This window comes from Agromyces sp. C10 (assembly GCF_023217995.1).
GTDB lineage: Bacteria > Actinomycetota > Actinomycetes > Actinomycetales > Microbacteriaceae > Agromyces > Agromyces indicus.
The window spans coordinates 1-196,144 of the sequence record NZ_JALPSX010000009.1; the positions used below are offsets into that span (position 1 = coordinate 1).

At 70.6% G+C, this 196,144-nt stretch carries 182 protein-coding genes, 1 tRNA gene, 5 pseudogenes, 1 riboswitch and 1 other annotated feature; of the genes and pseudogenes, 122 read left to right on the forward strand and 66 right to left on the reverse strand.

Annotated features, from left to right (window positions below; genetic code table 11):
* Positions 1-261: 261 nt before the first annotated feature.
* From rpsF to M1L56_RS11165, 9 genes are all read left to right on the forward strand, one after another.
* Entirely contained in the window at positions 262-645 is a 384-nt protein-coding gene (rpsF, locus tag M1L56_RS11125) for a 30S ribosomal protein S6 (RefSeq protein ID WP_067947518.1), read from the forward strand.
* A 5-nt stretch (positions 646-650) separates the two neighbouring features.
* Positions 651-1,172, forward strand: a complete 522-nt coding sequence (locus M1L56_RS11130) for a single-stranded DNA-binding protein (protein WP_067947516.1) — start codon at positions 651-653, stop codon at positions 1,170-1,172.
* Between the two features lie 73 nt (positions 1,173-1,245).
* Positions 1,246-1,506, forward strand: a complete 261-nt coding sequence (gene rpsR, locus M1L56_RS11135) for a 30S ribosomal protein S18 (RefSeq protein WP_067947514.1) — start codon at positions 1,246-1,248, stop codon at positions 1,504-1,506.
* 11 nt (positions 1,507-1,517) lie between these two features.
* Positions 1,518-1,970, forward strand: a complete 453-nt coding sequence (rplI, locus tag M1L56_RS11140; protein WP_067947512.1) for a 50S ribosomal protein L9 — start codon at positions 1,518-1,520, stop codon at positions 1,968-1,970.
* A 519-nt stretch (positions 1,971-2,489) separates the two neighbouring features.
* Positions 2,490-3,863: a replicative DNA helicase gene (gene dnaB / locus M1L56_RS11145; RefSeq protein WP_067947502.1), complete on the forward strand. Its 1,374-nt coding sequence runs from the start codon at positions 2,490-2,492 to the stop codon at positions 3,861-3,863.
* Positions 3,864-4,033: 170 nt separating this feature from the next.
* On the forward strand, positions 4,034-5,599 hold the full coding sequence (locus M1L56_RS11150) for a Re/Si-specific NAD(P)(+) transhydrogenase subunit alpha (protein WP_248599277.1): 1,566 nt from the start codon (positions 4,034-4,036) through the stop codon (positions 5,597-5,599).
* 36 nt (positions 5,600-5,635) lie between these two features.
* Positions 5,636-7,048 (forward strand): Re/Si-specific NAD(P)(+) transhydrogenase subunit beta, encoded by a 1,413-nt coding sequence (gene pntB, locus M1L56_RS11155; RefSeq protein ID WP_231878566.1) that lies wholly within the window; start codon positions 5,636-5,638, stop codon positions 7,046-7,048.
* An 86-nt stretch (positions 7,049-7,134) separates the two neighbouring features.
* On the forward strand, positions 7,135-7,740 hold the full coding sequence (locus tag M1L56_RS11160; protein ID WP_248599278.1) for a DUF308 domain-containing protein: 606 nt from the start codon (positions 7,135-7,137) through the stop codon (positions 7,738-7,740).
* Positions 7,737-8,024: an ABC transporter ATP-binding protein gene (locus M1L56_RS11165; RefSeq protein WP_197466978.1), complete on the forward strand. Its 288-nt coding sequence runs from the start codon at positions 7,737-7,739 to the stop codon at positions 8,022-8,024. The genes M1L56_RS11160 and M1L56_RS11165 overlap by 4 nt, the downstream gene beginning before the upstream one ends.
* Positions 8,025-8,049: 25 nt before the next feature.
* Here the strand turns inward: M1L56_RS11165 and purB are convergent, their stop codons facing one another.
* Both purB and M1L56_RS11175 read right to left on the reverse strand, forming a co-directional pair.
* Positions 8,050-9,447 (reverse strand): adenylosuccinate lyase, encoded by a 1,398-nt coding sequence (gene purB, locus M1L56_RS11170; RefSeq protein WP_248599279.1) that lies wholly within the window; start codon positions 9,445-9,447, stop codon positions 8,050-8,052.
* Positions 9,444-9,971 (reverse strand): low molecular weight protein-tyrosine-phosphatase, encoded by a 528-nt coding sequence (locus tag M1L56_RS11175; protein ID WP_248599280.1) that lies wholly within the window; start codon positions 9,969-9,971, stop codon positions 9,444-9,446. Before M1L56_RS11175 ends, purB begins: the two co-directional genes overlap by 4 nt.
* Before the next feature lie 176 nt (positions 9,972-10,147).
* On the opposite strand from M1L56_RS11175, the gene M1L56_RS11180 reads away from it, so the two are divergent.
* Both M1L56_RS11180 and M1L56_RS11185 read left to right on the forward strand, forming a co-directional pair.
* Positions 10,148-10,450, forward strand: a complete 303-nt coding sequence (locus M1L56_RS11180; RefSeq protein ID WP_248599281.1) for a hypothetical protein — start codon at positions 10,148-10,150, stop codon at positions 10,448-10,450.
* On the forward strand, positions 10,447-11,952 hold the full coding sequence (locus M1L56_RS11185; RefSeq protein WP_248599282.1) for a hypothetical protein: 1,506 nt from the start codon (positions 10,447-10,449) through the stop codon (positions 11,950-11,952). The genes M1L56_RS11180 and M1L56_RS11185 overlap by 4 nt, the downstream gene beginning before the upstream one ends.
* A gap of 43 nt (positions 11,953-11,995) precedes the next feature.
* Here the strand turns inward: M1L56_RS11185 and M1L56_RS11190 are convergent, their stop codons facing one another.
* Positions 11,996-12,376, reverse strand: coding sequence for a phage holin family protein (locus M1L56_RS11190; protein WP_067947486.1), 381 nt, complete (start codon positions 12,374-12,376; stop codon positions 11,996-11,998).
* 52 nt (positions 12,377-12,428) lie between these two features.
* Here M1L56_RS11190 and M1L56_RS11195 point away from each other — a divergent pair, with 52 nt between their 5' ends.
* From M1L56_RS11195 to M1L56_RS11210, 4 genes are all read left to right on the forward strand, one after another.
* On the forward strand, positions 12,429-13,538 hold the full coding sequence (locus M1L56_RS11195) for a histidinol-phosphate transaminase (RefSeq protein WP_248599283.1): 1,110 nt from the start codon (positions 12,429-12,431) through the stop codon (positions 13,536-13,538).
* Between the two features lie 16 nt (positions 13,539-13,554).
* Positions 13,555-14,688 (forward strand): thiamine pyrophosphate-dependent dehydrogenase E1 component subunit alpha, encoded by a 1,134-nt coding sequence (locus tag M1L56_RS11200; RefSeq protein WP_248599284.1) that lies wholly within the window; start codon positions 13,555-13,557, stop codon positions 14,686-14,688.
* Between the two features lie 92 nt (positions 14,689-14,780).
* Positions 14,781-15,740, forward strand: a complete 960-nt coding sequence (locus M1L56_RS11205) for an alpha-ketoacid dehydrogenase subunit beta (RefSeq protein ID WP_248599429.1) — start codon at positions 14,781-14,783, stop codon at positions 15,738-15,740.
* A 31-nt stretch (positions 15,741-15,771) separates the two neighbouring features.
* Positions 15,772-17,202 (forward strand): dihydrolipoamide acetyltransferase family protein, encoded by a 1,431-nt coding sequence (locus M1L56_RS11210; RefSeq protein WP_248599285.1) that lies wholly within the window; start codon positions 15,772-15,774, stop codon positions 17,200-17,202.
* Between the two features lie 7 nt (positions 17,203-17,209).
* Here the strand turns inward: M1L56_RS11210 and M1L56_RS11215 are convergent, their stop codons facing one another.
* Entirely contained in the window at positions 17,210-17,707 is a 498-nt protein-coding gene (locus M1L56_RS11215; RefSeq protein WP_248599286.1) for a GNAT family N-acetyltransferase, read from the reverse strand.
* Between the two features lie 127 nt (positions 17,708-17,834).
* Between M1L56_RS11215 and M1L56_RS11220 the strand changes: the two genes are divergently transcribed.
* The 14 genes from M1L56_RS11220 to M1L56_RS11285 all read left to right on the forward strand — a co-directional run bounded on the left by M1L56_RS11220 (position 17,835) and on the right by M1L56_RS11285 (position 29,946).
* Positions 17,835-18,935: a metal ABC transporter substrate-binding protein gene (locus M1L56_RS11220; RefSeq protein ID WP_248599287.1), complete on the forward strand. Its 1,101-nt coding sequence runs from the start codon at positions 17,835-17,837 to the stop codon at positions 18,933-18,935.
* 4 nt (positions 18,936-18,939) lie between these two features.
* Entirely contained in the window at positions 18,940-19,713 is a 774-nt protein-coding gene (locus M1L56_RS11225) for a metal ABC transporter ATP-binding protein (RefSeq protein ID WP_067945707.1), read from the forward strand.
* 37 nt (positions 19,714-19,750) lie between these two features.
* Positions 19,751-20,650, forward strand: coding sequence for a metal ABC transporter permease (locus M1L56_RS11230; protein WP_248599288.1), 900 nt, complete (start codon positions 19,751-19,753; stop codon positions 20,648-20,650).
* Positions 20,650-21,492 (forward strand): metal ABC transporter permease, encoded by an 843-nt coding sequence (locus tag M1L56_RS11235; RefSeq protein ID WP_248599289.1) that lies wholly within the window; start codon positions 20,650-20,652, stop codon positions 21,490-21,492. Before M1L56_RS11230 ends, M1L56_RS11235 begins: the two co-directional genes overlap by 1 nt.
* On the forward strand, positions 21,489-21,887 hold the full coding sequence (locus tag M1L56_RS11240; RefSeq protein ID WP_067945714.1) for a Fur family transcriptional regulator: 399 nt from the start codon (positions 21,489-21,491) through the stop codon (positions 21,885-21,887). The genes M1L56_RS11235 and M1L56_RS11240 overlap by 4 nt, the downstream gene beginning before the upstream one ends.
* 362 nt (positions 21,888-22,249) lie before the next feature.
* Entirely contained in the window at positions 22,250-23,704 is a 1,455-nt protein-coding gene (locus M1L56_RS11245; protein ID WP_248599290.1) for a glycine betaine/L-proline ABC transporter ATP-binding protein, read from the forward strand.
* Positions 23,701-24,690 carry a proline/glycine betaine ABC transporter permease gene (locus M1L56_RS11250; RefSeq protein ID WP_248599291.1) on the forward strand — a complete coding sequence of 330 codons (990 nt, stop codon included), beginning with the start codon at positions 23,701-23,703 and terminating at the stop codon, positions 24,688-24,690. Before M1L56_RS11245 ends, M1L56_RS11250 begins: the two co-directional genes overlap by 4 nt.
* Positions 24,691-24,730: 40 nt before the next feature.
* Positions 24,731-25,624 (forward strand): glycine betaine ABC transporter substrate-binding protein, encoded by an 894-nt coding sequence (locus M1L56_RS11255; protein ID WP_248599292.1) that lies wholly within the window; start codon positions 24,731-24,733, stop codon positions 25,622-25,624.
* Between the two features lie 176 nt (positions 25,625-25,800).
* Complete coding sequence (rpmB, locus tag M1L56_RS11260) at positions 25,801-26,037, forward strand: 50S ribosomal protein L28 (protein ID WP_067945718.1); 237 nt, start codon at positions 25,801-25,803, stop codon at positions 26,035-26,037.
* Complete coding sequence (rpmG, locus tag M1L56_RS11265; protein WP_021760158.1) at positions 26,037-26,204, forward strand: 50S ribosomal protein L33; 168 nt, start codon at positions 26,037-26,039, stop codon at positions 26,202-26,204. Before rpmB ends, rpmG begins: the two co-directional genes overlap by 1 nt.
* 3 nt (positions 26,205-26,207) lie before the next feature.
* Positions 26,208-26,513 carry a 30S ribosomal protein S14 gene (gene rpsN / locus M1L56_RS11270; protein WP_067945720.1) on the forward strand — a complete coding sequence of 102 codons (306 nt, stop codon included), beginning with the start codon at positions 26,208-26,210 and terminating at the stop codon, positions 26,511-26,513.
* Between the two features lie 294 nt (positions 26,514-26,807).
* Positions 26,808-27,095 carry an HU family DNA-binding protein gene (locus M1L56_RS11275; protein WP_067945722.1) on the forward strand — a complete coding sequence of 96 codons (288 nt, stop codon included), beginning with the start codon at positions 26,808-26,810 and terminating at the stop codon, positions 27,093-27,095.
* 361 nt (positions 27,096-27,456) lie between these two features.
* Positions 27,457-29,397, forward strand: a complete 1,941-nt coding sequence (locus M1L56_RS11280; RefSeq protein WP_282573519.1) for a cytochrome c oxidase assembly protein — start codon at positions 27,457-27,459, stop codon at positions 29,395-29,397.
* 3 nt (positions 29,398-29,400) lie between these two features.
* Positions 29,401-29,946 (forward strand): gluconokinase, encoded by a 546-nt coding sequence (locus M1L56_RS11285; protein ID WP_248599294.1) that lies wholly within the window; start codon positions 29,401-29,403, stop codon positions 29,944-29,946.
* On the opposite strand, the gene M1L56_RS11290 is transcribed toward M1L56_RS11285, so the two are convergent.
* Positions 29,939-30,991, reverse strand: coding sequence for a hypothetical protein (locus M1L56_RS11290; RefSeq protein WP_248599295.1), 1,053 nt, complete (start codon positions 30,989-30,991; stop codon positions 29,939-29,941). The genes M1L56_RS11285 and M1L56_RS11290 overlap by 8 nt on opposite strands.
* Positions 30,992-31,173: 182 nt before the next feature.
* On the opposite strand from M1L56_RS11290, the gene M1L56_RS11295 reads away from it, so the two are divergent.
* Entirely contained in the window at positions 31,174-32,490 is a 1,317-nt protein-coding gene (locus tag M1L56_RS11295; RefSeq protein ID WP_067945727.1) for an ATP-dependent RecD-like DNA helicase, read from the forward strand.
* An 84-nt stretch (positions 32,491-32,574) separates the two neighbouring features.
* Here the strand turns inward: M1L56_RS11295 and M1L56_RS11300 are convergent, their stop codons facing one another.
* Positions 32,575-33,108, reverse strand: a complete 534-nt coding sequence (locus M1L56_RS11300) for a hypothetical protein (protein WP_248599296.1) — start codon at positions 33,106-33,108, stop codon at positions 32,575-32,577.
* Between the two features lie 10 nt (positions 33,109-33,118).
* The gene (locus tag M1L56_RS11305; RefSeq protein ID WP_248599297.1) at positions 33,119-33,526 is read right to left on the reverse strand and encodes a DUF4383 domain-containing protein; all 408 of its coding nucleotides are present in this window, start codon (positions 33,524-33,526) and stop codon (positions 33,119-33,121) included.
* A 199-nt stretch (positions 33,527-33,725) separates the two neighbouring features.
* Between M1L56_RS11305 and M1L56_RS11310 the strand changes: the two genes are divergently transcribed.
* The 9 genes from M1L56_RS11310 to M1L56_RS11350 all read left to right on the forward strand — a co-directional run bounded on the left by M1L56_RS11310 (position 33,726) and on the right by M1L56_RS11350 (position 44,366).
* A complete protein-coding gene (locus M1L56_RS11310) occupies positions 33,726-35,057 on the forward strand; it encodes a serine hydrolase domain-containing protein (protein WP_248599298.1) in 1,332 nt (443 codons plus the stop codon).
* 122 nt (positions 35,058-35,179) lie between these two features.
* The gene (locus M1L56_RS11315) at positions 35,180-36,019 is read left to right on the forward strand and encodes a class II glutamine amidotransferase (protein ID WP_248599299.1); all 840 of its coding nucleotides are present in this window, start codon (positions 35,180-35,182) and stop codon (positions 36,017-36,019) included.
* Entirely contained in the window at positions 35,994-37,706 is a 1,713-nt protein-coding gene (locus M1L56_RS11320) for an MFS transporter (RefSeq protein ID WP_248599300.1), read from the forward strand. Before M1L56_RS11315 ends, M1L56_RS11320 begins: the two co-directional genes overlap by 26 nt.
* Complete coding sequence (locus M1L56_RS11325; protein WP_248599301.1) at positions 37,703-39,139, forward strand: DUF2252 domain-containing protein; 1,437 nt, start codon at positions 37,703-37,705, stop codon at positions 39,137-39,139. Before M1L56_RS11320 ends, M1L56_RS11325 begins: the two co-directional genes overlap by 4 nt.
* A 90-nt stretch (positions 39,140-39,229) precedes the next feature.
* Positions 39,230-40,837: a sodium-dependent transporter gene (locus M1L56_RS11330; RefSeq protein ID WP_248599302.1), complete on the forward strand. Its 1,608-nt coding sequence runs from the start codon at positions 39,230-39,232 to the stop codon at positions 40,835-40,837.
* Entirely contained in the window at positions 40,834-41,001 is a 168-nt protein-coding gene (locus M1L56_RS11335; RefSeq protein WP_248599303.1) for a methionine/alanine import family NSS transporter small subunit, read from the forward strand. Before M1L56_RS11330 ends, M1L56_RS11335 begins: the two co-directional genes overlap by 4 nt.
* Before the next feature lie 9 nt (positions 41,002-41,010).
* The gene (locus M1L56_RS11340; protein ID WP_248599304.1) at positions 41,011-41,850 is read left to right on the forward strand and encodes a phosphatase PAP2 family protein; all 840 of its coding nucleotides are present in this window, start codon (positions 41,011-41,013) and stop codon (positions 41,848-41,850) included.
* Entirely contained in the window at positions 41,840-42,610 is a 771-nt protein-coding gene (locus M1L56_RS11345; RefSeq protein WP_248599305.1) for a phosphatase PAP2 family protein, read from the forward strand. Before M1L56_RS11340 ends, M1L56_RS11345 begins: the two co-directional genes overlap by 11 nt.
* On the forward strand, positions 42,603-44,366 hold the full coding sequence (locus M1L56_RS11350; protein WP_308198857.1) for a SulP family inorganic anion transporter: 1,764 nt from the start codon (positions 42,603-42,605) through the stop codon (positions 44,364-44,366). The genes M1L56_RS11345 and M1L56_RS11350 overlap by 8 nt, the downstream gene beginning before the upstream one ends.
* On the opposite strand, the gene M1L56_RS11355 is transcribed toward M1L56_RS11350, so the two are convergent.
* Positions 44,367-45,149 carry an SDR family oxidoreductase gene (locus M1L56_RS11355; protein WP_067949774.1) on the reverse strand — a complete coding sequence of 261 codons (783 nt, stop codon included), beginning with the start codon at positions 45,147-45,149 and terminating at the stop codon, positions 44,367-44,369.
* A gap of 135 nt (positions 45,150-45,284) precedes the next feature.
* Between M1L56_RS11355 and M1L56_RS11360 the strand changes: the two genes are divergently transcribed.
* The 7 genes from M1L56_RS11360 (at position 45,285) to M1L56_RS11390 (ending at position 51,115) form a co-directional block, all read left to right on the forward strand.
* Positions 45,285-45,668 (forward strand): SHOCT domain-containing protein, encoded by a 384-nt coding sequence (locus M1L56_RS11360; RefSeq protein ID WP_248599306.1) that lies wholly within the window; start codon positions 45,285-45,287, stop codon positions 45,666-45,668.
* Positions 45,668-47,344, forward strand: a complete 1,677-nt coding sequence (locus M1L56_RS11365) for an AarF/ABC1/UbiB kinase family protein (protein ID WP_248599307.1) — start codon at positions 45,668-45,670, stop codon at positions 47,342-47,344. The genes M1L56_RS11360 and M1L56_RS11365 overlap by 1 nt, the downstream gene beginning before the upstream one ends.
* A gap of 81 nt (positions 47,345-47,425) precedes the next feature.
* Entirely contained in the window at positions 47,426-47,614 is a 189-nt protein-coding gene (locus M1L56_RS11370) for a hypothetical protein (RefSeq protein WP_248599308.1), read from the forward strand.
* Between the two features lie 55 nt (positions 47,615-47,669).
* Positions 47,670-49,337 carry an FAD-dependent oxidoreductase gene (locus M1L56_RS11375; RefSeq protein WP_248599309.1) on the forward strand — a complete coding sequence of 556 codons (1,668 nt, stop codon included), beginning with the start codon at positions 47,670-47,672 and terminating at the stop codon, positions 49,335-49,337.
* 70 nt (positions 49,338-49,407) lie between these two features.
* Positions 49,408-49,569, forward strand: coding sequence for a hypothetical protein (locus M1L56_RS11380; RefSeq protein WP_248599310.1), 162 nt, complete (start codon positions 49,408-49,410; stop codon positions 49,567-49,569).
* Between the two features lie 141 nt (positions 49,570-49,710).
* A complete protein-coding gene (locus M1L56_RS11385; protein WP_248599311.1) occupies positions 49,711-50,361 on the forward strand; it encodes an RNA polymerase sigma factor in 651 nt (216 codons plus the stop codon).
* A 1-nt stretch (position 50,362) separates the two neighbouring features.
* Complete coding sequence (locus M1L56_RS11390; RefSeq protein ID WP_248599312.1) at positions 50,363-51,115, forward strand: hypothetical protein; 753 nt, start codon at positions 50,363-50,365, stop codon at positions 51,113-51,115.
* Positions 51,116-51,177: 62 nt separating this feature from the next.
* On the opposite strand, the gene M1L56_RS11395 is transcribed toward M1L56_RS11390, so the two are convergent.
* From M1L56_RS11395 to M1L56_RS11410, 4 genes are all read right to left on the reverse strand, one after another.
* Positions 51,178-52,782 carry a PxKF domain-containing protein gene (locus M1L56_RS11395; protein WP_248599313.1) on the reverse strand — a complete coding sequence of 535 codons (1,605 nt, stop codon included), beginning with the start codon at positions 52,780-52,782 and terminating at the stop codon, positions 51,178-51,180.
* A 129-nt stretch (positions 52,783-52,911) separates the two neighbouring features.
* On the reverse strand, positions 52,912-53,682 hold the full coding sequence (locus M1L56_RS11400) for a hypothetical protein (RefSeq protein ID WP_067949757.1): 771 nt from the start codon (positions 53,680-53,682) through the stop codon (positions 52,912-52,914).
* 135 nt (positions 53,683-53,817) lie between these two features.
* Positions 53,818-54,060 (reverse strand): hypothetical protein, encoded by a 243-nt coding sequence (locus M1L56_RS11405; RefSeq protein WP_067949752.1) that lies wholly within the window; start codon positions 54,058-54,060, stop codon positions 53,818-53,820.
* Between the two features lie 91 nt (positions 54,061-54,151).
* Entirely contained in the window at positions 54,152-54,532 is a 381-nt protein-coding gene (locus tag M1L56_RS11410) for a TIGR03618 family F420-dependent PPOX class oxidoreductase (protein ID WP_082847264.1), read from the reverse strand.
* Between the two features lie 164 nt (positions 54,533-54,696).
* Here M1L56_RS11410 and M1L56_RS11415 point away from each other — a divergent pair, with 164 nt between their 5' ends.
* The gene (locus tag M1L56_RS11415; RefSeq protein ID WP_248599314.1) at positions 54,697-55,557 is read left to right on the forward strand and encodes a universal stress protein; all 861 of its coding nucleotides are present in this window, start codon (positions 54,697-54,699) and stop codon (positions 55,555-55,557) included.
* Positions 55,558-55,575: 18 nt separating this feature from the next.
* Here M1L56_RS11415 and M1L56_RS11420 read toward each other — a convergent pair whose 3' ends face one another.
* Complete coding sequence (locus M1L56_RS11420) at positions 55,576-55,722, reverse strand: hypothetical protein (protein ID WP_248599315.1); 147 nt, start codon at positions 55,720-55,722, stop codon at positions 55,576-55,578.
* Between the two features lie 38 nt (positions 55,723-55,760).
* Here M1L56_RS11420 and M1L56_RS16220 point away from each other — a divergent pair.
* Together M1L56_RS16220 and M1L56_RS11430 are read left to right on the forward strand one after the other, a co-directional pair.
* Positions 55,761-56,459: pseudogene (locus M1L56_RS16220) on the forward strand (alkyl sulfatase dimerization domain-containing protein); the annotation flags it as partial.
* The gene (locus M1L56_RS11430; RefSeq protein ID WP_248599431.1) at positions 56,407-56,964 is read left to right on the forward strand and encodes a GAP family protein; all 558 of its coding nucleotides are present in this window, start codon (positions 56,407-56,409) and stop codon (positions 56,962-56,964) included. The pseudogene M1L56_RS16220 and the gene M1L56_RS11430, both read left to right, overlap by 53 nt.
* A gap of 20 nt (positions 56,965-56,984) precedes the next feature.
* Here M1L56_RS11430 and M1L56_RS11435 read toward each other — a convergent pair whose 3' ends face one another.
* Positions 56,985-57,320 carry a hypothetical protein gene (locus M1L56_RS11435; protein WP_067949732.1) on the reverse strand — a complete coding sequence of 112 codons (336 nt, stop codon included), beginning with the start codon at positions 57,318-57,320 and terminating at the stop codon, positions 56,985-56,987.
* A gap of 141 nt (positions 57,321-57,461) precedes the next feature.
* Positions 57,462-58,169: an L-ribulose-5-phosphate 4-epimerase gene (locus tag M1L56_RS11440; protein ID WP_248599316.1), complete on the reverse strand. Its 708-nt coding sequence runs from the start codon at positions 58,167-58,169 to the stop codon at positions 57,462-57,464.
* A gap of 287 nt (positions 58,170-58,456) precedes the next feature.
* Here M1L56_RS11440 and M1L56_RS11445 point away from each other — a divergent pair, with 287 nt between their 5' ends.
* The 10 genes from M1L56_RS11445 to M1L56_RS11490 all read left to right on the forward strand — a co-directional run bounded on the left by M1L56_RS11445 (position 58,457) and on the right by M1L56_RS11490 (position 70,419).
* Positions 58,457-59,539, forward strand: coding sequence for a sugar ABC transporter substrate-binding protein (locus M1L56_RS11445; RefSeq protein ID WP_248599317.1), 1,083 nt, complete (start codon positions 58,457-58,459; stop codon positions 59,537-59,539).
* A 62-nt stretch (positions 59,540-59,601) separates the two neighbouring features.
* Positions 59,602-61,176, forward strand: coding sequence for a sugar ABC transporter ATP-binding protein (locus M1L56_RS11450; protein ID WP_248599318.1), 1,575 nt, complete (start codon positions 59,602-59,604; stop codon positions 61,174-61,176).
* A gap of 45 nt (positions 61,177-61,221) precedes the next feature.
* On the forward strand, positions 61,222-62,295 hold the full coding sequence (locus M1L56_RS11455; RefSeq protein WP_248599319.1) for an ABC transporter permease: 1,074 nt from the start codon (positions 61,222-61,224) through the stop codon (positions 62,293-62,295).
* 105 nt (positions 62,296-62,400) lie between these two features.
* The gene (locus tag M1L56_RS11460) at positions 62,401-63,378 is read left to right on the forward strand and encodes a LacI family DNA-binding transcriptional regulator (protein ID WP_248599320.1); all 978 of its coding nucleotides are present in this window, start codon (positions 62,401-62,403) and stop codon (positions 63,376-63,378) included.
* Between the two features lie 41 nt (positions 63,379-63,419).
* Entirely contained in the window at positions 63,420-64,370 is a 951-nt protein-coding gene (locus tag M1L56_RS11465) for an aldo/keto reductase (protein WP_248599321.1), read from the forward strand.
* Between the two features lie 37 nt (positions 64,371-64,407).
* Positions 64,408-66,060, forward strand: coding sequence for a GMC family oxidoreductase (locus M1L56_RS11470; RefSeq protein ID WP_248599322.1), 1,653 nt, complete (start codon positions 64,408-64,410; stop codon positions 66,058-66,060).
* Between the two features lie 41 nt (positions 66,061-66,101).
* Positions 66,102-66,815, forward strand: coding sequence for a gluconate 2-dehydrogenase subunit 3 family protein (locus M1L56_RS11475; RefSeq protein WP_248599323.1), 714 nt, complete (start codon positions 66,102-66,104; stop codon positions 66,813-66,815).
* A 146-nt stretch (positions 66,816-66,961) separates the two neighbouring features.
* Complete coding sequence (locus M1L56_RS11480; protein ID WP_248599324.1) at positions 66,962-67,948, forward strand: LacI family DNA-binding transcriptional regulator; 987 nt, start codon at positions 66,962-66,964, stop codon at positions 67,946-67,948.
* A gap of 308 nt (positions 67,949-68,256) precedes the next feature.
* A complete protein-coding gene (locus tag M1L56_RS11485; RefSeq protein WP_248599325.1) occupies positions 68,257-69,348 on the forward strand; it encodes a nitrilase-related carbon-nitrogen hydrolase in 1,092 nt (363 codons plus the stop codon).
* A 96-nt stretch (positions 69,349-69,444) separates the two neighbouring features.
* Positions 69,445-70,419, forward strand: a complete 975-nt coding sequence (locus M1L56_RS11490) for a Gfo/Idh/MocA family protein (protein ID WP_248599326.1) — start codon at positions 69,445-69,447, stop codon at positions 70,417-70,419.
* 313 nt (positions 70,420-70,732) lie between these two features.
* On the opposite strand, the gene M1L56_RS11495 is transcribed toward M1L56_RS11490, so the two are convergent.
* Entirely contained in the window at positions 70,733-72,364 is a 1,632-nt protein-coding gene (locus tag M1L56_RS11495) for a CdaR family transcriptional regulator (RefSeq protein ID WP_248599327.1), read from the reverse strand.
* Positions 72,365-72,645: 281 nt separating this feature from the next.
* Here M1L56_RS11495 and dnaK point away from each other — a divergent pair, with 281 nt between their 5' ends.
* The 8 genes from dnaK (at position 72,646) to M1L56_RS11535 (ending at position 81,419) form a co-directional block, all read left to right on the forward strand.
* Positions 72,646-74,520 carry a molecular chaperone DnaK gene (gene dnaK, locus M1L56_RS11500; protein ID WP_248599328.1) on the forward strand — a complete coding sequence of 625 codons (1,875 nt, stop codon included), beginning with the start codon at positions 72,646-72,648 and terminating at the stop codon, positions 74,518-74,520.
* 115 nt (positions 74,521-74,635) lie between these two features.
* Positions 74,636-75,070 (forward strand): nucleotide exchange factor GrpE, encoded by a 435-nt coding sequence (locus tag M1L56_RS11505; protein WP_248599329.1) that lies wholly within the window; start codon positions 74,636-74,638, stop codon positions 75,068-75,070.
* Positions 75,071-75,074: 4 nt separating this feature from the next.
* Positions 75,075-76,010: a DnaJ C-terminal domain-containing protein gene (locus M1L56_RS11510; RefSeq protein ID WP_248599330.1), complete on the forward strand. Its 936-nt coding sequence runs from the start codon at positions 75,075-75,077 to the stop codon at positions 76,008-76,010.
* Complete coding sequence (locus M1L56_RS11515; protein WP_248599331.1) at positions 76,007-76,324, forward strand: chaperone modulator CbpM; 318 nt, start codon at positions 76,007-76,009, stop codon at positions 76,322-76,324. Before M1L56_RS11510 ends, M1L56_RS11515 begins: the two co-directional genes overlap by 4 nt.
* Positions 76,315-78,966, forward strand: coding sequence for an ATP-dependent chaperone ClpB (gene clpB / locus M1L56_RS11520; RefSeq protein WP_248599332.1), 2,652 nt, complete (start codon positions 76,315-76,317; stop codon positions 78,964-78,966). The genes M1L56_RS11515 and clpB overlap by 10 nt, the downstream gene beginning before the upstream one ends.
* Complete coding sequence (gene trxA / locus M1L56_RS11525; protein WP_248599333.1) at positions 78,963-79,457, forward strand: thioredoxin; 495 nt, start codon at positions 78,963-78,965, stop codon at positions 79,455-79,457. The genes clpB and trxA overlap by 4 nt, the downstream gene beginning before the upstream one ends.
* Before the next feature lie 73 nt (positions 79,458-79,530).
* Entirely contained in the window at positions 79,531-79,716 is a 186-nt protein-coding gene (locus M1L56_RS11530) for a UBP-type zinc finger domain-containing protein (RefSeq protein WP_248599334.1), read from the forward strand.
* On the forward strand, positions 79,713-81,419 hold the full coding sequence (locus M1L56_RS11535; RefSeq protein WP_248599335.1) for an FAD-dependent oxidoreductase: 1,707 nt from the start codon (positions 79,713-79,715) through the stop codon (positions 81,417-81,419). Before M1L56_RS11530 ends, M1L56_RS11535 begins: the two co-directional genes overlap by 4 nt.
* A gap of 21 nt (positions 81,420-81,440) precedes the next feature.
* On the opposite strand, the gene M1L56_RS11540 is transcribed toward M1L56_RS11535, so the two are convergent.
* The 4 genes from M1L56_RS11540 to M1L56_RS11555 all read right to left on the reverse strand — a co-directional run bounded on the left by M1L56_RS11540 (position 81,441) and on the right by M1L56_RS11555 (position 85,916).
* Positions 81,441-82,757: a DUF2252 domain-containing protein gene (locus M1L56_RS11540; RefSeq protein WP_248599336.1), complete on the reverse strand. Its 1,317-nt coding sequence runs from the start codon at positions 82,755-82,757 to the stop codon at positions 81,441-81,443.
* Positions 82,758-82,901: 144 nt separating this feature from the next.
* Positions 82,902-83,840 carry a class A beta-lactamase gene (gene bla / locus M1L56_RS11545; protein ID WP_248599337.1) on the reverse strand — a complete coding sequence of 313 codons (939 nt, stop codon included), beginning with the start codon at positions 83,838-83,840 and terminating at the stop codon, positions 82,902-82,904.
* Positions 83,841-83,921: 81 nt separating this feature from the next.
* Positions 83,922-84,959, reverse strand: coding sequence for a TerC family protein (locus M1L56_RS11550; RefSeq protein WP_248599338.1), 1,038 nt, complete (start codon positions 84,957-84,959; stop codon positions 83,922-83,924).
* Between the two features lie 198 nt (positions 84,960-85,157).
* The gene (locus M1L56_RS11555; RefSeq protein ID WP_308198859.1) at positions 85,158-85,916 is read right to left on the reverse strand and encodes a TetR/AcrR family transcriptional regulator; all 759 of its coding nucleotides are present in this window, start codon (positions 85,914-85,916) and stop codon (positions 85,158-85,160) included.
* Here M1L56_RS11555 and M1L56_RS11560 point away from each other — a divergent pair.
* The 6 genes from M1L56_RS11560 to M1L56_RS11585 all read left to right on the forward strand — a co-directional run bounded on the left by M1L56_RS11560 (position 85,890) and on the right by M1L56_RS11585 (position 91,740).
* The gene (locus tag M1L56_RS11560) at positions 85,890-87,338 is read left to right on the forward strand and encodes a cytosine permease (protein WP_248599339.1); all 1,449 of its coding nucleotides are present in this window, start codon (positions 85,890-85,892) and stop codon (positions 87,336-87,338) included. The genes M1L56_RS11555 and M1L56_RS11560 overlap by 27 nt on opposite strands.
* Entirely contained in the window at positions 87,335-88,945 is a 1,611-nt protein-coding gene (locus M1L56_RS11565) for an amidohydrolase (RefSeq protein ID WP_248599340.1), read from the forward strand. Before M1L56_RS11560 ends, M1L56_RS11565 begins: the two co-directional genes overlap by 4 nt.
* A 63-nt stretch (positions 88,946-89,008) precedes the next feature.
* Complete coding sequence (locus tag M1L56_RS11570) at positions 89,009-89,452, forward strand: VOC family protein (RefSeq protein ID WP_248599341.1); 444 nt, start codon at positions 89,009-89,011, stop codon at positions 89,450-89,452.
* A 120-nt stretch (positions 89,453-89,572) separates the two neighbouring features.
* Entirely contained in the window at positions 89,573-89,929 is a 357-nt protein-coding gene (locus M1L56_RS11575; protein ID WP_248599342.1) for a YciI family protein, read from the forward strand.
* Between the two features lie 198 nt (positions 89,930-90,127).
* On the forward strand, positions 90,128-90,478 hold the full coding sequence (locus M1L56_RS11580; RefSeq protein WP_248599343.1) for a YciI family protein: 351 nt from the start codon (positions 90,128-90,130) through the stop codon (positions 90,476-90,478).
* 14 nt (positions 90,479-90,492) lie between these two features.
* A complete protein-coding gene (locus tag M1L56_RS11585) occupies positions 90,493-91,740 on the forward strand; it encodes an RNA polymerase sigma factor (protein ID WP_248599344.1) in 1,248 nt (415 codons plus the stop codon).
* A 455-nt stretch (positions 91,741-92,195) separates the two neighbouring features.
* On the opposite strand, the gene M1L56_RS11590 is transcribed toward M1L56_RS11585, so the two are convergent.
* The 4 genes from M1L56_RS11590 to M1L56_RS11605 are packed head-to-tail and all read right to left on the reverse strand — an operon-like array spanning position 92,196 to position 95,661.
* Positions 92,196-92,918, reverse strand: a complete 723-nt coding sequence (locus tag M1L56_RS11590) for an SDR family oxidoreductase (RefSeq protein WP_248599345.1) — start codon at positions 92,916-92,918, stop codon at positions 92,196-92,198.
* Complete coding sequence (locus M1L56_RS11595) at positions 92,915-94,054, reverse strand: C45 family peptidase (RefSeq protein WP_248599346.1); 1,140 nt, start codon at positions 94,052-94,054, stop codon at positions 92,915-92,917. Before M1L56_RS11595 ends, M1L56_RS11590 begins: the two co-directional genes overlap by 4 nt.
* A gap of 48 nt (positions 94,055-94,102) precedes the next feature.
* Complete coding sequence (locus tag M1L56_RS11600) at positions 94,103-94,870, reverse strand: SDR family NAD(P)-dependent oxidoreductase (protein WP_248599347.1); 768 nt, start codon at positions 94,868-94,870, stop codon at positions 94,103-94,105.
* Positions 94,867-95,661, reverse strand: coding sequence for a polysaccharide deacetylase (locus tag M1L56_RS11605; protein ID WP_248599348.1), 795 nt, complete (start codon positions 95,659-95,661; stop codon positions 94,867-94,869). Before M1L56_RS11605 ends, M1L56_RS11600 begins: the two co-directional genes overlap by 4 nt.
* A 249-nt stretch (positions 95,662-95,910) precedes the next feature.
* Here M1L56_RS11605 and M1L56_RS11610 point away from each other — a divergent pair, with 249 nt between their 5' ends.
* The 5 genes from M1L56_RS11610 (at position 95,911) to M1L56_RS11630 (ending at position 102,489) form a co-directional block, all read left to right on the forward strand.
* Positions 95,911-96,879, forward strand: coding sequence for a sugar ABC transporter substrate-binding protein (locus tag M1L56_RS11610; RefSeq protein WP_248599349.1), 969 nt, complete (start codon positions 95,911-95,913; stop codon positions 96,877-96,879).
* Positions 96,880-96,970: 91 nt separating this feature from the next.
* The gene (locus M1L56_RS11615) at positions 96,971-98,395 is read left to right on the forward strand and encodes an ATP-binding cassette domain-containing protein (protein ID WP_248599350.1); all 1,425 of its coding nucleotides are present in this window, start codon (positions 96,971-96,973) and stop codon (positions 98,393-98,395) included.
* On the forward strand, positions 98,392-99,450 hold the full coding sequence (locus M1L56_RS11620) for an ABC transporter permease (RefSeq protein WP_248599351.1): 1,059 nt from the start codon (positions 98,392-98,394) through the stop codon (positions 99,448-99,450). Before M1L56_RS11615 ends, M1L56_RS11620 begins: the two co-directional genes overlap by 4 nt.
* 28 nt (positions 99,451-99,478) lie before the next feature.
* A complete protein-coding gene (locus tag M1L56_RS11625) occupies positions 99,479-100,609 on the forward strand; it encodes a class II histone deacetylase (RefSeq protein ID WP_248599352.1) in 1,131 nt (376 codons plus the stop codon).
* A 95-nt stretch (positions 100,610-100,704) separates the two neighbouring features.
* The gene (locus M1L56_RS11630) at positions 100,705-102,489 is read left to right on the forward strand and encodes an ABC transporter substrate-binding protein (protein WP_248599353.1); all 1,785 of its coding nucleotides are present in this window, start codon (positions 100,705-100,707) and stop codon (positions 102,487-102,489) included.
* 92 nt (positions 102,490-102,581) lie between these two features.
* Here M1L56_RS11630 and M1L56_RS11635 read toward each other — a convergent pair whose 3' ends face one another.
* Both M1L56_RS11635 and M1L56_RS11640 read right to left on the reverse strand, forming a co-directional pair.
* On the reverse strand, positions 102,582-103,970 hold the full coding sequence (locus tag M1L56_RS11635) for an APC family permease (protein ID WP_248599354.1): 1,389 nt from the start codon (positions 103,968-103,970) through the stop codon (positions 102,582-102,584).
* Between the two features lie 117 nt (positions 103,971-104,087).
* Positions 104,088-105,755 carry an ABC transporter substrate-binding protein gene (locus tag M1L56_RS11640; protein ID WP_248599355.1) on the reverse strand — a complete coding sequence of 556 codons (1,668 nt, stop codon included), beginning with the start codon at positions 105,753-105,755 and terminating at the stop codon, positions 104,088-104,090.
* A gap of 211 nt (positions 105,756-105,966) precedes the next feature.
* Here M1L56_RS11640 and M1L56_RS11645 point away from each other — a divergent pair, with 211 nt between their 5' ends.
* Genes M1L56_RS11645 through M1L56_RS11655 form a run of 3 tightly spaced genes read left to right on the forward strand, consistent with a single transcriptional unit; the run spans position 105,967 to position 111,142 of the window.
* The gene (locus tag M1L56_RS11645; protein WP_248599356.1) at positions 105,967-108,018 is read left to right on the forward strand and encodes a hydantoinase/oxoprolinase family protein; all 2,052 of its coding nucleotides are present in this window, start codon (positions 105,967-105,969) and stop codon (positions 108,016-108,018) included.
* 33 nt (positions 108,019-108,051) lie between these two features.
* Positions 108,052-109,686 carry a hydantoinase B/oxoprolinase family protein gene (locus tag M1L56_RS11650; RefSeq protein ID WP_248599357.1) on the forward strand — a complete coding sequence of 545 codons (1,635 nt, stop codon included), beginning with the start codon at positions 108,052-108,054 and terminating at the stop codon, positions 109,684-109,686.
* Positions 109,586-111,142 (forward strand): FAD-binding oxidoreductase, encoded by a 1,557-nt coding sequence (locus tag M1L56_RS11655; protein WP_248599358.1) that lies wholly within the window; start codon positions 109,586-109,588, stop codon positions 111,140-111,142. The genes M1L56_RS11650 and M1L56_RS11655 overlap by 101 nt, the downstream gene beginning before the upstream one ends.
* 120 nt (positions 111,143-111,262) lie before the next feature.
* Here the strand turns inward: M1L56_RS11655 and M1L56_RS11660 are convergent.
* The 8 genes and pseudogenes from M1L56_RS11660 to thiO all read right to left on the reverse strand — a co-directional run.
* Positions 111,263-111,649, reverse strand: a pseudogene (locus M1L56_RS11660) (formylglycine-generating enzyme family protein); the annotation flags it as partial.
* Between the two features lie 552 nt (positions 111,650-112,201).
* Positions 112,202-112,609: an IS3 family transposase gene (locus M1L56_RS11665; RefSeq protein ID WP_248599359.1), complete on the reverse strand. Its 408-nt coding sequence runs from the start codon at positions 112,607-112,609 to the stop codon at positions 112,202-112,204.
* Positions 112,535-112,648 (reverse strand) — a sequence feature (AL1L pseudoknot). Its footprint overlaps the gene before it by 75 nt.
* A complete protein-coding gene (locus tag M1L56_RS11670; protein WP_248599360.1) occupies positions 112,609-112,926 on the reverse strand; it encodes a transposase in 318 nt (105 codons plus the stop codon). (Overlaps the previous feature by 40 nt.) The genes M1L56_RS11665 and M1L56_RS11670 overlap by 1 nt, the downstream gene beginning before the upstream one ends.
* Before the next feature lie 266 nt (positions 112,927-113,192).
* Positions 113,193-113,351: a transposase gene (locus M1L56_RS11675; protein WP_248599361.1), complete on the reverse strand. Its 159-nt coding sequence runs from the start codon at positions 113,349-113,351 to the stop codon at positions 113,193-113,195.
* A 24-nt stretch (positions 113,352-113,375) separates the two neighbouring features.
* Positions 113,376-114,461 carry a ThiF family adenylyltransferase gene (locus tag M1L56_RS11680; RefSeq protein ID WP_248599362.1) on the reverse strand — a complete coding sequence of 362 codons (1,086 nt, stop codon included), beginning with the start codon at positions 114,459-114,461 and terminating at the stop codon, positions 113,376-113,378.
* 5 nt (positions 114,462-114,466) lie between these two features.
* The gene (locus tag M1L56_RS11685; RefSeq protein WP_248599363.1) at positions 114,467-115,240 is read right to left on the reverse strand and encodes a thiazole synthase; all 774 of its coding nucleotides are present in this window, start codon (positions 115,238-115,240) and stop codon (positions 114,467-114,469) included.
* Between the two features lies 1 nt (position 115,241).
* Positions 115,242-115,481 carry a sulfur carrier protein ThiS gene (gene thiS / locus M1L56_RS11690; protein WP_282573508.1) on the reverse strand — a complete coding sequence of 80 codons (240 nt, stop codon included), beginning with the start codon at positions 115,479-115,481 and terminating at the stop codon, positions 115,242-115,244.
* Positions 115,478-116,773, reverse strand: a complete 1,296-nt coding sequence (gene thiO, locus M1L56_RS11695; protein WP_248599364.1) for a glycine oxidase ThiO — start codon at positions 116,771-116,773, stop codon at positions 115,478-115,480. The genes thiS and thiO overlap by 4 nt, the downstream gene beginning before the upstream one ends.
* 12 nt (positions 116,774-116,785) lie before the next feature.
* Here thiO and thiE point away from each other — a divergent pair, with 12 nt between their 5' ends.
* Positions 116,786-117,418, forward strand: a complete 633-nt coding sequence (gene thiE / locus M1L56_RS11700) for a thiamine phosphate synthase (RefSeq protein ID WP_248599365.1) — start codon at positions 116,786-116,788, stop codon at positions 117,416-117,418.
* A 10-nt stretch (positions 117,419-117,428) separates the two neighbouring features.
* Here the strand turns inward: thiE and thiC are convergent, their stop codons facing one another.
* The 5 genes and pseudogenes from thiC to M1L56_RS16225 form a co-directional block, all read right to left on the reverse strand.
* Positions 117,429-119,159 (reverse strand): phosphomethylpyrimidine synthase ThiC, encoded by a 1,731-nt coding sequence (thiC, locus tag M1L56_RS11705; RefSeq protein ID WP_248599366.1) that lies wholly within the window; start codon positions 119,157-119,159, stop codon positions 117,429-117,431.
* Positions 119,154-119,261: riboswitch (TPP riboswitch) on the reverse strand. Its footprint overlaps the gene before it by 6 nt.
* 211 nt (positions 119,262-119,472) lie before the next feature.
* Positions 119,473-119,766, reverse strand: a pseudogene (locus tag M1L56_RS11710) (integrase core domain-containing protein); the annotation flags it as partial.
* A gap of 79 nt (positions 119,767-119,845) precedes the next feature.
* A pseudogene (locus tag M1L56_RS11715) lies at positions 119,846-120,142 on the reverse strand (integrase core domain-containing protein); the annotation flags it as partial.
* Between the two features lie 10 nt (positions 120,143-120,152).
* Positions 120,153-121,352 (reverse strand): IS30 family transposase, encoded by a 1,200-nt coding sequence (locus tag M1L56_RS11720; RefSeq protein WP_248599367.1) that lies wholly within the window; start codon positions 121,350-121,352, stop codon positions 120,153-120,155.
* 293 nt (positions 121,353-121,645) lie between these two features.
* Positions 121,646-122,598, reverse strand: a pseudogene (locus tag M1L56_RS16225) (IS3 family transposase); the annotation flags it as partial.
* A gap of 510 nt (positions 122,599-123,108) precedes the next feature.
* Between M1L56_RS16225 and M1L56_RS11735 the strand changes: the two are divergent.
* The 10 genes from M1L56_RS11735 (at position 123,109) to M1L56_RS11780 (ending at position 133,057) form a co-directional block, all read left to right on the forward strand.
* Positions 123,109-124,563, forward strand: coding sequence for an iron-containing alcohol dehydrogenase (locus tag M1L56_RS11735; protein ID WP_248599369.1), 1,455 nt, complete (start codon positions 123,109-123,111; stop codon positions 124,561-124,563).
* Entirely contained in the window at positions 124,560-126,071 is a 1,512-nt protein-coding gene (locus M1L56_RS11740) for an FGGY-family carbohydrate kinase (RefSeq protein ID WP_248599370.1), read from the forward strand. The genes M1L56_RS11735 and M1L56_RS11740 overlap by 4 nt, the downstream gene beginning before the upstream one ends.
* Entirely contained in the window at positions 126,068-126,937 is an 870-nt protein-coding gene (locus M1L56_RS11745; RefSeq protein ID WP_248599371.1) for an HAD-IIA family hydrolase, read from the forward strand. Before M1L56_RS11740 ends, M1L56_RS11745 begins: the two co-directional genes overlap by 4 nt.
* A gap of 32 nt (positions 126,938-126,969) precedes the next feature.
* Positions 126,970-127,953 carry a thiamine pyrophosphate-dependent dehydrogenase E1 component subunit alpha gene (locus M1L56_RS11750; RefSeq protein WP_248599372.1) on the forward strand — a complete coding sequence of 328 codons (984 nt, stop codon included), beginning with the start codon at positions 126,970-126,972 and terminating at the stop codon, positions 127,951-127,953.
* Positions 127,950-128,990 carry an alpha-ketoacid dehydrogenase subunit beta gene (locus M1L56_RS11755; protein WP_248599373.1) on the forward strand — a complete coding sequence of 347 codons (1,041 nt, stop codon included), beginning with the start codon at positions 127,950-127,952 and terminating at the stop codon, positions 128,988-128,990. The genes M1L56_RS11750 and M1L56_RS11755 overlap by 4 nt, the downstream gene beginning before the upstream one ends.
* A gap of 32 nt (positions 128,991-129,022) precedes the next feature.
* Positions 129,023-129,265, forward strand: a complete 243-nt coding sequence (locus tag M1L56_RS11760; RefSeq protein ID WP_248599374.1) for a biotin/lipoyl-containing protein — start codon at positions 129,023-129,025, stop codon at positions 129,263-129,265.
* Between the two features lie 81 nt (positions 129,266-129,346).
* On the forward strand, positions 129,347-130,222 hold the full coding sequence (locus M1L56_RS11765; RefSeq protein ID WP_248599375.1) for a class II fructose-bisphosphate aldolase: 876 nt from the start codon (positions 129,347-129,349) through the stop codon (positions 130,220-130,222).
* A complete protein-coding gene (locus tag M1L56_RS11770) occupies positions 130,219-130,899 on the forward strand; it encodes a 2-oxo acid dehydrogenase subunit E2 (RefSeq protein WP_248599376.1) in 681 nt (226 codons plus the stop codon). Before M1L56_RS11765 ends, M1L56_RS11770 begins: the two co-directional genes overlap by 4 nt.
* Complete coding sequence (gene lpdA, locus M1L56_RS11775; protein ID WP_248599377.1) at positions 130,896-132,320, forward strand: dihydrolipoyl dehydrogenase; 1,425 nt, start codon at positions 130,896-130,898, stop codon at positions 132,318-132,320. Before M1L56_RS11770 ends, lpdA begins: the two co-directional genes overlap by 4 nt.
* Entirely contained in the window at positions 132,317-133,057 is a 741-nt protein-coding gene (locus M1L56_RS11780; protein ID WP_248599378.1) for a lipoate--protein ligase family protein, read from the forward strand. The genes lpdA and M1L56_RS11780 overlap by 4 nt, the downstream gene beginning before the upstream one ends.
* A gap of 62 nt (positions 133,058-133,119) precedes the next feature.
* On the opposite strand, the gene M1L56_RS11785 is transcribed toward M1L56_RS11780, so the two are convergent.
* A complete protein-coding gene (locus tag M1L56_RS11785; protein WP_248599379.1) occupies positions 133,120-134,649 on the reverse strand; it encodes a glycerol kinase GlpK in 1,530 nt (509 codons plus the stop codon).
* A gap of 28 nt (positions 134,650-134,677) precedes the next feature.
* Positions 134,678-136,330, reverse strand: a complete 1,653-nt coding sequence (glpD, locus tag M1L56_RS11790) for a glycerol-3-phosphate dehydrogenase (RefSeq protein ID WP_248599380.1) — start codon at positions 136,328-136,330, stop codon at positions 134,678-134,680.
* A 227-nt stretch (positions 136,331-136,557) separates the two neighbouring features.
* On the opposite strand from glpD, the gene M1L56_RS11795 reads away from it, so the two are divergent.
* From M1L56_RS11795 to M1L56_RS11830, 8 genes are all read left to right on the forward strand, one after another.
* Entirely contained in the window at positions 136,558-137,547 is a 990-nt protein-coding gene (locus tag M1L56_RS11795) for a sugar-binding transcriptional regulator (RefSeq protein ID WP_248599381.1), read from the forward strand.
* Between the two features lie 414 nt (positions 137,548-137,961).
* Positions 137,962-139,200 (forward strand): epoxide hydrolase family protein, encoded by a 1,239-nt coding sequence (locus M1L56_RS11800; protein WP_248599382.1) that lies wholly within the window; start codon positions 137,962-137,964, stop codon positions 139,198-139,200.
* 170 nt (positions 139,201-139,370) lie between these two features.
* On the forward strand, positions 139,371-140,480 hold the full coding sequence (locus tag M1L56_RS11805) for a sugar ABC transporter substrate-binding protein (protein ID WP_248599383.1): 1,110 nt from the start codon (positions 139,371-139,373) through the stop codon (positions 140,478-140,480).
* Between the two features lie 114 nt (positions 140,481-140,594).
* A complete protein-coding gene (locus tag M1L56_RS11810) occupies positions 140,595-141,605 on the forward strand; it encodes an ABC transporter permease (RefSeq protein WP_248599384.1) in 1,011 nt (336 codons plus the stop codon).
* Positions 141,602-143,131 carry a sugar ABC transporter ATP-binding protein gene (locus M1L56_RS11815; RefSeq protein WP_248599385.1) on the forward strand — a complete coding sequence of 510 codons (1,530 nt, stop codon included), beginning with the start codon at positions 141,602-141,604 and terminating at the stop codon, positions 143,129-143,131. Before M1L56_RS11810 ends, M1L56_RS11815 begins: the two co-directional genes overlap by 4 nt.
* 4 nt (positions 143,132-143,135) lie before the next feature.
* Positions 143,136-144,155, forward strand: a complete 1,020-nt coding sequence (locus M1L56_RS11820; RefSeq protein WP_248599386.1) for an ABC transporter permease — start codon at positions 143,136-143,138, stop codon at positions 144,153-144,155.
* Positions 144,156-144,169: 14 nt separating this feature from the next.
* On the forward strand, positions 144,170-145,666 hold the full coding sequence (pepD, locus tag M1L56_RS11825; RefSeq protein WP_248599387.1) for a beta-Ala-His dipeptidase: 1,497 nt from the start codon (positions 144,170-144,172) through the stop codon (positions 145,664-145,666).
* Positions 145,667-145,974: 308 nt separating this feature from the next.
* Positions 145,975-146,361: a hypothetical protein gene (locus M1L56_RS11830; RefSeq protein WP_248599388.1), complete on the forward strand. Its 387-nt coding sequence runs from the start codon at positions 145,975-145,977 to the stop codon at positions 146,359-146,361.
* A 246-nt stretch (positions 146,362-146,607) separates the two neighbouring features.
* On the opposite strand, the gene M1L56_RS11835 is transcribed toward M1L56_RS11830, so the two are convergent.
* A tRNA-Gly gene (locus tag M1L56_RS11835) sits at positions 146,608-146,678 on the reverse strand.
* Between the two features lie 102 nt (positions 146,679-146,780).
* Here M1L56_RS11835 and dcd point away from each other — a divergent pair.
* The 5 genes from dcd (at position 146,781) to M1L56_RS11860 (ending at position 151,332) form a co-directional block, all read left to right on the forward strand.
* Complete coding sequence (gene dcd, locus M1L56_RS11840) at positions 146,781-147,386, forward strand: dCTP deaminase (protein ID WP_248599389.1); 606 nt, start codon at positions 146,781-146,783, stop codon at positions 147,384-147,386.
* 251 nt (positions 147,387-147,637) lie between these two features.
* Entirely contained in the window at positions 147,638-148,705 is a 1,068-nt protein-coding gene (locus M1L56_RS11845) for a glycosyltransferase (RefSeq protein ID WP_248599390.1), read from the forward strand.
* On the forward strand, positions 148,702-149,571 hold the full coding sequence (locus M1L56_RS11850; RefSeq protein WP_248599391.1) for a nucleotidyltransferase family protein: 870 nt from the start codon (positions 148,702-148,704) through the stop codon (positions 149,569-149,571). Before M1L56_RS11845 ends, M1L56_RS11850 begins: the two co-directional genes overlap by 4 nt.
* Positions 149,568-149,849 carry a PqqD family protein gene (locus M1L56_RS11855; protein ID WP_248599392.1) on the forward strand — a complete coding sequence of 94 codons (282 nt, stop codon included), beginning with the start codon at positions 149,568-149,570 and terminating at the stop codon, positions 149,847-149,849. The genes M1L56_RS11850 and M1L56_RS11855 overlap by 4 nt, the downstream gene beginning before the upstream one ends.
* Before the next feature lie 103 nt (positions 149,850-149,952).
* Complete coding sequence (locus tag M1L56_RS11860) at positions 149,953-151,332, forward strand: O-antigen ligase (RefSeq protein WP_248599393.1); 1,380 nt, start codon at positions 149,953-149,955, stop codon at positions 151,330-151,332.
* On the opposite strand, the gene M1L56_RS11865 is transcribed toward M1L56_RS11860, so the two are convergent.
* Positions 151,329-152,483, reverse strand: coding sequence for a hypothetical protein (locus M1L56_RS11865; RefSeq protein ID WP_248599394.1), 1,155 nt, complete (start codon positions 152,481-152,483; stop codon positions 151,329-151,331). The genes M1L56_RS11860 and M1L56_RS11865 overlap by 4 nt on opposite strands.
* Positions 152,484-152,549: 66 nt before the next feature.
* Between M1L56_RS11865 and M1L56_RS11870 the strand changes: the two genes are divergently transcribed.
* On the forward strand, positions 152,550-154,064 hold the full coding sequence (locus M1L56_RS11870; RefSeq protein ID WP_248599395.1) for a polysaccharide biosynthesis tyrosine autokinase: 1,515 nt from the start codon (positions 152,550-152,552) through the stop codon (positions 154,062-154,064).
* Positions 154,065-154,089: 25 nt separating this feature from the next.
* Here the strand turns inward: M1L56_RS11870 and M1L56_RS11875 are convergent, their stop codons facing one another.
* Positions 154,090-155,100 carry a hypothetical protein gene (locus tag M1L56_RS11875; protein WP_248599396.1) on the reverse strand — a complete coding sequence of 337 codons (1,011 nt, stop codon included), beginning with the start codon at positions 155,098-155,100 and terminating at the stop codon, positions 154,090-154,092.
* A gap of 55 nt (positions 155,101-155,155) precedes the next feature.
* Between M1L56_RS11875 and M1L56_RS11880 the strand changes: the two genes are divergently transcribed.
* Positions 155,156-156,055 (forward strand): hypothetical protein, encoded by a 900-nt coding sequence (locus M1L56_RS11880; protein ID WP_248599397.1) that lies wholly within the window; start codon positions 155,156-155,158, stop codon positions 156,053-156,055.
* Here the strand turns inward: M1L56_RS11880 and M1L56_RS11885 are convergent.
* Positions 156,048-157,058, reverse strand: a complete 1,011-nt coding sequence (locus tag M1L56_RS11885; RefSeq protein ID WP_248599398.1) for a glycosyltransferase family 2 protein — start codon at positions 157,056-157,058, stop codon at positions 156,048-156,050. The genes M1L56_RS11880 and M1L56_RS11885 overlap by 8 nt on opposite strands.
* Before the next feature lie 120 nt (positions 157,059-157,178).
* Between M1L56_RS11885 and M1L56_RS11890 the strand changes: the two genes are divergently transcribed.
* On the forward strand, positions 157,179-158,141 hold the full coding sequence (locus tag M1L56_RS11890) for a glycosyltransferase family 2 protein (RefSeq protein WP_248599399.1): 963 nt from the start codon (positions 157,179-157,181) through the stop codon (positions 158,139-158,141).
* Here the strand turns inward: M1L56_RS11890 and M1L56_RS11895 are convergent.
* Positions 158,138-159,187, reverse strand: a complete 1,050-nt coding sequence (locus M1L56_RS11895) for a glycosyltransferase family 1 protein (protein WP_248599400.1) — start codon at positions 159,185-159,187, stop codon at positions 158,138-158,140. The two genes, M1L56_RS11890 and M1L56_RS11895, sit on opposite strands and share 4 nt — an antisense overlap.
* 62 nt (positions 159,188-159,249) lie before the next feature.
* Here M1L56_RS11895 and M1L56_RS11900 point away from each other — a divergent pair, with 62 nt between their 5' ends.
* The gene (locus M1L56_RS11900) at positions 159,250-160,401 is read left to right on the forward strand and encodes a glycosyltransferase family 4 protein (RefSeq protein ID WP_248599401.1); all 1,152 of its coding nucleotides are present in this window, start codon (positions 159,250-159,252) and stop codon (positions 160,399-160,401) included.
* On the opposite strand, the gene M1L56_RS11905 is transcribed toward M1L56_RS11900, so the two are convergent.
* Positions 160,382-161,590 carry an ABC transporter ATP-binding protein gene (locus M1L56_RS11905; RefSeq protein ID WP_248599402.1) on the reverse strand — a complete coding sequence of 403 codons (1,209 nt, stop codon included), beginning with the start codon at positions 161,588-161,590 and terminating at the stop codon, positions 160,382-160,384. The genes M1L56_RS11900 and M1L56_RS11905 overlap by 20 nt on opposite strands.
* A gap of 253 nt (positions 161,591-161,843) precedes the next feature.
* On the opposite strand from M1L56_RS11905, the gene M1L56_RS11910 reads away from it, so the two are divergent.
* Positions 161,844-162,353 (forward strand): hypothetical protein, encoded by a 510-nt coding sequence (locus M1L56_RS11910; protein ID WP_248599403.1) that lies wholly within the window; start codon positions 161,844-161,846, stop codon positions 162,351-162,353.
* 80 nt (positions 162,354-162,433) lie between these two features.
* Here M1L56_RS11910 and M1L56_RS11915 read toward each other — a convergent pair whose 3' ends face one another.
* The 5 genes from M1L56_RS11915 to M1L56_RS11935 form a co-directional block, all read right to left on the reverse strand.
* Positions 162,434-163,252 carry an ABC transporter permease gene (locus M1L56_RS11915; RefSeq protein ID WP_248599404.1) on the reverse strand — a complete coding sequence of 273 codons (819 nt, stop codon included), beginning with the start codon at positions 163,250-163,252 and terminating at the stop codon, positions 162,434-162,436.
* Positions 163,253-163,362: 110 nt separating this feature from the next.
* Positions 163,363-164,502, reverse strand: a complete 1,140-nt coding sequence (locus M1L56_RS11920) for a glycosyltransferase (RefSeq protein ID WP_248599405.1) — start codon at positions 164,500-164,502, stop codon at positions 163,363-163,365.
* Complete coding sequence (locus M1L56_RS11925; protein WP_248599406.1) at positions 164,499-165,521, reverse strand: glycosyltransferase; 1,023 nt, start codon at positions 165,519-165,521, stop codon at positions 164,499-164,501. Before M1L56_RS11925 ends, M1L56_RS11920 begins: the two co-directional genes overlap by 4 nt.
* Positions 165,518-166,723 (reverse strand): glycosyltransferase family 4 protein, encoded by a 1,206-nt coding sequence (locus tag M1L56_RS11930; protein WP_248599407.1) that lies wholly within the window; start codon positions 166,721-166,723, stop codon positions 165,518-165,520. The genes M1L56_RS11925 and M1L56_RS11930 overlap by 4 nt, the downstream gene beginning before the upstream one ends.
* The gene (locus M1L56_RS11935; protein WP_248599408.1) at positions 166,720-168,723 is read right to left on the reverse strand and encodes a glycosyltransferase; all 2,004 of its coding nucleotides are present in this window, start codon (positions 168,721-168,723) and stop codon (positions 166,720-166,722) included. Before M1L56_RS11935 ends, M1L56_RS11930 begins: the two co-directional genes overlap by 4 nt.
* 175 nt (positions 168,724-168,898) lie before the next feature.
* Between M1L56_RS11935 and M1L56_RS11940 the strand changes: the two genes are divergently transcribed.
* The 3 genes from M1L56_RS11940 to M1L56_RS11950 are packed head-to-tail and all read left to right on the forward strand — an operon-like array spanning position 168,899 to position 171,710.
* Entirely contained in the window at positions 168,899-170,134 is a 1,236-nt protein-coding gene (locus M1L56_RS11940) for a glycosyltransferase (RefSeq protein WP_248599409.1), read from the forward strand.
* The gene (locus M1L56_RS11945; protein ID WP_248599410.1) at positions 170,131-170,826 is read left to right on the forward strand and encodes a hypothetical protein; all 696 of its coding nucleotides are present in this window, start codon (positions 170,131-170,133) and stop codon (positions 170,824-170,826) included. Before M1L56_RS11940 ends, M1L56_RS11945 begins: the two co-directional genes overlap by 4 nt.
* Positions 170,823-171,710: a hypothetical protein gene (locus M1L56_RS11950; RefSeq protein WP_248599411.1), complete on the forward strand. Its 888-nt coding sequence runs from the start codon at positions 170,823-170,825 to the stop codon at positions 171,708-171,710. Before M1L56_RS11945 ends, M1L56_RS11950 begins: the two co-directional genes overlap by 4 nt.
* On the opposite strand, the gene M1L56_RS11955 is transcribed toward M1L56_RS11950, so the two are convergent.
* Positions 171,676-172,596, reverse strand: coding sequence for an alpha/beta hydrolase (locus M1L56_RS11955; RefSeq protein ID WP_248599412.1), 921 nt, complete (start codon positions 172,594-172,596; stop codon positions 171,676-171,678). The genes M1L56_RS11950 and M1L56_RS11955 overlap by 35 nt on opposite strands.
* 99 nt (positions 172,597-172,695) lie before the next feature.
* On the opposite strand from M1L56_RS11955, the gene M1L56_RS11960 reads away from it, so the two are divergent.
* Entirely contained in the window at positions 172,696-173,397 is a 702-nt protein-coding gene (locus M1L56_RS11960) for a TetR/AcrR family transcriptional regulator (RefSeq protein ID WP_248599413.1), read from the forward strand.
* A gap of 124 nt (positions 173,398-173,521) precedes the next feature.
* Here M1L56_RS11960 and M1L56_RS11965 read toward each other — a convergent pair whose 3' ends face one another.
* The 9 genes from M1L56_RS11965 to M1L56_RS12005 form a co-directional block, all read right to left on the reverse strand.
* The gene (locus M1L56_RS11965) at positions 173,522-174,934 is read right to left on the reverse strand and encodes an FAD-dependent oxidoreductase (RefSeq protein ID WP_248599414.1); all 1,413 of its coding nucleotides are present in this window, start codon (positions 174,932-174,934) and stop codon (positions 173,522-173,524) included.
* A 34-nt stretch (positions 174,935-174,968) separates the two neighbouring features.
* Entirely contained in the window at positions 174,969-175,739 is a 771-nt protein-coding gene (cobA, locus tag M1L56_RS11970; RefSeq protein ID WP_248599415.1) for a uroporphyrinogen-III C-methyltransferase, read from the reverse strand.
* Positions 175,736-176,731, reverse strand: a complete 996-nt coding sequence (locus M1L56_RS11975) for an ABC transporter permease (RefSeq protein WP_248599416.1) — start codon at positions 176,729-176,731, stop codon at positions 175,736-175,738. Before M1L56_RS11975 ends, cobA begins: the two co-directional genes overlap by 4 nt.
* A complete protein-coding gene (locus tag M1L56_RS11980; protein ID WP_248599435.1) occupies positions 176,724-177,455 on the reverse strand; it encodes an ABC transporter ATP-binding protein in 732 nt (243 codons plus the stop codon). Before M1L56_RS11980 ends, M1L56_RS11975 begins: the two co-directional genes overlap by 8 nt.
* Positions 177,456-177,535: 80 nt before the next feature.
* On the reverse strand, positions 177,536-178,660 hold the full coding sequence (locus tag M1L56_RS11985) for an ABC transporter substrate-binding protein (protein WP_248599417.1): 1,125 nt from the start codon (positions 178,658-178,660) through the stop codon (positions 177,536-177,538).
* Positions 178,657-180,156: a sulfate adenylyltransferase subunit 1 gene (locus M1L56_RS11990; protein WP_248599418.1), complete on the reverse strand. Its 1,500-nt coding sequence runs from the start codon at positions 180,154-180,156 to the stop codon at positions 178,657-178,659. The genes M1L56_RS11985 and M1L56_RS11990 overlap by 4 nt, the downstream gene beginning before the upstream one ends.
* Positions 180,156-181,199, reverse strand: coding sequence for a sulfate adenylyltransferase subunit CysD (cysD, locus tag M1L56_RS11995; RefSeq protein WP_248599419.1), 1,044 nt, complete (start codon positions 181,197-181,199; stop codon positions 180,156-180,158). Before cysD ends, M1L56_RS11990 begins: the two co-directional genes overlap by 1 nt.
* Entirely contained in the window at positions 181,196-182,047 is an 852-nt protein-coding gene (locus tag M1L56_RS12000) for a phosphoadenylyl-sulfate reductase (protein WP_374256660.1), read from the reverse strand. The genes cysD and M1L56_RS12000 overlap by 4 nt, the downstream gene beginning before the upstream one ends.
* Entirely contained in the window at positions 182,044-183,786 is a 1,743-nt protein-coding gene (locus M1L56_RS12005) for a nitrite/sulfite reductase (protein ID WP_308198865.1), read from the reverse strand. Before M1L56_RS12005 ends, M1L56_RS12000 begins: the two co-directional genes overlap by 4 nt.
* Before the next feature lie 198 nt (positions 183,787-183,984).
* Between M1L56_RS12005 and M1L56_RS12010 the strand changes: the two genes are divergently transcribed.
* On the forward strand, positions 183,985-184,326 hold the full coding sequence (locus M1L56_RS12010) for a hypothetical protein (protein ID WP_248599421.1): 342 nt from the start codon (positions 183,985-183,987) through the stop codon (positions 184,324-184,326).
* Between the two features lie 15 nt (positions 184,327-184,341).
* Here M1L56_RS12010 and M1L56_RS12015 read toward each other — a convergent pair whose 3' ends face one another.
* From M1L56_RS12015 to M1L56_RS12025, 3 genes are all read right to left on the reverse strand, one after another.
* On the reverse strand, positions 184,342-185,100 hold the full coding sequence (locus tag M1L56_RS12015; RefSeq protein ID WP_248599422.1) for a sirohydrochlorin chelatase: 759 nt from the start codon (positions 185,098-185,100) through the stop codon (positions 184,342-184,344).
* A gap of 64 nt (positions 185,101-185,164) precedes the next feature.
* Entirely contained in the window at positions 185,165-185,956 is a 792-nt protein-coding gene (locus M1L56_RS12020) for a cache domain-containing protein (protein WP_248599423.1), read from the reverse strand.
* Positions 185,953-186,717 (reverse strand): FadR/GntR family transcriptional regulator, encoded by a 765-nt coding sequence (locus M1L56_RS12025; RefSeq protein WP_067949549.1) that lies wholly within the window; start codon positions 186,715-186,717, stop codon positions 185,953-185,955. Before M1L56_RS12025 ends, M1L56_RS12020 begins: the two co-directional genes overlap by 4 nt.
* Positions 186,718-186,863: 146 nt before the next feature.
* On the opposite strand from M1L56_RS12025, the gene M1L56_RS12030 reads away from it, so the two are divergent.
* The 6 genes from M1L56_RS12030 to M1L56_RS12055 all read left to right on the forward strand — a co-directional run bounded on the left by M1L56_RS12030 (position 186,864) and on the right by M1L56_RS12055 (position 194,601).
* Positions 186,864-187,916, forward strand: coding sequence for an ABC transporter ATP-binding protein (locus M1L56_RS12030; protein WP_067949548.1), 1,053 nt, complete (start codon positions 186,864-186,866; stop codon positions 187,914-187,916).
* A gap of 61 nt (positions 187,917-187,977) precedes the next feature.
* Positions 187,978-189,171 (forward strand): ABC transporter substrate-binding protein, encoded by a 1,194-nt coding sequence (locus M1L56_RS12035; protein WP_248599424.1) that lies wholly within the window; start codon positions 187,978-187,980, stop codon positions 189,169-189,171.
* Positions 189,172-189,313: 142 nt separating this feature from the next.
* Positions 189,314-190,267 (forward strand): ABC transporter permease, encoded by a 954-nt coding sequence (locus M1L56_RS12040; protein ID WP_082847236.1) that lies wholly within the window; start codon positions 189,314-189,316, stop codon positions 190,265-190,267.
* A gap of 10 nt (positions 190,268-190,277) precedes the next feature.
* A complete protein-coding gene (locus tag M1L56_RS12045; RefSeq protein WP_067949547.1) occupies positions 190,278-191,078 on the forward strand; it encodes an ABC transporter permease in 801 nt (266 codons plus the stop codon).
* A gap of 24 nt (positions 191,079-191,102) precedes the next feature.
* Positions 191,103-191,705: a nucleoside deaminase gene (locus tag M1L56_RS12050; protein ID WP_248599425.1), complete on the forward strand. Its 603-nt coding sequence runs from the start codon at positions 191,103-191,105 to the stop codon at positions 191,703-191,705.
* A gap of 241 nt (positions 191,706-191,946) precedes the next feature.
* Positions 191,947-194,601: an ExeM/NucH family extracellular endonuclease gene (locus M1L56_RS12055; protein ID WP_248599426.1), complete on the forward strand. Its 2,655-nt coding sequence runs from the start codon at positions 191,947-191,949 to the stop codon at positions 194,599-194,601.
* Between the two features lie 77 nt (positions 194,602-194,678).
* On the opposite strand, the gene M1L56_RS12060 is transcribed toward M1L56_RS12055, so the two are convergent.
* Positions 194,679-195,320: a MarR family winged helix-turn-helix transcriptional regulator gene (locus tag M1L56_RS12060; RefSeq protein WP_248599427.1), complete on the reverse strand. Its 642-nt coding sequence runs from the start codon at positions 195,318-195,320 to the stop codon at positions 194,679-194,681.
* Positions 195,321-195,503: 183 nt separating this feature from the next.
* Here M1L56_RS12060 and M1L56_RS12065 point away from each other — a divergent pair, with 183 nt between their 5' ends.
* Positions 195,504-196,124, forward strand: a complete 621-nt coding sequence (locus M1L56_RS12065; RefSeq protein ID WP_248599428.1) for a MarR family transcriptional regulator — start codon at positions 195,504-195,506, stop codon at positions 196,122-196,124.
* The last annotated feature ends 20 nt before the right edge of the window (positions 196,125-196,144 follow it).

Here is a 196,144-nt window from a genome sequence, read left to right on the forward strand (position 1 = left end):
CCCGGGGGGGCCCGGCCCCCCCCCCCGCCACCGCGCGCTCGCGGGACGGGGCGAGCGGGCGAGCGGGGGCGCGGCCGGGGGCGCGGGCGGGGGCGCGGGTGGGCGCGGCGGCGCCGGGGCGGATGTGCGCCGGGAGGCGGCATCCGTTACGATGTGAAGGTTGCCCGTGCGCCGAAGTCTTGGCCTCCGCGGAGCGACGCATGTACACCCTCCTGTCACAGACCGTCTGTGACCGCTGAGTCCGAAGGAGGTGGGTCTGTCATGCACCAGTACGAGCTGATGGTCATCCTCGATCCGTCGATCGACGAGCGCACCGTTGCTCCGAGCCTCGACAAGTTCCTCAACGTCATCCGCAACGACGGTGGCACCGTCGACAAGGTCGACATCTGGGGCAAGCGTCGTCTGGCCTACGAGATCGACAAGAAGTCCGAGGGCATCTACGCCGTCGTCGACTTCACCGCCGAGTCGAAGACCACCAACGAGCTCGACCGCCAGCTGAACCTCAGCGAGGCCGTCATGCGCACCAAGGTCCTCCGTGCGGAAGAGGCGATCGCCCAGGTCGCCGCCGTGAAGAAGGCGGAAGAGGCGAAGGCCGCGAAGAAGGCCGCCGCCGCCGCGAAGGCCCCCGCCAAGAAGGACGCCTAGTCCCCATGGCCGGCGAGACCATCATTACCGTAGTGGGCAACCTCACCGCCGACCCCGAGCTGCGCTACACGCAGTCCGGGCTCGCGGTCGCGAACTTCACGATCGCGTCGACCCCCCGCACGTTCGACCGCCAGGCGAACGAGTGGAAGGACGGCGAGGCCCTCTTCCTGCGCGCGAGCTGCTGGCGCGAGTTCGCCGAGCACGTCGCGGGATCGCTCACCAAGGGAACCCGGGTCATCGCTTCCGGGCGTCTCAAGCAGCGCTCCTACGAGACGAAGGAAGGCGAGAAGCGCACCAGCATCGAGCTCGAGATCGACGAGATCGGCCCGAGCCTGCGCTACGCCACCGCGTCCGTGACGCGCGCCCAGTCCAACCGCGGCGTCGGCGGCGGCGGCTCCTTCGGGGGCGGCGGCGCTAGCAGCCAGTCGGATGACGCGTGGGCGCCCAGCGCTCCCGCGCAGTCCTCGGGCGGCGGCGACGTCTGGAACACCCCGGGCACCAACTACGGCGACGAGACGCCCTTCTAAGGCCTGACGGCCGGCGACGGATGCCACGCGGCATCCGCTCGCACCCAGAATTCACACACGACAGGAAAGTTCAATGGCTGGAAAGAGCAGCGGCGACCGCCGCAAGCCTCGCGGCGGCAAGGGCGCGAAGAACGCCGCCCCCGCGAAGTCCGTCAAGGTCGGCGTCATCGACTACAAGGATGTCGCGACCCTTCGGAAGTTCATCTCGGAGCGCGGCAAGATCCGCGCCCGTCGCATCACCGGTGTCTCCGTGCAGGAGCAGCGCCTCATCGCCCGCGCCGTGAAGAACGCGCGCGAGATGGCGCTCCTGCCCTACTCGGGCTCCGGCCGCTAAGGAGCACGACAATGGCAAAGATCATCCTCACGCACGAGGTGTCGGGTCTCGGCACCGCCGGTGACGTGGTCGAGGTCAAGAACGGGTACGCCCGCAACTACCTCGTCCCCCAGGGTCTCGCGACGCCGTGGACCCGTGGCGGCCAGAAGCAGGTCGACCAGATCAAGGCCGCTCGCGCCGCGCGCGAGCTGCACTCCCTCGAGGACGCGCAGGCGCTCAAGGCCAAGCTCGAGGAGGGCAAGGTCAAGCTGACCGTCAAGGCCGGCCTCGGCGGCCGCCTGTTCGGTTCGGTCAAGACGGCGGATGTCGCGGCTGCGGTCGCCGACGCCGGCCTGGGCCAGATCGACAAGCGCAAGATCGAGATCCCCACGCCGATCAAGTCGGTCGGGGACCACGAGGCGACGGTGAAGCTGCGCGACGACGTGTCCGCGACGATCACCCTCCAGGTGGTCGCGGCCAAGTAGTCGCGAACTCTCACGCACGACGCGGCGGTGGGCGGAATGCCCCCGCCGCGTCGTCGTGCCGGGGGAAGGTCGGCCGCATTCGCCCCGACCGATGAGGCCGCGCGCTGGGCGATTCCTACACCCGCCGAGAACATGAGCGCAAGTCCGCATTTCGGGGACTATCCCCATCGTTGTGCACAGGTGCAACGCCCGCGTCGGTGAGTTCTGAAGAAACTTTTCCCCCACAGGTGTGGATTCCGGGAATCCCTGATCAGCTCAGAATTCAACCGGTGTCATTCACATGATTTCCACAGTTCTCCACAGGCTGATTGCACATGTTGGGCGGCGTTTCGCCCAGTCTCTCCACAAAGTTATCCACAGGCCGTGTTGTGCCCCCCGACCCCCTTGCCTAGGGTGAGTCAGCGTCAGCCGCCGAACCCCCGAGTCGACTTCCGGCCGGGTGTGTGGGCGGGTCCTGATAGTCCTTGGATGAGGGCGACGAGCGGGCGCCCGCATGAGCGAGCGAATCGGAGGAAGCAGTTGTCGATCGCGCATCTCGGGCTCGCCGAACCCCTCGACGACCCCGACGCCCGCCGGGGTGAGCGCACGCCCCCGCACGACCTGCTGGCCGAGCAGAGCACGCTCGGCGGCATGATGCTCTCGAAGGACGCGGTCGCCGACGTCATCGAGACGCTGCGGGGCATCGACTTCTACGTGCCGAAGCACGAGGTCGTCTTCAACGCCATCCTCTCGCTGTACTCGCACGGCGAGCCGACCGACGTCATCGCGGTCACCGACGAGCTCACCAAGACCGGTGAGCTGCATCGCGCCGGCGGCGTCGAGTACCTCCACACCCTCACGAGCCTCGTGCCGACGGCGGCCAATGCGGGGTACTACGCCGAGATCGTCGCCGAGCGCGCGCTGCTGCGCCGCCTGGTCGAAGCGGGCACTCGCATCGTGCAGATGGGCTACGCGGGCGAGGGCGAGGTGGTCGAGCTCGTCAACAACGCGCAGGCCGAGATCTACTCCGTCACCGGCTCGGTCGAGAGCGAAGACTACGTCCCCCTCACCGACGCGATCGGCACGGCGATCGACGAGATCGAGGCGGCCAAGCACACCGACGGCAAGATGACCGGCGTGCCGACCGGATTCGCCGACCTCGACGACCTCACGAACGGCTTCCACCCCGGCCAGATGATCATCGTCGCGGCGCGACCCGCCATGGGTAAGTCCACGCTCGCGCTCGACTTCGCGCGGTCCGCCGCCATTACGCACGACCTCCCGACGATCTTCTTCTCGCTCGAGATGGGCCGCAGCGAGATCGCGATGCGCCTGCTCTCGGCCGAGGCATCCGTGCCGCTGCAGAACATGCGCAAGGGCACCGTCGACACCCGCGACTGGACCACGATCGCGTCGACCCGCGGCCGCATCAACGACGCGCCGCTCTACATCGACGACTCCCCCAACATGACGCTCGTCGAGATCCGTGCGAAGTGCCGCCGGCTGAAGCAGCGCGTGGGCCTGAAGATGGTCGTCATCGACTACCTGCAGCTCATGACGAGCGGCAAGCGCGTCGAGAGCCGACAGCAGGAGGTGTCCGAGTTCTCGCGTGCGCTGAAGCTCCTCGCGAAGGAGCTCCAGGTGCCGGTGCTCGCGCTGTCGCAGCTGAACCGTGGTCCCGAGCAGCGCGCCGACAAGATGCCCGCGCTCTCCGACCTCCGCGAGTCGGGCTCGATCGAGCAGGATGCCGACATGGTGATCCTGCTGCACCGCGAGTCGGCCTACGAGCGCGACAGCCCGCGCGCCGGCGAGGCCGACCTGATCGTGGCGAAGCACCGCAACGGCCCGACCCGCACGGTCACGGTCGCCTTCCACGGGCACTTCTCGCGCTTCGCCGACATGGTGCAGGTCTAGCCCGCCGCCGGCGGCTCTTTCGCTGCGCGAAAGAACGGCCGGAGTTTCGCCGTCATCCCGCCGGAATCATGGAGTCGCGGCCATGCGGGGACATATGGTGATCCCTGCAGCAGTGCCGCCGTCCCCGTCGCCTCGACGCGAGCGGCCCGCCGCGACGAGGAGGAGAGCGAATGACGCGCATCGGCGTCGTCACCGAGCAGGGCTCGGAGACCAGGGTCGCCGCCACGCCGGCGACGGTGAAGCAGTTGATCGGGCTCGGTTACGAGGTGGCGGTCGAGGCTGGCGCGGGCGAGCGTTCCTCGTTCCCGGATGACGCGTACGTCGCCGCCGGCGCGTCGATCGTGCCGACTGCCGAGGCGATCACGAGCGACATCGTGCTCAAGGTCAACGCCCCGACGGACGACGAGATCGCGCAGCTCCGCCCCGGCACCACGCTGGTCAGCCTGCTCAGTCCGGCCCTGCGGCCCGACCTGCTCGAGGCGCTCTCGGCCCGCGGGGTCACCGCGATCGCGCTCGACGCGGTGCCGCGCATCTCGCGCGCGCAGTCGATGGACGTGCTGAGCTCGATGGCCAACATCGCCGGGTACCGGGCGGTCGTCGAGGCCGCGCACGAGTTCGGGCGCTTCTTCACGGGGCAGGTGACGGCCGCCGGCAAGGTGCCGCCGGCGAAGGTCCTCGTGGCCGGCGCCGGAGTCGCGGGCCTCGCGGCCATCGGCGCGGCCTCCAGCCTCGGCGCGATCGTGCGGGCGACCGACCCGCGCCCGGAGGTCGCCGACCAGGTGAAGTCGATCGGCGGCGAGTACCTGAAGGTCGAGGTCGACGAGGTCATGCAGTCGACCGACGGCTACGCGAAGGCGACGAGCGAGGCGTACGACCGGCGCGCGGCCGAGATCTACTCCGAGCAGGCCGCCGACGTCGACATCATCATCACGACGGCGCTGATCCCGGGCCGACCTGCTCCCAGGCTGATCACGGCGGCGGATGTCGCGAGCATGAAGCCCGGCAGCGTCATCGTCGACATGGCAGCCGGCATGGGCGGCAACGTCGAGGGCTCCGTCGCCGGTGAGCGGGTGGTGACCCCGAACGGCGTGGTGATCCTCGGCTACACCGACCTCGCGTCGCGCCTGCCCACGCAGGCGTCGCAGCTGTACGCGACGAACCTCGTGAACCTCGTGAAGCTGCTGACGCCGGGCAAGGACGGGCAGCTCGTGATCGACTTCGACGACATCGTCCAGCGCTCGGTGACGGTCGTGCGCGACGGTGAGACGACGTGGCCGCCCCCGCCCGTGCAGGTGTCGGCGGCTCCGGCGGCGGGGTCGGCGACGAAGGCGGATGCCGCGGCATCCGCTGCCGAACCGAAGCCCAAGCGGCAGCTCACCCCCGCGGGCCGGGCGGGGCTGATCGCCCTCGGCATCGCCGGGCTCTTCCTGCTCAACGCGTTCGCGCCGCAGCCGCTGCCGCAGCACATCACGGTGTTCGTGCTGGCGGTCGTCGCGGGCTTCTACGTGATCAGCAAGGTCGCGCACGCGCTGCACACCCCGCTCATGAGCGTGACCAACGCGATCTCGGGCATCATCATCGTCGGCGCCATCGTGCAGGTCACGAGCGAGGTCCCGGCGGTGCAGGTGCTCGCGTCGATCGCGATCCTCATCGCCAGCATCAACGTCTTCGGCGGGTTCGCGGTGACCCGGCGAATGCTCTCCATGTTCGCCAAGGGCGACCGGGTGAGCAGCTGACCGCGGACCGACGACGACGTCATCGAGGAGCCCCCTGTGCCTGAGACCCTGACCCCCGAATCCATCGCCGGTGCCGCGTACATCGTCGCGGCGCTGCTGTTCATCCTGAGCCTCGCCGGCCTGAGCCGGCATGAGACCGCCCGAGCCGGTGTCGGCTACGGCATCGCCGGCATGGCCATCGCGCTGACCGCGACCATCTGGGTGACCGTGCAGGACGCCTGGGGCGAACCCGGCAGCCTGCTCGGCCTCGTCCTGCTCGTCGTCACCGTGCTGATCGGCGGATCGATCGGCCTCTGGCGAGCCCGCATCGTCGAGATGACGGGCATGCCCGAGCTGATCGCGCTGCTGCACAGCTTCGTCGGCCTCGCGGCCGTGATCGTCGGCTGGAACGGGCACCTCGACCCGCCCGCGCTCGAGGGGGCGCTCGCCGACATCCATCACGCCGAGGTGTTCATCGGCATCTTCATCGGCGGCGTGACCTTCACCGGCTCGATCGTGGCGTTCCTGAAGCTCTCCGCGCGCATGAAGTCGGCGCCGCTCGTGCTGCCGGGCAAGAACGTGATGAACCTCGGCGCGCTCGTCGTGTTCGTCGCGCTCACCGTCTGGTACGTCATGGACTCGCAGCTGTGGCTGCTCGTCGTGGTGACGGCGCTCGCGTTCGCGCTCGGCTGGCACCTCGTCGCCTCGATCGGCGGCGGCGACATGCCGGTGGTCATCTCGATGCTGAACAGCTACTCGGGCTGGGCGGCGGCCGCGGCGGGCTTCCTCCTCAACAACGACCTGCTCATCGTGACCGGCGCCCTCGTGGGCTCGTCGGGTGCCTACCTGTCGTACATCATGTGCAAGGCCATGAACCGGTCGTTCATCTCGGTGATCGCGGGCGGGTTCGGCATCGAGGCGCCCGCCAAGGGCGACACCGACCTCGGCGAGTACCGAGAGATCCAGGCGACGGATGCCGCAGAGCTGCTGAAGTCGGCCGAACGGGTCGTCATCACGCCGGGCTACGGGATGGCCGTGGCGCAGGCCCAGTACCCGGTCGCCGACCTCACCCACAAGCTGCGCGAGCGCGGCGTCGACGTGCGGTTCGGCATCCATCCGGTCGCCGGTCGCCTGCCCGGCCACATGAACGTGCTGCTCGCGGAGGCGAAGGTGCCGTACGACATCGTGGAGGAGATGGACGAGATCAACGACGACCTCGCCACGACGTCCGTCGTGCTCGTCATCGGCGCGAACGACACCGTGAACCCCGCCGCGGCGGAGGACCCGGGAAGCCCCATCGCGGGGATGCCCGTACTGCGGGTCTGGGAGGCGGAGAACGTCATCGTGTTCAAGCGGTCGATGGCATCGGGCTACGCCGGCGTGCCGAACCCGCTGTTCTACCGCGAGAACGCGCAGATGCTCTTCGGCGATGCGAAGGACCGCGTGGAGGACATCCTCAAGGCGCTCTGAGCCGCGCGTGCCCGCGCCGGACGTGAAGTCGGCGCCCAGAGAACGCGGCATAGGATTGTACGGTTCCCCAGTCGAAAGAGGTGGCCGTGGCCGTTGCCCGCGAAACCGCACCGGAACGCGCCGCCGCCTGGCTCGTGCCGGTCGTGCGCGGTGCGCTCGCACTGGTGCCCGCCGCGGTGATCACGTTCTCCCAGGACCACTCCCCCGCCCTCGGGCTCACGGTGTTCGGCGCCTGGGCCGTCGTCGCGGGCGTCGTCGCCGGAGCGCTCGCCGCCCGACTCGTGGCCAACCGCACCGCGCGGTGGGCGGCGGTCGGGAACGGCATCATCACGGCCGCCGCCGGGCTCATCGCCCTCGCGCTGCGCGACACCGCATCGAACGGTGTCGGCGCGTTCACCTTCACCGTGGCGGTGTGGGCGGCGCTGACCGGCATCATCGAGCTCCTCGCCGGACTCCGCCTGCGCGGCCGGTCGACGTCGGCGCGCGACTGGATCGCCGCGGGAGCGCTGACCGCGCTGCTCGCCCTCGTGTTCGTCCTCCTCCCGCTCGATCCCGTCACGGCGGTGGGCCTCCTCGGGGCCTACCTCGTCGTGCTCGGCGTGCTGCTGCTGATCGGCGGGTTCTCGATGAAGTGGGCCGCTGCCGAGCCGGTCGAGGCCGGCGGCGCGGCATCCGGAACGGAGCCCTCGTGACCAACCGCCCAGGCGACGAGCACCGGCCCAGCCGGCGCGACGTGCTGCGCCCCGCCGAGTACGTCGGCGGCGCGGCGATCGCGGCCGTCTTCACGGCCGTCATCGTGTTCTTCGGCACGCGCGACTGGAACCTGACGCTCATCACCGCGGGCGGCGTCTTCATCATCGTGCTGATGGCGCTCGCCCTGCTCTCGATGGCGGTCAAGCCCAACCCGGGCGACCACGGCGACGGCACGGGCGGCGACCCGGCGCGCCGCGACCCGTCGGACGAGCCGCGGCACTGAGGGTTCTCGGTCCGCTCCTTCGGCGCTACTCCGCCGCCGCTGCGCCGAGGCGGTCCACGAGCTCGTCGGCGAGACCCACGTAGGTCGCGGGGGTCAGCGCGAGGAGGCGCTGCTTCGCGGCATCCGTGATCTCGAGGCCCTGCACGAACTCGGCCAGCTCGGCCGCTCCGATGCGCTTGCCGCGGGTCAGTTCCTTCAGCAGCGCGTACGGGTCGGCGATCGTCGAGTCGCCGGCGGCGACCTCGGCACGGATGACGGTCTGGATCGCCTCGCCGAGCACCTCCCAGTTGGCGTCGAGATCGGCGAGGAGCAGGTCGCGATCGAGGTCGATCTCGCCGAGGCCGCGCAGGATGTTGTCGAGCGCGAGCACCGAGTGACCGAAGCCGACCCCGATGTTGCGCTGCGAGCTCGAGTCGGTGAGGTCGCGCTGCAGCCGGCTCGTGACGAGCGTCGCCGCGAGGGAGTCGAGGACCGCGGACGAGAGCTCGAGGTTCGCCTCGGCGTTCTCGAAGCGGATCGGGTTGACCTTGTGGGGCATGGTCGACGATCCGGTCGCGCCCGCGGCCGGGATCTGCCGGAAGTAGCCGAGCGAGATGTAGGTCCAGATGTCGGTCGCGAGGTTGTGCAGCACCCGGTTCGCGTGTGCGATGCGACCGTAGAGCTCGGCCTGCCAGTCGTGCGACTCGATCTGGGTGGTCAGCGGGTTCCAGGTGAGGCCGAGCGCCTCGACGAACTCGCGCGACACGGTCGGCCAGTCGACGTCGGGCGCCGCGACGACGTGGGCGGAGAAGGTGCCGGTCGCGCCGGAGAACTTGCCCAGGTACTCGGTCGCCTCGATCTGGCGGAGGATGCGCTCGAGGCGGTGCGCGAAGACCGCGAGCTCCTTGCCCATGGTCGTCGGCGTCGCCGGCTGCCCGTGCGTGCGCGACAGCATCGCTGCGTCGCGGTGCTCGTGGGCGAGCCCGATGAGCTTGGCGATGACGGCCCGGTACTTCGGCAGCCACACCTGGGCCACCGCATCGCGAACCGTGAGCGCGTAGGACAGGTTGTTGATGTCCTCGCTCGTGCACGCGAAGTGGGTCAGCTCGGCGAGGTGCGACAGGCCGAGCTCCTCGAGCCGGCCCCGCACGTAGTACTCGACGGCCTTCACGTCGTGGCGGGTGGTCGCCTCGAACCGCGCCAGCTCGTCGATGTCGGCCTGCGCGAAGTCGGTCACGATCGCGCGGAGGGCCTGCTTCTCGGCATCCGTCAACGGCGACGTACCGAAGAACCCGCGGTCGGTCTGCGCGATCAGCCACTCGACCTCGACGTGCACGCGTGCGCGATTGAGTCCCGCCTCGGAGAGGTGCTCCCCGAGGTCGCCGACCGCGGCACGGTACCGGCCGTCGAGGGGGCTGAGCGGCTGAGGAGGCAGCGAGGTCATCGGTTTCCTTGTCTGAGTGCGGGGGCGAGTTGCCGGAACAGCGCCGACGTCGACCGCTCTATCATCCCAAGAACCCGATCGAAGGTCGCATCGTCGCTGTAGTACGGGTCCGGGACGTCCTGGAGCGGCGACAGCTCCGGATCGAACTCGAGCAGCAGCCGCACCTTGTGCTCGTCGGGCAGGTTGCGGGCCCAGTTCCGCAGCACCCGCGACTGCCCGCGGTCGAAGGCGACGACGAGATCGAGCCGTGCGAAGTCGGCGGGATCGAACTGCCTCGCGCGGTGGCGGCTCGCGTCGTACCCGGCGCGTTCGAGTGCCGCGAGCGTGCGGTGGTCGGCGCGTTCGCCGACGTGCCAGTCCCCGGTCGCGGCCGACTCGATGGCGATCCGCTCACCGAGGCCCGCGCGGTCGGCGAGGGAGCGCAGCACCACCTCGGCCATCGGCGACCGGCAGATGTTGCCGGTGCACACGAACGAGACGCGGAAGCGCTGCGCGGAGTCCGCGACGGGATCCGCTGGCGTCATGCCCCTATTGTGGACGAGCTCGCGCGGTTCGCACAGGGCCGGAAGGCTCGCTCGCCCGCGGTGCCGTGGGGGCGCGCGGGCGCGACCCGTCCTCCACACGCGGCGCTGCGGACCGGCCCGCGCACCGACGCGGCCGATCTCGCCCCGGAGGCGGCCGCCGAACCGAGACTCGACGGGTGACCGCACTCATCGACGCCACGGCGGCAGCGCACGCCGCCGCCCTCACGACGCGCAGAGCCGAGGCGCTCGAGCGCGAGCTGTACGCGCTGCGGGTCCTCCGCGCCGAGATCCAGCAGCTCCGACCCGGGCTGCTGCTCGATCGACTCGACGGATGGCACGCCGGCGCAGCCGATCACTACGCCGAGCGCGTGCGCGACATCCGCCTCGCCCTCGCGGGTGCCGAGCACGTGATGCACGATGCCGAGCACGCCCTCGCCGCCGGCGTCGATGCGCTGCGCCGGAGGGGCGCCGCGTCGTGAGCGACCTCACCATCCGCGGCGGAGGTGCGGTGTCGGTCGAGACGGAGGCGCTGACGGCCGAGGCGGTCCGCCTGGGTGTGGTGGGTCGCATCCTCGAGGGGTGGGCGTCCAGGGCCGGCGGGATCCAGGACCGCCTGGCGGAGATCGCCTGGGGCGACGCCGACCCGGGTCCGCAGATCGCCGTCCGCGAGCTCGACACCGCACTGGCCGGTTTCCGCACGGCGGCCGCCGACACCGCATCGTTGTCCTCCTCGCTCCACTGGAGCGCGGCGGGCTACGGCGCCGCGGAGTGGCTGGCCACGTTCGGGGGCGACCTCGGGGCGCGCATCACGTCGGGGATGCTCGGCATGGCCGCGCCGGGACTGCTCCTGAGCGGGGCCTCGGCTGCGGTGCTCCTCGCTCCGGGCTTCGCGTTCGGCGCCGTCATCGCAGGGCCCGAGGGCGTCGCGGCAGTGAGCGCGCTCGTCGAGCAGCGGGGGCTCCCGGTCCTCTCCGATCCCGCGTTCGTGTCGATCGTGCGCGCCGCCGGCGGCACGCTCGACGAGTTCATCGCCGGCCTGTTCCGGTCGGGTGGGCTGTTCGGCGTCGGAGCGGCGCTCGGCGCCCCGGAGAACGCGGCGTTGCTGCTGGCGGCGGCATCGGCGGTCGGGCTCGTCACCGGGGCTCGGGCACTGCGGGAGACGGAGGTCCGGATCGACCGATGGTCCGCGACACCGGCTTCGACGGTGTCGCCGCTCGGCCCGTCGCGTTCCGGCCCGCCCGTCGGCTTCGCCGACCTGGCCGAGCGCGTCCCCTCAGGACCGCCCGGCGCTCCCCAGATCCGCATCGAACGGTACGAGGCGGCGGACGGACCCCGGTGGATCGTGTACTCGAGCGGGACCGTCGACTTCGGCGCGGTCCCGCAGCACGAGCCCTACGACGCGACCTCGAACCTCCACATGGTGGCGGATGCCTCGGCGCCCGCCGGCGCCGTCGGGCTGCCCGCGCAGTCGGCGGCCGGCGAACGCGCAGTGCGTGCGGCGATGGAGGCGGCCGGGGTGGCGCCCGGTGATCCGGTGCTGCTCGCCGGCCACTCCGCCGGCGGCACCATCGCGGCCAACCTCGCGGCGGATCCAGAGCTGAACGTGGTGGGCGCCGTGAGCCTCGGCGGACCGGTGGCACAGGTGGCGAGCGGGTCGACGCCCCTGGTGTCGGTCGAGCACGCGGAGGACCTCGTCCCGGCGACGGCGGGGCACGGCGTCACGGCCGACGGTCGGCTGGCGGTCGAGCGCAGCCTCGGGCGGCTCGAGCCGACCCTCGCCCATCCCCTCCCGGCGCACAGCCTGACGGCCTACCGCGAGACGGCGGGGTTGCTCGACGACTCCGACGACGCGCGGCTGGCCGAGTTCCGAAGGCTCCTCGAGGCGCACACGGGTGGCGCGTCCGCCGTGACGACCGAGTGGCACGCCGAACGCGTGAGCCCACCGGGGCCCGAACCGGGATCGGGGTCGGGGTGCCGGTAGCGCCCCGGGGAGCCTCGCCGGGACGTGGTCGGTCGCGCGGCCGTCAGTCGCGCGGACGCACGACCAGCCCGATGAGCCAGCTGATGAGTCCGAGCACGAGGGCACCGAGCACGCCCCACCAGAACCCGTCGACCTCGAGGCCGAAGCCCATGAGGTCGCTAAGCCAGTTCACGATCAGCAGCAGCAGCCCGTTGACGATGAACGAGATCAGGCCGAGCGTGAGCACGTACAGCGGGAAGGCGACGATGCGGATCAGAGTGCCGATCGTGGCGTTGACGATGCCGAAGATCAGCGCGACGAGCAGGTACGTGACCACGGTCGCGATGTCGGTGTCCTCGTATGGAACGACGCGCACGCCCGAGACGATGAGCGTCGTGAGCCACAGGGCGAACGCCGAAACGATGACCTTCACGAAGAAGCGCATGCCTCCACTATGTCAGCGGACGCCGCGCGACCGAAGAGGTACGGTGGAATCCGTGACCGCACCGGAGCCCACGACCACGCACGTGCGCCTGCGACCCGAGATCGCCGCGCTTCCGCCGTACCGACAGGGCCGACCGGCGCCCGAGAACGGCTTCAAGCTCTCGAGCAACGAGAACCCGTGGGGCCCGGTGCCCGAGGTCGAGCGGGCCATCGCGGCCGCCGCGGCCGAGGTCAACCGGTACCCGGATGCCACGGCGCTGAGCCTCCGCGAGCGCCTCGCCGAGCGCTGGGCGGTCTCCCCCGACGAGGTCCTGGTCGGCGCGGGCTCCGTGTCGCTACTCGCCCAGTTCGTGCTGGCCGCGGCGCAGCCCGGCGACGAGGTCATCTACTCGTGGCGCTCGTTCGAGGCGTACCCCGGGCTCGTCACGGTCGCCGGTGCCACGAGCGTGCAGGTGCCCAACCGCCCCGACCACGGACACGACCTCGACGCGATGGCCGATGCCGTCACCGAGCGCACGCGGGTGGTCATCGTCTGCTCCCCCAACAACCCGACCGGCGTCGCCGTCACGCGCGAGGAGTTCGCGCGGTTCATGGAGCGCGTGCCCGCCGACCGCCTCGTCATCCTCGACGAGGCGTATGCCGAGTTCGTGCGCGACGACGCGGCGGTCGACGGCAGCGAGCTCACGGGGCGCCACCCCAACCTCGTGGTGCTCCGGACCTTCTCGAAGGCCTACGGCCTGGCCGGGGTCCGCGTCGGCTACGCGATCGGACCGGTGCCCATCCTCGACGCGGCACGCGCGACGGCCATCCCGCTCGGCGTCACGGCGGTCGCCACGGCCGGCGCGATCGCCGCCATCCAGCCCGAGGCCGAGGCCGAACTGCTGCGCCGCGTCGACGTCCTGGCGCGCCGTCGCGATGCGCTCCGCGCCGACCTGATCGCGCAGGGGTGGCCGATCCCGGAGGCGCAGGGCAACTTCGTCTGGCTGCCGACGGGCGACCGGACGGCCGAGGTCGCCGAGCGCCTCTTCGAGTCGGGAATCGTGGCGCGGGCCTTCCCGGGCGACGGCATCCGCGTTTCCGTCGGCGAGGAGGAGTCTGTGGACCTGCTCCTAAGGGTTCTCGGGGAGCTTGTCGGTCCTTCACAAGAAGGGCCCTCCACCTAGCGGGTACCGTGGAACGGTGGCAGCCCCCTCACGCGAGTTCACCGCCCCGACCCTCCAGCTCCTCACGCACGAGGGCGAGCTGCGGCCGTCGGCCGAGGCCGAGCCGTACCTCCCCATCATCGAGGCGCTGCCGGATGCCGCGCTCGAGCAGTTCTACCGCGACATGGCGATCTCCCGGCGCATCGACGTCATGGGCGCCAACCTCCAGCGGCAGGGCCAGCTCGCCCTGTGGGTCCCGAGCCACGGCCAGGAGGCCGCCCAGGTCGGGTCCGCCCGTGCCGCCCGGCCGCAGGACCACATTTTCCCGTCGTACCGCGAGCACGTCGTCGGCATGATCCGCGGCCTCGACCCGGTCGACATCGTCAAGCTGCTGCGCGGCGTGACCCTCGGCGGGTGGAACCCCGCCGAGAACGGCAACTTCCACCTGTACACGCTCGTGCTCGCGTCGCAGACGCTGCACGCGACCGGCTACGCGATGGGCCTGCAGTTCGATCGCGCGACCGCCACCGGCGATCCCGAGACGGATGCCGCGGTGCTCGTGTACTACGGCGACGGCTCCACCTCGCAGGGTGACGCCAGCGAGGCCCTCGTCTTCGCGAGCAGCTACCAGACGCCGCAGGTGTTCTTCGTGCAGAACAACCAGTGGGCGATCTCGGTCCCGGTGTCGCGCCAGTCGCGCAGCCCGCTGTCGCTCCGCGGCGGCGGCTTCGGCATGCCCGGCATCCGCATCGACGGCAACGACGTGCTCGCGAGCTACGCGGTGACCCGGCAGGCGCTCGAGGAGGCGCGCTCGGGCGTCGGTCCGAGCCTCATCGAGGCCGTGACCTACCGCATGGGCGCGCACACCACCGCCGACGACCCGACGAAGTACCGCACCGACGACGAGGTCGAGTACTGGACGGAGCGCGACCCCATCACGCGGTACCGCACATGGCTCGAGGCCCGCGGTGCGTCATCCGCCTTCTTCGACGAGGTCGACGCCGAGGCGGCGGACGTCGCGGGCGACCTGCGTCGCCGCGCGCTCGACGCCACCGCTCCCCCGCGGTCGGCGATCTTCGAGCACGTGTACAGCGACCCGCACCCCGTGGTCGAGGCCCAGGCCGCGTGGCTCGAGGCGTACGAGAACTCGTTCGAGGGAGAAGGCCAGTGAGCGTCGAGACCGTGTCCACGTCGGCCGAGACCGAGACCACGGGCGCAGCGGATGCCGCGGCGCCGGCGCTGCGCGGCGTCCACACGCTGTCGATGGCGAAGGCCATCACCGCGGGGCTGCGCGAGGCCATGCGCAACGACCCGAAGGTCCTCCTCATGGGCGAGGACATCGGCCGCCTGGGCGGCGTCTTCCGCGTGACCGAGGGCCTGCTCGACGAGTTCGGCGACCAGCGCGTGCTCGACACCCCGCTCGCGGAGTCCGGCATCGTGGGCTCCGCGATCGGGCTCGCGATGCGCGGATACCGGCCCGTGGTCGAGATCCAGTTCGACGGCTTCATCTTCCCGGCGTTCGACCAGATCACCTCGCAGCTCAGCCGGCTGACCCTGCGTCACGACGGCACGCTGTCGATGCCCGTGGTCATCCGGGTGCCCTACGGCGGCCACATCGGCTCGATCGAGCACCACCAGGAGAGCCCCGAGGCGTATTTCGCCCACACGCCGGGCCTCCGCGTCGTCGCGCCCTCCTCGCCGCACGACGCCTACTGGATGATCCAGGAGGCGATCGCGTCGAACGACCCGGTGCTGTTCTTCGAGCCGAAGAGCCGCTACTGGGGCAAGGGCCCGGTCGACCACGACCACTCCGGCCTCCCGCTGCACTCGAGCCGCGTCATCCGCAAGGGCGACGACGTCACGGTGGTGGGCCACGGCGCGATGGTCGCGACGCTCCTGCAGGCCGCCGACATCGCCGCCGAGGAGGGCCGCAGCCTCGAGGTCGTCGACCTCCGCTCCCTCTCCCCCATCGACTACGGGCCCATCCTCGATTCCGTGCAGCGCACGGGCCGACTCGTGGTCGCGCAGGAGGCGTACGGGTTCGTGAGCGTCGGATCCGAGATCGCCGCGACCGTCGCCGAGCGCGCCTTCTACTCGCTGGAGGCGCCGGTGCTGCGCGTGTCGAGCTTCGACACGCCATTCCCGCCCGCCGCGCTCGAGACCGAGTACCTCCCGAGCGCCGACCGCGTGCTCGAGGCCGTCGACCGCTCGATGGCGTACTGACCGCACCCGACGCATCACCCCGAGGAGCACCATGAGTGAGATCCGGTTCCCGCTTCCCGACGTGGGCGAGGGCCTCACCGAGGCCGAGATCGTCCAGTGGCGCGTCGCGCCCGGGGACCGCATCGCCCTCGACCAGGTCTTCGTCGAGATCGAGACCGCGAAGTCGCTCGTCGAGCTGCCCAGCGCCTACGAGGGCACCGTGGCGGAGCTGCTGGTCGAGGAGGGCCGCACCGTCGACGTGGGCACGCCGATCCTGGTCATCCGAACGGATGCCGCCAACGGCATGTCTTCTGCTCCGGCCGCTCCCGCCTCATCGGGGACGGCGGCTGCGGCTCCGTCCGAGGCGGCCGCGCCGCCTGCCCCGCCCGCGGCAGCGGCCGAGGAGGCCGGCGGGGCGGTCCTCGTCGGCCACGGCAGCACCGGTCCGACGAACAGCCGGCGGCGGCGGCATCCGTCACCCGGCGGGGCGCACGAGCACCTCGCACCGCCCGCGCCGGCACCGGCCGAGCCGGCGCCCGCGCGGCTGCCGGCCTCGGCGATCGCCGCCGAACCGCCCGTCGCGACGGCGCCGTCGCGCCCGGCGGAGCGTTACGACGCGGGCGTCCCCGTCATCGCGAAGCCGCCGATCCGCAAGCTCGCGAAGGATCTCGGCGTCGACCTGTCGCGCGTCACGCCGACGGGACCGATCGGCGACATCACCCGCGACGACGTGATCCGCGACGCGCAGCAGGCGAGCGTGTTCCGCAACATCCAGACGCCCGAGGCGCCGACCGATCGCGAGACCCGCATTCCCGTGAAGGGCGTGCGCAAGGCGATCGCGCAGACGATGGTCCAGAGTGCATACTCCGCGCCGCATGTGTCGGTGTTCGTCGACGTGGACGCCACGCGCACCATGGAGTTCGTCAAGCGACTGAAGGCGTCGCCGGACTTCGCCGGCGTCAAGGTCTCGCCGCTGCTGATCATGGCGAAGGCGATGATCTGGGCCGCTCGCCGGAACCCCACCGTGAACGCGCAGTGGACGGACGACGAGATCATCGTCAAGCACTACGTGAACCTCGGCGTGGCCGCGGCGACCCCCCGGGGGCTCATCGTGCCGAACGTCAAGGAGGCGCAGGCCATGTCGATGGTCGAGCTCGCGGCAGCGCTCGAGCAGTTGACGCTCACGGCGCGCGAGGGCAAGACGCAGCCCGCCGAGATGCAGGGCGGCACGATCACCATCACGAACATCGGCGTCTTCGGCATGGACACCGGTACGCCGATCCTCAACACGGGCGAGGTGGCGATCGTCGCCCTCGGGACGATCAAGCAGAAGCCGTGGGTCGTGGACGGCGAGGTGCGGCCGCGCTACGTGACGACGATCGGGGGGTCGTTCGACCACCGCGTGGTCGACGGGGACGTGGCGAGCCGGTTCCTGGCGGACGTGGCGTCGATCATCGAGGAGCCGGCGCTCCTGCTCGAGTGAGCCCGGGCTAGAGCCGCAGCTCGTACACCACCGAGTCGTCGCTGCGGGCGACCTCGGCGAGGCCGGCGTGCTCGAGCACCCGGCGGGCGGGCAGGTTGGCGATCTCGCACTCGGCGCGGACGATCGCCGCGCCGGTCGAACGGATGAGGGCGACCGCCTCGGCGACGACGTCGCGGGAGAGTCCCTCGCCGCGCACGGCAGGCACCAGGCCGAAGCCGAACTCGACCGCACCGCGGTCGTCCGGCGGCCCGAACAGGTTGACCCCGCCGATCGCGGCACCGTCCTCCGCTCCCCCGTCGGCGCGCCGCACGAGGTAGGGGCCGAACGGCGCGGGGTCGCCGTTGCGCTGCACGGCGCGCACGTACTCGGCGAGCAGCTCGGGCTCGTCGGTGAACGAGTAGCCGCCCTCCCAGCCGTCGAGCGGGTCGACATCGCCGGCGAGGAGGCGCTCGGCATCGGAGACGGTGAACGGGTGCAGGGTGATTCGGGCCGTGGCGATTTCCACGGCTGACACTCTGGCATGCACCGACGACCTTCGGGTAGGCCGTCCACAACCCGGCGTCATGATCGCGCATCCGGTCTCGGTGGCCTCTTGGTTGTGACAATCATTATCAATAAGCTATCCTCGAGGCATGCCCACCGCACCGAATCGTCGTGTCCGCCTGCTCGCGCCCGCCCTCGCCGCGGCATCCGTGACGCTGCTGGCCGGATGCGCCACCGGCGCCGGCGCGTCGAGCGACGGCACGCCGACCGTCGTCGCGACGACCACCCAGGTGGCCGACTTCGCGCGCGAGGTCGGGGGAGGGGCCGTCGAGGTCACGCCGCTGCTCGGTGCGGGCCAGAGCGCGCACTCCTTCGACCCGTCGGCCGCGCAGCTGCTCGCACTCGGCGAGGCGGACGCCCTCGTGGTCAACGGCGCCGGGCTCGAGAGCTGGCTCGATGACGCGATCGCGGCGTCGGGCTTCGACGGCACCCTGATCGACGCGAGCACCGGCATCGAGCTGGCCGCGACCGACGAGCACGCCGAGGACGACCACGCCGACGACGCCCATGCCGACGACGAGCACGCCGATGAGGCCCATGCCGAGGACGAGCACGCCGACGAGGCCCACGCCGACGACGAACACGCCGAGGACGACCACGGCCACGACCATGGCGAGGGCAACCCGCACATCTGGACCGACCCCGAGCTCGCCGCGACGATGGTCGAGAACATCGCCGATGGCCTCGCCGAGCTCGACGGCGTCGACGCCGACGTGGTGCGCGATGGCGAGGCGGAGTACCTCGACCGGCTCGAGGCGCTCGACGCCTGGATCGAGGAGAACGTCGAGCAGGTGCCCGTCGAGCAGCGGCTGCTCGTGACGAACCACGACGCCTTCACCTACTTCCTCGACGCGTACGACGTGACGTTCGTGGGCAGCGTCATCCCGAGCTTCGATGACAACGCCGAGCCGAGCGCGGCCGAGATCGACGCCCTCGTCGAGCGCATCCGCGAGACCGGAGTCCAGGCCGTGTTCTCCGAGGCGTCCATCTCGCCGAAGGCGGCGGAGACGATCGCGTCCGAGGCGGGAGTGACGGTCTACTCCGGCGACGACGCGCTCTACGGCGATTCGCTCGGCCAGCCGGGCAGCGAGGGCGAGACCTACCTGGGCAGCCAGATCCACAACGCGCGGCTGATCCTCGAGTCGTGGGGCGTCGAGCCTTCCGCGCTGCCCGACGTCCTGCGAGGATGACCGCATGAGCGAACCCGGTCCACCACCCGTGCTCTCCCTGACGGGCGCCGCCTTCCGGTACCCGGGAGGCGCCGGGGTGGCCGGTCTGCGGTTCAGCGTGCGGCCGGGCGAGGCCGTCGCCGTGATCGGCCCGAACGGGGCCGGCAAGTCCACGCTGCTGCGCGGCATCCTCGGTCTCGTGCCCCTCGTCGAGGGCGAGCTGCGCTTCGGCGACCGAACGGATGCCGCTGACGGCATGATCGGCTTCCTTCCCCAGTCCGCCGAGGTCGATCCCGACTTCCCGATCAGCCTCGCGCAGGTGGTCATGCAGGGCCGGTACCGGCGCCTCGGACTGCTGCGCTGGCCCGGACGACACGACCGGGAGGTCGTCCGAAGCGTGCTCGAGACGGTCGGCCTCGCCGAGCTGGCGAACCGCCGGTTCGGCGAGCTGTCGGGCGGTCAGCGGCAGCGCGGCCTGCTCGCCCGGGCGCTCGCCTCCGAGCCGCGACTGCTCCTGCTCGACGAACCGTTCAACGGGCTCGACCAGCCCAACCGCGAGGCGCTCATCGACACGCTCACGACGCTCAAGGCCGGGGGAGTGGCCGTGATCGTCTCGACGCACGACCTCGAACTGGCGCGCACCGTCTGCGACACCGCGCTCCTCGTCAACGGCGAGCAGGTGGGCTGCGGACGGGTCGACGAGGTGCTCACCCTCGAGAACGTGCAGCAGTGCTTCGACGGCGTGGAGGTCGAGATCGACGAGCACACGCTCGTCGTCCCCGGGCACGAGGGGCATTGATGCCGGTTCGGGAATGCACGCGGGGGAGTGGTCCGCGGTGACCGTCGGCGATGCGCTCTTCGGGGCCTTCGCGCTGCCTTTCATGGGGCGGGCGCTCCTCGTGCTGCTCGTGCTCGCGGTCGTGGCGGGCGTGGTCGGCGTGCTCGTCAACCTGCGCGGCCTCGAGTTCGTCAGCGACGGGCTCACGCACGCGGTCTTCCCCGGCCTCGCGATCGGTCTCGCCGTCGCCGGAACGGCCGGCCTGGTCCCGGGCGCGGCGATCGCCGCACTGGCCGGCGCGATCGCCCTCACGATGCTCATGCGGGCCGGCATCGCCTCGGATGCCGCGGTCGCCGTGGTCCTCACGGCGACCTTCAGCGTCGGCGTCATCGTGGTGTCGCGCGGCAGCGACTACGCCTCGGCGCTCGAGGAGCTGCTCTTCGGCCGGGTGCTGACGATCGCGCCCGCCGACGTGCTCCCGCTCATCGTGGTGTCGCTCACCGCCGCGGCGATGGTCGGCGTGACGCTCAAGCAGCAGCTGTTCCGCGCGTTCGACCCGGCGGCGAGCCGCGCGGCCGGCGACCGCGGCCTGGCGCTCGACCTCGTCCTGAACGCCGCGATCGCGCTGGTCGTCGTCGCGGGCGCGAGCACCGTCGGCGCCCTGCTCGTGCTCGCCCTGCTCATCGTGCCGGGCGCGGCGGCCCGGCTCGTCACGCGCCGGCTGTGGTGGCTGTTCCCGGCCGCCGCGGCCGTCGGTGCGGTGAGCGCCTGGCTCGGCCTGGCGGCCGGTTTCGCCATCTCGGTCGGCGCGGGCGTCGACCTCCCCGCGGGGAGCACCGTGGTCGCCGTCTTCGTCGCGGTGTACGCCGTCGTCCTCGCGCTGCGCCTGCTGGCCGATCGGGCGTCGCGGCCGAGGGCCGCCCGCAACCGGGTGGCGTGGGCCGCGGGGGAGCGGTGATGGGGTACTTCGAACGCGCCATGCTCGCCGCCGTCGTCATCGGCGCCGGCGCCGGATTCGTCGGCGCCCTGGTGGTGCTGCGCCGTCGCACGTTCTTCGCCCAGGCGCTCACCCACGCGACCTACCCGGGTGCGGTGCTCGCCGCCGCGCTCGGCGTGAGCGTCCCGTTGGGTGCGGCCGTGGCATCCGTCGCCATCGTCGGGGTCATGACCGCGATCGCGCGCGTGCGGCACCAGGGCGCACAGGTCGCCGCGGGCATCGTGCTCACCGGCGGGTTCGCGCTCGGCGCCCTGCTGCAGTCGATCATCCCGGGGCTGCCGGTGCAGCCCGAGTCGCTGCTCGTCGGGTCGATCCTCACGGTGAGCGACGCCGACATCGTCCTGGCGACGGTCGTGCTCGTGGCATCCGTCGCGGTCGTCGCCGCCTTCGGGACACGGATCGTGTTCTCGACCTTCGACCCGGCCGGATACCGGGCCGCGGGCTTTCGCGAGTGGCCCGTCGAGCTGCTCGTGCTCGGGCTCACCGCGGCATCCGTGGTCAGTTCGCTGCCCGCCGTCGGCGCCATCCTCGCCATCGCGCTGCTCGCCGCGCCCGCCGCGGCCGCGCGGCTCGTCATGCCCACCTTCCGGGGCGTGCTCGTCGTCGCCCCGGTGATCGGCGCCGCGTCGGGCGTGATCGGCGTGCTGGTCTCGCGCTACGCCGCGGTCGCCGCCGGACCGTCGATCGTGCTCGCCGCCACCGCGTTCCTGCTCATCGCGTTGGGCGGCTCCAAGCTTCGGCGACTACCCTCGAGGCGGGCTCCCATCCCCGTGGAGACCGCGGAGGACGCACGGATCGCATGAAACGCAACACCTGGCAGCGCGAAGCGGTGCGCGAGGCACTCGACGCCACCGACGGGTTCATCAGCGCGCAGTCGCTGCACTCGGCCCTGCACGCGAGCGGATCGCCCATCGGCCTCGCGACCGTGTACCGCGCGCTCGGCGACCTCACCGCCAGCGGCGACGCCGACTGCCTGCAGTCGCCCGAGGGCGAAGCGATCTACCGCGCCTGCAGCACGGGCCACCACCATCACCTGATCTGCCGCAACTGCGGGCTCACCGTCGAGATCGCCGCCGACGAGGTCGAGGCCTGGGCCCACCGCGTCGCCGGCGAGCACGGGTTCACACGGGCCGCGCACGTCGTCGACGTGTTCGGGCTCTGCGCGGAGTGCTCGCGCGCGCTCGACGCCGACCGCTGACGCCGCCGCGACCACGAAATCCCTGATCAGAGCCCCAGCGCGCCCGCTCGGTTTGGGGTGCGGGTCGAAACGTGGATACGGTTGACGACGGTCCAGGACGGACCATGACGCCCAGTCCGCGCCCCTGATCCACCGGCTCACGCCGACGGGATCGGGGTCGTACGGTTCCGCGTGTGGCATCCGATCCCGATGACCGGATGCGCTGGATCGCGGCGCTCGCCCCGGCACCCTGCACCCCCTCGCCGGAGCTCGAAGCCCGCCTCCCGGATCGCACGGAACCCGGCCGTGACCATGAGCACGCTCCTGCGCCGGCCTCGCATCCGGTCGCCTCGGCGTGAGCGTGCAACGGAGTGCCTGCCCCCATGCTCGAACCCCGCACCGTCGAACACCCCGCCGCCCCCGCGGCATCCGTCGCCCCAGCGGCGACCGCCCCCTCGGCGACCGCCGACCCGGCGCCCACCCCTGCGCCGCAGTCCCACCTCGCGCCCGCCCTCGAGGTGCGCGGCCTCACGCGCTTATTCGGCCGCCGGCCCGCCGAGGCCCTCACCCGCCTGCGGGCCGGCGCGACGCGAGCCGAGCTCGCCGACCTCGGCACGGCCGCGGTCGTCGACGCCGACTTCGACGTGCGGCGCGGCGAGATCTTCGTCGTCATGGGCCTGTCGGGCTCCGGCAAGTCCACCCTCATCCGCATGCTCAACGGCCTGCTCGAGCCGACCGCCGGCTCGGTCACGGTCATGGGGGAGCCGATCACCGGCGTCGCCCCCAAGAAGCTGCGGGCCGTGCGGCGCGACCACGTGTCGATGGTGTTCCAGCACTTCGCGCTGCTCCCGCACCGGACCGTGCTCGACAACGCCGCCTACGGCCTCGAGATCCAGGGCGTGGATGCCGCGGAGCGCCGTGAGCGCGCCGAGCGCGTGCTCGAGCGCGTCGGCCTCGCCGGCTGGGGCGACAAGCTCCCCTCCGAGCTCTCCGGCGGGATGCAGCAGCGCGTCGGCCTGGCACGGGCGCTCGCGGCCGACACCGACATCCTGCTCATGGACGAGGCGTTCTCGGCGCTCGACCCGCTCATCCGCCGCGAGATGCAGGAGCAGCTCGTCGAGCTGCAGCAGGAGCTCGGCAAGACGATCGTCTTCATCACCCACGACCTCAACGAGGCCATGTTCCTCGGCGACCGGATCGCGGTCATGCGCGACGGCCGCATCGTGCAGCTCGGCACGGCCGAGGAGATCCTCACCGACCCCGCCGACGACTACGTCGCGCAGTTCGTGCAGGACGTCGACCGGGCGCGCGTACTCACCGCGGGCAGCGTCATGGAGGCGCCCCGCGCCGTCGTCTCGTCCACCGCCGGTCCTCGCGCCGCGCTCCGCGTCATGCGCGACCTGCAGACCTCGACGGTCTTCGTGGTGGCCCCGGGCCGCCGGCTGCTCGGCATCGCCCAGGACCGCGACGTGCTCCGGCTCGTGCAGCGCGGCGAGAAGCGGCTCGACGAGGCGGTGCGCGACCTCGCGACCGTCGGCGTCGACGAGCAGCTCGCCGACCTGCTCGGCAGCTCGGTCGAGCAGGAGATCCCGCTCGCCGTCGTCGACGACCGGGGGCGCCTCGTCGGCGTCGTGCCGCGCGTGACGCTGCTCGCCGCGCTCGGCAACGTGCCGTCGACGACCGACGAGCTCGCCGCGGTGCCGCCCGCGACGGTGCCGATCGCGGTCATCACCGCGACGCTGCAGCGTACGGAGCCCGTCGAGCCCGATCCCGCACCCGGCCTGGAGGCCGCGATCGCCGCCCCGGATGCCACCGCGATGGAGGGGAGCCGCGCATGAACGAGTTCCGCCTGCCCCTGGGCGACGGCGCCGAGGCCGTCATCGACGTCCTGACCGACGCCCTCGCCGGCTTCTTCGCGGTCGTCCGCGCCGTGTTCGCCGGGTTCTACGACCTGGTCGACCTCGTGCTGTCCACGCCGCCGTTCTGGGCGGTGATCATCGCCGTGGCGGCGCTCGCCTGGTTCGCCAAGGGCTGGAAGCTCGCGGTCGGCACGGTGCTCGGCTTCCTCGTGATCGTCGGCGTCGACCAGTGGGACAACGCCATGGACACGCTCGCGCTGGTGCTCGTCTCGAGCGCGATCGCCGTGGCGATCTCGATCCCGCTCGGCGTGCTCGCCGCACGCAACGACGTCGCCTCGCGCGTCATCCGACCCGTGCTCGACTTCATGCAGACGATGCCGGCGTTCGTGTACCTCATCCCGGCGCTGATCCTGTTCCGGGTCGGCGTCGTGCCCGGCATCGTCGCGACGATCGTGTTCGCGATGGCGCCCGGCGTGCGCCTCACCGAGCTCGGCATCCGCGGCGTCGACCGCGAGGTCGTCGAGGCGGGCCACGCGTTCGGCTCGTCGCCGTGGCGCATCCTCCGCCAGATCCAGCTCCCGCTCGCGATGCCGTCGATCATGGCCGGCATCAACCAGGTCATCATGCTCTCGCTCTCGATGGTCGTCATCGCGGGCATGGTCGGTGCGGGCGGCCTCGGCGGCGACGTCGTGCAGTCGCTCACGCGCATCGACGTTGGCCTCGGCTTCGAGGCGGGCCTGTCGGTCGTGATCCTCGCGATCGTGCTCGACCGCATCACGGGCGGCCTCGGCGGGCGGGCTCGTCCCCGCACCGGTTCGCGAGCCCGGCGTTCGAAGCCCGCGACCACGGATGCCGCGTCCGAGCCCGCCGCGGCTGCGCCCGCCCCGTCCGAGCCGGCGACGACGGATGCCGCGTCCGAGCCCGCGACGGCTGCGCCCGAGCCCGCCGCGCCCGCCCGCGCCTGACCCCGAGACCCCGAAAGCCCGACGAAAGGAACCCCCACCCATGCCGCAGCGCCTCACGCGCACCATGCTCGCCCTCGGCGCCACCGCCGCCCTCACCCTGACCGGCTGCTCGGCCGCCAGCCCGGCCGAGACGCTCGAGAACGGCGACGAGAAGGACGTCACGATCGCCGTGTTCAACGGCTGGGACGAGGGCATCGCCGCGAGCGAGCTCTGGAAGGCCGTGCTCGAGGAGCAGGGCTACGACGTCGAGCTCGAGTACGCCGACCCCGCCCCCGTCTACCAGGGCCTCAGCGACGACGACTACGACGTCACGCTCGACACCTGGCTGCCCATCACCCACGCCGACTACATCGAGCAGTACGGCGACGACCTCGTCGACCTGGGGGCCTGGAACGAGGACGCGAAGCTCACGATCGCGGTCAACGAGGACGCCCCCGTCGACACGCTCGAGGAGCTCGCCGCGAACGCCGACGCGTTCGACAACCGCCTCGTGGGGATCGAGCCCGGCTCCGGCCTGAACCGCGTCACCTCCGACGAGGTCATCCCGACGTACGGCCTCGACGACATGGACTACCTCACCTCGTCGACCCCCGCGATGCTCGCCGAGCTCACGGCGGCCACCGGCGCGGGCGAGAACATCGCCGTGACCCTCTGGCGCCCGCACTGGGCCTACGACGCGTTCCCGCTGAAGGACCTCGAGGACCCGCAGGGCGCGCTCGGCGACGCCGAGGGCATCCACTCGTTCGGCGGCAAGAGCTTCGAGGAGACCCACCCGACGCTCGCCGGGTGGCTGAAGGACTTCCAGATGGACAGCGACCTGCTCTACTCGCTCGAGAACGCCATGTTCAACGAGAACGACTCCGACGACTACGGCCCCGTCGTCGACCAGTGGATCGACGAGAACCGGGAATGGGTCGACTCGCTGACCTCCTGAGCCCCCGTTTCGGCCGGTCAGGGCCGATCTGGTAAGCTCGACGTTTGGCTGGGCGCTTCCACCGCCCAGACCGTGGATGAATCCCCCTGTATCTACCGCGCGAGCGGAGGGGCTCGTCTGCAGACAAGTGACCTTGGGAGGGGCCGTCCGGCCCCTCGGTATTGGAGGAAAGACCAATGGCAGCAGTGTGCCAGGTGACCGGAGCCGTCCCCGGCTTCGGACACAACATCTCGCACTCGCACCGCCGGACGAAGCGCCGCTTCGACCCGAACGTGCAGAAGAAGACGTACTACGTGCCCTCGCTTCGTCGCAACGTCACCCTGAACGTGTCCGCCAAGGGCATCAAGGTGATCGACGCCCGTGGCATCGAGGCGGTCGTCCGTGACATCCAGGCTCGTGGGGTGAAGCTCTAATGGCGAAGCAGCAGGACATCCGTCCGATCATCAAGCTCCGTTCGACGGCCGGCACCGGGTACACGTACGTGACCCGCAAGAACCGTCGCAACAACCCCGACCGCCTCGTGCTCAAGAAGTACGACCCCGTGGTGCGCAAGCACGTCGACTTCCGAGAGGAGCGCTAGGACATGGCCAAGAAGAGCAAGATCGCGCGCAACGAGCAGCGCAAGGCGGTCGTCGACCGCTACGCGGCGAAGCGCGCCGAGCTGAAGAAGACGCTCGTCGACCCGAACGCCACCGAGGAGGCCCGCGAGGCCGCCCGCATCGGCCTGCAGAAGCTGCCCCGCAACGCTTCGCCGGTCCGTGTGCGCTCGCGTGACGCCATCGACGGTCGCCCCCGCGGCAACCTCTCGAAGTTCGGCATCTCGCGCGTCCGCTTCCGCGACATGGCGCACCGCGGCGAGCTGCCCGGCATCACCAAGTCGAGCTGGTAAGCCCGAGCGGCATCCGCTTCCGAGAGGGGCGTCCCGGATCATCCGGGGCGCCCCTCTCGTCGTCTGCGCTCGCCCGCCGACGGGTCGCCGTGCCCCTCGTCGAGTACGCACCGCTTCGGCGACATCCGTCAACCCCCGCCCGAACCACCCGCGAAACCCCGGAAATCCGCGTGTTTCCGCGGGACTCTGCTACATTCGAGGCGGCCTGAACGGCCACGGGGGCGATCGAAGGTCGACTCCGCGTATCCACACGACAGCTGTAGACACACAGCGAAGGTCCGAGGAGGACATTCAATGGCTGACAAGTCGCTCAACAAGTCCGAGCTCGTTGCCAAGATCGCTGCGGCGACGAACCAGAGCCAGAGCACCGTCGACTCCGTGCTGAACGGGTTCTTCGACGCGCTGGCCGACTCGGTCGGCTCGGGCACCAAGGTCTCCATCCCGGGCTGGCTCGCCGTCGAGCGCACCCACCGTGCCGCGCGCACCGGCCGCAACCCGCAGACCGGCGAGACCATCCAGATCGCCGCCGGCAACTCGGTCAAGGTCACCGCGGGCTCGAAGCTCAAGGCCGCCGCGAAGTAACTCGCGCGCGTCCGACGACGCACTCCGAGACTCCCGAAGGGGCGCCCGGTTCCATCCGGTGCGCCCCTTCGGCGTACCCGCGGCGGCGGCGTCGCGCCGCACCGCCGCCGTCGCCGCCGAGTGCGCGGAACCGCGACGAGCGCGCGCTGCAGGCGCCGCGCACTCGTCGCGCATCCGCGCACTCGGCGCCCTCGCGCGTCCGGCGCCGCCGAGGCGGCGGCACCGGGTGCGAGCGGATGCCGCGGCGCGGGCGGAGCGCCCGGCGAGGCGCTTCCCAGCCCGCGAGACGTAGGCTCGTACGGTGACCCGTTCCGTCCGCGTGCTCGGCCCCGCCGCCCTCGTCGCCGTCGCGCTCGCCGCGATGATCGCCGGGCTGGCGTTCGGCGGGGGAGCGGACCCGTACCCGATCCAGGACCCCGGCCCGGTGGCGCGCTGGGGCGTCCCCACGGCGAAGCTGTTCGTGAACCTCGGCGCCGCCGGCATGATCGGCGCGCTGGTCCTCGCGGTGTGGGCGCTGAGCCCGAAGCAGCGCGAGTTCGACCTCGCGCTCGACGTGGCCGCGGCATCCGCTGCCGTGCTCACCGTCGCGAGCGCCGCGACCGGCGTGCTCACCTTCCTGCTCGTGACCGGCGCGCCGTTCGAGCTGAGCGACCGGTTCGGCGCGCAGCTCGGCCAGTTCGCCACCTCGATCGAGCTGGGGCGGGCGTGGCTCACGACGACCCTCGTCGCGGCGGCCGTCACGGTGCTCTGCTTCGCCGTGCGCAACCACACGGCGCTGGTGTTCGTGACCGCGCTCGCGGTGGTGGCGCTCGTGCCGATGGCCCAGCAGGGACACGCGGCGGGCACCGCGGGCCACTCCGAGGCGGTCACCGCGCTCGGCCTGCACCTCGTGTTCGTCGCCGCCTGGCTCGGCGGGCTGCTCACGCTCGTGGTGCTGAAGTCGCGGCTCACGGGCGACCGCCTGCCGATCGTGCTCGCCCGGTACTCGACCGTCGCGCTGGTCTGCTTCATCGTCGTCGCGGTCTCCGGGTATGCGAGCGCCGCGCTGCGCATCGGCACGTGGGACCAGCTGATGAGCGACTACGGCCTCCTCGTCATCGGCAAGGTCGCGGCACTCGTCGCCCTGGGCCTCTTCGGCGCGGCGCAGCGGCGCGTGATGATCGGGCGGATGCTGCGACCGGGCTCGGCGCAGGTGGCCCGCCCCGAGGCATCCGTCAACCGCACCTTCTGGCTGCTCGTCGTCGTCGAGCTCGCGTTCATGGGCGTCGCGTCGGGCGTCGCGGCCGCGCTCGCGCGCACCGCCACCCCGGTCGCCGAGGAGACGTCGGGCGGCCTCGCGCGGACGCCCGCCGAGCTGCTGACCGGCGAGCCCCTGCCGCCGCCGCCGGACGCCATCCGCTACCTCACCGAGTGGAGCCCCGACCTGCTCTGGCTGCTCGCGTGCGGCTTCGGCATCTTCTTCTACGTCGCCGGCGTGCTCCGCCTGCGCCGCCGCGGCGACGCCTGGCCCGTGTACCGCACGGTGCTGTGGGTCGCGGGCATGCTGCTGCTGGCCTGGGTGACGAGCGGCGGCGTGAGCGCGTACGAGGAGTACCTGTTCTCGGCGCACATGCTCGCGCACATGATCCTCACCATGGCGGTGCCCGTGCTGCTCGTCCCGGGCGCGCCCGTGACGCTCGCGGCCCGCGCCATCCGGCCGCGCAAGGACGGCAGCCGCGGCGGTCGCGAGTGGATCCTGCTCGCGGTGCACTCGAAGTTCGCGGGCATCATCGCCAACCCGATCGTCGCGGCCGTGCTCTTCGCGGGGTCGCTGTGGGTGTTCTACTACTCGCCGCTGTTCCGGTGGACCATGGAGGACCACATCGGCCACACCTGGATGGTGGCGCACTTCCTCATCACCGGCTACCTCTTCGTGCAGTCGCTCATCGGCATCGATCCGGTGCCGTACCGCCTGCCGTACCCGTTCCGGCTCGTGCTGCTGCTCGGCACGATGGCGTTCCACGCGTTCTTCGGCCTGTCGATCATGATGAGCTCGGGCCTGCTGCTCGCCGACTGGTACGGCGCGATGGGCTGGGGCACCGACGCGCTCGCCGACCAGCAGCTCGGCGGCGGCATCGCCTGGTCGATCGGCGAGATCCCCACCGTGGCGCTCGCGATCACGGTCGCCATCCAGTGGGCGCGCAGCGACGCCAAGGAGACCAGGCGCCGCGACCGCCACGCCGAACGCACCAACGAGGCCGAGCTCGAGTCGTACAACGCGCAGCTGGCCGCGCTCGCCGTACGCGACGGCAAGGGCGAGTGACGGATGCCGCCGGCTGAGGGTCCCGCGACCGAGCCGGTCCGCCGCATCGTCGTCATGGGCGTCGCGGGCGCGGGCAAGACGAGCGTGGGCGTCGCGCTCGCCGATCGGCTGGGACTCGACTTCGTCGACGCCGACCACCTGCACCCGCCGGCGAACGTCGAGCGGATGCGCGCGGGCCGGGCCCTGACCGATGCGGAGCGGATGCCGTGGCTCGACCTCGTCGGTGCCGCGCTCGCCGATGCGCGCGCGCCGGGCATCGTGGTCGCGTGCTCGTCGTTGCGCCGCGCCCATCGCGATCGGTTGCGGGCCGCGGCGCCCGACACGGCGTTCGTCGCGCTCGAGGGAGACGAGGCGCTGCTCCGCGAGCGCATCGGCGGGCGGGTCGGGCACTTCATGCCCGCGACCCTGCTCGCGTCGCAACTCGACGCGTACGAGGCGCCGGATGCCGACGAGCGGGCGGTGCGCGTGGGCGTGACCGGCGGGGTGGACGAGATCGCCGCGACCGCGGCATCCGCCCTCGAGCGACTGGCCGGCCCCGGCGCTACTTGAGCTGGATCGCGATGGAGCCGTCGGAGCGGACGCGGGCCTCGAGCGCGAGCATGAAGCCCTCGTCCTGCTCGAAGTTGTAGAAGGTGCCGTCGAACAGCGACTGCGCCTCGAACGCGACCCGGGCGACGCCGGGCGTGGGCGGCATCTCGAACGCGGCCTCGCCGGGCACGAGCGTCACCGCGGGCGATTCGACGATGGTCCAGACCGGTTCGGTCACCACGCGGTCGTCGACGTCGACGCCGAACGGGCAGCCGGCCGGCTTGAGCACGGGCTGGGTCGCGCACTGGTCGATCAGGTACTCGTCGACCTTCGCCTGCACGCGCTCGACGAACTCGTCGGTGGGGAGCGCGTCGACCCGCACCTCGGCGGGCGTGCCGGGCGTGGTGGCGAGCGGGGTCGGGACGGCCTCGAGCAGCGTCGACTCGTACCCGAACTCGTAGACGGCGGGCGCGACGGCGAGGTACGGCGCCTGGTGCGTGAACGCCAGCAGCTCGTCGCCGGTCTTGTTGGCGCGCGTGTCGAGCGTGAGCGAGCCCACGGTGAACATGGGGCTGTGCGCCGCCGTGACCTGCACGACGGTGAGCGGGCTCGTGGCGAACTCCCACCGGTTGAGCACGCCGTAGAGCGGTTCGATCGGCTTCACCTCGAACGTCGTCTCGACGATCGACGACTCGAGCCGGTAGCTCACGGTGACCGTGCGCGCGCCCTGGTCGCCGGAGGGCTCGTCGCCGAGCACCCGCACGTCCTCCGGACCGGACCGCAGCACGCCCGAGCGCAGCATGGCCGTCGACACGTCCTCCGGCAGGCCGGCGCCCGCGAGGTCGGCGGGATCGAGCCGGACGCCGGGGGTGGCGGCGGCGCTCACGATGTCGTCGCGCGCGATCGCGTCGAGGTAGCGCTGCACGAACGCCGACGCGCCGTAGAGGCTCTGGTTGAGGCCGCCGAGGGCGGCGAGCATGGCGCCGCCGAGCAGCACCGCGAGGCCCGCCCACCCGGCGATCGCCGCCGGTGACAGGCGCCCACCGCGTCTGCCCGAGCTCCCCACCCGGCAAGTCTAAACAGGGTCGGCCGGGCGCCCGGGTTGTCCACAGCGCAACGCGCCCGTGAACGGATGCCGCGGCGGCGGGCGCCGCGCCCGATGCGCCGGTCTACAGTGAAGACGCCGACCCGCCGCGGTGGCGCCCGCGGCGCGGCATCCGTCACCCCACCCGCCCCGGAGGACCACCCGTGCAGCCTGTGACCCTGACCGCCGAGCAGCAGGCGGTGTTCCGGGCGATCGAGCACACGCGCGAGCACGTGTTCGTCACCGGTCGCGCGGGCACGGGCAAGTCGACGCTGCTGAACCACCTGAACTGGAACACGTCGAAGCAGATCGTGATCTGCGCGCCGACGGGGGTCGCGGCGCTGAACGTCGGCGGCCAGACGATCCACTCGCTGTTCCGGCTGCCGATCGGCGTCGTCGCCGACACCGAGATCGACCAGAACGACACGGTCCGCAAGATCCTGAACGCGATGGACACGCTCGTGATCGACGAGGTGTCGATGGTGAACGCCGACCTCATGGACGCGATGGACCGCTCGCTGCGCCAGGCCCGGCAGCGGCCGCACGAGCCGTTCGGCGGCGTGCAGGTCGTGCTGTTCGGCGACCCGTACCAGCTCGCGCCCGTGCCCGGCTCGGGCGACGAGCGGCGCTACTTCGCCGACACGTACCGCTCGATGTGGTTCTTCGACGCGAAGGTGTGGCAGGAGGCCGACCTGCGCATCTTCGAGCTGGGCGAGATCCACCGGCAGCACGACGACGCCTTCAAGCACATGCTCAACGCGGTGCGGCACGGCATGGTGACGGCCGAGATCGCCGGCGTGCTGAACGACACGGGCGCGCGGCGTCCGCTGCCCGAGCAGGGCGCCATCACGCTCGCGACCACGAACGAGACGGTGAACCGCATCAACCGCACGGCGCTGCACCGGCTGCCCGGGCACTCCCTCGCCAACGAGGCCGACGTGAACGGGGAGTTCGGCGGCCGCGGCTACCCGGCCGACGAGAAGCTCGAGCTGAAGGTGGGCGCGCAGGTGATGTTCCTGCGCAACGACACCGGCGGCTGGGGCGAGGCGCCGCGGTGGGTGAACGGCACCATCGGCACGGTCACGTCGCTCGACCGCGAGGTGCGCGTCGAGGTCGACGGCGAGGAGCACGAGGTCGAGCCGGCGACCTGGGAGAAGTACCGCTACACGTGGGATCCGGTGGCGAAGAAGCTCGAGCGCGAGATCGTCGCCGAGTTCACGCAGTTCCCGCTGCGGCTCGCCTGGGCGGTGACGATCCACAAGTCGCAGGGCGCGAGCTACGACACCGCCATCGTCGACCTGGGGTCGCGCGTCTTCAGCCCGGGGCAGACGTATGTGGCGCTGTCGCGGCTGACCTCGCTCGAGGGGCTGTACCTGGCCCGCCCGCTCGTGCCGCGCGACATCATCGTCGACCGCGACGTGGAGCGCTTCATGTCGGGCGCGGCGCGCGACCTGGGCACGGCCGACGAGCTGCCCGCCTGAGCCGCGGCTCGACGCGGGCGGGCTGACACGAAGGAGCGGCCGGGGGCGTCATCGCCACGCACCCCCGGCCGCCGTCGGAGCGGGTCAGTGTCGGTGACCCGGGTCGTGGGCGCCGTGCTCTCCGTGGGGCACGGCGAGTTCGCCGGCTTCGGTGGCCGCGAGCGCGGGCGTGGCGAGGGCTGACACGAGCGCGGCGCCGACCGCGAGCCCGATGAGCCCGAGCCGGGGGTGCGCCTCGGCCGAGGCCCGGGCGTCCGCGGCGGCCGTCCGCCGGTCGCGGCGGCGTCGCAGGTCGAGTGCGACCGAGAGCGCGACGGTGGCGATGAAGACGGATGCCGCGGCGAGCGGCCCGCCGGGGATGCCGGTCGTCGCGCCCGCGGCGACCGCGCCGCCGGCGGCGAGCAGCGCGCCGACGCACGCGCCGAGCACGGACTGCGGGGCCAGGGCGCGCCCGGCGCGCAGCGACAGGACGCCCCAGCCGAGCGCGGCGATGCCGAGTCCGGCCAGGGCGACCTGCGTCGCACCCCCGGCACCGGCCGCCAGCGCCGCGAGCACGAGGCCCGCGCCGAGGGCGCCGAGCATCGGCCAGCTGCGCGTGATCACGGCCAGTGCGGTCATGGCGGGCTCCCTAGGCCGTCGCCACGCGTGCGGAGCGGTCGGCTCCGAGACCGACGCCGAGCAGCACGATCGCGCTGGCGAGGTGGAGGAAGTGGTCGGCGGTGTTGAGGGCGAGGATGTTGGCCGCCGTGCCGGCGATGAAGAAGCCGACGATGCCGAGCAGCAGGTACGCGGCGCCGACCGTGGTGTTCGTCGCCTTCGCGGCGGCGACGTTGGAGAGCCCCGCGATGAGCAGCGCGGCGCCGATGGCGAGGTGCGCGATGTTGTGGAGCGGGTTCACCGCGAAGATGCCGAGCAGCAGGCCGCCCTCGGTCGCGATGAAGTCGACGCCGCCCGTGACGCTGAAGCCGAGCAGTCCGACGAGGACGTAGACCGCACCGAACACGGTCGCGGCGATGCGGTTGGGTGAGTTCTTCATGGCGATGCCTCCTTGTCGTCGCGCGGCGTTCGCCGTGCTGGTCGTGGTTCGGCGTGCCCGCGCAGACGGATTGGCGGCCGGTTCGGGGGACACCGTGCGGCGGCCGGGCGCCCCCGGCGTGGCCGAACCGTGACGTGCCGATCAGGGCGACGCCGGTCGAGCGGGTTACAATCGCTGCGGACACACGGCGGGGGGCTCGGTGGCTTCAGGAGCAGGTCGCGTTCGGCGGAGGATCGCCGCAGCGGTCGCGTCCGCCTGCGCCGTCCTCCTGCTCGCGGGCTGCACGACGCCCTCGCAGGCCATCACCGAGTACGACCAGGTCGATGCGGAATTCGCTCCCGAGGTCGTCGAGCGCCTCGATGCCACCCTCGAGGAGGCCGTGCGCCTGAGCGGGTCGAGCGGCGCGGTCGCGGGCGTGTGGGCTCCCTGGGCCGGCGCGTGGACCACCGGGGTCGGCACGGTCGACTTCGGCGAGGGCGCACCCGAGGTCACGCCCGACACCCGGTTCCAGCTCGCCACCGCGACCGGGGCGATCACGTGCGCGCTCATGCTCCGCCTCGTCGACGCCGGCGTCGTCGCGCTCGACGACCAGGTCGGCACGATGGTGCGCGGCGTGCCCGGTCTCGGGGGGATCACGCTCGAGCACCTGTGCCGCCACCAGTCGGGCATCGCCGACTACTATCCCTCGCTCAGCCGGTTCTTCGTCGGCAACCCGCAGCGCGTGTGGCCGGCGACCGAGCTCGTCGCGAGCGGCATGGCCGCGAGTCGCCGGTTCGACCCGGGCACCGGGTGGGCCGAGTCGCGGACGGGCGTCATGCTGCTGGCCACCGCGCTCGAGCAGCACACCGGCCGCACCTGGGCAGATCTCGTCGACCAGTACGTCTTCGAGCCGCTGGACCTCGACGAGACGAGCATCCCGCCGGCTCAGGCCACCGACCACACCGGGGCGCTGGGCGGCTACGCCGCGGGCGTGCTGCCCGACGGCAACCGGGACTGCGAGGTCGTGATGGACGTCTCGGACCGCTCGAGCTCGATCGGCGGCACGGCGGCCGGCGCCTACTCGACGCTCGACGAGGCGAAGCGGTTCAGCGAGGCGTTCGCGAACGGCACCCTCTTCAGCGAGAACACGGCGCGCAAGGTCTGGACGACGACGCCCTTCGGCGGTGACGCGCCGGCGTGGCAGTCCCAGGGCATCGGCGCCCAGCAGTACGGCCCGATGCGCGGCCTCGCGGGCGTCACCACGGGCGCCCTGACGGCCGTCTTCACGGAACCCGAGACGGGTCTCACGGTCGTGGTCGCCCTGAACAACTCCTCGTCGGGCGGCACGCTCGCGCGCGAGGCCGCGTTCGCGCTGGCATCCATCGCCTCGAAGGCGACGGCGTCGGGCGAGGAGACCCCGCCGCTCATCGAGCTCCCGTGGTCGTACGAGCAGGCGGTCGAGCGGATGACGGCGGCCGCCGTGTGCCCGCTGCCGGCCGAGGTCGAGGCGACCGAGGAGACCCCGGCCGAGGAGCCCGCCACCGACGGGTGACCCGTCCGGCCTCCCGCTCGCCTCGTGGAGGTGGGGACTTTCGGCCCGTCCGAGCGCCCGGCCACGCACGAGACTGACCGGCAGCGACGCCCGTGCGGAGGTCGCGGTCAGGAGGGACGCCCATGTGCCGGTGGCTGGCCTACTCGGGGGAGCCGCTCCGGACGTCCGCGGTGCTCCTCGACGCGACCCATTCCCTCGTGGCCCAGTCGTTGGACTCCCCGCTCGGCGCCGAGACCGTGAACGGCGATGGCTTCGGGATCGGCTGGTATCCGCCCGGTGCGGTCGCCGGCAGCATCCCCGCGGTGTTCCACAGCACGGAGCCCGCGTGGAACGACGAGAACGTGCGCGAGCTCGCGCGCGCGATCGAGAGCCCGCTGTTCTTCAGCCACGTGCGCGCCGCCGCGGGTCCGCCCATCCAGCGCACGAACTGCCATCCGTTCCGCTGGGAGAACTGGCTGTTCATGCACAATGGGTTCCTCGGCGAGTTCGCGAAGGTCAAGCGGGACCTGACGTTCGCGATCGACCCGTCGCTGTACCCCCACGTCGCGGGCACCACCGACTCGGAGGTCCTCTTCCACCTGGCGCTGACGTTCGGCCTCGCCGACGACCCGGTGAAGGGGCTCACCGCAGCGGTCGACCACGTCGAGCGCGTGGGGCGCGAGCACGGCATCCTCTTCCCCATGCAGGGCACCGTGGCGGTGTCGGACGGCGCCACCATCTGGGCGCTCCGCTACTCGTCGCAGGGCCGGTCGCGGTCCCTGTTCCACTCGGCCGACATCCCGACGATCCGTGAGATGTACCCGGACGCGGAGCGGCTCTCGCAGTTCGGCGATCACGCGCACGTCGTCGTGTCGGAACCGCTGAACGACCTCCCGGGAGTATTCCTCGAGGTACCCGAGTCGACCATCGCCGTCCTCGACCGAGAGGGATACCACCATGAGCCCTTCCGATCCGCCGCCTGACGCGGCATCCGCCCCACGGGCACCGGCACCCGACACGACGACGGATGCCGCGAAGACCTCGTGGACGGTCGTCATCGCCCTCTCGGCGGCGCAGTTCGTCATGGTGCTCGACAGCACGGTCATGAACGTGTCGATCTCGCAGGTGGTGAGCGACCTCGACACGACGGTCTCGGCGATGCAGGCCGCGATCACCTTCTACACGCTCACCATGGCGGCGCTCATGCTCGTCGGCGCGAAGCTCGGCGACGTCTGGGGTCGGCTGCGCGCGTTCGTGATCGGCTCGATCGTCTACGCGCTCGGCTCGCTCACGACGGCCCTCAGCCCGAACATCGTGGTGCTGTTCCTCGGCTGGTCGGTGGTCGAGGGGATGGGCGCGGTGCTCGTCATCCCCGCCATCGCGGCGCTCATCGCCGACAACTACTCCGGTCGCGCCCGGGTCACGGCGTACGCCATGATCGGGGCGGCATCCGGTGCCGCGGTCGCCGCGGGCCCGCTCATCGGCGGGTACCTGACGACATACGCGTCGTGGCGGTACGTCTTCATCGGCGAGGTGGTCGTCATGGCGGTCGTCGTGCTCTTCGCCCGGCGCATCATCGATCGGCACGAGCCCGTTCGCATGCGGATCGACCTGATGAGCATCGTGCTGTCGTCGGCGGGGCTCGTGCTCATCGTGCTCGGCCTCCTGCAGAGCAAGACCTGGGGCTGGATCCTGCCGCTCGACTCGCCCGAGATCAACGGCTTCCCGATCGCCCCGTTCGGCATCTCCCTGACGACGTGGTTCGTGCTCGCCGGCGGCGTGCTCATCGCGTGGTTCTTCCGGCGCCAGCGCCGGCTCGTCGAGGCGGGCCGTCCGCCGCTGCTCGACGTGACCCTGCTGTCGATCCCGCGGCTTCGGAGCGGGCTCGGTGCGCTCGGCGCCCAGTACGCCGTCACCGCGGGCCTGTTCTTCATGATCCCCGTGTACCTGCAGATGACGCTCGGACTCGACGCGCTCGAGACGGGCCTGCGGATCTTCCCGCTGTCGATCTCGCTGATCCTGTTCTCGTTCGCCGGCACGCGGCTCTCGAACGTGTGGTCGCCGCGCACCATCGTCCGGATCGGGCAGCTCGTGCTCGCGGCATCCGCCGTGGTGCTGCTCGCCTCGGTCGACGTCGAGCTCAAGGTGCCCGCGTTCGGGATCGGCATGTTCACGGCGGGTGCGGCCCTCGGGCTGCTCGCCTCCCAGCTCGGCAACGTCAACATGTCGAGCGTCGGCGTCGAGAAGTCGAGCGAGGTGGGCGGCATGCAGGGCGTCTTCCAGAACCTCGGCTCCTCGCTCGGCACCGCGCTCATCGGCTCCATCCTGATCGGCGCGCTGGCGACCGCGTTCGCCGGGGGCGTCGCCTCGAGCGCGCTTCCCGACGACGTCAAGCAGGAGGTCGCGACGGCCACCGCGGGCGGTGTCGAGCTCGTGCCGGCGTCGTCGGTGCAGCAGATCGCCGAGGACGCGGGGCTCTCGGAGGACGACGCGGAGGCGCTGACCCAGACGTACGGCGAGTCGCAGGTGCAGGCGCTCCGCGTCGCGTTCGTGGGACTGATCGCGATCGCGCTCGCCGCGCTGCTGTTCTCGAGGAACATCCCGAGCGAACGACCCGTACGACCGTCGTCGCGGGCGCGCGCGACCGAGGTGACGGAGGAATCACGATGACCGAGGCGGATGTCGCATTCGATCCGGCACCCCGCGACGACTTCGCCGCGCGCGCCGAGGCGGGACGGTCGGCGCGGCGACGCGCGCCGAGATCGTCGCACGCCGGCTGGACGCCGCCCACCGACCGGCCGGACCCGGTCGCCCTCCTCGAGGAGCAGGCGGTCACGCGCGTGCCCGAGCTGGTCCCCATCCGCTACGCCCGCATGGCCGTCTCGCCGTTCACGTTCTACCGCGGTGCCGCGCTGATCATGGCGTCGGACCTCGCCGGAACCCCCGCATCCGGGCTGACCGCGCAGATCTGCGGCGACGCGCACCTGTCGAACTTCGGCGTGTTCGCCACGCCCGAGCGGGACCTGATCTTCGACATCAACGACTTCGACGAGACCCTGCCCGGCCCTTGGGAGTGGGACGTCAAGCGGCTCGCGGCGAGCTTCGAGATCGCCGGTCGCCACCGCGGCTACTCGGCGGTCGAGCGCCGTCGCGTCGTCCTCGAGGCGGTCGCCGGGTATCGCGAGCGGATGCGACGGGCGGCCAGTTCGGGTGTGCTCGCCGCCTGGTACGATCGGCTCGACGCCGACCGCATGGTGCAGGGGATCCGCGAGGAGCGCGAGGCGAACCGGGTCGGCAGCAAGCAGGTCAAGCGGACGCAGGCCGCCCTCGCGAAGGCGCGGACGCGGGACAGCGTGCGCGTGTTCACCAAGCTCGTGGAGGTCGACGACGGCCGCATGCGGATCCGGTCGGAACCGCCGCTCATCGTCGCGATCGAGGACCTCGGCCTCGAGCCCGGCACGGGCGAGGCCGTCGAGGACTGGATGCGGCAGATGCTCGCCGAGTATCGGTCGACGCTGCCCCTCGAGCGGCACCCGATCGAGGAGTTCCGCTACGTCCACCTGGCGCGCAAGGTCGTCGGGGTCGGCAGCGTCGGCACGCGCGCGTGGATCGTCCTGCTCCGCGGGCGCGACGACCAGGACCCGCTCATCCTGCAGGCGAAGCAGGCCGAGGCGTCGGTGCTCGAACGCTTCCTGCCCCCCAGCCGCTACGACCACCACGGCGAACGCGTCGTACGCGGCCAACGACTCATGCAGGCGGCGAGCGACCTGTTCCTCGGCTGGCAGCGCATCGTCGCGCCCGACGGCGTCGAGCGCGACTTCTACCTGCGCCAGCTCAACGACTGGAAGGGCTCCGCCGACGTCGAGGTGATGCTGCCCCGTGGCGCCGAGCTCTACGCCCGTGCCTGCGGCGAGACCCTGGCGCGGGCGCACGCGCGTGCCGGGGACCGCGTCGCGATCGCCGCCTACCTCGGCGGGTCCGACCGGTTCGACCGCGCCATCGCGGAGTTCGCGATCGACTACGCCGACCAGAACGAGCGCGACTACGCGACCTTCCGCGAGGCCCTGGCGTCCGGTCGCCTCGTCGCCGCCGACCTCGTCTGACGCCGCCGCCGCGTCGGTGAACGGATGCTGCGGCATCCGCCCCGCCCTTGGTACGGTGCAGGCAGCCAGTCGCGAGCCTCGGGAGGTGCGATGTCACAAGCGGGCGTCGAGCAGCATGGACAGCATCGGCAACCTCGGGAGCAGTGGACCGGCCAGGTGGGGTTCATCCTGGCGGCCATCGGCTCGGCGGTCGGCCTCGGCAACATCTGGCGGTTCCCCGGCGTGGCGTACGAGAACGGCGGCGGCGCGTTCGTCATCCCGTACCTCGTGGCGCTCATCACGGCGGGCATCCCGATCCTCTTCCTCGACTACGCGATCGGGCACCGCTTCCGGGGATCCGCACCGACCGCGTTCCGGCGCCTGGGCGGCCCGCGCGGGCGCTCGCTCGAGGCGCTGGGATGGTTCCAGGTCGCCATCTGCTTCGTGATCTCGCTGTACTACACGGTCGTGATCGCGTGGGCGCTCAGCTACTTCGTCTTCTCGTTCGACCTCCGCTGGGGCGACGATCCCGCGGGCTTCCTCGTCGGGGACTACCTGCAGGCGAGCGACCCGGGTTTCAGCCTGTCGTTCGTGCCGAGCGTGCTCATCCCGCTCGTCCTCATCTGGGTCGCCGTGATCGTGGTGCTCGCGCTCGGCGTCGCCCGCGGCGTCCAGCGCGTCAACGTGATCTTCCTGCCCCTGCTCGTGGTGGCGTTCGCGGCGCTGGTCGTGCGCGCGCTGTTCCTCGACGGCGCCGCCGAGGGCCTGAACGCCCTGTTCACGCCCGACTTCGCCGCGCTCGCCGACCCGAACGTGTGGATCGCCGCGTACAGCCAGATCTTCTTCTCGCTCTCGATCGCGTTCGGCATCATGATCACCTACGCGTCGTACCGTCGCCGTCGGTCGAACCTCACCACGCCGGGCCTCGTCGTGGCGTTCGCGAACTCGTCGTTCGAGATCCTCGCGGGCATCGGCGTCTTCGCGACGCTGGGCTTCTTCGCGTTCCAGCAGGGCGTCGCGGTCGGCGAGCTCGAGGGCCTCACGGGTGTGGGGCTGTCGTTCATCACCTTCCCGGCGATCGTCTCGCAGATGCCGGGCGGGCCCATCTTCGGCATCCTCTTCTTCGGGTCGCTCGCGATGGCCGGGTTCACGTCGCTGCTGTCGGTGCTGCAGGTCGTGTCCGCGGGCTTCCAGGAGAAGTTCGGGCTGACGCCGCGGCAGGCGGCCGTGCGGGTGGGCGTGGTCGCCGCGGTGCTGTCGATCCTGCTCTTCTCGACCACCACGGGACTGCTCGCGCTCGACACCGTCGACAACTGGGCGAACAACATCGGCATCGTCCTGTCCGCGATCCTCGCGAGCGTCTTCGCGTTCTGGGTGCTGCGGAAGGGCCCGGAGCTGCGCTACCACCTGAACAGCGTGTCGACCTTCCGCGTGGGCGGCATCTGGACCGTGCTCGCGGGCATCCTCGCCCCGGTGATCCTCGGGTACATGCTCATCTCGCGCATCGTCTCGCTCATCGTCGACGGCTACGCCGACTACCCGCAGTGGTACCTGCTCGCGCTCGGCTGGGGCGCCATCGCGGTGATCGTGCTGGGCGCGGTGCTCCTCACCGTGCTGCGATGGCGTCAGGACCCCGACGACTTCCGGGCGTGGCCGCCGCTGCCCGACCACACGCCGCCGCACCATGCGGCCGCGCCGGCGAAGGGAGGCCGTCGATGACCGGCATCGCGATCTTCTTCCTCGTACTCGCCATCGTGCTCGTCTGGGGCGGGTTCACCGTGAGCGTGCTCTACCTCAGCCGCCGGCCCGACCGGCACGACTTCCCCCCGGGAGGCGAGGACGACCACCGCGAGGACATCGCGCCGGTCGAGCGCGACACGTAACGTGTCTGCATGAGTTCGAAGTCGGAGACCGACGCCACGACCGGCGGCGACCCCGCGGCATCCGCTGCCGAGGAACGGAAGCAGGGGCGCCTGCGCCGCTTCCACGAGCGGTTCATGGTCGAGGAGCGCTACGTCTCGCCCGGCGGCAAGCGCAACCTCTACCTCGTGGCGGCGGCGCTCGTGGTCGTGGGCCTCGTCGGCTTCCTCATCGTGCTCGACTCGGTCCTCGAGGCCGACGACCTGTCGTTCATCGACGCGCCGATCGAGCAGTGGATCGAGTCGGGGCGCGACGGCTGGCTCACGACGGTCATGATCGTGCTCGCGATCGTCTTCGGCCCCGTCGCGATGCCCATCATCATCCTGGTGACGACCGTCACCTGGGGCGTGCTCGCCAAGCACGCGTGGCGCCCCGTCCTGCTCGCGGGCGGCATGATCCTCGGCGTGATCATGGTGCAGCTCCTCGCACCGATCATCGCGAGGGACCGGCCCCCGGCAGCCGACATGATGATGGGCTACGACCCGACGTCCTCCTTCCCGTCCGGGCACGTCATGGGCGTCGCCGACTTCTTCTTCATCGGTACCTACCTCGTCTTCTCCCGCCACCGGCGCCCGCTCATCACGGTGCTCGCGTTCGCGGCGGCGGCGTTCGTCGTGCTCCTCACCGCCGCGTGCCGCATCTACCTCGGCTACCACTGGCCGACCGACGCCCTCGGGTCGATCATGCTCTCGCTGGTGGTGCTCGGCATCGTCATCGCGGTCGACACGTGGCGCACCGTCCGCGTCGGGTCCCAGGAGCAGGTCGAGGCCTCCGACGCGCGACCCGAGGCGTGGGGGCGCGATGAACGCTGAGCACGACGGCGAGTCCACGTCCGGGCCCGCCGCGGGCGCGGCATCCGCTTCGGAGGAGGGGCCTTCGCTGGCCGTGCACCACGCGCCGGCACCCGTGCGGGTCAGTCGCCGGCCGTGGATGTGGACGGGGCTCATCGCGCTCGCCCTCGTCGCCGCGCTGGGCGCGGTCATCGTCGTGAACCAGGCCCGCGAGCCGTTCCAGTTCGAGTCGGCGCTCATGAGCGCGATCGTCGCGATCCGCACGCCGGGCGTGACCGCCGTGGCCGCGGCGTTCGACTTCCTCGGCAGCGGACGCGTCTCGAGCTTCGTGGTCCCGGCCGTGGTCGTGATCGGGTTGCTGCTGTGGCGACGGCCGTGGGCGGCGGGCTTCTTCGTCGCGGCCGTCGCCGCGAGCGGCCTCGTCACGCAACTCGTCAAGGTCACCGTCGGACGCGTGCGACCGGAGGACATCCTCGTGCACCCCGACTTCGGGTCGTTCCCGTCCGGACACGCCTCGAACGCCGCGGTCATCGCGATGGCGCTCGGCCTGATCTTCCTGCGGACGTGGGTCTGGATCGCGGGCGGCGTCTACACGCTGCTGATGATGGCGAGCCGCATGTACCTCGGCGCGCACTGGGTGTCGGACGTCGTGGGCGGCGTGCTCGTCGGCGCCGGCGCGGCCCTCATCGTGTGGGCCGGCTTCTCCGAGCGGCTCTACCGCGAGAACCGGCTCCCGCATCCGCCGATCTGGCAGAAGGTGGAGCGGACGCGCGGTGGCTGAGCGGATGCCGCGCTGGATGCCGCCCGGCATCGTGACCGCGCGGCACTACCGACGCGAGTGGCTGTGGCCCGACTTGCGAGCCGGCATCGTCGTCACCGCGCTGCTCATCCCGGCCGGCATGGGCTATGCGCAGGTCGCCGGGCTGCCGCCCGAGACCGGGCTCTACGCGACCATCATGCCGCTGATCGCGTACGCCCTCGTGGGGCCGTCGCGGATCCTGGTGCTCGGTCCGGACTCGGCGCTCGGCCCGATCATCGCGGCCGCGATCGTGCCGCTCGCGCTCGGCGACGACGATCGCGCCGTCGCGCTCGCCGGGCTGCTCGCCATCATGGTCGGCGCCATCCTGCTCCTCGGCGGCGTACTCCGCCTCGGGTTCGTGACCGACCTGCTGTCCAAGCCGATCCGCGTCGGGTACCTCAACGCGATCGCGTTGATCGTGATCATCTCCCAGGTCCCGACGCTGCTCGGGTTCTCCACCGACGCCGACTCGCCCATCGGCGAGATCGCCGGGATCTGGATCGGCGTCGCCGACGGCGAGGTGCAGTGGCTGCCGCTCGCGTTCGGACTGGGTTCGCTCGCGGTGATCGTGGCGCTCACGCTCGTGAAGTCGCCGGTCCCGGGCGTGCTCGCGGCCGTCGTCGCCGCCATGGCGCTCACCGCCCTGCTCGGCCTCTCGGACGAGCTGCCGGTGGTCGGCGCGCTGCCGCAGGGCCTGCCCGCGCCCGCGCTCGGCGGCCTGCAGTGGGCGGATGTCGCGGCGCTGGCGCTGCCGGCGGCGGGCATCGCGCTCGTGGCGTTCGCCGACGCGGGCGTGCTCTCGCGCACGCTCGCGGCCAGGCGCGGGGAGACCGTGAGCGGCAGCCGCGAGATGGGCGCGATCGGCACCGCGAACCTCGCGGCGGGCGTGTTCGGCGGCTTCCCGATCACCGCGTCGTCGTCGCGCACCCCCGTCGCCGAGCAGGCCGGGTCGAAGTCGCAGCTGACCGGGGTGGTCGGGGCGGTCCTGCTCGTGGCGTTCATGCTCCTCGCACCGGGCCTCACCGAGTTCCTGCCGTCCGCGACGCTCGCGGCGGTCGTGATCTTCGCCGCGTCGCGCCTGATCGACGTCCGCGGGTTCCTCCGGCTCGTGCGCATGGACCGGGTGGATGCCGCACTGTCGGCGGCCGCGTTCGTGGGCGTCTTCGCGTTCGGCGTGCTCGAGGGCATCGCGGTGACGATCGGGCTCTCGCTGCTGGCGTTCGTGAACCAGTCGTGGCGCCCGTACCGTGCGGAGCTCGGCCGCGTGTCGGGACTGCGCGGCTACCACGACCTGTCGCGGTACCCGGAGGGCAAGCGCATCCCCGGCGTGGTCATCGTTCGATTCGACGCCCCGCTGTTCTTCGCGAACGGCGGGCTCTTCGACGATTTCGTGCGCTCGCGCGTCGAGGCCGCCGGGCCCGGCATCCGCACCGTCATCCTCGCCGCCGAACCCATCACCGACGTCGACACGACCGCGGCCGACGAACTCGTCGAGCTCGACGAGTGGCTCGCCGCCCGCGGCATCCGTCTCGTCATCGCCGAGATGAAGGACCCGGTGGTGGACGTGCTGCGCGACTACGGCCTGACGCGGCGATTCACGCCCGACCGGTTCGCGCCGACGGTCGGTGCGGCCGTCGACGAGGTGACGGGCACCCTGCGCGGCGACCTCGAAGGCACGAGGTGGGAGCAGGACGGGACGGAGGGACCGGACGACGCCGACCGCCCCGACCGCGCCTGATCACCAGGTGGAGTCGCCGCGGAGGACGACGTCGGAGCCGCCGTCGATGAACACGACCTGACCGCAGAGGTGGCCGTTCTCCTCGCTCGTGAGCCACGCCAGCAGGTAGGCCGCATCGCGGGGCTCGAAGATCCCGCCGAGCGGCATGGGCACCATCTCGAGGATCGCCCTCCGCGCCTCCTCAGTGCCCGTGAACTGCTCGGTCATGGGTGTGACCACGACGCCCGGGGCGATCGCGTTCAGCGGGATCCCGGCGCCGGCCCACTCGGGGGTCGCGGCGTTGCGGCGGATCCAGCGGGACAGCGCCGCCTTCGTGGTCGCGTAGATCCGGTTCGCGACCTCGGGGGCGGATGCCTCGAGCTCGGCGCCGCGCGCCATGGCCGCCTCCTCGTCCCCGGCGAGCAGGGCCTCCATGAGCGCGTCGTCGGTGGGGAACAGGGAGGCCATCGACACGGTGGCGACCGCCCGGGGTGCGGGGGACCCGGCGAGCAGCGGGCGCAGCCCCTCGAGCGTGGCGACCGCGCCGAAGTAGTTCACGGCCACCGTCGCGGCGGTGGGCGTGGCGAGGCCCGCGTTGGCGATCACCGCGTCGATCGTGCCGCCGCTCAGTTCGCGCACGCGCTCGACGAGCTCGGCCCGGCCCGTCGCCGACGCGAGGTCGACGTTCACGTCCGAGCCGGCGAGGTCGACGCCGATGACGCGATGACCGCGTTCGACGAGCAGGTCGGCGGTGGCCAGGCCGATGCCGCTCGCGGCTCCGGTGATGACGTAGGTGCGGGGCATCGGGGGGCTCCTTCCGGGGGCGATGCCGTCACGCTATCGACGGGGGAGCGGCGCCATCCGGGACCAAAGACCGTCCGCGCGACCGCCTCGGGAGTAGCGTGTGCACCAGTCGGAGGCGAGCGGAGGGCGCCGACCATGGAGCTGTGGAGCTGGATCTGGTTCTACTTCTGGATGTTCGCGTACCTCGCCTACCTGCTGGTGCTCGTCTACATCGTGATCGACATCTTCCGCGACCACTCGCTGAACGGGTGGATGAAGGCGCTCTGGCTGATCCTGCTGCTGTTCCTCCCGTGGATCACGGGGCTCGTGTACCTCATCGTGCGGGGCAAGGGCATGGCCGAGCGGTCTGCGCGCAAGCAGGTCGAGTACCAGGAGTACAGCCGGGAGGAGATGCGCGCGATCTCGTTCGCCAGCCCCACCGAGGAGATCGCCAAGGCGCAGGCGCTGCGTGACCAGGGCGTCATCAGCGACGGCGAGTTCGAGGCGCTGAAGGCGAAGGCGCTCGGTTCGACGTTCTGATGGCGGAGCGCGAGGAGCGGCACCACAACGCGAGGTACCGGGAGATCGCGGCGACCCTCCGTCGCCACAGCCTCGGGTTCCTGGCGGGGCTGCTCGGCCTCGGGCGGTTCGTGCCGCGCCGACGGTCCACCGAGGTCGCCGGCGCCGCCGACCCGGGGTTCGCCGCCACGTCGCCCGAGCACCTGCGGCTCGCGCTCGAGGAACTCGGGCCGACGTTCATCAAGCTCGGGCAGCTGCTCTCCACGCGATCCGACCTGCTGCCGCCCGCGTTCGTCGACGAACTGGCGAAGCTGCAGGATGCCGCGCCGCCGGTCCCCACCGCCGACATCCGCGCCGTGATCCGCCGGGAGCTCGGCGCCGAGCCCGAGGCGCTCTTCGCCGAGTTCGACGACCGGCCCCTGGCATCCGCGTCGATCGGGCAGGCGCACACGGCGACGCTCGACGACGGCACCGCGGTCGTGGTGAAGGTGCGGCGTCCCGGAGCGGTCGCGCAGGTGCTCGAGGACCTCGAGATCCTCCAGAACCTCGCCGCGCGGGCCACCCGTCGCTGGGGGCCCGCACGCGACATCGACGTGTCGGGCGTGGTGGACGAGTTCGCGGAGACGCTCCGCGCCGAGCTCGACTACCTGCAGGAGGGGCGGAACGCGGAGCGGTTCGCCGAGAACTTCGCGGCCGAGGACGACGTGGTGATCCCGCGGGTGTTCTGGGAGCACACGACCTCGCGGGTGCTGACCCTCGAGCGCATGGGCGGCATGAACGTGGGGGATGCCGAGGCGCTCGACGCGGCGGGGGTGGACCGGAAGCGGGTCGCCCGGCGCGGCGCCGAGATCGTGCTGAAGATGACCTTCGAGGACCGCTTCTTCCACGCCGACCTGCACCCGGGCAACCTGTTCATCCACGCCGACGGCACCATCGCCCTCATCGACTTCGGCATGGTCGGCGCGATCGGCGAGGACCTCCGGGGGCACCTCAGCGCCCTGTTCGTCGCGCTCGTCCGCAGCGACCCGGAGATGCTCGCGGGCGCCCTCACGGGCGTCTCGGTGGGCTCGGCCCCCGCGGACCGCGAGGCGCTCCGCGAGGACCTCCGGGTTTTCCTCGCGAAGTATCGGTTGCGGTCGTTGCGCGAGACGCCGTTCGCCCGGATGATCGCCGACCTGTTCGCCATACTGCGCGCCAACCGCCTGCACCTGCCGCGCGAGATGGCGCTGCTGTTCAAGGCGCTGCTGCTCATCGAGGGACTCGCGCTGCGGCTGGACCCGGAGTTCCGGCTGGGGGAGTCGCTCGAGCCGTACGCCCAGCGGCTCGCGCGCGAGCGGGTGAGCGCATCGGCCCTCGCGCGGCGGATGGCGCGGGCGGGCATCGACCTCGGCGAGCTCGCGCTGGAGGCGCCCGGCGTGCTGCGACGGCTCATCGACGCGGCCGACGGCAGCGGCATGCAGGTGCACCTGCGCGCGGCGGAGCTCGAGCCGCTCGTGGCGCGCACCGAGCGCATCGGCAATCGGCTCGTGGCGGGCATGATCAGCGCCGCGCTCATCACCGGCGTCGGCAGCATCGTCACGAGCGAGCGGCGCTTCCGGCGCTGGGAGGGGACGCTGCTCGGCACGGGGCTGGGTGTGCTCGGCACGCTCGGCGGCTACCTCGTGGTCACCGCGGCGCGTCGGCGCCGGCCGCGCTAGCCGCGTCCCTTCCGTTCCGGGGGCCCTTCGGCCCGACACCGAGCGGATGACGCGGCGTACCGTCGGCCCTGGAGGTGCGACATGGGCGACAGCGGGTCACGGGCCGGTGCGGCGGGTGGCGGCGGGATCTACTTCCTCACCGTCATCGGGGCCTGGGTCTACTTCTTCTCGCGCGCCGACAGCTTCTGGGAGTTCGTGGCCGCGTTCTTCCAGGGCGTGTTCTGGCCGGCGTTCATGGTCTACGAGGTCTTCGCGGCATTGAGTGGCTGACTGATACCCGTGGGGTGTTTTGACAATACCCCGGGGGTATCCGTACGATGGGGCCATGACCTCCCAGCGGTACCTCATCATCGGCGGCGTCGCCGGCGGCATGTCCGCCGCGACCCGGCTGCGCCGGCTCGACGAGCACGCGCAGATCACCGTCCTCGAGCGGGGCGGCTACGTGTCGTTCGCCAACTGCGGGCTGCCCTACTACCTCGGCGGCGTCATCGAGGAGCGATCGAGCCTGCTGCTCCAGACGCCCGAATCGCTCGGCAGCCGATTCGGCCTCGACGTGCGCGTGCGCACCGAGGCGGTCGCGATCGACCGCGCCGCCCGCACCGTCACCGCGCGTGACCTCACCACCGGTGAGGAGACCATGCTGCCGTACGACGCGCTCGTGCTCTCGCCCGGATCCGTGCCCATCCGCCCGCCGATGGAGGGCGGCGACCGCATGCTCACGCTCTGGAACATCGACGACGTCGACACGGCCATGGCGCGCCTCGAGGTGCAGCCGCGTACCGCGCTCGTGATCGGCGCCGGCTTCATCGGGCTCGAGATGGTCGAGAACCTCGTGCACCGCGGCCTCGAGGTCACCCTCGTCGAGCTCGCCGAGCAGGTGCTCCCGCCCATCGACCCGGAGATGGCCGGCCCGGTCGCGCAGCGCCTCATCGACGCCGGCGTCGACGTGCGCCTCGGCACCGAGGTGGTGGCCATCGGAGCGGACACGGCGACGCTCGGCGACGGGTCCACCGTCCCGGCCGAGTTCGTGCTCGGCTCCGTCGGCGTGCGCCCAGAGACGTCGCTCGCCGCAGCGGCCGGGCTCGAACTCGGCGAGCGGGGCGGCATCCGCGTCGACGAGCACCTGCGCACGAGCGACCCGCACATCTGGGCCATCGGCGACGCCGTCGAGAAGGTCGACGCGATCACCGGCGAGCCGCGCATCGTGGCGCTCGCGGGCCTCGCGAACCGCCACGGCCGCCTCGCGGCCGACGCGATCACGGGTCGCGAGGTCCGGGTGCGCGACGCGCTCGGCACCGCCGTGGTCGGCGTCATGGACCTCACCGTCGCCACCACCGGGTGGAACGAGAAGCTGCTGCGTGCGCGGGGGCGCGACATCCGCGTGTTCCACACTCACCCCGCCTCGCACACGGGCTACTACCCGGGCGCCGAGGGCATGTCGCTCAAGCTGCTCGTCGACGCCGGGACCGACGCCATACTCGGCGCCCAGGGCGTCGGAGGCGAGGGCGTCGACAAGCGTATCGACGTGATCGCGACCGCGATGGCCGGCGGCCTCACCGCCTCCGAGCTCGCCGACCTCGAGCTGGCCTATGCGCCGCAGTACTCGTCGGCGAAGGACCCGGTGAACATGCTCGGCTACGTCGCCATGAACGCCGCCGACGGCCTCACGCCGTCGATCCAGTGGCACGAGGTCGATGCGGCCGTCGACGCCGGCGCGACCGTGCTCGACGTGCGCAACCCGGGCGAGGTCGCCGACGGCGCCATCCCCGGCTCCCTGCGCATCCCGCTCGACGAGCTGCGCGACCGCCTCGACGAGCTGCCCGAGGGCCGGCTCATCGTGCACTGCAAGGTCGGCCAGCGCGGCCACACCGCCGTACGGCTGCTCGCACAGCACGGCCGCGACGCGGTCAACCTCGACGGCGGCTACCTGACGTGGAAGGCCGGAACCGACGCGCGCGAGCGCGTCGCCGAAGCCGCCGACCTTGCCGCCTGACGCCCGCTCCCGGTGGTCGAGTAGCGCCGGAGGCGCGTATCGAGACCCCGCAACCTGAAGGAGAACCACCATGTGTCGCGCCATCACCTGCCGCACCTGCGGCAAGACCACCTGGGCCGGATGCGGCCAGCACGTCGACCAGGTCATGCGCGGGGTGCCCCGCAACCAGCGCTGCGCCGGGCACGAGGACGAGCCGTCGACCGGCTTCTTCGCGCGCCTGTTCGGTCGCTGACGGCGCGAACCGCGACTGGGAGAGCTATCGTGCGGGCGGCCTGGCGGCGCTCGGCGAGTCCCGCCCGGAGTAGGCGGGTCCCGCCCCCGCCCTGTGGACGGTCAGCGACCGTCCAGCCGGGGCTCGCCTACACTCCCTCGGATGACCGAACACGACGGCGCCGTCGCGCCATCCGCTCTCGGCTCATCGGCCCGACCCCGGCCCGGCGCGCATGCTGCCGGGCCCGAGGCCTTCACGTCGCTCGTGCTCGCCGCGCAGGCGGGCGCGCAGTGGGCGTGCACCGACCTGTGGGTCGCGTACGCGCCCGCGGTCGCGGCGTTCCTCCGCGCCCGCGGTTCGCACGAGCCCGACGACCTCACGAGCGAGGTCTTCCTCGCGGTCTTCGACCGGCTCCACACGTTCGAGGGCGGTGAGGCCGACTTCCGGTCGTTCGTGTTTACGATCGCGTACCGCCGGCTCACCGACGAACTGCGGCGTCGGGGTCGTCGCGGCGTCCACGAACCGTTCGACGCCGACGCCGACCCTCGGCGCGTGCCGAGCGCCGAGAACGACGCGCTGCGCAATCTCGGCGATGCCGCCGCGCTCGAGCTGCTCGACGGGCTCTCGCGCGACCAGCGCGACGTCATGGTCCTGCGCGTGGTCGCCGACCTCACCGTCGAGCAGGTCGCCGAGGTCCTCGGCAAGCGGCCGGGGGCGGTGAAGGCCCTCCAACGGCGGGCGCTCGAGACATTGCGCAGAAAAGTTCGTCCGACCCGTACCCCTGCACGGGGTTCCGACGATGGCAGGGAGTGAGATGAGGAACCGACGGATCACCGACGACGAGGCAGTGGCGCTGCTTCGCGGGCAGGCACCCGCCGCCCGCGACGACCTCGCGCCGCTCGCCGAGGCGCTCGGCGCACTTCGCACGGCGTCCTCCGACGCGCCGCCGCGGCCCACTGCCGCGCTGGCCAGTCGCCTCGACCTCGACCGAGCGTCGTGGATCTCGACTCCCCGCACAGAGGACCCGACCACGGCGCCGACCCTGTCGACTCGATCGACGGCGCCGAGAAGCAGGAGAAGGAACATGGCAATCGAGTGGTTCGCAGGACTCGGCATCGCGGCGAAGATCGCGATCGGCGCCTCCGCCGCCGCGGCGGTCAGCGTGAGCGGCGCGGGCGCCGCGGGCGCGGCCGGTATGCTGCCCGCCCCGGCGCAGCACGTCTTCGACCAGGTGACCGGCGGCGGCGCCGTCGACACCGTCGTCGAGGAGGGTCGCGAGACCGGCGACATCGCGCGTGAGACCGCAGGCGACGTCCGCGACCGTGCCGAGACCGCTCGCGAGGGCGCGCTCGACGATGCCACCGGCACCGTCAGGGACGGCATCGGCGAGGTCGGCTCGGCGGTCGACTCGGTCGAGGAGCAGGCCACCACCGGCATCGACTCCGCACGCGACGCCGTCGAGGGCACCGCGGACGAGGCCGAGGACGCCGTCGACCGCGCCGGCAGCACCGTCGAGGACCGCGTCGGCTCCGCCACGGACGCGGCGAAGGACCTCACCGGTCGCTGATCCGCCGCCGCACGAATGAGGGCCCCAGCCGGATGGCTGGGGCCCTCGCTGATGTTGCAGCGCTACTTCTTGAACTGGAAGTTCACAGTGTGCGTCGTGCCGTCATCCAGCTTCAGCGTGAACGTGCCACACGATCCAGCCCAGCCCTTATCGGTCTTCCAGACGTAGTTGTACTGGTCAGTGACCGGGTCGTAGCTGAGGCTGCTTCCGCCGGCGTTCACCGTCTCCTCGATCGGGTCGACGTTCGGGATCGGGCCGCAGGTGTAGCGGTTGATCTTGGGGAATCCGGCCGCGATGATGCCGAGACCCTGATCTCCATCGAGGCTGAACTTCATGGGGACCGCGCTACCGGCCTTCACCGAGTTGAAGGTGGTGCCCATGTCGACCGGTCGCAGGAACCCGGTGAAGTCATAGACCACCGAGTAGCTGCACACGTTCGATTCCAGTGACGTGTTCTCTGCGATGTCGCTCACGGCGCCTGCTGGGACACTGAGCGTCTTCGCGCCCACGCTCGACGTGCTCACGGCGATGGAGCCGCTGTCCGCGCCGGCGAGGCCGGAACCGGGCGACGGGTCGGACGCTGTCCACTGCGCGTCGGGCACGGTCTCGCCCAGGAGGAACGGTCCGACCGGGCAGGTGAGGTTCACGACCGGCGGCGTCACGTCGTCGACGAAGTACTCGCACTTCACCTGGGCCGATTCGTTCCCTGCGTTATCGCGAGCGATCGGAGCGGTGACCGAGCCGGGGCCGTAGACGTCGGTGTCGATCGTGATCGTACCGGTCGCGTCAGTGGCGAGTCCGGAACCGCCCTCTTCGTCCGTCGCGTTCCACGTGAGCACGTACTCCTGCTCCATCACGAGTTCCAAGGGGTCGGGGCAGTTCGCGAAGGTGACCACCGGCGGGTCCTGCTCGGTGACGGAGTAGTTGCAGCTCACGGCCGCCGAGGTGTTGCCCGCTGCATCCGCGATGAATCCCGCAGCGAGCGTCTTCGTCTTCGCCCCGTACGTCGAGGTGTCGAGCGAGACCGTCCCGCTCGTGACCGTGCCCGAAGCGAAGCCGACGTTGTCGGTGGCGGACCACGAGGCGGTCGCCGGCTCATTCCGGAGCACAGGCTCCGACGGGCACTCCAGCGTGACCACGGGTGCCACGGTGTCGGCGGGCGGCGGTGCGGTACAGCTGCCGACCGTCCAACGGACGGTGACCGATCCGTCGGCCACGCGCTCGCCGTCCTTGGCGTTCGTCCCGCTCGCTCGGTAGACCACGGTGCTCGAGAACTGCCCTGCGGTCGAGGTGGTCACCGTGATGGTGGACTGGCCGGCGGAGAGGCTGTCGCCAGTCGCGTACCAGCCGGCCGGGATGGCGACCGACGAGACCGTGGGGTCGCTGGCGCTGGCGCCGGCCCCGACGGAGACCTTCGAGATCGCGGCGCTCGTGCCCTCCTTGAACACGGTGTTGTTTCCGGCGTTGCCGCCGGTCGCGTTGCCACCACGTTCGATCACCAGGTCGACCGTCACTGATCGAGGCTCGCCGCACGCGACCGTGCCGAGCTGAAGGTTGCTGGAACCGCCCACCATCAGCTCGTCTTCGACCACGAGGGTGTCGGCATACGCGATGCCTCCGCCGGCGAGCATCATCGCTCCGGCGACGAACGCCGCGGCGATCGTCATGCCCCTTCGTTTCATCGTGTTCTCCCCACGCTCACCCCTGCACCTCGGGTTGGCGCAGTGAGTGTGCCAAACGTATGCGGATGGATATGTCCGGCGGCATCCCCCGTGAGGGTGCCAAGTGCGGGGGCGTCAGCGACCCGTGGTGACCGTGCGAGCCCGGCTCGTGGCATCCGCTCGATCGCCGTCGCTGCGGCTCGCGGTCGCACCCGCGGGTCGCAGCGCGACGAGTGCACCGCGCACGAGGAAGACGCTCCACGCGGCGAGCCCGAGCAGCTTCGCGCCGTCCTCGACGAGCACCGACGCGACGGTCGCGGGTTCGGCGAGCACGTCGACGGTCGCGGAGGTGCCGAGGCCGAGCAGCGCGAGGATGAGCAGGCCGACGTCGAGGTGCCGCAGGATCGGGGTGCGGAAGCGCCACAGGTAGGCGGCGAAGCCGACGGCGTATGCGGCGGCGATGGCCTTCGGCATCCATGAGGCGAAGGTGGCGCCCTCGTGCAGCAGCAGCAGGTCGTCGAGCGCGACGACGAGGCTGGCGACGCCGCCCCATGCGAGGGCGCGGCGCAGCCGGTGGCGACGAGCGGATGCCGCGGCGGCCCCGATGAACGCGGCGCCGGCGCCGACCGCCGTCGCCAGGATGCCGAGGTTCGAGACGAGTCCGTGCGCGGTGTGCGTCGAGTCGCGCAGCACGGCGACGGCCTGGCTGTCGCGTACGAGGTCGGTCGGCGGCATCCACGGCTGGGTGACGACCGCGACCATGATGACGGCCACGGGTGCGACCGCGGCGGCGTACGCGAGCGGCGGGGTGCGGTCGGCGGCGCGCGCGGTCGCTCGCACGAGGCGGCGAACGGATGCCACGGGGCCGGCGGTGCGGCCGGGCGCGGGCGTGGGGCTCGTGGGCACGTCGGCTCCTCTCGTCGGGTCGAGCGGCGTGCGTCGGGCGAAGTGGGAGATCCGGCGGGTGGGGGCGCGCCGGAGCGAACGGCCAGTGTACCCACGCCCACCTGGGTGCGGAGGGGACGCCCGATCAGCCCGGCCTCACGCGGCGCGGCGGATCTGCTCCACGACGTCCTCGGCGGCGGACAGGGTCGCGACCTCGGTGACGCCGCCCAGCGGCGGGACCAGCGAGAGCACGACGAAGTGGTCGCCGACGGCCTCGACGTGCGCCAGCAGGCATCGGGCATCCCACAGCGGGAAGGACGGGTCGATCGCCCGCCACGAATCGGCCCCGGCCCGGTACAGCGCGATGCGGGATGCTCGCGCGGGGTCGTGCTGCGTCATGGGACCTCCAGCTTCATCGCGGACGGTGAGCCTCGACCCTACGAGGGCGGTTCGAGCGCGACGAGACGGTTGACATCCGGTGAAGCAGAAGTCACTCGTCGCGCATGCCGGAGGAGCCGAGCACCCGTTCGACGGTGAGCTCGAGCACGACGCGCTGGGGGTTGGGACGCGGCTCCCGGTAGCGGGCGGCGTACAGCTCGACCGCGACCGCGACGGCGTCCCGGTCGTCGAGGACGCGGACGGGGCCCTCGAAGCTGATCCACCGGGCGCCGTCGACCGTGTTGACGCTTGCGCGGCCGCTGCGTTCGGCGTTGAGGAACTTCTGCGACCCGCGGCTCCCGATCACCCGGACGATGCCGTCGAGGTAGGTGATGCCGACGGGCACCGAGTGGATTCGGCCGCGTCGGTCGAGCGTCGAGAGCGTCGCGAGGTGGCGTTCGGCGAGGAACTCGCGCGCGGCGTCGGTGATCACTCGTGGCACTCCATGGGGTCGCGGGCGGGGTCGGCCGCCGGTCTCCAGTGTGCCATCGGGCCGCGCAGGGTTCGCCGCTGCACCGCTCCGGGACCTTCGGCACTGGATTTCGGCATCCGCACCCGGGACGATCGAGGTCTGACGATCGGGACGAACGGGAGCGGATGACGACGACGAACGCAGGAGCACGGCCGGTGCGGGTGCTGTTCGGATACGACGCCTCGCGATCCGCGATGGATGCGGTCGACACCGCGGGACGACTCCTCCCGGGCGCGTCGGCCACCGTCCTCTTCCTGTGGGAGCCGCCGTTCGCCTCGGCCGAGCTTCGGCAGCGGCTTGCGAGCCGGGCTCAGAGCGTCGACCGGCTCATCGACCTCCTCGAGGACGAGGGGCGTGCGGAGGCCGAGCGGCTCGTCGCGCAGGGCGTCGTGCTCGCCCGCGCGGCCGGGTGGGACGCGGAGCCGAGGGTCGAGCGGAGCTTCAACGAGGGCTACCAGCTCGCCCGGATCGCCGAGCAGGACGCCTTCGACGTCATCGTCCTCGGGTCCCGGGGGATGGGCGGCGCGCAGGCACTGCTCGGCAGCACCTCCGACCTGGTCGTGCACGTCAGCCGCGTGCCGGTGCTCGTCGTCCCCGCCGCGCTCATGTCCGCTGAGCGGGCCGCCGCTGGATCCGGACCGATCCTCATCGCGTTCGACGGGTCGCCGGGCGCCGAGGCCGCCGCCGCGGCAGCGCAACGGCTGTTCCCCGGCCGCGAGCTCGAGCGAGTCACCACCGCACCCGAGGGTGAGGCGCACGCCGAGGGGGAGGCGACGCTCGTCCCGCTGCGCGGTCGCGCGGGCAGCGCGCGTGCCGTCGGCGGGACGCTCACCGAGTACGCCGCGGAGCGCGGAGCCGGCGCGATCGTCGTCGGCTCACGCGGCCGGTCGGCGAGTCGGGAACTGCTGCTCGGCAGCGTCGCGAAGGCGGTGCTCCACCACGCCCACCGCCCGGTGCTGGTCGTTCCGCACCCGCGGTCCGCCTGAGTCGGCCTCGGCTCGGCATCACGACCGGGCGACGTCGGTCGGCGGCGCCGGCAGCTCGAACCGCACGCGTGCGCCGCCCTCCGGACGGTTCTCGGCGCTCGCGTCGCCGCCGTGGGCGCGGGCGATGGAGTACCTCCGCGACCAGCGCGACCTGTACAAGTTCATCCACGACGAGACCCTGCGGCTCGCGAACCTCCGGCACCATGACCGAGATCGCCGAGCAGCTGCGGCTGCCCGCGAGCCTCGACCGCCAGTGGTACAGCCACGGCTACTACGGGTCGCTGAACCACAACGCCAAGGCCGTGTACCAGCGGTACCTCGGATGGTACGACTCGCATCCCGCGCACCTGCACGTCCTGCCGCCCACCGAATCCGGCCGACGCTACGTCGAGTTCATGGGCGGGGCGGACGCCGTCGTCGAGGGGGCCCGGGCGTCGTTCGACGAGGGCGACTACCGCTGGGTCGCCGAGGTGCTCACGCACGTCGTGTTCGCCGACCCGGCGAACCGGGAGGCCGCCGAGCTCCAGGCCGACGCGCTCGAGCAGCTCGGCTACCAGGCCGAGAACGCGACGTGGCGCAACGAGTACCTGATGGCCGCGGTCGAGCTCCGGAACGGCGTGCGCGACCTCGGCAGCATCCAGCTCGCCACACCCGACGTGTTCGCGGCGATGACGACCGAGATGATCCTCGACTTCGCGGGCATCAAGCTGAACGCCGAGCGGACCGGCGACCTCGCCGCCACCGTGGCGTGGACCGTCGAGGACACGGCGGACGGGCCGGTGGAGTACCTGCTCGAGGTGCGCAACGGCGTGCTCGTCTACACGGCCGGTGCGCGACATCCCGAACCGGATGCCACGGCGAGGTCGTCGAAGGGCGCGCTCGCCGAGGCGCTCTTCGGCGGTCGGCCGCTCGACGAGCTCGTCGCGGCATCCGACATCGCCATCGAGGGCGACGCCGACCTGCACCATCAAGATCCTGCTGGGCCTCCTGCTGCTGTTCCTCGCGCTGCGGCAATGGCAGGGGCGCCCGAAGCCGGGCGAGACGGCGGCCCTGCCGAAGTGGATGGAGGCCATCGGCGAGATGACCCCCGCACGCGCCTTCCTGCTGGCGTTCGCGCTCGCGGCGATCAACCCGAAGAACCTCATCATGGCGGCCGGCGCCGGGGTCCTCATCGGCAGCGCGGGCGAGGGCGTCGGCGGGTCGACCATCGCGATCGCGGTCCTCACCGTGCTCGCGGCGAGCTCGGTCGCGATCCCGGTGGTCGCCTACCTGCTCGCGTCCGAGCGGATGTCGGCTCCGCTGGAGTCGCTCCGTCGGTGGCTCGTCGACCACAACGCTGCGGTGATGGCGGTGCTGCTGCTCGTGATCGGCGTCGTGATGATCGGGAAGGGGATCGGCAGCTTCTGACCAGTGCCGCGGCCGGGCGCCTAGAACTCGTCGATCGACGGGTGGTCGACGTCGTGATCGCCGTGGTCGCCCGAGGACGGCCCGGCGCGGAGTGCGCGGATCCGGGCGCGCAGCTCGCGGACCGCCGCGTCGTCCACGAGCTCGTCGTGCTCGACCTCGACGTCCCGCGCGACGATCTGGCTGGCCGGGCCGATCAGCAGCGTGGTCTGCAGGATCGAGCCGTCCTCGCCGAGCGCGGGGAACGTGACCTGCGACGCGTCGTCGTGCCGCGCGAGCGCTTCGGCGAAGTCCATCACGGCTTCCGCGATCGCGGTGCCGGTGAGGACGTCACCGCCCGCGTAGGTGAGTTGCTTCATCGCCTCATCGCAGCAGATCGGCTGCGGCGCGGCAACCAGTTGACCTGAGCGGGTTTCCGGCACCGCTTCCTCGGGGCGGGGCGGGGCGGGGCGGGGCGGGGCGGGGCCGGCCGGGTCGTCATGGTCGCCTCACGGGTGGCGTCACGCGGTACGACGGATGTCGGATGACTGGCCGTACACGTTCTGGTACCGGTCGTACAACCGGTCGATGGCCTCCTGCGGGATCGGGATGAGCTCGCCGGCCTCGCGCGCGAGGTGCACGGTGCGGGCGACGTCCTCGACCATGACGGCGGCCTTGACCGCGTCCTTCGCGTTCGCGCCGATGGTGAAGGGGCCGTGGTTCTGCATGAGCACCGCCCGGGAGCGGTGGCCGGAGAGCGTCTCGACGATGCCGCGGCCGATCGAGTCGTCGCCGATGATGGCGAACGGGCCGATGGGGATGGGCCCGCCGAACTCGTCGGCCATGGCCGTGATGACGCAGGGGATCTCCTCGCCGCGCGCCGCCCAGGCGGTCGCGTAGGTGGAGTGGGTGTGCACGACGCCGCCGACGTCGGGCATGTTGCGGTACACGTAGGCGTGCGCGGCGGTGTCGCTGGACGGGCTGCGGTCGCTGCCGGGGGTGCCGGGGATCACGGCGCCGTCGAGGTCGCAGAGGATCATGTTCTCGGGCGCGAGGTCGTCGTACGCCACGCCCGAGGGCTTGATCACGAACAGGTCGGCGCCGGGCACCCGGCCCGACACGTTGCCGCCGGTCCACACGACCAGGCCGTAGCGGGTCAGCTCGCCGTGAAGTCGGGCGACCTCGGCCCGCACACGCGCGATCGCGACCTCGTGCGATCGGAGTTCCATTTCGTCATCCCTTCGGCCTGGAATGCAATGAGTTAGCGATCACAATAACAATGGAAGGGCGCTGACGCTCGTCGCCGCATACCGAATGCCGATCTTTCGTGACCGGCGGGATAAATGGCGCTTGATCGGGACATACTGCGGCCCCAAGCTAGATCGGGACGGGACCGCCATGAAGCCTAGGACGAAACGAATGGCTTCCGACTCTTGATAGTGCGCTAACTCTAGGTTACCGTCGCCTCTGACGGCCGCTGAAGGTCGTTCAGGACAGACACGAAGGAGTGTTGGACATGGCGAACCTCTCAGCCCGGCCGGACCGGCGTCGACGCCGGATCGCGGCCGCAGCAGCGATCGCGGTCGCCGCGCTCGCGCTCGCCGGCTGCCGCCCCGGTGGCGAGGCGGCGAGTGCCGAGGACAAGGAAACGGGCGAAGGGCTGGTCATCGGCTGGAGCCAGCGCGGCATCAGCGGCAGCGACTGGTGGAAGACCCTCGTCGAGGGCGGCCAGGCCGAGGCCGAGGAGATCGGCGCACGGATCGAGCTGCTCGACGCGAACGGCGACACGGTGCGGCAGAACGCCGACGTGCAGACGCTCATCACGAAGGGCGTCGACGTGGTCATCATGAACGCCAACGACCCGATCGGCGTCGCGCCGTCCGTCCAGGCGCTGAAGGATGCGGGCATCCCCCTGGTCACGGTGAACTCGAACCTCGACGAGAGCCTCGTGCCCGACATGTTCTGCTACGTCGCCGAGGACCAGGAGTACACCGGGTCGCTCGCCGGCGAGGTCGCTGCGACGAAGGCGCTCGAGAAGTTCGGCGACTCCGGGGAGATGAAGGTCGTCGGCATCGGCGGCTTCCCGGGCGACGTGCTCAGCGACCTCCGGTTCAACGGCTTCATGGAGGGCTGGGACGGCGTGATGGCCGACCACCCCGGCGTCTCCACGGTGAAGCTCGACACCAAGTACGGCGAGTGGAAGCCCGACAAGGCGCTCGCCCCCATCCGCGACGTCGCGACGGCCAACCCCGATCTCAAGGTCGTGTACAGCATGAGCGACGTCATGAACGGCGGCGTGGTGCAGGGCCTCCAGCAGGCCGGCCTCTGGGGTGACGGCATCATCCTCTCCAGCTACGACGGCGGCATGGTCTCGGTCAAGCAGATGATGGACGACCCTGACGGCCCGCTCCAGGCGACGGCGTCCAACCAGCCCTGGGACCAGGGTGCGACCGCGGTCCGGATGGCGTTGGCCGCCTACAACGACGACCAGTCGCAGTGCCCCGACAAGACGCTGTTCATCGAGACCACTGTCGTGACTCCCGAGAACGCGGCCGACTACTACGTGGCCGAAGACACCTACGTCCGCGCACAGGACTGACCCGCCGGGCCGGCTCCGGCACGCCCGGAGCCGGCCCCACCTCGACCAACGAAGGAGCACCGATGCTCGCGAACCAGCAGTCCCCGGGCGAGGCCGTGGCTGCCGCCGGCAGCGACGAGCGGATGCCAGAGCTGCAGCTCGAGGGCATCACGAAGTCCTACCCGGGAGTCCATGCCCTGAAGGGCGTCAGCTTCGACGTCCACCGCGGCTCGATCCACGCCCTGGCCGGTCAGAACGGCGCCGGCAAGTCGACGCTCGTCAAGATCCTCTCCGGCGCCGAGGTTCCGGATGCCGGCACCATCCGGCTCGGCGGAGAGCGGCAGCGGTTCCGGGAACCGCTCGATGCCCAGCACGCCGGGATCCACACCATCTACCAGGAGCTGTCGCTCGTGCCGTCGCTGTCGGTGGCCGAGAACATCTTCCTCGGTCAGCTCCCGCGGCGGGCCGGCGCCGCAGTGGACTGGCGCCGGATGCAGGCGGAGGCGCGCGACGCGCTCGACCGCGTGGGCTTCCACCTCGACGTCCGCAGGCCGGTGGGAAGCTACTCGACCGCGGAGCAGCAGGCCGTCGAGCTCGCGAAGGCGCTCCACAAGGACGCCCGCGTGCTGCTCCTCGACGAGCCCACGTCGACCCTCCCGCTGCCCGACGTCGACCGACTCTTCACCGTGCTTCGCTCGCTCTCCGAGCAGGGCGTCACGCTCATGTACATCTCGCACCGCATGGATGAGGTGTACGAGCTCTGCGATGCCGTCACCGTCCTCCGTGACGGCGTCAACGCCGCGGACTTCGCCACGTCCTCCTCCCGCCCCGCCGACGTCGTCACGGCGATGGTCGGCAAGAGCCTCGAGGGTTCGATCGCCGACGCCGCGCTGCGCGGCGAGCGGTCGCCCCGCCTCGGCCCCGGCGCGAAGGACCGCGTCATCCTCACCGTCGATCACGTCTCCGACGAGGAGGGCAGCGTCGACGACGTCTCGTTCGAGCTTCGCGAAGGCGAGGTGCTCGGACTGTCGGGCCTCATCGGCAGCGGTCAGTCGGAGCTTGCCAGCCTCCTCGCCGGGGCCCGCCGGCACACCTCCGGTGAGATGAGCATCGACGGCCGGCGCGTCGACTTCACCGCCCCCCGCGACGCCATCCGCCGCGGCATCGGCCTGCTCCCGCAGGACCGCAAGGCCGCGGGATTCGTGCCCGAGATGGGCGTGGCCGCGAACATCACGCTCGCAAGCCTCCCGATGTTCAGCCGACTCAGCGTCATCGACTCCAACCGCGAGCGGCGCGTCGCCTCCGACATGGTCGACAGGCTGGGCATGCGGGTCTCCGGCGTGAACCAGCCCCTGCGCACGCTGAGCGGCGGCACCCAGCAGAAGGCGATCCTCGCCCGCTGGCTCGTACGGGACGCGCGGATCCTCGTGTGCGACGAACCGACGCGCGGCGTCGACGTCGGCGCCAAGGAGGACATGTACGAACTCCTCCGCGAGTTCGCCCGCCAAGGCGGAACCGTCGTGGTCGCGAGCTCGGAGATCACCGAGGCGATGATGTGCGACCGCGTGCTCGTCATGGCCCGCGGGAAGGTCGTCGCCGAACTCGCGCACGACGAGATCGACCCGCACGGTCACGCCATCCTCGAACGATTCGCCTGAGACGCGCCGACGTAGGCGACCGGGCTTCCACCACAGGAGAACACCATGTCCAAGACCATCCTCAAGACCCCGCCCGAGCAGAGCGGCGGCCCGAAGTCGGCGACCGCGAGCTCGACCCGGAGCCGGATCGGCGACGCGCTCCGCCGCGCCCTGCCGAAGAGCTACCTCCTCCTGGTGCTCCTCGCGATCATCGTCGTCGGCTACTACGCCTCGGCCGACTTCCTCACCATCCGCAACGCCGAGAACGTCATCGCGGCGGCATCCATCGTCGCCGTCCTCGCCGTCGGGCAGTTCTTCGTCATCCTCACCGGCGGCATCGACCTGTCAGTGGGCTCGATCCTCGCCATGTCGACGGTCATCGTGGCGCTCACCCTGCAATCGGGGATGTCGGCCGGCATGTCGGTCGCGTTCACGCTCACCGCGTGCGCCATCGCCGGTCTCATCAACGGCCTCCTGGTGGTCTGGCTCCGCATCCCACCGTTCATCGCCACACTTGCGATGATGAGCGCGATCAAGGGATTCAGCTACATCATCCAGTCGACCAGCCTCATCCAGATCCTCGACCAGCAGTTCATCGAGTGGTTCTCGACGGGAACGGTCGTCGGCCTCCGGAACCCGGTCGTCATCTTCATCATCGTCGCCCTCGTGGCCGCGCTCGTAGCGAAGTTCACGACCTTCGGCCGCTCGCTCTACGCCATCGGCGGCAACCCCGAAGCTGCCCGCCTGTCCGGCCTGCCGGTCGCGCGCAACCTGATCATCACGTACACGATGTCCGGGTTCCTCGCCGGACTCGCGGGTCTCATCGCCGCGGCGCAGCTGCGCCAGGGCAGCTCGCTGATCGGCGTCGGCTACGAACTCGACGCCATCGCGGCCGTCGTCGTCGGCGGCGCGTCGCTCATGGGCGGCAAGGGTGACCCGCTCAGCGCGGTGGTCGGCGTGTTCGTTCTCGCAACGATCATCAACATCATGAACCTCGTCGGCATCTCGTCCGAACCGCAGCTCGTGATCAAGGGAGCGGTGATCGTGATCGCCGTCTTCCTCTCCAGCGCCGGCGGAGTGCACCGGATCTCCTCGTTCTTCTCCAGACATTTCGGCCGGGCACGGGCTCGCGCAGCGTAGCCCGTGCCGGGGTGAACGCCCCACCCGTCGATCCCAGTCCGTTCGCGACCCGTCAGGGGGAGGTCAATCGTGCGCCGAGAATCAGCACCCGGGCGCGGTCCCAGGATGATCGACGTCGCCCGCCTCGCGGGGGTGTCGCACCAGACCGTGTCGCGAGTGGTCAACGGCTCGGACAGCGTGACCCCGGAGTTGGCCGAACGAGTCGAGCACGCGATCCGGCAGCTGCGCTATCGCCGCAATCCGGCGGCGCGCGCACTGGCGACGAGCCGGAGCATGAGCATCGGCATCGTCGGCTTCGGGTTGGCGCAGTACGGCCCATCGGTCGCCCTGACCGGTATCGCCGACGAGAGCCGGCGGGCCGGGTACGCGACCAACATCGTGAGCATGGCTGAGGCGGATCGGGCGAACATGAGTCGTGCGCTCGACCACCTCGTCGACGACTCCGTCGACGGGATCATCGTGCTCGCACCAGTCGAGGGCGCCCTCGCCGCGCTTCAGGGTCTCGAGATGGATGCCCCGCTCATGGTCTTCCAGCCGGGGGCGACGCCGGCGGTCGATCGGGTTGCGACCGACGAGATCGCCGGTGCGCGCATGGCCACCGCGCACCTCGTCCGATCGGGACACCGGACCGTTCGCCACGTGAGTGGGCCGAGCGGCTGGCTGGGTACCAGCGCCCGGATCGCGGGCTGGGCCGGAGAGCTCTCCGAGCGAGGGCTCGCCGCGCCGCCGCCACTCGAGGGCGACTGGACGACGGAGTCGGGGTATGCCGCGGGGCGAACCCTCGCGGGCGACCCCAGCGTCACCGCGGTCTTCGCGGCGAACGATCAGATGGCGCTCGGCGTCATGAAGGCGTTCGCGGACGAGGGCAGGCGGGTGCCCGAGGATGTCTCCGTCGTGGGCTTCGACGGCGTTCCCGAATCCGCCTACTACCGACCTGGCCTCACGACGATCGGGTTCGACTTCGCTGAGGTCGGGCGGCGTGCGGTAAGCCAACTCCTCCTCAGGATGGCGGGTGAAGAGCCAGGGCCGGTCGCCCGGGTGGAGCCCACCTTCCTTCTCCGCGACAGCGCTCGAGCAGCGTGAGACTCGACTCCGACCAGATACACACCGAAAGAAGGAATCCCATGTCCGATCGCCCATTCGGCCGCACCGGCCTGACCGTCTCCGGCGTCTGCGTCGGCACGAGTGCCCTCGGCAGCTTCCCGGCTCAGTACGGCTATGAGGTGGACGAGGACACCGCAGTCGCCACGATCCGACAGGTCTTCGACAGTCCGTTCACCTTCATCGACACGTCGAACGAGTACGGCGGCGGGGCGAGCGAGGAGCGCATCGGGCGCGCGATCGCCGAGCGCGGCGGCATCCCTGATGGGTACGTCGTGGCCACGAAGGTCGACCCGCTCCCTGGCTCGACCGACTTCTCGGGCGACCGCGTCCGCCGCTCGGTCGAGGAGAGCCTGGAACGGCTCGGCCTCGATCGGCTTCAGCTCGTCTACCTGCACGACCCGGAGAAGATCTCGTTCGAGGAGGGCACCGCTCCCGGTGGTCCGCTCGAGGCACTGATCGATTTGCGCGACCAAGGGGTCATCGAACACCTCGGCGTGGCAGGCGGTCCGATCGACCTCGAGCTGCAGTACCTCGCCACGGACGCGTTCGACGCGGTCATCAGCCACAACCGGTACACCCTCGTCGAACAGACGGCCGAGCCGCTCATCGAGGATGCCGCGCGGCGCGGTGTCGCATTCGTGAACGCGGCACCCTTCGGCGGCGGCATGCTCGTCAAGGGCCCGCGCGCCGTGCCCCGGTACTGCTATGCGCCGGTGGCGCAGGCGACCATCGACCGCGTCCTCAAGATGGAGGCGCTGTGCGAGCGCCATGGCGTGCCGCTGGCAGCCGCAGCCCTGCAGTTCTCGGTCCGCGACGAGCGCATCGCATCGACGATCGTCGGGATGTCGCAGCCGAGCCGAATCGAGGAGACCATCGCGCTCCTCGCGCACGACATCCCGGATGAGCTTTGGGCCGAGCTGCTGCCGCTGGCGCAGGTCGGACGCGACGGCATCGAGGCCTCGGCCGCGTGATCGCGGTACCCGGCCTCGAGGAGATGAAAGGAACCCCATGAATCGGAAGAAGCAGCCAGAGCCCGTCGACGTCGTGATCGTCGGTGCCGGAGCCGGCGGCGCAACGGCCGCGAAGGTCCTCTCAGAGGCGGGCCTGCGGGTCGTCGGCCTGGAACGCGGCCCGTGGCTGAAGCCCGAACACGCGTCCGGCGACGAGTTGAAGTTCCTGAACCGGAACTTCATCTGGCAGGACCCCAAGCTGAAGCCGCGCACCTACCGGCCGAACGATCAGGAGGAGGCGGTCGTCACGAACTTCTCGGCGACACCGCAGGTCGTCGGCGGAGGCACGACCCACTGGGGCGGCATGGTGCCGCGCATGGCCGAGAGCGACTTCAAGCTCCGCTCGCTGCACGGTGACGTGCCGGGCGCCAGCTTGGTCGACTGGCCGATCACCTACGACGAGCTCGAGCCGTACTACACGCGGGTCGAATGGGAGTTCGGTACGTCCGGCCTCGCCGGCGCCAACAAGTGGGAGGCCTGGCGAAGCCGGGGATACCCGACCAAGCCGTCGCCGCTCAGCCAGATCGGCCGGACGTTCTCGACCGCGATGGCGAAGCTGGGGCACAGCACGTTCCCCATGCCGCAGGGGATGGTGACCGAGCCGTATCGCGGGCGGCAGCCCTTCAGCGAGAACGGATTCTGGCAGCAGTATCCCGACCCCGGCACGGGGAAGTCGTCCACGCTGATCAGCTTCATCCCGGATGCGGTCGCGACCGGCCGCTACGACCTGCGCCCCGAGTCGTACGTCAGCGAGATCCTCGTGGGCAAGGACGGCCGGGCCACCGGCGTTCGCTATCAGGACGAAGACGGCGACGAGTTCGTCCAGCATGCGAAGGCGGTCATCGTCTGCGGCGGCGGCATCGAGACCCCGCGGCTGCTGCTCATGTCGAAGTCGGCGCTCTTCCCCGACGGGTTGGGCAACGGCAACGGCATGGTGGGCAAGAACGCGACCTTCCACCAGTACTCGTTCTCGGTGGGCCTGTTCGACCGAGAGGTGACCGACCCGCTCTACGGCTGGGCCGGCCACTACATGAGCCTGTGCTCGTTCGACTTCTACGAGACCGACGAGAGTCGCGGCCACATCCTCGGCTCGCTGATCTTCCCTTCGATGATCGGGCACCCGGTGAACTGGAGCTTCCCCGGACGGCCGACGTGGGGCCAGGCATCGAAGGACGCGGACCGGGAGTTCTTCAACCACAGCATGAAGATCGGGATGCTTCTCCATGACATGCCCGTGGAGGACAACCGGGTCGACCTCGACCCGAACGTCAAGGACGCGTGGGGACTTCCAGTCGCCCGGATCACGCACACGCCGCACTCCAACGACTTCGCGCACGAGCGCTGGCAGGTCGCGAAGAACGGCGAGATCCTCGAGGCCGCGGGGGCACGGAAGGTGATCCCCGTGAACATGGAGAGGATCACCGGCAACACCTCCCACGAGCTCGGCACCGCACGGATGGGCGACGACCCCGCGACATCCGTCGTCGATCGCTGGTGCCGGTCGCACGAGGTGCCGAACCTCTACGTCTTCGACGCGAGCTTCTTCCCCACGGCGACGGGTATCAATCCGGCGCTCACGATCATGGCCAACGCCTGGCGCTGCTCCGACCGGATCCTCCACGTCGACCGCCACGGCTGGACCGAGGACTGATCGCGGCCGAAGCCGCTGGACGACACGAAAGGACAGAATCCATGGGACAAGCGGAATGGGTCACCGTGCCCGTATCGACGCGCGACGTCGAGGGGCCGACCTTCTTCTCTCAGCACGAGTGGGACACGATCGAGGCTGCGACGGCGCGGATCATCCCCACCGACCACCACCCAGGCGCCCGCGAGGCGAAGGTGGTGCGCTTCATCGACCGGATGCTCGCCGGCACGCAGTTCATATTCCCGGCCGCGGACGGTATCGGCTTCCTCCGGATGGAGGGCCGCGAGGCCGCGGTCTGGGAGGAGCGGATCGAGCAGCGCCGGCGCTTCTACCGCGAGGGCATCAGGGAGATGGATCGTCTCGCACAGGAGCTCGGGGGCGGCGCCTTCGTCGAGCTCGGCGAGGCTGACCAGGACGCGGTGCTCGAGAAGCTGTCGGGCGCGGCGAAGCCGGGCGGATTCACGCTCGACGACGAGGGCGGTGGCCTCGGTGGCGCCCCCGCGGGCAATCAGCCCGTGAACGAGGACTTCCTGGAGTTCTTCCCGCTGCTCGTGCTGAACACCAGGCAGGGCTTCTACGGCGATCCTGTCTACGGCGGCAACGAGAACCGGGTCGGCTGGGGGGTCATCGGCTTCGACGGGCCCCCGTCGCTGGCCTCGACGATGGACGGCAGCTACACGACGCGCAAGTACATGGTCGAGGGGGCGGAGTGGCCGTACGACCAGCACCCGGTCGTGCTGCGCTACCGGCGGCCCTGATCGAGGTGGGGAATCCCGGCCCGCTGCTCCCGGCTCGGGTGCGGCGGGCCGGGCATAATGATGGGATGCCGTCGACACGTGCCGCTCCGGAGTCGAAGGGGAACGGTCGGGGCGAACGGCTCGCGTCGAGGTCCAAGGGCCCTCGGATGGTGGACGTGGCCAGGCTCGCCGGGGTTTCCCAGCAGACCGTCTCGCGCGTGGTCCGCGGGGCCACCAACGTCGCGCCGGACATCCGTGAGCGCGTCGAACTCGCGATCACCCAGCTTCGGTACCGACGGAATCCGGCGGCAGCGGCGCTGGCGAGCAATCGGACGATGACGATCGGTGTGGTGAGCTTCGAACTCTCGGTGCTCGGTCCGTCGGTCGCGTTGTACGGTATCTCCGAAGAGGCGCGGCAGCACGGCTACTCGACGCGACTCGTGACGCTCGATTCGCTCGATCGGTCGACGATCCGTACGGCGTTCGACTCGGTGGGGTCGGATGCGGTCGACGGTGTCGTCGTGCTTGCGCCCCTGTACGACGCGATCGCCGTGCTCGAGGCGCTCGACATCGACGTGCCGGTGGTGTCGTTTCAGCAGGGCACTCCGCCGAGCCCCACGAGTGTCTCGATCGATGAGGTCCGTGGCGCACGGGCGGCCGTCCGGCATCTGCTCGACCTCGGCCACGAGACGGTATGGCATGTGCAGGGTCCGGAGGGCTGGATGGCGTCGAGGGCGCGCCGGCGCGGATGGGCTGAAGAGCTCGCCGCGGCGGGCCGCGTCGGCCCACCACCGCTTGAGACGTCGGACTGGTCAGCGGCCGAGGGGTACCGTGCCGGCCGCCGGCTTGCACAGATGCCCGGGGTCACCGCGGTGTTCGCCGCGAACGACCCCTTTGCGCTCGGCGTGATCAAGGCGCTCGACGACGCCGGGATCGACGTACCGGGTGACGTCAGCGTGGTCGGCTTCGACGACGTGAAGGAGGCGCCGTACTTCCGGCCGGCGCTGACCACGGTGTCGCTCGACTTCGAGGCGATCGGTCATGTGGCCGTCACCAGGATCCTCGAGATGATCCGCGGAGAGGCGCACGGGGACATCCCGTACATCCAGCCCCAGCTCGTCGTCCGAGACACGACCGCGAAGCCCAAGCGCTGACCGGGCACCCGACCTCGGACCCCAGGCCCTGACCGGCACATCGCCGGCCCTGACCGGCACATCGCCGACCCACGGAGCCGTGGCAGGGCCTCCGTGAATCGGCTTCGGCTTCGTGGTGCGCTCTCTTGAGAGGGGGCTTTCGCCTTTGCGCCTCAAAAAACCGATTGAACAGCCATTTTACACAAGCTGCTTGCGGGATCTTCAGAGCTGTGCCTATGCTGAGTTAGCGCTAACTCAGCGCCCGGACGGCAGAGACGCCTGTTCCCGCGGCCATATCTGCTCACCGAAGAGAAGAAATGAGAACAGCAATGATCGACCCATTCGTCGTCGTGGCCGTGTCGCCGCGAACCATCAACGTGAAGAACCCCGGCGATGGCGTCGCGAACGTCAAGCGCATCAACGAGTTCATCGACACCGCCGTGATGGTCGGCCGGTGGGAGGGCTCTCCGGTCAAGCTCGTCGTCCTCCCGGAGATGGCGATCCAGGGCATGATCGCGAACACGCCCGGCAACCGCGAACGTGAGGCGCACTTCGCCGTCACCATTCCCGGCCCCGAGACCGACGAGCTCGCGAAGAAGGCCATCGAGCTCGACACCTACATCGCGGCCGAGCTGTACATGGTCAAGGACGACGACTTCCCGGACCGCCACTTCAACGTGGCCTTCATCATCGACCCCAAGGGCGAGATCGTCTACAAGCGGTACAAGGCGACGTCCGACGCCTACGAGGGCGGCATGCTCGGGAACATGAACCCGCACGACGTGTGGGACGAGTTCATCGAGAAGAAGGGCAACGGCAACGTCATGGACGCGATCTTCCCGGTCGCGAAGACGGAGATCGGCAACATCGGCATCGCGATCTGCCACGAGGGCGTGTACCCCGAAATCGCCCGCGGTCTCGCGATGAACGGCGCCGAGATCATCATCCGCCCGACGCTCATCGAGCCGGCCGTGCAGAACGGCATGTGGGAGCTGCAGAACCGCGCCCACGCCATGTTCAACTCGGCCTATGTCGTGGCGCCGAACCTCGGCCCGGAGGTCCGCGAAGACGGCAGCATGCAGGACCTCTTCGGCGGCCAGTCGATGATCGTCGGCCCGCGCGGCCAGATCCTCACGCAGCAGCGCGGCTGGACGTCCGGCGACTCGTTCGTCTGCACGACGATCGACATCGAGGCCCTGCGCCGCGCGCGCGTGGCCAACGGCCTGTACAACCAGTTCAAGGACCTGCGCACCGAGCAGTACCGCGCGATCTACGACACGCCCATCTACCCGAAGAACCAGTACCTCGACGCGCCGCCCGCCGAGGGCTGGCTCGCGCGCGAGCACGAGACGCGCGCGAGCAACATCGAGAAGCTCATCGAGCGGGGCATCCTGACCCCGCCGACGGGCTACAAGGGCTGATCACGCGATCGGATGGAGCGGCCGGGGACTGTCCTGCGGGGTGGTGGCCGGCCGTTCGTCCGTTCTGCGGAGAACGCACGCAGGGAGGGAATGCTGATGCCGCGAAGGGTCGCAGTGCTCGGGATGGGCCGCTGGGGGCGCACATGGTGTCGCGTACTGGATGGCGAACCCGACGTCGACGTCGTCACGGTCGCGGTCCGGCCGGGCGGGACGACCGTCGACCTGCCGGATGTGCACGTCGTCGACGACCTCGGTTCGGCTCTCGATGTCGACGGACTCGACGCGGCGATCGTGACCTTGCCGGTCGGGCTGCATCTCGACGCGATCCGGGCAGCCGTGAGCCGCGGCGTCCCCGTGCTGTGCGAGAAGCCCGCAGTGGCGACCCGGTCCGAGCTGTCCGAACTCGAGCAGCTGGCCGGCGATGGCGCGGTGGTGCGCATCAACCAGAACTACCGACTCCGGCCCTGGGCCGAGTCGGTGCGAGCCCACCTGCCGAGCATCGGCCGACTTCTTCGAGTCGAGGTCGCCTTCGCGCAACCCGAGTTCCCCGATGGGGGCCGCGACCGGCTGGCTCACCCGCTCCTGGCCGACATGGCGATCCACCACGTCGACCTCCTGCGTCACCTCACCGGCCGTGAGGCGAACGTGGTCCGCGCGTCCGCAGCCCGCCGGCCGGACACGTCCTATGCCGGCTCGACGGACCTCGAAGCCGAGCTGCTGCTCGACGGGGGCGCCCAGGTCGCGTATGACGGGACCTGGGCGGCGCGCGGGACGATCACGCCGTGGGATGGCGACTGGGTGTTCGTCGGCGACCGCGGCACCCTGACGGTGCGAGACCTCGCGGTCGACGTCGACGCCGGCGACGGGCCGCGCCGCGTGGCGACGACCCTTCCGCCCGCTGCGGACGAGGACCTCGCGGTCGCGTGGCGCGACTTCGTGCGCGCCGTCGACGGCGACGACGCGGCCGGGGTGACGACTGCCGACAACAGCCGCAGCCTCGCCGTGGTCTTCGAACTCGCGGAGGCCGCCGGCGTGCCCGACCCGTCCGCCGTGCTCGACTCCCACCGCTGAAGGGTCGAGCCCGCCGGGCGCGGAGGATCGCACGACCTGGCGCTCGTCCGCGACGCCCCATGAACCATCCGGATGCGGCCACGGGGTGGAGCCGTGGCCGCACCCGGATGCCCCGATACGGGACCGAGGTGAAGGAGAGCCATGCTGGAGCGGTGGGTTCGTCTTCGCCATGCGATCGAACTGGAGGCGATCGAGGAGCTTCGACGCGATGAGTTGGAGGAGCTCGCCGCTGCCTGCGTCGACGCGGTGAACGACGGTGACTGGATCCGCGCCCGATTCCACGCCCGGATGCACCAGCGCCTCCGAGGCGGCTCTACCGGAGGTTGTCCCGAATCGCTGCCCGGATGCGAACGGCGATGTGGAGGTTGAGCCGCGAGTCGGGGTCGGTGAGGTCGCAGTCGAGCAGCTCGCGGATGCGGCCGAGCCGGTACCGCAGCGTGCTCCGGTGGATGAGCAGTGATTCCGCCGCGCGATCGTAGTTGCCACCTGAGTCGAGATACGCGCCGAGCGTCCGGACGAGTTCCGAGCGGTGATCCCGATCGTGCCCGACGAGCGCCCCGAGCCACTTGTCAACGAAACGTTCGAGCTCCATCCCGTCACCGGACGTGTCGAGGATGCGAAGCAGGCCGAGGTCGTCGTGGTTCGACACGCCGAACGGCCGCCGCGACTCGACGCGGAGATGCAGGGCCCGGCTCGCCTCGGCGAACGAGTGGGCGAGGTCGTCGGCGGCGTGGGCTCCGCCGACGCCGATGGTGCCCTGGGTGCTGGAGACCGAAGTCGACAACCTCTGGTGGAGATCGGAGAAGTCGTGATCGCCGGCGACCACAGCGACCACCCCCTCCGACCGCCGTGAGATCAGCGCCGGCACGTGCATCGCCGCCAGTTCGTGCCGCAGCGCCGCGCCGATGTCGACGCCGTTCGGCGTGGGCGACTCCCAACGAACGAGCATCACGCGGTGCGCGCCGCTGAGATCGAACTCGAGTGCCTCGGCGCGCGCCACCGCATCGACGGCATGGGCGCCGGCAACGAGATCGTCCGCGAGGTCGCGTCCCAGGCGGGTCTCGACCTCCGCGACGTTCCGATGGTGGGCGAGCTCGACGGCGATCATCTCGCTGGCGTACTCGATGGCGAATCGATCGTCCTCGCTCCGGCTGTCGTCCGGATCGTGGATGCCGATGACGCCGAGCGTCTCCCCCCGGGAGCGGATCGGCGTCGTACGCCATTCGGCGACGGGCGATGCGGTGGTCGAGGGCGTGTCGTCAGGGTGGAGCAGGCGCGACGGCGCCGCAGATCCGCCGACCGCCACGAAGGCGCGCTCGGCGCCGAAGGAGTCCTGCAGGACGACGGGCCGCCGGGTGATGGCACTCACCGCCTCGACGATCCGGGCCTCACCGTCGCCCGTGCCGGCCGCGGCGAGGATCACGTCACGGATGTTGCGGTGCGAGTTCAGCTGCGAGATCGTGGCCTTCATCGTACGGAGTTCGCGGGCCTGAGCACGCTCTCGGTCGATGAGCTCCGCCGTGGCCAGGGCTGCTCCGGTCGGCTCCGCGAGGGCGTGGAGCAGGAACATCTCCTCCTTGGATGGCTCCGTCGCCGACTGGAGCACGAAGGCTCCCCTGACCTTTCCGGTTCCCCAGAAGACCAGCGCGTAGCGCCAGACGTCACGATCGTCGATCACGCCGCTCTGGCCTGCCCGCGCATCGACCAGCAGGTCGAGGCTGCGGTTCGCCCTGCCCGAGTAGCGGACGAGCCGATCGTCGGCGGCGACGTACACGGCGCGAACGAGGCATCCCGCGATCGCCTTGGCCGAGGCGACCGCGAGCCGCAGCGTTCCCCGAATGGACGGGTGCTCGAACATCTTCGAGCCCACCCTGAAGAGGTCGTACCGCCCCGATTGCGTCTCGGCATCGAGGTGGGACTGCGCGACAGGATTCGGATCACTCATTGCGCACATCGCGGTGCACCCCCGCGTCTCAACCTAGTCCGTTCCGGTTGGGTCCGATAGTGCAGGCGTCGGCCGATTCTTTCGCCCTCGCAGGGCGAAGATGCGGCCGGGCCGGAGGCGCAAGACTCGGCACGAGGCAGACCGTCGCCGAGCGAGGAGAGCGCACTGAGCCGGATGGGCTTCGGCGGGCTCCCGACGCGTCCGCGGTCGTCAACAGGAACCGTGAACGACGAAACGCCGTCGGGCGCTCGAGCCGACGACACCACGAAAGGGAACTTCTCATGGCCAAAGCAGTCGGCATCGACCTCGGCACCACGAACTCGGTGGTCGCCGTGTGGGAGGGGGGAGAGGCGAAGGTCATCCCGAATGCGGAAGGCGCTCGCACGACCCCGTCCGTCGTCGCGTTCACGGACACCGGCGAGCGACTCGTCGGGCAACTCGCACGACGACAGGCGATCCTGAACCCCAAGGGCACGATCTCCTCAGCCAAGCGATTCATCGGGCGCAAGTTCGACGAGATCGAAGACGAGGCCAAGGCGGTCGGATTCGACATCGCGCCCGGGCCCAACGGCGAAGCCAGGTTCAACATCCGCGGCAAGCTGCACGCGCCCGAGGAGATCAGCGCGCTCGTACTGCGCAAGCTGGCCGACGACGCGAGCAAGTTCCTCGGTGAGAAGGTGACCGAGGCGGTGATCACCGTCCCGGCGTACTTCAACGACGCGCAGCGCACGGCGACGAAGGACGCCGGCCGCATCGCCGGTCTCGAGGTGCTCCGCATCATCAACGAGCCGACCGCGGCGGCCCTCGCATACGGCATGGACAAGAAGGAGCACGAGACCGTGCTCGTCTTCGACCTCGGTGGCGGCACGTTCGACGTGAGCCTGCTCGACGTCGGCGACGGCGTGGTGGAGGTGCGCGCGACCGCGGGCGACACCCACCTCGGCGGCGACGACTTCGACCGCCGCATCGTCGACTACCTCGCGGACGAGTTCCAGAAGGACAACGGCATCGACCTCCGCCAGGATCCCCAGGCCCTTCAGCGACTGTTCGAAGCAGCCGAGAAGGCCAAGGTCGAGCTCAGCAGCGTCAGCCAGACACAGGTCAGCCTGCCGTTCATCACGGCGGATGCCACCGGCCCGAAGCACCTGACCACGACGCTGAAGCGCTCCGCGTTCGAGAACATCACCGCCGACCTGGTCGAGCGCTGCCTCGGCCCGGTGCGCCAGGCGATGGAGGATGCCAAGGTCTCCGAGAACGACATCGACGAAGTCATCCTCGTCGGCGGTTCGACGAGGATCCCCGCCGTGCAGAACCTCGTCAAGCGGCTCACCGGCGGCAAGGACCCGAACATGACCGTGAACCCGGACGAGGTCGTCGCCATCGGCGCGGCCACCCAGGCGGGCGTCCTGAAGGGCGAGGTCAGCGACGTGCTCCTGCTCGACGTCACGCCGCTCTCGCTGGGCGTCGAGACGCGGGGCGGGGTGATGACCAAGATCATCGAGCGCAACACCACCATCCCGGCGCGCCGGAGCGAAGTGTTCTCCACCGCCCAGGACGACCAGGACTCCGTCGAGATCGTCGTGCTCCAGGGCGAGCGCGAGCGCGCCGCCGACAACCGGGTCCTGGGCAGGTTCACCCTGACCGGCATCCGGCCCGCGCCGCGCGGCGAGCCCCAGATCGAGGTCACGTTCGACATCGACGCCAACGGCATCCTCAACGTCAATGCGCGCGACAAGGACACGGGTGCCGAGCAGGGCATCACCATCAGCGGCACCACGAACCTCGACCAGGCCGAGATCGAGCGGATGGTGCAGCAAGCCGAGCAGCACCGCGCCGAAGACCAGCGCCTGCGTGAGGACATCGACGCACGGAACGAGCTGGACGCCGCCGCGTACCGGGTCGAGCGGGCGCTGTCGGAGCTCGGCGGAGCCGTACCGGAACACGAGCGCTCCCGTGCCGAGATGCTGGTCGGGCAGGCGAGGGAGGCCGTCGAGCGAGAGGTCCCAGCGTCCGAGGCCAGGGAACTCACCAGCGAACTGCAGCAGGTGGAGGCGGCCTTGTCCGTCGCTCGCTCCGCCGAGGCGTCGTCATCAGGGAGCCCCGGCGAGACGGAGGATTCCGACGACGTCGTGGACGCCGAGTTCGATCGAGCCTGAGGGGCCTCGGGAGATGGGAAACCCGGATGAGCGAGACCTGGAGCCCGATGAGCGCGGTGCGCCCAGCGAGGTGCCCAGCCCTCCGGAGGAACCCTCCCCGGCCCCGCAGGAGGACGTGAACCCACGGCTCGCGGAACTGGAGGACCGCTGGCGTCGTGCGGCGGCGGACCTGGACAACGCGCACAAGCGGGCTGCCCGCGACCTCGCGCTGGCCCAGGACGCCGAGCGGGCGCGCGCGGCATCCGTCTTCCTCCCCGTCGTGGACGGGCTGACGGATGCGGTCACCTACGCCAGGCAGGTCGACGACGGCCTCGCCGAAGGCGTGGGTTCGATCCGGGAACACGCCGTCGCCGCGCTCGAGCGCCTCGGCTACCCCCGCATCGACGACGTGGATGTGCCGTTCGACCCCCGCATCCATGAGGTCGTCTCGGTCGTCGAGCGCGCCGACGTGCCGCCGCGCACGGTCACGGCAGTGGCGCGGCTGGGGTTCGGGACGCCTGAACGCCTGCTGCGGCCCGCCGGGGTCGTGGTCACTGCGGCGGAAGAGTGACGGCGTGGTCGACGACTACTACCAGCTGCTCGGCGTCTCGCGTTCGGCGGACGCCAAGGAGATTCAGCGTGCCTATCGCAAGCTCGCACGCAAGTACCACCCGGACGTGAACAAGAAGGCGGACGCCGAGGAGAAGTTCAAGCAGATCAGCGAGGCCTACCACGTGTTGGCCGACCCGGAGACGCGGGCCCAGTACGACCGGTACGGGCCCGAGTTCCGCCAGTACGCGGCCGCCGAGCGCGAATACGCCTCGCAGGCCCGCGGCGCCCGGAGCGGTGGGGGCCGCGGTCGCACCAGGGCCCGCCCGGGACCGTCCGGTTTCACCTGGTCGAGCGCGCAGGGCGCCGCCGGAGCCACCGTCGACTGGGAAGACCTCTTCGGCGATGTCTTCGGCTCGATGCGGGGCATGGACAGCGAGGTCGAACTCGAACTCACCGTCGAGGAGGCCTTCCGCGGTGGCCCGCGCACCATCGTCCTGGCCGGACCGGACGGCGACCGTCAGACGTTCGACATCCAGATCCCGCCGGGCGTCCTCGACGGGCAGCGCATCCGCATCGCCGGCGGCGGGAGTGCGGGGAGGCGGGACGGCGGGTCCGGAGACCTCATCGTCACCTTCAGGGTCCGGCCCGACCGTCGGCTCCGGCTCGACGGCAAGGACATCGAGATGGACCTGCCGATCTCGCCCTGGGAGGCCGCTCTCGGCGCGAGCGTGTCGACTCGGGTACCCGGCGGTCCGGTCACAGTGCGGGTGCCGCCCGGCTCTTCCAGCGGCCGGCGGCTGCGACTCAAGGGCCAGGGGATGCCGGAGCAGGGCGGACGGCCCGGCGACCTGTTCGCCAAGGTCAAGATCATGGTTCCCCCGCACCTCACCGACCGTGAGCGGGAGCTCTTCGAGCAGCTCAGGCGCGAGTCCGCCTTCGATCCGAGGTCGTCCTCATGAGCTCGCCCCTCCTCCCGGTGCTGCCGCCCCGTCTCGACCTCGAGATGGTCGCCGCCGCGTCCCGGGTGCATCCCGAGTTGGTGCGCCGGTTCGTCGAGCTCGGTCTCGTTCCTGCCAGGCAGGACGGGTCGGGTCGGTTGTGGTTCACGCCGGCCGCGCCCGAACTCGTCCGTCGCATCGTGCGACTGCACGCCGACCTGTCGCTCAACTACGCCGCCGTCGCCCTGGTCATCGACCTCCTCGAGAGGATCGATGCGCTCGAGAACCGGCGATGGGTGATGTCCTCCGGAAGGGAGCCTCCGAAATGGAGATGAACAAGCTGACCCAGAAGTCCCAGGAAGCCCTGCAGGACGCCCAGAGCATCGCGAGCCGGAACGGGCAGACCGAGACCGATGACGAGCACCTGCTGCTCGCACTGCTCACGCAGGAGGGCGGGCTGATCCCGCGACTCCTCGAAGCGGCCGGCGTCGACCTGACGGCGCTGCTCGACGACGTGCGGCGCGCGATCGAGCGCAAGCCGAGGACCACCGGCCCGGGGGCGACGCCCGGTCAGGTGTTCGTCTCGAAGAACCTCGCGACGACCCTCGATCGCGCCGAGCGGGAAGCGACACGACTCAAGGACTCCTACGTCTCGGTCGAGCACCTGCTGCTGGCACTCGCCGACGATCCCTCGGGCAGTGCAGCTGCCCGCCATCTGCGGAGCAACGGCGTCACCCGGGAGTCCTTCCTGAGCGCGCTCACCGCCGTTCGCGGCAACCAGCACGTGAACTCCGCGACGCCGGAGCAGACGTACGAGGCGCTCGAGAAGTACGGCCGCGACCTCGTGACCGATGCGCGCGCGGGTCGGCTCGATCCGGTCATCGGGCGCGACACGGAGATCCGGCGCGTCATCCAGATCCTGTCGCGCAAGACGAAGAACAACCCGGTGCTGATCGGCGAGCCCGGCGTCGGCAAGACGGCCATCGTCGAGGGCCTCGCCCAGCGGATCGTCCGCACCGACGTGCCCGAGGGGCTCCGGGACAAGACGATCTTCCAGCTCGACCTCGCCGCCCTCGTCGCGGGCGCCAAGTACCGTGGCGAGTTCGAGGAGCGGATGAAGGCGGTGCTGGCCGAGGTCGTCGCCGCCGAGGGCCGCATCCTGCTGTTCATCGACGAGCTCCACACCCTCGTCGGTGCGGGCGCGACCGAGGGCGCGATGGATGCCGGAAACATGCTGAAGCCCATGCTCGCGCGAGGCGAACTCCACCTCATCGGTGCGACGACGCTGGACGAGTACCGCCAGCACATCGAGAAGGACGCCGCCCTCGAGCGGCGCTTCCAGACCGTGATGGTCGAGGAGCCGAGCGTGGAGGACACCATCTCGATCCTGCGCGGACTGCGCGAACGCCTCGAGGTCTTCCACGGCGTGCGCATCCAGGACAACGCCCTCGTGGCCGCCGCGACCTTCTCGCACCGGTACATCACCGACCGGTTCCTGCCCGACAAGGCCATCGACCTCGTGGACGAGGCCTGTGCCCGGCTGCGCACCGAGATCGACTCGATGCCGGCGGAGCTCGACGAGCTCACGCGCCGCGTGACCCGGCTCGAGATCGAGGAGGCGGCGCTGGAGAAGGAGAAGGACAAGCCGAGCCGGATCCGCCTCGAGGAGCTGCGACGCGAACTCGCCGACCTGCGCGCCGAAGCCGACGCGAAACGCGCGCAGTGGGAGGCCGAGCGCCAGGCGATCCGCAAGGTGCAGGAACTGCGCGGCGAACTGGAGCGGGTGCGCCGCGAAGCCGAGGACGCCGAGCGGAGCTACGACCTCAACCGCGCCGCCGAGCTGCGCTACGGCAGGCTCGCGGAACTCGAACGCCACCTCGCCGCCGAGGAGGAGCGGCTCCGGTCGAAGCAGGGCCGGCAGCGGCTGCTGCGCGAAGTCGTGACCGAGGAGGAGATCGCGGAGATCGTCGCGGCGTGGACGGGCATCCCCGTGGCGCGCCTCCAGGAGGGTGAACGCGAGAAGGTGCTGAAGCTCGACGAGGTCCTGCGCGAGCGCGTCGTGGGGCAGGAGGAGGCCGTGGAGCTCGTCACCGAGGCGATCATCCGCGCCCGATCGGGTATTCGCGACCCTCGCCGGCCCATCGGGTCGTTCATCTTCCTCGGGCCGACGGGCGTCGGCAAGACCGAGCTCGCGAAGGCGCTGGCCGGTGCCCTGTTCGACAGCGAGTCCGCGATGATCCGCCTCGACATGAGCGAGTACCAGGAACGGCACACCGTGAGCAGGCTGGTCGGAGCCCCGCCGGGGTACGTCGGGTACGACGAGGGCGGCCAGCTCACCGAGGCGGTGCGACGGCGGCCGTACTGCGTCGTGCTCTTCGACGAGATCGAGAAGGCGCATCCGGATGTCTTCAACACGCTGCTGCAGGTGCTCGACGACGGCCGCATCACCGATAGCCAGGGACGGACGGTCGACTTCCGCAACACCATCGTGATCATGACCTCGAACATCGGGGCCGAGGACCTGCTCACCGGTGCGCGGGACAGCAGCGGTGGGATCGCGGAGGACGTGCGGAACCGGGTGCTCGGGCAGCTGCGCGGCCATTTCCGCCCGGAGTTCCTCAACCGCGTCGACGACATCATCATCTTCGCCCCGCTCGGGCTCGAGCAGATCGAGTCGATCGTCGACCTGATGATGGGCGACCTGCGCCGCCGCCTCGACGAACGCCAGATCACGCTCGAACTGACGCCGGAGGCACGGCGCCTGATCGCCGAGCGCGGATACGACCCGCTGTTCGGCGCGCGGCCTCTGCGACGGTACATCTCGCACGACATCGAGACCCGCCTCGGCAGGGCGCTCCTCTCCGGGGAGGTGATGGAGGGCTCCACCGTGCGCATCGACGTCCGGGACGGCGACCTGGCCGTCGACGTGGTCGACGTGCCGGTCGAATCCGATGCCGATGCGGAGGTCATGGCATGACGACCCCCGGGGCGACCACCGTCATCCGGTGTCCCAACTGCGGACGAAAGAACCGGGTGCCCGTCGCGGCCGGTGGGCGGCCACGGTGCGGCAACTGTCATCGCGCGCTGCCCTGGATCGTGAACGCGCTCGACGACACCTTCCGCGAGATCGCGGAGCAGGCGGATCCGCCGGTGATCGTCGACATGTGGGCGACCTGGTGCGGCCCGTGCCGCATGGTCAGTCCGGTGCTCGAACAGCTGGCGACCGAGCGGGCGGGCGAGGTGAAGCTGGTCAAGGTCGACGTCGACCGTGCGCCCCGACTCTCGTCGCGGTTCACGGTCCAGGCGGTGCCGACGCTGCTGATCATGCACCACGGCACGGTCATCGCACGGCAGGCGGGCGCTGCACCCGTGGAGGTGCTGCGCCGATGGTTCGACGACGCCATGGCGAAGGGTGCCCAGGACGCCGATTCGGCCGGGAGCGGCACGGACCCGGGGCGTGATCCGTGATGGCGCGCCCCGATCCGCACCTCGTCTTCGCCCGCCGGGTGGCGCCGCGTACCCGGGGTTCTGCGAGGACTGCATGGCGATCGGCTCCCGATGGGTCCACCTCCGACTGTGCCTCACCTGCGGCAGGGTCGGCTGTTGCGACTCGTCACCCATGCGGCATGCCCGGGCCCACGCGCTGCACGAGAGACATCCGATCGTCCGCTCACTCGAACCGGGCGAGAGCTGGCGTTGGTGCTACCTGGACGAGGACTTCGCATGACGAGCAGCTCCGAAACACCGAACCTGGCCGCGGAGACCCCTGACGCGCTCGGCGCGTATCCGCGGCTCACGCCCGTCCAGCTGCAGACGCTGAGCGAGGTCGGGACGACCAGGCCGGTCTCCGAGGGCGAGGTGCTCGCGAGGGCGGGCGAGGCCCTCGGGTCGTTCTTCGTCGTGCTCGAGGGTCGGGTCATGGTCCACGACGGCGATCCGGACCTCCCTTCGGAGGAGGAACTCGGCCGTGAAGGACCGGTCGCCGCGGATGCGCAGATCGAGATCCACGGTCCCGGCCGCTTCGTCGGCGACATCGGACTTCTGGAAGGGCAGGCCTCGTTCGCCACGATCGCTGCGCTTGAGCGAGGCAGCGTGCTCGAGGTGCCGATCCCCGCGCTGGAGCAGATCGTGGCGGGCGACCCGCTGCTCGGCGATGTCATCCTGCGCGCGTACCTCATCCGTCGGTCGATGGCGATCGGTTTCGGCAGCGGGCTGCGCATCGTCGGATCGCGCTTCTCTCCCGAGACCCGCCGGCTGCTCGACTTCGCGGCTCGCAACCGGATACCCCACCGGCTGCTCGACCTGGAACGCGATCCCGCCGCCGAAGCCATCGTGCGGCGCCTCGGCCTCGACGTCGGCGACGTGCCGGTCGTCATCATCGGCGGGTCGCGCATACTTCGGAATCCCTCCATCGCGGAGGTCTCGCAGGCGCTGGGCCTGCGAAGAAGCCGTCCCCCGACCACCAGCGACGTGCTGGTCGTCGGCGCGGGGCCGGCCGGCCTCGCCGCCACCGTCTACGCCGCATCCGACGGATTCTCGGTCGTGCTCGCCGATGCCGTCGCGACGGGCGGCCAGGCCGCGCGGTCGGCGCGGATCGAGAACTACCTCGGATTCCCGTCGGGGATCTCGGGCGCCGAGCTCGCCGAGCGCGCCACGCTCCAGGTCGGCAAGTTCGGCGCCACGCTGTTCGCCCCCTCCACCGCCGAGCGACTCACGTCCGACGGAGGGGCGCTGGAGGTCCGCTTCGAGGACGGAACGATCATCTCGCCACGAGCGGTCGTGGTGGCATCCGGGATGGAGTACAACCGCCTCGCGGCAGCGAATCTCGATCGGTTCGAGTACACCAGCGTCTACTACGCAGCGACGGTCAACGAGGCTCGCGAATGCGGCACCGACCCGGTCGTCGTGGTGGGCGGCGGCAATTCGGCCGGGCAGGCGGCGGTGTTCCTGGCCGGGACCGCGACGCGCGTTCACCTGATCGTGCGCGAGGCGGACCTGGCCGAGAGCATGTCGCGATACCTGATCGCCCAGGTGGAGGCCCGACCGCGGATCAGCGTCCACCGGCGAACCGAGGTGGTCGAGGCGACCGGCGCGACGCACCTCGAGTCGGTCGTCGTCGAACATCGTCCCTCGGGCCGCCGGGAGGAGATCGCCACCCGGTACCTCTTCGTCTTCATCGGGTCCAGGCCCGCGACCTCGTGGCTCGGGTCGGACATCGAACGCGACGAGCGCGGCTACCTCCTCACGGGTACCGGGACGGCGTCTCCGGACTCGCGCCGGCAGCCCCTCGAGACCTCGGTGCCCGGGGTGTTCGCCATCGGCGACGCCCGCAGCGGGTCGGTGAAGCGCATGTCGGCGGCGATCGGCGAGGGCGCGAGCGTCGTCAAGATGGTCAACGACTACCTCGAGACCGGTGGGTCCCGGTTCTGAGTTCCGGGCCGGCCCCCCGATTCACACGCCGGTTTCGGCCTGAAGGCGTCCGGATGCGACGGCTCGACGGAGCTGCTCGAAGTCGGCCTCGGCGACATCGGCGTAGGCGGCCGACCATGCCGCCGTCGCCTCGGCGAACTGCTCGGATCGGCCGAGGTAGGCCACGACCGCGGCCGAGGCGGGGGACTGACCGTGCGCCCGAGCCAGGAGCCCCGCGCACAGCGCGCCGTACGAGCGGAACTGGTCGGTGTCGAGCGTGGCCGGATCGATCGACCCCTTCATGTCGCGGAACTGCCGCCAGTAGTAGTCCACCCGGTGGCGATCCGCGGAGTCACCGGCCCAGCCGCGCATCCATCCGACGAAGAGGTCGGAGTTCGCCTGCAGGATCCGCTGGCAGGCGACCACCCGGTGGCCCTCGATGAAGTCCGTCACGCCGGGGCGACCGGGAACGATCGACCGCCGACCCCCGTACGTCGTCAGGACCGACGGCGGCGCCTCCTTGACCTGGAGGAACAGCATGTCGCCGGTGGGACCCTCGACGGCGAGCAGGTAACAGCGGGTGCCGACGCTGCCGACGCCGACGACCCGGAGGGCGAAGTCGACCACGCGGTACTGCTCGAGCAGGAACGCGATGTCCTCGCGCAGGGTCGCGCGGTACTGGGTGAAGAGGTCCGTGACCTCGCCCAAGGTCGCGTGGTCGACGTGGCGCAGCACCGGAGGTTGGTCGACGATGCGGATGCCGCCGTCGACCGAATACGTCGTCAGGCGCTGCAGGAGCCGCTCGGACGTGCGTGCGCGGGCCTTCTTCGCCGCCTTGCGAACCGTCCGCTCGCCCTTCTCGCCGAGGTGACGTGCGACCGAGGAGGTGTCGACGCGAGCGTAGTAGCGCTCCCGGGAGGAGAGGCGGCAATAGCCCCGCAGCGTCTCGCGGTACGCATCGGCCGCGGCGAAGGAGGCGTCGCGGCAGGCGTCCTCGCTCAGGCCGATGTCGCGCCCGCTGAGGTGCACGCTCGCGGTGAGCCGGCGCACGTCCCACTCCCACGGCGCGACGCCGCCCTCGTCGAAGTCGTTGAGGTCGAAGACGAGCGCGCGTTCGGGCGAGGCGAAGAAGCCGAAGTTCGAGATGTGGGCGTCGCCGCAGGAGACCACCTCGAGGTCGGTGGTGGGTGCACCGCGCAGGTCGGCCGCCATGACCGCCGCCGTGCCCCGGTAGAACGAGAACGGCGACTGCAGCATCCGTCCCACTCGCACCGGCACGAGGTCCTTCAGCCTCGACGCGTGCTGTTCCTCGAGGATGCCGAGGGGGTCCCGGTCGGCGGGGAGGACCAGATCGGCCAACCGTCGCCGCGGCAGACGCTTCCGCACCCGGCGCCCGACTTCGTTCGCGGATGACCGTCGTTCGCCGTTGCCCATAGGGCAGGCTACCCCGCGACGGTTCCGGCCGCATCCGACTGCGGCGACAGGCTGCTCGGCCGGCGACCCTCAGCCGAACGCGCCGAGGACCGCGGCGGCGGCGTCCGCGACCAGTGCATCGTCGCTGGGGGCGTCCGGGACGCCGCGGGTGGTGAGCACCGCGATGACGATCGGCTCGCCGTCGACGGGCCAGACGATCCCGAGGTCGTTGCGCGTGCCGTGGCCTCCGGTGCCGGACTTGTCGGCGACGATCGCCGCGTCGGGCGCTCCGGCCCGGATGAGGGTGTCGCCCGTGGCATTGCCGCTCATCCACTCGATCAGGGTGTCGGACCGGGCGTCGGTGAGCAGGCCGCCGAGCGCGAATCCTCGGAGGGACTCGACCAGCGCTCGAGGCGTGCTCGTATCGCGCGTGTCGCCCGGGACGGCGGTGTTCAGCTCGGTCTCCACCCGCACGGGGTTGGTCGTTGCGTCGCCGGCCTCGGCGAGCACGGCGGCGAACCCCTCCGGGCCACCGAGCTGATCGAGCAGCAGGTTCGCCGCGGTGTTGTCGCTCACCCGCACGGCTGCCTCGGCGAGGTCGCGGACGCTCAGTCCGGTGCCGACGGCCCCTGAGGTGACGGGGGAGCGGCTCACGAGCACGTCCGCGGAGTAGGGGACCACTCGGTCCAGGTCGTCCACCTGCTGCAGGATCGCCGCCGCGAGCAACGCCTTCATCGTCGAGGCGTAGGCGAAGCGCTCGTCGCCGCGGTAGGCGACGACGTCGCCTGAGCCGGTGTCGATCGCGTAGACGCCGACACGGGCGCCGTACTCCTGCTCCAGTGCGCTGAGCTCGTCGCTCGCGTCGAGCTCCTGCGCGGCATCCGGGGTCGCCGCGGCGGTCTCGCTCGCAGACGACGTCGGCGAACCGCCGGATGCGGCGGGAGTGCATGCCGACGAGATCAGGGCGAGGGAGGTCGCCGCCCACAGCGCGCCGAGCGCCCTGGTGCCGCGAACGGCGCTTCGAGTCATCCGTGCGCCCCTCGTCTCCCGGCCCTTCGCAGGCCCCGGTCCCCACCGAGCCCCCATCATGCCAGACGACATGCCGCGGGGTCAGCGGACGGCGCGGTCCTCACGGGCGTCCGTCTCGGTGACCCCGGCCGCCACCCGATCGGCCGCCGGGATGCGGCGGGCGCCGCGCGTCTTGACGATGCTCGCGACGGTGGCCACGGCGATCGTCACCGCGATGAACAGCAGTGACAGCCAGATCGGGACCTCGGGGATCACCGTGATCGGCTCGCCGCCGTTGATGAACGGCAACTCGTTCTTGTGCAGGGCGTGGATGAGCAGCTTCACGCCGATGAACGCCAGGATGACGGCCAGCCCCTGGGCGAGGTACACCAGTCGCTCGAGCAGGCCGCCGATGAGGAAGAAGAGCTGCCGCAGCCCCATCAGCGCGAACACGTTCGCCGTGAACACGATGTACGCCTCTTCGGTCAGTCCGTAGATCGCCGGGATCGAGTCGACGGCGAAGATGAGGTCGACGAAGCCGATGGCGATGATGGTCAGCAGCATCGGCGTCACCCATCGCCGGCCGTCCATCCGCACCGTGAGCTTGTCGCCGTGGTACTCGTTGGTGACCGGAAGGCGCCGGCGGATGAAACGCATGAACCTGCCGTCGGCCGGGTTCGAGCTGTCGTGCGCGAACGCCTGGTGCCAGGCGAGGTACAGCAGCAGGGCGCCGAAGAGGTAGAAGACCCAGGTGAAGTTCTCGATCAGGGCGGCACCGACGGCGATGAAGATGCCGCGCAGGACCAGCGCGATGACGATGCCGATCATCAGCACCTTCTGCTGGTAGATCTTCGGCACGGCGAAGCTCGCCATCACGATGAGGAAGACGAACAGGTTGTCGATCGACAGTGCCTTCTCGGTCAGGTATCCCGCGAAGTACTCGCCCCCGAACGTCCAGCCGGAGACCACGCCGATGCCGACGCCGAACAGCAGCGCGAGCGCGATGTAGAACGCCGACCACCGGGCCGACTCCCCGATCGTGGGCTCGTGGGGCTTCCGCACGTGGGCGAAGAACTCGTAGACGAAGAAGACGATCGTGACCGCGATCGTGATGGCCCAGACGAGCGGGGTGACATTCAAGAGGGACTCCAAACCTGGCGTGACGGATCGACGCCAAGGTCTCCTCCATCCCTGCGATCAGGGACCGATGGCCCGGGATGCGGCGTGCATCCGTAATGACGAGCGACCGTGCCGGAGTACTCCCCTCGGATGGCCCAGTCTAAACGGCTGCGCTGCGTGAACCTCGGGAAAGTCTGAGCGTGTGCGGCGCCACGGGCCTCACCCGATCGGATGGCGCAGAGCCCCGGCGGCCGCGCGGAGCGTGCCGGCCTCCAGGCCGAGTGCCCAATCCGCCATGTCGGCCACGACGTGTCTCTGCGCCGGATGCATAGCCTCCGAAGCGCTGTTGACGTACGATCCGCTGCCGTCGACGGCGATGAGGATGCGGATGCAGGCCGCCTCCGCGTCCGGCACGGGGAAGCGGCCGGTCCGCATGCCATCCTCGATGATCTCCGTGAGGCGCTCGCGATCGAGGGCATCCTGCTCCTGGAGTGCCGCCTCGAGCGCGGGACTGAATCGGGACAGGTGCCGCGCGTTCAGCCACAACCGGGCGAGCGGCGTCGACGCGCCGCTCTCGACGTGGGCGATGAAGTGCGCCATCCGGTCCAGCGGTTCGCCGGATGTCGGGAAGAACTGCTCCCGCTCGTGCACCGCCGCCCGAACGAACGCCTCGATGACGAGGTCTTCCGCGGCGGGGAAGTAGTGGGTGATCAGGCCGGGGCGGACGCCGAGCCGCTCGGCGACGGCTCGCAGCGTGATCCGTTCGAGCCCGCCTTCGAGCGCGATCGCGGCGGCGTGGGTCAGGATCTCCTCCCGCCGTTCCGCCGGGGGCTTGCGGATTCGAGTCGCTGCAGGACTTGACGTCACGTCGGCCAGCCTATTGAATGACTGACCAATAGTCCATTGGGCACGTGACCAATAGCAACGATGCTTCCCGTGAAAGGCGCCCCCATGACCCAGACCCCGCCCGCGCTGCACGCGCCGCCCCACCCCGACGAGTTCGTCGACGCGCCATCCCGCCCGGAGACGCGCGGCATCGAGCTCGTCAGCGATTCGGAACGACACGGTCGCGCCCGCGACCTGTTCTTCGTCTGGGCGGCACCGAATGTCAGCATCCTGAACCTCACCATCGGAGCCACGCTCATCCTGCTCGGACTCGAGGTCTGGCAGGCGCTCGCGGTCATCGTCGCGGCGTCACTCCTGTGGGTCTTCCCCGGACTCATCGCCGGAAGCGGACCCGCGGCCGGCACGTCCGGGTCCGTCGTCACCCGAGCCATGTACGGCATCCTCGGCAACCGTCTGTTCGTGGCGTTCGTCGGATGGTTCATCGGCGCCGTCTTCCTGTCGCTGACCTGGCTCGCGTCATCCTTCATGGGAGCCGACCTCCTCCGTCGGCTCGGCATGGACGACCCCGTGTGGGTGCCGATCGGCGTGACGGTCGTGGTCGCGACGATCACGATCGTCGTCGCCATCTTCGGCCACGGGCTCATCGTCCGCGCCTACTCCTACATGGCCGCGGCGCTGTTCGTGATCTTCCTCGTGGTCGCGGGATTCATCCTGCCGACGGTCGACTGGCAGTACACCGCTCCCGAGCCTCTGGCCGGGGCCGCGCTGTGGTCGTCGCTCACGATCGGGTTCACCATCCTCGCCTCGACACCGCTGTCGTTCATCAACAGTCCCGACATCGCGCGGTACCTCCCGCGTTCGACGAAGCCCTCGCGCATCGCCCTCGCGACGGGGCTCGGCGGCGCCGTCCCCTTCATCGCCTTCACGAGCGTCGGCGTGCTGCTCGCGACCGGGATGAGCGCGGCCGCCTTCGACGGCGGACTCGACGCCGCCCTGCTCGACCTCCTGCCCGCGTGGCTCGGTCCGGTCCTCGTGGTGGGCGTCGTGATCAACACCATCGCCCTCAACGCCATGACCACGTACACGTCGAGCATGGCGTTGCAGGCCATCGGGTTCCGGCTCCGCCGCATCCCTGCCGCGATCATCGTGGGCGTGGTGGGAACCGCCCTGACGATCTACCTCGTGCTGTCGTCGAGCCTGCTGGAGGCGGCGAACCTCATGCTGCAGTTCCTGGTCATCGTGTCCGGACCCGCGATGGCGATCTTCGTCGTCGACGTGCTGCTGCGCCGCTACGCGTACGACGGCGCCGAGCTGTTCGACGATCACCCGGGAGGCCGGTTCTGGTACACGAGGGGATGGAGCGTCCCGGGCGTGGCCGCCCTGCTCCTCGGTGGGCTGGCGACGGCGCTCTGCCTGGCCACGAGCGTCTGGGCCGGCCCCGTCGCGGAGGCCACGCAGTTCGTCGACCTCTCGGTGCCCGTCGGCATGCTCGTCGCCGGTGCGCTCTACGCGGGCTTGCTGCGCACGCCGCTCGGAGGGAGGGGCCGCCCGTGATCACCCGGTACCTCAACGGGCGCGTCTTCACCGCCGACCCCGCCCGGGAACGCGCGTGGGCGGAGGCCTTGGCCATCCGCGACGACACCATCGTGTTCGTCGGCGCCGACGACGACGCGCCGCCCGCCGATGTCACGGTCGACCTGCGCGGCCGGCTCGTGCTCCCGGGATTCACGGACGCCCACACGCACCTGCTCATGATGGGGGCCGCCCTCGGTCAGGTGCACCTGACCGATGCCCGGTCGCTCGACGAGATCCAGGCCCGCCTGCGCCGGGCGCGCGAGGAGGATCCCGAGGCGACCGTGCTGCGGGGCCGGGGGTGGCTCTTCGACTCGGTGCCGGCCGGCGCGCCCACCGCCGCGATGATCGACGCGGTCGTCGCCGACATCCCCGTCTACCTCGACGCGAACGACTACCACTCGTGCTGGGTGAACTCCGCGGCGCTCGCCGAGATGGGCATCACGCGCGACACGGCCGACCCGCTCGGCGGCGAGATCGCCCGGGATACGGGAGGCGAACCGACCGGACTGCTCTACGAGACCGCGGCGATGCAGTACGCGTGGGCGCAGCGGGACGCGGAAGCGACCGACGAGGACCGGGACGAGGACGCGCAGCGCGCCATCGACGCCTACCTGGCGAGCGGGGTCACCGGCGTGGTCGACATGGCGTTCGACGAGTTCGGCCTCGCGGCGTTCGAGCGCGCCCGCGCGCGTCACGGCGGGGAGCTGCCGCTCCGCGTCGCCGCGCACTGGATCATCGACAACACCGGTGACGAGGCCGCGAACCTCGCCCAGGTCGCACGCGCCGCCGAGCTGGCCGCCGACCCGCCGTCGCCCTGGTTGCGGGTCGTGGGGATCAAGCTCATCCTCGACGGCACCATCGACGCCTGCACCGCCGCCCTGCACCATCCGTACGCCGACGGATCGAACGGGAAACCGATCTGGCCGCGCGAACACCTCGAGCCCGTCGTCGTCGCCGCCGATGCGGCCGGCCTGCAGGTCGCCCTGCATGCGATCGGCGATTTCGCGAGCGGGATCGCGCTCGACGCCATCGAACGCGCGATCGCCGTGAACGGCGCACGGAACCGTCGCCACCGCGTCGAGCACCTCGAGTACGCCGCCCCCGGTACGGCCGAGCGGATGGCGCGACTCGGCGTCACCGCCTCGATGCAGCCGGTGCACGCCGACCCCGCGATCTTCGCCAACTGGGCCGAGATGCTCGGCGACCATCGGGTCGAACGCGCATTCCCGTGGCCCGAATACGAGGACGCGGGAGCCCTGCTCGCCTTCTCGACCGACGCGCCGACCGCGCCGCATGCCGCCCTGGCGAACATGTACGTCGCCTCGACGCGCGCCTCGGCGCTCGATCCATCCGTGTCGGCCGTCCATCCGCGGTACGCGCTGCCCCTCGACCGAGCGCTCGGCCATGCGACCCGGGATGCCGCGGCATCCGTCGGCGACGGCGATTGGCGCGGCCGAATCGCACCGGGCTACGCGGCCGACGTCGTGGTGCTCGACACCGACCCGTTCGAGCGCGGACTGCGCTCGCTCTTGGAGGCGCAGGTCGTGGAGACGATCGTCGCCGGTCGCACGCGGTTCCGGCTCTGAGACGGATGCCGCTGGGCACCACGCGGTGTCGGAATGCGGACCCTGCTCGGTACGATGCGGCGCATGGCCACACGACTCGAGAACGTGGGGATCGCCGTCCGGGATCTCGACGAGACGATCGCCTTCTTCACCGACCTCGGCCTCCAGCTCGTGGGGCGCGACGAGGTGAGCGGGGAATGGACGGACACCGCGGTCGGCCTGGATGGCAACCACGCCCGCATCGCGATGCTGCAGACGCCGGACGGCTCCGGTCGGCTCGAGCTCTTCGAGTACCTCGACGGCCTGGCCATCGAGACGCAGCCGACGCTCCCCAATGAGATCGGCATGCACCGCGTCGCCTTCTCGGTCGACGACATCGACGAGGCTCTCGCGATCGCCGCACGGCACGGCTGCCATCCCCTCCGTGGCGTGGCGGAGTACGAGGACCTCTACAAGCTCACGTACGTCCGCGGCCCCAGCGGCATCATCGTGATGCTCGCACAGGAAGTGAAGCGGGACGCCCGGTGAGCGAAGCGCGAGTCGTCTGGAGTCTCTTCCCGGTGGTTGTCGATCTCGCGGCCGGGCGTTCGCTGTCTCCGTGACGGAGCCGGACAGGCCGGCCCGCGACCCAGTGCAGGAGGCAGTTCCATGTCCCAGTTCGCGATCCTCATCTACGAAGACCCGGCGTTCTACGAGACCATGCCGCCCGAGGAGTGGGCCACGGTGGTCGACGCGCACCGCACGTTCACCCAGCACGTCGCCGAGCTGGGTGGGTCCTTGACGGGCGGCGGGGCGCTCGCGCCCGTGACGACGGCGACCACGATCAAGGCTGGCGGCACGGTGACGGACGGCCCGTTCGTCCGGAGCAGGGAGGCCCTCCTCGGCTACTACGTCGTCGAGGCGCGCGACCTCGACCATGCCGTCGAGCTCGCCAAGCTGTGTCCCGCCTCCGGCGGCGGCGTCGAGGTCCGCCCGCTCGTGGACACGGCGACGAACCCGTTCTGACCGCTCCCACCGACGAGCCGACCGCGTCCGCCATGCAGGCGTACGCGGTCGCTGCAGTGCCGCGTCTGGTGCCCTCGGGTTCGATGCCGGCGCGGAGTACACAGGCGAAGAGATGGATTTCCGAGCGGCTCGTGTCGAATTCGTGCTTGCCGGTTCGCTGTAGGGATGAAACGGTTCCCATGACGGAAGGACACGACCGTGAAGTACGTCATCATGTTCACCACCACGCCCGAACTCGACGCCGCGGCGTCGCCCGAGCAGCTCGAGCAGGCCTATCGCCGCACCTACGACTGGTTCGGCACGCACCGCGAGGTGATGACCGAGTCCGGCGCCCAGCTGCAGCCGGTCACCACCGCGACCACGGTCAGCCACGGCGGTGACGAGCCGGTCGTGGCCGACGGACCGTTCTTGGAGGCGAGGGAGGTCATCGGCGGATTCCAGGTGATCGACGTGCCCGACCTCGACGCCGCGATCGCCATCGTCAAGACGTGGCCGCTGCTCGAGCTGCCCGGCGTCGCGGTCGAGATCCGCCCGATCGTCGTCCACTAGACCCGCATCGAGCCGTGAACGAAGCGGATGCCGCAGCGGCGGAGTCGGGTCGGGAGCCCTCCGCGGCATCCGATCGACTCCTCGCCAGGGTGATCCGCGAGGAGTCCGCGCGGATCGTCGCGGCGCTCACGGGATGGCTCGGGAGCCTCGACCTCGCCGAGGAGTCGGTCGCCGAGGCGATCGAGGAGGCCGTGCGCCAGTGGCGGACGCGCGGGGTGCCCCCCAATCCCGGGGGATGGCTGACGCAGGCGGCCCGCCACAACGCCCTCGACCGCCTGCGGCGCGAGAAGCGGTACCGCGAGAAGCTGGCACTGCTCGCCGACCCGGCCGAGGCCGCCCCGCTCGCCGGCGAGCCCGACGAGCGACTGCCGCTCCTGTTCGGCTGCTGTCACCCCGCCATCTCCCCGGACGCGCAGCTCGCCCTGACCCTCCGCGCGATCTGCGGTCTCACGACGGCGCAGATCGCGCGAGCCACCCTGGCGCCGGAATCGACGGTCGCGCAGCGGATCGTTCGGGCCAAGCGGAAGATCGGTGCGACTGGCATCCCATTGCGGATCCCCGAGGGATCCGAGCGGGCCGCGCGCCTGGACATCGTCCTGACCGTAATCTCCGTGATGTACAGCGAGGCCCACCTGGTCGCAGGCGGAGACGCGGCCGCGGACCGCGACCTCGCCGACGACGCCGTGTGGCTCGCGCGCGTCGTCGCGCACGAGCTGCCGCGCGAGGCGGAGGCGCAGGGACTGCTCGCACTGCTGCTGTTCCATCGAGCACGCGAGGGGGCACGCGCCGTCGATGGCGAGCTCATCCTGCTCGCCGATCAGGACCGGGCGCGGTGGGATCGCAAGATGATCGCCGAGGCACAGGCCGTGCTCGAGAAGGCCGCGAAGCTCCGCCGCCCGGGACGATGGCAGTTGCACGCGGCGATCGCCGCATGCCACTCCGATACGCGCGACGGCGGCGACACCGACTGGCTCCAGGTGCTCACGCTCTACGACATGTTGCTGGCGTACGACCGCTCGCCGGTCGTACGGCTGAACCGCGCGGTGGCGCTCGCCGAGGTCGACGGACCGCAGGCGGCACTGGACGAGGTGGATGCGCTCGGACGCGCCCTCACGGGGTACCACCTCTGGCACGCCGTGCGCGCGCGGATGCTCCGGCACCTCGGCCGTCGGGACGAGGCGATGGCCGAGGACCTGCGCGCCCTGGAACTCACGGCCAACGACGCCGAGCGTCGCCTGCTGGCGGCGCGGGTGGACCGCTGAGGCGGGCTCTCATCCTCAGCCGCCGTCGACCGGCTGAGAGCATCGCCGTGGATCGCGACACGTGGAGCGATCGTGAGTGCGACGCCAGCGGCCCCATCGCTTGGCTTCACCGGTCTGCTCGAGTTCGTCCGGTGGTCCTCACCCGCCGCGCCGCCGCCTTCGGGGGATAGAAAAGCTTTCTGATCAGGCGCTTTTCAGAAGAGCCGATGACGGGAATCGAACCCGCGCTGTCTGCTTGGGAAGCAGAAGTTCCTAAGTGCCGGTTCACGGTGGCTCACTCGGGCTCACGAGCCGCGGAATCACGCGAAATGTGAAACAAAGTGAGCATAGGTGAGTTCGGCAAAACCGTGAGTTAACCGTGACAAGCGCGACAGCCGCGTCTTTACAAAGGGGAGCGCCCCTACCGGCGGTGTTCGCGTCCTGGAAGCGCCGATTACCGTCTCGACCGATGACGCTCAGCTCACGAGTTGCCCACCATCGACCGGAACAACAGCGCCGTTCACGAAGGATGCGGCATCGGATGTGAGGAACAGGCACACCTGCGCGACCTCATCAGCGGTACCCAGTCGGCCGAGAGGGATCGTCGAGACCACCCGGCGGAAGCCGTCCTCGTGATCGACGATCGTCGTCATCGGGGTATCGATCACGCCCGGAACGACGACATTCGTGCGAATGCCACGTGCACCCCACTCGACGGCGAGTTGCCGCCCGAGCGACGCGACCGCGCCTTTGCTCGCCGCGTAGGCTGCGCTGGGCTCTACCGCGTCGCCGAGGGCGTGTGCTGTAGAACTGAGCAGGACGATACTTCCCCGTCCCTTCTCGAGCATCCTTCGGCCGACGAGGGAGGCGAGATGGAAACTGCCGGATGCGTTGATGTCCAATACACGCCGCCAGATGTCGAGGTCGAGCGCTTCGGAGGGTGACCTCAGGTACACCCCCGCGCAATGTACGAGCCCGATTGCGCATTCTCCAAGTGCGGCGTGCCCACGGTCGAGCGCCCGATCGATGTCGTCAGGATCAGTAACGTCGCACCGCTCCCAATGCGTGCCGGGATCCAGGTCACGTTCCTGGGGAGCCGACAGGTCGAGTGCCAGAACTCGATGTCCGGCGCTGACTGCCGCGCGCCGCACGGCCGCTCCGATCCCCGAGGCGGCACCCGAGACGACGATGACGCTCACGATCGCGCTCCGCTCGTCTCTGAGGACGGCTGCAGCAGGCTGCCGAAGCCGACTCGACGACGGGGCACCTCGCACGGGTTCCCCTCGCTGAGGTAGAGTTCGCGTTCGTTGAGGTCCATGATGATCGAGCTGATACTCGCCCAGCGTGCCGCTTCGTCGCTGCGTGGATCGGGGTGGCAGCAGATCGACCCGGGATGATCGGTGTGGTCACTGAGTGCGCGATGGATCGAGTCGATCGAGGCAGGCTCGGATTCGTCGAGAAGGTCGCGTAGGCGCTGCATGCGGACGAAGCTGTCCGGCATCACGAGCGGAGAGAGGTCGTCGCCGCGGGTGCGGCTGACGAAATGGTTCGTATGGGTGGCCAGGCCCCTGGTGGGAGGGATCGGATGTACTCCACCGATCCCACCCGGTTCGCACTGGATGCTCAGCACCGCCCCATCCGCGCCCCCGACGAGGTAGTGCCCAGAGGAGGCTCGGCGATGCGACGCGAGCAACTCGACGGCGTCGAACACGCGACGGCAGTCGGCGAGTACCCGCAAGAGCACGTGGAAGGGGAGGCCGTGGGTATCGATGTCGTTACTCGTGATGAGCGTGTTCACTGCGATGCCGAGACCTGCTGAGTTGAGTGTTGACTTGGCCAGCAGTCCAGCCTCGACGACGGTGACATAACTCGGGCCGTCGGTTCGGTCGACCTCGAGCAGGATGACGCTGTCGAACGCATGCATGAGCCAGTCCCAGTTCTGGCCGATCAACACGTCGCCCGATTGGGTGCGCTCAGGTGCGAAGCCGAACGAGCTGCATTCGCCCGGAATGCGTGTGCCAGCGTCTTCGTTCACTCGGGACCACATGATCTCGGTGCGGCAGTTCATCGCGAGCACGTCATCGAAGTCCAGCCCGGAACCGGCGGCGATGCCTTCGAGCTCGGCGATTACGGTGGGGAACACCTCGGCGATCGGTTCGGCGTAGCGGCGCGCATACGTGACGGCGCGCTCCCAACTGATTCCGCTGTGGTGGAAGGTTCGCTCGTATCCCTCCCGGCCGGCGTGGATCTGCGGACGTGCGAGCTCGCCGTATTGCCGGCCGCGTTCGAGCGGACCGCCTGAAATGCGAATGCGCGGATAGGGAGTGTGGACCATGGGGAACCTCGTCGTGATGCGGGAGTCGTCGGGCTGTGGTGTTGAGACTCAGGTGATTGAGAGCGCGCCATCCACCCGGATCACTTGGCCCGAGATGTAGGACGCCTCATGGGAGAGAAGAAAGCGCACGGTGTGGGCGATGTCCGTCGAGGTCCCGTGTCGGCGCACGGGGACCTCGGCTCTAAATCGGGCGAGCTGCTCGTCAGTTCCAACGCCGGCCAATTCGGCCAGCCGTGCTGCTTCAGCCCTGTGCATCTCCGTGAGGATGTACCCGGGCGCGACGGTGTTCGCGGTGACGCCGTTTGGCCCCTCCCCAAGAGCAATCGACCGCGTCAGCGCTGCGAGAGCCGCCTTCGACATCCCGTACGCGGCGTCGCCCGGCGAGGGCCGTTCGGCGAAGACCGAGCCGATGTTGACGACGCGCCCGGCCCCAGATGCACGCAGGTGCGGCATAGCGGCGCGGGAAAGATGCACCGCGCCGAGCAGGTTCACCGCGAGGACTTCGAGTATCTCGTCGTCGCCGAGATCGGCAGTCGGCCGGCTCGGCCCTCCGACCCCAGCGTTGTTGACGATGGCATCGCACCGGCCGAACACTTCGAGAGCGGCCGCGACCAGTTCGTCGCCGGCGCCCCGTCCACCGAGATCTACCTGCACCGCGGTCACCCCGGCGTCCGCGACGGCAGTGCTGAAGGTGTCGACCACCCGCCTCGACCGGTCGGCTGCGACGACTCGGTAACCGTGCGCGAGGAGCGTGCGCGCAATCTCAGCGCCGAGACCCTGCGCCGCGCCGGTGACGATCGCAACGGGACCGTTCATCGCGGCACTTCCGCTGCCGCTTCGGCGGCAGTGCAGATCCACGCGCCTGTCTCGAGAAGGTGAGTGATGACCTGGTCGAGCATCGCGAGCCGCGAAGGCCGGCCGATGAGCATCGGGTGCGCCGTGATCATGACGTGGCCCCCCAGCTGGGCGATGCCATCGATTTCGGGAAGCCATACATCGAGAACCTCCCGCGGCGAGCGGATCGTCTTCTCCCACGTGTCGTTGGCGAACCAGAAGTGCGGCGCATCGTCGAGGATCCACGAGACCGGCAGCTCTACGAGCTCTGTGCCGGGCAACTCGTAGGGAAAGATATCGTCCAACCGGTTCGAGGAGTAGGTGAATCCGTTCGCAGTCAGCAGGTCCAGCGTGTGAGCAGTGAGCTCCCAGGAGGGCGAGCGGTATCCGCTGATCTCGCCGCCGAGGCCGCGCAGTACCTCCAAGCCGCGCACCAGCTCTTCGCGTTCGGCCTCCGGCGACAACTCGGTTGGGTTGGTGTGCGTGTACCCGTGGTGCGCGAGTTCATGCCCGGCCGCGACGATCGCGCGGACCGCGTCGGGATGGCGCTCCGCATCGCGGCCGCATACGAAGAACGTTGCAGTGACGCCGTGCTTCTGAAGCAGTTTCAGGATGAGCGGAACACCGACGCGCGCGCCATAGGCTCCTTGGGAGAGCACGCCGGGCTTCTGGGCGTTGGCGGGATTCTCACCGATCCAGACTTCCTCGGCGTCGAAGTCGAAACTGATCGTCGCCGCATACTTGTGGCCATCCGGCCACGAGATCGTGCGCATGTGCCTCCCTCCCCGCTCAATTGCGCCGGTTACGGCACACACTGATTCTGCGGGGCCCGAGAGAACGTGGCATGCGTCATTTTGCGTATCCGCCTCCAAGGTGCGTAACGTTCTCGCAACCGCGCCGCGGAATACGTAAAACATTGCATGCGGGTCGGCGTGCTCTGGGGTGGAGTAGGTCCACACAGCACCGATGCCGTGAGATCTGGGCGGCATCCATTCACTCGCAGGAGAAGCAACATGAACAGAATGACCACCCGGATGCTCGCCTTGGGTGCGGCCGCAGTCGCCCTCGGGTTGTCGGGCTGCGCCGCCTCGGGAGCGGCCGGTGACTCGAGCGGAGACGCCGGTTCGAATGGCGCTGTCGCGATGAGCTTCGCCGGCCTGGACATCCAGATCTGGGTCGACCAGCTGGAGTATATGGAACCCGAAATCGAGGCGGCTGGATACGAGTTGCTCAGCGACGACCCCCAGTGGAACATCCAGAACCAGGTCTCGAGCTGGGAGTCCTGGATTCAACGCGGCGACGTGAAGGCCATCATGGGCTACCCGGTGCAGTCGGACTCGATGGTGCCGGTCACCCAGCAGGCCAACGACGCTGGCATCCCGGTGGTCGGGTACGCCACGGAGTGGGACGGAATCCAGGCCGCCCTGATCATCGACAACTACAACGACGGCTTCACCCTGGGCAAGGACGCCGGCGAGTGGATCGTCGAGCATTTCGGTGACGAGAAGGTGCCGGTCGGGTTCTTCAGCTACTACGAGACCGACCTCGGGATCGAGCGCTCGGAGGGTATCAAGGACGGCCTCGCCGAAGCCGGTGCGAACGTCGACCTCACCGACATGCCCGCGCTGACCATCCAGGACGGCTCGGACGGGGCGGCGAACCAGCTCGCCGCCAACCCCGACACCAAGGTCTGGCTGTCAGTCGGTTCCGATCAGATGATCGGCGCCTACCGAACGCTGCTCGAGAAGGGCGTGGCACCGGACGACCCCGACTACCTCCTTGCCGCACTCGACGCGACCAACGAATCGCTGGACATCATCAAGGAACAGGACAGCATCTGGCGCTTCGGGTACATCCTGCCCGCGAAGGAGCTCGCCGCGAACAACGTGAAGCTGCTGCTCGCGGCCGCCGATGGCGAGAAGCCCGAGAACATCACGATGTCCTCCACTCGAATCACGCCTGACAATGTCGACTCCTTCTACACAGAGTGACCTCCGCCCGGGGGAGCGGGAGCCGGCCGAGGCAGTGGCGCCACGGCTCGAGCTCCGCTCCCTCGGCGTGGACTTCGGCGCGACTCGGGCGTTGGACGCAGTCACCGTCCGGATCGCCCCGGGCGAGATCGTCGGCCTCCTCGGCCACAACGGCGCGGGGAAGTCCACCCTGTTCAACGTGGTTTCCGGAGCCCTGCCTGCCACGCGGGGGGATATGCGGATCGACGGTGCGCTTGCCCCGACGCGTCCGACTCCCTCCGAGATGGCGGCCCGAGGCATCACGGTCATCCACCAGGAGCCGGCGCTAGCACCGAACCTGAGCGTCCTCGACAATCTCTTCCTCGGACAGGAGCACCTTCTCGCGAAGGGCTCACGTCATGACCTCGCCCGCGAGGCATTGGCCCGGGCAGGCGCGACGCACCTCGACCCGAAGCGGATGGTCGGATCGTTGGGGCTCGGCGAGCGACAGCTCGTGGACCTCGCCCGCGGAATGGTCCGAGGCGACATGCGGGTCTTGATGTTGGATGAGCCCACGGCAGCCCTGGGGCGAGCAGAAACCGAGTCGCTCCACGCGCTCATCCGAGACCTCGCCGCGCAAGGCGTCAGCGTCGTCTACGTCTCCCACCGTCTGCCAGACATCCTCGATGTCTGCAATCGAATCCTCATCCTGCGTGCTGGCAAGCTCGAAGTCGATGGGCCGGCGAGCGACTTCGACGGCTCACGGCTCGCTCGGGCACTTGCGCCGGACGTGGAGTTCGAAGCGTTCGATCACCGGCAGGTCGATGAGGCGCCTCGTTTCGCTCTCGAGGGTGCATTCTCCGCGATCGAAGCACGACCCGGCGAGGTCGTCGGTCTGTTCGGGATGGCGGCGGGCCGGCAGTTCGAATTGTTGGAGCAGCTGTTCGGGCTCCACGGGCGGTATTCGTTCGGGATGGACGGCTCGCCCACCACGGTCTCCTCGCCGTCGACGGCGATGCGCAGAGGCATCCACCTTGTGCCTGCTGATCGGGAACAGGATGGTCTCGTATCCGGGGCATCCGCGGTCGACACCGTCTTCCTGCCGTGGTACCGCAAACTGCCGGGTCGAGGCGCGTGGATCAGCCGCGACACCGGGGACGCTGCGTACAAGCGAGCCCGATCGGAGCTGAACATCTTGGGGCCCGACGGGAATGCTCCGATCGACGAGTTCAGTGGCGGCAACCGGCAGAAGCACCTCATCGCGAGGTGGACCTTTGTCGACGGCCCGAGCGTTCTCCTGCTCGCCCAGCCGACGCAGGGTGTGGACGTCGGCGCCCGCGTTGACATCGCGCGCGCCGTGCGAGCGATCGCTGCCGACGGTGCCGCCGTTCTCGTGGCGTCCGCCGAGGCCGACGAGATCAGCCTGCTGTGCGATCGCGCATATGTGGTCTACGGCGAGCGGATCGCTCCCGTCTCCCGCTCGACGAAATTCGGCGGCGATCTGGTCTCCACGTTGCTTGACATCTCTGAGACGACGCAGAAAGGACCCGCGTCATGACACGAATTGCCGGCGCCGATCTCAAGGCACTCCTAGCCAAGAACGGCATCTTCATCGCACTACTTGTACTGATTGCATTCTTCGCCCTCGTCAACCCGAACTTCCTCAGGCCGAACAACGCGATGAACGTGCTGCTCCAAGTCGCGGAGCTCGGGATCGTCGTGATGCCGCTCGCCTTGCTGCTCATCGCGGGCGTCGTCGATCTCTCGATCGGGTCGATCGCCTCCGCTGGAGCCGTCGTCTCAGCACTGGTGATGGCATCAACCGGCTCGATGTGGCTCGGACTTGCGGCCGGCCTTGCATTCGGAATGCTCGCGGGTGTGATCAACGGGTTTCTGGTGGCCTATCTCGGCCTCAATCCGATCGTCGTGACCCTCGGCTTTCTGAGCGTCTGGGGCGGTGCCGCAATGCTCATGACCGGTGGGCGCACCATCACGCGCAGCGAACTTCCCGAACAGTTTCACGGACTCGGTACATTCGCGCTCGGACCGATCCCGCTGAGGCTCGCTCTGCTGATCGCCGCGGTCGCTCTGGCCTGGTACGTCCTCGCCCGGAACCGCGTGGGCCGGGCCATCTATGCGATCGGCGGCAGCGAGCGAGCAGCCTATCTCATGGGCATCAAGACCGCCCGGGTGCGGTTCGGCCTATACGTCGTGTCGGGCTTCGCCGCTGCGCTGGCAGGCATGATGCTCGGCGCGAAGGTGCAGTCGGTGAGCCCCGCTATCGGCCTCAACCTCGAGATGAGCGCGCTGACGGTCGTGCTGCTCGGCGGAGTCGCATTCGCTGGAGGCTCCGGAAGGATCGGCGGTGTCATCGCGGGCTTGCTGTTCTTCGGCGTACTGCGCAACGGCCTCGTCTTCATGCAGGCGTCGCCGTTCTTGCAGACCGTGATCGTCGGCCTCACGTTGGTCGTTGCGGTCGCGTTGGACGAGTCGATCCAGCGAATCGTGAAGAAGTCGTGGGAAGCCCGCGGGCGTGCCGCGCTCGCGGCCGCAGACCGAGATGGGACGTCTGATTCCCCTGAGCTCGAGAGCGCGACGGCGGACAAGCGATGATCCCAACAGATCCGAAGGAGGCGGAAGCATGACGAGGACCGGCTGGGTCTGGCATGAGGCATTCAACTGGCACAACACCGGAAACGGGGCGGGGTTCTTCCAACCGGGAGGGTTCATCCAGCCGTACGAAGCGTTCGACAACCCGGCGACGAAGGGACGCTTCGCGGCACTGGTCGAGGTGAGCGGATTCCTAGACGAGTTGCATCGCATCCAGGTTTCCGAGGTTTCGGATGAGGAGATCCTCCGAGTGCACACGCCCGGCTACCTCACGCAGCTCGAGGCGCTTGACGCCACCGGTGGCGACGCAGGCGAGAGCGCGGTGTTCGGACCCCAAGGGTTGAAGATCGCCAAGCTCGCCGCCGGCGCCGTCGCGAACGCCGTCCGGGCGGTGCTGACGGGCGAGGTGGCAAACGCGTACGCTCTGGTCCGGCCCGCCGGGCACCATGCCGAGCCAGATCGTGGGCGGGGGTTCTGCCTCTTCGCGAACACGTCGATTGCGACGATGATCGCCCGGGAGGAGTTCGGAATCGAGCGCGTCGCCATCGTCGACTGGGATGTGCACCACGGCAACGGCACCCAGGCCGTGTTCTGGAACGACCCAAACGTGCTCACGATCTCGCTGCACCAAGACCAGCTCTATCCGGTCGACTCCGGGTTCATCGAGGAGAACGGCGGCCCGGACGCGGTCGGCACTGCGATCAATGTCCCCCTGCCCGCGGGAACCGGTGACGGCGGATACCTGCACGCCGTAGAGCAGGTCGTGATTCCAGCACTCGAGCGGTTTCGGCCTGAACTGATCATCATCGGCAGCGGAATGGACGCCGCGGCAACGGACCCGTTGGGGCGGATGGTCGTGACGAGCGAGGGATTCCGGGCAATGTCGCGAACGATGATCGGAGCGGCCGAGCGCTTGGCTGGCGGCCGCATCGTCTTCGCGCACGAGGGCGGATACTCCGCGGCATATGTCCCGTTCTGCGGGATGGCGGTCCTCGAGGAGCTGTCGGGAAAGAAATCAGCGGTCGATGACCCATACATGCAGTTCTTCGCCTCGTACCCTCAGCTCGCGCTCGAACCGTGGCAAGCGGAGGCAATCGAACGCGCCGCGACCCTCGTCGCCGCCGTTCCCGACTTCCGCAGGACCGCCTCCGCGACAGCCTGAATGGCCTCGTGTCGAGGCGGCTCACGCCTGCCCCGTCTCGACACGAGCAGAATGGGAGGGTGGTCGACGCTCGTGATAGTCGAATGCTGACGCAGATGGAGTTCCTCACCGACCATCGAGGTCACGTGAAGGTGCTGCACGGCGAAGCCCCCTCCGCGGAGCTCGTCGGATTCGCGCGCGCATTCCTCGTGATGAACCGCCAGGAGCTCAGCTTCATCTACCGCTGCGACGGCACCTGGATGTCGGTGCGGCTCGAGCGCGATGGCGCTCGAATCCGCGGCACGGAGCATGCCACGGCCACGACATGGCCGGCGATACTGCCCGAGGGCATCACGCGCCGTGAAATCGAGATCCTCACGCTCCTTGCGGGCGGGATGACGAGTTCGGAGATCGCCGGGCGGCTTGGCACCAGTCCGCGCACGGTGTCCACGCAGGTGGACCGGCTCATGAAGAAGTTCGACCTGCATAGCCGTGCTGGGCTCGCTGCCGTCGCGGTCGACGCGCAGCTGCTGGCGCTGCCGGTCCCTGGTGGAGTCGAAGGCCTGAACGCAGTCTCCGCGATCGCGCTCGAACGGATGGCACGCGCCCTCGATGCGAAGACGACGAGGTCCGCGATCGACATGCCACCACCTGCGCTGCACAGCGCGATCGGGGCCAAACCGCAGGCGCTGCCACGACGTCCGATCCTTCTCGGCACCATCGCAGCCCTGTCTGGATACGCCGTCGAGGACGGTATCGAACATGTGCGCGGCGGCGGCCTGGCCATCGAGGAGATCAACGGTAACGGCGGCGTCCTCGGGCGCCGCATAGAGCACGTCGTCGCCGGCGCCGACCTAGGAGACACCGACTCGGTGCGCCAGGCGATGGAAGAGCTCATCAGTGCCGGCGTCGATGCGATCACCGCCAGTCATGTCAGTGCCGAGAACCCCTTCCTTTTCGACATGGTCGCTGACTACGGCAAACCCTTCCTTCACCTGGACACGTTCGAGGCGCATGCGCAACTCGTCCGCGATCACGCTGCCCGATACGGGATGGTCTACCAGACCTGTCCCTCGGAGAAGTACTACGCGATGGCGTTCCGACGCTTCCTCATCGAGCTCGAGAGCGCCGCCGCAGCCCCTCTGACGACTCGCGGAATTGCGATAGTGGAGATGGACGTGCCCAGCGCGCACATCGCGACTGCCCAGTTCGAAGCGTCGCTCGGCGAAGTCGGATGGAATGTCGCCTACCACCAGGAGGTTCCCGCGGTCAGCGTTGACTGGTCCGCGGTCGTACGAGGCATCGTGGCCTCACGCGCGGATATCGTGCTCGTCGCCCACTTCGTACCCTCCGAGGTCAGCGAACTGCAGCGCACCTTGGTACAAGCGGGATTCCCTGGGCTTTCCTACTACGTGTACACCGCGTCCCACCCGACGTTCGCCGCGACTCTGGGTCCCTTGGCAGAGGGGGCCATCTGGAGTTCCGTGACGACGCTCACTGAGTCCGATTCCGCGTCGCGATTCCGTCGGAACTACCTCCTGCGCTACGGTGTCGAGCCTGGGCCGGCGCAGGCAAGCGCCGCATACGACCAAGCCCAGTTGCTTGCATGGAGCTGGCTGCGCAACGGCAGCACGGAGCCCGAGGGAACGGCTCGAGCACTCCGTGATGCCCTCTACCGCGGCCTCAATGGCACCTACTACTTCGGGAGCGGCGACCAGACCCCGCTGAGCTACCCAGATGGCACGACCGACCCAACTCTCGGGCTCCCGCTCATCACCTCGCAGATCCAGGATGGCCTCTCCGTGGCGCTCAGCCCCGCGCCCTATGGGTCGATCGGCCGGTTACGGGCGCCGCAAATGGGTAGTGCGTCGCCCTCGCTGGATCGAGTGCGATTCAGGTAAGTCGCGGCCGTCCGGCGGCGGTGAGGTAGCAGGATTCGGGCACAGCGGAAACAGCGGGTGCCGACGCATGCCGGCATCCGCTGTGTCGACGGTCAGTGGGCCACCGGTTCGCGCTCGGGCGACTCCTCGGGCTCGACTTCGCGCATGTCCAGTTCGGGCGGGCGCTTGGTGAAGAAGTGCGTGAGACCCAGAAGGTAGATGAAGCCGACGACGACCCATCCGATGCCGACCATCAGGGCGTTCGGGCTCAGACTCGTCCAGAGCCAAAGTGTCAGCGCGACGCCGATCGCGGGGAGCAGACCGTAGACGAGCATTGCCTTCGGAGTCCGGCGCCGGCCATCGACGACGTAGTGCTTGATGACAGACAGGTTCACCATGGTGAACGCCACGAGTGCGCCGAAGCTGATGAGGAGTGAGATCATTTCGAGGCCGAGCGCCAAGCCGAGCAACGAGATTCCGCTCACGACCAGGATGGCGCCGGCAGGGGTGCGGAATCGAGGGTGGAGCTTCCCGAACACCCTGCGCGGAAGGACTCCGTCGCGGCCCATGGCGAACAGGATTCGGGCGACCGTCGCCTGCGAGGCGAGAACCGACGCGACGCATCCGGCGACGTATGCCGCGGTGAAGAAGTTGACGAGGAACTCTCCGCCTGCTGCAGCAACGACATCGAGTGACGCTGCATCGACGCTGGTGTAGGCGGTGAAGTCCGGGAACACCAGGTTCGAGATCATCGCGAGAGCGATGAACAGGAGGCCGCCGAACACCGTGACGATCAGGATGGCGCGGGGGATCGTCTTCCGCGGTTCATGCGCTTCCTCCGCCAGGGTCGAGACGGCGTCGAATCCGAGGAAGGAGAAGCAGAGCAGGGCCGCGCCGGCGAGAAGCACCGTGAGGTTGCCCTGATCGTTGAAGAACACGTCCGCGAAATTCGGGACGTCGACGCCGGCGATAGACCCCAGGCTCATGAATACGAAGAATCCGAGGAATACGAACTGGAAGACCAGGAGTCCGACGTTGACCCCTGCGAGCAGGCGTATGCCGATGATGTTCAGTGTCGTCACAAGCACGAGCGACGCAACGAAGAACACCCACAGCGGTATGGCCGGAAATGCCGCATTGAGGTATATGCCGATGACGAGGTAGGTCACCATCGGGAGGAGCAGGTAGTCCAGCAGGAGCGCCCAGCCGGCCAGGAACCCGATGTGCCCTCCGAAGGCCCTCCGGGAGAAGGTATATGCCGAACCCGAGATCGGGAACGCCTTGACCATGTGCCCGTAACTCAGCGCGGTGAAGACCATCGCAACCAACGTGACGAGGTACGCGGAGGGAAGGTTGCCTTCGGTGAGGACGTTGGCGATGCCCAGCGTCGTGAAGACCGTGAGCGGGAGCATGTAGGAGAGCCCGAACACGACGGCGGATGGGAGACCGAGCACCCGCTTCAGGGACGGACTTGACTCAACAGGCTTCGTGGCAGAGGGCATGATGTCAGCACTCCTTCATTGGAGGTGGAAACCGGGGGAGAAGTTCCAGGGTGTGGAAATCTTGACGGAGGTTCATGCCTGCGTCGTACGTCAGATGACGGACATGTCCCCACAGCTTCACGGACGTCCACGAGGACGGAACGAGGTCACGTCACCCTTGGGCTCTGGTCCGAGCACGACCGCCCTGCCGGCCTGTATCTGGTAGGTCATTAAGGCGAGTCCCAGCGAAGAGTCCCGTGTTTCGTCCGGGTAGCACAACGCGGTCTGTCCCGGGTTGCCTAGGAAGTACACGCCGTTGATGCCTCGATACGCGGTGGACCGAAGGTGATCGATCACCGCGGCGGCGTCGGCCGATCCCACTGAGTTCCATGCGTCGGCGATCAGCTTCACTTGATCGTAAGCGGCGCTCGCCTGCGACCAGCCCGGCTCCTCGCCGTAGCGCACCGTGAAGGTGCGTTTGAAGTGCTCGCCCATGGCATCGTCGTATCGGCCCGTGACGGTCGACCAGACGATGCCGTCAGCCGCCTCGCCAGCCATGGTCTGGAAGCGTGGGATCGAAGCCGCGTACACGTAGTGGACGAGCGCGCGAAGCCGACGACGATGGATCTGGCGCTGGAGTTCGGCGATGTCGTCGGCCAGGAAGTGCGCCACGAGGAGGACATCCGGATCCTGTTGCTCGATGCGGTCCAGGATGTCGCCCCACTTCGTCGTGTGAGGCGGCGTGCGGATGACCGCCGTCACATCCCAACCGTCCGCGGCCAGGGTGTCCCGGAAACGGTCGTCCGCGATGCGGCTGCTCGTCACGTCGATCTCTATCGCGACCACGCGCCGATTCTGTGGTTGCCATTCCGCGGCGCTTGTGGCGAGCGCGTTGATGAACCGGAGGAAGGCAAGTCCGTAGTACTTCTCGGAAGGACAGGTTTGGAACACGTTCGCGAACCGTATCGGGGCCGCTCGGACGAGATCGACCTGACTTTCGAGGGTCGCCGTGTGGAGGAACGGTCGGCCGTAGTCGGCAACCATGTCGAGTACGAACGGATGTTCGGCGCTCACGTAACTGGTCGTGATCGCGTCGACGCCTCGGGCGAAGAGCTCTGTGAATGCCTGGCGCACCGCCCCCTCGTCGAAGATGTCGGCGTCCTTCACAACGTGCTCGATGGGCCGGCCGTCGATGCCACCGCGGGCGTTGATCTCCTGTACGGCCAGAGCCGCGCCATGCAGGAGTTCGATGCCGTCCTCTCCAGCGAGGCCTGACAGCGGAACCACCGTGCCAAGCACGTACGGAACCGCGGTGGGAAATGCGACGCCGAGCGCCCGTGCGTGCACGCCGGATGTGTCGATCGACTCTGCATTCTGCTGGGTGCTCACCTGTGCGATCGAGGTCACATTGGCGGTGCCGCCGGGGATGGGAAGGACGATGAGACCAGCGTCCACCGCGATCGCCGCGAGGCCAGCGCGACCTCGTTGATTCAGCTTGCCGAGCAGCCGCTCGATCTGCGTGGAGACTGTTCGAACCTGGGTGCCGAGACGCTCGGCGATTTCGCCGTTCGTAAGTCCGAGCGCGACGAGGGTGAGGACGTCGATCTCGCGCGCGGTGATGCCCTGCGGGAGCTCGGTCTGGGAGCTGACGAGTCGTGTCAGTGCGCTCCGCTCACCCGCGCGACCTACGAGATCCAGGCGTACTCCGTGCCACCTCCCGTCGCCTCGCCAGAGAAATCTGACGGTGTCCTTGCCGGTGAGGAGAAACCCTCGAGCGAATCCGGCAAGCTCCGCTGGCACAACCATCATCGGATCCCGAGGCACGACGTTGCCCCTGAGATCGATCGTCGCTTCGATCAGCCCCGCACCTGTTGCGCGTTCGGTGATTGCCGTTCTCCCTCGACACCGACTCCGTTGTCCGTCAGATGACGCATGACGCCGGTCGGACAGCTCGCGTCTACTGGGCGTCAGTGTACTCGCGGACGAGTGCATCGAATCGGCTAGGAAGGAGTCCCCAGTGGCTCAGGAACGTTGGACGATCAGTATCGACGCCGGTGGCACGTTCACCGATGCGATCGCCCGCTCGAGCCGCGGCGGTGTCATCGCCGCGAAGGTCGCGTCGACGCCGGATGACCCCTCGCGCGGCCTGGCGAACGCGGTCACCGCTCTGGTCGACGAAGGTCTGCAAATCCAGGATGTGAGTCTGCTGTGCCACGGGACCACCGTCGCGACGAATGCCACGCTCACCGGCAGCCTCGCCGAGGTCGCCTTGGTGACCACAGCCGGGTTTCGGGACGTGATGGGCTACCGCCAGTCGAATCGCCCCGATGTGTACAGCCTGACGCCCGAGCGCCCGCTCGAACTCGTCGAGCGCCGCGCCCGGATCGAGGTAGCCGAGCGCATCGCATCCTCGGGCCTCGTCCTCGAAGAGCTGACCGACGACGAGATCGAACGTGTCGCCGCGCAGGTCGCGTTGCTCCAGCCCCAGGCCGTCGCGGTCAGCTTGCTCTTCAGCTACCTCAACGACTCGCATGAACGGCGGCTCGGAGAGGCCCTGCGGCGGATGCTGCCCGATGTCCCAGTGACGCTGTCGAGCGAGATCGCCAGGGAGTTCCGTGAGTACCCGCGCACCGCGACCACGGTCATCAACGCCGCCCTCCGGCCAGTCGTCGGCGGGTATCTCAACCGCGCCGCTGAAGCCGTGAAAGGGGCCGGCGTCGACGCGCCGTTTCTCGTGATGCAGTCCAACGGTGGATGCGTCCCCGCAGGCCGCGCGGACGAGCAGGCGCACCGGCTGGTACTTTCTGGTCCTGCAGGCGGCGTGGCAGGGCTGATCGCCACAGCAGAAGGTCACGGCATCCGTAATGTGATCAGCCTCGACATGGGCGGGACCTCCACCGACGTCTGCCTCGCGCGCGACTTGCGGATCCCGTTCACCACGTCGCACACGATCCAGGATCACGTCCTGCTTGCGCCGTCCGTTGACATCCATACGATCGGCGCCGGTGGCGGGAGCATCGCCTGGATCGACCCGACGGGGCGCCTGCGGGTGGGGCCGCATTCTGCGAAAGCGGTGCCCGGTCCGGCAAGCTACGGGCGCGGGGGAGTGGAGCCGACGGTGACCGACGCGCATGTCGTCCTCGGAACGCTCGGAGGCGGCGACCTCGCCGGCGGCCTCTCCCTCGACCGTGAGGCAGCCGAACGAGCGATCGACCGGGTGGGGGCGAGGCTGGGCATGTCCACCGTCGAGGCTGCCGAGGCGATTCTCGCCATCTCGACCGCCCACATGGTGCGTGCGGTCCGCAAGGTGAGCGTCGAACGCGGGCTGGACCCGCGAGAGTTCACGATGGTCCCCTTCGGCGGGGCCGGCCCCCTGCACGCAGGACTCATGCTCCGCCATGTCGGCCTGAAGAGCGTGCTCGTCCCGGCTCAGCCGGGCATCTTCTCGGCCGACGGCCTGCTCGTCGCCGGTCTGCGTATCGACGATTCGCAGACGGTCCTCGAGACCTTCGGCCCAGCAAGCGGCCAAGCCCTCGCCGACTGGTACGCAAAGGCAGCGGAGCGGGCGATCGCCCAAGTCATCGCCGACGGCATCCCGGCCGACAACATCACGGTCACCGCGAGTGTCGACTGCCGCTATCTCGGCCAGGGATTCGAGCTGAACGTCCCGATCGACGGCTGGAGCGAAGGAGACCTCGCCGAGATCCCCGAACGGTTCCACCGGGCGCATGAGGAACTGTACGGGCACGCGAACCGCAATGAGGCCGTAGAACTGGTGACCGTGCGCGTCGCGGTGCTCGGCTCGTTCGACCGCCCCGAGGCCTACCAGTCCGATACGGCCGCATCCGGGTCAGCGGACGCCGCGGTCATCAGCCGCCGCCTCGTGCACATGCCGGGCGGCGCCCGCGAAGCGGTCGACACACCGGTCTACGACCGCCGGGCACTGCGCGCGGGCCATGAATTCCACGGGCCGGCGATCGTGCAGCAGATGGATTCGACCACAGTCGTACTGAGCGGCCAGACAGTGACCGTCGCCGCGAACGGCGACCTCTTCGTGACGGAGGACTGAAAGAACATGAGCATCACATACCAGCCCCAGGCCATGGTCGACACGGTCAGCTTCGAGGTCATCGCGGCAGCCCTTCAATCGGCTGCCGAGGAGATGGGGAGCGTGTTGAAGCGCTCGAGCTACAGCCCGATCATCCGAGACATGGACGACTTCTCCTGCGCCATCTTCACGGCAAGCGGTGACCTCGTCGCCCAGGCCGACTACATCCCGGCCCAGCTGGGAGCCATGTCGCTCGTTGTGAAGGCGGTAATCGAGCGGTGGGCCGGGCGCATTCGGCCCGGAGACGCGTACATCTCCAACCATCCATTCATGGGCGCGATGCACCTGCCGGACGTGAACGTGGTCGCACCGGTGTTCCGCGGGGAGTCGCTCATCGGCTGGGCCGGCACTGCGGCGCATCACATCGACGTCGGCGGCGTGAATCCGGGCAGCGAAGGTCCGGAACTCCAGGACATCTACGGCGAGGGTCTCATCCTGCCCCCGATCAGGCTCTCGATCGCGGGTCAGGAGAACGAGGACCTCATCGCACTGATCACCGAGAACATCCGCGACCCGCTGAGTACCGTCAGCGACCTTCGCGCCCAGCGCGCGGCGTGCGGCCTGGGTGGCCAACGACTCGCCGAACTGGCCGACATGTACGGTGAGGCAACAATCCTCACCGTCATGGACCGCGTCCTCGATGTCGTCGAAAAAGGCGTCCGGACTGCGCTCGCAGACCTCCCGGACGGCATCGGCCAAGCCGAGGGCTTCCTCGACGACGACGGCCGCGGAGGCCGCCCCACCCGAATCCATGCCCGCATCCAGAAGATCGGCGACCGCCTGCACATCGACCTGTCCGGCTCGGATCCCCAGGTATCCGGAGCAATGAACGTCCCCTGGGCGAGCGCGCGGGCCGGGCTCGTGTACGCGGTCCGCGCCGTCGTGGCGCCTGATCTCGGAGCCAACGACGGCCTGCTCCGAGCCCTCGAGGTGAATGCGCCACTCGGAAGCGTACTGAATCCGATTGCGCCGGCCGCCGTGTCCATCCGGCACAACACCTGCCAGCGCTTCGCTGACACGCTCATCCGGGCGATGACCGACCTCTGGCCCGAGAAGGCCGTCGGGAGCAGCACCGTCAGCTTCTTCTGCTTCAACGCAGGAAGCTCCAGCCCTGTCAGCGGACGCCCGTCCGTCATGGCCGACGTCGTGGGAGGCGGCACCGGCGCGACACCGTTCAGCGACGGCATCGACGGCGTCGACACGTACATGTCCAACGTCGGGGTGATGCCCGCGGAGGTCGTCGAAACCAATTACCAGATCCGCGTGCGCAAGACGGAGTTCATCCCCGGCTCCCAAGGGCGCGGCAGATTCAACGGTGGGCTCGGCCTCCGCCGCGAGTACGAGATCCTCGAGCACCCGCAGCGCGTCACGTTCTACTCGGAACAAACCGACGCAACCTTCGCCCCGAAGGGTGCAAACGGCGGCGGAGACGGCACGGCGACGCGGATCACCGTGATCGATCCGACCGGGGCCAGCATCGACGTGCCGAGCAAGACGTCGATGACTCTGCAGCCCGGCACCATCGTCCGTGTCGAGACTGCTGGTGGTGGCGGATATGGAGACCCTGCGCGGCGGGATTCGGCCCGGGTGGAGTACGACGAGCGGAACGGCCGACTCGATGTCGCGTGAAGAAGCCGATGTGCTTGAGGCGCTCCCGGACGACAACGCGCCCGCCTACAGCCATGAACGCCGGACAGCTCAGGACACCGTCACCGCTTCGCTGGCCGGGGCGAGCCCGACGCCGTTCTGGCTGGACTCGGTCGACCGACCGCGTCCGTCGCATCCCCTGCGGGCTGATCTCTCGGCGGATCTGGTGGTGGTCGGAGGTGGCTACTGCGGGCTCTGGACGGCGCTGATCGCGAAAGAGACCGATCCCGAACGAGACGTCGTGCTCATCGAAGCCAGGGAGGTGGGCTGGGCAGCCAGCGGCCGCAACGGCGGCTTCTGCGAAAGCAGCCTCACCCATGGCCCGGAGAACGGCGAGCGGCACTTCGCGAGCGAGCTCGAACTACTTGATCGACTCGCCAACCAGAACTTCGCCGAACTCGAAGCGACCATCGAGCGCTACGGAATCGACGCCGAGTTCGAGAAGACCGGCGTCCTCGTCGCGGCCACCGAGCCGCACCAGATCGAGCAGCTCCGCGCCGCAGCCGCTGACACGCCCGACGCGGTCTTCCTCGACGAGAAGGAGGTCCGCCGAGCGATCCGGTCGCCGCTCTACCGGGCCGGTCTCCGCAAGACGAAGGGATACGCCTACGTCCACCCAGCGAAGCTAGTGTGGGGACTCAAGCGCGCCTGCGTCGAAATGGGTGTCCGCATCTTCGAGGGCACGCCCGCGACTCGCCTTTCGCGATCAAGGCGATCGGTGAATGTGCACACCCCGGCAGCAACAATCCGCGCGCGGCAAGTCGCCCTCGCCACCAACGGGTTTCCCAGCCTGCTCAAGCGCACCTCGCTGCTCACCGTGCCGATCTACGACTACGCGCTGATGACCGAACCGCTCACCACCGCCCAGCTCGAGAGCATCGGATGGACCACACGCCACGGGATCACCGATTCATCCCGACAGTTCCACTACTCCCGACTCACCGCCGATAACCGAATCCTCTGGGGAGGCTTCGATGCGATCTACCACCGCGGCGGCGAAGTGCGCGACGACCAAGACCAACGCCGAGAGACCTTCGAAACCTTGGCCGATCACTTCTTCACCACGTTCCCGCAACTCCGAGACGTTCGCTTCACCCACGCGTGGGGCGGCATGATCGACATGTCCAGCCGGCTGGTCGCCTTCCATGGACGCGCCTACGGCGGCCAGGTGGCATACAGCGCGGGATACACCGGCCTCGGCGTCGGTGCGACTCGATTCGGGGCGAAGGTCATGCTCGATCTTCTCGGCGGACGAGAAACCGAGCTCACTCGCCTCCGAATGGTCACCTCGAAACCGCTTCCGATCCCACCCGAGCCAATCGCCTATCCGGTGATCCAGACGATCCGTCGCGCCGTCGCGAAGTCGGACGCCAACGGAGGACGGGACGGGCTGATCCTCGGCGCCATGAACCGACTCGGCGTCAGCTTCGACTCGTGAGCTAATCGGTCGTCGCGGCGAAAGCCAATCCGACGAACGCACGGTACGAATTCGGCGGGCAACGAGGGAGCGCTGGTCGATTCAGCCGAACGAGTCGTAGGTTCGCTCAGGCGTAAGGTGCTATGTGCTCGGTGCGCGAACGGTTCGGAATCCCGCGTTGCCCATGGAAGAGTCGGGCGTGTTCTGCGACCGGGCCGAGTTTCGGTATCGGTTGCAGTAGGAGATGTGGCAGAGATAACTGCCACCGCGTAGTACCTTCGCGCTGCCGCTCGCGGGGCCCTGTGGGTTCGCTACGGAATGTAGTTGGTAGGAGCTCGGGTCGAACCAGTCGGAGCACCATTCCCAGACGTTGCCGACGGGCTGCCAGAGTCCGTACCCGTTCGGTACGAACGATCGCGCCGGCGCGGTCGTCAGGAACCCATCATCCTTTGTGTTGTGTCGCGGGAAGTCGCCTTGCCAGATGTTCGCCCGCCACCCGCCCACGTTGACTTCTTGGTTGCCCCATGGGCGAGATTCGGCGAGTCGGCATAGCTCGATCCGTCCGTTGCCAGACAGCCGTACGCGAGCCGAGTGAGCGAGGGACACCGTCGAGCACACGGACGGTGGATGCGCGGGTCAGCGAGCGCGTCGGTCGACGGAGTTGAGCCGAGCGCGCTCATGAGAACAAGTCGAATCATTAACCGTGAGTAAACCGTGATTCGAGGAAAACAAATCGAATCGACATCCATCGATACTCGTGCGGAAAATCCGTCTGATCAGGCTAAATTTACGAAGAGCCGATGACGGGAATCGAACCCGCGCTGTCTGCTTGGGAAGCAGAAGTTCCTAAGTGCCGGTTCATAGTGGCTCACTCGGGCTCACGAGCCGCGGAATCACGCGAAATGTGAGCCCGAGTGAGTCGTGGTGAACTCGGCAAAACCGTGAGTTAACCGTGACCGCTGGGACCCGGATTGGCTAAGCGCCCGGGCTCGAGCTGGAGCAGCTCGACTACGCTCGCACCGAACCCCTCGAACGAGCGAACTGACACCAGCGATACACTCTCGGGCACGCCGGGGGGACTCAGTAGGTGATGTCGGCGACCCACAGCTGGTCGGGCGCCGTAGCGGTGAAGGCCCGCTCGACCAGGTCCAACGGGAGCTCGGCCGGATCGCCCGGGATCGTGGTACGCGGCCCGCGTGCCCGCTGCACCCCGCGCAGCCCGTCGCGGCGCATCAACCGCTCGACCGTGCATCTGGCGTATCGGTGGCCCTCGCGACGCAGTTGCGCGTGGACCTTCCGGGCGCCGTACACGCCGAGGTTGTCCGCGTGCACCCGCCGGATCTCACCCAACGCGACCTCATCACTGAGTGCACGCGGGGACGGGGGCCGGGTCTTGCTCGCGTAGTACGTCGATGGGGCGATCGGCAGTTCCTGGCAGATCGGCTCGACCCCGAACTCGTCCTTGTGCGCGTCGATGTAATCGACCATCAGCTGCGTGGGCGGTCGAGCTCCGCCGCGAAGAAAGCCGATGCGCTGCGCAGGATCGCATTCGCCCGCCGCAACTCCCGCACCTCACGCTCGAGGTCCGCGATCCGTTCGCTGTCGCTCGTGGTCAGGCCCGGCCGGACACCGCCGTCGATCTCGGCCCGGTGCACCCAACCGCGGAGCGTGTCCACGTTGACGCCCAACTGCTGCGCGATCCGAGTGCACGCACCGCGACGGCCGCCGTCCTCGTCACGAGCAGCGAGCACGAGCCGAACCGCACGCTCCTTCAACTCAGGCGGATACTTCTTCAACTTCGGCATGCCCCTCATCCTTTCCGGATACCAGGAGCCTCCACCAGACCCGGGGCGCAACAATGAGCAGTCGGGCACAGCCCGACGACGCTCGTTCCTAGACACGCTGGTCACGCTCCTGCCGAAGAACCGTCCTGCGGTACCCAACCCGCGAATATCAGACTGACCGCGCGTCGTCCGACACGCTCACCGGACCAGCTGAGTCGACGAAGCAAGAGGCGCCGCCCGGGACGAACCCGGACGGCGCCTCACCCTGCCCACTTGACAGGAACGGACTACATATCATATGCAGGTATTCGACGAGTAGACATGGCCGGCGCGGTGGGAGCGGTGTGCACGTTGCGCAGCTGGCTGATGACCCTTCGACCAGTACTTTTCGACGCGTACCGCAGCGAGTTGCGCACCAGATGCAGGAAACAAGTCTGCACGGTCATGGCGGCCAGATCTCGCCGATCGCGTCAGGCAAGCCCTTCAGGCCGTCGCGGCGCCGACGCCTCCCACGCCGCGAGACCGCCGGCCAGGGTGCGCACGCGCGCGTGCCCTGCGCGCCGCAGCAGCTCGGCGGCCGGACCGGAACGGATGCCCCGAGCGCAGTACACGACGATCTCGCCGTCCAGGGCGGCCACGCTGCCGGCCTGCAGCGCCGACAACGGCACACGCACGGCTCCCGCGATGCCGCCCGGTTCACCGGATTCCCGCACGTCGACGAGGGTCGGGTTGCCGTCGGCCTCGGCGAGTTCGTGCCGGAGCGCCGACGCCGTGACGATGCCGACCGGGCGCGTCTCCGCCGACGCCTCGCTCGCCCCCTCGAGCGCGAATCCGCGCCACTCGCCGTGCAGCGCGTCGAAGACGCCGACCCGGCCGAGCAGCACCCGCCCGGTGCCCGTGATGAGCTTGATCGCCTCGGCCGCCATCTGCGCACCGATGACGGCGCAGAGCGGGCCGAACACGCCGGCTGTTCCGCAGCTCGGCGCGCCGCGCGGCGCGTCGGGATAGAGATCGCGGTACCGCGCCCCATGGGCGCCCCAGAACACGCTGAGCTGCCCCTCGAAACGCAGCACCGAGCCCCAGACGCTCGGCAGACCGAGCTGCTCGGCGGTGTCGGCCACGAGGTAGCGGGTCGCGAAGTTGTCGGATCCGTCGATCACGAGGTCGTACTCGGCGAGGATCCCGGACGCGTTCGCCGAAGTCAGCCGCACGGGATGTTCGCGCACGACGACGCCCGGATTCAGCGCCCGGACGGCGCGGCTCGCCGAGCGGGTCTTGCGCTTGCCGACGTCCCGGAGTCGGTGCGCGAACTGCCGTTGCAGATTGCCGAGCTCGACCCGGTCGGAGTCGACGATGCCGAGCACGCCGACACCGGCACTCGCGAGGCCGAGCAGCGCCGGCGCGCCGAGCCCGCCGGCACCGACGACGAGTACGCGCGCGTTCCGCAGGCGCCGCTGCCCGTCCACCCCGAACCCGGGAAGGAACAGCTGCCGGGAGTACCGCTCGATCGCCTCGTCATCGAGTTCCGCCCCAGGCCCGACGAGAGGCGTCAGCATGCCGCTCACAGCGCCGCCATCCCCTCGGGGGGCGACGAGGCGAGCGCATGCCGACGGCGCGGGATGCGCCCCGAGACCTCCGCCAGCCGGCCCGCGATCACGGCGTGCCGGAACGCGGCGGCCATCCCGGCCGGATCCTGCGCCCGAGTCACCGCGGTCGCGAGCAGCACGCCGTCGCAGCCGAGTTCCATGGCAAGCGCCGCGTCCGATGCGGTGCCGATGCCTGCGTCGAGCACGATCGGCACCGAGGAACGCGCGACGATGAGCTCGATGTTGTGCGGGTTGAGCACCCCGAGACCCGTGCCGATCGGCGAGCCGAGCGGCATCACGACGGCGGCGCCGAGTTCCTCGAGGCGCAACGCGAGCGCCGGATCGTCGTTCGTGTACGCGAACACCCGGAATCCGCGCGCGACGAGCTGCTCGGTCGCGTCAACGAGTTCGAGCGCGTCGGGCAGGAGCGTGCGATCGTCGGCGACGACCTCGAGCTTGACCCAGTCGGTCTCGAAGGCGTCGCGCGCGAGTTCCGCGGTCGTCACGGCCTCCCGGGCGGTCAGGCACCCGGCGGTGTTCGGCAGCAGGCGGATGCCGCGCTCGCGCAGCAGGCCGAAGAGCGATCCCCCGGCGCCCGAGCCCGCGCCGTAGCGGCGGACCGCGACGGTCGTCAACGCGGTCCCGGAGGCGTCGAGCGCGGCGCCGAGCGCGTGCAGGCTGGGCGCCCCGCCGGTACCCATGATGAGGCGAGAGGCGAGCGGGATGCCGGCGATGACGAGCTCGTCCATCTCAGCCGCCCTGGGCCGCTGTGAGCACCTCGACCCGGTCGCCGACGGCGAGCGCACGCGCCGACCAGCGACCGCGCGGCACGACCGCCTCGTTGACGGCGACGGCGATGCCGAGCGGTTCGCCGTCGGCGGCGGCGCCGCGCTCGTCGAGCGTGCGCCCCGTGAGGAGCGCGACGAGCGCTCCCACGGTCGTCGGCTCCGGCAGCGTCATGGCGCTGCCGTTCACGTGGACGTCGATCATGCGTGCTCCTCGGAACGAGTCAGGTGGGATGCGACGGGGCCGGACCCGATCGCGCTGCGGGCGGTGGCGGATGCCGGTGCGAACCGGTCGGGCCGGAGCATCGGCCAGGCCGACAGCTCGGCTCCCTCGACGAGCTCCCGGCAGAGCTCGGCGATGAGGGGGGCGAGCAGCACGCCGTTGCGGTGGGTGCCGGTCGCGACGAGGAGCCCCGGCCCCACCCGGCCGACGAGGGGCACGTGGTCGGGCGTCGCGGGCCGGGACCGGGCGACGGCGTCGACGAGCTCGAGCTCGTCGACGGCTGGGAGGAGCTCCCGTGCGTCGCGCAGCAGCGCGTGCACGCCGCCCGCCGAGATCACGGGGCCGCCGTGCTCGCGTTGTGTCGCGCCGAGCACGACCGTGCCGTCGCGGCGCGGCACGAGGTAGACCGGGGCGCCCCGCACGAGACCCCGCACGGTCGCGGTCAGCAACGGCCGCAGCGCCTCGGGTGCGCGCAGCCGGAGGATGTCGCCGTGGACGGGCCGCAGGACGTGCTCCGGTAGGGCGGCGAGTCGTGCTGCGCCGAGCGCGTTGGCCACGACGACCTCGGATGCCGCGATCCTGCCGCCGTCCGCGAGCTCGACCCCGAGCGCCGCGCCGCGGGCGTCCCTGAGGACCCGCCGCGCTGTTGCGGCGACGATCGCGTCGGCCTGTTCGCCGTGGATCGCGTCCCGGAGCACCGCGGCGAGCGCGCGCGGGTCGACCCGATGATCGCCGTCGATGAGGTACGCGGCGCCCACGCGAGGCCCGAGCAGCGGTTCGAGCCGACGTGCGTCGCGCGTTCCGATCGGGGCCACGTCGAGGCCGAGACGCGCCTGCGCCGCGGCGAGGTCGGCGAGCACCGCGCGGTCGGCGTCGTCGACGCCGACGACGAGGGTCGGCGCCGGCTCGAAGCCGGCGGCACCCGCTTCCGGGAGGGTGTCGACGAAGGCGGGATAACGTTCGGCGGCGGCCAGCCCGAGGGTGAGCGCGTGCTCCTCGCCGTAGTGGAACTCGCTCGCCGGTGCGAGCATCCCTGCGGCGGCATACGTGGCTCCGCGCGCCGGGTGCGGGTCGATCACGCGCACGCTGCGTCCGGAGCGGACGAGTTCCCAGGCGATCGCGAGGCCGATGATGCCGCCGCCCACGATCGCGACGTCGGCTCGGTCGTCCGGCCCGGTCCCGGCCCGGTGGGCGATGCGAACCCCGGCCGCGACATCCGCTCCACCGGACGCGTGCCCGGGGGCACCGGGCCCGGCCGCCCGCACCCGAGCCACTACACTCGCGTCGTGCCCCTCGAGACCGCTCGCCTCTACCTCTGCACCGACGCCCGCGAACGGCAGGGCGATTTCGCCGAGTTCGTCGACGCCGCATTCGCGGGCGGCGTCGACATCGTCCAGCTGCGCGACAAGGGGCTCGAGGCGGCCGCCGAGCTCGAGTCGCTCGCCGTGCTCCGCGATGCGGCCGAGCGCCACGGCGCCCTGTGGGCGGTGAACGACCGCGCCGACATCGCCGCGATCGCCGGTGCACCCGTGCTGCACCTCGGCCAGGGCGACCTGCCCGTCGCAGCCGCCCGACGCCTCGTCGCCGACGGCAGCTCCATCGGACGGAGCACGCACAGCGCGGCGCAACTCGAGGCGGCGAGCGCCGACCCCGACCTCGACTACTTCTGCGTCGGGCCCGTGTGGGCGACCCCGACCAAGCCCGGCCGCGCCGGCATCGGACTCGAACCCGTGCGCCGTGCCGCCGCGCTCGAGACCGTCCGGCCGTGGTTCGCGATCGGCGGCATCGATCATGCGAACGTCGACGCCGTCGTCGAGGCGGGCGCACGGCGCATCGTCGTGGTGCGGGCGATCACCGAGGCCGACGACCCCGCCGACGCGGCCCGCCGGCTGCGCGCCGCGCTCCCTCCCCTCGACTGACGCGCCCGCGTCAGCGGCGGACACCGGGCTCGCCGAGGTAGACGCTGCCGCCTGCGGCGAGGAAGTCGGCCGACTTCTCGCGCATCCCGGCGATCGCGGCCTGCTCCGCCGGTCCGCCGAAGGCGTCGCGGATGTCCTGCGAGATCCGCATCGAGCAGAACTTCGGGCCGCACATCGAGCAGAAGTGCGCGGTCTTCGCGGGCTCCGCGGGGAGCGTCTCGTCGTGGAATGCCTCGGCCGTGTCGGGGTCGAGCGCGAGCGCGAACTGGTCGCGCCAGCGGAACTCGAACCGAGCCTTCGAGAGCGCGTCGTCCCGCGTGCGTGCGCCCGGATGCCCCTTCGCGAGGTCGGCCGCGTGCGCGGCGATCTTGTACGTGATGACGCCCGTCTTCACGTCGTCGCGGTCGGGCAGTCCGAGGTGCTCCTTCGGCGTGACATAGCAGAGCATCGCGGTGCCGTACCGGGCGATCTCGGTCGCACCGATCGCCGAGGTGATGTGGTCGTAGCCGGGCGCGACGTCGGTCACGAGCGGGCCCAGCGTGTAGAAGGGCGCCCCATCGCAGAGCTCCTGCTGGCGTTCGACGTTCTCTCGCACGAGGTGGAACGGCACGTGGCCGGGCCCCTCGACCATGACCTGCACGTCGTGGGCCCAGGCGCGCTTCGTGAGCTCGGCGAGCGTGTCGAGCTCGGCGAACTGCGCCGCGTCGTTCGCATCGGCGATCGAACCCGGGCGCAGGCCGTCGCCGAGCGAGAAGGCGACGTCGTAGCGGGCGAAGATCTCGCAGAGCTCGTCGAAGTGCGTGTAGAGGAAGTTCTCCCGATGGTGCGCGAGGCACCAGCCGGCCATGATCGACCCGCCGCGCGAGACGATGCCCGTGACGCGCTCCGCGGTCAGGGGCACGTAGCGCAGGAGCACCCCGGCATGGACCGTCATGTAGTCCACGCCCTGCTCGCACTGCTCGATGACCGTGTCGCGGAACACCTCCCAGTTCAATCGATGCGCCTGGCCGTCGACCTTCTCGAGCGCCTGGTAGATCGGCACGGTCCCGATCGGCACGGGAGCGTTGCGGATGATCCACTCGCGCGTCGTGTGGATGTCGTCGCCGGTGGAGAGGTCCATCACGGTGTCGGCGCCCCACTTCGTCGCCCACTGCAGCTTGTCGACCTCTTCGGCGATCGAGCTCGTGACGGCGGAGTTCCCGATGTTCGCGTTGACCTTCACGAGGAACGCCCTGCCGATGATCATCGGCTCGGCCTCGGGGTGGTTGATGTTCGCGGGGATGATCGCGCGGCCCGCGGCGAGCTCGGAGCGGACGAGCTCGACATCGCACTGCTCGCGCAGCGCGACGAAGCGCATCTCCGGCGTGATCTCGCCCCGGCGGGCGTAGTGCATCTGGGTGACGGTGCGACCCGGAGCAGCACGGCGCGGCATCCGGGCCTCGCCCTTCCATTCGGCGGATGCCGCACCGCGACGCGCCGCACCGCGGCCGTCGTCGTGGAGGTTGCGCGGCCGACCCTCGTAGGTCTCGGTGTCGCCGCGCGCCTCGACCCACCGCTCGCGCAACGGCGGCAGTCCGCGCACGGGATCGCATCCGGGCCCCTCGGTCCGGTAGGCGAGGAACGCCTCGTTGGACTCGCCGTTCGGCGAGTCGCCGAGGGCGATGCGGGTGACGGGCACCCGGATGTCGTGCTCCGCATCGTGCAGATACGAGAGCGAATGGGACGATTCGAGCGCGCTCATCAGGCTCCTACTTCCTACGCCGGCATGACCCGAACAGGTTCGACGGTCGCGGGCAGCGTCAGCCCGATCTCAGCCCCTGCTGGGACTCCCGTGTGGATGTCGGTAGCGTAGCAGCCCACGCCGTCGCCCGTCCACGCCTCCGAGAGGGCGGGTTCGACTCCGGACACGCCGGGGGACTCACGCCTCGCCTTGGGTGAGGACTGTGAGCACGCACGGCGCGTAGAAGCGACGGTTGTACGCGTTCGGGTCGACTGCGGCGAGGACGCCGAGCTCGACGAATGGGCGTGAAGAACGCAGTGGTGACAGGTTGGGTTTAGGCCGCGAGGGTGTGCGGCTCGGTTAGCTTCGTCTCGAATTCGATCGGCGTCAACCCGCCGAGTGCGTCCTGGGCTCGTTGCCGGTGGTACTTCCGCTCGATCCAGACGACGATCGCCAGGCGCAGGTCCTGGCGGGTTGCCCATCGGTGCTGATTCAGGACGTTGGTCTGCAGCAGCGACCAGAAGCTTTCCATCGCGGCGTTATCGCCTGCGGCTCCGACTCGGCCCATGGATCCGACCATGTCGTGTCGGCGCAATTCGCGTGCCATGGCCCTGGAACGAAACTGACTAGGTTCAACCGGTCGTTGCAACACCGTCCTGTTGGAGCAATGAGTCCCCCCGGCGTGTCCGGAGAGCGGTTTGTTGGTGTCAGCCCGCTCGTTCGAGGGGTTCGGTGCGAGCGTAGTCGAGCTGTTCGAGCTCGAGCGGCGTGAGGTCGTCGATCGAGCCGTGGGTGCGCTCGGTGTTGAACCACTGCACCCATCCCGCTGTGGCCGCTTCGACCTGGTCGACGTCGCGCCACGGGCCCTCGTGATGGATCAGCTCGGACTTGTAGAGCCCGATCTGGGACTCCGCGAGGGAGTTGTCGTACGCGTCACCGACGGACCCGACGGACGGGTCGATCCCTTCGTCGACGAGCCGGTCGGTGAACGCGATCGAGGTGTAAACCCTGGGTTCAACCGGTCGATGCAACACCGAGTTGTTGGAGTGAGCGTAGCTGCTCCTCGAACACCTCGGCGGGAGTCTTCCAGTCGAGGCTCTTGCGGGGCCTGTTGTTGAGCGCGAGGGCGACGGCTTCGAGGTCCTCGGCGGACCATCGGGAGAGGTCCGTGCCCTTCGGGAAGTACTGACGCAACAGCCCGTTGGTGTTCTCATTCGTCGGCCGCTGCCAAGGCGAGGGCGGGTCGGCGAAGAACACCTTCGTGCCGGTTTCGAGGGCGAATAGGGCGTGCCCGGAGAGCTCCTTGCCACGATCCCAGGTGAGCGTCTTGCGGAGCTGCCCGGGAAGCTTCGTCATCGACGCCGTGAGCGCGGCGTTCATCGCGACGGCGCCGTAGCCGCCGAGCGACGGGCCATTCTTCACCGGCGCGATCTCGCCATAGCCTTCCAGCCGTGGCAGATGCACCAGCAGAGTCGAGCGGCTCTTACGTTCGACGATCGTGCCGATCGCGGACCGGCCCGTGCCGATGATCAGGTCACCTTCCCAGTGCCCCGGAACGGCACGATCCGCGGCTTCGGCGGGACGCTGAGAGAACACGACGTCTGCCGTGACGTGCCCTTGAGGCCGGTTCTGTGCTCGAGCTCGTGGCTGACGTAGCGCTCGACCCGTTCGCAGATAGGTCACGAGTTCGCGTTTGAGCGCGCCACGGCCCTGGATGAACAGCGACTGGTAGATCGCCTCGTGGCTGATGCGCATGGATTCATCATCCGGGAAGTCGACCTTCAGCCGGTGCGAGATCTGCTCCGGACTCCACGCGATCGCCCGCCGCCGGTCCTGCCGGTGCGGCTTGTTCAGTCCCTTCCATGCCGGCGGCTGCGGCCCGGCGACGATGGTGCCGTCCGGACGACGGACGTTGCCGGCGAGCCGCTCCTGGACGTACTCGCGTAACCGGTCGTTGGTCGCGAGCCTCGCCGCTTTTGGTCGCTTCGCCGCCTGCTGCGCCTTCCACTGCGCGACCAGCGGTCGGTACTCCTGCTTCCCACTCCGGGTGGCCGCGTTGCGGCGCAGCTCACGGGAGATCGTCCCGGGGTTCCGTCCGATCCTGCGCGCGATCTCACGCACGCCGACCTGCTTGGCGCGCAACAGCGCGATCTCCTCGCGCTCCTCGAAGGACAGGTAGCGGCCGGTGGGCTCGGCCAAGCTGATCGGCGCCATGCCACCAGCGTGGCGAAACCAACGAGTCCCGACGGGTGCGGACACGCCCACCCTCAGCGCGGCCTCGGCTGAGGTGATGCCCGTCGCGATCAGACGCCAGAACTGGCGCTGCACCGCCCGCGACGGATCAGGCCGCCCGGGCGAGCGCATCGGCGGACGCAGCGCCCGATCCGCACGCCACTGCCGACGCGCACCCTCGGGCACATCGCTGGTCTTCCTGCTCCAGTCCGCCGTCGCCATCCTTGACCACCTCCGAAGTCGAGGTGTTGCGACGATCGGTTGAATCCGCCAACACTGCCCGCATCCGTGTGGTGGGTCAGCCCGGCGAACCCGGCCGTGCCCTCCCGGCGACGGGTCCACAACGCCATCTCGAGGCAATCCAGCACGAGCGGCGTCGTCATCGACGTGGCGGCCCGCCAGCCGAGGATGCGGCGGGAGTGCGCGTCGAACACGAACGCGACGTACACCCACCCGGACCACGTCCACACGTACGTGAAGTCGGCCACCCACAGCTGGTTCGTGCGGAACCGTCGGAAGTGCCGGTCGACGAGGTCAGCCGGCCTGGTTTCCCGCGGATCCACATCGGCGGGGTGTCTGCGTTTGCCGCGCACGACGCCGCCGATGCCGAGCTCGCGCATGAGTCGTTCGACGGTGCACCGGGCGATGTCGTGCCCGTTGCGGCGCAGCCGGAGCCAGAGCTTGCGGGCACCGAGCCGACGGTGATGCTGCTGCCACGTGGTCAGGATGATCGGCTTCCACCGCTCGTCGGACACCTCCCGCGCGGACGGCGTGCGATTGCGGGCGTCGTAGTAGGTCAATGGGGCGATGCTGCAGCCGTGCTGGGTGAGCACGGCGCAGATCGACTCGACACCCCACCGGAGCCCACCGTCGGTACGGTCCTTGTGCTCCCGGATGAACGCGACTACCGCTGCTGTGGCCGGTCGAGCTCGGCCGCGAAGAAAGCCGAAGCCGCCTTCAAGATCTCGTTAGCTCGCCGCAACTCGGCGTTCTCCCGCCGCAACCGCTTGAGCTCTTCAGCGGCCTCGCTGGTGACGCCGGGCCGGACGCCGGCGTCGACCTGATGCCGGCGCATCCAGGTGCGCACCGTTTCCGGAGAGCCGATGCCGAGCATCTGCGCCACCGCGGCCATCGCCTGGTACTCGCTCGGATAATCCGGCCGCACCTCGACGACCATCCGGACCGCGCGCTCACGAAGCTCACGCGGATACTTGCCGGGACGTGCCATGAAGACGATCCTTCCAAGGAATTCCGTCTCCGGACACGCCGGGGGGACTCACTCTCCCCGTGCCGGGGTTCCGGGGGACGGGGTTGAGTTCGATCGCGCCCGGAGGCTGGCGCCGCGATCGCGCAGCTAGCGAAGGTGAGCACCGTTCGCAGTCGAGCGACCGAGCCGGTCCGACATCGTGATGACCAATGTGTCACCACGTCGCGCGATCGAGCTGTAGTGGTGAGCTGCTCGTGCGCGCTCCGGATGTCTCATATCCGACCTTGACTACCCGGACCCTACCGGCGACACAGGCGCGCGGCCCGATTCGCCCTCAGTGCCAATGCCGATGCCGGCGACGCCCGGCGGCGGAACCGCGTCGGACGGCCAGGCACGCGCTCCCCTCGATCGCGGTGGCTTGACATGTGTTCGCGAGCTTCGTATGCTCTCGACCAGCGAATGGCCATTCGCTCTCTGAATAGAAATTTCGGTGACGCAGATTCGCGTCGCCCCGAGCGAGAGCGACCAAAGATGAATCGCTTCGGCTCCATCACGGACCCGACGGACCTCGACGCCCTGCGTGCGGTCATCTCGGCGAGCGACGGCGCAGACTCGCTCGTTCCGCTCGGGATGCGCCGGCTCGAGATCTCGCCGGCGGCGTCATCGTACGCAGCGGACCAGGTCCGCCGCCTCCTCGAGGACCGAGGGGCGGGGACGAAGGATGCGCGTGTCCTGCTCCTCGGCGACGCGACCCTCATCCGCCGGGGCGGCGAGGACCTCAAGGGATCCGTCGCGGCCCAGCTCGAGAAGGCCGGTTTCGACGTCGTGCGGCTCGTTCTCGGCACGCCCGGACATTCGCTCCACGCCGACGAGTCTGCTCTACAGGAGGCTGCCTCGGCTGCCTCCGGCATGGACGTCGTCGTCGTCGTGGGCAGCGGTACGGTCACCGACATCGGCAAGGTCGCGACCGACCGGGCCGGCGGCATCCCCCTCGTCGTGGTTCAGACGGCAGCGAGCGTCGACGGTTTCACCGACAACGTCTCGGTCGTGCTCTCGAGCGGGGTCAAGCGCACCATCCCCTCGCGGTGGCCCGACGCGGTCCTCGCCGACACCGTCACCATCGCCACGGCCCCGACCGAACTGAACACGGCGGGCTTCGGCGAGCTGCTCTCCCTCTTCACGGCCCCGGCCGACTGGCGGCTCGCCGCGCTCGCCGGACTCGACGCGACCTTCCACCCGACACCCCGCGACCTCTTGCTGGCGTTCGCCGGCGACCCCAGCGAGTGGAGCGCGGGCCTCAGCGACGGCGAGCCGGCCCCGGTCGAACAGCTCACGCGCGTCCTCGCCATTCGCGGCATCGGCACAGGGATCGCCGGCACCACCGCCTGCCTCTCCGGGGTCGAGCATCTCGTGAGCCACATGCTCGACATGCACGCCGCGGCCCGCGGACTGCCGACGGGCCTGCACGGCGCACAGGTGGGTGCGGCCTCCGTCGTCGCCGCGGCCACCTGGGAGCACTTTGCTGCTCGCGCCGCCGTCGAGGCGCCGGTGCTCGCACCACTCGACCTAGTCGCCGCCGAGGCCGAGGTGCTTCGCACGTTCGCCCATCTCGACCCCACGGGTCGGCTCGGCGCCGAGTGCTGGTCCGACTGCGAGCGGAAGCTCCGGGCCATCGACGCGCAGCGCGAGCGCATCGCGGCGCTCCTCGCCGACGTGCCGGGCCTGTTCGGCGATGCGGCCTCGTCGCTCGCCACGCCCGATGCGCTGGCCGGGTCGCTCCGCGACGCGGGCGCGGCCGCGGGGCCTGACGAACTCAGCCCGTGGATCGACGACGACCTATGGCGCTGGGCCGTCGCCGGGTGCCATCGCATGCGCAACCGCTTCACGATCGTCGACCTGCTCGACCTCCTGGGCTGGTGGAGCGACGACGACGTCGACTGGGTCCTGTCCCGGGCGCGAACGGCCGGCGAGGGGGTGCGCGCATGAACGCCGACCTCGTTCTCGCGGTGGACTGCTCGACGACCGGCGCGAAGGCCATCGTGTGGGATGCCGGCGGCGCGCGCGTGGGCGAGGGCCGTGCCCCGCTCGAGCTCAGCGTGCCGGCCGCAGGCTACGGCGAGCAGGATCCGCGCGACTGGTGGACCGCGACCTCGGCCGCGATCCGCGGCGCCGTGGCCACGATCGACGTCGCGCGCATCGCCGCCCTCGCCGTGACCCATCAGCGCGAGACCTTCGCCTGCCTTGACGAGCACGGCGACGCCATCCGGCCGGCCATGCTGTGGCTCGACTCGCGCGCCGGCGCCGAGGTCGAGCAATACGGCACCCCGAGGGTGCACCGCCTGACCGGCAAGCCGGTCAACCCGACGCCGGGATGGTACAAGCTGCTCTGGATCGCCCGGCACGAGCCATGGGTGCTCGAGGCGACCCGCCATGTCGTCGACGTGCACGCGTACCTCGTGCACCGGCTGACCGGCCTGTGGGCGACCTCGACGGCGAGCGCCGATCCACTCGGGCTCGTCGACCTCTCGACGGGGGACTGGAGCGACGAGCTGCTGGGTGCGGTGGGCCTCGACCGCCGTGCGCTTCCCGCGCTCCACCAGCCCGGCGACCGCATCGGCGCGCTGAAGCCCGCGGCCGCCGGTGAGCTCGGGCTCCCGTCCGGGCTCCCGATCATCGCCGGTGCCGGCGACGGCCAGTGCGCGGGCCTCGGGGCGGGCATCGCCGAGCCCGGGCGCGCCTACCTGAACCTCGGCACCGGGCTCATCGCGGGGACCGTCAACCGCGAATACGAGCCGAGCTCGGCGTACCGCGCCCTCGTCGGGGCTGTGCCGGGCACGTTCGACTACGAACTCTTCATCGGCGCGGGCACCTACATGGTGAACTGGTTCGCCGACACGATCCTCGGGTCGTCGGGCGACGGGGGGAACTCGCCCGACGGCTTTGAGCAGTACTGGGAGGCTCGCGCCGCCCGGATCGCTCCCGGCAGCGACGGCCTCGTCGTCGTGCCGTACTGGAACGGCGCCCTCACGCCGTACTGGGACCACCACGCCGGCGGCGTGATGGTCGGGTTCGCGGGCGTCCACGGCCGAGCTCACATCTACCGCGCCATCCTCGAGGGCATCGCCTTCGAGCTGCGTCTGTGCGTCGAGGAGGCCGAGCGCCACCAGGTCGAGCCGGTCGCCGAGTTCGTCGCCATGGGAGGCGGGTCGCACAGCCCCTTCTGGTGCCAGCTCATTGCCGACATCGTCGGGCGGACGGTGATCATCGCCGGACAGGACGAGGCGACCTCTCTCGGTGCGGGCATCCTCGCCGCCGCCGGCGTCGGCGTCCACCCGGACATCCTGACGGCGGCCGCGGCGATGACGACGCTCGGTGCCCGGTTCGAGCCCGACGAGGTGTCGGCCCGCCGGTACGACGCGTACTACGACGCGTACCGGGCTGTGTACCCAGCCCTGCGTCCGGTGTTCCCCCTCCTGAGGGGAGCCGCGGCATGACCACGCTCCTCGACCGCGACCTTGAGGCCCGGCTCGCCGCGCCTCTTCGGCGCTATTCCGCCTACCTGTTCGACCTGGACGGCACGATCTACCTCGGCGACGAGCTCCTGCCGGGTGCCGCGGACCTCCTCGCCGGCATCCGCAGCACGGGCGCGCGCATCGTGTTCCTCTCGAACAATCCGACGCGCGACCCGGAGATGTACCTCGCGAAGCTGCGCGGTCTGGGCGTGGAGGTCGAACTCGGCGACATCGTCAACACGGTGGTGAGCACCGTGGCGTGGCTGCGGACCAACCACCCCGACGCGACCGTCTTCCCGATCGCCGAGGCCCCCCTCGTGCGCGCCCTCGAGGCCGCCGGCATCCGCATCTCGGACGACCCGGCCGAGATCGACATCGTGATCGCGAGCTACGACCGGGAGTTCGACTACCGCAAGCTCCAGATCGCCTTCGACGCGATCTGGCATCACCGCCGGGCGTTCCTCATCACGACCAACCCCGACCGGTACTGCCCGTACCCCGGTGGGCGCGGCGAGCCGGATGCCGCCGCCGTGACCGCGGCCATCGAGGCGGCCACCGGCGTCACTTGCCGCGTCAACGCGGGCAAGCCGGATCGCGTAATGATCGACACACTCGGCGTCGACCTGGCCGACGCCATCATGGTCGGCGACCGGCTCGCCACCGACATCCGGATGGCCGTCAACGCCGGCATCGACTCGGCGCTCGTTCTCACGGGAGACAGCGGCGTCGACGACGTGCGCGAGACCCCGCCGGAGTACCGCCCGACCTACATCCTCGACCGGATCGACCGGCTGCTGCCCGCGGCCGGAGACCGCTCCGGTCCCGACCCGATCGCTCAGAGAACATGACCGGCGACCAGCCGGAGAAGGGGGATCCTCGCATGGAGGCCCTGTCCACCGAGACGAAGCTCGAGATGCAGCGACGGATGCTGCGCATCCGCGCCTTCGACGAGCGAGCGTCCAAGATGGTCAAGCGCGGCCACATCCCCGGCACGGTGCACACCAGCATCGGGCAGGAGGCCCAGGTGGTCGGCGCCACGATGGCGTTGCGCGACGGCGACTACATGACCGGCAACCACCGCAGCCACGGCCACCCAATCGGCAAGGGTTCACCGCTCGGGCCGCTCATGGCCGAGCTCGTCGGCAAGGCGACGGGCGTCTGCAAGGGCAAGGGCGGATCGCTCCACCTCGCGGACTTCTCCGTCGGCAGCCTCGGCGAGTCCGGCATCGTCGGCTCGAGCATCCCGATCGCGATGGGCGCCGCGCTGAGCGCCAGCGTGCGCGGGACCGACCAGGTGGCGCTCGCCTTCTTCGGCGACGGTGCCGCGAACCAGGGCGTGCTGTACGAGTCGATGAACCTCTCGGGCGTATGGAAGCTGCCCGTGGTGTTCCTCTGCGAGAACAACCAGTACGCGCTCAGCACGCCCGCGCACACCGTGACTTCCGGCGTCATCGCCGAGCGTGCTGCCGGGTTCGGCATGCCGGGCGTCCGCGTCGAGGAGGGCCAGGATGTGCTCGCCGTGCATGCTGCGGTGTCCGAGGCCGCCGAGCTCGCCCGCTCGGGCGGCGGTCCGAGCCTCGTCGAGGTCGTGACCTACCGCTACAACGAGCACTCGGAGGGTCTGCGGCTCGGCACCGACTACCGTCCGGCGGACGAGCGCGAAGCTTGGCTGAAGAAGGACCCCATCGTGCTCTTCCGCGAGCACCTCCAGGGCATCGGCGTCGGCGCCGCCAACCTCGACGCGCTCGAGGCCGAGGTGCTGCAGGAGGTCGACGACGCCGTCGCCTTCACCGACGCCAGCCCCTACCCCGACCCCTCGGTCGCCTTCGACGACCTCTACACCGACACGGAGTACGCAGCATGACCGTCATGAGCTACCTCGGCGCGATCGGCGCCGCACAGCGCGAGGCGATGGACGCCGACGAGCGCGTGATCATCTTCGGCGAGGACGTCGAAGCGAACGTCTATGGCACGACCGGCGGCGGCAAGACCCGCACCGACAAGGGCGACTTCGTCCAGATGTACGGGCACAACCGCATCCGCAACACGCCGATCTCGGAGGAGAGCATGGTCGGCGCGGCCGCGGGTGCCGCGATGACCGGGCTGCGACCGATCGTCGATCTGTCGTACTCGAGCTTCCTCTACATGGCCATGGACCAGTTCGTGAACCAGGTCGCCAAGAACCGGTACATGTTCGGCGGGCAGGCCTCGATGCCGGTGGTCTTCCGCTCGGCGATGTTCTACGGCCTGAACACCGGCGCCCACCACTCGGACCGCCCGTACCCGATGTTCATGAACGTGCCGGGTCTGAAGATCATCGCGCCGGCGACGCCCTCCGACGCGAAGGGCCTGCTGCGCTCCGCGATCGACTCCGACGACCCTGTCCTCACCTTCGAGGCCTGCATCCTGTGGGGCGCGAAGGAGGACGTGCCGGAGGACGAGTTCTGGATCCCGCTCGGGCAGGCCCGGGTGGCGCGCGAGGGCACCGACGTCACCGTCGTCGCGATCTCGAGCTCGGTGCCCGAGTCGCTCGCGACGGCCGAGGAGCTCGCCGCCGAGGGGCTCTCGGTCGAGGTCATCGACCCGCGCACACTCGTGCCGCTCGACCGGGACGCCATCCTGCGTTCGGTCGCGAAAACCGGCCGTCTCGTCGTCGCGGAGCCGGCCCACCGCACCTGCGGCGCCGCCGCCGAGATCAGCGCCCTGGTCTCGGAGGAGGTGTTCGACGCGCTGACGGCGCCGATCGTCCGCGTGACCGCCCCCGACATGCAGATCCCGTTCAGCCCCGCGCTCGAGAAGCAGATGTACCCGAACCGCGCGACCATCGGCGCCGCCATCCGGCGCGTGGCGGGCCTGGCCCCGGCGACGACCGAGGCCGAGCTCGCGATGGCCGAGCGATAGCTGTCACGGAACCACACGGAAGGAACACGAACATGGCACGCATCGAGGTCCTGCTGCCCCAGTGGGGCATGGGCATGAGCGAAGGCTCGATCATCGAGTGGCTGAAGGCCGTCGGCGACCCGGTCGTCGAGGACGAGCCGCTGGCCGAGGTCGAGGCGGAGAAGGTCGAGGAGACCCTCGAGGCACCCGCGACCGGCACCCTCGCCGAGATCCTCGTCGAACCGGGCGAGGCCGTCGAGGTCCGCACCGTCGTCGCAATCATCGAGACCGAGTAGGTTCCCTCGGGCGCCCGCCCGACCACCCCAGCGCGGCGACGACGACGTCCCCGCATCATCGATCCGGAAGGAGACCAGCCCATGAGCACGGTCGACCCCCGCGCCATCGTGGCCGCCGCCCGGGAGGGCGGGTACGCCGTCGGTGGCTTCAACATGCACAACCCCGAGACCACCCAGGCGCTCATCCGGGCCGCGGAGCTCGCCGAGGCGCCCGTCTTCCTCCAGATCGGGCGCGCCATCGTGCCGCACCTGGGGCTCGCCGAGGCCTACGGGATGGTGCGCCACGAACTCGACCGGTCGGGCCTGTCCGCGCCGATCCACCTCGACCACGGCACGTACGAGGAGGTGTTCGAGGCGATCCGCCTCGGCTTCGACTCGATCATGTTCGACGGCTCGCACCTCGACTTCGAGGAGAACATCGCCGCGACCCGGCACGTCGTGACGGTCGCCCAATCGTTCGGCATCCCGGTCGAGGCCGAGCTCGGCAGCATCCCCGATGCGGCGGAGTCGATCGACTGGTCGCAGCACTACACCAAGGTCGAGGAAGCCGAGCGGTTCGTCGCCGAGACCGGCGTCGACTTCCTCGCGATCTCGGCCGGCGTCATGCACGGCGTGACGGGCGCCGAGCCCCAGCCCCTCGACATCGACCGGATCCGGAAGATCCGCGACGTGACCGGCGTGCCCCTCGTCCTGCACGGGGCGTCGGGCGTCCCCGTCGACCAGCTGCAGGCGGCGATCGACGCGGGCGTCCACAAGCTGAACGCCGACACCGACCTCCGCCACGCGTTCCGGCGTGGGATCGAAGCCACCTGGGCCGCGGGCGATCGACAGCTCGAGGACGCCATGGCCGAGGGGCGGCGCCTCATGATCGACGCGACGGTCGAGAAGATTCGCCAATACGGCAGTGCCGGACGCGCGTCGGCCTCCGCCGCCGAGCCGGTCCTGGTGGCGTCGTGAGCACCGCAGCGCCGGCGCTCGCCGAGGGCGTCTCCACACCGTTGACGGGCATCCGCCGCACGGCTGCGCGGCGCATGGTGCAGGCCTGGCAGGCGCCGGTCTTCCACCTCACGGTGGAGGCCGACATGACGCACGCCCAGCAGGTCAGGACCGTCGCGCCGGGCGCCACCGTCACCGACGTGCTTGTCCGTGCGGCGGCGCGCGCGCTGATGGAGGTCCCCGAAGTCAATGCGCACGTCGGCGAGGACGAAGTGACGGTGTTCCCCAACGCACACGTCGGTATCGCCGTGGCCGGGCCCAAGGGGCTGACGGTTCCCGTCATCCACCACGCCGAGACCCTCGACCTCGCGGGGCTCGCGGAGCGACGCAGCGATGTCGTGTCCCGTGCGCGCGACGGCGCACTCACCCGGCAGGACATCACGGGCGGCACCTTCAGCATCTCGAACCTCGGCATGATGGACATCGCCCGCTTCGACGCGATACTCAACGTCCCCCAAGCCGCGATCCTCGCGGTCGGTGCCACGACCCAGCGGCACGTCATGGGGCCCGACGGTCCCGAGTGGCGGCCGATCGCCGACCTCACGCTGACCTGCGACCACCGGGCGCTCGACGGCGCGGCCGGTGCGCGGTTCCTCGCGGCGCTCATCGGGGAGCTCGCGTCCCCGCTCGGCTCGTGACCTCGGCGCCGTCGCCTGGCGGTGACGTCGAGTCGTTCGACCTCGTGGTGCTGGGCGCGGGACCCGGCGGCTACGTCGCCGCCATCCGCGCCGCTCAGCTCGGCCGGTCGGTCGCGATCATCGAGCGCGAGCACTGGGGCGGCGTGTGCCTGAACATCGGCTGCATCCCCACGAAGGCCCTCCTGCGGAACGCCGAGCTGGCTCAGCTGCTCGGCCGGCACGCGGCCGATTTCGGCGTCGTCGGGGAGATCGACCTCGACTACGGCGCCGCACTGGCGCGCAGCCGCGACGTCAGCGACGGCCGCGCCAAGGGCGTGCACTACCTCATGCGCAAGAACGGCATCACGCAGGTCCACGGTCACGGCTCGTTCGTCGACGACGAGACGATCGAGGTGCAGGACGCCGGCGACGTGCGCCGTCTCAGGTTCAGGCACGCGATTGTGGCGACCGGCTCCGAGGTGCGGATGCTGCCCGGGGTCACGCGGTCGGACCGCGTCGTGACGTACGAGGAGCAGGTCCTCGCCGACCGCGTCCCGGAGTCGATGACCATCATCGGCGCCGGGCCGATCGGCGTCGAGTTCGCCTACCTGCTCCGCTCGTTCGGAGCCGACGTCACGCTCGTCGAGGCCCTCGACCGCGTCCTCCCACTCGAGGACGCCGACGTGTCGAAGGAGATCGCGAAGCAGTTGCGTCGCATCGGCATCCGGATCGCGACGGGCGCCACCGTCACGGGAGTCGAGGAGACCGCTGCGAGCGTCACGGTCCGGTACGCGGACGCCGCCGGCACGGCCGTCGAGGTCGTCTCCGAGCGGGTCATGGTGTCGGTCGGCTTCGCGCCGCGAGTCGCCGGCTACGGGCTCGAGCGCACCGGCGTCGAGCTCACCGAGCGCGGGGCGATCGCCGTCGACGCGCTTCAGCGTACGAGCGTGCCGACGATCTTCGCGATCGGCGACGTGACGGGCCTCATGCCGCTCGCCCATGTCGCGGAGGCGCACGGCGTGGTCGCGGCGGAGGCCATCTCGGGTCTCGATCCGGCGGGCGTCGGCGACCACCGCATGATGCCGCGCGCCACGTACTGCCAGCCGCAGGCGGCGAGCTTCGGGCTCACCGAGGCGCAGGCGCGCGATGCCGTGGACGAGGTGCTCGTCGCCACGTTCCCGCTCGTCGCGAACGGCAAGGCCCATGCGCTCGGCGACAGCAGCGGATTCGTGAAACTCGTCGCCGACGCATCCAGCCGCACCCTGGTCGGCGGGCACCTCGTCGGACACGACGTGTCGGAACTCCTGCCCGAGCTGACCCTTGCGCAACGGAGCGGCCTCACGATCGACGAGCTCATCGGCAATGTGCACGCGCATCCGACGCTGAGCGAGGGCGTCCAGGAGGCGCTCCACGGCCTCGCAGGGCACATGATCAATCTGTGAACACCATCGACGAACCGGCATCCTTCATCCTGGACGCCGCGCCCCGCGCGGGGGATGCGGCGTTCGAGGACTCCCTGCGGCTCCTGCGCGCCGTCGCGGACGGCGCCCTGCGCGGCCCGGTCGTGCGCGCGTACCGGCCGCTGCGGACCGTCGCGCTCAGTCGGCGCGAGGCGAACCTGCCAGGGTTCGCCGATGCCGAGGCCGCAGCCCGCGCGCACGGCTTCGATCCCGTCGTGCGGCCCGCCGGCGGCCGCGCGGTGGCCTACGACCGGACCTGTCTCGTGGTCGACCTCGTCACCGTCGAGCCGACGGGCCTGCTCGACCATCGGGCTGCGTTCGTCGGGGCGGGGACCGCATTCGTGGACTCGCTTCGCGAGGTCGGCGTCGATGCGCGGCTCGGCCCGGTGCCGGGGGAGTACTGCCCCGGCGACTACAGCGTGAACGCGCGAGGATCGGTGAAGCTGGTGGGCACCGCCCAGCGGCGCGTGCGCGGCGCGCGCCTGCTGAGCGCCTCCCTGCCGCTCGGCGAGGTCGATGGCCTGCGGGATGTGCTCGTCGACGTCAACGCCGCGCTCGCGTTCGACTGGGATCCGGACACGTTCGGGTCGGTCCGGGCGGAGTCGCCGGGTATCGACGAGGACGCGCTCGTCGAGCGCATCGCCCGGCACCTCGTCGGGCGCACGCGTCGCCTCGACCTCGGCGAGGCGCTGAGCCTGCCGGGGGCAGCGACGCCCTGAGCGAGCGTCGCTCGTGCGGGCCGCCCGTGCGGCGGCCGTGCGACATCCGACGCACGCCCAGCTCAGGCGACCGGAACGGCAGTGCCGGTCCGGCGGCGTGCGGGAAGGGCGCGCGCGACCTCGACCGCGGCGCGCCATCCGTCGTACAGCTCGTCGCGCTCGTCAGCCGAAATCCGCGGCTCGAACCGGCGGCTGCGTTCCCAGCGCTCCCCGATCTCGTCGAGCGTCCACATTCCCACCCCGGCGCCCGCGACGTGGGCGACGCCGAGTGCCGTCCGCTCCAGCCCGCGCGGACGAGCCACCGGAATGCCGAGGATGTCGGCCTGGAACTGGCAAAGGAAATCGTTGGCCACCGCGCCGCCGTCCACCCGCAGCTCGGGGATGCGGACGCCCCCGCGCTCGAGGGCATCGATGTTGTCCCGGGTCTGGTAGGCCATCGACTCGAGTGCGGCGCGCACCACGTGCGCGGCGTGCGTGTCGAGCGTGAGCCCCACGATCGCCGCGCGGACGTCGCGGTCCCAGTACGGGTCGCAGAGCCCGGCGAACGCTGGCACGAGGTAGACGCCGCCGTTGTCATCGACGCTCTGCGCGATCGACTCCGAGCGTGAGGCGTGGGAGAGGATGCCAAGCTGGTCGCGCAACCACTGCAGGGTCTGCCCCGAATGGAAGACCACGCCTTCGGCCTCGTACGTGACGCGGTCTCCGAACTGCCAGGCCACGCTGCTCGTCATGCCGGGCATGACCTGCGGACGGTCGCCGACGTTCACGGTGAGGACCCCGGCGGTGCCGTACGTGTTCTTGGCGGAGCCCTTCGCGAGGCAGGCCTGCCCGAAGAGGCCGGCCTGCTGGTCGCCGAGGATGCCGCGGACGGGTATGGGATGGGTCATCGGCCCGGGCAGGATTCCCGGTGCGAGGTCGCCGAACCATCCGTCGGACGGTCGGATGTCGGGCAGCAGCGAGGTGGGGATTCCGAGGATCTCGCAGAACTCGTCGTCCCATCGGGCGCCCGCCAGGTCGAGGAGGGCGGTGCGCGACGCCGAGCTCGGGTCGGTCGCGTGGACCGCGCCCCCCGTGAGGTTCCACAGCAGCCAGCTGTCCACGGTTCCGACGGCGAGCCGGCCGCGCTCGGCGTCGGCGCGCACGCCCGGCACGTTCTCCAGCAGCCAGGCGATCTTGCCTGCGGAGAAGTAGGAGTCATTGCGTAGGCCGGTGCGACGACGGAACTCGGGGTCGAAGCCCGACTCCGACCATTCGCGCACGATGTCGTCGGTCTGCTTCGACATCCACATGACGGCGTTGTGCACGGGACGACCGGTCGCCCGGTCCCAGATCACACTCGTCTCGCGGTGGGTCGTGAGGCCGATCGCGGCGATGTCGGCTGCGGTGGCACCGGCACTCACCATCGTGCGAGCGATCGAGCGCTCGAGCGCACCCCAGAGCTCGGCGGGGTCGAGCTCGACCCAGTCCGGTCGCGGGAAGATGGGCGAGATCGGCTCCGACGACTCGGCGACCGTCTCTCCGCGCTCATCCACGAGGACGGCTCGGGCGCTGCTCGATCCCTCGTCGAGCGCCAGGACGTATCGACCGGTCATGAGTCCGCCGGCTCGCGGGGCCCGCGGGTCATCCGGACACCGACTCGGCCGTGGGCACGCGCAGGTGATCGAGCCAGCGCTCGTACTCCGCGACTTGGGCGCGCCGCTCGTCGGCGTCCCAGCCGAGTCGATCGCCCAGGATCTCCGCGGCGCGCGTCGCGCCCCGCAACCCGTGGCTCGGCTCGAACGCGAGGAGCGTCCGGCGGGCGAAGACGTCGGCGAGGGTCCGCGCGAACTCCTCCTCGACGGCGAGGACGAGCTCTGCGGCGACCGCCGGGCTGTCCGGGTCGAAGCGCTCGCCGAGCGTGGAATCCGATGCGGCCAGCTCGGCCACGCGGGCGGCGCGAACGCCGTACAGCCCGAGGAGGCGCTCGGCGGTCTCCTTCGAGAACCCGCTGGTCTGCACGAAGGCGCGGCGGAATCCGTCGAGGTCCGCTGACCTCGCCCCGGGGAACGGCTGCTCCTTCGAGACGGTGCGGCCGCGTCGGCCGAGTTGCTTCATCACGGTGTCGACCGCGTCCTCGGCGAGCTGGCGATAGGTCGTCAGCTTCCCGCCGACGATCGACAGGAGGCCGGGACGTCCCGTCGCGGCGTGATCGTGCACGATGTGGCTCCTCGGGATCCGCCACTCCGGGACGCCGGGAACGTACGGCAGGGGTCGGACGCCGCTGTAGGTGTAGAGGACGTCGTCGAGCGTGAGGTTCGCCTCGGGCATCAGGGCGTTCGCCTCGGAGAGCAGGTAGTCGATCTCGTCGGACTCAGCGCGGGCGGCGTCGGGATCCTGATCGAAGAGACGGTCGGTGCAGCCGATGAGGTACCGCCCCATCCAGGGAATCACCAGCACCAGGCGCCCGTCGGACTGCGACTCGTAGTACACGACGTCCGTGGGGGCACCCGGGAACGGGTCGACGATGATGTGGCTGCCCTTCGAGCCGCCGATCAGGCGCGGCGCACGGCTCGCGGGCACGGCTCCGCCCTCGGCGGAGTCCTTCGCGACGGTGTCGACCCAGGGTCCGGCAGCGTTCACGACGATCGCGGCGCGGAGTTCCCCGCGTTCGCCGTGACGGTCGACAGTCCGCACCCCAACGACGCGCCCGCCCTCGATGACGAGGCCCTCGACGCGGGTGTGGGTGATCACGTCGGCACCGGCCCCGGACGCGGCGATCGCGAGCTCCACGCAGAGGCGCTCGGCGTACTCGACCTGCCCGTCGGTGAAGAGAGCGGCGCCGCTCAGGCCGCGCTCCTCCATCCCGGTGAATCGGCGTCGGACCGCGGGCGTGGGGAGGATCCGGTGCCAGGCGACCGACTTGTCGAACGACAGGATGTCGTACGCGAGCATGCCGAGCCGGATCATCCACGACGGCCGCCGATTGCGGGCGTAGAAGGGCATGATGAGCCGTACCGGCTTCACGAGGTGGGGTGCCAGGCGGAACAGGCGCTCGCGCTCTCGAAGCGATTCGCGCACGAGCGGGATGTCGCCGTGCTCGAGGTACCGAAGTCCGCCGTGGACGAGCCGGCCGGACCAGGCCGAGACCCCGCTGCACAGGTCCTCCTGCTCCACGATGGCGACGTGGAGGCCGCGCTCTGCGGCATCTCGGGCGATGCCGAGGCCGTTGATGCCGGCGCCGACGACGATGAGGTCGTAGGGCGCTGCGGCGCGGTGCTCAGGTCGCCCGGCCATGCGGCTTCTCCTTCGAAACTCGACTGCATCCATATGCGAGCAGGGAATGAAAATGCAAGCTATTTGGAATGGTAGGTCGACGGATGCTCTCTGTCAAGTCGGCCGCGCGCTCGCGGGCGACAGGCCCGGCGGCGCGCGCTCGCATGGCCTCCCGCGCAATGTGCGAACGGTGACGAGGCATGCGAAGATTGAATGAATATGTTCTCTCCCGAATGGATGGGGGCCTCATGGCTGCGGTGACCGGCGACCTGGACCACCTGCGCGTGATGACCAAGGTCGCGCGGCTGTACCACGTGCACGGCATGCGGCAGACCGAGATCGCGAAGGCGCTCGGGGTCTCGCAGGCGCGTGTCTCCCGCCTGCTCAGCGCCGCCGAAGCCGCCGGAATCGTCCGGACCGTCGTGGTCGTGCCCGACGGGCTCAACGCCGATCTCGAGGAGCAGTTGGAGCGGACGTACGGGCTTCTCGAGGCGCACGTCGTCGAAGCGGCCGCGGCCGACGAGTCCCGTCTGACCGACGACCTGGGGCATGCGGTGGCGTCCATCGTCGAGGTCCTGCCCCTCGACGACTCGGTCATCGGGTTCACGTCGTGGAGCCGATCGCTGCGCGCGATGGCCGCCGAACTGCGGCCTGGTCCTCGTTCGGCCGCGACCAGCGTGGTCGAGATGCTCGGCGGAGTCGGGCCGCCTGCGCTCCAGCAGGAGGCCACCGTGGCGACCCAGCGCCTGGCGCGGGTCGCGGGCGCCGAGCCGCGATTCCTCCGCGTCCCCGGGGTGGTGTCCTCGCCAGAGGTCCGCGACGCGATCCTCGCGGGCGACTCGAACGCGCGGGCGGCCCTGGCCGAACTCGACGAGATGGACATCGCCCTCGTCGGCATCGGTCATTGCGGGATCGTGCCCCCGCTGGAGGCCGGCGACAACTTCTTCAGCGAGGAGCAGTTCGCCCGGGCCCTCGAACTCGGTGCCGTCGGCCAGGTGAACCTCCGCTTCATCGACGCCGAGGGTCGACCGGTGCCCTCCGAGCTCGACGAGCTCGTAATCGGCGTGACCCTCGAACAGCTGCAGCGCGCGCCCCGACGGATCGGCGTCGCGGGCGGTCCCAGCAAATACGAGGCCATCCGCGCGGCCCTCGCGGGCGGTTGGGTCAACGTGCTCGTCACCGACACGGCGACGGCTGAGTACCTGCTCGCTCCGCACGGGGCGTCGTCGGCGACGTGAGGCGCGCGTGGCCGAGTGACCCCGGCGGGGTTGGGTCGACCACGACCTGCGCCTGACGGATGCCTTGTGGGGTGGCGAACCGGTTGCGCGTGGTTCCGGCGCAACCCAGCGCAGTACCGAGCCGCCCCTGAGCCGCGACAGGGCTGCCGCAGTGGCGGCGGCCCGAGCCTTCCTCCCAGCGACGCCGCCGGCAGGCGGCTGCTTCGGCTCGTCATGCCGTGACGCAGACTGACACGGTCCTCGTCGCGCGCTCCGGCTCCCTGTTCGGGGGCGCCGGACCGATACCGCCGCCCCGCCGGGTCGTTCCCGTGCGATGTGTTGACATTCGCGTCCGCGGCGCTTACGGTATAGCCAATCAGTTGCTGAATAGACATTCATAGCACGGTGCACCGGATGAACGAGGAGGTTCTCCCGATGTCGACCCACCCCCAGGTGACGTCGTTCACGATCCACATCCCCGACGAGCAGCTCGACGACATGATGGATCGGCTGAGGCGCACGCGCTTCCCCGAGGACTTCGAGAACGACGACTGGCGCTACGGGTACAACACGGCCTATCACCGCACCCTCGTCGACTACTGGATCAACGAGTACGACTGGCGCGACGTCGAGCGGCGCATGAACGAGCTGCCGCATTTCAAGGTTGACCTCATGGGCGTGCCGCTCCACTTCATCCACGTGAAGGGCAAGGGCGACAACCCCATGCCACTCCTGCTGCACCATGGCTGGCCCTGGACCTTCTGGGATGTCCGCAAGGTGATCGAACCCCTGACCGACCCAGAGAAGTTCGGCGGCAGGGCCGAGGACTCCTTCGACGTGGTGCTCATCTCGTTGCCCGGCTACGGCTTCTCATCGCCGCTCACGGAGACCGGCTGGAACTTCTGGCACACCGCCGATCTCGAGAATGCCCTGATGAAGGACGTGCTCGGCTACGAGAAGTACGCCACGGCCGGCGGTGACTGGGGAGCGTTGATCGCGCAGCAGCACGGTCACAAGTACGAGAAGGACGTCATCGGCGTCTACACGCACTTCCCGGCGCAGATGAGCCACTACCTCCCCTCGCACCCCGACCAGCCGGCGGGCGTCGAGTTCGATCCGATCCTCGGCCTCCCGGCCGCGTCGGAGTACACCGAGGAGGAGGCAGGCTGGTTCGAGCGCGGGAAGCTCTTCGTCGAGAACGAGAGCGGGTACGGCGAGATCCAGCTCACCAAGCCGCAGACCCTGGCCGCCCTCGTCGCGGACTCGCCAGCGGCCCAGCTCGCCTGGATTACCGAGAAGCGCTACTTCTGGGGTCTCGCGGAGCGCGGGGTCGGCACCGAGGCGTTCGAGCGGGTGTGGCCCAAGGAGGACCTCATCACGACGGCGGCCGTCTACTTCCTGACCAACACGGGCGGGACCTCCTCCCGGTACTACTGGGAGTGTCGCGGCAACCCATGGACCCCGAGCCACGATCGGTTCCCGGTCGTCGGCGTGCCCACCGCGGTCTCGATCTACCCCGGTGAGATCTACAAGCCGCCGTTCACCTGGACCGAGAAGTACTTCAACGTCCAGCAGTACCGCGTGCACTCCGACGGCGGCCACTTCGCGCCGCTCGAAGTGCCCGACACCTACGTGACCGACGTGCGGGACTTCTTCCGAACCCTGCGCGACTGAGCCTGCCCGGCCACGAGCCGGTCGAGCTGCGCACCGCGGGATTCCCGACCGGAACCCTTGGGCGCAGACCCACCACCACACCCGACGATCACCAACCACAGCGTCACCCGCGAGGTGACACCGACCACCACCAGGAGTCAAAGATGTCTCTGCATCGCATTGCCCGGAGGATGACCGCTGCCGTAGCCGCCAGCGCCGCCTTCGCACTGGCGCTCTCCGGCTGCACCACGACGGCCGGCGTCGCAGGCGGCTCGGCCGAGCCCCTCGAGAAGGAGGACCTCGTGATCGTGGCCTCCGTCATCAACACGCTCAATCCGTACTTCCAGGGCAACATCACGGGCGCCGAGGCCCTCGGCGAGGAACTTGACATCCCGGTCGAGATCGTCGACGCCAACGGCGACCCCGGCACGCAGATCTCGAAGATTCAGGGCGTGATCGCAAAGGGCAAGAAGGTCGTCCTCTTCGTCAACACCGTCGACAACTCGGTGGTCCGCCCGATCGTCGAATCGGTCAAGCAGGCGGGCGGCTTCGTGACCATCTGGTGGAACAAGCCGGACGACTACGAGCCGTGGGACGCGGGCGACAACTTCGTGGCCTTCCAGAAGCACTCGGGCGTCGACTCGGGCCGCTGCAACGCCAAGGCACTCGCGGACTCCCTCGGCGGCGAGGGCAACGTGATCATGCTCCCCGGCGTGCAGGACAGCACCACGAGCCAGACGCGCGTCGCCGGGTTCCGCGCGGAGATGGAGGAGAACTACCCGGGAATCACGATCCTCGAGGAGCGCCCGTCCAACTGGGACCCCCAGCTCGCGTTCGACAACTCCAAGCAGCTCATCACCAAGTACGGCGATGACATCAACGGAGTGTGGAGCGCTGACGACGGCATGCAGATCGGCTCGATGAAGGCCTTCAAGGACGCGGGCCTGATCGACCAGGTCAAGTTCGCGTCGGACGGCCTCTACCCCGAGACCATCGCCGCCATGCAGGCCGGTGAGCCCATCGTGGGTGAGACGTTCCACCGCGGCTACATGGCGTCGGCGGTCGGTCTCTACACCGCCTACCTCGCGGCGACCGGCGAGATCGACCCGTCCGAGCTGCCCAAGGAGAAGCGCAACAGCCTCTTCGAGCTCAGCTGCGTGACGCCCGACACTCTGCCGGACTATCTGCAGTACGACGAGCCCGATGCGCCGGCGAAGTTCATCGACGGACTCATCGAGAACGGTCCGTGGGCCGCCGAGCCCATGCCGCTCGTCGGCGGCGGCCCCGAGGTCCTGCCCTAACGGCGTTCGAGATCTCCCCGGCCGCGCAGCGGGCGCGGCCGGGGAGCCCACTCCCGTTTCACCCATCTTGACAGCGAGGTCACCATGATCAACGCGACAGTGCCGCCGGAGAGCGTGGACACTACCGCCATCCGGCAGCACGAGATCCAGACGGTGCGGCGCAGCTTCCTCCGGGGCATCGCCGAGCCACTCGGCCTGATCGCGGCACTGGCCGTGCTCATCATCATCTTCACGCTGCTGAATCCGCGGTTCGCCACCATGGGGAACCTCCGCAACGTCCTCGACCAGGCGTCGGTCCCGCTCATCGTCGGCGTTGGCGCCACGCTCGTCATCCTGCTCGGCTCGATCGACCTGTCGGTCGAGGGGGTCATGGGGGCATCGGGCATGGCCTGGATCCTCATGTCCGCCAACAGCCGCGGGGGCGTCGACCTCGGGATCTGGGCGTGGGTGGGTGCGATCGCCCTCGGAATGGTGCTCGGCTTCGCCAGCGGCGCCCTCTTCACGCGACTGAAGGTTCCCTCGTTCATCGTCACGCTCGGCATGTGGTATGTGGGACTCGGCATCGCCACATTGATGTACGGATCGGGCATCGTCCCCATGCTCACCGACGACGCGGTGGGCGGCTGGGCCAGCAGCGCCACGCTGGGCCTCCCGAACTCGTTCTGGCTCGCGGCCGTCGTCGTCGTGCTGGGCGTGCTCACGCTCCGGTACACCCGTCTCGGCCGGGTCACGTACGCCATCGGCGACAACGAGGGCATTGCGAAGGGCAATGGGATGCCGGTCGCCCGCGTGAAAACCGTCGTGTTCGTGCTCGCGGCGGCGCTCAGCGGCCTGGCCGGCATCATCGCGACCATGAAGCTCGGCGCGGGGTCCGCGACCGTGGGATCCGGCGTCCTGTTCGTCGTGATACCGGCCGTCGTCATCGGCGGCACCTCCCTCGGCGGGGGCAAGGGCGGCGTCCTCCGCACGGTGCTCGGAGTTCTGCTCCTCACCGTGCTCACCAACGGACTGATCCTCGCGGGCGTCAGCCCCAGCTGGCAGTCCGGCGTCTCCGGGGCGATCCTGGTCGCCGCCATCATCGTTGCGGCGTGGTCGCAGCGCGACCGTCTGCGAGTGGCGAAGTGAATGCGACGACTCCTCCCGTCCTGAAGCTCGACGGCATCCGCATCTCTTTCGGCCCCATCGCCGCGGTGAAGGGCGTGTCGCTCCAGATCGAGCGCGGCGAGATCGTGGGACTCATCGGCGAGAACGGCGCCGGAAAGTCCACGCTCCTGAAGATCCTCACGGGCATCTACCAGCCCGACGCCGGAACGATCGAGGTCAACGGCGCCGCCGTCCGGCTCCGCGGTCCGCGCGACGCGATCGCCGCGGGCGTGGGCGTGGTGCACCAGGAGCAGTCGCTCTTCTCGAACCTCAGCGTCGCCGAGAACATCGAGATGAACACCCCGCCGGGCGTCGGCGGCGTCTCCCGGGTCGGGCTGTACCGCTGGAGTCGCCTCAACCGCGACGCCGCGAAGACGCTCGAGAAGATCGGGTCGAAGCTCGACCCGCGCACCCGCGTCGGCGACCTCTCCTTCGTCGACCGTCAAATGGTCGAGATCGCTCGCGCCATCCACATGGACCCGTCACGCGACACCACGCCCCTCGTCATCCTCGACGAACCGACCTCGCTCCTCGAGCGCAAGGAGACGGCCATCCTGGAGCGTGAGATGCGCAAGCTCCGCGACGTCGGCGCCGTCATCTTCGTCTCGCACCGGCTCGACGAAGTGCTCCGCGTGTGCGACCGGGTACTCGTCATGCGCCACGGCGAGCTCATCGCCGATCGTCGCACCGAGGACGTGACCGAGGACGACCTCTTCCACCTCATGGTCGGGCGCGAAATGCACTCGCCGGCGCGTCGGCACCGCCCCATCGCGGCGGACTCGAGTCCGGCCGTGGAGGTGTCGGCCCTGACGAGGAAGGGGAAGTACCGCGACGTGTCGTTCACCGTGCATCCGGGACGATGCACCGTGATCGTCGGCACCAGCGGCTCCGGCCGCGAGGCGCTCTCCCGGACGCTGTTCGGTGCCGAGACGTTCGACTCGGGTTCCCTCTCATTCGGCGGCAGCCCGGCGCGCCGATGGAGCATCCCCAAGGCGACCCATGCCGGCGTCGGGTACGTGCCGGCCGAGCGCAAGGTGGAGGGGATGGTCGGCGGACTGCCGGCCGCGCAGAACCTCACGATCACGCATCCGGGCGCCGCGGCCGCCGGCCCCGTGCTCCTCCCGGCCAAGCGGGACCGGGTCGCCCAGGGGTGGTTCGAGACCCTCGACGTGCGGCCGAACGACACCTCGCTGGAGCTCGAGCGGTTCTCGGGCGGCAACCAGCAGAAGGTCGTGCTGGCCAAGTGGCTGAACTCGCCGGAACTGAAGGTGCTCGTGCTCGATCACCCGCTCCGCGGCCTGGACCCGGGCGCCGCCGAAACGGTCAATGAGCAGATCCGTCGCGCCTGCGACGAGGGGACGGCTGTGGTCCTCCTCGCCGACACGCTCGAGGAAGCGCTCGAGATGGGCGACGAGGTGGTCGTCATGCGCGACGGCGCGGTCACCGGCCACTTCGACCTCGCAACCGACGACCCGTCCACCCTCGACCTCCTCGAAAGGATGCTGTGAGCGTATGAACACCCTCACGTCTCCGAAGGAGCAGACGACCGCCCCGGCGGCCGCGCACGCCTCGCGGCGGAGCCTGCTCAAGCGTCCCCGTCGCCTCTGGGAGGTCACCGGGCCGCTCGTCATCTTCGCGGTCATGCTCGCGATCGTGTCGGCGCTCACGCCGACCTTCCTCGCCAGCAACGGCCTCACCTTCATCGCGGCCGCCGCGGCGCCGATCCTCCTCCTCGCACTCGGGCAGGCGCTCGTTCTGAACATCGGGTCGATCGACCTGTCCAATGCGGCGATTGCCGTGCTGGGCGCCATCGTGCTCGCGTTCATGCTCGCGCCGTTCGCCGCCGCCGCCCCGCTGCTCGTGCTCCTGATCGTGACCGCGTTCGGCGTGGTGAACGGCCTGCTCGTGGCCTACGCCCAGGTGCCGTCGTTCGCGCTCACGCTCGGCACGCTGGGCATCTTTCAGGCGGCGGCGCTCGTGCTCAGCAACTCGACGACCGTCTACGTCTCGGCCAATGGGGAGGCCATCTCAGCGCTGTACCAGAGCGGCATCCTCGGCATCCCCATGACGTTCTGGGTCGGCGTGGTCCTCGCCGTGGCGCTGTGGGTGATGCTGCGGTACACGCGACTCGGTCTCTCCATGACCGCGATCGGCAACAACGAGTCTGGGGCGATCTTCTCGGCCGTGCGCAACCGTCGGGTCAAGGTCATCGTGTTCGCCCTCTCCGGATTCACCGCGGGGCTCGCGAGCATCGCAATCATCGCGCAGTCCGGTTCGGCGTCGGCCACCGGTTCTGGCGGCGACCTGCTGCTGCCGGCCATCACGGCGGCCATCCTGGGTGGCACCTCGATCTCGGGCGGCGTCGTCAACCCGATCAACGTGGTCTTCGGAGCGTTGACGGTGGCCCTCGTCCCGATCGCCACCACGGCGATCGGCGTGGACGCTCAGGCCCAGAACCTCGTGTACGGACTCGTCATCATCGTCGTCGTCGCGCTCACGATGGCTCGCACGCGCGGCGCTATCGTCAAGTGAAGGAAGAGAGCATCATGTCCCACACCGCAGAACAGCCGTCGACGAAGACGGGCGTCCTCGACGGGCTCGAGCCTCGGGAGGTCCTGGGGTACTTCGAGATCCTCGCAGGCATTCCCCGGGGTTCCGGGAACGAGTCGCAGGTCGCCGACTGGGTGGTCGACTTCGCCCGCTCGCACGGCCTCGAGGCCGTGAAGGATCAGCGGAGCTGCGTCCTCGTGCGCAAGCCCGGTCAGGGCGGGCTCGAGAACGCCGCTCCGCTGATCCTCCACGGACACCTCGACATGGTCTGCGAGAAGGCCGAGGGCGTCGAGTTCGACTTCGTCAATGACCCGATCCGCCTCGTCGTCGAGGGCGACTACATCACCGCCGACGGCACCTCGCTCGGCGCCGACAACGGGATCGGCGTTTCCTACATCCTCGCGCTTCTGGCGTCCGACGACTTCCCGCATCCGCCCCTGGAGGCGGTGCTGACGGCGATGGAGGAGCTCGGCAAGGGTGGCGCCGCCGAGTTCGACACCACGCAGCTTCGCGGTCGCCGGATGATCGACTTCAACTGGATCACCGACAAAGAGATTCTCGCGGGTTGCTCGGGCGACGTCACGTTCACCGTGGACATCCCGGCGGAGTTCGAGTCCGCCCCGACGACCCACTCGGCCGCGCGGCTACTGATGGTGCGCGGCCTGAAGGGTGGCCACTGCGAGTTCGACATCCAGCTCGAGCGCGCCAATGCGCTCCAGGTTCTGGCCCGCGCCGTCCTCGCCGTGTCGAACCGATTCGATGTGCGCATCGCAGCTCCGTACGGCGGGGCCCAGAACAACGCCATCCCCGCGGATGCAGAGGTCGTCCTCGTCGCCCGCCCGGAGGACCTCGACGGCATCGCTGAGGTCGTCTCCCGGCTCGGGGCGGACCTGGCGGTCGAATACGACGTCGCCGACCCCGACATCCGGCTCGACCTCGGTGCGGCGGACGTGCCCGACCGGGTGTTCTCCACGGCGGCCGCGCACCGACTCACGACGCTCACGCTGCTCATCCAGCACGGCGTGGTCCGCTGGAACCTCCACGTGACCGACCGCGTCGAGACCTCGAACAACCTCGGCACCATCCGCCCCACCGAGCGGGGGGTGCAGCTGATGTCGACCATCACGTCGGCGCTGACCTCGCGCAAGCACGAGCTGTACGACCGCGTCCGTGCCCTCGTCGAGCTCGCCGGCGGCGGCGTGACGACCGCGTTGTTCGGCCTCGACGCGCCGGAGTTCCCCTACCGTCCGGACTCCGAGCTCCTCGCGGTCGCCTCGCAGGCCTACCGCGACGTGCTCGGTGAGGAGCCGGCCGTCGAGGTGTCGCAGTGCTCGCTCGAGCTCGGCATGTTCAGTCGTCGCGTTCCCGTGGCCGACATCATCTCGATCGGCACCGAACTGCACGCGCTGCACTCGCCCGACGAGAAGGTCAACCACCGTTCCGTCGAACGGGTCTGGCCGCTCGTCAAGGAGGTAGTCTCCCGACTGGGCTAGGAGTCCCGCACCGTCAGTCGATCGCCGCGGCCTCCCCAGCACGGATGCCGCGGCGATCGTCGCCGTCGACGGGCCCCCGTCGGCATCCGTCGCGTCACCTTCGGGGGGGAACCGCTCGGCGAGGGAAGCGAGCAGGGCCGGCCGGAAGGCGTCGGCCCACACCTGGTAGCCGCCCAGCTGGTGCCGAGAATTGCTCGCACCCGACCCGGGCTTCGGCCTGGAGCACCCGGTCGTCTGCATCGTGCTGCGCTCGCGGTTCGGCGTGCGGGGGTTCCTGTCGATCCTACGTACTGATTACACCCGACGACGTGTACGGCGTGGAGGTCGCTGCGTTCTTCACGGTCGGCTTGACTTCCCTCGACCTCACGCGGGCATCTGGGGCGGCAAAGAAGAAGCTCATGGGCAACATCACCATGGACCAGACGGGTGCCTACTGCATCGCAGAGTTGGCCCGTTCCGATCGGTTCACGAGCGAGCACCTCCCGGGCAGCGTTCTCATCGATGAGGCCAAGCAGGTCGTCAAGCGGGCGCGGAGCTACGTCGCCGGCCGATTCCTCGTAGTCGACGCGCAGGAGAAGGTCTTCGAGAGGCTGTATGAGCCGGCTGGGTTTAAGCGCGTAAGTGTTGCAGAAGCGCCCCGCGGCATGGAGGATCGCGACTTTCTCACTGCATGCTGCGTCATCAAGGACTGGTGACCCGACTCCGGCGCGCTGGTCGAAGAGTCAGGGAAGCATCCTGTCTTAAGGGGCGCGCGCACGCTCGCGGCGCGGCGGCACGATGGGCTTTGAGATCCGGTCTGCGAAACGGCATGCTCAGCTTCGGCCGGGACTCCACGGGCTGCGCCGCATTTCAAGTTGAATCATTAACCGTGAGTTAACCGTGACAAGCGGCATTTGGTCGGTCGCCCATCCGGTTGAATGACCGGCAAAAGCCCTGATCAGAGCCGATGACGGGAATCGAACCCGCGCTGTCTGCTTGGGAAGCAGAAGTTCTACCATTGAACTACATCGGCATGCGGCATCCGCTCGAGGAGGAGGGCGCCGCGCTGACCATCGTAGCAAGCGTCTCGACACGCTCCGCTACCCGGCGACCGGGGCCTCGGTAGGCTGGCTCCGTGCTTCTCTCGGATCGCGACATCAGGGCCGAACTCGATCGCGAACGCATCCGCCTCGAGCCGTACGACCCGGCGATGATCCAGCCGTCGTCGATCGACGTGCGGCTCGACCGGTACTTCCGGTTGTTCGACAACCACAAGTACCCGTTCATCGACCCGGCGGAGGACCAGCCCGAGCTCACGCACCTCATCGACGTGCGGCCCGACGAGCCGTTCATCCTGCACCCGGGCGAGTTCGTGCTGGCGTCGACGTTCGAGGCGGTCACCCTGCCCGACGACGTCGCGGCGCGGCTCGAGGGCAAGAGCTCGCTCGGGCGGCTCGGCCTGCTGACGCACTCCACGGCGGGCTTCATCGACCCGGGCTTCACCGGTCACGTCACGCTCGAGCTCAGCAACGTCGCGACGCTGCCGATCAAGCTCTGGCCGGGCATGAAGATCGGCCAGCTCTGCTTCTTCCGGCTGTCGTCGGCGTCCGAGCGGCCCTACGGCTCGGCCGAGTACTCGTCGCGCTACCAGGGCCAGCGCGGTCCGACCGCGTCGCGGTCGTTCCAGAACTTCAGTCGTGCGGATGTCGGCGTGACCGATGCCGGCGCACCTGGTCGCTGAGCTCCCGAACGTATCGCCCGGCGCGACACCCGTTCAGGGGCTGGATATCCGAACCGATTCGTGTCCTCATTTCAGAGGACACCCCCAGTAGTGGTGTCAAACGCCGAAAATCGCCCTGAAGCGGGCTTTTCCTCCTATCGGTCCCCCGAAATGCGGACATAGTATGCCGCTACGCGCGAGCCACTCGATCCGCCATCCCCGAAGCCCGGTGGGCCGAGTACCCGAGGCCCGCGCAGGAAGCGGGAACACCCATGCCCGAGATCGTGCTCGCCCACGACTACCTCGTGCAGTTCGGCGGTGCCGAACGAGTCGTGGCAGCCTGGGCCGACGCCTTCCAGCCGAAGTCCGTGTACACCCTCGCGTACGCGGCCGAGTCCACGTTCGATGCCTTCCGTGGCGTCGACGTCCACGCCTCCATTCCGGATGCCCTCCATCACCAGGTCGAGCGGATGCTGCCCCTGCTCCCGACGATCGCCGGCCGGACGACCGCGGCGGGCGGGGAGATCGCCCTCGTCTCGAGTAGCGGGTGGGCGCATCGCTTCCAGTACGACATGCCCCACGTCGTGTACGTCCACAGTCCGGCACGCTGGCTCTACGCAGCCGATGACTATCGGCTCCGCCTCAGCCCGCTCCGCCGGGCAGGGCTGGCCGCGAGCACCCCGCTCCTCCGTCACGGTGACCGCGAGGCCATGCACCGTGCGCGGAAGGTCGTGGTCAACTCGGTCGTGACCCGGGATCGCGTGCGGCTGGCGTACGGCATCGACGCGGAGGTCGTGAACCCGCCGGCAGAGGTCATCTGCGACCGACCCATCCAGCCCGCGCGGCGTCTCCCCGAGCAGTTCGTGCTCTGCGTCGCCCGCGACCGCGGCTACAAGAACGTCCCGCTCGCGATCGCGTCGGCCAAGGTCGCGGGGCTTCCCATCGTCGTCGTCGGGACCGGTTCCGAACACCTGGATCGGCCCGATGAGCAGGTGCACTGCCTCGGACGAGTGACCGACGGCGAGTTGTGCTGGCTGTACCGGGAGGCATCCGTCGTGGTCGGAGCGGCCCGCGAGGACTTCGGACTCTCGATCGTCGAAGCGGCCCTCGAGGGGACGCCGGCGGCGGTCATCGCAGCCGGTGGTTACCTCGAGACCGTCGCCGACGGTCGGAACGGGTACCACGCCGCGTCCCCGACACCGGAAGACCTGGCCACCGCCATCCTCCGGGCGCGCGACATCGACGCCGCGACGTGCCGTACCTGGGCGCAGCGGTTCGGTCGCGACGCGCATCTCGCCCGCATGGCTAGAGTGATGGAAGAGGTGGTGCAGCGGGCGTGAACGAGTTCCAGGTCGACGTGCCGCTTGCGGTGCGTCTCCGACTGGGCCACGCCGCCATGCAGCACCTCGCCGACTCCGTCGGCGTCGACCTGCTCCACATCAAGGGGGCCGCGGTCGACCCCGAGCTCAGACCGGTCGAACTTCACGGCACCGACATCGACGTGCTCGTACGACCTGCCCAGTTCGCCACGCTCGACCGCACGATGCGCCGGCACGGATGGCGCCTGCACACCTCATTCCAGACCGGTTCGCCGTTCGGCCATGCGCAGACGTACCTGCACGAGACATGGGGGTACGTCGACGTGCACCGCTTCTTCCCCGGCGTCCGCCTCGACCCCGACGCGGCATTCGAGCGGCTCTGGGACGACCGCCGGCATCTCATGATCGCCGCCGTCTCCTGCGCCGTTCCCGACACGGTGGCGCAGTCGGCGCTGCTCATCCTCAACGTGGCCCGGGCGCGGGGCGCGAACGCGAGCGACCTCGACGCGGCATGGCACCGAGCGGATGCCGCGCGGCGATCCGAGATCGAGGCGCTCGTCGCCGAACTGCGAGCCGAGGTCGGTTTCGCCGCGGCGCTCGGCGACCTCGAGCGGTTCCGCGGCGAACGGGACTACGCCCTCTGGAAGGCGGTGTCCACCGGCGGTACGCGGGCGGAGGAATGGTGGGGTCGGGTGCGCGCGGCGCCGACGCTCAGCGGAGCGGTCGGGATCGTGCTCCGGGCGCCGCTCGTCAACGTCGACCACCTCCAGTTCCGCCTCGGCCGACGTCCCACCCGCGGCGACGTGGCGAAGGAGTTCCTCGCTCGGCCCGCGCGGGCCCTCGCAGAGGCGTGGCAGCGGCTCCGACGCGGCGGAGCGGGCCGATGACTCGTCTGCGCCGCGCCCCGGGAGTGGCGGTGGTCGAGGGAGAGGACGACGTCGTCTACGCGGCGTTGCTGCCCGATGGTCCGATCGTGGTGCTCGGGGGCGGTGCCGCTGCGATCTGGCTGGAAGCCGCGGTCGGCGACCGCGACTCGATCGCCGATCGGGTTGCCGCGCGGACGGGCGCGTCGGTCGAGGACGTCCGGACCGAGGTGAACCGGTTCGTCGACGAACTGCTCGAGCGCGGACTGCTCGCGGCCGAGGAACGCGGACCGGCGTCGTGACGGCATCCGTCGCGATCCGGCGCCGGACGGGTCGCGGTCGATGACAGGTGCCGCGCGGTCCTCGCCCTGCGATACTGGAGCCGATCTCACGGAGGGCACGGCGATGGGTTCCAGGAGCATGCGCGCGCAGCTCTGGCGAGAGCGCGTCGCCGACTGGTGGGCCGGTCTCTGGCGCTGGCTCCTCCTCGCCGCGGGAACCGCCGCAGCGGCGTACATCGTGCTCGGCCAGGGTCTCGAGAATGCGACCATGACGGCGTTCGCGATCGCGGGACTCGTCATCGGCGCCGTCCTCACCTCGTCCATCCCGCTCGCGATCGCCCTGTTGGCGATGCCCGCGTTGTTCATCGTGCAGCGCATGGCGATCGGCGTCGGCGACCTCTCGGTGTCGGACTTCGCCCTCGCCGCCGCGTTCGGATGCGCGGTCCTGCTCGGCAAGCGCCCGTACTCCGCCCCACTGCGGGCGTTGCTGTGGTTCAACCTCTTCTACCAGTTCACGACCCTGTTCACCGTGGTCGTGAACCCGTACGCCGAGAACACCGTCGAGTGGGTGCACGCCTGGCTGCTCGTGTCGGGGGCGCTCGTCGTCGGCTGGGCTCTCGGTGCCGCCGGGTACGCGCGGCTCGCGCTGTCGCTGATGGTGGCCACCGCGGCCGCGATCGCTGTGCTGACCGTGATCCATGGCGGGCTCCAGTACCTGACCGGCAACTTCAGCCCGGTCTACGTCACGTGGCCGTTCGAGATGCACAAGAACTTCATCGGCACCGCGCTGGCCTTCGCGGCGGTGGTCGTCTACGTGAACCCGGGATGGGCTGGATGGAACCGCGGGCTCGCGCGCTCCACGCTGGCGCTCCTGGTCGCGGCCATCCTCATGACCCAGTCGCGTCAGGCCCTGGTCGGGCTGATCCTCGCCGTCGTCATCGTGGTGATCCGCCGGCGCGTCACCGGGCGCTCCCGCCTGGTGCTCTTCCTCCTCATCCCCGCGGGCTGGCTCATCGTGACCATGGTCGCCGACCAGGTCGCCTCCCAGAACGAGTTCAACTCCGTCTTCCAACGGCTGAACTGGTTCCGGGAGGTCTACCACTACTGGCGGGAGGCGCCGGTCTTCGGCCATGGCCTGCGCTACTGGTACAACGATCCGACCGTGCCCTTCCAGCCCCCGCAGGCAGAGATGGAGGTGCTCGCCTCCGCGGGCATCGTGGGACTGGTGGGCTTCCTCGTGATGTGCGTCGGCATCCTGGTCGTCCTCTGGCGAGTCGACCCTCGCTACGGCACGCTGGCCTTCGCCGTCGTGCTCAGCCGGATCGTCCAGGGGCAGTTCGACCTCTTCTGGGTCGCCGCGCAGGTGTCGATCCCGTTCGTGATCGCCGGCATCTGCCTGGGGGCCATGGACCGCGCGGGTGCGACGACACCGCTCGAGGCGGATGCCGCAGCCGGTGACCTTCGCGCGACGACGGGCCCGCCGACGCGCGTGGCGAGTACCTAGAAGGCCACGAGCAGACCCGCGTCGACGAGGTCGCGGATGGCCTGCGCGACCACCGCGGCGGCGTCGACGCCCTCGGGGGGTTCCGGCAGCTGCTCGATGGCGGCCGCCGTGAGTTCCTCCTCGGTGGAATCGTCGGCGGCGAGCCAGAGGATCGGGCCCAGCCCGTCGAGCACGGTGACGCTTCCGGGGACCAGCACGACGAGCTGATCATCGATCATGAGGGCGTCCCGGTGCGTGGCCCTGCGGAAGGTTCCGGCGGGTCCGTCGGGGCGCGGCTCGGCTGCATCGGGGAACTCTTCCGGGCGCTGGTGCTTGAAGCAGTCGCAGTCGCGCTCGCGCATCGACACCGGCGTGAGGAACGGTCGCTCGTCGCCGGCCTCGTCGAGGATGCGGTCGACGAGACCGGGAAGCGTGCGCGCCTCGGAGTAGATCACACGGCGGACGCCGCCCGCCGAGATGATCACCTCCGCGAGGGTGCGGAGCGGATCCTGCAGCTCGGCGAGGAAGCTCGTCTGCGGTACGAGCTCCGCGAGCACTTCGGTCAACGGCACCGGTTCGATCGAGGGCTCCGCCGCAACCGGTCGTCGGTCGAGGAGCGCGAGCGCGGCAACCCTGAGGGGCGCCTCCGAGGCGGGCTTGAGCTCGAGCGTCGATGCGCCGACCGTGCGCTTGTGGCCCGGCCGCTCGCCGAGCGACAGCGGCTTCGGATATGGCACCACGGTTCCGTCGGGGAGTACCGCGAGGGTCTCGTCGGTGACGTAGCCGTAGGTGGCGCCGAGTGCCTGGGATGCCGTGGTCTTGCCCCGACCGGACGGGCCGATGAAGCCCACGACCCGGCCGTCGTCGAGCGACACGGCAGCGGCATGGAGCATCAGGGCCCGGCCGCGCAATTCGGCGATGCCGTGATGGGTCACCTCGGTCGCGATGAGGTCGGCGAGGATCTCCGCGGACGGGGCGACGACCGTCGGCGCGTCGGCGTCGGCGAGCATGCCCGAGACGCCCGCGCTGATGGTGTGCTGCGGCGTGCCGTCCTCGACGAGGAGATCGGACCACTGGGCTCGGAGTTCGGCCTGCTCGTCGCCCGTGAGGCTGTCGTCGAGTTCGATACGAACCGTCGACGCCAGAGCGCGCACGGCAAAGGCTGTTGGCATAGCATGGAGCCTACTCACTGTCGGTCAGCCGCGCCGCGGTCTCGCCGCTCACACCACGGAGGTGGCATGGAGTTCCGCGATTACCTGCGCGGTCTGCGCCGGCACTGGGTCGCCATCGTGCTGATGACCTTGGTGGGCGTCGCTGCCGGCTATGGGTGGACGCTCCTGCAGACGCCAATCTACACCGCTGGTGCGAGCGGGTACGTCGCGGCGAGGCAGACGGAGGATGTCAGCCTCTCGACCGTCGGCGACGGCCTCGCCCGGTCGCGAGTGCAGTCGTACCTCGACATCGCCGGGTGGCGGTCGGTCGCCGAGAACGCGATCGACGAACTGGGCTTGGAGACCACCCCCGAAGAGCTCGTCACCCGCGTCACGGTCACGAACCCACCCGACACGGTCGTCATGAAGATCAGCGCGCAGGCCGACACCCCCGAAGCCGCGCGCGACCTCGCCGAAGTCTGGATCCGGGCGATGATCGTCGAGATCGACGCCATCGAGGGAGACGGTACCGAGGGTTCGGCCGCCGTGACCGTGATCCCGGGCGACTCGGCATCGCTGCCCACCAGCCCGACGTTCCCCGATCTCCAGACGGCGCTGATCGTGGGAGGCATCCTCGGTCTCGGCTTCGGGATCGCGTTCGCGCTGGTCCGGACCGTCTCCGACCGGCGCATCCGCACGGCTGAGGACGCCGAGCAGAAGAGCGGGGTCGCCGTGGTCGGCACCATCCCGGTCGCCCCGGGCCTCGACGCCGAGACCCGGCTCATCGAGCCGACCGCCCCGAGCGGAGGGAAATCAGGGACCTTCGCGGTCACCGAGGCATTGCGGGCCCTGCGAACCAACCTGCAGTTCATGGATGTCGACCATCCGCCCAAGACCATCGTCGTCACGAGCCCGCTGCCGGGCGACGGCAAGTCGACCATCGCCTGCAACTTGGCGCTGACGCTCGCCGCCGCAGGAACCACCGTCGTGCTGGTCGACGGCGACCTGCGGCGTTCGACGGTCGCCAAGACCATGGGACTTCCCGACGGTGCCGGGCTGAGCGATGTCCTCGCCGGTCGCGCTGCGCTCGCGGAGGTGCTTCAGCGCACGCCCAAGTCCACGAACCTCCTCGTCCTGGCGGCGGGGAGCACCCCGCCGAACCCGAGTGAGGTGCTCGGATCGGAGCGCATGCATGCGCTGATGGCCGACCTGACGAAGCACGCCACGGTCATCATCGACGCTCCGCCCCTGTTGCCGGTGACCGACGGGGCGGTGCTGACCCACCAGGCGGATGGTGCGCTCGTCGTCGTCACACTCGGCAAGACGACCCACGACCTGCTCACGAAGGCGCTCGACACGCTCCACAAGGCACGGGGCCGGGCGCTCGGCATCGTGCTGAACAAGGCGCCGCTCCGAGGGGTGGACGCGACGCCCTACTCGTACGAGTATCGCCGCGAGTACACCGATGACACGGTGGAACAGGACGCGACGCCGGTGGTCCCCGCCGACGAGAGCATGCCCGACGGGGTGAACGAGCTCTTCACCGAGACTGCGGCCACCACGACCGGCACCGGCGGCGGCCGGCGCAGCCGCCGACGCTGACGGGTCCACCGCGCGCCACGACTGGTCACGTCGATGGGGGCGCGGCGATGCGGTCGAGACGGTCCATGAGTGGTCCGCTCGCCCCCGGCTCCACCTTGCGGCAGAACGGTGACCCCGACTCCATGATCGCCTGCAGGTGGTCGAGGGTGCAGACGGCGGGCTGGTCGAGCGCGGGATCCCACTCGAGGTGGGTGACCGCAGCGAGCGGGGCGGGAGGCCGGCGCCACGAGAGCGGCGTGACGAGCGCCGACTCGTCGGGGATGATCGAGCGCTCGTACAGGCGCCGCAGCCGCGAGCCCGGCGCGAGGTCGACGTCGAGCAGGCGGTCGAGTTCGGGTCGCCGGAGTGCGACCCACTGGCTGCCGCGATAGCAGGGCCGCTTCGTCGAGAACGGCGAGCGCGCTCGCCGGATGCCGTAGAAGACCCCGCGACCCCGCGCGACCACGCGCACCGAGCACCATGGTTCCAGTCGGAGGGCCATCGCATCGCGGAGCCGACGCCAGGCGCGGCCGACCCCACCCTGCGCGCGGAGTCCACGCCGGGCGGCCGGAGTCTGGAACCAGCGGTGACTGTATCGGGTCATCGCATCGTCGCCGACGCCCAGGCGTGTTCCCCACCGGGGGACGTATTCGATCGGCGACGCGGCGCCGATCCAGCCGCCCGCGGACATCGCCTCCGACTCCCAATCGACGAGGGGGCGAGCGGGATAGTCCTGTCCGGAGAGGAGGCACACCAGATCGGGGTCGAAGCGCGATCGCGCCCGTGCGAACGCGAGGAGGGTCGCTTCGACGAGCTCCCACGACCCCCAGTCGGTGGCGAGGCCGTGCTCGAACACCTCGACGTTCGCATCATCCGACGAGCTCGGTGCGGGTTCGCGGCGTCCATCGTGGGCGACGAGCACGAACGCCTCGGGGCTGGACCGCCGGATCGCTCGGATGAGGCGCTCGACCTGCGACGGGTCCGAGTGCGTCAGGACCACGTACACGGTCCGCGGGCGTCCGGCCGGCTCCGCCCGGCGCAGGCCGTCCCGTTCCATGCGGCAAGCGTACGACGTGCGGTGGACCCACGTGCTCGACCTAGACTCGTGACTCGTGGGGGGCGATGACGTGAGATCGGGCGGCGGCGCCGACCGCCCCATCAGGATCTCCGCGTACGTCCTGGTCGCCGACCCCAACTTCCTCGCCCGGAGCCTCGCGTCGTACTACGACCGCGTCGACCGGATCATCCTGAGCTACGACCAGTCGGCCGTCTCGTGGACGGGCACACCGCTTCCGCTCGACGACTGCCTCGCTCTCGTGGATGAGATCGACAGGGCGCGGAAGTGCGTCCACGCGCCGGGGCGGTACGCGCGGCTCGAGCACGATGCATTCGAGAACGAGACCCACCAGCGCCAGGAGGCGCTCGACGCCGCCTCCGAAGCGGCCGACTGGGTGGTCCAGCTCGACTCCGACGAGGTGATGGCGTCCCCCGAGGCGTTCTTCGACGCCCTGGTAGCGGCCGACTCCGCCGGCGCCGACGCGCTCGACTACCCCTCGCGCTGGCTGTACGCACGGTACGCTCCCGGCCGGTACCTCGAGGCATCCGATCGATGGGGCCGCGTGGCCGCCTCGTACCCGGGACCGCTCGCGGTGCGGTCGGGTACCCGTCTCCGTCACGCGCGGCAGACGGATGCGCAGCTCTACCGGGTGGACATGAGACCCACGAACACGGACCCGTGGCGGTCGCCCTCGAGCCGGGTCGATCGGGTGATCGCTCCCGCTGAGGCCGTCCTGCATTTCTCCTGGGTGCGGACTCCCGAGTTCATGCAGCGCAAGTTCGGCTGGTCCGCACACGCCGAAGCGCTTCGGCCGCCCGCGGTGTACCGGCGGTGGCGGTGGCGGAGCCGGCATCCGCTCGTCGCGGCGGTGACCTCGCCGCTGCGTTCCTCCGACTGGTACCGGCGCGTCTCGATTCCCGAACCGCCGGGGGGACCGCCGTTCGGCGTCAGCTGAGGCTCGGGCCGGCCCCCGGCCGCAGGAGGCCAGCGAGGCGACGGCGGACCGACCCCGGCACGGCGGCGCGCAGTCGGTCGGTGCGCCGAGGGAGGATCGCCCGTGAGAGTGCGAGCGCCTCGCGGAACGCCGGCCGATCGCGGTGCGCCCTGGCCGCCTCGAGCGTCCACCCCAGCACGTGCCGGTACTCGGCCCGGTAGGCGACGAGCGGGCGATGCGGCGGCGTCGGGAGATGCGTCGGCTCCCAGAACGAGCGGATGGCGCGCAGCGTCGTCAGCCCGTTGCCGGGCGATCCGGTCCGCGTATTGGTTCCCGCGTGGTCGCGGAAGAACGCGAGGCGCTCCGGCAGCGTGTGCCACTCGGCGAACCGTGCGACGTTCACGTACATCACCCAGTCCTCGGCGGTGGTCATCCCATCGGGGAAGCCGCCGGCGCGTCTGAGGACGTCGCGACGGACCGCCGCGGAGCTCATCGAGCCGCGCAGCCGCTCGAGGAGCAGGTCGAAGCTGCGACCCTCGATGTCGAGGTAGGTCATGTCGCGGCGTGGAACCGCGTGGGCGGCCGCGTCGAGGCACTCGTCGAGCGTGCGCGCCGCGATCTCATCGTCCGGACCGGGTGACTCCGCGAAGCTCCAATACCAGCTGCTCATGGCCGCCCGGTCGGGCACCTCGGCGACGGCCTCCTCGACGCGCGCGAGGTACTCGGGGTGGAGCAGGTCGTCGTCGTCGAGGAAGCAGACCCATTCGGTCGTGAGTCGCGCAACGCCGGCGTTCCGGGCGGTGGCGACGCCCGCGTGCGGCATCGCCACGACCTCGACGGGCGCCTCGGCGAGCGCCGCGATCGCCGGGTCGTCGACGCCGTCGACCACGACGACGATGCGGTCGAACGACCGTGTCTGGCGCAGTGCGCTGTCGACGGCCTGGATCACCAGATGCGGGCGCCGGTGCGTCGGGATGACGAGACCGAACGTCCGTCGGCCGGCCCGCTCGGCGTCCTCGAACACGAGCACATCCTAACCGCGGGGTACGCACGGCGACCGCCGGGGATCGACGGCTGCCGGCGATCCCCGGCCGCAGCGCGGCGCCGGGATAGAATCGTGCCCCGTCACCGAGGGACGCGGGGAATGATGACCGGAGCACCGAGCCTGAGCGTCTGCGTGGTCACCTACGAGCGTCCCGAGTTCCTGCTGCGCTGCCTCCGATCGATCGACGCGGGTACGGATCCCGATGTGCAGGTCGTGGTCGTCGACGCCTCCGCCGAGAACCGCGGCGACCAGGCACGCGGCATCCGCCCGTCGGTGGTGTACGTGCACGCCCCCGGCCTCGCCGGCTGGATGACGAGATCGCGGAACGAGGCGCTCAAGCACGTGCGCGGGGAGATCGTCAGCTTCCTCGACGACGACGTCGTGCTGCGCTCGGGGTGGCAGGGCGCGCTCGTGGCGGCGTTCGAGGACCCGTCGGTCATGGCGGTGGCCGGCCGGACGTGCAACGGGGTCGTCGGGGAGGAGCACTACCCGCTTCCGATCGGCCGGCTCCTGCCCGATGGGACCCTGACCGACGGCTTCGCCGCGCTCGTGGCCGATGTCGTCGAGGTCGATCACGGGATCGGCGCCAACATGTCGTTCCGGCGGTCGATCCTCGCCCGACTCGGTGGATTTCGCGACGACTACCCCGGCACGGCGTTGCGGGAGGATACGGACGTCTTCCTGCGCATCCGCGCCCTGGGCGGGCGCGCGGTCTTCGCCCCCGCTGCCGCCGTCGACCATCTCCCCGCCCCGCACGTGCGAGGCGCGCGATTCGACACCCGCTACAAGCTCTACGGTCGGCGGAACCACATGGTGCTCCTCGCCCGTCACGACGGCCTGCGCTCGCGCCGGCTGCGGCGCTGGGTCGGAGTGCAGCTGCGCGACGTCCTCGCCGCGCCCGGACTCGGGGGGAAGGTCCGGCGCGCCGGCGTCACCGCCCTGGGGATCGCGTGGGGCGCGGCCGCCGCGGTGCGGGATGCGCGGTGGCGGCCGCTCCCCGCGTCGCGCGAGGACGCGCTGGGGCGAGAGCTCCGAGAGTATCTCGGCGCCGGCCCCAGCTAGCGTCCGGCGACCCTCCGCCAGACCTCGGCGTGACCTTGCACCGATCGCTGCCAGGAGAAGTCGGCCGCGCGGCGACGGCCGCGCGCGACCATCGCCGCGAGATCGCCCGACGGATCGACGGCGTCGACGATCCCTGCCGCGATGCCCGCACTCGTGGCGGGCACGAGCAGGCCGGCGTCGCCGACGACCTCCGGGAGCGCCGACGTGTCGGCCGCGACGACCGGAACGCCGGCCGCCATCGCCTCCAGGGCGGGCAGACCGAAGCCCTCGTACGTCGACGGCACGACGACCGCGGCGGCGCTCGCGATCACCCGGGGCACCAGTTCCTCCGGCTGGCGCCCCAGGAGGCGCACGTCGGGCAGGTCGGCGAAGAGCCGGGTCCGCTCCGGGTGCTCCGGTCCCATCAGGGCGAGGCGCAGCCCCGGACGCGCCTCTCGGACCGTCGGCCAGGCCTCCGCGAGCGCCGCAAGGTTCTTACGTCGCGAGGCGCCCCCCGTGTGCAGGACGAACGGTTCGGCGAGCCCGAGGCCGGCTCGCTCGATCTCGGTCAACGGCACCGCGCCGAAGAAGCGCTCGTCCACGCCGTTGTGCACCACGACCGGATCCCGGACTCCCAGGAGGTCGACGACCTCAGCGGCGGTGAACGCCGAGACGCAGATGACGGCATCGGCGGCGCGGGCTTCCTCCCGTGCGGCGCGGACGGGCGTCGACTCGTCGGGAAAGCGCCAGGCGACCGTGTCGTGGATGGTGACCACGTCCGCGCCGCGTCCCGGCGGCAGCAGGAGGTCGGTACGGTGCACCACCGAGCCGGGATCGGGGAACGCGACGCGACCCATGAGCCGGCGCTCGAAGGCGGAACCGCGCGCGAGCCGGCCCATGGGGAGCCGTCCGGTGCCATCGAGCGGTGAGCGCATCGAGCGGAAGACCTCGCGGCGGACGGTCCAGCCGGGCAGGGCGCGGTGAGCGCCGCGGCTGATCTCGCGTTCGTACCGCTGGGCGCCCATCGGATTGCCCGACGCGGTGCTCGCTAGGATCAAGTGCGGCATCCGGCCTCCTCACCGCACAGGCTAGTCGGTGCGTCGCGCCGGGATCCGTCCAGGAGGTGGGCATGACGAAGGTCGCCCTCGTCGCCAGTTCGTTCCTGCCTCGCGTCGGGGGGGTCGAGGAGCACGTCGCGAATGTCGCGGTCCGACTGCGCGATCGCGGGCACGACGTCGTGATCTGGGCGGTCGACCAGGGTGACGGGACCCTGCGCGAGCACCACGGCATCCGCGTGAGGTACCTGCCATGCCCACTGCCCAACCGGTCGCTCGGCGGACTCCTCCGATTCGCCCGAGAGCTGCCCGACGCGCGCCGGGCGTGGATCCATGCGCTGCGCGGCGACCGCCCTGACGTGCTGCACGTGCAGTGCTACGGGCCGAACGGGATCTACGCCGACTGGTTGGCGCGCCGGGGCCGGCTCCCGCTCGTCTACAGTCACCACGGCGAGACGTTCGCCGACGCCGACGGAGCGTTCGAGGTCTCGGCACTGCTCCGCACCCGACTGTCCGCGACCCTCGAGCGCGCCGTGGCCGTGACCTCTGTCTCGCGGTGGGCGGCCCGGGACCTCGAGCGGTTCGGCTTCGCCGCCGACGGCGTCCGGGTCGTGTACAACGGCGTGGACCCCGACGAGCCCGTCGGTCCCCCGCCTCCGGGTCTCCCGGATCGATACGTGCTCGGGATCGGTCGGCTCGCGCGGAACAAGGGCTTCGACGTCCTGGTCCGGGCCTTCGCCCATATCGCGCACGAACCGGAACTTCGGGGCGTCGGGCTCGTGATCGGCGGTGACGGACCCGAGGCGGCGGCGCTCACCGAGCTGGCCTCCGAATCCGGTATTGCCGACCGCGTCACCATGGTCGGGAGACTCGCGCGGCCCCAGGTCGGCGGCGTCATCCGGTCGGCCGCCCAACTGGTGGTGCCCAGCAGGGTCGAGGCGTTCGGCATCGCCGTGCTCGAGGGCTGGCGCGCCGGCATCCCGGTGCTCGCGACGAACCACGGCGGACCACCGGAGTTCGCGACCGACGGGGTCGATGTCGTCCTCATCGACCCCGACGACGATGCCGGGGTCGCCGAGGCGATGCGGCGTGTCCTCCTCGACCCGGCGGACGCGGCCGCGCTCGGACGTGGCGGGGCGGCGCGCCTCCGCGAATTCACGTGGGACTCGGTCGCCGAGGCGTACGAGCGCCTCTATCGGACGACGATCACCGCACCGAGTAGCTGAAGTCGCTGAGCACGGCCGAGCGTCCGTACGCGTCCTCGGTCGCCGTCTCGGGATACGGCAGCCCCGGGAGCACCTCGAACGACGCCGCGCCCTCCCACGCGTCCATGACCCCGACGGAGCAGAGGAACACGTCGATCGAGTACCGGCCGGGACGCAGCCAGAGCCCGTCGATGTCGAGCGTCACCTCGTGCGGCGAATCCGGCTCCAGCCAGGTGCCCGTCAGCCGCGAGTCGCACTGCACGACGGTCGACCCGTTGGCGTCGGTCAGGTGGCATGACACGTAGTAGCGGCCGATCTCCGCGGGGCCGTCGGGGATCCGGACGGTCACGCTCCGCCGATCGGTCGCCCGGGACGTCGGGGACGACATCGTCACGGACGTCGCGCGCAGTCGGCCGTTGCCCGGCCGCCGCGACGCCTCCAGCTGTGCGGCGGCGTGGTCGTCATAGCTCTGGCGGTAATGGTGCATGGCGGTCTCGACGTCGCCGTGGTAGGCGAGCCGTCCCGACTGCAGGAACATCGCCGACGTGCAGAGGTTGAGCACGGTGTGCATCTGGTGACTCACGAAGAGCACGGTGCGCCCGTCGGCCGCGGCGTCCCGCATCTTCTGGATCGACTTGCGCTGGAACTCGGCGTCACCGACCGCGAGCACCTCGTCGATCGCCAGAATCTCGGTCTCGAGATGCGCGGCGACCGCGAACGCCAGCCGGACGTACATGCCCGATGAGTACCGCTTGACCGGGGTGTCCAGGAAGCGCTCGACGCCCGCGAATGCGACGATCTCCTCGAAGCGACGCACGATCTCGCGGCGGCGCATGCCGAGGAGCGTGCCGTTCAGGAAGATGTTCTCGCGTCCGGTCAGCTCCGGGTGGAAGCCCGTGCCCACCTCGAGCAGGCTGCCGACCCGGCCGTTGAGCTCGATCCGGCCGGTGGTCGGCGCGGTGATGCGGGTGAGGAGCTTCAGGAGTGTGGACTTGCCGGCGCCGTTGCGGCCGATGATCCCCACCGCCTCGCCCTCTGGGATCTCGAAGTCGAGCGCGTGGAGTGCGTCGAACCATTCCACCTCCGCGCGGCGGAATGGGTGACGCAGGAATTCGACCATCGCCTCGGTGGCTCGACTGCTTCGATGCTGGTGGCTGATGCGGTAGGTCTTCGACAGGTTCGAGACCGAAATCGCGGTGCCGTTCGCCATACGACCCCTCGTCGTCGCTGAGTGCCGGACCGCCCGAGGGCGTCGGAGCTTACGCTAACACCCCCGCCATGTCACCCGAACTCGGGGTGCGCTGAGCGAGGTTGAGGCTTGCTCAGCCCTAGTGATGGCGCGGAAAACGGGATACTCTCGCCCCGTGAGCCCCGAAACTCACAGCGTATACCCGAGTTCACCCGACTCGGCGGCCGCGACCCAGGCGACCGTTATAGCCCGAAGCACCCCAGGAGGACCCCGCATGAGCGACGTCGACCTCGAAGACAAGAAGCCGGGCGTCAGCCGACGCACGGTCGCCAAGGCGATCGCGTGGTCCGTCCCCGCGGTGGCCCTCGCCGTCCCGGCCCCGGCCTACGCGGCGAGCCCGTGTACGCCCGTGCCCTCGTTCGGCGGCCAGAGCTGCAAGTGCCCCGGTGGATCGACGAACGTCAAGTTCGGCTACATCCTGCAGATCTGCGTGACCGTCGGCAACCAGTGCGCGCTTCCGCCCGGTGGTCTCGTCGCGACGATCACGAACATCGAGAACAACTCGGGCAAGCCCCTCACGCCGCTCACGGGGCCCGGCTACCCGTTCAACGTTCCGGTGACCGTCGCTCCGGACTGCGGGGGCACCGCGTACCTCTTCGATTCGGAGAGCAGCGCGTCGACGTTGATCATCTCGTACAACATCGGCGGCGGCCCGACGCAGACGATCTCGCTCGCGGCCCCGCCGGACTGCGCGGCGAACTGCAGCGGGCCCGCGCCGGCCTGAGCACCGATTCGATCGACCTGAACGCCCCGGCCCCGGTGGCCGGGGCGTTCCGCGTGCCCGGCCGGTGAGCGCGCCCGGCGTCAGATGAGGTCGGCGAAGGAGCGCTCGTTGCGCTGGAACACGATCGACCCGATGAGGAACACCCCGAGGCTCACCACGACGGCGCCGACGACCTGCCACGCAGGTGGCATCGCCGTCCCCAGCATCGAGAAGCGCCACAGCTCCATGAGCCAGGTGAGCGGGTTCGCGAGGAAGAACGGTTCGAGCCGCGCGTCGACCGCTTCGAGGGAGTACGCCACGGGGGTGGCGAAGAGCGCGATCTGGAGGAACCACGGCAGCACGTAGGCGACATCGCGATAGCGGACCATCCACGCCGACGTCGCGAGGCCGATGCCGAGGCCGAGCAGCACGAACAGCAGCACCCACACCGGCATGAGGAGGACGCCCCATCCGGGGTTGACGCCGTAGGCGATGAGGAGCACCACGCCGAGCGCCAGCCCGACGAGGAAGTCGAGCAACGCCGACATGACGGTGGAGATCGGGACCAGCATCCGCGGGAAGAACACCTTCGACACGAGCGCCTGGTTGCTCACGAGCGAGGGCGCGGCGCGGCTCACGATGCTGTTGAACAGGGTCCAGGCGAGCATGCCGATGAATGAGAAGAGGAAGTACGGGATGCCGCTGCTCGGCAGCCCGGCGACCCCGCCGAAGATGATCGTGAAGATGCCCGCTGCGGCGAGCGGCTGGATCAGCACCCAGATCACGCCGATCGCAGTCTGCCGATACCGGAGCACGACGTCGCGCTGGCCGAATCGGAAGGCGACCTCGCGGGCTTCCCACAGTTCACGCCACCGCGGCAGGGCGAAACGGCCGGGGGGAGTGATCACCGTGGTTCGCATGCCGGCTCCGTCTCGTCCGAGCGCCCGCTGGATCGCGGTGCCTCGAATGCTACCGGTCGACGGAGCCGGCGTGCCGGGCGGGGGAGCCGCCGGTCAACGCTGCCCGCGCCTCAGGGCGCGCCACCGCCGTGGCCGGCCGCCAGGCGGCGGAGCACTGCGGCCATCTCGCTCGCGCGGTCCGCCCAGTCCGGCACCGGCGCGTCCGCGTCGTCCGGGAACCGGGTCGGCGACGGAACGGACCGGACGACGGCGTCCGCGAACGCGGCCCCGGCGGCCACGGTGATCAGGGGGTCGTTCGCGTCGCGGAAGCCGGCGACGGGCGTCGAGACGACCGGTCGTCCGACGGCACGGTACTCGTACAGCTTGATGGGGTCGAGGCTGTCGGTGAAGGCGTCGACGACATGGGGGACCACGAGGACATCGGCGTGCTGGAGGTACCCGGCGACGTCATCGCGTCGGCGTGGTCCGAGCAATCGCACTCCCGCGCGCTCCAGCCGGCGCAGCCGTTCGGCGTCGAGCAGGTTCGGGCCGACCAGCACGAGCGTGCCACGCGTCCCCAGCGCCAGGGCGGTCGCCTCGCACACCCGGGCGTCGATGCGATCGCCGTGGACGGTCCCGAGGTAGAGCGCCACCGGTCCTGCCGGCAGGTCCGCGGGCCGCGGTCGCGGTCGGCGATAGTCGGCGACGTCGACGGCGTTCGGAATGAGTTCCACGCGTCGCAGGTCGCCCTTGCGGCGGGCGAGTTCCGGCGAGCACACGACGACCTCGCCCGCGAGCCGGAACAGCGTCGCCTCGTTCGCGGCGGTCCGCCGGCGCTCCGCGTCCGGCCGATCGGCGGCCAGCCAGTCGTCGGTGATGTCGTACAGCGTCGGCCAGCCCGAGAGCTCGGCCAGCGACGCCAGACCCGGGTCGTTGATCCAGAGCAGCGGATGCCGCATCCCGAGCCGGCTCGCCGCCCGCATGACCGCGCGGGCGAGCCGGTGGTCCGCCCCGGGATCGAGCCGCCGCGGCATCCACTTCACCGGGCGGACGGCGTGCAGTCGCCCGGCGGCGATCTCGGGCAGCTCACGGAGGCGGTGGCCGAACTGCGGCCGCCGCCGCGAGCGGAGGTCGTGGACCGGGTCGGCCGGCGGTTCGACGAAGAGCACCCGCAACCCGGGGTCGGCACGCAGCAGCTGCGCGACGAGGTGCTGGTTCCGGCGCCACACGTCGTCCCAGCGCTCGAGCGACACCACCACGAGGTCCGTCACAGCACCCCCCGGTAGACGGCGTCGGTCCCGTCGACCTGCGCGCGGGTGGAGAAGGCCTGCTGCTGCCGGTCGCGCTCGGCGGCGCCCAGCGCGTCGCGACCGGCCGGGTCCCCGGCGAGGGAGCGAAGGCGGCGCGCCGCGTCGGTGGCGTCGTGGGGCCGGAACAGGGCGCGATCGTCGAGGTCCGCGAGCAGTTCGACGTGGCCACCCGCGGCCGCTGCGACGACCGGCAGTCCTCCGGCCATCGCCTCGAGCACCGTCAGCCCGAGCCCCTCCACGGGGCACGGCGCGACCAGCATCCCGGCCCGGTCCATGACGCTCGGCAGGTCGGATCGGAACCCCGTGAAGGTCACCGCCTCGGCCAGTCCCAGTTCGCGCACGAGCGCCTCCAGCCGCCCCCGCTCGGAGCCGTCGCCGGCCACCTCGAGGGTCCAGCCCTCCATGGCCAAGCCGGATTCGGCGAACGCCCGAACGGCGAGGGCGGTGTGCTTCTCCGGCTCCAGGCGCTGTGCGATGAGCACCGTCCGATCGCGCGCGCGACCGTCTCCGGGTGGACGGCCGTCCACCCCGGCGTGCACCACCGTGGTCGGGCGGCCGACGGATGCCGCAACGGCGGCGCTGATCGCGATCTCGGCGTCGATGCGGTGGCTCACGAGGGCGTCGATGGGCAGCGGACCCACGCGGCCCCGCGGCCGCGCGAAGTGGCGGGTGGCGACGAGCGCGGGACGGCGCCGGGTGCCCGAGGCGACGACCCCGGCGACATCGGCGGCCGTCATGTGGGTGTTCACCACGTCGACCCGGCGGATCCGCGGTCGCAGGGCGCGCACGACGTCCATCGTGCGCGCCGCCGGCACGTGCTCGACACCGACCGCGGTCAGCGCCGGACGCATGCGCCCGGGGTCGCCGCCGACCACGACGACGGTGTGACCGTCTCCGGCCTGGGCGACCGCGAGTCGCAGCACGAACTGCTCGACGCCGGCGAACCCGTCGGATCGGACCGCGTGCACGATGCGCGTCATCCGCTCGACCCGGGCCCGGCGTCGCGGGAGCGCGTCGCGACGCGTGGCGGTCGGCGTCGCGGCGTCGCGGTGGCTCGCTCGGCGGCGAGCTGCTCCGCGAGCTCGAGGTACCGCGCCGCGGTGGCACGCCAGGAGTGCCCCTCGACGCTGGCGCGCGCGCGGACTCGGTAGGCGTCGAGCTCGTCGTCGTCGAGGTCCGCGACCTGCTGGAGCCGTGCGCCGACGCGCTCGGGATCCCGGTCGACGAGGTGGCCGTTGACGCCGTCGACGATGATCTCCGGTGCGTATCCGACGGGCGTGGTGACGACGGGGAGGCCGCTCGCGAGCGCCTCGAGCACGACGAGCGCATTGGCCTCGTATGCACTCGGCAGGACGAAGACATCGGATGCCGAGAGGAAGGGCGCGAGGTCGTGACGGGGTCCGACGAACAGGACCCGCTCGCCGACACCGAGTGATCGGGCCATGCGGTTCGCCTCGGCGATGATGTCGTCGGACCCGCCGACGACGAGCAGCAGCACGGACGGGGCCGAGCGGAGACCCTCGATGGCGTACCGCAGGCCCTTGCGGTGGAACTCGTGCCCGATGAACAGCGCGACGCGGTCCGCGGCGTCGAGGCCCAACGCGTCGCGCGCTTCGGCGCGCTCGTCCGGGGTGGGCGGACGGAACCGCTCGAGGTCGACGCCGTTCGGGATCTGCACGAGGCGCGGATGCACTCGGCCGTACGACTCGTGGAGCTCGGACACGTCCTGCCGTGACAGCACGACCACGGCCCGGTGGGTGCGTCCCCGGTACCGGATGCGGTCGCGCAGGTGGATGAAGATGTGGAACGGATTGCGGATCATGAGCCAGGCGGCGTTCCCTCGGGCACGCATCGCCGCGAGGATCACGCCGTGGTTCACGTAGACGTCGCCGGCCATGACGTCGTTGTGGCAGATGGCGATCGCGTCCGGCCGCTCGGCGAGATGACGCCGAGCGCGCACGGTGCCGAACGTGCTGAACCAGACGACGCGCCAGCCTCGCGCGAGACGCCTGAGAAGCTTCGTGCGGGGCCACGGCCGAGGCTTCCCGCGCCGGGCGTCGTCGAACGTGTACCGCTCGACGGTCGCGCCGAGCGCCTGCAGTTGCTGCTCGAGGTTCCATGCGACGCCGGCGACGCCGGAACCCGGGCCGATGAAGGGCACGATCTGCACGATCCGCGTCATGCGGCACGTCCCGTCGTCCGGCGCAGGTAGCGAGCCTCGACGCGGACCGGTCCGAGACGGTAGAGCGCGGCCCGCTTCCGCGCCGCCCGGCCCCGTTCACCGGGCAGCGCGACTGAGCGCGCCATCGCACCGAGCCACTGCGCGACGCGGGCCGCCTGCCAGCCCAGTTCGCCGTGGTGCTTGCGGAGGTAGCGCTCCAGCGAGGCGTGGAAGTGCGCCTCGCGCCGATCGGGGTCGCTGCTCGTCCCGGCTCCCACGTGCATCGCGTGTGCGTCGACCACCTCGGCATGGCGCCAGCCGAGTCGGTGCGCGCGGTACGCCCAGTCGGTCTCCTCGGCGTAGAGGAAGAACCCCTCGTCGAGCCAGCCCACCTGATCGAGCGCCTCGGCCCGGAGCAGGAGCACCGAACCGATCACGAACGTGGGCCCGCGACGCAGCCTGCCCAGTCCGATCGCCTCGAGCCAGGCGGCGGCCGGCGACGGGAACCGCCACTCGACGCTGGTCCGCGTACCGTTGCCGTCGACCTGGGACGGCCCGACGCTCGCGAGGTCGGCGCGGGCCAGCAGGGCGGCGTGGAGGGTCTCGATCGCCGCCGGCGTGACGACAGCGTCGGGGTTCACGAGCAGCACGTCCGCTCCCGGACGGAGCCGGCGTGCGAGTGCGAAGTTGACGCCGGCGGCGAATCCTCCGTTCCGCCGCGGATCCAGGTACCGCACACCGAGCTCGGCGCACAGCGCGGCGATCTCTGGCATCGACGAATTGTCGACGACCGTGACCGGCAGGCCGACGAGCGGCCGGAGCGCGTCGACGAGCAGATCGGGGCTGCCGTAGGCCACGAGGACGACCTCGAGTGCGCGCGGCCGTTCTCCTTGGTCGGGGTCACCGATCCGAGGAGCGTTGCGCTGCACCGATCGGTAGAGATCCCGGTACGCCTCGCCGATGGCGGCCCAGCTGCAGGATGCGGCACGAGCGAGGCCGAGGTCGCGAAGCTCGCGGGCGCGCGGGCCGCCAGCCTCGACGAGCGCCGACGCGAGGGCCTGGGGGTCGCCAACGGGCACCACGATGCCGGCGCCTCCGACGACGTCGGGGAGTGCTCCGGCGTCGCTCGCCACGACCGGGATGCCGGACGCCATCGCCTCGATGGCGACCCGGCCGAACTGCTCGGTCCAGCTGCGGGTGGGGATCGACGGCACGGCGATCACGTCGACGGACCGGTAGAAGGCGGGCAGCTCCTCGGGTGCCAGCGGTCCGACGAACTCGATGCGGTCGCCGAGGCCGCCCCGGGCGGCCGCCGTACGGAGTCCGGCGGCGGCCGGGCCGTCCCCGGCGACGCGCGCGCTGAGTCGGTCGTCATGCGACAGGGCCTCGAGCAGGACGCCCACGCCCTTCTCGGGCACCAGTCGGCCGGCGAAGCCGACGACCACCCGGCGGTCCGCCGACCGCGCCGGATCGGCGTCGGGTCCCGGTCCCGCGTCCGGCTGCGGGTCGGCGTGGTACCGGCCGAGGTCGACCCCGAGCGGGATCACGCGCGCGCGCCCGGCGAAGCCCTTCGTCTCGACGATGCGGGCGGCGTCGGCGTTGCACGCCGAGATTCCGGACGCGGTGCGCAGCGCGAGCCGCTCGAGCCATCGGAACGGCACCGGGTAGCGCTTGGCGAGGTTCTGGGCGGTGTAGAGCACGACGGGCGCACGATTGCGACGGAGTGCTCGGATCAGGAGGAGCTCGGCGGTTGCGAGCGAGAACGGCTCCTCGTGCACGTCGATCACGTCCCACGCCTCGCCCATCCGGCGCCAGATCGGCCGCGGGTCGTACAGGAAGAGCGCGGGGTGACGGCCGAGGGTGCCGACGCCCTCCACTCGTTCGCCCGGGCGGGGCCGCAGGGCCACGGGCGCGCCGCCCTCGGGCCAGGTCCGGGCGGTGACGAGCGTCACCTCCACCCCCAGGTCGGCGAGTGCGCGTTCGCGCCCGCGCCACTCGTCGACGACCGCGCTGTGCGACACCCGGAACGCTCGCACCCCGCCCCCTTCGACGTAGACTGACCCCGACAGGTACAAGATATCCGTGCGCCACCGCGACCGTCCGGTTCGGTCCGTCGCGGATCGGTCGCCGTGGCGGGGGGAAGCGCGGGGAACAGCAGTGGCCGACGATGCGCGCACCGAGCCTCCTGCTCTCAGGGTGCTGCACCTCGATCACACCACCGTGCCGGGCGGGGCGGAGTACGCGCTGCTTCGAATGCTCCAGGCCGGGGTCGCCTGGTCGCCGACGGTCGTACTGGCACCCACCGCGGAGACCGGGCTCGGCGTGTACGCCGCGCTGCCTCCGAGCGTCGACCGGCGGGTCGTCGGGGTCCGCCAGCCCGCCGGCGTGAGCCGCGACGGTCCGGGCCTGCAACTGGTCGCCGCCGTCCGGCTGGTCGTGCAGGCCGTCGTCACGCGGATGCTGCCGGAGTTCCGGCACGCCGGCATCGTGAACGCGAACACGGCCCGCGCTGCGGCGTACGGGGCGCTGGCGGCGCGGTGCTCCCGGGTACCGTTCGTCGTCCACCTCCGCGACATGGTCGACCCCTCGGCGCTGGGGCGCACGGGCGACTTCCTCATGCGCCGGGTCATCCTCCCTCGGGCGGACGGGGTGATCGGCGACACCGTTCCGCCGCTCGACTCGGCACGTCCGCATCTGCGCCGGGACGCCGTCGTCCGCGTCATCCCGAGCGCCTCGGGGCTGCGGCCGAGACCGCCCGCGCCCACCCGGAGGGACGGGGGGCTGCGCATCGGCATGCTCGCGAGGATCGACCCGTGGAAGGGACAGCGGCTGCTCCTCGACGCGTTCGCCGACGCATTCGCGGGCACGGATGCCACGCTCGAACTCGCCGGTTCGGCACCGTTCGGGCACGAGCGGTTCCTCGCCGAGCTCCGTGCCCGTGCCGTCGAGCTCGGTGTCGCCGACCGCGTGGTGTTCCACGGCCACGTCGAGGAGGTGGACTCGCTCATCGAGAGCTGGGATGTCGCGGTCCAGGCCTCGACACGCCCGGAGCCGCTCGGCCAGAACGTGCTGCAGTACCTCGCGGCCGGCCGGGCGGTCGTCGTCGCCGACGAGGGCGGCCCGACCGAGTGGGTGCGCCACGACGTGAACGGGATGCACTTCCCCGCGCGGGACGTGGGCGGTCTCGCCTCCGCGCTGCGTCGGCTCGACGACAGCCCGGCCCTTCGAGCGCGCTTGGGCGCGGCCGCGGCCGCGACGCCGGGTCTGCTGACCGACGCGGAGGTCGCCCGGGCCCACGCCGCCGTCTACGGTGAGGTGCTCGACGCGGTCCGCAGTCGCGCAGCCGGGGAACGGCGTGGCCTCCGCCGTCACCGCACAGCGGGATCGGATGGGCGTCCGGCGCGCGTCCACGGACTCCGGGAGGGCGCATGACGGGACCGGCAGAGAGCGCGCTCACGGTGCTCCTCGTCTGTACCGGGAACGTGAACCGATCGGCGCTGGGGCATGTGCTGCTCGAAGCGTGGTCGCGGTGGTACCTCCCCGCCGACACGGCTGATCAGGTCATGATCCGCAGCGCGGGGCTCCGCGCCCCGGAGGGGTCCACGATGGGACGTCGCGCTCAGACGATCGCGCGCGCGCTCGGCGTCGACGGGGCGGCGCATCGGGCCCGTCGACTCGAGGATGACGACCTCCGCGGCGCCGACCTCGTTCTCGTGTCATCGGTCGGTCAGCGCGACCGGGTGCTCGGGCTCGTCCCGGCTGCATTGCAGGCGACGTTCACGATCCGGGAGGCCGGCCGGATCGCCCGGTCGCTCGACCCGTGGTCTCCACCCGAGACGATCGCCGAGATGCGGGCACGTATCGCACTGCTGGCACGCAACCGTGGTCCTGCGGGCGGCGAGGATGACGACATCATCGATCCGCAGGGCCGCGACGACGCGGCGTACCGGCTGATGGCCCGGCAGGAGGTTCCGGCGCTCACCGCGGTCGCGGAATGCCTGTTCGGGATGTCGCCGGCTGAGGCGGCCGCCTACCGCGAGGCCGTGGAGGCCTCCGGTCTCGGGCTGGCGGGCGATGCCGCTGCTCCCGACGCCGGGACCTCGCGCGGTCGGCGCCGGGCATGAGCGGCCGGGAGACCGGGCCGAGGGCCGACGGCCGGCCGGCCGGCGCGAACGCGCCGGTCGTCCCGGTCGACCTGCTCGTGAACTGCTACGAGCGGACCTACCGCGCGGTGCTCGCATCCGGATTCTTCCCGGCCGTCGCCGCGCAGAACCGCGTCCAGTTCAGTGCGCGGATCGCGGTCGTGAACAACGTCGTCGAACGGGCGGATGCGCAGCGCCGAGCGGATCGGCTCCTCGAGGACGGAGAGATCGACGACGTCGTCTTCGTCGAGGACCGGCTCGACGCCGCGCTCGAGCGGACCGGCCTGCGGCGTCGGAACCTCGGCCAGCGCCCGTACTTCGTCGACTACGGTCTGGTCATGGCGGTCACCGGCGACTCGCCCCACGTCCTCGGCTGGGACGCCGAGGTCGCGCTCGAGGCGCCTGCGGACTGGATCACTCCGGCGCTCGCCCTCCTGCGCCGGCGGAGCGACGTGTTCTCCGCGGCCCCGCGGTGGCCGGCCCGCGGGTACGACACCCTGGACGCCGAGACGATCGCCACCGAGTCGCCGTGGCGGATGACCTGGGGCTTCAGCGACCAGTTGTGGCTCGCGCGTCGCGCCGAGCTGGCCTCGAGGATCTACCGGACCTTCGCCCCCGCGACACTCGCGCGAACGCCGATGCACACGTTCTCGTTCGAGGCGCGGCTGGAGTCGTACCAGCGCACGCATCGGCGATTCCGGGCCGTCCATGAAGGCGTCCGGTACCGCCACAACGACCTCGAGGGCGTGATCGAGCGCCTGGGGGGACCGACGCGTACCGAGCAGGCCCGGGCGGTGGTCTCCCGCGTCACCCGGAAGGTGCTCTACACCGTCAAGTCGCAGCACCCGTCGCTTCGGCTGCCCTGACCACGTCGACCGTGCGGCCGAGCGCGTCGACGCCCGCCGGTCCGCCGGTGACGAACGCGGTGATCGCGTCGAGCGCGGCATCCGCACCGAGGACCCGGTTGTGCCCGTGCCCGTCGGTCACGACGAGTCGCGATCGGTCGCCGTGCGCCGCGTGCAGGCGGATCGCCTCGCCGACGGCGACCTCGCGGTCGGTGCGGTCGTGCACGACGAGCAGCGGCATCCGCTCGGGGAGGGGTGCGGCGACGCCGTCGAAGCGGGGCCACGGGTCGGCGAGGTGCGGCAGGACGCGGCGACCGAACCGGAGCGCGAGCGCGTCGGCGCTCGCCGGGCCGATGCCGACGCGGCCGGCGAAGGTGTCGACGAGGGTGCGCGCGGCGGCCATGCCGCCGATCGCGACGACGGCACCGGCCGCGACGCCCTCGGTCACCGCGGTGCGTGCGGCCATGGCGCCGAAGGAGTGGCCGATGATCGTGTGGAACCGGCCGTGGCGCGACTGCATGGCCTCGATCGCGGCGAGCCAGTCGCGGATGTCGGTGCGCCGGCCGGCCGAGTCGCCGTTGGCGGGCGCGTCGAATGCGACGAGCCGGAAGCCCTCGGAGCGCAGCTCGCGGATGATCGGCGCGAACTGCGAGGCGCGCCCGCGCCATCCGTGCACGAGGAGGATCGTGTCGGGCCCGCCACCCCACTCGTAGGCGACGAGGTCGCGCCCGCGCACGCGGAGGGTGCTGCGTCGCGCGGCATCGTGGATCGCGCGGTCGGCGGGCCGCACCGGCAGCGGGCTGCCGATGTGCATGAAGAGGGGCAGGGCCAGGCGTGCCGCAGCCTCCGGTGAGACGCGCTCGGCGGCGCGGACGGTCGCGGCGACGGCGAGGAGGGCGCGGGACATGGTGGCTCCGATCCGGCGGGGTCTGCGGCATCCGTTCGATGAATGAATACGAACGATCGTGCGTTTAGTATACGAACGTTCGTGCGTAAACTGCAAGTGATGACCGACCAGCTGCTGACGAGCACGACGACGGATGCCGCATCCGCGCCGGACCACGCCGACGGCCGCCGCCTCCGCGGCGACGCCTCGCGCCGGGTGATCCTCGCCGCGGCGGTCGACCTCGCGTCGGTCGAGGGACTCGACCAGCTCTCGATCGGGCGCATCGCGCAGGCCGCCGGGCTGTCGAAGAGCAATGTCGCGACCCTGTTCGGCACCAAGGAGCGCCTCCAGCTCGCCGCGGTGGAGACCGCGCGCGAGCGGTTCATCGAGACGGTCGTCGAGCCGGCCCGCGCGCATCCGCGGGGCTTGGCCCGTACCCTCGCGCTCGCCGACGGGTGGATCGCGTACTCGCGCGACCGCGTCTTCCCCGGTGGGTGCTTCTTCGCCGAGGCCGCCGCCGACTTCGACGCCAAGCCCGGCGAGGTGCGCGACGCCGTCGCCTCGACCCTCCGCGAATGGGGCGGCTACCTCGCCGCCACCCTGCAACATGCCTGCGACCTCGGCGAGCTCCCCGCGCTCGACGACGCGAAGCAGGCCGCCTTCGAGTTCAGCGCGCTGCTCGAGCTCGCCAACCGCGACTCGCTGCTGACCGGTCGCAACTCGTCGTACCGCCGTGCCCGTGCGGGCATCGCGTCGCGGCTGCGCGCCGCGGGCGGCGATCCGGCCGCGATCGACGCGTTCGCCGCCGTCGCCGACGGCTGACGCCGCGCGACCCCGAGCGCGCCGGACGCGAAGTGTCGCTTCGGGCGGGCCGTTGCGACGATTCGCGCCCGACGTGAGCCGGGCGGACGGGCGGCGAAGCCGCGGGGCCGGGGCCCGGCTCGGGTCAGCCCGCGATGAGGGCGCCGTCGCGCGAGAGCGCGACCTGCTCGTCGCGCGGCACGACCTTCACGCGCTCACGCGTCACCGGACCCTCGAACGCTTCGCCGAGTCCGCGCTCGTGCGCGTCGAGCGCCAGCCAGCCGTTCCAGGTCGTGTAGCGGATGCCGCGAGCCTCGAGCAGCTCGAGCACCTCGCCGCCGTCGGCGGCCTCGACCACGGGCGCGGCGAGCGCCCCGGACGTCGCGTCCGCGACCAGGTTCGTGATGGTCTCGAGCGCGTCGCCCTTCGTGTGGCCGATGAGGCCGACGGGGCCGCGCTTGATCCAGCCCGTGGCGTACACGCCGGGGACCGGCGCGCCCGCGGCATCCGTCACCCGACCGCCCGCGTTGGGGATGACCCGCGCGCGCTCGTCGAACGGCACGCCCGCGACCGGCGAGCTGGCGTACCCGACCGCGCGGTACACGGCCTGCACGGGCACGTCGACGAACTCGCCCGTGCCGGCGACCGAGCCGTCGCCGACCGGGCGGGTCCGCTCGAAGCGCACGCCCTCGACGCGATCGGTGCCGAGCACCTCGACGGGGGAGTGGAAGAAGTGCAGGTGCAGGCGGCGCGACGCGGTCGGCTGCCAGTCGGCGGGCTTGCGCCATCCGTTCAGGGTTCGGGTCATGACCTTCACCTGGTTGTTCGTCGCGAGCAGGTGGGCGGCGTGCTCGTCGCCCTCGGCGCGCGCGAAGTCCTCGTCGTACACGATGACGTCGACGTCGGGCACCTCGCCGAGCTCGCGCAGCTCGATCGGCGTGAACTTCACCTGCGACGGGCCGCGACGGCCGAACACGTGCACGTCGGTCACCGGCGAGGCGAGCAGCCCCTCGTGCACGTTCGCCGGGATGTCGGTCGAGAGCAGGTCGGCGGGGTGCTTCGCGAGCACGCGCGCGACGTCGAGCGCCACGTTGCCGTTGCCGATCACGGCGATCGACTCGGCCTCGAGCGGCCACTCGCGCGAGACGTCCGGGTGGCCGTCGTACCAGGCGACGAAGTCGGCCGCACCGTACGAGCCGGGCAGGTCGATGCCCGGGATGTCGAGGGGCGCGTCCTTCAGGGCGCCCGTCGCGAAGATCACGGCGTCGTAGCGCTCGTGCAGCTCGTCGACCGTGACGTCCCGACCCACCTCGACGTTGCCGATGAGGCGGATGGTGCCCTCGTCGAGCATCTCGTGGAGCGAGTTGACGATGCCCTTGATGCGCGGGTGGTCGGGCGCGACGCCGTACCGGATCAAACCGTACGGCGCGGGCAGCGACTCGAACAGGTCGATCGCGACCTGCCCGCCGGCCTCGTCGACCTGGCGGCGCAGGATGTTGCCCGCGTAGATGCCGGCGGGGCCGGCGCCGACGATCGCGACACGGAGGTTGAGGGTCATGGGGTCATGGCCTTTCGAAGAGGTGCAGGGGCGGTCAGTCGATGGCCGGCGGCGCGGCGAAAGCGGATGTCGCGAGCTCGGCGGGCGCGTACGGGCTGAGCCGCACGACGTCGCCGACCACCACGACGGCGGGCGACCGGACGCCCCGCACCGCCGCCTGGTGGGCGATCGTGTCGAGCGTGCCGATCGTCACTCGTTGGCGAGGGCCGTACCCATCCTCCACGATCGCGACTGGGCATTCGCCGCCACGATCGCCGCGGGCGAGCGTGATCGCCGAGTTCGCGAGCGTGCCGACGCCCATGAGCAGCACCACGGTGTGGTCGCGGCCGCCGCCGAGCTGCTGGATCTGGTCGTGGCCGGTGACGACCGTGAACGTCGTCGCGAGGCCGCGATGCGTGAGCGGGATGCCGGCGATGGCGGGCACCGAGACGGCGCTCGTGATGCCGGGCACGACCTCGACGTCGATGCCGCGCTCGCGGCAGAAGGCGAGCTCCTCGCCGCCGCGCCCGAAGACGTACGGGTCGCCGCCCTTCAGGCGCACCACGCGCTTGCCGTCGCGGGCGAGGGAGACGAGCAGCTCGTTGATCGCGTCCTGCGGCACGGCGTGGTGGCCGGGGAGCTTGCCGACGTCGACGATCTCGGCCCGGAGTTCGACGCCGTCGGCGGCGAGGCCGTCGAGCACCGAGCGGGCGCCGAGCCGGTCGGCCACGATCACGTCGGCCTGCTCGAGCGCGCGCAGGCCGCGCAGCGTGAGCAGGCCCGGGTCGCCCGGGCCCGCGCCGACGAGGAGCACCCGGCCGCTCATGCGCCCGCTCCCGTCAGCCCGCGGCGGCGCAGCAGCCCGCGCTCGATCGGTGCGAACACCAGGAGCTCGATGACGACGCCGATCGCGAGGATGACGAGGATCGTGCCGAGCGCGCCCGCGAGGTCGGCGAGGTCGCGGCTCTGTTGCAGCATCGAGCCCAGGCCGAAGCCGATCGTGCCGCCGAACGCGATGATCTCGGCCGCCATGAGCGAGCGCCACGAGAACGCCCATCCCTGGCGGAGGCCCGCGAGGTAGCCGGGGAGCGCCGCGGGCACGACGACCGCGGTGGCGAGCTGCCACCGCGACGCGCCGAGCACCGTGCCGACCCGGCGCAGCTGCGGGGGCACCTGGTCGATGCCCGCGACGAGCCCGTTGGCGATGGATGGCACGGCGCCCATGAGCACGACGAAGTACACCGTGGCATCCGTCAGCCCGAACCAGATGATCGCGGCCGGCACCCACGCGACCGATGGCAGCACCTGCAGGCCCGACAGCAGCGGCTGGAACGCGCGACGCAGCAGCCGCGACTCGGCGAGCAGCAGGCCGAGCGGCGTGCCGATCGCGATCGCGATGAGGAAGCCGAGGACGCCGCGCTCGAGGCTCGTCGTCACCGCGAGCTGCAGGCGACCGGACTCCCACGCCTGGCCGAGTGCGGCGGCCACGTCGAGCGGGCCGGGGGAGAGGTCGGGGCGCGGCTGCGCGATGACGGTGTACGCCTGCCACGCCGCGATGAGCAGCGCGATGAGGACGATCGGCGGCAGCGCGCCGTCGACGAGGCGTCGCCACCACGGGCGCGCCGTGCGCACCTCGGTCTGCAGGGCGTCGAGCCCGCGCAGGTCGGCGTTGAGCGAGTCGGTCGTGTTCGTGGGTCGAGTAGGACCAGAAGGGACCGTATCGAGACCGGGGGTGGTGGTCTCGGTACGCGCCTTCGGTGCTCCTCGACCACCGGGGTCCTCCGACGCCACTCGACCATCGGACAGCAGCTCAGGCATTACGGCGGATCTCCCTTCGCAGGTGCTCGGTGATCTCGATCGAGAGCGTGCCGACCTGCGGCGACTCGATGCGCCGCGGGCCCTCGTCGGCGATCTGCCACTCGCGCACGATCCGCCCCGGACGGCTCGACATGAGCAGCACGCGCTGGCCGAGGCGCACGGCTTCGCGCACGTTGTGGGTGACGAACACGATCGTCCGGCCGGTCTCGCGCCAGACCCGCTGGAGTTCTTCGTGCAGCAGGTCGCGCGTGATGGCGTCGAGGGCCGCGAACGGCTCGTCCATGAGCAGCACCGGGCGGTCCTGCGCGAGCGCCCGGGCGAGGGCCACGCGTTGGCGCATCCCGCCCGACAGTTCGTGCGGGCGCTTCTCCGCGGCATCCGCGAGGTTCACGACGTCGAGCAGCTCGAGGGCGCGGGCTCGGCGGGCCGGCGCCGACAGCCCCGACCCGCCGAGCCGCAGCGCGAGTTCGACGTTGCGCCGGGCCGTGAGCCACGGCAGCAGCGACGCGTCCTGGAACATCACCGCGGCGCCGCCGTCGGCGACTTCGACCGCGCCGGCGCTCGGCCGGTCGAGGCCGGCGACGATCGAGAGCAGCGTCGACTTTCCGCAGCCCGACGCGCCGAGCAGGCACGTGAACTCGCCCGGCGCGACCTCGAGGTCGATGCCGTCGAGCACGACCGGTCCGTCGTCGGCGTATCGCTTGCCGAGGCCGGTGAGGCGGATGGCGGGGGCCGGGGCCCCGACCGGGTTGGTCTCGGTGCGCGCCTTCGGTGCGACCCGACCAGCGGTGATGGTGGACACGACTACTCCGTCCCGAGCCCGGCCGCGCTCACGGGGTCGTCGCCGGCCGCCTCGAGCACGGCGTTCAGTGCCGAGAGGTCGAAGAGCCCGTCGATGTCGCCCGCCTTCGCGGTGCCTGCCGCGACGCCGTCCTCCAGCAGCTGGGCGAACGTGTCGGCGTGCGGGTCGAAGGTGAACTCGACGTGCTCGAGCGCCCGGTCGATGACCGCGTCCGAGAGGCCCTTGCCGGCGTCGGCGGTCAGGCGCGCGTTGATCACGTCGGCCGCGGCATCCGGGTTCTCATCGAGCCAGTCGACGGATGCCACGTGGCCGGCGACGAGCGCGCGGACCGTCTCCGGGTGTTCGGCGAGGAAGTCGGCGCGCACGAGCAGCACGGTCGTCGGGAACTCGCCGTCCTCCCAGAGGTCGGCCTCGTCGACGAGCACCTCCGCGCCCGCGTCGACGACGAGCCGCGACACCCACGGCTCGGGCAGCCACGCGCCGTCGAGGTCGCCGGCCTGGAAGAGCGTGAGCGTCTGGGCGTTCTCGGTCGGCGAGATGGTCACGTCGCCGCCGCCCGTCGTCGAGGTCTCGTAGCCCTCCTCGGCGAGCCAGGTGCGCAGCGCGACATCCTGCGTGTTGCCGAGCTGCGGGGTGGCGAGGTTGGTGCCCGCGAGGTCGTCGGCGCCGTCGATGCCCGGCTGCACGACGAGCGCCGCACCGCCGCTGGCGGCGCCGGCGACGATGCGGGCCGACTGGCCGGCCGAGGCGACGAACGTGTTGATCGCCGGGTTCGGGCCGATGTACGTCGCGTCGATCGCGCCGGCCGACAGCGCCTCGATGGCGGCCGGACCGGCGTTGAACACCTGCGTGGAGAGCTCGGTGTCGCCGAGCGCGTCCTCGATGAGGCCCTCCTCGAGCCCCACGAGCGCGGGGGCATGCGTCACGTTCGCGAAGTAGCCCAGGCGCAGCTCCTCGGCGGGCGTGCCCGTCGCCTCGGCGGCGGGCGCCTCAGGCTGGGTGTCGGCACCCGACGCGGGCGTGGCCGCGCATCCCGAGAGGGTCGCGGTCGTGAGGATGGCTCCGGCGAGCATCATGCCGGCGAGGTCTCCGAGACGGGTCGAGCGGATGGCGCGTGGTGCGGTCATGCTGGTCCTCCTTCGGTGACGATGCCGGCGGCGAGGGTCGCGCCGTCGTGCGGATGGATGACGAGGAACGCCCCCGCCCGGCGATGTGCGGCGTACGGCTCGACGGCGAGGTCCGCCGCGAGCTTCAGCCGCACGAGTCCGATCTCGTTCGTCTCGAGCGCCGCGGTCGGCTCGGTCTCGAGCGTGTCGAGGTCGAGCCGACCGCGGATGTCGGTGACGAGCGCCTGCACGGTCGACGTGCCGTGCTTCACGAGCACCCGGCTGCCCGGCGTGAGCGGCCGACCGTCGAGCTGGAACACGTCGGCCTCCAGCTCGCGCCGGGGCTTCGGCAGCGACCCGGCGGCGGCGATCACGGCACCGCGTGCGGCGTCGACCGGGTCGGCCAGGCGCAGCGAGACCGAGAGCGGAGCGGATGCCGCCTCGACGGCCACCGGTCCGCGGTCGATGCCGGCCACCGTCGTGGTGACGCCGGCCGGGAACACCTCGACCACATCGCCGACGCGGACCGTGCCCGACTCGATGCGGCCCGCGAAGGCGCGGTAGTCGCGGAAGTCGTCCGCCGCCGGTGGTCGAGTAGCACCGAAGGCGCGTACCGAGACCTCCGAGCCGCTCCGACCATCGATGAGCTCGGGCGACAGCGCGCCCTGCGGACGGATCACGAGCTGCACCGGCAGGCGCAGCGCCTCGAGATCCGTCACGAGCTCGTCGATCGTCGAGAGCGTCTCGAGCAGTTCGAGCAGGCTCGGGCCGTCGTACCACGGCGTGTTCGCCGAGCGCTCGACGACGTTGTCGCCCGCGAGCGCCGAGACCGGCACCACGTGCGCGTCGGGCAGGCCGAGGTCGCGGGCCAGCCCCGCGACATCCGTCGCCACCCGCTCGAACGCGGCGCGGTCGTACCCGACGAGGTCGATCTTGTTCACCGCGACGATCACGTGCGGCACGCGCAGCAGCTGCACGACCGCGAGGTGGCGGCGGGTCTGCTCGAGCACGCCGTTGCGCACGTCGACGAGCACGACGACGGCGTCGGCGGTGGCCGCGCCCGTGACCATGTTGCGCGTGTACTGCACGTGACCGGGGCAGTCGGCGAGGATGAACGACCGCCGCCCGGTCGAGAAGTACCGGTACGCGACGTCGATCGTGATGCCCTGCTCGCGCTCGGCGCGCAGGCCGTCGGTGAGGAGGGCGAAGTCGATCGCGCCGGGTTCGCCGCCGAAGCCGCGCTCGGCCGACGTGCGCGCGACCGACTCGAGCTGGTCGGCGAGGATCGCCTTCGAGTCGTGCAGGAGCCGGCCGACGAGCGTCGACTTGCCGTCGTCGACCGAGCCGGCGGTCGCGAACCGGAACAGGGGTCCTCCCGGTGATCGAGTAGCGCCCGGCGCAGCCGGACGCGTACCGAGAGCTGGCGTCGTGGTCTCGATACGCTCGCTGGCGCTCGCTACTCGACCACCGGTGTGGTCGCTCGCGCTCGCTACTCGACCGCCGGTGTGCTCGCTCATCAGAAGTACCCGTCCTTCTTGCGGTCCTCCATGGCCGCCTCCGAGAGACGGTCGTCGGCGCGGGTCGCACCGCGCTCGGTGAGGGTGGATGCCGCGACCTCGCGCACGATGTCCGACACCGTCGCGGCATCCGACACCACGGCCCCGGTGCAGCTGAGGTCGCCGACGGTGCGGTACCGCACGGTGCGCCGCTCGACGGTCTCGCCGGCACGCGGCGCCGACACGTCGCTCACCGCGAGCCACATGCCGTCGCGCGCATACACGTCGCGCTCGTGCGCGAAGTACAGCGGCGGCAGGGCGATCCGCTCGCGCTCGATGTAGCGCCACACGTCGAGCTCGGTCCAGTTCGAGATGGGGAACGCTCGCACGTGCTGGCCGACGGTGTGCCGGCCGTTGTAGAGGCTCCAGAGCTCGGGGCGCTGGTTGCGCGGGTCCCACTGACCGAACTCGTCCCGCAGCGAGATGATCCGCTCCTTGGCGCGTGCCTTGTCCTCGTCGCGGCGGGCACCGCCGAAGACCGCGTCGTGCTTGCCCGCCGCGATGGCGTCGAGCAGCGGCTGGGTCTGCAGCGGGTTGCGCGTGCCATCCGCTCGCTCCTGGAGGCGACCGTCGTCGAGGTAGTCCTGCACCGAGGCGACCTCGAGCCGGATGCCGAGCCGCTCGACGGTCTCGTCGCGGAACCGCAGCACCTCGGGGAAGTTGTGTCCGGTGTCGACGTGCAGCACCGGGAACGGCACGCGGCCGGGCCAGAACGCCTTGGTCGCCAGGTGCAGCACGACGACGGAGTCCTTGCCGCCCGAGAAGAGCAGCACGGGCCGTTCGAATTCGGCGACGACCTCGCGGATGATGTGGATCGCCTCCGCCTCGAGCGCGTCGAGCGCGTCGAGCCCGCCGGTGGTCGCGGAGGACGCGCCAGCGCCCGTATCGGTGGTCGAGTAGGACGCGCCAGCGCCCGTATCGAGACCCTGCCCGAGGGTGGCGGTCTCGATACGCGCCTCCGGTGCTACTCGACCACCGGACGAGTTCGCGTTCGTGTCGGTCATAGGTGCAACCCGCATTCCGTCTTGGCGAGGCCGGCCCAGCGGCCCGACCTCGGGTCCTCGCCCGCGGCGACGGGCTTCGTGCACGGCTCGCAGCCGATCGAGGGGTAGCCGTGCGACATGAGCAGGTTGACCGGCACGGCGTTGGTGCTCGCGTAGTCGAGCAGGTCGTCGAAGGTCCAGGCCGCGACGGGGTTCACCTTCACGAGCCCGTTCCGCTCGTCGTACGTGACGAGCGGGGTGAGCGCCCGGGTCGGCGCTTCCTCGCGGCGCACGCCCGTGAACCACACCTCGTACCCGGCGAGCGCGCGCTGGAGCGGCTCGACCTTGCGGCGCGCGCAGCAGAGGCCCGGGTCGCGGGCGAACAGCTCCGCGCCGAACTCGGCGTCCTGCTCGGCGACGGTCTGCTCGGGCAGCACGTCGACGACGCGCACGTCGAGGGCGCGCGCGACCTCGTCGCGGGTCACGTGGGTCTCGGCGAAGTGGTAGCCGGTGTCGAGGAACAGCACGTCGACCCCGGGCAGCTGCTGTGCCACCAGGTGGGGGAGTGCGGCGTCGGCCATCGAGCAGGCCACGGCCGCGGCATCCGTGGCGAAGTTCGCGGCGACCCAGGCGACGACGTCGGCGGCGGATGCCTCGTGGTCGGTGAGGCTGCCGAGCGCGGCGTTGCCGGCCTCGGCGAGGGCGCGCAGCTCGTCGGCCGAGCGCAACCCCGGTGGTCGAGTAGGGCGGGGCAACCACGCTGGTCGAGTAGGACGCGAAGCGCCCGTATCGAGACCTCGCCCACGGGTGGTCTCGGTACGCGCCTTCGGCGCTGCTCGGCCACCGAGCCCGAGGTTCTGCGCGCTCATCGCAGCGCCTCCTCGTCGGCGCGGTGCGCCCACTGGGTGAACGTCTCGCCCGCGTCCGCGTCGCGCTCGTCGAGGAAGCGCGTGACGACCCGCTCGACGTAGTCGGCGATGCCGTCGGCCGTGACCTTGAGGCCGCGCACCGTCCGGCCGAGGCCGGGCTCGTCGCGGTCCTGCGAGGCGAGTCCGCCGCCGAGGTGCACCTGGTAGCCCGGAACCTGCTCGCCGTCGATCGTGACGAGCTGGCCCTTGAGGCCGATGTCGGCGGTCTGGATGCGCGCGCACGAGTTGGGGCATCCGTTCACGTGCAGCGCGATCGGGTGCGGGAGGTCGAAGGCGTCGAGGCGCTCCTCGAGCTCGAGCACGGCCGCGGTCGCGAACGCCTTCGTCTCGACGATGGCGAGCTTGCAGAACTCGATGCCCGTGCACGCGATCGTGCCGCGGCGGATGAGGCTGGGCCGGGCCTGCAGTCCGAGCTCGTCGAGGCCGGCGATCAACGATTCCACCCGGTCCTCGGGGATGTCGAGGATGACGACCTTCTGGTGCGGCGTGGTGCGCAGCCGGGTCGACCCGTGGGCCTCGACGAGGTCGGCGAGCTTCGTGAGCGTCGGACCCGAGACGCGACCCACGATCGGCGTCGCGCCGACGTAGTAGCGGCCGTCCTTCTGGCGGTGCACGCCGACGTGGTCGCCGGGCGTCGTGGGCGTGGGCGCGGCGGGTCCGTCGGGCAGTGCGGCGCCGAGGTACTCGGTCTCGAGGACCGACCGGAAGCGCTCGACGCCCCAGTCGGCGAGGAGGAACTTCAGGCGCGCCTTGTTGCGCAGGCGGCGGTAGCCGTAGTCGCGGAAGATCTGGGCGACGCTGTGCCACACGTCGGCCACGAGCGCCGGCGCCACGAACACGCCGAGGCGCTCGGCGAGGCGCGGCGCGGTCGACAGGCCGCCGCCGACCCACAGGTCGTACCCGACCCCGAGCGTCGGGTGCTCGACGGCGACGAACGCGACGTCGTTGATCTCGTGCACGACGTCGTGGCTGGGGTGCCCGGTGATGGCCGACTTGAACTTGCGGGGCAGGTTCGCGAGCGACTCGTCGCCGATGAACCGCGACGTGATCTCGTCGATCTGCGGCGTCGGGTCGATGAGCTCGTCGGCGGCGATCCCGGCGACGGGCGAGCCGAGGATGACGCGGGGCACGTCGCCGCACGCCTCGGTGGTGCCGAGCCCGACGGCCTCGAGCCGGCGCCAGATCTCGGGTACGTCCTCGACGCGGATCCAGTGCAGCTGAACGTTCTGCCGGTCGGTGAGGTCGGCGGTGTCGCGGCCGAACTCGGTCGAGATGCCGCCGATGACGCGGAGCTGCTCGGTCGTGAGCTGCCCGCCGTCGATGCGGACGCGCAGCATGAAGTACTCGTCCTCGAGCTCGTGCGGCTCGAGCGTCGCGGTACGGCCGCCGTCGATCCCGGGCTTGCGCTGCGTGTACAGGCCCCACCAGCGGAAGCGCCCGTGCAGGTCGGTCGGGTCGATCGACGCGAAGCCGCCGGCGGCGTAGGTCGTCTCGATCCGCTCGCGCACGCTCAGGCCGCCGTCGGCCTGCTTCCACTCCTCGTTGGCGTTGAGCGGGGCGGTGCCGTCGACCTTCCACTGTCCGTTCGGCTTCGCCGAGGGGCGGGGTGTGCGGATGTCGCGAGCCGGGCGCTCGGCGCGCGGCGCCCGCGGCGCGGCATCCGTCGTCTCGATCGTCACGGTTCCCCTCCTCGTCGGCGCCCCCGTCCGGGGCACGTGGTTGACGAAGGTACGGGGGGTCGAGGGGATGCCGGAAGGCCGCTCCGTCACGTTCGGTCACCCCGTGTCGCACGACGTCACATGCCGTCGCAGACGGTCACGCGGACGCCGACGCGGGAGCGCGTTGACCTCGGACCCACCCGGGGGGAGGATGCCGACATGGAGACGCCCGGGGACGCCGCCGACCGCCACGCGGGCAACCTCTTCGGCCTGCTCACCTCGCCGCTCGTGGCCGGGCTGATCGTGTTCCTCGGCACCGCGTGGTGGACGTGCGAGGGATTCGTCTCGTCGGGCGACAACGGGTGGCGGCTGTCGGCGGTCGACCCGGCGCTGCTGGGGTCCGGCGGCGTGATCGGCGGGGCGCCGTCGTGCGAGCGGGTCATCCCCATGGTCGGCGACGACGCCTCGGCGTGGCTGGTCGCGCTGCTCGTCGCGGGCCTCGGCTACGTCGTCGTCTTCATCGCGCTGGCGCTGCGCAACGGCGGCCGCCGCGCCGCCTGACCCGCGAGCGCCCGGTCAGGGCCGACGGGGTCCGTCACGCAGGGCGCCGACGGATGCCGCGTAGCGGTCGAGCACGATCTCGACGAGCTCGGCCGGCGCGGGCTCATCGGGCACGAGGAGCGGGGCTGCCGTGACCTCCGCCCCCGCGGCACGGGCGAGGTCGTCGAAGTAGCCGGGCGCGAGCAGGTAGTTCGCCACGATCACGCGCGCGTCGCGGCCCGCGCCGGCACGTGCGGCCGCGACCGCGTCGGGCAGCCGCGGCTCGGCCGCCGAGAGGAAGCCGACCGCGACCTCGCGCCCCGCCGCGGCGCTCAGGCGCCGTGCCTGCTCGACGCAGTCGTCGACCGCGCGCCGGTCGCTCGACCCGGCGACGGCGAGCACGATGCGGTCGTCGTCGCGCAGGCCCGCCTCGCGCAGCCGGCGCAGCAGCACGCTCGCGAGCCGGTCGTCGGGCCCGAGCGCGCCCGCGAGCACGACGGGCCGCGCGGTCTCCTCCTCGACCGCGTCGGTGAGGTCGACGTACACGTGGTACCCCGCCGAGAGCAGCAGCGGCACGACCACGGCTGGCTCGCCGTCGGCGAGGGAGGCCAGGGTCGCGGGCACGTCGGGCTGCTCGACGTCGACGTGGCCGAGGCGCACGGTCGGCGTGGCATCCGGATGGCGCTGCGCCACCGCCTCGGCGACCGCGTCGTGCAGGCCGCGCACCGCGCGCCGCCCTTCGGGGGACGACGTCCCGTGCGAGATGCCGACGAGTGCGGGGGGCGGGGCGGTCATCCCCTCATGTTCGCATCGGCCGCGCGGCGCCCGCGAGCGCGTCACCTCGTGTGACGCGGGCGCGCTACTCGACGACGAGCGCGAGCGACGTGTCGCCGCACGGCACGACGGTGCCGCCGGCCGGCAGGCGCGCGGCATCCGTCACCCGGCCCGCGGCCTCGGCCTCGCGGAGCGGCGCGAGCGCCTCGGCGAGCCCGTCGAGCCGGAGGAGCGCCCCCGTGGCCCGGTGCGTCTCGCTCGACGCGACGATCCGACCCGACGCGTTCACGATCGTGCACGTGCCGCCGGCGCCGCGCAGCACGGGCAGCAGCACCTGCTCGAGGCGGGCGACGTACACGTCGGCGCCCACGAGCCCGACCATCTCGCCGTCGACGCGGACGGGCGTCGTGATGGTCACCGTGTAGTCGTCGGTGCAGAGGTAGTCGACGTACGGGCCGGTGAGGTGCCGGCTGCCGGTCCGTTCGGGCACGCGCCACCACTCGAGCGTCGTGTAGTCGCGGAACGACTCGGCGTCGGGGTCGCTCTCGGCGTCGAGGCGACGGATGCCGCGGGCGGCCTCCGCCTGGAACGGCGACCGGCCGCTCAGCCACCAGGCCAGGTGCCAGGGCGCGTCGACGAGGTAGCCGGGCGCGGCGACGAAGCCCGCGCCGGTGATGAGCGTCTCGGCCCGGACGAGTTCGACGGCGACGAGGTCGTGCACGAACGGGTCGACGGATGCCGCGCGCGGCTCGGCGTCGCTCGAGAGCCGCCGCTCGGCGGCGTCGCGCCACGCGTCGATGACGGCGAACACGGGATCGATGACGTCGGCGACGCGTCGTGCGACGGTCGCCGCGTCGGTGGCGACGGCGTGGGTCATGATCCACTCCCTTCCCCGGCTTCGAGGCGCGCCTTCTCGTCGATGAGCCATTCGACGCACTCGGTGACGTGGTCGACGGTCGCGCGGCGGGCGGATGCGGCATCCGCTCGCCGGATCGCGTCGATGATGTCGAGGCGTGCCTGCCTACTGCGGTCACGGTACTCCTGGGCCCGCAGGCACAGGAAGAGCAAAGGTCCCGTCTCGGCCTGCAGGCGGAGCTCCTCGTGGACGAGGCGCGGCGACTGGCTCACCGCCGCGACCTCGAGCCGGAACCGGCTGACCGCGCGGCGCGCGCCGCCCGCGGAGGTGAGGTCGGCTCGGGCGTCGATCTCGACGAGCGAGGCGACGTCGTCGTCGCTCGCGCGGTCGGCGGCGACCTCGGCGGCCATGCCGGCGATCGCGGCGACGTGCAGCGACAGGTCGCGGAGCTCGATGCGGCTCGTGGTGCGCAGCCGTTCGTCGAGGAGTCGCGCGGAGGCGTCGCGGTCGTACGTGACGAAGCTGCCGCCGTCTCGGCCGCGCCGGGTGCGGACGAGTCCCTTGTGGCGCAGCGCGACGAGGGCTTCGCGGGCGGTGACGAGGGCGACGCCGAGGCTCTTGGCGAGGTCGGCCTCGCTGGGCAGTCGCTCGCCGTCGTGGAGCACGCCCGAGACGATCGCATCGGTGAGGCGCTGCTCGACGAGTTCGGCGCGGCCCGCGCCCTCGAGCGGGGAGAAGATCACGGCGCGGGCGGCGTCGGCGCGCGCGGTGGCGTGCGGCATCCGTCCTCCTCGATGGTGCGCCGCGGCGGGTCCCCCGGCCTGGGGGCGGCCTCCGCCGCTTCCGTGATCAGACCGTAACACGGACCTATGGACTATGACATATGAAGCCATATGATTTACCGCATCGAGATCGAAGGAGATCGTCCATGACCGACCAGCAGCCGGCCATCCGGCTCACCGGACTCACGAAGGAGTTCGGCGCCGTCACCGCCGTCGACCACGTCGATCTCGAGATCGGCGCGGGCGAGTTCTTCTCGATGCTGGGCCCCTCGGGCTCGGGCAAGACCACGGTGCTCCGCCTGATCGCCGGGTTCGAGCAGCCGACGGATGGCACGATCGAGCTCTTCGGCGACGACGTCACGAGGCGGGCGCCCTTCGACCGCGACGTCAACACGGTCTTCCAGGACTACGCGCTCTTCCCCCACATGAACGTCCTCGACAACGTCGCGTACGGGCTCCGGGTCCGCGGCATCGGCAAGGCCGAGCGCAACGAGCGCGCCCGCCGGGCGCTGGCATCCGTTCGCCTCGAGCAGATGGCCGACCGCAAGCCCGCGCAGCTCTCGGGCGGGCAGCGGCAGCGCGTCGCCCTCGCCCGCGCCACCGTCGTACAGCCCAAGGTGCTGCTGCTCGACGAGCCGCTCGGCGCGCTCGACCTCAAGCTCCGCGAGCAGATGCAGGTCGAGCTGAAGCAGATCCAGCGCGACCTCGGCATCACCTTCATCTTCGTCACGCACGACCAGGAGGAGGCGCTCACGCTCTCCGACCGGGTCGCCGTGTTCAACAACGGCCGCATCGAGCAGCTCGGCACGCCCGCCGAGCTCTACGAGCGGCCCGCCTCGCGGTTCGTCGCCGACTTCGTCGGCACCTCCAACCTGTTCGACGACCGCGTCTCGCAGGCGCTCCTCGGTCGCGGCGGCGTCCACTCCGTGCGCCCCGAGAAGATGACCGTCGGTGCCGGCGAGACCGGCGCCGGCATCCGCAACGCCCCCGGAACCGTCGCCGAGACCATCTACCTCGGCAGCGGCATCCGCCTCGTGGTCGACCTCGACGCCGGCGTGCGCGTCAGCGTGCTCGAGCAGAACGACCGCAACCGCACCCACGACGAGGACCGCGGCGATCGCGTCGTCGTCAGTTGGCACGACGACGACGTCATCGCCCTCGGCGGGGCGGATGCCGCCGCGCCCGCGCCCGCCGCCTGAAACCGACCCGAACCGCACCACCGATCACACACCCACACACACAGAAACCAGGAGAGAACCCATGATGCGCATCACCCGGAGGGCGCGCCGCGGCGCGACCGTCGGCGTCGCGATCGGCTCGATCGCGCTGCTCACCCTCACCGCCTGCGGCACGACCTCGGGCGAGACCGCCGCCACGGGCGACGCGGCCACCGAACTCGGCGAGACCGAGGGCCAGGTGTCGATCCTGGCGTGGCCCGGCTACGTCGAGGACGGCTCCAACGACCCCGCCGTCGACTGGGTCACCCCCTTCGAGGAGGAGACCGGTTGCGAGGTCACGTCCAAGACCTACGGCACGTCGGACGAGGCCGTGAACCTCATGAAGACCGGCGACTACGACGTCGTCGCGGCATCCGGCGACGCCACGCTGCGGCTCATCGCCGGCGGCGAGGTCCAGCCCGTCAACACCGACCTCATCCCGAACTACGAGGGCATCTACGACTTCCTCAAGGAGAAGGAGTGGAACTCGGTCGACGGGCAGTCGTACGGCGTCCCGCACGGCTACGGCGCGAACCTGCTCATGTACAACACGGAGGTCTTCCCCGAGGCGCCCACCTCGTGGGACGTCGTCTTCGACAAGGCCGCCGAGAACTCCGGCAAGGTGACGGCGTACGACTCGCCGATCTACATCGCGGATGCCGCGGTGTACCTGATGCACCACCAGCCCGAGCTCGGCATCGAGAACCCGTACGCGCTCGACGAGGAGCAGTTCCAGGCCGCGGTCGACCTCCTCAAGGAGCAGCGCCAGCACATCGGCGAGTACTGGTCCGACTACCTCAAGGAGATCCAGGCCTTCGAGACCGGCGACTCGGTCGTCGGCACGACGTGGCAGGTCATCCAGAACGTGCTCGCCGGTTCCGGCGCGACGACTGAGGTCACGCTTCCCGAAGAGGGCGCGACCGGCTGGTCGGACACGTGGATGATCGCCTCCGACGCCGCCAACGTGAACTGCGCATACGAGTGGCTGAACTACATCGCCAGCCCCGAGGCGAACGCCCAGGCCACCGAGTACTTCGGCGAGGCGCCGTCGAACCAGGAGGCGTGCGAGTTCCGCAGCGAGGGCTCGTGCGAGGCGTTCCACGCCGGTGACGAGGAGTACGCCTCGCAGATCTGGTACTGGACCACCCCGATCGCCGAGTGCGTCGACGGCCGCACCGACGTCGAGTGCGTCGACTACGCCCAGTGGACGGCGGCCTGGCAGGAGATCAAGGGCTGAGCCCGACGCGGGCCGGGGAGACCGGCGCCGCCGACGAGAGATCAGCCCCCTCGGTCTCCGACGACGGCACCGCTCCCCGGTCCGCCCCCGCCGTTCCCGAACCCTCCCACTTCCCCGACGAACCGCACCGACAGGAAGACGAATGACGACGAATGCGACGGCACCGGCCCCGGTCCGCGGCCCCGACCGCGACGACGGCTCCCGCAGCGCCATCCGCCGCCCCAGGGCCACCCCCGCCCGCCGCACGTCGGTGTTCCTCAGCACGCACCCGCGGATGCGACTCGCGCTGCTGCTGTCGGCCCCGCTGTTCTGGCTGGGCCTCGTGTACGTGGTGGCGCTCGCCGCGCTGCTCGTCACCGCGTTCTGGTCGGTCGACAGCTTCACGGGCCAGATCCGCACCGAGTGGACGATCGACAACATCGTCACGGTGCTCACCGGGTCGCTGTACCAGACGGTGACCCTCCGCACGATCGGCGTGGCGCTGCTCGTGACCATCATCGACGTCGCGCTCGCCCTGCCGATCGCGTTCTACATGGCGAAGGTGGCCTCGCCCCGGGCCCGCCGGCTGCTCGTCATCGCCGTGCTCATGCCGCTGTGGGCGAGCTACCTCGTGAAGGCGTACGCCTGGCGGTCGGTGCTGTCGCAGGACGGCATCCTCGAGTGGCTCGTGTCGCCGTTCGGCCTGAGCACGCCCGGCTACGGCCTGCCCGCGACGATCATCACGCTGTCGTACCTGTGGCTGCCGTACGTGATCCTGCCCATCTACGCCGGGCTCGAGCGGGTGCCCGACTCGCTGCTCGAGGCTTCCGCCGACCTCGGCGGCAAGACCTGGCCGACCGTGCGCCACGTGGTCCTGCCGCTCGCCGCCCCGGCGATCATCGCCGGCACCATCTTCAGCTTCTCGCTGTCGCTCGGCGACTACATCACGGTGAACATCGTCGGCGGGGCGAACCAGATGCTCGGCAACCTCGTCTACACGAACGTGGGCGCGGCGAACAACCTGCCGCTCGCGGCGGCGATCGCGCTCATCCCGATCGCGATCATCTTCGGCTACCTCGCGCTCGTGCGTCGCACGGGTGCGCTCGACAACCTCTAGGGGCGAACGGATGCGACTCTCCCGACTCTCGCGCACGATGCTCGGCGCCGTGGCCGGCCTCATCCTCGTGCTGGTGTACGTGCCCCTGCTGGTGGTGCTCGTGAACTCGTTCTCGACGTCGACCTCGCTGTCGTGGCCGCCGCCCGGGTTCACGCTCGAGTGGTGGCGGCGCGCGTTCGCTTCGGCCGGCGCGATGGAGGCCGTGCAGACGAGCGTCGTGGTGGCGCTCATCTCGACGGCGATCGCACTGGTGCTCGGCACGCTCATCTCGTTCGCGCTGCAGCGGTTCGACTTCTTCGGCCGGCAGACGGTGAACCTGCTGGTGATCCTGCCGATCGCGCTGCCGGGCATCATCACCGGTATCGCGCTGAACAACTTCTTCCGCACGATCATGGGCATCCCGCTGTCGATCTGGACCGTGGTGATCGCGCATGCCACGTTCTGCATCGTGACGGTCTTCAACAACGTCATCGCGCGGCTTCGGCGCACCGGCACGAAGCTCGAGGAGGCGTCGGCCGACCTCGGCGCGGGCGTGTGGACGACGTTCCGGCTGGTGACCTTCCCCCAGCTGCGGTCGGCGCTGCTCGCGGGCGGGCTGCTCGCGTTCGCGCTGTCATTCGACGAGATCATCGTGACGACGTTCACGGCGGGGTCCGGCGTGACGACGTTGCCCATCTTCATCCTGAACAACATGTTCCGGCCCAGCCAGGCGCCCATCGTCGCCGTGATCGCGGTGGTGCTGGTGCTCGTGTCGATCATCCCGATTTACCTGGCGCAGCGCCTCTCGGGCGACGAGCAGCAGCGCCGCTGACTCCGGCCCGCCAGAATGGGCGGTATGGATGCCGCGATGCCGACGTCGTTCTCCGCCGCCCTGCCCGAGTGGCTCGTCGCCGAGCTGCCGGCACTGGCCGAGACGGTCCTCCCCGACGACGAGTCCCGCGTCGGGCTCGCGATCGAACTCGCGGACCGCAACTGGCGCGCCGGCAACGGCGGGCCGTTCGCGGCGCTCGTGGTCGACGCGGCATCCGGTCGGCTCGTCTCGGCCGGCGTGAACGTGGTGCTCTCGAGCGGGCTCAGCTCGACGCACGCGGAGGTGACCGCGCTGAGTCTGGCCCAGACGCGCCTCGGCCGGTGGGATCTCGGTGCGGACGGCGCCCAGCTCGAGCTCGTCGTCAACTGGGCGACGTGCGTCATGTGCTACGGCGCGACCATGTGGTCGGGGGTGCGCCGGCTCGTGATCGCGGGGCACGGCGACGACTGCCAGCGCCTGACCGGCTTCGACGAGGGGCCGATGCCCGCCCACTGGATGGGCGAGTTCGAGCGGCGCGGCATCCGCGTGCGCACCGACGTGCGGCGGGAGGACGCGCTCGACGTGTTCCGCGCGTTCGGGGCGTCGGATGCGGTCGTGTACAACGCGCGGGGGCAGGCCGACGCCTGACGGGGTGCGGGCGGCGAGGGTGCTCGAGCGGCTCGGCGCTCACCTGAGCGCTCGGTTCCCGTCTCCATGCGCAGATGAGCATTCCTCGACGATGATGCGTCGTTTCTGCCTGTTCATCAGGGAGTTTCCGTCTGGATAACGTTCGGTGACGGGTGTGCGGCAACCCTTCACACCGCGACATCCCGCCGCATATGCTGTGCCCCGTGCGTGGGCCACCGTGGGCCCACCGGCAACGAGGAGCATGATGAAACGTCCCTACCACGCGCTCGCGGGCCTCACCGCCGGTGCGCTCGCCGCGGTCGGCCTCGCCGTCCCCGCCGCCCACGCCGCCGACGGCGTCGCGAACGACCTGATCATCAGCGAGTACGTCGAGGGCAGCTCCAACAACAAGGCCCTCGAGTTCGCGAACCTCACGGCGAACCCGATCGACCTCGGTGCCGGCGGCTACTCGGTCAAGATGTACTTCAACGGCGGCGTCACGCCGGGCCTGACCGTCAACCTGACCGGCACCGTCGCCGCGGGCGAGGTGCACGTGCTCGCGCAGGGCTCCGCCAGTGCGACGGTGCTCGCCGCGGCCGACCAGCTCAACAGCGGCAGCTGGTTCAACGGCGACGACGCCATCGTCCTCGAGAAGGCGGGCGTCGTCATCGATTCGCTCGGCCAGGTCGGCTTCGACCCCGGCGCCGAGTGGGGCACCGGCCTCACCTCCACGGCCGACAACACGCTGCGCCGCAACGCCTCCGTGTGCTCGGGCGACACCAACACCGCCGACACGTTCGACCCCGCCGCGCAGTGGACCGGCTTCGCCGCCGACACGTTCGACGGCCTCGGCGCCCACACCGCCGACTGCGAGGCGGGCGACGGCGATGACGGCGGCGACCCCGGTGACGGCGGCGGCGACCCCGGCACCGGCCCCACCTGCGACACGGACGTCGCGACGATCGGCTCGGTGCAGGGCTCCGGCACCGCCTCGCCGGTGGTCGGCAGCACGCGAACCGTGCGCGGCACCGTGGTCGGCGACTTCCAGGTCGGCGGCTTCAACGGCTACTACCTGCAGGACGCGGGCGACGGCGACGCCGCGACCTCCGACGGCCTGTTCATCTACGCCCCCGGCGGCGCCGACGTGAACGCCGGCGACGTGCTGACGGTGACGGGCACGGTGAGCGAGTTCTTCAACATGACGCAGATCACCGCGTCGCAGGTCATCCCGTGCGCGACCGGTGCCGCCCTGCCCGCTGCCACGACGCTCGAGCTTCCGGCGACGGATGCCCAGCGCGAGGCGCTCGAGGGCATGCGCGTGACGCTGCCGCAGTCGCTCGCCGTGCTGGAGTACTTCAACTACGGCCGCTACGGCGAGATCGCGCTCGGCACCGATCGCCAGTTCCAGCCCACCGCGGTGTACGCCCCCGGATCGGCCGAGGCGATCGAGCTGGCCGCCGCGAACGCGCGCGGTCGCATCACGCTCGACGACGGGCGCAGCAACCAGAACCCCGACCCGCTCCGCCACCCGAACGGCGACCCGTTCTCGCTGCAGAACACCCTGCGCGGCGGCGACCTCGTCACGGGCCTCACCGGCGTGCTCGACTACCGGAACAACGCCTACAAGATCCAGCCGACCGAGGCCGCCTCGTACCAGCGGGCGAACCCCCGCGGTGAGGCGCCGGAGGTGGCCGGCACGACGACGGTCGCGAGCTTCAACGTCCTCAACTACTTCACGACGCTGAACGCGCGCGGCGCCAACACCGCCGCCGAGTTCGAGCGCCAGGAGGCGAAGATCGTCGACGCCATCTCCCGCATCGACGCCGACATCGTCGGCCTCATCGAGATCGAGAACAACGGCGGCACCGCGCTGAACGCGCTCGTCGCCGCCCTCAACGAGGAGATGGGCGCCGGAACGTACGCCGGCATCGACACCGGCAAGCTCGGCACCGACGAGATCACGACCGCGCTCATCTACAAGCCGGCGAGCGTCGTCCCCGTGGGCGCCCACGCCGTGCTCGACGCCTCGGTCGACCCGCGCTTCGACACGACGCGCAACCGCCCGGCGCTCGCGCAGACGTTCGAGCCGGTCGGCGGCGGCGACGACGTCACCGTCGTGGTCAACCACCTCAAGTCGAAGGGCTCGGCGTGCGCGGGCGACCCCGACCGCGGCGACGGCCAGGGCAACTGCAACGTGACCCGCACGGTCGCGGCGCAGGCGCTCGCCGACTGGCTGGCGACCGAGCCGACCGGTGCCGACGCGGGCCGCGAGTTGATCATCGGCGACCTCAACGCGTACGACAAGGAGGACCCGATCACGGCGCTCCGCAACGCGGGATACACCGACCTGCTGCGCCAGTTCGTCGGCGAGTTCGCCTACTCGTACGTGTTCGACGGGCAGCTCGGTTACCTCGACCACGGCCTGGCCGGCGCGAGCCTGCTCGAGGACGTGACCGGGGCGGCGGAGTGGGCGATCAACGCCGACGAGCCGACCATCCTCGACTACAACACCGAGTTCAAGTCGGCGGGTCAGGTGTCGAGCTGGTACGCGCCCGACGCCTACCGCTCGAGCGACCACGACCCCGTGATCGTCGGACTCGACCTCACGGTGCCCGACACGACCGCGCCCGAGCTCACGGTCACCGCGGACCCGTCGGTCGTGTTCCCGCCGAACAACAAGTGGCGGACGATCGCGGTCGACATCGCGGCGTCGGACGACTCCGGCGAGGTCGAGGTCGAGCTCACCGAGTCCCGGGTCGTCTCCGCGGGCGCCGGAGGACGCGGTGACGTGCGCGTGGTCGGCGGTGAGGTGCAGGTGAAGGCCGTTGCCGGGGCGCGCTACGAGCTGACCTACACGGCGACCGACCCCAGCGGCAACACGACCACCGCTTCGGTCACCATCCGCGTGGCTCCGTAGGCGGTCCCGCCCGGCGACCTGCAACGGCGCGCCGCTCCCCGTGGGGGGCGGCGCGCCGTCGTCGTCAGCGGGATCGCTCAGCGCTCATCGTGGACGCACCGGGCGTGGTCAGGGCCGTGCCGGTGACCGGGGCCGTGCCGGTGGCCCTGGCCGTCGGCGTGGCCGGAGCCGCCGTGAGGGTCGAAGCGGTGCCCGGCCCAGTGGTGGCCGCGGAAACGGTGGGCTCCTCGGCCGAACCGGCGTCCGGGCCGATCGGGCCCGTCCTCGCTCCAGCCGAGTTCGCGGGCGATGGCCTCGAGCGTGGCGACCGTCGTCGCGTAGTCGTCGGCCGGCACGGCCCCGGCGATCCGCGAACGGATGCCGCGGACGCGCTCGCCGAGCGTCGCGAGCGCCGCGCGACCGGCGTCGGTGAGGTGCCGGTCGCCGGCGTCGCCTGCGATCCAGCCGCGTTCGACGAGCGGTGCGACGAGCTCGGGCCGGCGCTCGAGCTTCGTGCTGAGCCGCTCGTCGCGCGCTTCGCCTCCGATGAGGTTGAGCAACCGCCATTCGCGGCGGGTGACTTCCAGGTCGTCGAACGCGGCGGCGAATTCACGCGCGATGGCCCGGTCGACGGTCGTGAGCCAGAAGCCGAGCGGGCGGCCCGGGCCGGAGGGCTCGGGCCGGTCGTGGGAATCAGGGGCGTGGTCGTGGGAGTCAGGGGTGTGGTCGTGGGAGTTCATGGGGGTCCTTTCGGATGCGCCGATCCGGCGCGGGGAGTCGGCCGCCGAGGGCCGGATGGAGTCGCCGCGAGTGCGGCCGCGGTGCGAGTGCCCCGCTCGAGGAGCTGATGCATGTCATCAAGCATGCATATGTAGTGTGACATGCAATGCGAATGCATGTCAAATGACAAGTACTCTGGAGGCGTGAACGACGACCCCGAGACGCCCGCCGGCTCTGCCGGAAGCGACGATCCGGTGAGTCCGGCCGATTCGCCCGAACGCATCGCGCGCGCGCTCGCCGCGCTCCGCCGCGGCGGCCGGCCGCCGTGGGCCACGCGCGACGACGACCGGCCCGAGCATGGGAGGGGCCACCGGCACGGACATCCCCACGGCGGGCCGCACGCCCACGGCCCGGGCCCGTCCGGCCACCGCGGGCCCCACGGCGAACCCAGCGCCGGCCCGTGGGCGTTCCGGTTCGGTCCGGTCGCCCGGCACCGGCTCCTCGCGACCCTCGACGCGGCCGACCGCGCCATGTCGGTCACCGAGCTCGCCGAGGCGATCGGCGTCGACCAACCGCGCGCGAGCCGCCTGGTGCAGGGCGCCGTCGCCGACGCCCTCGTGGCGCGCGAGGCCGATCCCGACGACGCCAGGCGCACCCGGGTGCGCCTGACCGAGTCCGGCCGCGCGGCCGTCCGCTCCGCCGGAGCCGAGCACCGCCGGGCCATCGACTCCGCCCTCGACGGATTCAGCGACGAGGAGCGCGTCGTGTTCGCCGACCTCCTCACGCGGTTCGCCGAGGGCCTCCGCCGCGAGCGCGGCCGCTGACCTCGCGGGTGCCAGCCCGG

Coding starts and splice junctions, on each gene's coding strand:
- rpsF (WP_067947518.1), top strand. CDS start 262: ATGCACCAGTACGAGCTGATGGTCATCCTCGATCCGTCGATCGACGAG.
- M1L56_RS11130 (WP_067947516.1), top strand. CDS start 651: ATGGCCGGCGAGACCATCATTACCGTAGTGGGCAACCTCACCGCCGAC.
- rpsR (WP_067947514.1), top strand. CDS start 1,246: ATGGCTGGAAAGAGCAGCGGCGACCGCCGCAAGCCTCGCGGCGGCAAG.
- rplI (WP_067947512.1), top strand. CDS start 1,518: ATGGCAAAGATCATCCTCACGCACGAGGTGTCGGGTCTCGGCACCGCC.
- M1L56_RS11150 (WP_248599277.1), top strand. CDS start 4,034: ATGACGCGCATCGGCGTCGTCACCGAGCAGGGCTCGGAGACCAGGGTC.
- purB (WP_248599279.1), bottom strand. CDS start 9,447: ATGACCTCGCTGCCTCCTCAGCCGCTCAGCCCCCTCGACGGCCGGTAC.
- M1L56_RS11175 (WP_248599280.1), bottom strand. CDS start 9,971: ATGACGCCAGCGGATCCCGTCGCGGACTCCGCGCAGCGCTTCCGCGTC.
- M1L56_RS11190 (WP_067947486.1), bottom strand. CDS start 12,376: ATGCGCTTCTTCGTGAAGGTCATCGTTTCGGCGTTCGCCCTGTGGCTC.
- M1L56_RS11205 (WP_248599429.1), top strand. CDS start 14,781: ATGGCGAAGGCCATCACCGCGGGGCTGCGCGAGGCCATGCGCAACGAC.
- M1L56_RS11210 (WP_248599285.1), top strand. CDS start 15,772: ATGAGTGAGATCCGGTTCCCGCTTCCCGACGTGGGCGAGGGCCTCACC.
- M1L56_RS11220 (WP_248599287.1), top strand. CDS start 17,835: ATGCCCACCGCACCGAATCGTCGTGTCCGCCTGCTCGCGCCCGCCCTC.
- M1L56_RS11225 (WP_067945707.1), top strand. CDS start 18,940: ATGAGCGAACCCGGTCCACCACCCGTGCTCTCCCTGACGGGCGCCGCC.
- M1L56_RS11235 (WP_248599289.1), top strand. CDS start 20,650: ATGGGGTACTTCGAACGCGCCATGCTCGCCGCCGTCGTCATCGGCGCC.
- M1L56_RS11240 (WP_067945714.1), top strand. CDS start 21,489: ATGAAACGCAACACCTGGCAGCGCGAAGCGGTGCGCGAGGCACTCGAC.
- M1L56_RS11245 (WP_248599290.1), top strand. CDS start 22,250: ATGCTCGAACCCCGCACCGTCGAACACCCCGCCGCCCCCGCGGCATCC.
- M1L56_RS11250 (WP_248599291.1), top strand. CDS start 23,701: ATGAACGAGTTCCGCCTGCCCCTGGGCGACGGCGCCGAGGCCGTCATC.
- M1L56_RS11255 (WP_248599292.1), top strand. CDS start 24,731: ATGCCGCAGCGCCTCACGCGCACCATGCTCGCCCTCGGCGCCACCGCC.
- rpmB (WP_067945718.1), top strand. CDS start 25,801: ATGGCAGCAGTGTGCCAGGTGACCGGAGCCGTCCCCGGCTTCGGACAC.
- rpmG (WP_021760158.1), top strand. CDS start 26,037: ATGGCGAAGCAGCAGGACATCCGTCCGATCATCAAGCTCCGTTCGACG.
- rpsN (WP_067945720.1), top strand. CDS start 26,208: ATGGCCAAGAAGAGCAAGATCGCGCGCAACGAGCAGCGCAAGGCGGTC.
- M1L56_RS11275 (WP_067945722.1), top strand. CDS start 26,808: ATGGCTGACAAGTCGCTCAACAAGTCCGAGCTCGTTGCCAAGATCGCT.
- M1L56_RS11280 (WP_282573519.1), top strand. CDS start 27,457: ATGATCGCCGGGCTGGCGTTCGGCGGGGGAGCGGACCCGTACCCGATC.
- M1L56_RS11285 (WP_248599294.1), top strand. CDS start 29,401: ATGCCGCCGGCTGAGGGTCCCGCGACCGAGCCGGTCCGCCGCATCGTC.
- M1L56_RS11300 (WP_248599296.1), bottom strand. CDS start 33,108: ATGACCGCACTGGCCGTGATCACGCGCAGCTGGCCGATGCTCGGCGCC.
- M1L56_RS11305 (WP_248599297.1), bottom strand. CDS start 33,526: ATGAAGAACTCACCCAACCGCATCGCCGCGACCGTGTTCGGTGCGGTC.
- M1L56_RS11315 (WP_248599299.1), top strand. CDS start 35,180: ATGTGCCGGTGGCTGGCCTACTCGGGGGAGCCGCTCCGGACGTCCGCG.
- M1L56_RS11320 (WP_248599300.1), top strand. CDS start 35,994: ATGAGCCCTTCCGATCCGCCGCCTGACGCGGCATCCGCCCCACGGGCA.
- M1L56_RS11325 (WP_248599301.1), top strand. CDS start 37,703: ATGACCGAGGCGGATGTCGCATTCGATCCGGCACCCCGCGACGACTTC.
- M1L56_RS11330 (WP_248599302.1), top strand. CDS start 39,230: ATGTCACAAGCGGGCGTCGAGCAGCATGGACAGCATCGGCAACCTCGG.
- M1L56_RS11335 (WP_248599303.1), top strand. CDS start 40,834: ATGACCGGCATCGCGATCTTCTTCCTCGTACTCGCCATCGTGCTCGTC.
- M1L56_RS11340 (WP_248599304.1), top strand. CDS start 41,011: ATGAGTTCGAAGTCGGAGACCGACGCCACGACCGGCGGCGACCCCGCG.
- M1L56_RS11345 (WP_248599305.1), top strand. CDS start 41,840: ATGAACGCTGAGCACGACGGCGAGTCCACGTCCGGGCCCGCCGCGGGC.
- M1L56_RS11355 (WP_067949774.1), bottom strand. CDS start 45,149: ATGCCCCGCACCTACGTCATCACCGGAGCCGCGAGCGGCATCGGCCTG.
- M1L56_RS11360 (WP_248599306.1), top strand. CDS start 45,285: ATGGAGCTGTGGAGCTGGATCTGGTTCTACTTCTGGATGTTCGCGTAC.
- M1L56_RS11365 (WP_248599307.1), top strand. CDS start 45,668: ATGGCGGAGCGCGAGGAGCGGCACCACAACGCGAGGTACCGGGAGATC.
- M1L56_RS11370 (WP_248599308.1), top strand. CDS start 47,426: ATGGGCGACAGCGGGTCACGGGCCGGTGCGGCGGGTGGCGGCGGGATC.
- M1L56_RS11375 (WP_248599309.1), top strand. CDS start 47,670: ATGACCTCCCAGCGGTACCTCATCATCGGCGGCGTCGCCGGCGGCATG.
- M1L56_RS11380 (WP_248599310.1), top strand. CDS start 49,408: ATGTGTCGCGCCATCACCTGCCGCACCTGCGGCAAGACCACCTGGGCC.
- M1L56_RS11385 (WP_248599311.1), top strand. CDS start 49,711: ATGACCGAACACGACGGCGCCGTCGCGCCATCCGCTCTCGGCTCATCG.
- M1L56_RS11390 (WP_248599312.1), top strand. CDS start 50,363: ATGAGGAACCGACGGATCACCGACGACGAGGCAGTGGCGCTGCTTCGC.
- M1L56_RS11395 (WP_248599313.1), bottom strand. CDS start 52,782: ATGACGATCGCCGCGGCGTTCGTCGCCGGAGCGATGATGCTCGCCGGC.
- M1L56_RS11405 (WP_067949752.1), bottom strand. CDS start 54,060: ATGACGCAGCACGACCCCGCGCGAGCATCCCGCATCGCGCTGTACCGG.
- M1L56_RS11415 (WP_248599314.1), top strand. CDS start 54,697: ATGACGACGACGAACGCAGGAGCACGGCCGGTGCGGGTGCTGTTCGGA.
- M1L56_RS11420 (WP_248599315.1), bottom strand. CDS start 55,722: ATGAACTTGTACAGGTCGCGCTGGTCGCGGAGGTACTCCATCGCCCGC.
- M1L56_RS11430 (WP_248599431.1), top strand. CDS start 56,407: ATGCCACGGCGAGGTCGTCGAAGGGCGCGCTCGCCGAGGCGCTCTTCG.
- M1L56_RS11435 (WP_067949732.1), bottom strand. CDS start 57,320: ATGAAGCAACTCACCTACGCGGGCGGTGACGTCCTCACCGGCACCGCG.
- M1L56_RS11440 (WP_248599316.1), bottom strand. CDS start 58,169: ATGGAACTCCGATCGCACGAGGTCGCGATCGCGCGTGTGCGGGCCGAG.
- M1L56_RS11445 (WP_248599317.1), top strand. CDS start 58,457: ATGGCGAACCTCTCAGCCCGGCCGGACCGGCGTCGACGCCGGATCGCG.
- M1L56_RS11450 (WP_248599318.1), top strand. CDS start 59,602: ATGCTCGCGAACCAGCAGTCCCCGGGCGAGGCCGTGGCTGCCGCCGGC.
- M1L56_RS11455 (WP_248599319.1), top strand. CDS start 61,222: ATGTCCAAGACCATCCTCAAGACCCCGCCCGAGCAGAGCGGCGGCCCG.
- M1L56_RS11460 (WP_248599320.1), top strand. CDS start 62,401: ATGATCGACGTCGCCCGCCTCGCGGGGGTGTCGCACCAGACCGTGTCG.
- M1L56_RS11465 (WP_248599321.1), top strand. CDS start 63,420: ATGTCCGATCGCCCATTCGGCCGCACCGGCCTGACCGTCTCCGGCGTC.
- M1L56_RS11470 (WP_248599322.1), top strand. CDS start 64,408: ATGAATCGGAAGAAGCAGCCAGAGCCCGTCGACGTCGTGATCGTCGGT.
- M1L56_RS11475 (WP_248599323.1), top strand. CDS start 66,102: ATGGGACAAGCGGAATGGGTCACCGTGCCCGTATCGACGCGCGACGTC.
- M1L56_RS11480 (WP_248599324.1), top strand. CDS start 66,962: ATGGTGGACGTGGCCAGGCTCGCCGGGGTTTCCCAGCAGACCGTCTCG.
- M1L56_RS11485 (WP_248599325.1), top strand. CDS start 68,257: ATGATCGACCCATTCGTCGTCGTGGCCGTGTCGCCGCGAACCATCAAC.
- M1L56_RS11490 (WP_248599326.1), top strand. CDS start 69,445: ATGCCGCGAAGGGTCGCAGTGCTCGGGATGGGCCGCTGGGGGCGCACA.
- M1L56_RS11495 (WP_248599327.1), bottom strand. CDS start 72,364: ATGAGTGATCCGAATCCTGTCGCGCAGTCCCACCTCGATGCCGAGACG.
- dnaK (WP_248599328.1), top strand. CDS start 72,646: ATGGCCAAAGCAGTCGGCATCGACCTCGGCACCACGAACTCGGTGGTC.
- M1L56_RS11515 (WP_248599331.1), top strand. CDS start 76,007: ATGAGCTCGCCCCTCCTCCCGGTGCTGCCGCCCCGTCTCGACCTCGAG.
- clpB (WP_248599332.1), top strand. CDS start 76,315: ATGGAGATGAACAAGCTGACCCAGAAGTCCCAGGAAGCCCTGCAGGAC.
- trxA (WP_248599333.1), top strand. CDS start 78,963: ATGACGACCCCCGGGGCGACCACCGTCATCCGGTGTCCCAACTGCGGA.
- M1L56_RS11530 (WP_248599334.1), top strand. CDS start 79,531: ATGGCGATCGGCTCCCGATGGGTCCACCTCCGACTGTGCCTCACCTGC.
- M1L56_RS11535 (WP_248599335.1), top strand. CDS start 79,713: ATGACGAGCAGCTCCGAAACACCGAACCTGGCCGCGGAGACCCCTGAC.
- bla (WP_248599337.1), bottom strand. CDS start 83,840: ATGACTCGAAGCGCCGTTCGCGGCACCAGGGCGCTCGGCGCGCTGTGG.
- M1L56_RS11560 (WP_248599339.1), top strand. CDS start 85,890: ATGACCCAGACCCCGCCCGCGCTGCACGCGCCGCCCCACCCCGACGAG.
- M1L56_RS11570 (WP_248599341.1), top strand. CDS start 89,009: ATGGCCACACGACTCGAGAACGTGGGGATCGCCGTCCGGGATCTCGAC.
- M1L56_RS11575 (WP_248599342.1), top strand. CDS start 89,573: ATGTCCCAGTTCGCGATCCTCATCTACGAAGACCCGGCGTTCTACGAG.
- M1L56_RS11595 (WP_248599346.1), bottom strand. CDS start 94,054: ATGGTCCACACTCCCTATCCGCGCATTCGCATTTCAGGCGGTCCGCTC.
- M1L56_RS11600 (WP_248599347.1), bottom strand. CDS start 94,870: ATGAACGGTCCCGTTGCGATCGTCACCGGCGCGGCGCAGGGTCTCGGC.
- M1L56_RS11605 (WP_248599348.1), bottom strand. CDS start 95,661: ATGCGCACGATCTCGTGGCCGGATGGCCACAAGTATGCGGCGACGATC.
- M1L56_RS11610 (WP_248599349.1), top strand. CDS start 95,911: ATGACCACCCGGATGCTCGCCTTGGGTGCGGCCGCAGTCGCCCTCGGG.
- M1L56_RS11620 (WP_248599351.1), top strand. CDS start 98,392: ATGACACGAATTGCCGGCGCCGATCTCAAGGCACTCCTAGCCAAGAAC.
- M1L56_RS11625 (WP_248599352.1), top strand. CDS start 99,479: ATGACGAGGACCGGCTGGGTCTGGCATGAGGCATTCAACTGGCACAAC.
- M1L56_RS11630 (WP_248599353.1), top strand. CDS start 100,705: ATGGAGTTCCTCACCGACCATCGAGGTCACGTGAAGGTGCTGCACGGC.
- M1L56_RS11635 (WP_248599354.1), bottom strand. CDS start 103,970: ATGCCCTCTGCCACGAAGCCTGTTGAGTCAAGTCCGTCCCTGAAGCGG.
- M1L56_RS11640 (WP_248599355.1), bottom strand. CDS start 105,755: ATGGTTGTGCCAGCGGAGCTTGCCGGATTCGCTCGAGGGTTTCTCCTC.
- M1L56_RS11650 (WP_248599357.1), top strand. CDS start 108,052: ATGGTCGACACGGTCAGCTTCGAGGTCATCGCGGCAGCCCTTCAATCG.
- M1L56_RS11665 (WP_248599359.1), bottom strand. CDS start 112,609: ATGGTCGATTACATCGACGCGCACAAGGACGAGTTCGGGGTCGAGCCG.
- M1L56_RS11670 (WP_248599360.1), bottom strand. CDS start 112,926: ATGCCGAAGTTGAAGAAGTATCCGCCTGAGTTGAAGGAGCGTGCGGTT.
- M1L56_RS11675 (WP_248599361.1), bottom strand. CDS start 113,351: ATGACCGTGCAGACTTGTTTCCTGCATCTGGTGCGCAACTCGCTGCGG.
- M1L56_RS11680 (WP_248599362.1), bottom strand. CDS start 114,461: ATGCTGACGCCTCTCGTCGGGCCTGGGGCGGAACTCGATGACGAGGCG.
- M1L56_RS11685 (WP_248599363.1), bottom strand. CDS start 115,240: ATGGACGAGCTCGTCATCGCCGGCATCCCGCTCGCCTCTCGCCTCATC.
- thiS (WP_282573508.1), bottom strand. CDS start 115,481: ATGATCGACGTCCACGTGAACGGCAGCGCCATGACGCTGCCGGAGCCG.
- thiC (WP_248599366.1), bottom strand. CDS start 119,159: ATGAGCGCGCTCGAATCGTCCCATTCGCTCTCGTATCTGCACGATGCG.
- M1L56_RS11720 (WP_248599367.1), bottom strand. CDS start 121,352: ATGGCGCCGATCAGCTTGGCCGAGCCCACCGGCCGCTACCTGTCCTTC.
- M1L56_RS11735 (WP_248599369.1), top strand. CDS start 123,109: ATGAATCGCTTCGGCTCCATCACGGACCCGACGGACCTCGACGCCCTG.
- M1L56_RS11740 (WP_248599370.1), top strand. CDS start 124,560: ATGAACGCCGACCTCGTTCTCGCGGTGGACTGCTCGACGACCGGCGCG.
- M1L56_RS11745 (WP_248599371.1), top strand. CDS start 126,068: ATGACCACGCTCCTCGACCGCGACCTTGAGGCCCGGCTCGCCGCGCCT.
- M1L56_RS11750 (WP_248599372.1), top strand. CDS start 126,970: ATGGAGGCCCTGTCCACCGAGACGAAGCTCGAGATGCAGCGACGGATG.
- M1L56_RS11755 (WP_248599373.1), top strand. CDS start 127,950: ATGACCGTCATGAGCTACCTCGGCGCGATCGGCGCCGCACAGCGCGAG.
- M1L56_RS11760 (WP_248599374.1), top strand. CDS start 129,023: ATGGCACGCATCGAGGTCCTGCTGCCCCAGTGGGGCATGGGCATGAGC.
- M1L56_RS11765 (WP_248599375.1), top strand. CDS start 129,347: ATGAGCACGGTCGACCCCCGCGCCATCGTGGCCGCCGCCCGGGAGGGC.
- M1L56_RS11785 (WP_248599379.1), bottom strand. CDS start 134,649: ATGACCGGTCGATACGTCCTGGCGCTCGACGAGGGATCGAGCAGCGCC.
- glpD (WP_248599380.1), bottom strand. CDS start 136,330: ATGGCCGGGCGACCTGAGCACCGCGCCGCAGCGCCCTACGACCTCATC.
- M1L56_RS11795 (WP_248599381.1), top strand. CDS start 136,558: ATGGCTGCGGTGACCGGCGACCTGGACCACCTGCGCGTGATGACCAAG.
- M1L56_RS11800 (WP_248599382.1), top strand. CDS start 137,962: ATGTCGACCCACCCCCAGGTGACGTCGTTCACGATCCACATCCCCGAC.
- M1L56_RS11805 (WP_248599383.1), top strand. CDS start 139,371: ATGACCGCTGCCGTAGCCGCCAGCGCCGCCTTCGCACTGGCGCTCTCC.
- M1L56_RS11820 (WP_248599386.1), top strand. CDS start 143,136: ATGAACACCCTCACGTCTCCGAAGGAGCAGACGACCGCCCCGGCGGCC.
- pepD (WP_248599387.1), top strand. CDS start 144,170: ATGTCCCACACCGCAGAACAGCCGTCGACGAAGACGGGCGTCCTCGAC.
- M1L56_RS11845 (WP_248599390.1), top strand. CDS start 147,638: ATGCCCGAGATCGTGCTCGCCCACGACTACCTCGTGCAGTTCGGCGGT.
- M1L56_RS11855 (WP_248599392.1), top strand. CDS start 149,568: ATGACTCGTCTGCGCCGCGCCCCGGGAGTGGCGGTGGTCGAGGGAGAG.
- M1L56_RS11860 (WP_248599393.1), top strand. CDS start 149,953: ATGGGTTCCAGGAGCATGCGCGCGCAGCTCTGGCGAGAGCGCGTCGCC.
- M1L56_RS11865 (WP_248599394.1), bottom strand. CDS start 152,483: ATGCCAACAGCCTTTGCCGTGCGCGCTCTGGCGTCGACGGTTCGTATC.
- M1L56_RS11870 (WP_248599395.1), top strand. CDS start 152,550: ATGGAGTTCCGCGATTACCTGCGCGGTCTGCGCCGGCACTGGGTCGCC.
- M1L56_RS11875 (WP_248599396.1), bottom strand. CDS start 155,100: ATGGAACGGGACGGCCTGCGCCGGGCGGAGCCGGCCGGACGCCCGCGG.
- M1L56_RS11890 (WP_248599399.1), top strand. CDS start 157,179: ATGATGACCGGAGCACCGAGCCTGAGCGTCTGCGTGGTCACCTACGAG.
- M1L56_RS11895 (WP_248599400.1), bottom strand. CDS start 159,187: ATGCCGCACTTGATCCTAGCGAGCACCGCGTCGGGCAATCCGATGGGC.
- M1L56_RS11900 (WP_248599401.1), top strand. CDS start 159,250: ATGACGAAGGTCGCCCTCGTCGCCAGTTCGTTCCTGCCTCGCGTCGGG.
- M1L56_RS11905 (WP_248599402.1), bottom strand. CDS start 161,590: ATGGCGAACGGCACCGCGATTTCGGTCTCGAACCTGTCGAAGACCTAC.
- M1L56_RS11910 (WP_248599403.1), top strand. CDS start 161,844: ATGAGCGACGTCGACCTCGAAGACAAGAAGCCGGGCGTCAGCCGACGC.
- M1L56_RS11915 (WP_248599404.1), bottom strand. CDS start 163,252: ATGCGAACCACGGTGATCACTCCCCCCGGCCGTTTCGCCCTGCCGCGG.
- M1L56_RS11925 (WP_248599406.1), bottom strand. CDS start 165,521: ATGACGCGCATCGTGCACGCGGTCCGATCCGACGGGTTCGCCGGCGTC.
- M1L56_RS11930 (WP_248599407.1), bottom strand. CDS start 166,723: ATGACGCGGATCGTGCAGATCGTGCCCTTCATCGGCCCGGGTTCCGGC.
- M1L56_RS11945 (WP_248599410.1), top strand. CDS start 170,131: ATGACGGGACCGGCAGAGAGCGCGCTCACGGTGCTCCTCGTCTGTACC.
- M1L56_RS11950 (WP_248599411.1), top strand. CDS start 170,823: ATGAGCGGCCGGGAGACCGGGCCGAGGGCCGACGGCCGGCCGGCCGGC.
- M1L56_RS11955 (WP_248599412.1), bottom strand. CDS start 172,596: ATGTCCCGCGCCCTCCTCGCCGTCGCCGCGACCGTCCGCGCCGCCGAG.
- M1L56_RS11960 (WP_248599413.1), top strand. CDS start 172,696: ATGACCGACCAGCTGCTGACGAGCACGACGACGGATGCCGCATCCGCG.
- M1L56_RS11965 (WP_248599414.1), bottom strand. CDS start 174,934: ATGACCCTCAACCTCCGTGTCGCGATCGTCGGCGCCGGCCCCGCCGGC.
- cobA (WP_248599415.1), bottom strand. CDS start 175,739: ATGAGCGGCCGGGTGCTCCTCGTCGGCGCGGGCCCGGGCGACCCGGGC.
- M1L56_RS11975 (WP_248599416.1), bottom strand. CDS start 176,731: ATGCCTGAGCTGCTGTCCGATGGTCGAGTGGCGTCGGAGGACCCCGGT.
- M1L56_RS11985 (WP_248599417.1), bottom strand. CDS start 178,660: ATGACCGCACCACGCGCCATCCGCTCGACCCGTCTCGGAGACCTCGCC.
- M1L56_RS11990 (WP_248599418.1), bottom strand. CDS start 180,156: ATGAGCGAGCACACCGGCGGTCGAGTAGCGAGCGCGAGCGACCACACC.
- cysD (WP_248599419.1), bottom strand. CDS start 181,199: ATGACCGACACGAACGCGAACTCGTCCGGTGGTCGAGTAGCACCGGAG.
- M1L56_RS12000 (WP_374256660.1), bottom strand. CDS start 182,047: ATGAGCGCGCAGAACCTCGGGCTCGGTGGCCGAGCAGCGCCGAAGGCG.
- M1L56_RS12010 (WP_248599421.1), top strand. CDS start 183,985: ATGGAGACGCCCGGGGACGCCGCCGACCGCCACGCGGGCAACCTCTTC.
- M1L56_RS12015 (WP_248599422.1), bottom strand. CDS start 185,100: ATGACCGCCCCGCCCCCCGCACTCGTCGGCATCTCGCACGGGACGTCG.
- M1L56_RS12020 (WP_248599423.1), bottom strand. CDS start 185,956: ATGACCCACGCCGTCGCCACCGACGCGGCGACCGTCGCACGACGCGTC.
- M1L56_RS12025 (WP_067949549.1), bottom strand. CDS start 186,717: ATGCCGCACGCCACCGCGCGCGCCGACGCCGCCCGCGCCGTGATCTTC.
- M1L56_RS12030 (WP_067949548.1), top strand. CDS start 186,864: ATGACCGACCAGCAGCCGGCCATCCGGCTCACCGGACTCACGAAGGAG.
- M1L56_RS12035 (WP_248599424.1), top strand. CDS start 187,978: ATGATGCGCATCACCCGGAGGGCGCGCCGCGGCGCGACCGTCGGCGTC.
- M1L56_RS12040 (WP_082847236.1), top strand. CDS start 189,314: ATGACGACGAATGCGACGGCACCGGCCCCGGTCCGCGGCCCCGACCGC.
- M1L56_RS12045 (WP_067949547.1), top strand. CDS start 190,278: ATGCGACTCTCCCGACTCTCGCGCACGATGCTCGGCGCCGTGGCCGGC.
- M1L56_RS12050 (WP_248599425.1), top strand. CDS start 191,103: ATGGATGCCGCGATGCCGACGTCGTTCTCCGCCGCCCTGCCCGAGTGG.
- M1L56_RS12055 (WP_248599426.1), top strand. CDS start 191,947: ATGATGAAACGTCCCTACCACGCGCTCGCGGGCCTCACCGCCGGTGCG.
- M1L56_RS12060 (WP_248599427.1), bottom strand. CDS start 195,320: ATGAACTCCCACGACCACACCCCTGACTCCCACGACCACGCCCCTGAT.